Origin of the sequence: Rhizobium acaciae (assembly GCF_025941625.1) — a bacterium.
Taxonomy (GTDB): domain Bacteria; phylum Pseudomonadota; class Alphaproteobacteria; order Rhizobiales; family Rhizobiaceae; genus Rhizobium; species Rhizobium acaciae.
Genome location: NZ_JAPCZO010000001.1, coordinates 220102 through 445675 on the forward strand (window position 1 = coordinate 220102; position 225574 = coordinate 445675).

Genomic DNA, 225574 nt, shown 5'->3' on the forward strand with positions numbered 1-225574 from the left:
CGAGCGGCGCGGGCGAGGGGTGACGCTGACACCGGCCGGACAGCGGCTCGTTGTGCATGCCGACCGGATATTCGGCATTGTCGAGGAAGCCAAGACCGATATTGCCGAACTGCAGAATATCGTCGCGGGCGACCTCAGGATCGCCGCCCAACCCTCCGCAGCTTCCTCCTTCATTCCTGCCGCAATGCGCCAACTCGCCACCGACCATCCGCATCTCGACATCGTCATGACGACGACGGGACCTGCCGAAGGCGTGGCGGCACTCAGAGCCTGGCAGGCCGATATCGTCATTGCCGACGACATATCGTTCGATCCGCATACGCTGGAGGGCACGGCCGACACGCTGTTCCTCTGCCGCGACCAGCTCTTCGTGCTTCTGCCCGCTGGCCACAGGCTGGAGAGCGAGTCCGTCATCGAACTCGCACAGCTGAGGGATGAACATTGGGCGCTCGACGTCGCCTCCAGCGCCTATTCCATGGCTATCCGCCAGGCCTGCCGCGACATCGGTTTCGAGCCCGTCATCAACGGCTTCAGCGACAGTTTCGAAGTGGTTTTCGCACTTGTCGAAGCCGGTTGCTCGATTTCGGTGATGCCCGGACTGGCGCTTCGAGATTTTGGCGAAGGCCTGACCGTCAAGCCGCTGGCGCCATCCACCTACCGGAGCATCCATGCGATTACCCGGAGCGGCGAGGTGCGTAACCCGAAGGTCGCCGCGGTCCTCGATCAGTTGGTAAAGAGCGCGCCGCGGGATTTGAACAGATCCTGATTTTCGCGCGAATGCACTCTTGGCAGAAGCGATCATATCGGGCACTCTTGGTTCATGGTTATGGCAACTCAAACTCAAGCAGCAGACGTTCGCGCACGCGGCGCACGACTTACCACCACGGCCTCCTGATCGGAGCCGGGATAACACTGTCGTTTGCTTTCTCCTTATTTGCCTTGAGCCACCGTCCATGGACACCAGATCGTTTCCAAAGCCACATCGCGCTTTTTTCGTCCGTAGCGTCGCGCAGACATCCTGCGCGGCAACTCCGCGCGCGCTTCGACTTAGCCGCGGCTGCCGGACGTCACCGGAGCACCGGCAGCCGTAGCTGCTCCTGAACCAAAGAACGCCTCCATTTTTCAGGACACGCCGCCGCAGTGCCGGCCGGCGCCAGGAGTGATGCATGCCTTATGATCCCAAGATCGAACCGAAGTGGCAGGCCTATTGGGCCGACCACCATACCTTCCGAGCGGAAATCGATCCGGCCAGACCGAAATTCTACGCACTCGACATGTTCCCATATCCTTCCGGTGCGGGCCTGCATGTCGGCCATCCTCTCGGCTATACGGCCACAGATATAGCGTGCCGCTACAAACGCATGCGCGGCTTCAATGTCTTGCATCCGATGGGATGGGACAGTTTCGGCTTGCCGGCGGAGCGCCACGCGATGCGCACCGGCGTGCACCCCGCGATCACGACGAAGCGCAACATTAAGACGTTTCGCGGACAGGTGCAGAGGTTGGGGTTTTCCTATGACTGGAGCCGCGAGTTTGCCACCACCGATCCCGCCTATGTGCGCTGGACGCAGTGGATCTTCCTGAAGCTGTTCGAGAAGGGCCTCGCCTATCAGGCTGAGGTGGCGGTCAACTGGTGCCGGGCCCAGAACGCGGTGCTTGCCGACGAGGAGGTCAAGGACGGGCGTTATGTCGAGACCGGCGATCCCGTCATTCGCCGCAGGATGCGCCAGTGGATGCTGCGCATCACGGCCTATGCCGATCGGCTGCTGCAGGGACTGGACGGCCTCGACTGGCCCGAAAACCTGAAAATCATGCAGCGCAACTGGATCGGACGCTCCGAGGGCGCCGAAATCCGGTTTCCGCTCGAGCACGGCAAAGAGGTCATCACCGTCTTCACGACGCGCCCCGAGACCCTGTTCGGAGCAAGCTATGTCGTGCTCGCGCCGGAGCATCCTGCCGTTGCCGCCATCGTGGAGCCGGAAATGCGCGAGGCGGTGGCCGCCTATATTGCCGAGGCCGAAGGATTGGAAGAGACGGTGCGGGCCGATGCCGGGCGCGAGAAGACGGGCGTCTTCACCGGCGCTTATGCGATCAACCCTGCCAACGGAGCCCGGCTGCCGGTTTGGGTGGCCGATTACGTGCTGGCTGGCTACGGCACTGGCGCCCTGATGGCGGTGCCGGCTCATGACGCGCGCGACTACGCTTTTGCCCATGCACACGAGCTGCCGATCATTCGCGTCATCGACAGCGAGGACGACATCGAAAAGGCGGCTTATGAGGTCGAGGGGGCGATGGTCAACTCCGGCTTCCTGGATGGCTTGGGCTCATCAGAGGCGAGATCCGCCATCATCGCCTGGCTGCAGGCGAACGGCGCGGGCCGGCCGAAGGTCACGTATCGCCTGCGCGACTGGCTGTTTTCCCGCCAGCGCTACTGGGGTGAGCCGATCCCGGTACTGCATCTGGCGGATGGCTCGGTGATGCCGCTGCCTGAGGAATGCCTGCCGCTGCTGCCGCCTGAACTCGATGATTACGCCCCGACGCCCGATGGCGAACCGCCGCTTGCCCGCGCGCGAGACTGGGTCGAAACGACCGTGCCGGGCACCGACATACCGGCCTGGCGGGAGACCAACACCATGCCGCAATGGGCAGGCTCCTGCTGGTACTATCTCAGATTCCTCGATCCTGATAACGCCCGCGAACCCGTCGGGCGCGAGGCCGAGCGCTATTGGATGCCGGTCGATCTCTATGTCGGCGGCGCCGAGCACGCGGTCCTGCATCTGCTCTATGCCCGCTTCTGGCATAAGGTGCTCTACGACATCGGCGTCGTTTCGACGGAAGAGCCGTTCCAGCGGCTGTTCAACCAAGGCATGATCCTTGCTCATCCCTACCGCGATGCGGCGGGCCGGTATTACGCGCCGTCTTCCGTCGTCGAAGAGGAGGGCAGATGGTTCGCCGGGTCGGTCGAAGTGCAGCGCGCCGTCGAGAAGATGTCGAAGTCGCAGCTCAACGTCGTCAATCCCGACGATGTCGTCGAACAGTTCGGGGCCGACGCCTTGCGGCTGTACGAGATGTTCATGGGGCCGCTGGATGCGGCAAAGCCCTGGCAGACCGCCGGCGTGATCGGCGTGCGCCGGTTTCTGGAGCGCGCCTGGCGCATCGTCTGCGACGAGAGCGACGGATTGTCTCCAGCGGTGCTGGAGGCGGCCCCCAGCCCGCAGCTTCTGCGCTTGCGCCACCAGACGGTGAAGACCGTGACGGCGGATATCGAAGCAATTCGGTTCAATACCGCGGTTTCCCGGCTGATGGAACTGGCCAACGCACTGACGGCGGAAGCAGTGCGTCCGCGCGAAGTGGTGGAGACATTCGTGCTGTTGCTCGCACCCTTTGCGCCTCACATCGCGGAGGAGTTATGGAGCAAGCTTGGTCACGGGGAAACACTGACATGGGTTTCCTGGCCCACCTTCGATCCTGCAATGATCGAGATGGAGACCCGCGAATATGTCGTGCAGATCAACGGCAAGGTTCGCCACCGCTTCGAAGCCGCCGCTGATCTTGGCGAGGCGCTGCTCGCAGCCGTGCGATCCGACCCTGCCGTCATGGCCTTGCTCGACGGCAGAATGGTGGTCAAGGAAATCGTGGTCCCAGGGCGACTGGTGAATTTCGTCATCGAAGACCCGTGATGCCGCAAGCCGATCGTCGGGATTGATCCCCGACGGTCGGTTCTCGCCAGCCGCGGCGGCCGGACTTCGTAAACACCCCCATAAATCACAAACCCCTGGAATTTTCCAGGGGTTTGGCAGCCGTCCGGGCCGGGCATTTCGCCTGGCCTCGAGGTCACTTTCCGGCGGCCTGCGCGGCGTACATGTAGCTGTCGTAGCTGTATTCGGCGACGCGGAACCATTCGAAGGATTCGTCGCGGAATTTTTTCCAGGCGGGGTAGATCTTCGCCCAGGCGGGGTGCTTCTCTCCGTATTCCGCGTAGAGTTCGAAGGAGGCCTTGTAGGCGGCGTCCATGACGTCGCGCGGCAGCGGGCGGAGCTTGACGCCCTTGCCGACGAGCGAGCGGATCGCCGTGGTGTTCTTGACGTCGTAGAGCGACTGCATGTTGACGTTGGCCGATTTGCAGGCGGCGTCGAGTGCGGCCTTGTAGGCATCCGGCAGGGCTTCGTACTGGGCCTTGTTGATGAAGAAGTGGATAGTCAGGCCGCCTTCCCAGTACGCCGGATAGTAGTAGTTCGGAGCGATCTGATAGAAGCCGAGACGTTCGTCGTCATAGGGGCCGATCCACTCTGCCGCATCGATCGTCCCGCGCTCGAGGGCGGGGTAGATGTCGCCGCCCGGCAACTGCTGCGGGATGACGCCGAGCCTTGACATGACCTCGCCGGCAACGCCTGCTATGCGCATCTTGACGCCCTTGAGATCGGCGACGCTCTTGATTTCCTTGCGGAACCAGCCACCCATCTGGGCGCCGGTGGCGCCACCCGGAATGCCGACCACGCCATAGTCGGCGAGGAACTCGTTATAGGCCTCGTTGCCGCCGCCGTGATAGAGCCAGGCATTCTGCTGGCGGCCGTTGAGGCCGAAGGGGATGGTCGAGCCAATCGCGAATGTCGGATCCTTGCCGGTGAAGTAATAACCGCAGGTGTGCGCGATTTCGACCGTATTGGCCTTGACCGCGTCGATCGCCTGCGGACCGGGAACCAGTTCGCCGGCCTGGAAAACCTGGATCTGGAACTTGCCCTCAGTGATCTTCGACAGGGCATCGGCCATGACGACCGCGCCGCCATAGATGGTGTCGAGATTGTTCGGGAAGCCTGATGTCAGGCGCCATTTTATCGTCGGCAGTTCCTGCGCAACGGCAGGTGCTGCAAGTGCTGCGCCGGCCACCGTGGCTGCGCCGCCGATCGCGCCTTTCGTCAGAAAGTTACGTCGATTGATCGTGTTGGTCATGTCGTCCTCCTCGGGTTGATCAAAGGGCTCAGGCGATCACCTGGGCATTTATTTCGTAGGTTCTGCAGGCGGTGCGCCGAAGCTCGGCGTCGGCGATCCGAAATCAGGTGCGGGCGCGTCGAATGACGGTGTGGCCGGCTCGCCGGTGGATGGTTCGGGCGCGCCGAACGGCTGGGTAGGGGTGCCGAACGGGTTTTCTCCGCCTTGGCCTGGCATCGGCACGTTGAGCTGGATCGTCGAGGGGTCGACGGTCACCTGTCCCACCTTGTAGTGGGTGACGAGGCCGGGGAAGGCGATGACGATGGTGACCATGACCAGCTGGATCGCCAGGAAGGGCAGGGAACCCATGTAGATCTGGCCAGATGTGACCGGCTGTATCGTCGCGCCGGTGATCCTGTCCTTGTATGCGCGGTTCGGGGCGACCGATCTCAGATAGAAGAGCGAGAAGCCGAAGGGCGGATGCATGAACGAGGTCTGCATGTTGATCGCCAGCATCACGCCGAACCAGATCAGGTCGATCCCGAGCGCGTCGGCGACGGGCGCCAGCAGCGGGATGATGATGAAGGCGAGCTCGAAATAATCGAGGAAGAAGGCGAGAAAGAACACCAGCAGGTTGGCGACGATCAGGAAGCCGACCTCGCCGCCAGGGATCGACGTCATCAGGTGCTCGACCCAGACATGGCCGTTGACGCCGTAGAAGGTCAGCGAAAACACGCGGGCGCCGAGCAGGATGAAGATCACGAAGGACGACAACTTGGCCGTCGCGTAGAGCGCCGACTTGATCATCGTGAGATCGAGACGACGGTTGAATGCCGCAAGCAGCAGCGCTCCGACCGCGCCCATGGCGCCGCCTTCCGTCGGAGTCGCCAGGCCGATGAAGATCGTGCCGAGAACCAGGAAGATCAGGACGAGCGGCGGGACGAGGGAGGTGATGACCTTGCCGAGCAGCTTCCATCCGCGCAGGGATCGGGCTTCCGGCGGCAGTGCGGGAACGCTTGCCGGCCGAATGAACGACATGACGATGATGTAGCCGGCATAGGCGGCAACGAGCAGGAGGCCGGGAACAAGCGCGCCCTTGTACATGTCGCCGACGGACCTGCCGAGCTGGTCGGCGAGTATGATCAGCACCAGGCTCGGCGGGATGATCTGCGCCAATGTTCCGGAGGCCGCGATCGTGCCGGCGGCGACGCGCCGGTCATAACCGTAGCGCAGCATGATCGGCAGTGAGATCAGGCCCATCGAGATCACGGAGGCAGCAACCACACCGGTCGTCGCCGCCAATATCGCGCCGACGAAGATCACGGCAAAGGCGAGGCCGCCGCGGATCGGGCCGAAAAGCTGGCCGATCGTGTCGAGCAGGTCTTCGGCCATGCCGCTTCGCTCGAGGATCAGGCCCATGAAAGTGAAGAAGGGAATGGCGAGCAACGTCTCGTTCGACATCTGGCCGAAGATGCGATCCGGGATCGCGCCGAAGAGGTTGATCGGCAGCAGACCCATCTCGATGCCGATGAAGCCGAACACGAAGCCGACGAAGGCGAGCGCGAAGGCGACGGGATAGCCGAGCAGCAGCACGACGATCAGCGACAGGAACATGATCGGCGCGAGGTTTTCCGCGAAGAAGGCAAACATGGGATGATCCTGAATTTAGAGCGCTTGTGCTTCGGCGTCGGCCAAGGCGACGGCGTCAGGCATTGCCCCGGCGAGGATGGCGATGCGCTTGATGAGTTCGGACAGACCCTGCAGGGCAAGCAGTCCGAAGCCTGCCGGGATCAGGGCCCATACCGGCCAGAGGATCAGGCCGCCGGTGTTGTTCGACACCTCGCCGCTCTGGAACTTGGAAACCACGATCGGCCAGGACAGATAGATCGTCACCAGGCAGAAAGGCAGCAGGAAGAAGATCGTGCCGAAAACCTCGACCCACAGCTGCGCGCGGCGCGGCAAATGCCCATAGACCAGATCGACCTTGACGTGTTCGCTGCCGAGCAGCGTCCAGGCGGCGGCGATGAGGAAAGCTGCCGAGAACAGATACCATTGCGCCTCGAGCCAGGCGTTCGAGCTGAGATTGAAGAGCTTGCGGGTCGTCGCGTTGACGGCGCTGATCAGCACGGCGGCGAGCAGCAGCCAGGAGACAGCCTTGCCCAAAAAGGTGTTCAACGCGTCGATCGCACGCGATAGCGTCAGTAAGCCAGACATCGAATAATCCTCCCGACGGCAGCACGAGGCGCGCCGTCCGCCAAGTGCTATCGGCGTGCGGAGATCCGAACAAGGAGCCGTTGCGGGCAAAAGCCGAAAGCCTACCCAGTAGTGGGTATGTCTGCCTCCGGGGAGGTGAGGCCATTGTCGATCGCGAAACGAACGAGGCCGGCGGTTGTGGCGATGCCCAGTTTTTTCTTGATCTTCTTGCGGTGCGTCTCCGCTGTGGCTTCGGAAATGCCGAGCGATTGGGCGATGTCGCGGTTGCTCCGGCCGGCTGCGATCAGCAGCAGGACGTCATGTTCGCGGGTTGTCAGAGGCACCGGCGATGCATTCGACCGCTTTTCGAGCAAAACCTCGGAAACGCCTGACGAGAAATAGGTCTTCCCCGAAGCGACCGCCTCGATGGCGGAGACGATCTCATCGGTGGAGACGTCCTTGAGGATGTAGCCGGCGGCGCCATGAAGCACCGAGGTCGAGATATATTCCCGGCTGTCATGCATCGAAAGCATGAGGATACGCGTTCGCGGCAGGCTCTCCCTGAAGAGCTCGATGGCGTCTATGCCGCTCAGTTGCGGCATGTTTATGTCCATCAGGACGACATCGGGGCTGGTGCGCAATGCGAGCTCCAGTCCGGTACGCGCCATGCCGGCCGTGCCGACGACCTCGATGTGATCATAGGTCTTCAACAGCGCTTCCAGCCCCTCCAGGACGAGCGGGTGGTTGTCCACCAGCAGCACCCTGATGGTTCCCGGCGCGTTCATGCAGCCTCCTTAGCCCCGTCGGGCTTTGCCCCGGCGGATTTCGGAAGCATCGCGGTCAGCTTCGTTCCCTCCGATGTGGAGTTGATCAGCAGGACGCCGCCAAAATGCGCCATGCGCTCCTGCATGTTGCGCAGCCCGAGTCCGCCCGTTGGCGAAGCCTGGCTTACCGCGCCATGATCGAAGCCGAGGCCGTTATCGGCAATGATCATCCGAACGCGGCCGCGAACGGTCCAGACCCTGATCGAGCCGGCAGTGGCGCCCGAGTGCTTTTCGATATTATGAAGCGCTTCCTGGGCGACACGGTAAAGCGCTGTCGCCGCCTCCGGTTTGAGATTGCCGCGGAAGGGCGTGGCATCAAGGGACATGTCGATGCCGGTTCTTTCGGTGAAGGCCGCAAGCAGCGCCTGGAGTGCGGCGGCAAGACCGAGGTCGTCGAGCGCGCGCGGACGAAGATCGTGGGACAGCCGGCGGACCTCCTTGATCGCTCCATTCAGGGCCTCGGCGCCCCGATCGATCGCGCCGGAGGCGTCGTCGCTTTTGCTGCGAACCTTTCTGCTTGCCAGGTCGATCGCATATCTGACGCCGACGAGATTCTGGGAGATGCCGTCATGTAGCTCCCGGGCAAGGCGGGCGCGCTCCTGCTCCTGCGTATCGATGATCCGCTTCGTCAGTTCCTTGAGCTTGCCGTCCGCCATCCGGCGCTCCCTGAGCGTCACCAGCATGCAGGCCGCAAAGACCAGAAGCACCGAGGGAACCGCGATCAGCGCCACCACCATGAAGGTCTTGCGGATATTGGCGCGAAGATCCGCCTTGGCGGCGGCGGTCTGGGCGAAGACGTCGTCGAGATAGACGCCGGTTCCGAGCATCCACTGCCACTTGTCCAGCCCGACGGCGAAAGAGAGCTTGTCCGCCATCTCGCCGGAGGAGGGCTTCTGCCATTTGTACTGATGGAGGCCGCCGCCTTCCTTGGCTTTCTCGATCAGGTTGGCAATGACGGGATCGCCGTCCGGATCGACGAGGTCGAGCCAATTGCGGCCCGGGCGGAACGCCTGCCGGGGATGGACGATGTTCTTGCCGTCATAGTCGTAGACGAAAAAATAGCCGTCCTTGCCGTAATCGAGCGACGTCAGTATCTCCCGCACCTTCTCCTTGGCCGCCTCGTCATCAGGCCCGGCCGCATCATAGGTGCTCTGGATCGCCGACAATGCGAGGTTCGTCAGATTGAGCAGCTCGGTTTCCTTGGCTTTCAGCATGTTGCGCTCGAACGTGCCGATACTGCTGCCGACAAGGGTGGCCGACTGCCAGGTGATGAAAGCGGTGACGGTCAAAATCGCGATCACGAGCGGGATAACCGTCAGTGCGATGATCTGATGTCTGAGGTTCATGACGTTTCCTCCGCGCCCGTCCTGCCGCTATATGCAGCAGATTGACCAGGAACCTCAAGCGTTTTGGCATTCGGCGGCGGTGAGGGCCTTATCTGCCGCTGTCCGGCCAAGTCGGCTGGCTGATGCTCTGCAGCAACTCCGGCTCGACGCCGTCGATGCGGGCGATGACGGCCTTGGCCATTTCGCGGCCGGCGTGGCGGACGTCTTCCTGGGCGGTGATGATCTCGGGGCGGATCCAGTTCAGGATCGGCACCGATTGTTTGGAGACCATGTCGAGATCGCGGCCGAGCGCCTTGCCGGCGGCTTCGATGCCGGCATTGACGGCGATTGCAGCACTGCCGGCTGAACAGACGATGCCATCAGGTGCGTTGGCCGAGCGCATCATCACCTCGACGACGTCGCGGATGTCGGCGAGCGGGGCGTCGGTGTTGATGCGCAGCGGCACTTCCTCGGCGCCGTAATCATGCAGGCCGGTCTGGAAGCCGATGCGGATATGGGCGTAATAGGTGAGCTTGCTCGGCGGCTGCAGCAGGGCGATGCGCCGCCGGCCGCGCTTGACCAGCTTTTCCACCGCCTTATGGGCGAAGGCCTCGTTGTCGAAATCGTGGAAGGGATGCGTCAGTCCCGCATCGGTGCGCCCATGCGTGGCAAAGGGCATGCCGCGCTCGCTCAGCAGCCTTACGCGCGGGTCGTCCGGCTCGATGCGTGAGATGATGACGCCGTCGGCCGAACCGGTATCGAGGATATAGCGCACCGGCAGCATCGGGTCCTTGCTGTGCGAATGCGGCGTGATGACGATATGATAGGGCGTGCCGGACAGTACCTCGGAGATGCCGAAGACCATCTGGCTCGAGAAGCCCATGATCTCCTCGTCGATGCTGAGGACGAGGGCGATGACATTGGTCTTGCCGGTGCGCAGGCGCACACCCGCCCTGTTCGGCTGGTAGCCGAGCTGGCGGGCGACCATGCGCACGCGCTCCTTGGTTTCGGCCCCGATATCCGGCGCATCCTTCAGCGCGCGCGACACCGTCGTCACGCCAAGGCCCGTCATGAAGGCGATCGTCTTCAACGTCGGGCGCTCGCGCGCTGCCGGCGTCGATGCCGCGTTCCCGAAATTTCCCTTGTTTTCCATCCCTTTAGGCCGTCCTGCGCGAATTGGTGTCGCTTATAGAGGCTTTTTCCAGCGTCGTAAGCCCGCCGCATGCCAAAATCGCACCTCCCTGAGGAATGCAATCTGTAACGATACAGTAGAAATGTCGAGCGCTTTTTGTTGTGTGCATTGCAACACTGTACGTATAGGTTGAATCGGCAATCCGTACTCTGTTTTATTGCGATTGCGAAGAGACTGAATCGCGTGGCTAAATTTATCGTGTAAAATTATTATGCAAATTCAAATTGATAAATTGGCAACGCATGTGCGAGAACGCCCGACCTGGTATCGTGTCAAGGGGATGCAGTGCTCCTGATGTAAACAGGCAGAAGTAGCAATTCCCGTTATCACGGAAAAATTTGCCTGCGGGCAGTTGCGTGGAGAAATCGATTGATCTAAGTTTTTCCGGCAACGTTTCAGTGAGGGAGGAGAACTCATGAAAATCCGTATAATGGCGGCCGTGCTTGCCGCTTCGGTCGCGCTTCCGTTCGGCGCCGCCAATGCCACCGATCTCGAAGTCACCCATTGGTGGACGTCCGGCGGTGAAGCCGCAGCCGTCGCCGAACTGGCCAAGGCGTTCGACGCGACCGGCAATCACTGGGTCGACGGCGCGATTGCCGGCTCCGGCGGCACTGCTCGTCCGATCATGATCAGCCGCATCACCGGCGGCGACCCGATGGGCGCGACCCAGTTCAACCATGGACGCCAGGCCGAGGAACTCGTCCAGGCCGGCCTGATGCGCGATCTGACCGACGTGGCGACCGCCGAGAAGTGGAAGGATATCATTCGTCCGTCGAGCCTGCTCGATTCCTGCACCATCGACGGCAAGATCTACTGCGCTCCCGTCAACATCCACTCCTGGCAGTGGTTGTGGCTTTCGAACGCCGCCTTCAAGAAGGCCGGCGTCGAAGTTCCGAAGAATTGGGACGAGTTCGTCGCTGCGGCTCCGGCTCTCGAAAAGGCCGGCATCATTCCGCTCGCCGTCGGCGGTCAGCCGTGGCAGGCGACAGGCGCCTTCGACGTGCTGATGGTTGCGGTTGCCGGCAAGGATACCTTCAACAAGGTCTTCAAGGACAAGGATGCGGAAGTTGCCGCCGGTCCTGAAATCGCCAAGGTGTTCAAGGCCGCCGACGATGCGCGGCGTATGGCCAAAGGCAGCAACGTCCAGGATTGGAACCAGGCCACCAACCTTGTCATCACGGGCAAGGCCGGCGGCCAGATCATGGGCGACTGGGCGCAGGGCGAATTCGCGCTGGCCGGTCAGACGGCCGGCACCGACTACACCTGCCTGCCGGGCCTCGGCGTGAACGAGATCATCTCGACGGGTGGCGACGCCTTCTACTTCCCGCTGCTGAAGGACGAAGAAAAGTCCAAGGCGCAGGGGGTGCTTGCCAAGACCCTGCTCGATCCCAAGACCCAGGTTGCCTTCAACCTGAAGAAGGGTTCGCTGCCGGTTCGCGGTGACGTCGATCTCGCTGCCGCCAACGATTGCATGAAGAAGGGTCTCGAAATCCTTCAGAAGGGCAACGTGATCCAAGGCACCGACCAGCTGCTTTCGGCCGACAGCCAGAAGCAGAAGGAAGACCTCTTCTCCGAATTCTTCGCCAATCCGTCGATGACGCCGGAAGACGCTCAGAAGCGTTTCGCCGGGATCATCGCTTCTGCTGACTGATCAGCAGACTTGCTGCCCTTGCGGTCCGGCCCCCATGGTGCCGGACCGTTCTAGACGGTCGGTGACGGTCAGGCGGGCGGCGGCGTATCTCTGGTATCTTCAGCAGGTTTCGGAGGTAGAGACGACAGGAGGTGCCTTGCCGATCTGTCACTGGTCGCAGTTGCGATTTGAGGAGAAGTATTCATGACGGGTCAAGCGCGAGCAGGCCGGCCAAACAAGTTACTGCGCAATCTGAATGCCAAGATTGCGTCCATTCCGATGATCCTGACGGCGCTGGTGATCTTTGTCGGCGGGACGTTGTGGACGGTCTTTTATTCCTTCACCAATTCCAAGCTCCTTCCGCGGTTGAGCTTTGTCGGCTTCGATCAGTACGAGCGCCTGTGGGCTGCGCCGCGCTGGGTGACGGCGATCGAGAATCTGGCTGTCTACGGCATCCTCTCGCTGATTTTCAGCCTGGTCATCGGTTTCATGCTTGCCGCGCTGATGGACCAGAAAATCCGCTTCGAAAACACCTTCCGCACCATCTTTCTCTATCCCTTCGCGCTGTCCTTCATCGTGACGGGCCTCGTCTGGCAATGGGTTCTGAATCCCGATTTCGGCATTCAGGCGGTGGTGCGCTCGATCGGGTGGACGAGCTTCACCTTCAATCCGCTCTACACGCCTGAAATCGTCATCTACGGCATTCTGATCGCGGCGCTGTGGCAGGGAACGGGTCTCGTCATGTGTCTGATGCTTGCCGGCCTGCGTGGGATCGACGAGGACATCTGGAAAGCGGCGCGCGTGGACGGCATTCCGATGTGGAGGACCTATCTCTTCATCGTCATCCCGATGATGCGGCCGGTCTTCATCACGACGATCGTGATCATCGCCTCCGGCATCGTCAAGGTCTACGACCTCGTGGTCGCGCAGACATCGGGCGGTCCGGGCATCTCCTCGGAAGTGCCGGCGAAATATGTCTACGACTATATGTTCCAGGCGCAGAACCTGGGGCAGGGCTTTGCTGCCTCGACCATGATGCTCGTTACAGTCGCGATCATTATCGTTCCGTGGGCCTATTTGGAATTCGGCGGAGGGCGCAAGCGTGGCTGATGTAGGAACTCTCAACACCACGGCTGCCGGCATCGACGCCGTCGCGCCGAAACTCGGCGAAGGCCCCAGCGGCCCCCGGCCGCGCCCGGCGGTGTCGGCGCGCAACATCATGCTCTATGGCACACTGACGATCGCAGCGCTCTACTATCTGCTGCCGCTCTATGTGATGGTCGTGACGTCGCTGAAGGGCATGCCGGAAATCCGTCTCGGCAACATCTTTTCGCCGCCGATGGAGATCACCTTCGAACCCTGGGTGAAAGCCTGGGCGCAGGCCTGCACCGGGCTCAACTGCGATGGCCTGTCGCGCGGCTTCTGGAATTCGGTTCGCATCACGGTGCCGTCGGTCATCATCTCGATCGCGATTGCCTCTGTGAACGGCTACGCGCTGGCAAATTGGCGCTTCAGAGGATCCGAGCTTTTCTTCTCGATCCTCATCGTCGGCGCATTCATTCCCTATCAGGTGATGATCTATCCGATCGTCATCATCCTGCGCGAAATCGGCATCTACGGCACGCTGACCGGCCTCGTCGTCGTGCATTCGATCTTCGGGATGCCGATCCTGACGCTGCTCTTCCGCAATTATTTCGTGTCGCTGCCGGAGGAGTTGTTCAAGGCGGCGCGTGTCGACGGGGCGGGCTTCTGGCAGATCTTCCTGCGGATCATGCTGCCGATGTCGCTGCCGATCTTCGTGGTCGCGATGATCCTGCAGGTGACCGGCATCTGGAACGACTTCCTGTTCGGCGTGGTCTTCACCCGGCCGGATACCTATCCGATGACCGTGCAGCTCAACAACATCGTCAATTCCGTCCAGGGCGTGAAGGAATACAACGTCAACATGGCGGCAACGATCCTCACCGGTCTCGTGCCGCTCATCGTCTACTTCGTGTCGGGGCGGCTTTTCGTCCGCGGCATCGCCGCCGGCGCAGTGAAGGGTTGATCTCATGAATATGAATGCAAGCGTCTCCATCAAGGATCTGTCCCTGAACTTCGGTGCGGTGAGCGTACTGAAGGACCTCAACCTCGACATCAACGACGGCGAATTCCTCGTGCTGCTCGGCTCGTCCGGCTGCGGCAAGTCGACCTTGCTGAATTGCATCGCCGGCCTGCTCGATGCCTCGGAAGGGCAGATCTTCATCAAGGGCAAGAACGTTACGTGGGAGGAGCCGAAGGACCGCGGCATCGGCATGGTGTTCCAGTCCTATGCGCTCTATCCGCAGATGACCGTCGAGAAGAACCTGTCCTTTGGTCTTCGCGTCGCCAAGGTGCCGCAGGCAGAGATCGACAAGCGGGTGGCGCGTGCCTCCGAAATCCTGCAGATTCAGCCGCTGCTGAAGCGCAAACCGGCCGAGCTTTCCGGCGGCCAGCGCCAGCGCGTGGCGATCGGCCGGGCACTGGTGCGCGATGTCGACGTCTTCCTGTTCGACGAGCCGCTGTCCAACCTCGACGCCAAACTCCGCTCGGAGCTGCGCGTCGAGATCAAGCGCCTGCACCAGTCGCTGAAGAACACGATGATCTACGTCACCCATGACCAGATCGAGGCGCTGACGCTTGCCGACCGCATTGCCATCATGAAGAGCGGCATCATCCAGCAGCTCGACGATCCGACGACGATCTACAACAGGCCGCGCAATCTGTTCGTTGCCGGCTTCATCGGCTCGCCGTCGATGAATTTCCTGCACGGCGAGCTGGTCAAATCAGGCGATGGCATTGCCTTTTTGGCCAACGGCGTCATTTTCTCGCTCGCTGCCTACGACGCTAGCGAGACGCTGCAGCCCGGCCGCAAAGTGGTGCTCGGCGTTCGTCCAGAACACATCAAGGTCAACGAGAATACCGGCGGCGAAGAACATGACGCCACCGTCGATATCGAGGAGCCGATGGGCGCGGACAATCTGCTGTGGCTGAAACATGCCGGTCACACGATGTCGGTACGTGTCAACGGCGCACGCCGCTTCAACGTCGGAGCCAAGGTGAAGCTCAGCTTCGACATGACGGTCGCTTCGGTCTTCGATGCCGAAAGCGAGCTGCGTCTCTAGAGAACTCTGCGGGCGGGGCCGAAATGGCGCCGCCCTACCTCCAATCGGCCATCAGGCCAGCCAAATTCGGCCGCGGTCCGGCTTGTCCGGCGATCCCAGGAGCGGCCCGATCAGGATACGACTATGACATCCTTGCCGAAGAACGGTTTCAACATCGACCTTTCCGGTTCGTGGCAGCTTGCCTCCGTGGACGGCGAGATCCGCACCGCGATCATCTTGCCGGGCGACGTGCACACCGCGCTCCACCGCGCAAGCCTGATCCCAGATCCTTATTTCGGCCGCAACGAGGAAAAGGTGCAGTGGGTCGCCGAGCGCGAATGGGCGGTCGAGCGCAGCTTCACGCTTCAGGAGGTCGAGGGCGACTGGTATCTCGATATTGACTATCTCGACACGGTTGCCAGCGTCCACGTTAACGGCTTTCTGGCGCTCGAAGCCGACAACAGCTTCCGCCGCTACCGGCCCGATGTCTCCAGCATGCTGAAATCAGGCGACAACAGCATCCGCATCGTCTTTGCCTCCAGCATCGCCGTTGGCGCTGCGCGACAGAAGCAGCAGCCCTTTTACATTCCCTACAGCACGGGCAACTCGCCGATCCCCGACGGCAACATGCTGCGCAAGCCGCAATGCCATTTCGGCTGGGACTGGAACATTGCCATTGCGCCGCTCGGCCTCTACGGGACGATCGCGCTGAAAAAGCTCGAAACTGCGCGCATCGAACACGTCGTCACCCGCCAGACCCACAATAATGACGGCTCGGTCGATCTCAAAGTGACGGCGACGCTGTTTTCCAAGGGGCAAGACATTGCCCAGGTCTATTTCGACCTCGACGGCGAGCGCGTGCGCCTGGATGTCGGCATCAACGGCGAGACCCATGTCAACCACCTCTTCCATATCGACAATCCGCGCCTCTGGTGGCCTTCCGGCAATGGCGAGCAGGCGCTCTACAGGCTTTCCGTCGAATTGCCGACGGATGAGGTGACCAAGCAGATCGGTCTTCGCACCATCGAGCTGATCACCACGCCGGATGCGGCCGGCAGCCGCTTTGCCTTCAAGGTCAACGGCCGCGAGATCTTCTGCCGCGGCGCCAACTGGATCCCGGCCGACGCGCTGTTTTCGCTGTCTTCACCTGAGAAGACCGAAGACCTGCTGCAATCGGCCAAAGCCGCCAACATGAACATGATCCGTGTCTGGGGCGGCGGCTTCTATGAGCAGGATCATTTCTACGATCTCTGCGACCGGCTGGGCCTTATGGTCTGGCAGGACTTCATGTTTGCCTGCAACCTCTATCCGTCGACCGAGGACTTTCTCGACAATGTGACGATCGAGGTCGACTACCAGGTGCGCCGGCTCTCCTCGCATCCCTCGATCGTGCTCTGGTGCGGCGACAATGAACTGGTCGGAGCGCTCACCTGGTTCGAGGAATCGCGGAAGGATCGCGACCGCTATCTCGTCTCCTATGATCGCCTCAACCGCACGATCGAGCAGGCAGTGAAAAAGGCGCTGCCCGGCGCGGTCTGGTGGCCGTCGAGCCCGGCCTCCGGCTATCTCGATTTCGGCGATGCCTGGCATGCGGACGGGTCCGGCGACATGCATTACTGGTCGGTCTGGCACGAGAACAAGTCGTTCGACAATTACCGCTCGGTGCGTCCGCGCTTCTGCTCGGAATTCGGCTTCCAGTCCTATACGTCGCTGCCTGTGATCAAGACCTATGCCGAGGCGAAAGACATGAACGTCGCTTCCCCGGTCATGGAGCTGCACCAGAAGAATGCCGGCGGCAACGAGCGCATCGCTGGCACGATGTTCCGTTATTTCCGCTTCCCCAAGGATTTTCCGAACTTCGTCTATCTCTCCCAGATCCAGCAGGGGCTGGCGATCAAGACGGCGGTGGAATACTGGCGGTCGCTCAAACCCCATTGCATGGGCACGATCTACTGGCAGCTCAACGACACCTGGCCGGTGGCCTCCTGGTCGAGCCTCGACTACGGCGGTCGCTGGAAGGCGATGCACTATCTCGTTAAGCGCTTCTTCCAGCCGGTCGCGGTTGCTGCCATTCCTTCCGACGACGGAAAGACGGTCCGCTTCTCGCTCGTCAACGATACGCTTGCCGATGTCAGCGTCGACCTTTCGATCTCGCTGCTGACGACGAAGGGCGAACGCCGGCACCTGAGAGACGTACAGGCCATATGTTCGCCGGATGCGGCCGTCACTGCCACGAGCATCGACGTTTCCGATATTCCCGAGGGAACGTTGCTTGCCTGGCGTTTCACCGCGTCGAACGGCACGGGCGGCGAGGGGCATCATGTCAACGGTACCTACAAGGCGCTGGAGCTGGAACCTGCGGGGCTTGCTGTCACCCACGAATATGTCGAGGAGAACGGCTCCGTCGACATCAACGTCACCGCTAGGGGACTTGCGCTTTTCGTGATGATCGAAACCGAGACCGACGGCAAATATTCCGACAACGCCTTCGATCTTGCGGCCGGCGAGAGCCGCCGCATCACCTTTACCCCGGCACGGCCGCTTGATCGTGGCGCGCTTCCGGAGTTCCGGTTCTACGACCTGTATTCCTGCCAGTCGGCGGATTGATCCTGCAAGAATGGGCACGAGGCCCAAGGAGAACATGATGACGAAACTCAGCTACCAGCTCTATAGCGCCCGCAACTTCCAGCCCTATTCGGCGATCTTCGAAAAGCTCGGCAAGGCTGGCTATGCCGAAGTCGAGGGCTTCGGCGGCATCTATGCCGATCTCGATGATGCCGGGCTGAAGAGCCTTCGCGCTGAGCTCGACAAGAACGGCCTCGTCATGGCGAGCGGCCATTTCAGCCCCGATTTTCTGGAAAAGGAAGTTCAGAAGTCGCTGAACATTGCCAAGATCCTCGGCATGGATTCGATCTATGCGCCGCATCTCGCCGCCGAAGAACGCCCGTCCGATGCTGCCGGCTGGGTCGCCTTTGGCAAGCGGCTGCAGGAAATCAGCAAGCCCTACAAGGCTGCCGGCTACGAATTTGGCTGGCACAATCATGATTTCGAATTCTTCAAGCTGCAGGATGGCTCGCGGCCGATCGAGCACATCTTCGAAGGCGCGCCCGACATTTCCTGGGAGGCGGATATCGCCTGGGTCATCCGCGGCGGCGGCGATCCCTTCGCCTGGATCGAGAAGCTCGGACCGCGCATCACCGCCGTGCATGTCAAGGACATCGCACCGGCCGGCGAGGCGACGGATGAGAGCGGCTGGGCCGATGTCGGTCACGGCAAGGTCGAGTGGGCCAGGCTGATGACGGCGTTGCGCGCCACCAAGGCCAAACACTACGTCGTCGAACACGATAACCCGAATGACATCGACCGCAACATCAGCCGCTCGATCGCATCCTTCCAGACCTACTGAGGCTTCATCATGACCAGGGAACTTGGCGTCGGCATCATCGGATGCGGCAACATCTCCACCACTTACTTCTCACTGGCACCGCTCTTCAAGGGGCTGAAGGTGCTGGCCTGCGCCGATATCAACGCGCAGGCGGCCGAGGCGCGCGCCAAGGAATATGGCGTCAAAGCGCAGACGATCGACGAGCTTCTCGTCAATGACGAGATCGACGTTGTCGTCAACCTGACGATCCCGGATGCGCATTTCCGGGTATCGAAGGCGATCCTCGAGGCCGGAAAACACGTCTATTCCGAAAAGCCGCTGGTGCTTTCGCTCGAAGAGGGCGAGGAGCTTCGCCGCATCGCCAAGCAGAAGAACCTTGCCGTCGGCTGCGCGCCCGACACTTTCCTCGGCGGCGCCCATCAGCTCGCCCGCAAGTTCATCGACGACGGCGGCATCGGCCGGGTGACCTCGGGCGCCTGCTACGTGATGAGCCCCGGCATGGAGATGTGGCATCCAAACCCGGATTTCTTCTTCCTGCCGGGCGGCGGCCCGATCCTCGATCTCGGCCCCTATTACATCGCCAACCTGATCAACCTGATCGGCCCGGTCAAACGTGTCGGCGGCATGACCTCGATGGCGTCGCCGACCCGCACCATCACCAGCCAGCCGCGCAACGGTGAGATCATCCCGGTCAAGACGCCGACGACGATCCAGGCGCTGCTCGAATTCGTCAACGGCGCCACGGTGACGCTGACGGCTAGCTGGGATGTGTGGTCGCACCGCCATGCCAACATGGAGCTCTACGGCACCGACGGTTCGCTCTACGTGCCGGATCCGAACTTCTTCGGCGGCACCGTCGAGGCAAGCGGCCGCGACAAGGACATCAAGCCGCTCGATGCGTGGGAGCATCCATTCGGCAAGATCAACCAGGAAAGCCCGAACGGATCGCGCGCCAATTACCGCACCGCCGGGCTTGCCGACATGGCGATGTCGCTGATCGAGGGCCGCGATGCGCGCTGCTCGCTCGACCGCACGCTGCACGGTGTCGACGTCATGACCTCGATCCTGAAATCGGGCGAAGAGGGCCGTTTCATCGACCTGACCACGACCTGCACGCAACCGGCCGCGCTTGGCATCGAAGAAGCGCAAGCGCTTTTGAAGTAGAGAGAACGCGCGCCTTGTCCTGCGGCTGTCCGGTTCGCGCCGGTGGCTGCCCCTCACCCTAACCCTCTCCCCGTAAAAACGGGGAGAGGGGACGTGCCAAATGCAGCGTCGAGGTTGAGGTTGAGGAAGGCGGTGCGGCATGTCCCTTCGCCCCGTTTACGGGGAGAAGGTGGCGGCAGCCGGATGAGGGGCAGGTGTCGGCAATCTCTTGGGCCGATGATGTCGCATGACGACCATATAGCTATTTTATCAAGGAGACATTCAGATGAGCTGGCAACCGGCCGCAGACCGTTATTCGAAAATGAAATATAACCGCACGGGCCGTTCCGGCCTGAAGCTGCCAGCCGTCTCGCTCGGCCTTTGGCACAATTTCGGCGGCGACACGCCGCATGACCGCAAAATCGATATGTGCCGCACGGCCTTCGATCTCGGCATCACCCATTTCGACCTCGCCAACAATTACGGCCCGCCTCCCGGCAGCGCCGAGACCGCCTTTGGCGAAATCATGCGCACCGAATTCGTCGGGCTTCGCGACGAGCTGATCATCTCCTCCAAGGCCGGCTACGACATGTGGCCTGGCCCTTACGGCGAATGGGGCAGCCGCAAGTATCTGATCGCCTCCTGCGACCAGAGCCTGAAGCGCATGGGCCTCGATTATGTCGACATCTTCTATTCACACCGCTTCGACCCGGAAACACCGCTGGAAGAGACCTGCGGCGCGCTCGACCATATCGTCCGTTCCGGCCGGGCGCTCTATGTCGGTATTTCCTCTTATAATTCGGAGCGCTCGCGTGAAGCAGCCGCGATCCTCAAGGAGCTCGGCACACCGTGCCTGATCCACCAGCCGAGCTATTCGATGCTCAACCGCTGGGTCGAGGACGACAGGCTGCTCGATACGCTCGACGAGGTCGGCATGGGCTCGATCGTCTTTTCGCCGCTTGCCCAGGGCATGCTGACGACGAAATATCTCGGCGGCATTCCCGAAGACAGCCGCGCGGCGCAGAATCATTTCCTGAAGCGTGACTACATCCGCCCCTCGATCATCGATAATATCCGCAAGCTCAACGAGATCGCCGAAAGGCGCGGCCAGACGCTGGCGCAGATGGCGATCGCCTGGGTGCTGCGTGGCGGGCGCGTGACTTCGGCGCTGATCGGCGCCAGTCGCTCGTCACAGATCGTCGATTGTGTCAAGGCGCTCGACAATCTCGAATTCAGCATCGAGGAGCTTGCCGAGATCGACGTCTACGCCCGTGAAGCCGACATCAACCTTTGGGCCAAGTCCGCCGAACGCGCATAATCACATCAGGCACGGGGCAAGCCTCCGGGCCTTCTTCTGCCATAATCTGATGTACGTGCAGCAAACAGCATCGCCGCTCGGAGGAGACCGCTTCCATGATCCGCAACCCCATCCTACCCGGGTTCAACCCCGATCCGTCGATCTGCCGCGTCGGCGCGGATTATTACATCGCTACCTCGACCTTCGAATGGTATCCGGGTGTGCAGATCCACCATTCGCGCGACCTGGTGAACTGGACGCTGGTGCGCCGGCCGCTGGAGCGCAGATCGCAGCTCGACATGCGCGGCAACCCCGATAGCTGCGGCATCTGGGCGCCGTGCCTGTCCTATGCCGACGGGCAGTTCTGGCTGGTCTATACCGACGTCAAGCGCTACGACGGCAATTTCAAGGACGCGCCGAACTACATCGTCACGGCACCCACGATCGAGGCCGAATGGTCCGAGCCGGCCTATGTCAATTCCTCCGGCTTCGACCCTTCGCTCTTCCACGACGATGACGGCCGCAAGTGGTTCGTCAACATGCAGTGGAACCACCGGACCGAAAGCTACGGCGGCTCGCCGAAATCGCCGGCCTTCGACGGCATCCTGCTGCAGGAATGGGATCCGGTGACAAAGGCGCTGAAGGGGCCGATCAAGAACATTTTCGCCGGCAGCCCGCTCGGCCTCGTCGAGGGCCCGCATCTCTTCAAGCGCAACGGCTGGTATTACCTCACCACCGCCGAGGGCGGCACCGGCTACGACCATGCCGTCACCATGGCGCGGTCGCGTAATATCGACGGGCCCTATGAGATGCATCCGAACATGCATCTCATCACCTCCAAGGATCATCCGGGCGCGGTACTGCAGCGGGCAGGGCATGGCCAATATGTCGAAACGCCCGAGGGCGAGGCCTATCACACCCATCTCTGCGGCCGGCCGCTGCCGCCAAAGCGGCGCTGCACGCTGGGCCGCGAGACCGCCCTACAAAAGTGCGTCTGGCGCGACGACGACTGGCTCTATCTCGAAAACGGCACCACCGTGCCCGATGGCGATGTGCCCGGCCTCTCCGGCGCGGTGCCCGTGGAAAAGCCGATGCGCAGCGAATACAGCTTCGATGGCGGCACGCTGCCCGCCGATTTCCAATGGTTGCGCACGCCAGAGCCCGCGCGCATATTCAACCTGACGGATCGTCCCGGCCATCTGCGCCTGATTGCGCGCGAAAGCATCGGCTCCTGGTTCGAACAGTCGCTGGTTGCCCGCCGCCAGGAGCATCACAGTTTCCGTGCCGAGACCGTGGTCGAATTCTCGCCCGACAGCTACCAGCAGGTGGCGGGGCTGACGCATTACTACAACCGCCACAAATTCCACGCCGTCGCCGTAACGTTGCACGAGACACTCGGTCGCTGCGTGACGATCCTCTCCTGCAACGGCGACTACCCGAACGGACGCCTGAGCTTTCCCGCCGAAAGCGGCGTGGCGATTGCCGCCGAAGGTCGCGTCCAGCTCGCCATGGAAATCCGCGAGAACGACCTGCAATTCTTCTGGCAGACCGAGGGCAAGGGCGCCTGGCAGTCGATCGGCCCGGTCCTTGACGCCGGTGTGATCTCAGACGAGGGCGGACGCGGCGAACACGGCTCCTTCACCGGCGCTTTCGCCGGGGTGTTTGCATTCGATACGTCAGGCCGGGCGAAGTCCGCGGATTTCGACTGGTTCAATTACGACGAGCTGTGAGGGATACCCTTGATCCCTTTCATCCGCAGCGAGCCACGGAAAGAGCGAGGTGCGGAAGGAACGAAAAAAGAAAGCCGGCACAGGGCCGGCTAAGACGAACGCGGCTGAACAGGGGATACTGGCCGGTTCCAAGCACTTCGTGACTGAACAATAACTTTCACTACATGCCGAGGCAGCAAAAATGGGGCGCAACGAGAACACCCGGAGACGGCTCCGCAAAGGGGTGGGCGGCGGGGCGGATGCCGGTGCTGACCTCGGCTCTCTTATCGGGCACGAAGATCACCGGATGATGACATATGAAGTCGGTCGCTGCCTTTCTTTCGCCGGCCAACCGCTTCGGCGGGCCAACTGTGTTGGCAGCATGCGAATGCAGTGTTCATGCGCTTAAGGATGTTAAAGCGTTACAAAGGGACTATATAGCGGGCCGAAGTAACTTCCGAGAATCCGCAAGAGTCCCGCATGGCCCCCATCATTTCCGTTCAGAACCTCACCAAGACCTACGCTAATGGGTTCGAGGCCCTGAAGGGCATCAATCTCGACGTCGAAAAGGGTGAGATCCTGGCGCTGCTCGGGCCGAACGGCGCGGGCAAGACGACGCTGATCTCGATCATCTGCGGCATCGCCAATCCGAGCGGCGGCCGGGTGCTGGTCGCCGGCCACGACGTCGTGAAGGATTTCCGCGCCACCCGCGGGATGATCGGACTGGTGCCGCAGGAGCTGACCACCGATCAGTTCGAGACGGTGTTCAATACAGTCAGCTTTTCGCGCGGGCTGCACGGCAAGAAAGCCAATCCTGCCCATATCGAGAAGGTGCTGCGCGCGCTCTCGCTCTGGGACAAGAAGGACAATATGCTGCGCCAGCTCTCCGGCGGCATGAAGCGACGGGTGCTGATCGCCAAGGCACTCTCCCATGAGCCGGATATCCTTTTCCTCGACGAGCCGACCGCCGGCGTCGATGTGACGCTGCGCAAGGACATGTGGCATGTCGTCGAAGAGCTTCGAGCCTCCGGCGTTACCATCATCCTGACCACCCATTATATTGAGGAGGCCGAGGAAATCGCCGACCGCGTCGGCGTCATCAATGGCGGCGAGTTGCTGCTCGTCGAGGACAAGGCAGCGCTGATGGCCAAGCTCGGCCGCAAGCAGCTCATCCTCGATCTCACCGAACCCCTGAGCCGCCTGCCGGATTGTTTTGCCGGCAACGGGCTGACGCTGGAGGCAGACGGCAACCGCCTGACCTACGATTTCGACACTGACGATGAGCAGGAAAGCATTGCGGCTCTGCTGACCCGGCTCGGCGAGAACAATATCCATTTCAAGGATCTCTCGACGCGGCAAAGCTCGCTCGAGGACATCTTCGTGGCGCTGGTGGGAGCGAGCAAATGAACGTCGAGGCCGTCAAATCGATCTATTTCTTCGAGATGGCGCGCACGCGCCGCACGCTGCTGCAGAGCGTCATCTCGCCCGTCATCTCGACCTCGCTCTATTTCATCGTCTTCGGTGCCGCTGTGGGATCACGCATTCAGGAGGTGGAGGGCGTGTCCTACGGCGCCTTTATCACGCCCGGCTTGATCATGCTGACGTTGCTTGGCCAGTGCATCAGCAACGGTTCCTTCGGCATCTATTTCCCGAAATTCACCGGCACGATCTACGAGGTGCTTTCGGCGCCGGTGGCGATGACTGAGATCCTGCTCGGTTATGTCGGGGCTGCGGCGACCAAGGGCATGATCATCGGCTTCATCATCCTCCTGACTGCCAATCTCTTCGTCGACGTCAGGATCGAGCATCCCTTCATGATGGTCCTATTTTTCTTGTTGACGGCGATCACCTTCAGCCTGTTCGGCTTCATGATCGGCATCTGGGCCGGTAATTTCGAGCAGTTGAACCTCATTCCCATGCTGGTGGTGCCGCCGCTGACTTTTCTCGGCGGCAGCTTCTATTCCGTCAGCATGCTGCCGCCGTTCTGGCAGGCGGTCAGCCACCTCAACCCGGTGCTCTATCTCGTCAGCGGCTTCCGCTGGAGTTTTTACGGGATCGCCGACGTTAACCCGGCGATCAGCCTGGCGATGATCACGGTGTTCCTGGTGATCTGCCTGGGAACACTTGCCTGGATCTTCAAGACCGGCTATCGGCTCCGAAACTGACCATTCACCCGAACACGTGTCATCGGAAAACCCGATGACACCATCGGTTTCTTCCGTTTTTCTTCCGCTCCGGTCCGAGGCATCTGCTGCATCAGCCGAGAAGGAGATGGCAGATGACAGATATCAGGATCGAAGGCGCGAAGATCATTATTGTTGGCGGCAGTTCCGGAATGGGGCTGGCGCTGGCGAGGCGTTTGCTCGGGGAAGGGGCGGGGGTAACGATCGCAGGACGCAGCGAAGATAAGCTTACGGCGGCCCGCCGCAATCTCGGTGACCATCCTGGATTGGCGACGGTTGCCGTCGATATATCGCGCGAGGAAGAGGTCGCGGCGCTGTTTTGCAATAGCGGGCCAGTCGATCACATCGTCAGCACGGCGGCCGATATCGAAGGCGCCTATCAGCTGCTGCCTAAGATCGAGCTTACGGCGGCGCAAAGGGTGGTCGAAAGCAAAATCTACGGGCCGCTGCTGCTGGCAAAATATGGTGCCGCCCATTTGCCGCCGTCAGGATCGATCACCTATACGTCAGGTGTCGCGGCCTACCGACCGGCGGCGCGTGGATCGGTGGTCGCAGCCGTCAATGCGGCGCTCGAAGGCCTGGTCAGGGCGCTTGCTGTCGAACTGGCGCCGATACGGATCAACGCGGTGTCGCCCGGATGGGTGGACACGCCGATCTGGGGCCTCGTCGCCGGCGACGCCAAGCAGGCAACGCTTGATGCGATGGCACAGCGCCTGCCGGCCGGACGCGTTGGACGGCCCGATGATATTGCCGATGCGATCCGCTTCCTGATCGGCAACGGCTTCACGACAGGCACTATCCTGCATGTCGAAGGCGGGCATCGGCTGGTCTGAGCGGCGAGAGCTCTTCGCTTGCCGATTGCAGCAGAAGGGTAAGCGCTGGCGGCTGCACGCGCCTGCGCCGCCACATCATCACCAGCGAGGCTGCTGGTGGTTTGCCCGGCCATGGCAGTTCGACGACGTTGCCCCGCGTTGCGGCCGGGCTGACGGCAAGGCGGGGGACGAGGCCAAAGCCGGCGCCGGATGCAACGAGCCGGACGATCGTCGCGATGCTGTCTGCTTCCGTGACGATTGAAGGCGCTGTAATGCGCGCTTCGTCAAAGGCAGTATCGAACAGGTGACGGTAGACGCAGCCGGTTTCGGTGGCGACGAAGGGCGCGGTACTCAGTTCTGCGAGGCTTGCGGGTGGCCGGGCTTGAAAATCGCGCCCGGCAATCAGCACCAGCGGTTCGCTGCAGATGCGGCGCGTCAAGAAGCGCTCATCCTGCTGCCCGCGATCGAAGGTGAGGGCGATATCGATCGAGCCTTGCTGCAATTGTGCCGGCAACTCGCCGCTGCTGTGGATCCTGATCTTGAAGTTGACGTCTGGGTTCTTCTTGCGAAAGAGTGATAGCCAGGGCGCCAGCCGCTCGGCGGCGATGGTTTCGAGCGTCCCCAAGGTGATGGACTGTTCGGCGTTGCCGGCTGCAGCACTGACAGCGGCCTTCGCCTCCTCGTTCAGTACCAGTATCTGTTCGGCATAGGCCTTGAGGACCGCGCCTGCCGCTGTCGGGACGACGCCCTGCCGGGAGCGGAGGAAGAGTTCTGCGCCCAGTTCCTCTTCCAGCGCCTGTATCTGGTCGCTGAGGGTTGACTGAGCGAGATTGACCTCGGCAGCGGCGCGCGTGAGATTTTCGTGCCGGATCACCGCAAGGAATGTCTTCAATTGTCGTGGGTTCATGTCGGGCTCCGGTACGGCGCGCAGAGGCGCCTGGACGCAGGATATCAACAAAGCAGAAGGCGCTGCAACGCAGGAGCATGTGGCGGCGCACCAGTTCCCGTCAAGCGCTGCTGACGAGAAGGGCGCCCGCGATGATGAGGAGGGTGCCGGCGACGAGCTTCATTACGTCGAGCTCGGAGGCTTCGCCGAGAAAGACGGCGCCGATTGCCAGGGTCACCAGCACGTTGCAGCTCCAGATTGGGGCGAGTTTCGAGACCGGGACACCATAAGTGAAAAGCGCAAAGCTGATGAGGCCGGTGCCGACAGCAAAGCAGGCGCCTGATGTGGCGGCAAAGCCGAGACCTTCGGCAGTCCAGGGGGCGGGGCGCCAGATCAAGGCGGCGATCAGGCCGGCGAGCGCGCAGGCAGCGCCGAAGGCGATCAGGTAGACGGCGGAGCCGGTGGCAGCCGTGGCGCTCTGCTTCTGGAAGATGGCGGTGATGCCCCAGAACAGGGCGGGCAGAACGCCGCCGATGACGATCGGCCAGAGTGAATTCATCGCGAAACTCCTGTTGCACCCATGGATCAAGGCCTCGCCGCGGGCGAAGGCCGGCCGAACATGCGGTGCCACCAGACTAGGAGTTTCTTTTTGCTCTTTGTGGTCTTGTTGTTGCTCTTGAAGGTGACAGATCCGACCGCTGCCGTAAAGGCGCCCGCAGCGGCAGCGGATCAGGAGCGCTGCGAGGCTTAATCGCGCATGCGGAGTTCGTCGGTCTGCATCTGCAGCGAGCCCAGCGTTTCCAGGAAGCTCATGCCGAGCAGGCTCTGGTCGAGCCGGCCGTCCTCGGCGACGCTGGCTGCGACATTGTTGCGGATGATCGGGCCGATCGCTACCTGGTCGAGCGTGACGGGTGCTGCGCGGCCGCGGCCGTTGGCTGTCATGATAGTCATGGAATAGGTGAGGCGGGAGAGATCGATGCCGATCCGTTCGGCATCTTCGCGCGACAGCGCCACCATGCTGGCGCCGGTATCGACAAGCATCTCGACCGTCTGGCCATTGACCGCGACATCAGCTTCGAAATGGCCGTTCAGCAGCTTGTGCAGGATGATCTCCTGGCCGCCCTCACTTGTGGTGACGACGACGGCGCGGCCCGGAACGAGGCCGGCGAGTAGCCTGTTGCCGACGCCGAGCGCTTCCTGACGATAGAGATAGACGGTCACGAGCGCCAGAATGATGACGAGCCAGATCATCATCTGGCGCATCGTTTCGCCGACACTGCGCCGGCTCGCCCAGATGCCGGCCGACAGCATCAGCGCGATCGGCAGCAGATAAACGACGCGGCCGAATTCATCGCTCTGCAGACCAAGGACGCGGCCGCTGTCATTGTTGACGATCAGCACGGCAAGGCCGATGCCGATCACGACGAGGAAGACGGTCAAACGGATCATAAAGGCCGCTCCGGCCCACCGGCGAGGCTCGTTTTCATATGGTTCGACGGCGTGGCGGCGCCTGCGAGCCTTGCCGGCAGCAGCGCCATGATCCGTCTTCGCTCGGTGTCGGAATAGCTCGTCCAGCTGCCGATTTCCTGAAGTGTCCGGCCGCAGCCGACGCAAAATCCGGTGATGGGCTCCAGGGAGCAGAGGTGAATGCAGGGTGTTTGCATGAAGGATATATCGGAGTTTCAAAGAGCCGTGGCAAGGGCGCAAAGAGTGGCGATCTCGCAAATTTGCTGCGTCGCGCCCAGCGTATCGCCGGTGTGGCCGGCAAGCTTGCGGCGGATGAAAGCGGTGAAGGCAAACCCTGCGATGCCGGTGGCGAGCAGGCTTGCGACCAGCGGCCGCAGGCCGAAGGCAGGCCAGATCAAAAGCGCTGCGACGAGGCCGGCTGAGGCGAGCGCAAACTGCATCGCCGCCTCGTCCGGCTGGCCGGTCGAGGCGGCCACGCCATCGGCCTTTGCCGGTGCCAACCGCTGCCAGTGCCAGGCGATGGCGCCGCGGCTGAGAGCCGCGACGGCGGGAATGGCGAGGGCTGCCGTGAGCGGCGAGGAATGGCGGGCGATCACAGCAAGCGCGGCGGCGCGGATCGCGAAGGAGAGGATCAGCGCTATCGCGCCATAGGTGCCGATCCGGCTGTCTTTCATGATGAGGAGGCTCTGTTCGCGGCTTTTGCCGCCGCCGATGCCGTCGGCCGTATCGGCCAGACCGTCCTCGTGCAGTGCGCCGGTGACGAGGACCTGGATGGAAAGCGCGATCAAGGCTGCCATCAGCGGGTCCGCACGCAGCCCCAAAAGCAGGAGGAGGGCGAGTGCGGGGATGAAGCCGATGACGATGCCGGCAAAGGGAAAGGCGCGCACCAGCCGGCCGAGCCTGCCGTCATAGCCTTTGAACAGCGATTGCGGCATGGGAATGCGGCTGAGGAAGGCGACGGCGCGGGCGGTATCGACCGCATAGTCCTTGATCTTCATTCTGCTTCGTTCTGCCGGAGGTCTCGGCTTATGGTCGCGGCGGCGCTTTTGGAGTTGTTCGCCTCGTCCGCCCGCTTTAAGAGAGTTGCCACCCGCAAAGAAGCTGATTTGCGGGAAAAAAACAAGAATACCCGGATTCATAGGAAAACCGCACAGATGAGCGTTTCAGGCCTGCCGTTCGATGATTTCCGTACCCTGCTCCGTGACCTGCCGGGGCCGGATGCCCGCGCGCTGGTGGCGGCGCGCGAACGTGACGCGCAGCTGACCAAGCCGCCGGGCGCGCTCGGACGACTCGAGGAAATCGCCTTCTGGCTTGCTGCCTGGACCGGCCGCACGCCTGCCGTCAACCGGCCGCTGGTGGCGATCTTTGCCGGCAATCACGGCGTCACCAGGCAAGGCATCACGCCCTTTCCGCCAACGGTGACGCAACAGATGGTCGAGAATTTTGCAGCCGGCGGTGCTGCAATCAACCAGATCTGTGTCGCCTATGATCTCGGGCTGAAAGTCTTCGATCTGGCGCTCGATTATCCCACCGGCGACATCACCGAAGAGGCAGCGCTTTCCGAGCGCGATTGCGCCGCGACCATGGCCTTCGGCATGGAGGCGATCGCCGGCGGCACCGACCTGCTTTGCATCGGCGAGATGGGCATCGGCAATACGACGATTGCGGCGGCGATCAACTATGCGCTCTACGGCGGTTCGGCGCGCGACTGGGTGGGGCCGGGCACCGGTTCGGAAGGCGAGATGCTGGAGCGCAAGATCGCGGCGGTGGAAAAGGCGGTGGCACTGCATGGCGACCATCTCGACGATCCGCTCGAGATCATGCGCCGGCTTGGCGGCCGCGAAATCGCGGCGATGGCTGGCGCCATCCTTGCCGCCCGCATGGAACGCATCCCGGTGCTGATCGACGGTTATGTGGCGACCGCAGCGGCGGCGATCCTGAAAGCCGCCAATCCGTCAGCACTCGATCATTGCCTGATCGGCCATGTATCCGGCGAGCCTGGACATCTTCGCTCGATCGAGATGCTCGGCAAGACGCCGCTTTTGGCGCTCGGCATGCGGCTTGGCGAAGGCACCGGTGCGGCGCTTGCCGCCGGCATCGTCAAGGCGGCCGCCGCCTGTCATTCCGGCATGGCGACCTTCGCCCAGGCAGGTGTGTCGAATAAGCATTAAGGCCGCGGTCGGCGCCGCCGACCGCACGCCTTCGCTTGCGCGCCTCAAGTGAATTCGGTATTTGCGTATTCGCTCATTGATGGAGGAAACGGCAAAGCCTCTCCCGGTCTGTGATGCAACGGAAAGAGGAGAGGCATCTTGACGAAGTCTGCGGTGACGAAAGAGACCGGACTTCGGCATTTCATCGCCGCCGCCAGCTATTCCTGGGCGGGCTTCCTGCGGGTGCTGAAAGAGGCGGCCTTCCGCCAGGAACTCGGCTTCTTCGTCGTTTCGATCGCGGCGCTGGCGCTGGTGGGCGCTACTGCGGGCGAGATCGTCGTCGCAGTGCTTCTGTTTCTCGGGCTCTTTTCGATGGAGGCGATGAATACCGCCGTCGAAGAGGTGATCGACCGGATTTCGCCGGAGATTTCGATCGTCGGCAAACACGCCAAGGATCTCGGCTCCTTCGCGGTGACCTGCATGATCACCGCCTGCTGCCTCTATCTCGGCTTCATCTTCGGCAAGCATCTGTTTTTTAGTTGAATCAGGCAAAACTCTTGCGTTTGCGCGCGACGGCCTGAGCCTCCTCGACGGCCGGCAGGCTCTGGAGCACGCGCTTGGCAGGCAGGATGGCGATGACCTCGGTGCCCTCGCGCAGCTTCGATTTCAGCAGGAACTGTCCGTCATGCTTGGCAAGGATCGCCTGGACGATGGGCAGGCCGAGGCCGGTGCCCTGTTCGGCGCTCTTGATGGCGATTGAGCCTTGGCCGAAGGCCGACAGGACGACGGGAATCTCTTCTTCCGGAATGCCGGGGCCGTTGTCCTTGATCGAGATGTACTGGCCGCCGCCAGCTGTCCAGCCGACCTTGACGTGGATTTCGCCGCCCTGCGGCGTGAACTTGACGGCATTGGAGAGAAGATTGAGCACCACCTGGCGCATCGACTTTTCGTCGGCCCAGATGGCCGGCAGCTGCCGCTCGAACTGGTCCGAAATGGCAATGTTCTTGGCGCGGGCGCGCAGCTGGACCATGCCGATGCAATCTTCGGTGATATCGAGAAGCGAGATCGCCTCTTCGCTCAGCTCGTATTTGCCGGCCTCGATGCGCGACAGGTCGAGGATCTCGTTGATGAGATCGAGCAGATGCTGGCCGGAGCGGTGGATATCGCCGGCATATTCCTTGTAGGTCGGATTGGCGAGCGGCCCCATGACTTCGGCCGACATCACCTCGGAAAAGCCGAGGATGGCGTTGAGCGGGGTTCTGAGCTCGTGCGACATGGAGGCAAGGAAGCGCGACTTGGCGAGGTTTGCCTCTTCGGCGCGGCGGCGAGCCTCGTCCGACATCGATTTCGCCACTTCCAGCTCGGCGATCAGGTCGTCCTTCTCCGATTGGTAGGAAAGGATCCTGAGGTTCGACTTGAAGAGCCGGTCGCTGATATAATTGAAGAAGACGAGGGTGGTAGTGAAGAGCCCCGTCAGGCTGATTTCGAGGATGTCGCGCGACAGGCCGCTCTTGGCGGCAAGCGCCAGGACCGCCGGCGAGAAGGCGGCGAGCACGGCGGGCGTCAGCATGAAGTTCGACATCGCCGTGACGGAGAGCGCGATCAGCAGCGTGGCGCCCTTATAAAGAATGAAGCTCGACGGCTCGCAGGTGTCGCAGCCCTGCAATGCGAAGACGGCCCAGCAGCAGCCAATCAGGAACTGGCCGGAGAGCAGCAGGCGGCGCCATTTGCGGGCGCTCTCGGAGGTGATCTCCTGCCGGCGCGCGCGCCTTGCAAGCAGGATATTGCCGGCGTGACAGGTGAGTGTCAGCAGCGCCCAGAAGATCAATTGCGTATCTTCAGTGAAATAGACGCCAAGAGCGGTGATGATGACGACGAAGAGCGGCATGATCGTCGCTCCCTGCAGCACCGACGCCACATACATGTCGAGCACGTCACGATCGAAGGAGGAATTGGACGCATGACCGGACTGAAGACGTTCACGCGTCTGCCGCACGGCCTTGGAAACGGCCTTGTTGCGGTGGCTGCGCGACCTGTCGACGATGATCTTGTCGGTCGATGTGCTTACGCCGGTACTCATGTGCACGTTGAAACTTCATCCCAGGGTGGATAAGAGCTTAACCGGCAATTCTTAAGAAGATGTTTGCCATCTTTGCCAAGGATTTGTTTTTTAAGGAGGCAAAAGCGTGACACGAGGCCTGCGCCTGATTCGCGACGGCGTGATTGCTTTTGCCCTGCTGGCGCTCGTAGCGCTGATCGCCGCCAAACTCAACGATGCAGCAAAAATCGAGCATGCGGGCGCCTTCCATGCTGCCGACGGCGACAGCCTGGTGTTGGGAGACGAACGTTTGCGCCTCGAAGGCATCGATGCGCCGGAACTCAACCAGAGTTGCGAGCGGGCGGGGAAAGCCTGGGCCTGCGGGCGCGCGGCGCGCGGGGCGCTGCAGGACATGGTGCTGGTATCGGGAACGCTTTGTCAGGGCAGCCGGCGCGACCGCTACGACAGGCTGCTCGTCGTCTGCCGGAGCGGGGCAGGCGGCGACATCAATGCCGCCATGGTGCGCCGGGGCATGGCGATTTCCTATGGCGATTATGGCAAGGAGGAGGCCGAGGCGAAGGCTGAGAAGGCCGGTCTCTGGGCCGGGACTTTCGAGCGGCCGCGCGATGTGCGCGATCATGCGCGCCAGAGTTCCGGCTTCGATGGCGCTCTGCGCTTCATCGGGCAGATCGTCGGATGGGAGTAAAGCCATGAGCGACGAAGCCATGCTGGAGACGCTGCGGCGTGAGATCGCCTGCTGTCGGATCTGTCGTGACACGCCGGCGAAAGGCCTCGAACAGCGGCTGCCGCACGAGCCGCGGCCGGTGGCTGTGATCTCGTCGATTGCGCGCATCCTGATCGCAGGGCAGGCGCCCGGGCTTCGGGTGCATGAGAGCGGGCTGCCGTTCGACGATGCATCGGGCGACCGGCTGCGATCATGGCTCGGCGTTGACAGGGCAAGCTTCTACGACCGCGACCGATTCGCCATCGTGCCGATGGGCTTCTGCTTTCCTGGCTACGACGACAAGGGCGCGGATCTGCCGCCGCGGCGCGAATGCGCGCCATTCTGGCGGCAAAGAGTGATCTCGGCCATGCCGCAGATCGAACTGGTGCTGGTCATCGGCCAATATGCGCAGGCCTGGCATTTGGCCGGCGAAAGGCAGGACAATATGACCGAGACGGTGCGAGCGTGGCGCGACAGTCTTCTGTCCGACCGATCGCCGGCGGTGCTGCCGCTGCCGCATCCGAGCTGGCGCAATAGCGGCTGGCTGAAGCGCAATCCCTGGTTCGCGAAAGAATTGCTCCCGGTCTTGCAGGAATGGACGAAAATGCTGCTTTCCTGAAACAAAATTCTTTTCGTTGCGCGGAATCGAGTTATACAAAGAAAATAATTCGAAAGGACTGTTGTGCGCATGGATCGCCTCGACCGAAAAATACTGCGTCTTCTGCAAGAAGATTCGACGCTTGCCGTTGCCGATCTCGCCAAGAAAGTGGGTCTCTCGACGACGCCATGCTGGCGGCGCATCCAGAAGATGGAAGAAGACGGCGTCATCAAGCGCCGAGTCGCCATCCTCGATCCGGAGAAGGTCAACACCAAGGTCACTGTCTTCGTTTCGATTCGCACTGCCACCCATTCGATCGAATGGCTGCGCCGCTTTTCCGAGGTGGTCGCCGAATTCCCCGAAGTGGTCGAATTCTACCGGATGAGCGGCGATGTCGACTATCTCCTGCGAGTCGTCGTGCCCGATATCGCCGCCTATGACGCTTTTTATAAGCGGATGATCGCCAAGATCGAGATTCGCGACGTTTCCTCCGCCTTTGCGATGGAGCAGATCAAGTATTCGACGCAACTGCCGCTCGACTACATGATTCTCGACAATGCCAAGTCCAACGAGGATTGAGGCCAAGCGTGCGGCCATGACCGCACGCGATCATGCAAAATCCAACGAGGACTGGGACCAGACGTGAGTCTAACGGTGTGACACTCTGGCCGCACGCGGGAATGCCGGTTCGGCAAGATCGAGTTCTGGCATGTGCGGTCGGTGATTGCAAAAAAGCCTCAAAAATAGCGAAAAAACGCTCAAATCGCCCCTAATTCCTGGAAAAATGAATAGCCTGGTAAGGATTCCGGGGGTATGGTCGATGAAACCAGTGGGCGATATGTCATAATTTTGTCTCATTGGTATCGAATTCAGGACACCATGTTCTAAACCGCCACCTTGTTTGTGCTTGTTAGCCGGCGGTAGAGTTTATGCGCTTCACCAGTATGTTCGACGGGGGGTCGGACGGTGAAGAATTTGACAATGGGGTGTAGCGTTTGCGGCTTGCGATGGAGGATTTCCGTCGCGGAGCCGCTTTGCGTGTTTTCTTTATAAATATTTGAAATTGTTGTATAAAAATCACGTTGCCGGGGAAAGTAGCCGGTGAGAACCCATCTGGCGTGCATCGACAATTGCTTGATAGAGCCTTGTATGTGATGACGGTTTGGCGGTTCGATCGATCCGCACGCCGAGATGGCTGTTCAAACTGGGCCGGCTTCAAATCGACTACCCGATCTGAAGCCTGCCCCGATCGACAAAGGAATGGATTGGTAAATGAACATCAGAATGGTTTTGCTTGCATCAGCAGCAGCATTTGCTGCATCGACGCCGGTTCTTGCAGCTGACGCTATCGTTGCTGCCGAGCCGGAACCGGTTGAATATGTTCGCGTCTGCGACGCTTACGGCACCGGCTACTTCTACATCCCGGGCACCGAAACCTGCCTCAAGATCGAAGGCTACATCCGTTTCCAGGTCAACGTTGGCGACCAGCCAGGTGGTGACAACGATTCTGATTGGGATGCAGTAACTCGCGGTCAGGTTCAGTTCACGGCCAAGAGCGACACCGAGTATGGTCCGCTGACCGGCGTCATCGTCATGCAGTTCAATGCTGACAATGCCACCGATCAGGATGCCATCCTCGACTCCGCTTACCTCGACGTCGCGGGCTTCCGCGCCGGTCTGTTCTACAGCTGGTGGGACGATGGTCTCTCTGGCGAAACCGACGACATCGGTTCGGTCGTAACGCTGCACAACTCGATCCGCTATCAGTATGAAAGCGGCACCTTCTACGCCGGCCTCAGCGTCGACGAACTGGAAGATGGCGTTTACAAGGCTGGCGAAGAAGCTAACAACGTTGGCGTTGCCTTCGGCGTTGGCGGCACTGCCGGTGTGTTCAGCTACCAGATCACCGGTGGCTATGACGTCGACAACGAAGACGGCGCTATCCGTGCAATGGGTACCGTTGACATCGGTCCCGGTACGCTCGGCCTCGCCGGCGTATACTCCACTGGCCCGAACTCGTACTACTCCTCGGCTGAATGGGCTGTTGCTGCCGAATACGCTATCAAGGCAACCGACAAGCTCAAGATCACCCCGGCCGTTCAGTACTACGGCAACTACTTCGGCGGCGGCACTGTCGTTCCTGATGATTTCGACGGTCTCGGCGATGCTTGGAAGGTCGGTCTGACGGTTGATTACCAGATCGTCGACAACTTCTACGCCAAGGCTTCGGTTCAGTACCTCGATCCGGATGATGGTGACGACTCCACTTCGGGCTACTTCCGCCTGCAGCGTTCGTTCTAATCCACTTGGTGGATGCTCCCGGTCTTCGGACCGGGAGCACTACAATCAGTTTCTGATCCGAGTGACCTCCGATCAGCTACGGGGACGGGTCCGGTCTTCCCTGCCGGACCGTCCTTGCAGCGTTTCCGGCGTACCGTCTCAAGGCAGTCAATCACGATGCCTTCAGGTGAGCTGAACCGGTGCGGTGTGTATTACACTCAGCATCCCGCCAGCCTCGTTCTAGAGGCACCCTGTTTTTCCATTTTTCCAACGAGCTGGATCCACCGATAGAATTGTCGTGCGGACGGCTGTTTGTCCATTCTCCCCTTCGGCATCTGTTTGTTTTGTCGCAACAGGTCGCGAAAAGAAAATCCAATGCCGACAATGTGATCACAGCTTTTTGGGAGAGAGGATACAACCCTTGCTGGGGGCCGGCATTCATTCCTACTCGCGGATAGCTTGTTCTTATGGACGATCTCAACGACTACTATTATTTCGCCGCCGTCGTCTCCAGCGGCGGTTTCGCTTCGGCAAGTCGCGATCTCAAAATACCACGTTCGAAACTCAGCAGGCGGGTCAGCCGGCTTGAGGAAGGGCTTGGTGCGAGGCTCATAGAACGCTCGACCCGTCACTTCCGGGTGACTGAAATCGGCCAGGCTTTCTACGAAAGATGCCAGACCATCCTGCAGGAGGCCGATCGTGCCAAATCGATCGTCAGCGAGGCTCAATCCGACCCGCAAGGTGTGGTGCGGATGGGCTGCCCGCTCGGTCTCGTCGACATCTCGGTCGGGGGGATCCTGCCCGAATTCCTGGAACGTTATCCGAAGATCAAGCTGCAGATCATTGGCTCCGACCGGCGCGCCGATCTCATCAACGAACGGATCGACCTCGAGGTGAGGGCGACCAACGAGCCGGAGACGCAGACGAGCCTGACGATGCGCAAGCTCGACCGTATCCGGCGTATCCTGGTCGCAAGTCCGTCGCTTGTCGAGCGTACCGGCAGTTTGAATTGCGTGGACGAACTCGCCGAGCTGCCGACGCTGGCAATGACGTCATGGGTGTCGTTCCACACTTGGGAACTGGTCGGTCCGAATGACGCCAAGCAGGTGATTCGGCATCAGCCACGGCTCACCTGCCGCAGTATGACCGCCATCCTCGACGCAGCCCGTGCCGGCCTCGGCTTCGGGCTTCTGCTCGAAAGTGCCTGCGAGGCCGATCTCCAGGCCGGCAAGCTGGTGCGGGTGCTGCCGGACTGGCAGTCCGAGGAGAGCCAGTTCTACATCGTCTTCACGACGGCCAAGGGCATGCCGCCGGCGGTGCGGGTCCTGATCGATTTCCTGGTCGAAAAGTCCAGGCAGCATTGATTTAGTTATTCGAGCCGGCATCCCGCCTTATCTCAACCGTGCCAAGAGCTTTTCGCCGGCCAGTTCCCTAGCGGCATCCTTGCCGATCCAGCGGGCGGTTTTATCAGGGCTTTTCGCCAGGGACTGTGCGAGTGCCAGTGCCGGCGCATGGCAGGCGAGATTGCGCTTGCCGATGTTGCGCAGCGCCCAATTCACCGCCTTGCGCACGAAGTTTCGAGGGTCGCCGGAATGAGTCTCGATCAGCGGCAGCCAAGCGAGAATGGTCGCGTCGGGTTCCTTCTTCAAGTGAATCGCAGCACCGGCAATCATGGCGAAGGCTGTGCGCCTGATAAATTCACGCTCGTCGGCGGCGAAGTCTGAGATGAGTTCGTCCAGCCCGGCCTCGACGAAGAGATCGGCGGCGCAATCGACGATCTCCCAGGAGTTGAAATCATCGGCCCAATTTTGGGCCTCCTCCGTCGTCAACCGCTTCGGCTCGGCTGTGTAGAGGGCGAGCAGGCGGGCTTCGCGGATATCGCTTCGCCAGAGCTGCATTGCCCTGAGGTGATCCTTCTTCGCCACTCTGGCGACCGCCTTGATATCGGGATTGGAGATACCGAGGGCGCGATCGGTTACGATGCCGAAGCGCGCCATGCTGGCAACATTCTCCTCCGAGCGCAGCGTTTCGAGATGCGCGATCAATTCGGCCGCATCGGACGAGGGGCCGATCATTTCTCCAGGCGGGCGAGCAGCGAGGATGTGTCCCAGCGATTGCCGCCCATCGCCTGCACGTCGCCATAGAACTGGTCGACGACGGCGGTGACCGGCAGCTTGGCGCCGTTGCGGCGGGCTTCGGTGAGCACGATGCCGAGATCCTTGCGCATCCAGTCGACCGCGAAGCCGAAGTCGTATTTGCCCGCGTTCATGGTCTTGTGGCGGTTTTCCATCTGCCAGGAGCCGGCTGCACCCTTCGAGATCACCTCGACGACTTTTTCAATATCGAGGCCGGCGCGCTTGCCGAAATGCAGCGCTTCGGCAAGTCCCTGGACGAGGCCGGCGATGCAGATCTGGTTGACCATCTTGGTCAACTGGCCCGAGCCTGCCGGTCCCATCAAACCAACCATGCGGGCATAGGCGTCGATGACAGGTCTGGCGCGTTCGAAGACGGCTTCGTCGCCGCCGCACATGACGGTCAGGACGCCGTTTTCAGCGCCGGCCTGGCCGCCGGAGACGGGAGCGTCGATGAAATCGACACCTTTTTCCTTTGCCGCGGCGTAAAGTTCGCGGGCGACTTCAGCGCTAGCTGTGGTGTTGTCGATCAGCACCGAACCGGGCTTCATGCCGTGCAGGGCGCCGTTTTCGCCCAATGTCACCGAGCGGAGATCTTCGTCATTGCCGACGCAGACGAAGACGAAATCGGCCCCAGTGGCGGCCTCGGCCGGGGTGGGGGCGGCGTGGCCTGAAAATTTCTCGGCCCAGGCGGCGGCTTTTGCCGGCGTGCGGTTATAGACGGTGACATCGTGGCCGCCTTTCGTCTTCAAATGCCCCGCCATAGGGAAACCCATGACGCCGAGACCGATGAACGCGACTTTTGCCATATGTCCTATCCTTTTCCTCAAGTGCAGGCCCGAGGATTAACCGAAACAGCGGGAGCAGAAAAGCCCCGTGAAGACGGACTTCCTTTCCGATTGACGCATATGAGGCTGGCTACGGTTCGGCCGAGCCCTAGATTGGAGGGAGGGCATTATGTTCCCGGGGGTGACATGAGCGAAATTCCGACGATCAAGCCGCGGCGCAAAGGCCGCAGCGGAATGCAGGCGATGCTCATTCCATCGCAGCAGATGGTCGCAGAGCAGATTCGATCGGCGCCAGAAGGTGTCCTCACCGAGGTTGGGGTCCTCCGCCGCCGTCTCGCCGCCCAATATGGGGCGGATGCCTGTTGTCCGGTGACCGTGCAGCGGCATTTGCGGGTGATCGCCGAGCTGTCTTTTGGGGCGCTGGAGAAGGGCGAGCCGGTTTCGACGGTCACGCCTTATTGGCGCATAGTCGATCCCGCCAGTCTGCTTGCGAAACGTCTCGCCGGCGGCCCCACCTTCATCCGTGAGCGTCTGACTGCCGAAGGTCGGGCGTGAGGTGGGATAATCGACAGCATAAGGAACGCGCGAAAAAATTCCGTCTAAGGGCTATTTCCGGGCCGCAAAATTTCAGCAAAGGCCGAATGTCGCAAATAAAATTGTCGATCTAAATTATAGATTTCATCATCATGATGCTCGTAACTGACGGGTCGACCAGCCGAAAACGGGCCCGACGCCGTTCAACAAGGGGATAGTCATGATTTCACGTCGACAAACGCTCGGGCTTTTCGGAGCCGCTGCGGCCACGGCAATCCTGCCGGCCGTCAAGCCGGCACGCGCTGCCGCCAGCGAATTCCGTATCGGCTGGCAGAAGAACGGCGTGCTGGCGCTCGCCAAACGGCGCGGCGCGCTCGAGAAGCGGCTTGCCGATCGTGGCATTACCGTCAGCTGGTCGGAATTCACCTCCGGCCCACCGCTTCTCGAAGCGCTGGGTGCCGGCGCTCTCGATTTCGGTGCGACCGGCGATGTGCCGCCGCTCTTTGCCCAGGCGGCCGGCGGGCAGCTCTATTATGTCGGTCTCTACAAGGGCAGCCCGGCAGCCTCGGCCATCCTCGTGCGCAAGGATTCGCCCATCAAGACGCTTGAAGATCTCAAGGGCAAAAAGGCTGCCTTCAAGCGCGGCTCCAGCGCGCATAACGTAACCGTCAAGGTTCTGCGCCAGGCGGGCTTGAAGCCCGAAGATGTCGAGCAGCTCGACCTTTCGCCGCCGGATGCCGCCGCCGCGTTCAAGAACGGCAGCATCGACGCCTGGTCGATCTGGGATCCCTATCTGGCGATTGCCGAAGCCGATCCGGAAACACGTATCCTGACGACCGCCGAAGGCATCGTCGACTCCTACAGTTTCTTCCTCGCCAATCGCGATTTCACCGATGCCAACGGGCAGGTGGTCGTCGATGTGATCGACGAGCTTGCCAAGGTCGGCACGTCGGCCCAGAGCAATCTCGACGAGACGGTGAAGGAGCTTTCCGAGATCACCGGCGTGCCGGTTGACGTGACGCGCGTGACCTTGACGCGAAAGGGCGCCGATCTCGGCAGCGTCTCGACCATCACCGATGCCGCCGCCGCCTATCAGCAGGCGCTCGCCGACGAGTTCCACGGGCTCGGCATCCTGCCGAAGAAGCTTACGACCGGCGATATCGTCTGGCGTCCCAAGGCAAGCTGATTTTCCGGCCGGGCCAAGATTTCCGCGAAGCGGCATGGAGAGGGCTTCCATGCCGCTGAACCGGAAAAATATTCTCCAAAACGGATTAGAATAGCAAATTGATATAGTCGATCTAATTGGTGGTCTATGTCACTATCCTTACGATCGAGCGGACAACCAAAGGCATCTGCCTGCTGCCATCCGATCGACAAGGATATTTCAGATGCTCGCGCATAGACAGACAGCCGGCCTTCTTGCCGCCTCCGCCGCCACTACGATCCTCCCAAGCATCTGTGCGGCGGCGGCGCTATGCAAGGCAGACAGAGAGCCATCTCGACCACGCGAGTTGATTTTCGAATTCCGCAGCTAAAGGACCGTCTTCCAATGACCACCATCTCCAATACTGGTACATCCGAGCCCATCAACTTCCTCTGGTTCATCCCGACATCGGGCGACGGCACCTATCTCGGCTCCTCCGATCTCAACCGCGCGCCCGAGATCGGCTATCTCACGCAGATCGCCCAGGCCGTCGACCGGCTCGGCTATTCCGGCGTGTTGCTGCCAACCGGGGTTGCCTGCGAAGAATCCTTCGTGACGGCGGCGGCCCTTGCCGCCAAGACCGAGAAGCTGCAGTTTCTGGTGGCGATCCGTCCCGGCACGGCATCGCCTGCCTATTACGCGCGTCTTGCGACGACGCTCGACCGCATCTCCAACGGCCGCCTGCTGCTCAACATCGTCGTCGGTGGTAGTCCGGCGGAGCTTGCCGGCGATGGCATCCATCTCGAGCATGACGAGCGCTACGCCCATGCAGAAGAGTTCTTCACCGTGTTCGAGGAACTGCTGGAAGAGGGAACGGCAAGCTTCGACGGCAAATACATCAAGGCGACCAATGCGCGCCTCGGCTTTCCCTCGGTGCAGAACCCGCGCCCGCCGCTCTATTTCGGCGGCTCGTCGGATGCCGGCATCGATTTCTCCGTCGGACGCGTCGACAAGTACCTGACCTGGGGCGAGCCGCCGGCACAGGTTGCCGAGAAGATCACCAAGGTGCGCAAGGCTGCCGGCGAACGCGGTCGCGAGGTGAGCTTCGGCATTCGTCTGCACTTCATCGTGCGCGAAACCGATGATGAAGCATGGGAGGCGGCCGAGCGGCTGATCCGTCATCTCGATGACGATACGATCCGCGAGGCGCAGGAGCGCTTCGTCCAGGAGTCCGACTCGGTTGGCCAGAAGCGCATGGCCGCCCTTCACGGCGGCCGGCGCGACAAGCTCGAAGTCTCGCCGAACCTCTGGGCCGGCGTCGGCTTGGTGCGTGCCGGTGCGGGCACGGCGCTGGTTGGCTCGCCGAAGACGGTGGCCGCGCGCCTTCGCGAATATCAGGAGATCGGCATCGATACGGTGATCGGCTCCGGCTATCCGCATCTCGAAGAGGCCTATCGCGTCGCCGAACTGCTTTTCCCCGAACTCGGCATCACCCGCGAGCAGCAGCGCCTGGGCTTCAACAACGAGTTCGGCCGCAAGCAGGTCTTCGCAGGCGGCAGCCATGGCGGCAATCTGAAAGTCGTTTCCGGCTCCTGAGCTCGAACAGAGCGCGACACCGTCGCAAGCCGTTCAAGGCTTGCGGCATCCTGCTTTCGATAAGCGCGAGGATAATGCATGTCGACTTTCGATACTCCATTCGTACGATCGGTCGCTTCTGAAAAGGCCGGGAAGGCGGGTCTGCGCCTGCCGTTGCCCGGTCTGGAGAAGCTGACGCCTTACTTAGTGCCGGTGGCGATCGTGGCGTTCTGGCAGCTTGCCTCCTCTGTCGGCTGGATCTCGTCGCGCATCATGCCGTCGCCGGCCGATGTCGGCCTCGCCTTCTGGTCGACGATGGTTTCCGGCCAGTTGCCGAATGACGTGCTGGTGAGCGCCGGCCGCGCCTTTGCCGGCCTTCTCGTCGGCGGCTCGATCGGCTTCCTGCTCGGCATCGCCAATGGCGTATCGCGCATCTCCGAACAGCTGACCGATACGACGCTGCAGATGCTGCGCACCATTCCGCATCTGGCGATGATCCCGCTTGTCATCCTGTGGTTCGGGATCGGCGAGGAATCGAAGCTGTTTCTCACCTCGCTCGGCGTGCTCTTCCCGGTTTATCTCAACACCTATCACGGGGTGCGCAATGTCGATCGCGATCTGATCGAGATGGGCAAGGTCTATGGCATGGGCAACTGGACGCTTTTTCGCAAGGTGATCTTTCCAGGTGCGCTGCCGTCGATCTTCGTCGGCCTCAGATATGCGCTCGGCATCATGTGGCTGACGCTGATCGTATCGGAATCAATCGCGGCATCGTCTGGCATCGGCCACATGGCCAACAATGCCCGCGAATTCATGATGACTGACGTCGTCGTGCTCGCCCTCGTCATCTATGCGGTGCTCGGCAAGCTTGCCGATGTCATCGCCCGGGTGCTGGAGAGGCGGCTGCTCGCCTGGAACCCGGTCTATCAGAAATAGGAGAGACGCCATGACATCGATCGCACATGAGCGTTTTCACGCCATCGTCGAAGAGCCAGCTTATGCGCGCGAAAACGCGCCGGCAGTGGGCCGCAGTGCGCCCGCGGCGATCAGCCTGACGGGGCTTGAAAAGAGTTTTGGGGGCAACCGCGTGCTGCGCGGCATCAACCTGCATATTCCGGCCGGCCAGTTCGTTGCCGTGATCGGCAAGAGCGGCTGCGGCAAGAGCACGCTGCTGCGCATCCTGATGGGCCTCGACGAACCGAGCGCCGGCGAGCTGCATTTCGAGGATGCCGACGGCGCGCAGGCGAGCCCGAACGCGCGCATCGTCTTTCAGGAGCCGCGGCTGCTGCCCTGGCTCAGTGTCGCAGACAATGTCGTCGTCGGGCTCGGCGACGGCGTTGACAGCCGGGCGGCGGCGAAGGCGGCCGAGGCCGTGCTTGCCGAAGTCCAGCTTGGCGAAAAGACCGGGGAATGGCCGGCGCGGCTTTCCGGCGGGCAGCGGCAGCGCGTGGCGCTGGCGCGGGCGCTGGTCAGCCGGCCCGGCGTGCTGGCGCTCGACGAACCGCTCGGCGCACTCGATGCGCTGACGCGGATCAGCATGCAGGAACTCATCAACCGTGTCTGGCGCGAACTCGGCTTCACCGCCGTGCTCGTCACCCATGATGTCAGCGAGGCGGTGCATCTCGCCGATCGGGTCATCGTGCTCGATGAGGGGCGGATCGCACTCGATCTTCCCATTCCCTATCCGCGTCCGCGCCGGCACGGCCAACCTGGCCTCGCCGAGCTGGAAGGCCGGCTGCTTGCCGCGATTCTCGGCACCGACGGCGGCCATTGATCCCAAGGCTATTCGCGACGCTACATGACCTCGCATAGGCGAGGCGTGTCCGCGCGAGCATGCATGCCCAATGGCGAAAATGTATAGCCGCTTGGGTATGTAAAATTTACTCGCCTGTGGCAAGTGCGCGCTGCCACACGCACTAGATGCAGCAATAACTATTTCTCGAGTTGTTTTACGTCCAGCTTGACTCACTCATACCTCCGTGGCTATACGTCAATCCATAGCCAACGAGGTATGGATTGCAGATGTCGGACACTCAGGACGTGCTCTTCAGAACGCTCGCCGATCCCACCCGGAGGTCTCTTTTCGAACGGCTGTGCCGGGAAGGAGAGAAGACGGTCGGGGCTCTGACGGCTCGGGCCGGGGTCTCGCAACCGGTCGTCTCGAAACATCTCGGAATCCTGAAGCAGGCCGGATTGGTGCGCGACCGCCATGAAGGTCGCCAGACCCACTATAGCGCCCAGCTCGGTGCGCTGGCGCCGCTTGTCGACTGGACAAGCGACATGGCGGGCTTTTGGCAAAATCGGTTCGACCAGCTGGAAGATCTATTGAAAAGGATGGACCAATGACCGAAATTTCAAAAGAAACCCGTTCCGTCGTCGTCGAAAGAGAGATCCCTTTTCCGCCGGAAAAGATCTGGCGCGCGCTCACCCAGCCGCATCTGATCGCGGACTGGCTGATGAAGAACGACTTCGTGCCGGTCGTGGATCACCGCTTTAAGCTGAGCGCGGATTGGGGCTCCGTCGATTGCCAGGTCCTGGAAGTCGAGCCGAATAAAACCCTGTCTTACACCTGGGCTGCCTATGATCTCGTGAGCGTCGTCACCTGGACTCTCACGCCCACGGGCGCGGGCACGCAGCTGCGCATGGAGCAGTCGGGCTTCCGGCCGGATCAGCGGCAGGCTTACGGGGGCGCCAAAAGCGGTTGGCGGCAGTTCTTCGCCAAGCTGGAGCAGGTGCTGGCGCGCATCGAGTGAGACCGCTGTCAAAACGGATTACGCCATCCGCTTCGCTTGTTTTCGCAGGAGGTTTCCTTGAATTGGAATAACTGGCTTCGGCAAATCCACCGCTGGCTGTCCATTGCCTTTACGCTGGCCGTCATAATTAATATCATCGCGATGGTTCAGGAGAAATCGTCGGTCTGGGTGGGCCTCATGGCGCTGCTGCCGCTGACCTTGCTCCTGCTCACCGGTCTCTACTTGTTCGCGCTGCCATATGCCACCAGGTGGCGCGGCGCAGGACGCAGCGGAGGGTAGGAGTGAAGGCAATGTCCGGCAAGACATCCAAGACCGCAGCAAAGCTCACGAAGAAGACAGCCGCTAAGCCTGAACCCGCGGAGCCGGTCCTTCTCTCGGGTGGCAACCCCCAGATCGCCAAGGGTTACGGCGACGCTCCCGTGCAGGCCTACATCGCCGCCATGCCCGGCTGGAAGAGCGACGCCGGGCGCCGTCTCGACGCGCTCATCACGCGTACGGTGCCCGGGGTGTATAAGGCCGTGAAATGGAACTCGCCCCTCTACGGCATCGAAGGACAGGGCTGGTTCCTCGGTGTCCATTGCTTCGCGAAATATATCAAGGTCGCTTTCTTCCGCGGCACGTCGCTCAGCCCCCTCCCGCCCGGCGAGTCCAAACAAAAGGAAGTGCGTTACTTCCACATCCATGAAGAAGACCAACTCGACGAGGCTCAGCTCGCCGCCTGGGTGGAACAGGCCAGCCAATTGCCCGGCGAACGAATGTGAACGGACGCGAGGATTGAAAGAGTTAGAGCGTCCTTTGTGCGTCCAAAAGGACGCACGGCGCTCTAGGCCATCAGCACTTAAGGGATGGAGGGGAGATATCGATGAAGAAAGCCACGGCAACCATGAAAAAGAGCGGTTCCAGCCAAGAGAAGGACGGAGACTCTCCTTCTCGTTTGATCGATGCGAGAATCGAGGAGTTGAGCGACTGGCGCGGCAAGACGCTCGCTCGGGTCCGAACTCTCATCAGGCAGGCCGAGCCCGACGTGGTCGAGGAATGGAAGTGGAGAGGCGTTCCGGTGTGGGAGCGCGCCGGGATCATCTGCACTGGCGAGACCTACAAAAGCGTGGTGAAACTGACCTTCGCCAAAGGCGCCTCGCTGGAGGACCCTTCAGGCCTTTTCAACTCCAGCCTTGACGGCAATACCAGGCGCGCCATCGATTTCCATGAGGGCGATGAGATCGACGAGCAGGCGTTGACGGCGCTCATTCGCGGTGCTGTCGCACTCAACACTTCAAAGCGGGCCGCCGCTCGTCCTGCCGACTCGCGGAAGAAACCAAGCAGCGTTTGAGGCTTGGCCTATTTCGCCTGAAACGCGTCGCGTCAGACTTGGTTCATGCGAGGCGATTCAGTTTTGCGCCACATGCGATCAGTGGATCGCGCTTTCCTCGCGCTCGAGGAAGAGTTCCAGATTGTCGAGGCCGATCTCGGTGCCCTGGAGGCGGGCGCCGTTATCGGCGTAGCCGTCGAGGAAGACCACCTGTTCGGTGAAGACCATTTTGGTGCCGCCGGGTGCAGCTTCGAAGGTGACGGTGGTCAACGAGGCGGAGATGCGGCTTTCACCGAGCTTCATCTCATAGGCATAAATGATGCGGGTATCGGGCACGATATCGATGTAATGGGCGTCGTAGGCGTGCAGAAGGCCGTCAGTATCGGCGACGTGGTTCCTTTCCGTGCCGCCGGAGCGGAAATCGAGCCGGTAGTCCAGCGGCACCCAGTCACCGTGGCAGGCAAACCATTGGCGTTTGGCCTCCGGCACCGACCAGGCGCGGAAGACGCGGGCGACTGGCGCCTTCAGGTGACGCTCGATGACGAGAGTGGCGTGTTCGGCGGATCGTGTCGTCATTCGGGAAGGGTCTCCGTTTCATTGGCGAGAAAGTGGTCCAGCCGGTCGAAGGTGGTCGTCCATTGGATCCTCCGCTGTTCCACCCAGCGCTCGACGGCGGCAAGCGCGTCCTGCTGCAAGCGGTAGGTTCGCACCCGGCCGGATTTTTCGGAGAAAACGAGGCCGCTTTCCTCCAGTACCTGCAGATGTTTCATCACTGTCGGCAGGGCAACCGCGAGCGGCGCGGCCAGCTCGGTGACGGAGGCCGGGCCGCGGCCAAGGCGATCGATCATGCCGCGGCGGCTGCGATCGGAAAGCGCATGGAACATACGGTCGAGATTCGCCTGGCTTTCGATCATCCCGCCGCATCCCGGAAGCGGGCCGGCAGCCTCTCTTTGTAGGGGTAGAACTTGAAGTAGGGGCGGGCCTCTTCCAACGCCCTTGCAAAGGACGGGCGCGCCAGCAGCCGATTGTAATATGCGCGAAGGTTCGGCTGTTCCGGAGTGAAGGGGATCAGCGTCTCGGCATAGAAAAGCGCGGGGGCGGCGGCGCAATCGGCCATGGTGAAGCCGTCACCTGATATCCATTGCTTATCGGCGAGCTGCTTTTCGATCATCGCATAGGCAGTCGCGAGCGTCGCCTTCGCGGCGACCACCTCGACCTCGTCCGCCGTGCCCTCGGGGCGTCGGCGATTGCTGACGATGGTCTGCATCGGCGCCTGGACATAGTGGTCGAAAAAGCGGTCCCAGAGGCGAACCTGCAGCGCCCGGTCGATCTCCGGCGGCAGCAGGCGAACGGGGCCGGGATAATATTGCTCGAGATATTCGATGATGATCGATGTCTCGGGAATGGTGCTGTCACGCGCCTCGTCCCGCAGCAGCGGCATCTTGCCGATCGGCCAGAAGCGAAAGAGATCGGCGCGCGAGCTTTCGTCGGAAAGATCGACGATGCGATTCTCGAAGGGAGTGCCGTTTTCATAAAGCGCGATCAGCACTTTGTGGCAGAAGGAGGCGAGCGGATGCCCATAAAGCACGAGCGACATGCGGCGACCTTTCCTATCGTTGCGGTAAACTTTACCGATCGACTAACTATCAGGCCGTGACGCATCACGCAACAGATACTTCGCCAATCGCGCAAGTATTCCGTCAGGCGATCTATCAGGTGTCGGCGTCAGCCATTATACCGGGCAATCACCAGATGGCCTGGTGTCGGCTGGCCGTCTTCCATGCGCACGTTGATATCCGATATCTCGACGAGTTCGAAACCCGTGGCCGTCAGGCGTTCTCTCACATAGGCGTCGGCATGAGCGAAGCGTTGGTGCGGGCCGACCATGTAGGCGCGGCCGGCGAGTATTTCCTCGGGCAGGGTTTCCGAGGAGAAAATGAACAGGCCGCCCGGCGTCAGGTTCTCGGCGGCGCCGAAGAACAGCGGTTCGAGCGCGCCGAGATAGGGCAGCACGTCGGCGGCGGCGATGATGTCGAAGGCTTCCTCGTCGTTGTCGTCGAGGAAATCCTCGACCTCGGCGACGAAGAGCGTCTCGTAGAGATCCTTCTCATGGGCGATCTCGACCATCTTCTCCGATATGTCGATGCCGGTCATATCAGCGCAGAGGTCGCGCAGCGCGCCGCCGGTCAGGCCCGTGCCGCAGCCGAGGTCGAGCAGCCGCTTGAATGGTCCGAGCTTCAACGCCTGCAGGCGTTGGCGCACCAGCATCGGCACGTGATAGCCGAGCTGCTCGACGAGCACGTCCTCGAAAACCTCGGCATGCTGGTCGAACAAGGTCTGGACATAGGCGTCGGGCGCCTTGACCGGCGTTTCGCCGCGGCCCATCGCGGCAATGCGCACGGCCGCACCGCCGTGATCGTCGGGGTCGATCGCCAGGACTTCCTCATAGGCTGCAACGGCGGCATCGACATCGCCGGCTTTTTCCAGCGCCAGCGCGCGGTTATAGGCCTCGCCAAGAGCTTCTTCGTCGATCTTCTTTGCCATCGCAGTCCATCGTCCTTTTGTTTCAGGCATGCGTCTAAGGCGGCTTTCGATGTTTTGCAATGGCGCGATTGCGGGCGCAGAATGGCCGAAAAGAAGACCAAGGGAGGAACGGTCATGAAAACGGAGCCAGAGAGGACATCATCGGCGAGGGAAGGAGAGGCCGGCCGGGCATTCCTGCTACCTACGACACCAAACGAGGTCACCAACACGCTCAGCCATTATTACCGCGGTGAACTCGGGCGGATGACGAGCTGGCGCGACCGCATCGACCGGACGTCCAACTGGGCAATCACCGTGGTCGCCGCACTCCTCTCGGTGTCGCTGTCGACGCCGACCTCGCATCACGGGGTGCTGTTGTTCGGGATGATGCTGGTGACGCTGCTTTTGATGATCGAGGCGCGGCGCTACCGCTTCTTCGATATCTATCGCGCCCGCATTCGCCAGATCGAGCGCTGCTATTTCGCGCAAATCCTGGCGCCCGACGCCAATTCCGGCAACGAATGGGCGGTGGTGGTCGCCAGCAGCCTGCGCAAGCCGCGCTTCCTGCTCAGCTATCAAGAGGCGATGCACCGCCGGCTCAAACGCAATTACGGCTGGATGTATTTCATCCTGTTGCTCGCCTGGTGCCTGAAGATCTCGACGCCGAAGCTGCAGGCGGAGGGCATGCCGGCGCTGCAGGCGCAGTCATGGGCCTATGTCATCGACAATGCAGTGCTCGGGCCGGTTCCCGGCCTTGCGGTCATTGCCGTCGTCGTCGCCTTCTATTTCGGCATGCTCGGTTTCGCGCTTCGCCCGGATCGCGACGAAGGCGAATTCGGCCATGGCGAGGCGCATGTCTGACGCGGTCAGAACATATCGCCCGAGCCGTTCACACTTTTCGGCATCATGCTCCAGAGCCGATCAGTGCAGGATGAACTCGCCTTTCAGTGCCCGCCACTCGGTTGCCGAGATCAGCTTGCGGTGGATGTAGCGTACCGAATGCAGTGGCCCGTCCAGCTTCTCTTCCCAGAATTTCAGGAAGCCGCGCATTTCGGGAAAGTCGGGGGCGAGGTCGTAATCCTGCCAGACATAGGTCTGTAGGATCACCGGGTGGTCCGGCAGACGGTAGAGGATCTGGGCGGTCGTCAGACCATAGCCCTTCAATTGTTTTTCCATGTCCTTGTGCATCGTATTCCGCTTCTTCTTGTTCCCACTCGCGCGCTTATTAGCGCTATATGATATGGAAACATGCGAGTGGTTAACGGAAGCTTTGCAGATACTTCGTAAAAGGACAATTTATTTTTAATATCAATGGTTTGGCAGCATCGTCCCGAGAGTGCTGCCAAACTGGCCTTTGTTTGATGAATGCCGTTAATCCCAAAGCCGCGACACAGTTTTGGGCGTCACGCATCAGCGCTTGAGGTGCCGGGTCAGGCGGCGCTCGAACCAGGCCCAGAGATGGCGCAAGGCCTCAACGATGGTGAGGTAGAAGATCGCCGCCCAGAGATAGGTCTGGTAGTCGAATGTGCGGGAGAAGGCGTAGCGGGTTTCGCCCATCAGGTCGAGCACGGTGATGATGGCAACGACCGCCGAACCCTTGATCAGAAGGATGATCTCGTTGCCGTAAGGGCGAAGTGCGACGATGAAGGCCTGCGGCATGATGATCTTGCGGAAGGCGATGCTGTTATGGATGCCAAGTGCGGCGGCCGCCTCGCGCTGGCCGTGCGGCACGCTTTCGATCGCGCCGCGCAGGATTTCCGCCTGGTAGGCCGCGGTATTGATGGTCATGGCAAAAAGGCCGCAATACCAAGCTTCGCGGAAGAACCACCAGATGCCGACGGCCTCAAGCTGCGGCCGGAATACGCCGAGGCCGTAATAGACCAGGAACAGCTGGGCAAGCAGGGGCGTGCCGCGGAAGAAATAGATGTAGCCGTAGGCCAGCGCATTCAGCACGCGATTGTTTGACATGCGCGCCATGGCAAGCGGCAACGACAGGATGGCGCCGCAGATAACGGAAATGAAAACGAGGCTCAGCGTTATCCAGAGACCATGGAGGTAACGCGGCCCGTAGCGAATGAATTTTTCCGGATCCCAGCCATTGATGACGGAAATGACAAGAAGGGCCGCGAGCACAGCCCAGATGGCGACGAGAATATAGCCGGCCATGCGCGCCGGCGTCATCGGCTTTATCACCTCGCGGGGTGCTGGCTGCGGCGGGATCAGCGTTTCGGCGTAGCTCATCGACGGACCTCCGAACGCTTTGCCCAACGCTCGACATAGACGAGCAGAAAGGAGGAGAGGATGGCAAGCACCAGATAGAGACAGCAGGCCACACCATAAAAGAAGAAGGGTTCCTTGGTCACGCGAACGGCAACACTTGTCTGGCGCAGGATATCGGCAAGGCTGATGATCGAGACGTAGGAGGTGTCCTTCAGGAGCACCATCCAGAGGTTCGTCAGGCCCGGCAGCGCGATGCGCACGAGTTGCGGCAGGATGATCAGGCGCAGCGTGCGGCCGCGATGCAGCCCAAGCGCGTCGCCCGCCTCATATTGTCCTTTGGGAATGGCGTGGAACGCTGAGAGCAGCACTTCCGAACAGTAGGCGGAGAAGACGACCGAAAGCGCGATGACGCCGGCGAGGAAGGCGTTGATCTCGATCGGCGGCCCGTCATAACCGACGAAGGTCAGCAGAGACTGGATCAGCATCTGCATGCCGTAATAGATGATGAAGAGCGTCAAAAGCTCCGGCAGGCCGCGGAAGATCGTCGTGTAGATGCCGGCAGCCAGCCGCAGCGGCTTTTCCTCCGACTGCTGGCCAAGCGCCACCAGAAAGCCGATGGCGAGGCCGATCGGCAGGGTAACGATCGCCACCGAAACGGTGACCTGCAGGCCAAGCGCAATCTCGTCGCCCCAGCCGGTATCGCCACAGGCAAGGATCGTTGACTGACCTAACCAAGTGAAGATGCCAACGGGCCCGCACAGCGGATCGAAAATGTGCACAATCCAGCTCCAGAAGGAGCCCAGCGCGGAAAATAATCCGCCCATGCGAGAATTCCCCTCACGGCTTTTGCCGTTTTAATCTTGCTATCTTTGTCAAACAAAAATGGCGGAAGAGCAAGCCTTCCGCCATTACCTTCATCGGCGAGATAACGAATTTCTTATTCGCCGTAAACGTCGAAGTCGAAGTACTTGTCCTGGATCTTCTTGTATTCACCGCTGGCGCGGATCGCAGCGATCGCCGTGTTCAGCTTTTCCTTCAACGGGTCGCCCTTGCGGATGGCAATGCCTGCGCCGTTGCCATTGATTTCCTTGTCGACCGGCAGGGTCGTCAGGATCTTGCAGCAGGCGCCGGCGTCGGACTTGACCCATTCGGAGAGAACGACGACGTCGTCGATGACGGCGTCGACACGGCCGCTGGCAACGTCGAGCTTGTATTCGTCAGCGGTCGGATAGAGCTTCAGCTCGGTGTCGGCGAGATGCTTCTCGGCATAGTTGGCGTGCGTCGTGGAGGTCTGCGCGCCGATCACCTTGCCCTTGAGGCCGGCGACGTCTGATATCGTCGAATCCTTCGGCACGGCAATGGCTGGCGGGGTGTTGTAGTACTTGTTCGAGAAATCGACGAGCTTCAGACGCTCCGGCGTGATCGACATGGAGGAGACGATCATGTCGAACTTCTTGGCGTTGAGCGCCGGGATGATGCCGTCCCAGTCTGTGCTGACGAAGGAGCATTCGGCCTTCATTTCAGCGCAGAGCGCCTTGGTGATGTCGATATCGAAGCCCTGGATCGTGCCGCTGGCATCGACGAATTCGAAGGGCGGATAGGTCGAATCGGTGCCGATCACATATTTCTCGCCGTCGGCCATGGCCGAGCCGGCAAAGAGGGACATCGCCGCGATTGAGGCTGCCGCGAAAATACGGGTAGAGTTAAGCATGAGGATCCTCTCTGTTGGTAGCCGTCGCTCCTTTTTCTGTTGGGCTGACGGCCGCAGTTCAACGGTGCTGAGACCGCCTTGCGGCGATAATCAGACTTTTTTTCATGGAATTGCAACACAAATCCCATCGCAATTGTGCGGTGCAAATAGCAGGCGAGATGAACGCCGGCAGACTGCAACATTCACGCGAGGTTAATCCCCGACTTCCTAGAACCGGAACAAATCGGCGGCTCGGCAATTGCCATTCCGTCCTTTCGCCTCAATGCGAAGCTAGGGGCGGAACCAGGGCCTAGCGGCCTCAAGAAGCTCAAACAGGATCGAGGAAACCCGATGGGCATGAAATCAAGATTGTTCGCGAGCGCGGCTTTTCCGTTGCTTTCTTTCTCGCTGATTCTGCAGCCGGCAACGGCGATGGCTGCCGTGCGCGACGTCGCGACGCAGGCATCGGCCGTGCGGCAGGCCGAGCAAGGCAGCTTCGAGGTGGCGCAGGATGCGCCTTCCGAGGAGGAACTGCTGAAGAAGAAGCGCAAGCAGCAGGAGGAAGCCCCGGCCGAAAAGGCGCCGGCCGCCGAAAAGCCGGCGCAGCAGGAAGCGCCCGCGGAAAAGCCGAAGGCTGAGCGCAAGGAAGCTCCGGCGCCCGAACCCAAGGCAGAGCCCGTACCGCCCAAGGCCGAAGCGGCGCCGAAAGAGGAGCCTGCTCCGCAGCCGGAAAGCAAGCCGGCGCGGAAAGCCAAGTCGGAAGCCCAGCCCGAGGCAAAGCCGGAGGCCGAGCAGCCGGTAACCCAGGAAAAGCCGAAGAAGCCGAAGAAGACTGAAGCCCAGCAGGCCGAGCCCGAACAGCAGCCGGCAGCAAAGGAAGCTCAGCCGGAAGCCGAGCAGGCACAGCCCGAAGCCAAGCCGGAAGGCGGCAAACGGGATAAAGGACAAGACAAGGCCCAGAGCCGGGATAAAGGCAAGGGCAAGGCTGAGAAAGAAGCTCAGCCTGCCGGTCCCGACGCCGTGACGCCGACTGCGGAAACGGCCAAGCCCGAAGCCACGCCTGAGGCAAAACCCGCCGCCGAGGCGCCGGCCGAGAAAAAGCCGACAAAGGGCGAGACTGCAGCCCCCGCAGACAAGGCACCCACAGACAAGGCAACCGAAGGCAAGGCGACCGAGGACAAGGCGGCAGCACCCGAAGCCGCACCCGCCGAAAAGCCCAAGGATGGCACGGCGGCAAAGCCTGCCGGTGAACAGCCCGCCGGCGCACAGCCGACCGCGCCCGCGACTGACACTGCCCAGCCGTTGCCGGATGCCAGCGGCGGCCAGCAGGTGGAGCAGGCCATTCCGGCGCCGGAAAAGGTTTCACCCGAGGAGCTGGAGCGCCGCAAGAAGATCGCCGCAGATCCGGCCAAGAGCAACGAAACCGTTGTGCTGCCGGTGGAGAACGGTGCGGCCGTGCTCGACAGTGACAAGGATGCCGACCGCAGCAAGGGCCGGGAAGGCCGCCGTGATCGCGACAGGCAGCGCGCCGACAGCCAGGAGGTGAAGGTGCCGACCTCGGATGCCGACGCACAGGCTTTGAGCGGCGCCAAAGCGCCGGCGCCGGTCAAGCTCGAGGCGGTGACCCGCGAGAAGGGCAGGAAGCTAGACGAGCGGCCGCGGTTCGTCCGTCCTGACGGCGCGCGCTTCGACGACCGCGGCGACGACAGCCGTGTGATCATCCAGTACGATAACCGAACGATCGTGCGCGGCGATGACGACAGGCGCTTCCTGCGCGACGGCGAACGACCGAGCTACGAAGAGCTCTCCGGCGACCGGTACCGCGAGACGATCACGCGGCCGGAAGGCTATCGTATCGTGACGATCCGCAACCGCTACGGCGACATCATCCAGCGGTCGCGCGTCGATGCCCGCGGACGCGAGGACGTGCTCTATTATTCGCAGGACCTCTATGACGATCCGGACCGCGACTATTTCGAGGATCCGGGCGCCGACCTGCCGCCGATGCGGCTGCGCGTGCCGCTCAGCGACTACATCATCGACACCCGCAGCGACCCGAACCGGGACTATTACGAGTTCCTGAGCGAGCCGCCCGTTGAGCCTGTGGAACGTGTCTATTCGCTCGACGAGGTGAAGTATTCGGCCCGCATCCGCGACAAGGTGCGCCGCATCGACCTTGACACGATCACTTTCGCGACCGGCAGCGCCGAGATCCCGATGACCCAGGCGCGCACGTTGCGCAAGGTCGCCGACGCGATCAGCCAGGTGCTCGAGAAGGATCCGAGCGAAACCTTCCTGATCGAGGGGCATACGGATGCTGTCGGCTCAGACCAGAGCAACCTGATCCTCTCCGACCAGCGGGCGGAATCGGTCGCCAACGTGCTCTCCGACGTCTACGGCATCGCGCCGGAGAACTTGGCGACGCAGGGCTATGGCGAGAACTACCTGAAGGTCAACACGTCGGCTCCTGAGCAGGAAAACCGCCGCGTCACCATCCGCCGCGTCACGGCACTGGTCCGCCCGGTCGCTGCCAACAGGTAATGATGTTGCCCCTCCCCATTTCCGGGGAGGGGCATCTCGGTCTTGCTTCTTCTTTCCAACTGGCTTGAAGGGTGATTGAGACGGGTGGCTCGCTCCTTCGTCTCCCCAGCGGGATGGTGCCGGCAGCAGAGCGGATTGTCGTCGATCATCGGAGGCATTGCGACGCCCTTTAGCGGCTATGCGGGACTGCCGACGCCCCGTATCTTTGAATTCATACGGCGCAGATCGCGATGTCCGAATGTCCTTTTGGGGGATTTCCGTAGAAGTTCACAGTGCTTTCTAGCCCACCGTGTCTCCGGTACTTTTAAGGAAAAAATGCATTTTTTGAGTATCAATTGGAACGCTAATCCTATCATCCGGGCCAACGCGCGATGACGCGTGGATCTGGGCCGTAAAGGCCGCTGACCCGACCTTGCCGATCGCCAGTGTATATGGACCGAGGGGCTCGATATCGGCGACATGAAGGCTCACAGTTGAAACGTTGGAATCCCCAACCATAGTATGTTCCGGACGGATCCCGAGAACCACTGACTGTCCCACTGCCGCCGAAAGGCTCTCGGCTCTTTGTGTGGGAATCGGAATGTCGACCCCACCTTCGGTTTGGAAGGCAATTCCACCGGCGTTTTGCACAAGTTGCCCCTCGATGAAGTTCATGCTTGGCGAGCCGATGAAGGCAGCAACGAAGAGGTTCTTCGGAGATTCGTAAAGGGTGATCGGATCAGCGGCCTGTTCGATCCGCCCTTGATTCATAACCACGACCCGATCTGCCATCGTCATCGCCTCTACCTGATCATGTGTAACGTACACGATCGTGGTTTTGAGCCTGCGGTGTAGGAGCTTGATTTCTGTCCGCATTTCAATGCGCAATTTAGCGTCGAGGTTGGACAGTGGTTCGTCGAACAGGAACACATCCGGCTGGCGAACGATCGCTCGGCCAATCGCCACACGTTGGCGTTGGCCACCTGAGAGCGCGTTCGGCTTGCGTTTCAAATAGTCACCGAGATTGAGAATGCGCGCCGCATTTGCAACGGCGGCGTCGATGTCCTGCTTCGGCGTTCCGCGCACCTTCATGCCGTAGCCGATGTTTTCGGCGACTGTCATATGCGGATAGAGCGCGTAATTCTGAAACACCATCGAGCAATTGCGCAGACCCGGGCGCAGCGCAGTAACGTCCCGCTCGCCGATACGGATTTCCCCTGACGTCGTCTGTTCCAGCCCCGCGATCATCCGCAGGGTGGTTGTCTTCCCGCAGCCGGAAGGCCCGACAAGAACCACGAATTCCTTGTCGGCAATTGCCAAATCGAGCGGAGGAATGACCTCAACGCTACCAAAGGATTTGGTGACCTGATCCAAACGCACCTGGGACATGCTGTAACCTTTTCATGAGAATTCCATCGCCTGGCCCAGCGCATCGGCCCGAAAATCGGAATCGATTTTCGGAAAGCACGATGCGAGGATTGAAAGAGTTAGAGCGTCCTTCGTCCGAAAGGACGCACGGCGCTCTAAGCGGCGATGGTTTGCTTCTTCTTTCAACGATGTCTGATCTCATCCCGGCACCGCCGGGATGAGATGTTGAGGATGGGCTTACTTCGCAGGCAGGCCCATCGACGAACGATAGGCTGCCAGTTGCTTGTCGCGGCCGAACTCGTCCGTCAGCTTGTTCCATCCGGCAGCCACGGTATCCAGCGCCTGCTGCGGCGTCACCTCTCCAGCCAATGCCTTGGAAAGCTCGATTTCGAGAATTTCCGTATAGGAGAAATAGCCCGGCAGGCGCATGTCGAGCGCCGTGTTCTTGGCGGTCACCGCGTCCTTCTGGCTTCCAAGATATTCCTTGGCCTCACGCTCGGAAAAGATCTTCGACCACAACGCCGTATTTGTCGTGTGCGAAAGACGGTAAGGATTGACGCCTGTGCCGCCGGTGATGGCCGCTTGACCGGAAACCGCCGGGCTCGTCAGGAACTGGATATAGTTCCAAGCTGCCTCCTGGTTCTTGGAAGACGACGGAACAGCCGCCTGCCAACCGCCGAAGGCCATGAAGGAAGTCTGGACGACCTCTGGCTGCTTGTCCCACTTCTTGGTCTTGTAGTTCCAGATCTCGTCGGAGCCCGGCAGCGATGCCGAACCGACGCTGCCAGCAACCTTCGACTGTTTCGGGTCGGCGGCGATGACGCCGGTATCGCCCCAACCGATCGATTCCGCGACCTGGCCACCGGCAAAGGCCGCGTTCACTTCGCCGAACGAGAAGTTCAACGCATTTGGCGGCGCCAGTTTCGAAGCGCGAATATATTCCTCCAGGCCGCGTACCCAGCCCGGATTGTTGACCTGTGCATCCATCGTATCCGGATCGAAGAACATGCCGCCGGGATTGTCGGGATGGCTGGTGTATCCCGCCACGTGACTGAACAGGAACCAGAATTGCTGGCCACCACGGCGGAAGGCTTCCGCCGTGCCCCAGAGGCCCTTGTCCGGCTGCTGGAAGAATTCGGCGATGTCGAGATACTGCTTCCATGTCTTCGGCGGGGCCAGATCGTAGCCATACTTCGCCTTGAAGGCGCTCTGGTTTTCCGCGTTTTCAAACAGATCAATGCGGTAGGTATAGGTATGGGCGTCACCGTCCATGGTCTGCGACAGGACCTTGCCGTTCCAGACCATGAGTTGCTCGCGGTAAACCGGCGCGATGTCGTCCCAGTCGGCACCTGATTGCATCGCCTTGGGCATTTCCGAGAGAAAATCTGTGAAGTCCGGTGCCCAGGCCGGCGCAAAGGCGACCACGTCGAACGTGTCTTCGCCGGAGGTCAACGAGGTTACGATTTTCGGATAGAGTTCCGACCACGGAAATTCGACGACATTCACCTTGCCGCAGGTCTTTTCTTCCCAGCCCTTGGCCGCGAGTTGCAGCGCAGAGGCGATATAGGGGCCTGTCTGCGTCGTGGCGGTGAGCGTGACACCGGTGTAGTCCGGCTCGCACGCGAGCGCGGATGTGACGCCCGCCGCAGCAAGTAGTCCTGCGGCCGTTGAACTCAATAGCAATCTTCTCATGTTTTCCTCCCCGGAATTGAACAATGACTAGGCTTGTCGAACGGTCACTTTATTGCTCCTAAAAGCAGGCCAGACCGCATCAGCCTGCTCAAAATGCCCGCCATGACGACCATGGGTATGATCGCGACCAAGGCGGCTGCCGATATCGACCACCACTCGTCGCCGCGCTGGCTGTTTTGCCCTGCGACGAGAATGGGAAGTGTCTGCCATTTGGAACTGGTCAGGAATAGTGCGAACAGGAACTCGTTCCAGACGAAGGCGAGCGTGATCATGAATGTCGCGATCAGGCCCGGCTTGGACATGGGCAGGACGATACCGAAGAAAATTCTCCACGACGGCACATTGTCGACCATCGCCGCCTCTTCGACTTCAACCGGCAGTGCCGCAAAGAAATCGCGCATCAGCCAGATCACGATCGGCAGCGAGAAGGCGACATAGGCGAAGGTGAGGCCTGTATAGGTGTCCACCAGCTTGAACCCCAACTTGCCCATTTCCGTATACATCAGGAACAGGGCAAAGGCGGCGACGATCGGCGGAAACATGCGCTGGCTGACGAACCAGAAGACGATATCATCATTGCCGAGGAGTGGCCCCGGAAGCCTGATACGGCTGGAGCCGATGGCGAGCGCAAGCGCGGCGACAAAGGCGTAGATCAGCGAAATAGCCTGTCCGTAGCCCAGAACATGACGGCCAAGCAGATATCCGCCGAAGGCAACAACGACGAAAATCACCCCGGACAGCAGCTTCACCTCGAAGGTGAAGCGCACCAGCGCATAGGCTGCCATCGAACCGATGAAGGTGGCCAGCACCGATGCGGATAGCCCGATGATCGTCGAGGCGATGAAGGTGTTGTAGAACTGGCCGCGCGCGCCGGACAGAAGCTCGCTCCAGGCTGTCAGCGTCGGGTCGAAATCGACGAACGGAATATAGGTCGGTCCGCCGACGACGCCGAGCGGCGACTTGAACGAGGTGATCGCCACCCAGTAAAGCGGAAAGAAGGTGAAGGCGAGCCAGAGCAGGCAGCCTGCGAGCGCCCACCAGCGGCCGGATCCTTTGAGGTCGCGCACGCTCATTTGTGCTTCTCCAGATAGGGCTTCAGGATGGCGAGATAGACGAGCCCGATCACGGTAATGACGATCAGGAACAGGAAGGACAGGGCGGAGGTGTAGCCGAGGTTGAACTTCTTGAAGCCCTCCTGATACGCGAACAGGGTGAGCGTTTCAGTCGAAATGCCAGGCCCTCCGCCTGTCATGACGAACACCGTGTCGATGATCTTGTAGCTCTCGATGAGGCGGATGAAGACCACAGCCACCGAAATCGGCAGCATCATCGGGAAAGTGATCCCCCAGAACTGCTGCCAGGGGCTGGCATTTTCAAGCGCGGCAGCTTCGTAGACGTCCTCCGGCAGGGTTTGCAACCCGGCAAGAAGCATAAGGATGACGAAGGGTGTCCACTGCCACACTTCGACGGAAATAATGGCGCCGATAGCCCATCTGGTCTGCGTCAGAAACGGCAGGTTGGGAAAACCGAAGACGGTCATCAGCTCATTGAGCGGGCCCATCGTGGGATTGAGGATCTGGCGGGCAATGAGTGCAACGGCAACGGGCGCTACCAGCATTGGCACCAGGAAGCTGACCCGGAACAAACCTTCGCCGGGCACCCGACGGTTGAGCGCCAGCGCCACGGAAAAACCGATGACATACTGCAGCGTCACCGCGATAAAAGCGATGATCGTCGTCGTCCAGGCGACATTCCAGAAGCGCGGATTCTGAAGCAGTTCCGTATAGTTGCCGAAGCCGACGAAACGCGCGGGGATCGGCGGCACGAGCCGCAGGCTCATGAAGCTGGTGGTCAGCGAATAGATCAGCGGGAAGATCGAGATCACCAGCACGATCAGCAGCGCCGGCCAGATGAAGAAGTGTTTGATCGGATCGTTGCGGGTCATGCAGCGCCTCCTTTCTGGAGAAGCGCCTCGATTTCCTCGATCTTCGGCATTGCAGGTGCGGTACCCCGCCGCGTCACCGCAATACCGGCGGTCGCGCAGCCGAAACGCACGGCCTCGACCGGACTAGCGCCCCGCGAGAGCGCTGCCGAGAAGCCACCGACAAATGCGTCGCCGGCGCCGGTGGTATCGATGACTGCTCCCGACGAGACCGCCGGAACATGAACCGATTGCCCGGCCGTATGATACAACACACCGCGACCACCCAGGGTGATCAGCGCGGCTTTCACGCCCTTGGCAAGTAAGGCGTCGCCAGCCCGTCTGGCGTCGTCGAGTGTGTCGAGCGGAAAACCGAGGATGGCGGCTGCCTCGGTTTCGTTTGGCACGATATAGTCGCAGAGCGGGTAGATCGTGTCCGGAAACGGCTCGGCCGGCGCTGGATTGAAAACAGTGGTAACGCCGGCCGCATGGGCGATTTCGAGGGCGCGCTGCGCCGCTTCGGCCGGTTGTTCAAGCTGAGTCACGAAGACAGCCGATTGCTCGATGGTTTCGCGTGCCGCCTCAACATCGCTTACGTCGATGGTGCCTGCGGCACCTGGATAGACGATGATCGCATTGTCGCCGTTACCGTCATTGACGTAGATGAAGGCAGCGCCGGTCGGCATATCGTCCATCTGTACAACCTTCGGCGTCACGCCTGCTTCCGCATAGGTCTTCAGCGCCATATCGCCGAACGTGTCGCGGCCGATCTTCGAGATGAAGGAGACTGTTCCACCGGCGCGGGCAGCAGCGACAGCCTGGTTGGATCCCTTGCCGCCCGGGCCTACTGCAAAACCGGTCCCGGTGATGGTCTCGCCAACATTTGGCATGCGCTTGGCCAGATAGGCCGTGTCGGCGACGAAAATCCCGAGGATCGAAACACCCAGCTTCATTATCGTTTCCCCTCAAACGGTTTCCGGCGGAATGACGCCTTTGGTGAAGAGGAAGCAGCCGTAGAAGCGGTTTTCGCCCGTGGTGATGACGCAATAGGCCTTTTTTGCCTCCTCATAGAAGGCGAAACGCTCGATGCCGTACATCGGCGCCGGCTTGCCCTCGGCGCCGTCGATAACGGCCTGGACTTCCTGCTGCACTGGAGGGATCTCGTCCGGCGCGCCCATGATTTCCATTCGCCCGGCAGACGGCTGCAACGGCGTATCCAGCGGCATCACCGAAAGAATAGCTTTGATGGCGCGGGCAGTAGACACATTGTCTATGCGCAACAGCTTGCCGAGCACCGTTTGCCGGGCAATGGAATCCGAAGGAAAATTGGTGTCGGAAACGACGACTGTGTCGCCATGCCCCATGGACCGGAGCGCGTGCAGCACGTCCGCATTCAGAGCCGGATCGATATTTTTCAGCATGAAAATCCTCCCTTAATTGCACCATTTCGCAGCACCTCATGCCGCAAAACAGGGCCCAATAACCGCAGCTCCGTTACAGCTCTGCGATTCCCTCAAATTCCGTCGTTCTCGCCTGCCGGTACGGTTCTCCTCCCGCCCGGATGACCAGAGTTGGAGCCCTTATTCCCCGTAGGGGATCCAGATATTCTTCACATCCACAGCGCGGCGAAGGTATAGCGCGCCTTCGGCAGCGGCTCTGTCCATCCAGTCCGTCGCCTTGCCATTGTCCACGAAGGTTCGCTTGAGATTGCCCGAAGACAGCTTCTCCACCGTCGTCGAAAGTTCCGCCGAGCCGAAGGTCCACAACGCATCAACGTCATTGTGCGCGGCAAGGATCTTTGCCAGTTCGATCGCCGACCCGGTGACGATATTGACCACACCGGCAGGCAGATCCGACGTTTCCAGAACGGAATAGAAATCCGTGGCCGAAAGCGGGAAGGCCTCACTCGGCACGGCGACGACACGATTGCCGGTGGCAATCAACGGCGCAATCAGACTGATAAAGCCGAGCAGTGGCGCTTCCGGCGGGCAAATGACGCCAACGACGCCGATGGCTTCCAGCATGGCCAGTGCAACGCCGCGAAGCGGCGGCTGATGAATGCCGCCTTCATATTTGTCCGCCCAGGCTGCGTAGGTGAAGAGACGGGAAATCGCGGCGTCGACCTCGGCGTTTGCATTGGCTGCGGAGGCTCCGGTCATCGCTGTTATCCGCGAGGCGAACTCGTCGGCGCGGCCACTGAGGTTTTCGGCGATGTAATAGAGAATCTGGGCGCGGTTATGAGTGGTCGCATTCGACCAGGCGGACGCGGCCTGTGCGGCAACCACCGCATTGCGGATGTCCTTGCGGTTGCCTTCGCCGACCTCCCCGATCGCCTTGCCCTTGGGTGAGGCGATGACACGGGAATAATTGCCGTCCGGGCGTGCCTGCTTGCCGCCGATGAAGAGCTTTGCCGTCCGGTCGATGCTTGGCAGGGTAAAATCGCCGGCAACCGGCTTTACTTGCGAAAGTGCGGGCATTGCTGCGCGCGCCTTGCGACCGACCCAAGCCTTCGGCTTCAGATATTCGTAGCAACCTTCGCGTCCGCCTTCGCGGCCGAATCCGGATTCGCGCTTGCCGCCAAAACCGACGGCGGCATCGAAAAGATTGGTAGCATTCACCCAGACCACGCCGGCTGCAAGCTTTGCCGCAACGTTCAGCGCCAAGCCGATCGTCTCGCTCCAGACGCTGGCGGCGAGGCCGTAGCGGGTGTGATTGGCAAGCTGGATAGCCTCTTCCGGTGTCCGGAAAGTCATGGAGACCGCAACCGGCCCGAAGATTTCCTCGGTCGCGACGATCGATGTCGGCTGCACGCCGCTCAGAAGCGTCGGCGGGTAGAAGCTGCCGCCCTTCGGCAGGTCGATCTTGGCCTGATGCAGCGTCGCGCCTTCTGAAACTCCCTTTTTCACCAGCGCTTCGATACGCGTCAATTGCACGGGCGCGATGATCGCACCCATATCGATGCACTTGTCCAAAGGCTGACCGACCCGCAATGTCTCCATCCGGCGCTTCAGCCGCTCGTGGAAAAGATCGGCAATGCCTTCCTGGACCAGAAGCCGCGAACCGGCGCAGCAGACCTGTCCCTGGTTGAACCAGATCGCGTCGACCACGCCTTCCACGGCGCCGTCGATATCGGCGTCGTCAAAAACCACGAAAGGGGACTTGCCGCCGAGTTCCAGCGTCAACGATTTGCCGCTACCTGCGGTCCGCTCGCGAATAACGCGCCCGACTTCGGTCGATCCGGTAAAGGCAATTTTGTCGATATCCTCATGCGCGACGAGCAGTGCGCCTGTTTCGCCTTCTCCGGTCACGATATTGAGCACGCCCGGCGGAAGGCCCGCCGCCGATGCCAGTTCGGCAAAGAGAAGCGCCGTCAGCGACGTGAATTCCGCAGGCTTCAGGATGACGGTGTTGCCGAGCGCCAAAGCCGGCGCCACTTTCCAGGCGAGCATCAGGAATGGGAAATTCCACGGGATGATCTGGCCGACGACGCCGACCGGCACATGATCGGCAAATTCCGTGTCCTGGATTTGCGCCCATCCGGCGTGATGATAGAAATGACGGGCTGCCAGGGGCACGTCGAGATCGCGGGTTTCGCGGATCGGCTTGCCGTTGTCGATTGCCTCGACCACAGCAATCAGACGTGCATGGCGCTGGATCATCCGGGCAAGTGCATAGAGATGGCGCGCCCGCGCATGGCCCGGCAATCGCGCCCATGAGGCCTGTGCCTTGCGGGCCGCAGCAACCGCGTTGTCCACATCCGCCGCGCCGCCGTTCGCGAGCTTCGCCAGGACCTTGCCGGTGGCTGGCTCGAACGTGTCGAAGTTCTTGCCCGACGCGGAGGGCACGAATGCGCCATTGATGAAGTGACCGAAACCGGAAGCGTGGCGCGCCAGCCAATCGCGAGCTTCGATATCGGATTCAGGGGCGGGGCCGTATGACATTTCGTCGAAATACTTTGCAACAGTCATCTGGATCATCCAATCGGGTGTCTGTTGAGGGCCGAATAGGCACCGGTGACGTGATGCTCCAGCTGCCGCTCGATATCCGCAAGCAGGCTTGATGCACCGATGCGGAAGAGATCGGACTCCAGCCACTCGCGCCCCAGTTCGTCCTTCATCAGGAACTGGTAGTTCAACACGTCCTTCGCCGCGGAAATGCCTCCGGCCGGCTTGTAGCCGATTTTGATACCGGTGCGCTCCTGATAGGCGCGGATCGCCCGCAGCATGGTCAATGTCACGGCCAGCGTCGCATTGACGCCTTCCTTGCCGGTCGAGGTCTTGATGAAATCGGCTCCCGCCATCATGCAGACCAGCGAGGCCCTGGTGACATTGCGGAGCGTCTTCAGGTCGCCGGTCGCCAGAATGGCTTTGACATGCGCATCACCGCAGGCGGCGCGATATTCTTTCATTTCCTCGTAGAGTGCCGTCCAGTTGCCGGTCAGCACATGCTCGCGGGTGATGACGATGTCGATTTCCTTCGCGCCATCGGCAACTGACGCCTCGATTTCCTTGACCTTGAGGTGGTGCGGGCTGAGGCCGGCAGGGAAACCGGTCGAAACCGCGGCGACCGGAATGCCGGAATCCCCGAGTGCTTCGACGGCCGTTGCAACAAAACGATGATAGACGCAGATGGCGCCGGTGGTGATCGAACGGCCGCTCATGCCAAGCGAATCCAGAATGTCGGCACGTATCGGATTCATCGCCTTCGCGCATAACCGCTTGACGCGCTCGGGAGTATCGTCGCCGTTCAGCGTCGTCAGATCGATGCAGGTAACCGCCTTCAGGAGCCAAGCCGCCTGTGCGTCTTTTTTGACGGTTCGGCGCCCGGGAAGCGAGGCTACGCGGCGCTCGGTGGCAGACAGGTTGACCCGGGTGTCAAGCACCCACGACAGGTCGAGTTCCATACCGGTATTGCGCGGCCGGTTATGGGTGCCGCCCGGCAAGCGCGAAGGGCCTCCATGATGCGTCGCGTTTGCCGCATTGTGAACAGCAACGGTTTCCAACTAGAATCCTCCCGATCCGAGCGTGAAGATCCTGTTGCCATCAGTGCAGATGCACGCGGAGAAGCTTCACGACTGGCTCAAATGTGATTTTTTTTTCACTGTTTGTGAAGTTTGCATCACTGCGCCGCTGCGTCAAGTTTAGATTTCGACAGACGCAGAAAAAATGCGGGATTTCTCAGTCGAAATCGTTCATGCCGTTTTCGGTGATGACCACATCGAACGACTTCATGTCGCTGAAAAAGGCCGGCTTGAGCTTGCCGATTTTGCTGCTGTCGGCGAGAAGAATATTCTTTCGTGCCCGGGACATCGCCTTTTTCTTGATCTCCGCTTCGTGAAAATGCGCGCAGGTCGCGCCACGCCGGGCATCGATACCGGCTGCAGAAAGAAATGCCACGTTGATCACAAGCTGATCGAGCATTTCCAACCCCGAGGCACCGGAAAAGCTCGCCGATGCTGGGTGGTAAAGACCACCGAGCATAACAAGGCGAACGTTGGGTTTTCGCGTCAGACGATCGGCGACATTCATGGCGTAACAGATCGCCGTTATGTGAATCTGGTCAGGGAGGAGATCGACCAGATAGGGTAGCGTGGTGCCGCAATCGAAAAACACCGTGTCATCATGGTGAATGTAATCAATTGCTTGTATGCCAACTTGGCGTTTTGCAGCGGCATGACTGTCGGCTGCCTTGGAAATTTCATAGGGATCGCTTTCCGCTTCGACAGCCGGAACGATATGGCCGCCGAGAAACGCGAATTGGCTTGCATTGGCGCTGACATCACGCCGAACCGTCATCTCTGAGACGCCCAGGATCTCGGCAGCATTCTTGATGTGCAGAATGCGATGCTGTGAAAGGGCCTCGGATAAGACTGCGATGCGCCGGCCCCTGCGACTATCCATATCGCATGTCTCCCTTATCGTTTAGACTGGAATAGTGTTCTGATGAAAATTTAACAAGGGACTGCCATTCCCATCTCGTTTGTTCCTCGATCCACGATTCGGCATCTGCGCCGAGATACAGCTTCTGCGCCAGCCGGTTGCGAGAGCATGGGATATCGTCGCAATTTTATATAGAGAAACTCCGCAATTTGAAATGAGAATTGTGACTTGTATTCCATTTTTTGATGGAATAGTCACAAGAGGGCATAAATGGTGCCCGACTTCGGCTGCGGGAGGCGGGGACGACGAGATCGACATTTCGGCCGGCAGGGACGACTTCGTCACGCCTCTGGTCGGGTGGCCCTCCGACCAGAGGCTTCATGCTCGCGACTGCTTAGGACATTCCTGGCTGCGCGTGCTACTCGCCGGCTTTCCTTGCAGCCGTTTCGATCGCATCGGCGACCTTTTCCGGTTGGGATGCGAAGACGGCGTGGCTTGCCTTTATTTCAGTCACGTCGCTTCCGGCACGTTTTGCCATGTCACGTTCCAGCTCGGGGTTGATGGAGCGATCCTCAGTGGCGACGATCGACCAGCTTTTCTTCGTCCGCCATGCCGGCTGAGTGATCTTGGCGGAGAATGCCTGCTTTGCGGCGAAGACCTGTGACTTTGCCATGAAATCGGCTTCGGCTTGCGGAAGGTCGGCTGCGAAATCCGCGGCGAAGGCGCCTGGATCGAGATAGAGATATTTGCCGTCCTTCGTTTCTTTTATATCCATGCTGCCGGCGGGCTTCGAGCTGGCGAGGCTCAGCAGGCTTTCGCCCTTGTCTGGCTGGAATGCCGCGACATAGACCAGGCCCGCGACCACGGGATCGTTGCCGGCTTCGGTGATGACCATGCCGCCATAGCTGTGGCCGACGAGCAGGACCGGTCCGTCCTGAAGGTCGAGAACCCGCTTGGTCGCCGCCACATCGTCGTCGAGCGAGGTAATGGGCTGCTGGACGATGGTGACGTTGAAGCCGCGCTTCTCGAGAATGTCCGTCGCCTTGCGCCATCCCGAGCCATCGGCCAGCGCGCCGTGGACGATCACGATGTTCTTGACCGCGGCAGCCTCTGCTGCGAACGCGATGGCGGTGGTGGCAAATGCAAGCGCTGCAGTGAAAAGAAGACGTTTGTTCATGACTATCACTCCTTTGGTCATTGTTGATGATCGGGATATTGATGCGTTTCAGGTTCAGCCGAATGTGAAGGCGTAAGCCTGCACGCCGGGATCGAGGAAGCGGATCTCGAAATTGCGGGCGGCGACTGTGCCGGACTGGCGGATGAGTTGATAAAGCCTTGTCGCGGTCACCGTGCCATTGCCATCGGCATCGATGTCGGAGCCGTGGTCAGGCCCCGGCGCCTTGCCGTCGATCTTCACCTGGAAGCGGATTGGCTTGTCGCCGGCGCCAGGCCCAAGAACGAGATGCAGATCGCGGGCGCTGAAGCGATAGGTGATGCCGCCGCCCGGCTGATCAAGCGTCGCCTGATCCCGGCCGACGATCCAGGTTCCAGACAGGCCCCATCCATTGAGGCCGGGTTCGGCGATCGAATAGTTGCGCGCCGTGTCGGCCTGCAGCCCTTCGGGAGAGGCGAAGTTCGCCGCCTGTTCGTAGCCGAGATAGGTTTCGCCGGAGCGCATATTGCCGAGATCAGGACCTGCTTCCACGCCCTTGGCATTCGGCACGACCGGCGCACTTGCCGTCGTTTGGCTGCCGACTTCGCGCAGCAGGTCCTGAATGGCCTTTTCGGTCCTGTTGTAATTGCCTTCGCCGAAATGGTGGTAGCGGATCTGGCCCTTGGCATCGATCAGATAGGCGGCAGGCCAGTAGCTGTTTTCGAAGGCGCGCCAGACTTTGTAATCATTGTCGATCGCAACGGGATAACCGATCTGGAAGTCGCCGATCGCCTTCTTGACGTTGTCGATCTTCTTCTCGAAGGCAAATTCCGGAGCGTGGACGCCGATCACCACGAGACCCTGATCCGCATATTTTTCGGCCCAGGCCCTGACATAGGGGATGGTACGAATGCAGTTGATGCAGGAATAGGTCCAGAAATCGACGAGCACGACCTTGCCTCGCAGCTGTTCCGTGGTGAGAGGCTCAGAGTTCAGCCATTCGACCGCGCCGTCGAGCGAAGGGGCGTGGCCTTCGACGGGCAAGTCGCTACGGAAGGGTTTGTTCGCATCGGCTGCGGCGATCATCACCTCGTTGCTCGCCAGCTCGGAAGATGCGCCGCTGAGCGGCTTTGCATGCAGCCTGTCGAGCACGGCCTGTTCCAGCGATGCGGTGCTGGCATAGGAGAGCCGGGCGAGCAGGCTGGTGTCGAGGCCGAGCGCGATGACGGCGACGCCCGCCAGCACGGTAGCGCCGAGCCCCTGACGAATCCTGTCGCCAACGCCGAGCGAACGCTTCATGGCGGTGAATATCCGGCCGCCGACAAGCAGGGCGACGGCAAGCGAACTTGCAGCACCAGCGGCATAAGCGATCAGCAGGAAGGTCGTCTGCAGATTGGCGCCCTGCAATGCGGCTCCGGTCAGTACAAGGCCAAGGATCGGACCGGCGCAGGGCGCCCAGAGCAGTCCGGTGGCAACGCCGAGAAGAAGCGCGCTCTTCACTGTCGTGGTGCCGCGTCCGTGGCCGCCGGCGTTGATCAGATTGTTGCCAAGGTCGACGATCGGCCGGGCAAGCGTGCTTGCGAAACGCGGTGAAAGCAGGCTTGCGCCGAAGAGAGCAAGCAGGACGATGGCGGCAAGCCGACCATATTCATTGGCGCGAATGGCCCAGCTGCCGCCGACTGCGGCCAGTGTGGCGACCAGTGCGAAGGTGGCGGCCATGCCCGCCAGCATGGGCAGCGTGCTCCTGACGAAGGGCTGTCCGGCACGGGCGAAAACGAAGGGGAGGATGGGGAGAATGCACGGGCTGAGGATCGTCAGCGCGCCTCCGAGATAGGCAATGATCAGAAGTGTCATCATCGTTTCCTTTGAAACCGATTGATCGGACTCTGGGCGGCGATGGGGCCTGAACCAGCAACGGCGGGGATATGGCCGGTGTGAAGTATCCCCGATGTGTCCGGCTTTGCGGGAAAATGTACCGAAGTGTCGGGGTAGGGCGGCGGCGATACAAAGCGATACAAACTGCCGCAGTGGCGAGGAAACGGCTGCGGCCATTGCGACCACTTGCTGAGGCAGCGCGATTGTATCGGAATGTATCCAGGCGGCCGGAAGCTACATCCGCATTCAAAAAACGGTTGCTTACGACATATCGGGGATACAAGTAGAACGCCTTTTCGCGACCGTGATCCATTCGACAGGAGTGACCGATGTCAGAGCAAATCAACCATCACCGCCGCCGTTTCTTCGGCATGACTGCAATCGCCCTTGCGGCGGTCGAATTCGGCGTGGCCGGCATGGCCGCCGCCCAGTCGTCTGCGACTGCCGCATCGGTGCCAGCTATAAAGCCCGGAACCAACACGTCCTTCGAAGCGCTGAAGCAGGTCAAGGCAGGCGTGCTCGACATCGGTTATGCCGAGGCGGGAAAGGCGGATGCCCCTGTCGTATTGCTGCTGCATGGCTGGCCCTATGACATCTATAGTTTCGTCGATGTCGCGCCGCTGCTTGCCTCGGCGGGCTACAGGGTGATCGTGCCTTATCTGCGCGGTTACGGGACGACCCGCTTCCTGGACGACCAGACGCCGCGCAACGGCCAGCCGTCAGCGCTCGCCGCCGACATGATCGCGCTGCTCGATGCGCTGGATATCGAGAAGGCCGTCATTGCCGGCTACGACTGGGGCGGGCGGACCGCCAATATCATGGCGGCGCTCTGGCCCGAGCGCTGCAAGGCGATGGTATCTGTAAGCGGCTACCTGATCGGTAGCCAGGAGGCCAACAAGAAGCCGCTTCCGCCGAAAGCCGAACTTGCCTGGTGGTACCAGTTCTATTTCGCTACCGAACGCGGCCGTCTGGGATACGAGAGAAACACCCATGATTTCGCAAGGCTTATCTGGCAGACGGCATCGCCGAAGTGGAACTTCGACGATGCGACATTCGACAGGTCGGCCGCTGCCTTCGACAATCCCGACCACGTCGCGATCGTCATTCACAATTATCGCTGGCGCCTGGGGCTTGTCGAAGGCGAGGCCAAGTACGATGCCTACGAGACGACGCTCGCCGCAACGCCCGTCATTTCGGTGCCGACCATCACCATGGAGGGCGATGCAAACGGTGCGCCGCATCCGCAGCCTTCCGCTTATGCCGGAAAATTCTCCGGCAGATACGAGCATCGCACGATCGGCGGCGGCATCGGCCATAACCTGCCTCAGGAAGCGCCACAGGCTTTTGCCCAGGCGGTCATAGACGTCGATCGTTTCTAGGTCGACGATGCCGGTTGCAGCGCCTCGTTGCTCCGGCCAGCGGAATATGCGTAGGTCGCGTCTGTCGCTTCGGTCAGGAACGAAGCGACCGGCGCGGCCGCTTCTATCGATAAGGAACAGGGAAATATGGATCATGTCGATCACATCCTGATCGTCGATGACGATCGCGAAATCCGCGAGCTGGTATCGGGCTACCTGCAGAAGAACGGCCTGCGCACGAGCGTTGCCGCCGACGGACGGCAGATGCGCAGTTTTGTCGAAGCCAATGCCGTCGACCTGATCGTGCTCGATGTGATGATGCCCGGCGATGACGGGCTGGTGCTGTGCCGCGAACTGCGTGCCGGCCGGCACAAGGCGATCCCGATCCTGATGCTGACGGCCCGCACCGACGAGATGGACAGGATACTCGGGCTGGAGATGGGCGCCGACGACTATCTTCCCAAGCCCTTTGCTGCGCGCGAGCTGCTCGCCCGCATCAAGGCGGTGCTGCGGCGCACGCGGATGTTGCCGCCCAACCTTCAGATCAGCGAAGCCGGGCAATTGTTGACCTTCGGCGACTGGCGGCTCGATACGGTCGCCCGGCATCTTCTCGACAGGGAAGGGACCGCGATTGCGCTGAGCGGTGCCGAATACCGTCTGCTCCGCGTCTTCATCGATCACCCGCAGCGGGTGCTCAATCGCGACCAGCTTCTGAGCCTGACACAGGGGCGCGACGCCGATCTCTTCGATCGCTCGATCGATCTCCTGGTCAGTCGCCTGCGTCAACGGCTGGGCGACGATGCGCGCGAACCGACCTATATCAAGACGGTGCGCAGCGAAGGCTATGTGTTTTCGGTTCCGGTCGAAATATCGGAGCCGCGCCAATGAAGGCGGCAATCCCCTTGCGTTCGGGCTTGACGTGGCCGAGCACGTTGCGGTCGCGGATCTTCCTGATCCTGCTGATCGGATTGGCCTTCGCCTACGGTCTGTCCTTCAGTGTGCTCTATATGGAGCGGTACATGTCGGCCAAGGCGGTGATGCTCGGCACGCTGGAAAATGACGTGGCAACATCGATTGCGGTTCTCGATCGGCTTCCGCCAGGCGAACGCGGCGACCTGCTCGACCGGCTGAGCCGCGGCAATTACCGTTTCGTGCTCGGACCCGGCCTTCCCGGCGTGCCTGATACGTCAAGCAAAGGGGCAGAAATCTCAGGAAAGATCGAGGAGGCCATCGGGCATCGCTTTCCGATCCGTATCGAACGAATTCCTGGCGATGTGAACCGATTGCAGGCGCATTTGACGCTGAGCGACGGAAGCCCCTTGACGATCGACGTCACGCCGAAGGGCGTCATGCCGATCGCCGCATGGCTGCCCTACGTCTTCGTTATCCAGATGGCGCTGCTCATCCTCTGTACCTGGTTTGCGGTTCGCCAGGCAATCCGGCCGCTCGGCGAGCTTGCTGCCGCCGCCGATGCGCTTGACCCGAACAAGGACGGCCCGGCTTTGAGTGAGGCAGGCCCGAGCGAGGTCGCGCATGCGGCACGGGCTTTCAATGCGATGCGGGAGAGGATCGCCCATTACCTCGAAGAGCGCGTCCAGATCCTGGCGGCAATCTCGCATGACCTGCAGACGCCGATCACCCGCATGCGACTGCGCGCCGACATGGCGGAGGATTCGCCTGAGAAGAACAAGCTGGTGAACGATCTCGCCGAGATCCAGCGCCTCGTTCAGGACGGCATTGCCTATGCACGCAGTGCGCATGGCAATGGCGAGAAGAGTGCCCGCATCGATCTCGCCTCGTTCATCGACAGCATAGCCTACGACTACCAGGATACCGGAAAGGCCGTCACGGTCGTCGGCCTGGTTCAGGGCGCCGCCATTACCAAGCCGCATGCTCTTCGCCGCATCCTGTCGAATTTCATCGACAATGCGCTGAAGTTTGCCGGTGCTGCCGAGATCAGCGTCGAGCGTAGCGCCGAGAACGATATCGTCATCACGATTATGGACCGTGGGCCTGGAATCCCCGACGATATGCTGGAGGCGGCCATGCAGCCTTTCTTCCGGCTGGAGCAATCCCGCAACCGGGAGACCGGCGGCACCGGTCTCGGTCTTGCGATCGCCCAGCAGCTGACGGCCAAGATCGGTGGGTCGCTCCGGCTCTACAATCGCGCCGGCGGTGGGCTGGCGGCGGAAATCACTATCCGCTGACATCGGGGCGCGCCGCGAAATTTCGAGACGTTTTGTATGCGAAGTTGTCCTCGATATCGGATGCTACGCTTTGTGACATTTCGGGCGATTTTGGAAACATGGCGGATATATCCGTCAGTCAAACCACACTCCGTCAACCCGGCCGCGCACCGCGGCCAGTCGCCTTAGCGACGCAACAAAGGAGTGTTCCATGACAAAGATTGACAAGGTTCTCTATACCGGCAAGACCCACACGACGGGCGGGCGCGACGGCGCGTCGCATAGCGACGACGGGCAGCTTGATATCAAGCTTTCGCCTCCGGGCAGCAGCCGTGCCGGCACCAATCCCGAACAGCTTTTCGCCGCCGGCTGGTCTGCCTGCTTCATCGGCGCGATCGGCATCGCTGCCGGCAAGCTGAAGGTCAAGCTTCCTGCAGATGCCGCCGTCAACGCCGAGGTCGATCTCGGGGCGACCGACGGCGACTATTTCCTACAGGCTCGCCTCAAGGTCAGCCTGCCGGGCATCGAAGCGGATCTGGCAAGGGCGCTTGTGGATGAAGCGCACCGGACCTGCCCCTATTCGAAAGCAACCCGCGGCAATATCAATGTCGAATTGAGCATTGCCTGACAAATGGGATCGATCGCCAAAAGGAAACATGACGAGGCCAGTCGGGCCTCGTCGACGGAGGAACCAATGAGACTGATGATCATCTGCATTCTGGGGGCGACGATTTTCGCAGCGCCCTGCATCTACGATGTAAGCTCACAGGAGCCGTCGCCGCTTGTCGGCCTCGTGACGGCGGCATCAGCAGCTTCATCCTAAGGGGAGCGGCCGCCGCTCCAGCTGCTCTTTTAGATCACCAGGGAGAAGACAGTGAAACTCTATCAGAACGAAATTTCCTCGGCGACATCTCGAGTCCGCATCGCACTCGCCCTCAAAGGACTGACGGCCGAAGCGCTGCCGGTCACCATCCTCGGCGAAAATTCCGAGAGCCGGCAGGCCGGATATCGCAGTATCAATCCGCAAGGGCTCGTGCCCGCCTTGCTGACGGATAGTGGCGTCCTCATTACCCAGTCGCTGGCGATCGTCGAATATCTCGATGAGATAAAGCCTGAACCGCCGCTATTGCCTGACACCGCGGAAGGCCGGGCGCAGGCGCGGTCGATCGCGCTTGCGATCGCAGCCGAGATCCACGCGCTGCTGCCGCCGCGGATCGGTCTGCATCTCGGCAAGGTCTTCCAGGCGGATGCCGATGCCATTACTGCCTGGAATCGTCATTGGGTCGGTGAAGGAATGGCCGCGGTCGAGGCGATGATCGCCGGCCACAGGCAGGGGGCTTTCGCTGTTGCGGATCAGCCTGGTATTGCCGAGATCTTTCTCTTCCCGCAGGCGATCAGCGCTCGGCGCCTCGGCTTCGATCTCGCCCGCTGGCCTGGTATCGCGGAGATTGTCGCCAGACTGGAGGCGATACCGGCTTTCCAGGAGAACGCACCGGCCCCGAGACAATGATCCAATCCATGAAGAATCGGCCGCAAGTGACTGCGGCCGATTCTCTTCTGGTGTTCTAGCCTTGGCGATAAGACGTCACCTTCATGGCCCGTCGGTCGCTTTTAGCGGTTGACCCTTGCCTGCAGATGCGCGGGATAACGATCGCCTTCCACCTTGATCGTGGCGAGCGCGCTTTCGATGCTACGGAGATCCTCGGCCGTCAGTTCGATCTCGGCGGACTGGATGTTCTCCTCGAGGCGATGCAGCTTGGTGGTGCCGGGAATCGGCACGATCCAAGGCTTCTGTGCCAGCAGCCATGCGAGAGCCACTTGGGCGGAGGTGGCCTTCTTGCGGGAGGCGATTTCTCCGAGACGATCGACGAGCGCCTGGTTGGCCTTTCGCGCCTCCTGAGAAAAGCGGGGCACGACGTTGCGGAAATCCTTGCTGTCGAAGGTGGTCGTTTCGCTGATCGCGCCAGTCAGAAAGCCCTTACCGAGGGGGCTGAAGGGCACGAAACCGATGCCGAGTTCTTCAAGCGTCGGCAGGATTTCCTGCTCTGGTTCGCGCCACCACAGCGAATATTCGCTCTGCAACGCCGCCACCGGCTGGACGGCATGGGCGCGGCGGATCGTCTGGGCGCCCGCTTCCGAGAGGCCGAAATGCCTGACCTTGCCTTCCGCGATCAGCGCCTTGACCGTGCCGGCGACATCCTCGATCGGAACATCGGGGTCGACGCGATGCTGGTAGAAGAGATCGATGACATCGGTCTTCAAACGCTTCAGCGCCTGGTCGGCCACCGCGCGGATCTGCTCCGGCCGGCTGTTCATGCCGCTCTGGCCGCCATTGGCATCGAAGTTGAAACCGAATTTCGTGGCGATCACCACCTCTTCGCGGAAGGGGGCGAGGGCCTCTCCCAGAAGCTCTTCGTTCTTATAGGGGCCGTAGGCCTCAGCCGTGTCGAAGAAGGTCACGCCGCGTTCGAATGCCCGCCGGATCAATGCGGTCGCTTCCTGAATATCTGTCGCCGGGCCATACCCGTAACTCAGCCCCATGCAGCCGAGACCGATGGCTGAGACTTGAAGTCCGCTCTTTCCAAGTTCACGCTTCTGCATAGAAGTTTCCTTTTTTAACCTTGGTATTGCGTGTCGGTGACATGCTCCATCCAGTCGACGACCTTGCCGTCGAGCTGTTCCTGGATGGCGATATGGGTCACCGCCGTCGTCGGCGATGCGCCGTGCCAATGGCGTTCAGCCGGTGCGAACGAGACGACGTCGCCGGCGCGGATCTCCTCGATGGGACCGCCTTCGCGCTGCACGCGACCGAAGCCCGATGTGACAATCAGCGTCTGGCCGAGCGGATGGGTGTGCCAGGCGGTGCGGGCGCCGGGCTCGAAGGTGACGCTGGCGCCAGCCGCGCGTGCAGGGTTGGTCACGGCGAACAGCGGGTCGACACGCACGCTCCCGGTAAACCAATCGGCTGGTCCCTTGCCCGAAGGCTGCGAACCGCTTCGCTTGATCTCCATCTTATCTTCCTTTCGATGTCGGTTGGACGTGTCCACTCGAGTAACAACAAGGTATTTAGGGCGTGCGCCGGGTCGCGATTAGATGGTATAAACGGCAAGAACCCATGAGAAAGTTTCATCAATGCCGCGCCCCGCCGTCAACGACCTCATCGCCTTCCTTGCCGTTGCACGCGCGCAGAGCTTCACAAAGGCGGCGGGCAAGCTCGGTGTGTCGCAATCGGCGCTCAGCCACACCATCCGCGGGCTCGAGGAGCGGCTTGGACTGCGATTGCTGACACGCACGACCCGCAGCGTCGCGCCGACAGAGGCGGGTGAACGCCTGCTCGTTTCCATCGGACCGCGGCTCGACGAGATCGAAAGCGAGCTGGCTGCCTTGAGTGCGTTGCGGGAGAAGCCGGCAGGCACCATTCGCATCAATGCCGGCGAGCATGCGGCCGATGCCGTCCTTTGGCCCGCCTTGGAAAAGCTCCTGCCCGATTATCCCGATATCAATGTCGAGATCATCGTCGACTACGGTCTGACCGACATCGTCGCCGAGCGTTACGATGCGGGGGTGCGGCTTGGAGAACAGGTGGCGAAGGACATGATCGCAGTGCGCATCGGCCCCGACATGCGCATGGCCGTGGTCGGGGCTCCCGCCTATTTCGACACCAGGCCGAAGCCGCTGACGCCGCAGGACCTTACGGATCACAATTGCATCAATCTGCGCCTGCCGACCTACGGCAGCGTTTATGCATGGGAGTTCGAGAAGGACGGGCGCGAACTCAGGGTTCGCGTCGAAGGGCAATTGGTTTTCAACAATATAGCGCTGCGGCTGAACGCAGTACTGGCAGGTCTGGGGCTGGCATACATGCCGGAGAACTTGGTCGAGGCACATCTCGCCGATGGACGGCTGGTTCGCGTCCTCGAGGATTGGTGCCTGCCGTTTTCCGGCTACCATCTCTACTATCCGAGCCGCCGGCATACGTCGCCGGCATTTGCTCTGCTCGTCGACGCACTTCGCTATCGAGCATAAACGCCCACCGTTTCGAGCCGCCCGGACAGGCATATATCCGAACCACTGGTGACCGGCTCTTGCCGGACGCGAAATCATGCCTGCCAGTGATTTGACATTCCATCACTCGCCGCTAATTCACCCTTGAAATTGAAGGAAACAGTGAATGAATACTGCGGCACCTGCCACGAAAGCTCGGACCGGCGTGTCCGGTTTGGATACAGTTCTGGCGGGGGGGCTTTCGCCGGGCCACGTGTTTCTCCTGGAGGGAAATCCGGGAGCGGGCAAAACGACGATTGCGCTGCAGTTCCTGATCGAAGGTGCACGACTTGGCGAGCAGGGGCTCTACATCACCCTTTCGGAAACCGAGAGCGAACTTCGAGCCGGTGCCGCATCGCACGGCATGGTGATCGATGGCAATATCGAGATCTTCGAGGTCGTGCCTCCGGAAAGCCTTCTGGATGCCGACCAACAGCAGAGCCTGCTTTATTCCTCGGATCTTGAACTCGGAGAGACGACAAAGGAAATCTTTGCCGCTTTCGAACGGATCAAGCCACGTCGCGTGGTTCTCGACAGTCTGTCGGAGATAAGGCTGCTCGCGCAAAGCTCGTTGCGCTACCGCCGGCAGATCCTCGCGCTCAAACATTATTTTGCCCGACAAGGGGCGACAGTCCTTCTGCTCGATGATCTGACCTCAGACGTGCTCGACAAGACTGTGCACAGCGTCGTGCACGGCGTCATCCATCTCGAAGAGATGGCGCCGAGCTACGGCTCCGAACGTCGGCGTCTCAGGGTCATAAAATATCGCGGACAGGCCTTTCGCGGCGGTTATCACGATTTCATCATCCAGACCGGCGGCGTTATCGTCTTTCCGCGGCTTGTCGCCGCCGAACACAGGTCGAGCTACGCCCGCGATCAGATTTCCTGCAATATTGCGGAACTCGATCTGCTTCTCGGAGGTGGCCTCGAGCGAGGTTCCAGCACACTCATCCTTGGTCCTGCCGGCACCGGCAAAAGCACCTTCTCGTTTCAATTCCTGATGGCCGCGGTCGCGCGCGGCGAGAAAGTGGCGGCCTTCATTTTTGACGAGGAGTTGGGCCTGCTCTTCACGCGGCTGAAGGCGCTCGGAATGGATCTCGAAGCCATGCGGAACGCGGGTCTTATTCACATCGAACAGCTTGATGCCGCCGAATTGTCGCCGGGCGAATTCGCCCACCGCGTGCGCAACTGCGTCGACAAGTCGGATGCGAAAACCGTGATCATTGATAGTATCAACGGTTATCAGGCTTCGATGCCGGATGAGAATTCGCTGATCCTTCATATGCATGAGCTGCTGCAATATTTGAACAGGCAAGGCGCCAACACCTTCCTTACCGTTGCCCAGCACGGGCTGGTTGGTGACATGAAGGCACCTGTCGACGTCACCTATCTCGCCGACACCGTCATTTTGCTGCGTTACTTCGAGGCGGCGGGAAAGGTGCGGCGGGCAGTCTCGGTGATCAAGAAGAGAACCGGCTTTCACGAGGATACCATCCGGGAGTATCGCATAGACGCTTCCGGCCTGAGGTTCGGCGATCCTCTCGTCGGGTTCCAGGGCGTCCTTCGCGGCGTTCCAGAATTTGTCACGACCTCAACGCCGCTCCTCGCGACCGATGGCGGGGATAGCGGCAATTCCTAATTCCGGCAAACCGAAAGCATTGATCTACACCCCCGTCGGTCGCGATGCCTGGGTGGCGAGATCGTTGGTCGATGAGGCCGGATTGGTATCGATTGCCGCCACCGACCTGCCTGTGTTCGCGTCATCGCTCAGCGATGACGTCGCGCTTGGCGTCCTGACGGAGGAGGCCGTTCGCTCTAGCGATCTCAAGCCGATCGCCGCCTGGGTTTCGGCCCAGCCGAGTTGGTCAGACCTACCGTTCATCGTGCTCACCACACGCGGCGGCGGGCCTGAACGAAATCCGGCCGCTGCCAGGCTTTCCGAGGTTCTTGGCAACGTCACCTTCCTGGAAAGGCCGTTCCATGCGACCTCTTTCATCAGCGTGGCCCGGACCGCATTAAAGGGACGCCTGCGCCAATATGAAGCGCGAGCCCGGCTTGAGGCTCTGGGCGAGGGAGAGCGCCGGTTGCAGACGGCGCTCGCCGCCGGTCGTCTCGGGGCGTGGGAGCTGGAGCTGTCCTCGATGGCCCTGTCTGCTTCGGCGACCTGCAAAGCGATCTTCGGCCGAAAGCCAGACGATGATGTGACGCGCGACGATCTGATCGCAAGCATCCACCCCGACGACCGGGACCTTGTGCTGGCACGCCTGCGCCAGACGATCGATACCGGACGCGACTATTCGATCGAGCACAGGACGATCTGGCCGGATGGATCGCTGCATTGGACCGAGGTCCACGCGCAGCTTTATTCCGACAGATATGGTTCCGCCAGAAAACTCGTCGGCGTCTGCTCCGATACCACCGTCCGAAAGACCATCGAGGAAAATCTGAGACGGCTCAATGAAACTCTCGAAGAACGTGTGAGGGAACGAACCAAAGAGGTCAACGCCGCTCACCAGACCCTGCTCGAGGAAGTCGCCCAGCGCGAAAGAGCCGAGGAGCAGCTTCGCCAATCGCAGAAGATGGAGGCGATCGGCCAACTGACTGGCGGCGTCGCACACGATTTCAACAATCTGCTGATGGTCGTTCTCGGGAATCTGGAGTTGCTTGGCAAGCACGTTGGCGGAGATGCCAAAGCGACGCGTCTGGTCGACGGGGCGATTCAGGGCGCGCGGCGCGGGGCGGCGCTGACGCAGCGGCTGCTGGCTTTTGCCAGACAGCAGGATCTGCAGGTCAAGCCCGTCGATCTGGCCGAGCTGGTCTCGGGCATGAACGACCTGCTGCGGCGCTCGGTCGGATCCTCGATCAGCATCGAAACCATCCTGCCGGCAACCCTGCCGCCGGCGCTGGTCGACGCGAACCAGCTCGAATTGGCGCTGCTCAACCTTGCGGTCAATGCCCGCGATGCGATGCCGGATGGCGGGACGCTGTCCATATCGCTGCGCGAGGAGCAGGTTGCTGGCAATGAGGCTCTCGGCAAGGGAGCCTATCTTGTGTTGGCGGTGGCCGACAGCGGCACCGGCATGGACGCGGAGACGCTGAAGAAGGCGGTGGATCCGTTTTTCTCGACCAAGGAACTCGGAAAGGGCACGGGTCTGGGCTTATCGATGATCCACGGACTTGCCGTTCAGCTCAACGGCGCACTTCTTCTGACCAGCGAGCTTGGAGTGGGAACGATTGCCGAATTGTGGCTTCCGGCGACCGAACGGCGCCCCGAGCAGCCAGCCGAGGCGGAGCTGCCCGTCCCGCAAGCTGCATCCAGACTGAAGATCCTGCTCGTCGATGATGATGCCTTGATCGCCATGAGTTCGGTCGACATGCTTGAGGATCTCGGCCACGAGGTCGTCCAAGCAAACTCCGGCGCGCAGGCGTTGGAACTGATCAGCAGCGGTCAGCATTTCGACCTTGTCATAACCGACTATTCGATGCCCGGTATGACCGGCGCACAGCTTGCCCAGGCCACGCGGGACATTCATCCGGCGTTGCCGATCGTGCTGGCGACAGGTTACGCCGATCTTCCTGCAGGCACCGATATCGATCTTCCGAGATTGGCAAAGCCCTACGATCAGGCTCAGCTCGCCAAGGAAATCGCCAAGGCGATGGCACGCGAAACGGCTCCGCTTCTTAGATCCGGCGGCGGCGCAGGTGGTTCACAGCCTCGCCTGTCCAAGGCCAACGATGTCAGCGATGAAATCGGCGATGGCGCTTGTGTCGTCTAGATCGAAGACCGGCAGGGCCGCATCGGTGACAGCATGATCGGCGGCGATGGCGCGGATATGGGGATCGCTCGGCGCCAACGGTTCACGATTGGCGGCCTCCAGGCGGCGGGCCTCGATCTTCGGGATCGGTTCGCGCTTGTAACCTTCGATCAGCACGAGGTCGCAGGGGGCGAGGCGGGCGAGGATCTCCTCGAACTCGGGTTCCGGCGCACCGCGCAGCTCGTGCATGATGGCGTAGCGGGTGCCGGAGACGATGGTGACCTCGTGGGCGCCGGCCTGGCGGTGGCGGTAGCTGTCGGCTCCGACCTTGTCGATGTCGAAATCATGATGGGCGTGCTTGATCGTCGAGATCCTGTAGCCGCGGCAGGTGAACTCCGTCACCAGCCGGACGGCGAGCCCCGTCTTGCCCGAGTTTTTCCAGCCGGCGATGCCGAAGATTTTCGGTGCGGTCATGCGCGAAGGGCCTCCAGCCAGCGTTCCGCCTCGACGAGATCATCAGGCGTGTTGATGTTGAAGAAGGGATCGAGCAGGCTGGCCCGGGTCGGATGTAGCGGAAACGCTACTTCCGTAACGTCATGCCGCAACAGGAAGTCGCGTACGCGGCGCTTCTGGTCGGTGGCGATCCAGGCTTCGAGATCGGCTGCCAGCGTCACCGGCCAGAGCCCGAAGACGGGATGGCTGCGGCCCTCGGAGGCGGCAATGGCGATCTGCGACGGGTGCTCGATCGCTGCCGCCAGCCGGGCGACGAGATCGGCCGGGAAGAACGGGCAATCGACCGAGACGGTGACGACATGGGTGATCGAGGGCAGGCCGGTGGCATAGACCATGGCAGCATGGATGCCGGCCATCGGTCCGGCCTTGCCGCGAAAACGGTCGGGAACGACAGGCACGCCCTCGGCGGCGGCGTCGGCATTGACGGCAACGTGCAAGGTTTGCTGCGAGAGGCGGGTCAGCACATGGCGGAGCAGGCTCTCGGCGCCAAGCATCACGCCCGCCTTGTCGCGGCCCATGCGCTGCGAACGGCCGCCGGCCAACACGACGCCTGCTATATGAGATTTATCCAACGAGAATTCAGCCATGATCCTTCCTCAAACCGGCGCGCGCGGCGCGGATTCCTGCGCAATCGGCGACACACGGCGCTTGGCCTCACGATAGAACGTATAGAGGCCGGATGCGATGACGATCGCAGCCCCGACGAGCGTCCAGCTGTCAGGCACTTCGGCGAAGAAGAGGAAGCCGAGCAGAGAGGAAAAGATCAGGCTGGTATAGCGGAACGGCGCGACGAAGGAGATTTCGCCGGTGCGCATGGCGAGGATGACCGACTGGTAGCCGACGAGCACCAGCACCGATGCGAGCACGAGATGCCCAAGCGCGTTAGCGCTGACCGGCTGCCAGCCGCCGAGCACCGGAATGAGCAGCGCGCCGAAGAAGGAGGCTGATATGGCGGTGATGACGGTTATCATCAGCGAGGGAATCTCCGGACTGATGCTCCGGGTGGCGAGATCGCGGCCGGCCGTCGTCAGCACCGCGGCGACGCAGAGCAGGGCGGCGGCGGTGAATCCCTCAGGGCCGGGGCGGATGATGATCATCACGCCGACGAGGCCGACGAGGATCGCCGACCAGCGCCGCCAGCCGACCGGCTCGCTGAAGAAGAGGGCAGCGCCGAAGGTGACGACCAACGGCAGCGATTGCAGGATCGCCGAGGCATTGGCGATCGGCATCATGCCGAGCGCGGTGATATAGGTGACGGCGGAGAGCGTCTCACAGATGATCCTGAAGATGATCATCGGCTGCAGCATGACGCGCCAGGAGCGCAGCGCGCCCATTTTCCAGGCGATCAGATAGACGAGCAGGCTGGTGAAGAGGCCGCGCAAGAACATGATTTCGCCGGCGTTCATATAGGCGATCACCGATTTGGACAGAGCGTCGCTCGCGGAAAAGCCGGCCATCGCCAAGCTCATATAGATGGCGCCCTCAGTATTGCGTGACCGCGGCATGAAGAGATTCCCGTTACCTGTGCGCTCCTTTTAGTCGCGAAGATGCATGAAGGGAATCGGATGAATGTCACACCAGTCATAAATCGATGATGCGGTGCACAATGGCGCTGATGTCAACGCAGGGCTGTGGGCGGAAGTCCCGACAAATCCCCGCTTTTTAAAGTGAATTCCTACAGTTCCGACGCCACAATCAAGGCGTCGATGAGGACGCGCCGTCGCACTGCCGGTTCGGCCATAGGCATTCTTCTCTTCCTGCGCGGGAAACGGGTGGCTGCATCGCCTGATGTTTGAGCATCTCAGATCTCGCAACAACGAAGGAGAGACCGATATGACACTTCTCAACGACAAGATCGCCATCATCACCGGCGCAAGCTCCGGCATCGGCCGTGCGGCGGCGAAACTCTTTGCACGGCAAGGCGCCAAGCTCGTGGTCACCGGCCGGCGACAGGAGGCGCTCGATGCCGTCATCGCTGAAATCGAGGCGGAGGGTGGTCAGGCCGTCGCCATATCAGGCGATGTCAAGGATGAGGCGCTGCAGGCAAGGCTCGTCGAGACGGCGGTCTCGCGCTTCGGTGGGCTCGACATCGCCTTCAACAATGCCGGCATCCTCGGTGAGATGGGGCCGGTTGCCGGGCTGTCGCTGGAGAGCTGGCGCGAGACGATCGAGACCAATCTCACCGCCGCCTTCCTCGGCGCCAAGTACCAGTCGGCGGCGATGGGAAAAGGTGGCGGATCGCTGATCTTCACCTCGACTTTCGTCGGTCACACCGTCGGCATGCCGGGCATGGCCGCCTATGCGGCGAGCAAGGCGGGTTTGATCGGCTTCGTGCAGGTGCTCGCCGCTGAACTCGGAGCGCAGAAGATCCGCGTCAACGCACTGCTTCCCGGCGGCACCGACACACCCGCCAGCATTACCAACGCGCCTGATGCCACGCCGGAAGTGCTCACCTTCGTGGAAGGGCTACATGCGCTGAAACGCATGGCGCAACCCGAAGAGATCGCCAATGCGGCGCTCTTCCTCGCCTCCGACATGTCGAGCTTCGTGACCGGCACGGCGATGCTGGCGGATGGCGGCGTTTCGATCAGCCGGACATAGGGGCAGGAAATAGGGTGTGCTGTGGCAACCAGCCGTGCGCGTCTGGGACCTAGCCACCCGCCCTCGTCCTTCGAGGCTCCGGCCTGCGGCCTGCGCGCCTCAGGATGAGGGCTGGTCGGTGTGCCTTGCTGCTGCGCTTCCCGTTGAACCAGGCCGCAACCTCTCTCCAGCCTCATCCTGAGGCGCCCCGCAGGGGCCTCGAAGGACGGGGCTGGCCGCTTTGCGCCGATCAGGCGACTTCCCGTATGTCTCTTTCCGCCTGGCGGTCGAGATAGGCGACCAGGTCCTCGATGGTGACGAGGGGGAGGTTGTGGCGTTCGGCGAAGAGCGTGAGTTCGGGCAGGCGGGACATGGTTCCGTCGTCGTTGGCGACTTCGCAGATGACACCGGCGGGGATCCTTCCGGCGAGGCGGGCGAGATCGACTGCGGCTTCGGTGTGGCCAGGGCGGCCGAGCACGCCGCGGGGGTTGGCACGCAGCGGAAAGATGTGGCCGGGGCGGGCGAATTCGTCAGGCTTTGCGCGATCGTCGACCAGGGCGCTGACGGTGGCGGCACGATCGGCCGCAGAAATGCCCGTCGTCGTGCCCTTGAGATAGTCGACCGAGACCGTGAAGGCGGTTTTTTGCGATTCCGTATTGTTGGGCACCATCAGCGGGATATCGAGCGCATCGAGGCGCTCGCCTTCCATGGCGATGCAGATGAGGCCACGGGCGTGGGTCATCATGAAAGCGATTGTTTCCGGGGTGACGGCATCGGCCGCGACCACGATATCGCCTTCGTTTTCCCGGTTCTGGTCGTCGACGACGACGACCATCTTGCCACTGGCAATGGCTGATATGGCATCTTCAATTGTTGCGATAGTCATGCTGTCTGGCCTTTCAAGGGTTATGTCAGCGGGCTGACATGGTCTGCTCGGCTCAATCCGTGAGCGAGCCTTCTGCCCTTGGGCGAACAAACGTCAGCCGACTCCGGGATGGAGTGCGACTGCCCGTGTTGTCCTCTTCCATCCGGACTATACCGTCGGCTCCGGCATCTCACCGGATCTGCTGACCTTCCGACAATTCAAAGTGCTACTGCGTCCTTTGCGCGTCTGAAAGACGCGCGGCGCTGTAGTGCCGGAAGCGCTCGCGGGCTCCAGGATTGCTCCTAATACCGCCGGTGGGGAATTTCACCCCGCCCTGAGAACATTTCAAAGATAGGATCAAAAACAGGCAGATGGCAAGGTCACCCGACCGGGCAAAAATGCAAAGCTGCCCTGCCGCCGATGGACACACTGTTCACACGGAGGCGACGACCGTGTCGCCTTCCGCGCTTCGTTGGTGGTTTGATCCTTCCATGCATGTCGTTGTCCCAAAACCACTGCGCACTTTTGGGCGACCTGCATCAGGACATGATCAGGCCGCCGTCGACATTGATCGTCTGGCCGGTAATATAGGCGGCGTCATCGCTGGCGAGGAAGGTGACCAGGCCGGCGACGTCTTCGCCGGAGCCGGCCCGTTTCATCGGGATGCCCTCGACCCATTCCTTCATCAACTCGCCGGGGGCGTAGTTGCCGAGCAGCTTGCCCCAGGCCTGGTCGTTATAGGCCCACATGTCGGTTTCGATGATGCCGGGGCAGAAGGCATTGACGGTGATCTTCTCGGTCGCGACTTCCTTGGCCAGGCTCTGGGTGATGCCGACGACGCCCATTTTCGAGGCGGCATAATGCGGCGTGTAGATAAAGCCGTCGCGGGCCTGGCCGGAGGCGGTGTTGATGATGCGGCCGCCGCGCTTGTGCCTGCGCATTCTCGATATCGCCTCCTGGGCGCAGAGGAAGACGCCCTTGGTGTTGACGGCCATCACCTTGTCCCATTCGCTTTCGGTCAGGTCCTCGACGCGGGCAATGGTGATGACGCCCGCATTCTGGATCGAGACGTCTACCGAGCCGAATTCCTTCTCGGCGGCATCGTAGAGGGCGGTGACGCTCGCCTTGTCGGTGACGTCGCCGATGAAGGAGATCGCCTTGCCGCCTTCGGCCCGGATCTGTTCGGCAACGCCGTGAACCAGCTCCTCGTTGGCCGAGACGACGAGATTGGCGCCTTCTTTCGCAAAGCGTCTGGCGATCGCCGCTCCGATGCCGCGGCTGCCCCCGGTAATGACGACGGTCTTCTGCTCAAAGCGTTTCATGCTCTTTCCTTGTCCATCGATAAACAATAAATCTGGGTGCGACCTACCATGCGATCATTATTGGAGATCAACCGGTTGTCGCGAATTCAGGCAGTGTTGAGCGCCGGTGACGACGTCCGCGCCTTCCATCCGTTCGACAGCCCGTTCGATCGGCGTGAAGGGCGGGCAGACGACGATATCGCACGCCGTCATGCCCGTTAGTCCCTTCAGCGCCTCGATCTCAGCCAGGGAGGAAGCGAGACCGGTCACTTTCCAGCAACGGCAATGAGCTTTCTCATCACCAGCAGCAGAAACCGCCGTCGACGAGAAGATCGACGCCGGTCACGAAACTCGCTGCATTCGACAGCAGGAACACCGCCGGACCTACCATCTCGTCCACCGCTGCCATGCGCTGCATCGGCGTCTGCTCTTCGAAGAGCTTGGTCTGGTGGACCATCTCCGGACGGGTGTTCATGGGCGTTGCCGTGTATCCGGGGGAGATGGTGTTGACGCGAATGCCGCGGTCGACCCATTCCATGGCCATAGACTTCGACATATGGATCACACCCGCCTTGGAGGCGTTATAGTGCGCTTGGCTCAGCCCCCGGTTCACGATCACGCCGGACATGGAGGCGATATTGACGATGGAGCCGCGCCCATTCTTCAGCATGGCGCGAGCCTCTGCCTGGCAGGAAAGAAAGACGCCTTTGAGGTTGATATCCATCAACGTCTGATATTGGTCCTCCTCCATTTCTTCCGCTGCGTTCGCGTTAGCGATGCCCGCCGCGTTGACTGCAAGTGTCAATGGGCCGAGGTCTGCCTCAGTACGTGCTATTGCCTCTCCAAGGGAAGACTTGCTCGTGACATCCGCCGCGATCTGGATCGAGCGGCGGCCGGCGGCGCGAATATGTTCAGCCGTCTTGGCCAGTCCGTCGTCGGTTCGGCGGTCGAGCAGCGCCACGTCGGCGCCGCATTGCGCAAGGCCGATGGCAATGCGCTGACCAATACCGCTGCCGGCTCCGGTAACGATGGCAACCTGGCCGCTGAGATCGAAAAGCTTCGGGGCGTTCAGAGTGATGTCGGACACCGCTCTTCCTTTCTCTGTCTGTTTAGATGGTGGCCAGCTCCATGACCGAAACGTCATTTGCCTGGTCACGATTGAGAATCCCCGCCTGCTTGCCTTGCGCAAGCACGAGAATGCGATTGGAGACTCCGAGAACTTCTTCGAGGTCCGAGCTTACGACGATGACCGCCACGCCCTGTTTGGCAAGATTGACGATGATGTCGTAGATGCCCGCTCGGGCACCGACGTCGATGCCTCTCGTCGGTTCGTCGAGCACGACGACCTTGGGATCGCGCATCAGCCACTTCGCGATCACGACCTTCTGCTGGTTGCCGCCGGACAGGTCCGAGGCGTGCTGTTCAGCACGGCCCTTTACGCCGAACTTGGCAACTGCCTTTTCCGCAAACGAGCGCTTGATGCGCGGCGTGATCCAACCACCGCCCAGCTTGTCGAGATTGGCGTAGATAATGTTCTCGCTGATCCGGTGCCCGACGATCAGGCCCTGCTCCTTGCGGTCTTCCGGAACCATCACGATACCCTTGGCGATCGCGTCCGCCGGATCGCGCAGCCTCAGTTCCTCGCCTTCCAGCTTGATCGAACCAGCACTGATTGGATCTGCTCCCGAAATCGCGCGCACCAGTTCGGTGCGGCCGGCGCCGACCAATCCGGCGATGCCCAGAATTTCCCCGGCCCGGACCTCGAAGGTAACGTCACGGAAGGAATTGTCCGGCGAGCTCAGCCCGGACACCTGGAGTACCGGACGATCTGTCGGAACCGGCAGGGTAGGGAACAAGCGGTCAAGCGGGCGTCCGACCATGCTCTCGACAATCGTTCGCACCGGAGTCGCGCTGTCTGAGAATTCCTGCACGCGCTCGCCATCGCGAAGAACGACGATCCGGTCGGTTATTCGCTTGATCTCTTCCATACGGTGGGAAATGTAGACGATGCCGACGCCTTCTGACCGAAGCTTCCGAACCTGTTCGAAAAGAGCTTCCGTCTCCGCGCCGCCAAGGGCGGCTGTCGGCTCATCGAGGATCAGGAGCTTTGCGTTGAGAGCCAGCGCCTTGGCGATCTCGATGAGTTGCTGATTTGCCGTGGAAAGGCCGGTGACCGTCCGCGTTGCGGGGATGTGAAGGTTCAAGCGAGCGAGCTGGTCCTGGGCCCGGCGAACCATCTGGGCGCGGTCGACGACGCCGTTCTTCATCGGCCAGCGTCCGATGAAGACGTTTTCCGCGATCGACAGCTGCGGCAGAAGCTGCAGCTCCTGATGGATCAGCACAACACCCTTGTCGATCGCTTCCCTCGGGGTGGCCGGGGCATAAGGCTGCCCCAGCCATGTCATTGATCCTTCGGACGGTGTGCGTGACCCGGCGATGATGCCGGATAGCGTTGACTTGCCCGCCCCGTTTTCACCGAGAAGTGCAACCACTTCCCCCGGATAGACGTCCAAGCTGACATTCTTCAGAACCTGGAGCGGCCCATACCATTTGGATATGCCCCTCAGGGAAAGAACTGGATCAGTCACGGCACACCTCCTCAAGACCTCGACTTCATTATGGATGGTTGGCGATGAAGCCTGCGACGTTTTCCTTGGTTGTCAGCGTGGCATCCAGGAGTTGGACCGGCGGCACCTTTTCCCCGGCAACAAGTTTGGCGGCGTTTTCAACCGCGTCGCGGCCCATCTTCTGCGTCTGCTGGGTCGCCGTTACGTTGAAGACGCCCTTGCTGAGTGCTTCGAGAGCCGCGGTGTCACCATCGAAGCCGCCAACCACGATCTTCTGCGACGGATTGGCGACCTTGATCGCCTGCGCGGCGCCAAGGGCAAGGCCGTCGGCCTGGGCGAACACGATCGAAACGTCAGGATTTGCCTGCAGCATATTCTGCATGATCTGGAAACCTTCGTCCTGGCTCCAGATGTTCGAGAACTGTTCGGCGACAACCTTGACGTCCGGATATGCCTTGAGAGATTCAGCGCAGCCCTTCGAACGGTCGACTTCCGGCGTCGTGCCCTTCTGGCCGTGGATGATGACCATCTTCCCCTTGCCGCCGGCTTCCTTCAGGATGTAGTCGCACACGGCCTTGGCAGACGCGACGGAATCCGTTGCAAGGAAGGTATCGCCGGGTGCTCCCTCGGCGTTGCGGTCGACGTTCACGACCGGAATACCAGCGCTCTTCGCGAGCTTGACCGGAACGGTCGCAGCAGCCGCGCCGGCCGGAATGTAGATCAGCGCGTCGATTTTCTGGGTCAGAAGGTCCTGGATCTGGTTGACCTGCGTCGGCCCGTCGCCCTTTGCGTCGACGGTGATGACTTCGATGCCGCGCTTCTTGGCTTCGGCCTCGACCGATTGCTTGATCTGGTTGAAGAAGTTTGCCTGAAGGTTGGCAACGGCCAGGCCGAGCTTCTTCAGTTCCGCAGCATGTACAGGCCCGAGCATGAGGCCCAGCAGTGCAGCAGATGCGAGCATGGTGCGCGCTATTTTCATTGTATTTCCTCCGTTGTTTGATGGAACCCTCGGGTATGTCCTCCCCCTCGGGGTATTGATCCGACCCAAATTTTTGGGACGGAATTCCGGGTTCGCCAACGCGGCGGACCCCGCTCGTCAGGCGCGACGCCGACGAATGGTCTCCGCGCCGACCGCGAGCACGATGACGATGCCGATGATCACCTGCTGCAGGAAGGGCGAGACATTGAGAAGGTTGAGACCGTTGCGAAGCACACCGATGATAAGAACGCCGATCAGCGTTCCACCGATGCCGCCCGCGCCGCCGGAGAGCGAAGTTCCGCCGATGACGACCGCAGCGATGGTGTCCAGTTCATAGCCCAGACCACTGGACGGCTGGACGGAATCCAGCCGCGCGGCGAGCACGATGCCGGCGAGCCCCGCAAGGACGGCACTCACGACATAAACGGCTATCGTCACGAGCGGGACGTTGATACCGGCCAGGCGTGCGACTTCGGGATTTCCTCCCACCGCGTAGAGCATGCGACCTTCGGACCGGAAGTGCAGGAAAAGCCACGCGGCAAGAACAACCGCAAGCATGAGAAACACAGTGGCTGTCAACACGCCGAAATGGCGATCGATTGCCAGCATCATGAACCAGTCGGGGAATCCAACGATCTGCTGGCCGTCCGTGATCATATTCGCGACGCCGCGAGCCGCGGACATCATCGCAAGAGTGGCAATAAACGCTGGAACCCTGAACTGCGTAACCAGAAGTCCGACGATCAGCCCTGAAAGGCCCGCCGCGACCAGAGCAAAAGCGATCCCGACCGGCAGCGGCAGGCCGGCGACATTCGCAGTCCAGCCCATGACCATCATCGCAAGAGCGAGTGCCGAGCCGACGGAGAGATCGATGCCGCCGATCAGAATGACAAAGGTCATTCCGACGGCCATGATGCCGAGGACAGTGATCTGATCGAGGATGTTGAGACCGTTCCGAACCGAAAGAAACGTGTCGGTGCTGAGGCTCAGGAAGACGCAAAGCGCGAGCAGCCCCACGAGCGGGCCGGTGGCGCCCTTGAGTTTGCTCAACCAGGCCCCGGACGAAAGCCCGTGTTCATTGATATCGAGCGCCACCATTGTTCCTCCCTATGCCTAGGCTAGTAGCTAATTCACTCTACGAATAAATATTCACTGATGCTGGAAAATTCATTAACAAGTTGCTTTCCGGCTGTCAACAGGATTTCTAGACTTACAACTGTCGGTGTTCCACTTAAAGGGCTTGACTAATCGGTGTCTTGTGCAAAAATATTGACAAGTGAATATTTATGCATGAGAGGAATCCATGAATACGACAGAACTCGAGCGGGTCGCTCGCGAGATCCGATTGCGCGATCTCCAGGCGGTCTTTGAAGCGGGCGCCGGCCATATTGGCGGGGAAATGTCGGTCATCGACATTTTGACTGCCCTCTATTTTCGTGTGCTGAATGTTTGGCCCGATCAGCCGAAGCACCCCGACCGCGACAGGTTCGTTCTTTCGAAGGGACATACTGCATGCGCGCTGTATGTGACGCTCGCAAAACGCGGCTTCATCCCGGAGGAAGAGATTTCCACCTTTTTGCAGCCGCATTCGAGGCTGAACGGGCATCCAAATTGCAACAAGGTTCCTGGCGTCGAAACGAATACCGGGCCGCTCGGCCACGGTCTTCCTGTCGCAATAGGAATGGCAAAAGCCGCCAAGCTCTCAGGCGCGAAATATCACACCTATGTCGTCACCGGCGACGGTGAGATGCAGGAGGGCTCCAACTGGGAAGCGATCATGGCGGCCGCTCAGTTCAAGCTCGATAACCTGACGCTGGTCATCGACCACAACAGGTTCCAGCAGGGCGCCGCCCTGGCGGAAACCAACGATCTCGCCCCGCTTCGTCCGAAGCTTGAAGCTTTCGATTGGGAAGTCACCGAGATCAACGGGAACGCTATGAGCGAAGTCGTTTCAGCCCTCGAATTCCGGGGATCGAGACCGCATTGCATCGTGGCCCACACCAACAAGGGGCATGGAATCTCGTTCATGCAAGACCGAGTCGACTGGCACCACAAGGTACCGAGCAAGGAACAATACGAAATCGCATTGGCAGAATTGTCGGAGGCACTGTAATGAACGCGCCAATAAACGCACCCAAGCTCTACGATTGCCGCGACGCATTTGCCACTACGCTTGAGCGGCTGGCAGCCGAAAACGAAACGATCGTTGCCGTCTGCAACGACTCCGTGGGTTCCTCCAAGCTCGGCGGCTTCAAGGCGAAGTTTGCAGAGCGCCTCGTCAATGTCGGTATCGCTGAGCAGAACATGGTGGGGGTTGCAGCAGGCCTCGCCAATGGCGGACGCCTTCCGTTCGTGTGCGCCGCCGCTCCGTTTCTCACGGGACGGTCGCTGGAGCAGATCAAGGCCGATATTTCCTACTCGAATGCCAACGTCAAGCTGGTCGGCATTTCTTCCGGAATGGCGTATGGCGAACTCGGCCCGACCCATCACTCGATCGAGGATTTTGCCTGGACGCGTGTTCTGCCTAATCTTCCGGTCATTGCGCCTTGTGACCGCATCGAAACAGCTGCTGCGGTCGAGTGGGCCGCGGCCTACAACGGCCCCTGTTTCCTGCGTCTGTCTCGCGTAGGTGTGCCTGATCTGCTTCCGGAGGGTCACAAGTTCGAACTTGGCAAGGCAAACCTCCTTCGCCAGGGTTCCGACGTCACCCTTATCGCAAACGGCACTTTGACTCATCGAATCTTAAAGGCTGCCGAGATCCTCGCAGACCGCGGCATCAACGCCAGAGTGCTCAACCTTGCAACGGTTCGTCCGATCGACGAGGACGCCATCATCGCCGCGGCGAAGGAAACCGGAGCGATCGTCACAGCCGAAGAGCATTCGATCTTTGGCGGGCTCGGTTCCGCGGTAGCCGAAGTGGTGGTCGACAATGCTCCAGTCCCGATGAAACGTCTCGGAGTTCCCGGCGTCTACGCTCCGACCGGTTCGGCAGAGTTCCTGCTCGACGAATTCGGGATGGCGCCGTCCGCAATCGCCGACGCGGCGCAGTCGCTGATCAGGCGCAAGTAACTGGGATGACGTGATCAGCCCGGACGCTTTTTGTCGTCCCGGCTGCCGTCTGATCTGGGGAGGATAGAATGCGGGCAATTCTGGCAATTGACCAGGGCACGACCAATTCAAAGGCAGTTCTGGTTTCGGAAAAGGGAGAAATTGTCGGCAGAGGTTCGGCTCCAGTCGGCATTTCCTATCCGAAGCCGGGTTGGGTCGAACAAGACCCAAATAGGCTCTACGCATCGGTCTGCGAAGCGATCGACGCCTGCCTGAACGCCGCCCCCGATGTGGCTGTCGAGGCGGTGGCGATTTCCAATCAACGCGAGTCTGTCACTGCCTGGGACGCCGAAACGGGAGACGCGCTTGGACCGGTGGTAAGCTGGCAGTGCCGTCGAACGGCACAGGATTGCGAACGCCTCATTGCCGAAGGCCGTCTTGACCGTGTGCAGGCGCTCACGGGCCTGCCGCTGGATCCGATGTTTCCGGGTTCGAAATTCCGATGGCTGCTCGACCGTATTCCGGCCGGGCGATCGGTGCGGCTGGGAACGGTCGACAGTTGGCTCGTCCACTGCCTGACAGGTGGGCGCCGGCATGTTTGCGACGCTTCGAATGCCGCCAGGAGCCAGTTGTTCGATCTCCGGGAGCAGAGATGGAGCGAGGAACTTGGCGAGATTTTCGGCGTGGATATCGCGCTGCTGCCCGAGGTACTCGACAGCTCTGCCGACTTCGGCAGGACGCAAGGGTTGCCAGGCGTGCCGGATGGAACTCCGATAATGGCCGTGATCGGAGACAGTCATGCTGCGCTGTTCGGTCATGGAGCATTCAAGCCGGGTGATGGCAAGGTAACCTTCGGAACCGGCTCGTCGGTGATGACGACGCTTCCGCGATTTATTCCCCCACGCAACGGCGTCACTACGACCGTCGCATGGCGTCTCCATGGAAAGCCGACCTTCGCTTTCGAAGGCAATATTCTCGTCTGCGCCGCCAGTCTCCCCTGGATGGCAGACATTCTCGGCCTTTCGGACGTGGCGGCCCTTGTCGAACTTGCGGCGAGCGCCGAACCGGGCGGACCGGGCTTCGTGCCAGCATTCGTGGGACTGGGCGCACCCTATTGGAACTCCGACGCCCGTGCCCTGTTCTCCCAAATCAACTTCAATACGACACGTGCGCAAATGGCGCGGTCGGTCACCGACTCGATCGCCTTCCAGGTGCACGACGTGATCGCCGCCATGCGAGCACAAAGCGGCGGCGAGCTCGGGGCCCTCTATGTGGACGGCGGACCGAGCCAGAACCGTTTCCTGATGCAGTGTGTCTCGAATCTCATCGAACATCGCGTGATCCAATGCGAAGCACCCGAGGCGTCGGCTTTGGGAGCCGCATATCTCGCGGGTCTCTCACTCGGCCTGTGGAGCGATCTCCAGGCTATCGCGGAGCTGCCCCGGAGCTCACATATCATTGACCCGGAACCCGTGGATCGAGCGGTGCTTCTGAATACCTGGAATGATGCACTTGCCCGCTCGACGGCGCGCGAAACAGCGGCTAATGATGAATAAAAATTCACCCTAGGATTAGCGATGACTCGCCTCAATGAACTCCGCCTCATCTCAAGGGTCGCCCAGATGTACCACTTGGAGGGGCGGCGACAGGCGGAGATCGCACAACACCTTCGCCTGTCGCAGGCGACAGTGTCGCGCATGCTCAAGCGTGCCGAGGCCGAAGATATTGTGCGAACCAGCGTGACCCCTCCGGTTGGCACCTACAGCGAGCTTGAGAGCGCGCTTCGCGAGAAATATGATTTGCCGGAGGCGATCGTCGTTGAGTGCACGGAAGATCGGGACGGCGCCATCATGGCCCGTATCGGAGAGGCAGCGGCTCATCTCTTGGAGGTGACGCTTGCGCCGGGGGAGATCATCGGCGTTTCGAGTTGGAGCCAGACCATCTCCAAGATGGTCGAGAACATTCATCCCCTGAAGAGCGCTCAGGCCAAATACGTCGTCCAAACCCTTGGAGGCATGGGCGATCCTTCAGTGCAGACGCATGCGACGCAGCTCACCACGCGGCTTGCTCGGCTGACCGGCGCAGAGCCAAAACTGCTCGCTGTGCAGGGCGTTACGACGTCCAGAGAGGCAAAGTTTCTTATGCAGGCCGATCCATACGTTCGGGAGACGATGGACTTGTTCGGCAGCATAACGCTTGCGATTGTCGGAATCGGAGCGGTCGAACCGTCCGAACTTCTCGCACGGTCCGGCAACATCTTTTCGTCTCGCGAACTGTCTGATCTCGCGGAAGCGGGAGCCGTCGGCGATATCTCGCTTCGCTTCTTCGATAAAAACGGCAAGCCGGTCAAGACACCCCTGGACGACCGGGTCATAGGGCTTCCACTCGAGGATCTCGAACGGGTGGACCGGGTCATTGCTCTTGCCGGCGGGTCCAAAAAGACCGACGCTATCGCAGGGGCACTCCGGGTGGGGGTCATCCACATGCTTGTTACGGACAAGTTTACCGCGCAGCGACTGATCAACTGATGAGTTAGACTGATTGCCACCTCAATGCGCCGTCCCATCCACAATCACGTGGTCATGGTCCAGCGAGCATTTCTCCACCCGGGCCTCGACCCTGTAGATCTCCCGCAACATCTCGGCGGTGACGACGTCGCGGGGGGTGCCGCAGGCGTGCATGCGGCCGTTGGCGATGACGAGGACTTTGTCGGCGAAGCGGAGCGCCTGATTGAGGTCGTGGATGGCGATCAGCACGATCATGCCCTTGGTGCGGGCCTGGCGGCGCATGAAATCGAGGACCTCGACCTGGCGGTGAAGATCGAGCGCGCTGGTCGGCTCGTCCATCAGCATGATCTCGGGCTCGCGCACCAGAGCCTGGGCGATCGAGACGAGCTGGCGCTGGCCGCCGGAAAGGGCGCCGAGATCGCGGAAGGCGATGGCTGACATATCGAGCGCTTTCATGATCTCGTCGATGAAGCGCAGGTCGCTGTCGCTGACGGCCCAGGACTGGCCCTGCTTGCGGGCAAGCAGGATGGATTCGTAGACCGTCAGCACCGCGTTGACCGAGGTATCCTGAGGCATGTAGCCGATGGCGTTTTTCGCCTTCGAGCCTTCGACGACAACCTGGCCCGGCCCTTTGAGGAGGCCGGTGATGCGCTTGAAAAGCGTCGACTTGCCCGCGGCGTTCGGGCCGATTACCGCCACGACCTCGCCCGATGTCATCACCGGCGTCGTCACGTCCTCGACGAAGAGCTTGCGGCCGTGATAGGCGCCGACCGATTGCAACTGAAGCGCTACCACGACCGGCTCCTGTTCGAAAGGATGAGCGAGAAGAAGAAGGGCACGCCGACCAGCGCCGTGATGATGCCGATCGGGAAGACGACGCCGGGAATGATCGACTTCGAGACGATCGAGGTCAGCGACAAGAGCAGCGCGCCCGACAGGATCGAGCCCGGCAGGAAGAAGCGCTGATCCTCGCCGAGGATCATGCGCGCGATATGCGGCCCGACGAGGCCGACGAAGCCGATCGTGCCGACGAAACTCACGGGCACTGCGGCAAGCAGCGAGACGATCAGCATGGTTTCCAGCCGGATGCGGCGGACATTGACGCCGAAGCTTGCGGCCTTGTCCTCGCCGAGGCGGATCGCGGTCAGCGCCCAGGCGTTGCGGGCAAAGAGCGGCAGCGCGATCAGCAGAACGGCAAGCGTTACCCAGATCTTCGGCCAGGTGGCCTTGGTGAGGCTGCCCATCGTCCAGAAGACGACGGCAGACAGCGCCTGTTCTGAGGCGAGGTATTGCAGGAATGCGAGCAACGCATTGAAGGTGAAGACCAGCGCGATGCCGAGCAGCACCACCGTCTGCACCGAGACGCCGCGGGCCTGCGAAACGAAATGGATGAAGAGCGTGGCGATCAGCGCCATGATGAAGGCGTTGGCCGGTACGAGCAGGCCGGCTGCAACAGGCAGAAGCGGAACGCTGGTGACGATCGCCAGGGCGGCACCGAAGCTTGCCGCCGCCGAAATGCCGAGGGTGAAGGGGCTGGCGAGCGGATTGGCGAGGATCGTCTGCATCTGCGCGCCGGCGACGGAGAGCGAGGCGCCCACGACGATCGCCATCACCGCAACCGGCATGCGGATGTCCCAAACGACGGCCCGCACCTGATCCGAAACGGAGGAGGGGTCGATAAGAGCGGCGACGACCTCGGTAAGACTATAGCGGGCCGGCCCCCAGGCGAGATCGACGGCAAAGGACAGGCAGAGCGCTGCCGTCATGGCGGCAAGGATCAGCAGCTTGCGCCGGGCGAGGGCGCGGTAGCGCTCCCTCCCGGCTTCGGCTTCGATCGATATGGCGGCGATCTCGGCCATTTCGGATTACTGACCCGCCTTGGCATCGACCCAGTACCCCGGCTGATAGGCGACCGGCAGGAATTTATCGTGGAATTCCTTGAAGGTGGCGTCGGGGTCGAGATCAGCAAAGAGGTTCGGATGGAACCACTTGGCCAGCTGCTGGACGGCGACGAACTGGTAGGGGCTGGTATAGAACTGGTGCCAGATCGCATGGACATTGCCGCCGGCAACCGCCCTGGAGCCGGTGAAGGCAGGGTTTTCCACCAGCGTGTTCAGCGCCTTGCGGCTGTCGTCGAAGGTGGCGGCGGCATTGGGACCGACATTCACATAATCCTTGGCATTCTTGGTCTGGCTCCAGTTGGAGCCGGTGACGACGATGACATCGGGATTGGAGGCGACGACCTGCTCGGCATTGATCGAGCCGGTATAGCCCGGCAGGAAATCGGAGCCGAGATTGTGGCCGCCGGCCCAATCGACCATCAGGCCAAAATTATCGGGGCCGAAGGTGCCGCAGCATTCGACCAGGCCTGCGGCGCGGTACATGAAGACATTCGGCTTCGGCGGATTGGCGGCCTTCAGCCTGTCGGTGACGCGGGCCATCTGCTCTTTCCAGAAGCTGGCGACGGCTTCGGCGCGGTCTTCATGGCCGAAGATCTGGCCGAGGATCTTCAAGCTCGGCTCGGTATTGGCGACGATATGTTCGCGGAAATCGATGTAGACGATCTTCACGCCGATGCCGTTCAGCATGTCTTCGAGTTTCACCTCGTCGGCGGCGGCCTTGTTGCCGATCGGCAGCAGCAGCACGTCGGGATGAAGCTTGACGACCGTCTCGGTCTGCAGCGTGCCGTCGGTCAGGTTGCCGAGGAAGGGCAGGTCCTTGCCCTTTGGAAACTTCTCGACATAGGCGTTGAAGCCGTCCTTGTCGGTGGTCCAGAGATCGTTGCGCCAGCCGACGATCTTGGCGAAGGGGTCTTCTTTCTCGATCGGGGCGACGGCGTAGAGCATGCGGCCTTCCCCAAGGATCACACGCTCGACCGGTTTGTCGAAGGTCACTTCGCGCCCCGCGATATCCTTGACGGTGAAGGACTGCGCCCAGGCCGAAAGCGGCATGAAACCGGCAATCGCAGCTGCGGAGACTGCGAGCATTTTTACGAAATTCATCTGGAAATTCCCTCAATGCCTGAATAATGTCCGCAGGCATATGAAATATGACTTTGTGAATCAAGTTTTATGTTTTAGAGCTTTTCCAAAGTGATCTGCTGCCGGGGTGCCTGCGATGAATTCGATGAATACAAATTACTCCATCCGCGACGAAATTCGCGACTTCTGGTCGGAAAGGGCGGCGACCTTCGACCAGAGCGTCGGCCATGAAATCTTTTCGGACGCGGAGCGGAAGGGCTGGCAGCGGCTGATCAGAAAGCATCTGGGCGAGGGGCAGGGGCGCGCGGCGCTCGATCTTGCCTGCGGCACCGCCGTCATCTCGCATCTGATGCACGATGTCGGCTTTGCGGTCACCGGCCTCGACTGGTCGGATGCGATGCTGGCGCAGGCACGCGCCAAGGCGAAGAAGCGCGGCACCGATATCCGTTTCGTTTCCGGCGACGCCGAGAACACGATGGAGCCCAAGGATAGCTACGACGTCATCACCAACCGCCATCTCGTCTGGACGCTGGTTGACCCGGCTTCGGCCTTTAAGGAATGGTTCTCGGTGTTGAAGCCGGGCGGCAAGGTGCTGATACTCGACGGCAATATGGGCAAGGAAACCTGGGTCAAGGGCCTGCAGAAGGTCTGGACTAAGGTGACAGGCAAACCGCCGGCGAGCCACATGTCGCCGGAGATGATGGCGCGGCACCAGAAGATCCGCTCACGCGTGCATTTCTCCAGCCAGATGCCGGCCGAAGCAGTCGTCGATCTTCTGCGCCAAGCCGGTTTTACGGACATCGTCGTCGACCGCAAACTCAGCGATATTCATTGGGCGCAGGCGCGCAAGATGCCGTTTTTGCGCGGGCTTGAGCGTATGGTGCAGGAGCGGTTTGCGATTTGTGCGCGTAAGCCTGAGTGATGGGCTCCCTCTTCTCCCCAGCGGGGAGAAGGTGGCCCGAAGGGTCGGATGACGGGGCCATTCGGCACAACGTTGATTGCCCTTCGCTTGCGCTCAGCGCATTCGCTCCTGTCGTCGCTCACCCAACTGCCCTGAAGGGCATCTTCTCCCCGCTGGGGAGAAGAGGGAGTCTGCCGCACCGTATCCCGGCCCTTCGCGTGGCTCAGGGCGTTCGGCGCTGCAATCGATTCACTGGATCGATTGCTCCCGCTTTGCGGGACCGCTTCTCACCCACCCGTAACACTCATATGCCGCGCCACAGCCGGACGATTATGCGTCCGGTCGATGATGAAGTCGTGGCCTTTGGGTTTGCGGGTGATGGCTTCGTCGATGGCGGCTTGGAGGAGGGCGTCGTCTTCGGTGGCGCGGAGTGCGGCGCGCAGATCGGCGGCGTCGTTCTGGCCGAGGCACATGTAGAGCGTACCGGTGCAGGTGAGGCGGACGCGGTTGCAGCTCTCGCAGAAATTATGGGTCATCGGTGTGATGAAGCCGAGGCGGCCGCCGGTTTCTTCGACCCTGACGTAACGCGCCGGGCCGCCAGTCTGGTAATCGATATCAGCAAGCGTGAACTGCTCTTCGAGATCGGCGCGCAGTTTCGAAAGCGGCAGGTACCGGTCGGTTCGGTCTTCTTCGATCTCGCCCATCGGCATGGTTTCGATGACGGTCAAATCCATGCCGCGGCCATGGGCGAAGCGCAGCAGCTCCGGCATCTCGGCATCGTTGAAATCCTTCAGCGCCACGGCGTTGAGCTTGATCTTCAACCCTGCCTTTTGAGCTGCGTCGATGCCTTCCATGACCTTGGCGAAATCGCCCCAGCGGGTGATCTTGCGGAACTTGTCGGGGTCGAGCGTATCCAGCGAGACGTTGATCCGGCGCACGCCGCAATCATAGAGCTCCTCGGCATGGCGGGAAAGCTGTGAGCCGTTGGTGGTCAGCGTCAATTCGTCGAGGCCGGAGCCGATCTTCTGGCCGAGCTGGCGAACCAGATACATGATGTTCTTGCGCACCAGGGGCTCGCCGCCGGTCAGCCTGATCTTGCTGACACCCTTGGCGATGAAGGCGGAACAGAGCCGGTCGAGCTCTTCCAGCGTCAAGAGGTCCTTCTTTGGCAGGAAGGTCATATTCTCCGCCATGCAATAGGTGCAGCGGAAATCGCAGCGGTCGGTGACGGAGACGCGGAGATAGGTGACCGCCCGCCCGAAGGGGTCGATCATCGGGTCCGCACCTGCCACCAGCGGTGATGCATTGCCTATCGTTCCGACTCTGGTGTTCACCTGTATCTCCGTACTCTCTTCAATGTGGGCATATGCTATTGTCGCGTCAAGGGAAACAGCCCGCGCGAGCATGCCAATTTCAGCTTGCGCTGAAAAAGATCAGCGCCTACTCCTCGCATGAGAAGAGGACAAAATGATGAGCGATATCTGGCCGAGCGAACTTCGCGTCTCGAAAGACAGGCAGCGGCTGGTGGTGACCTTCAACGACGGCCAGAGCTTCGACCTGTCGGCCGAGCTCTTGCGCGTGCTGTCGCCCTCGGCCGAGGTGCAGGGCCATGGGCCGGGGCAGAAGGTGACGGTGCCGGGCAAACGCAATGTCGCGATCATCTCGATGATGCCGACCGGCAATTACGCGGTCCGGATCGGCTTCGACGACATGCACGATACCGGCATCTACACCTGGACCTATCTGCGCGAACTCGGCGAACGGGGCGCTGAGCTGTTTTCCGCCTATGAGCACGAGCTCCGCGAAAAGGGCATGAACCGCGATACGGCGGAGAAGCCGCGCTGACGCTCACGAGAGCGCCGCTATCACTTTCAATAGACCCATAATTCCAGCCATCGGGGGGCCATATGGCGAAAACGAACGGAAAGAACTGGCTGCGCGCCAAGGGCAGCGCCAGCGGCAGCAAGGTGACCTTCCTCGAACTGTTCTTCGACCTGGTCTTCGTCTTTTCGATCTCGCAGCTCTCGCATGCGCTCGCCGCCCACTACACGCCGCTCGGTGCCGCCGAAGCGGCACTGATGACCTTCGCCGTCTGGTGGGTGTGGATCTTCACCACCTGGGTGACGAACTGGCTCGATCCGGACAGGATGCCGGTGCGCGGGATGCTGGTGACGCTGATGATGCTCGGGCTGCTGCTGTCTGCCTCCATCCCCGAGGCTTTCGGCGACAAGGGGCTGCTGTTTGCCGGCGCCTATGTGGCGATGCAGGTCGGGCGCTCGCTGTTTACGACCTATGCGATGACGCGCGTCGACCGCGCCAATACGCTGAATTTCGTCCGCATCACCGCCTGGCTCGTGGCAGCAGGCGTCTTCTGGATCGCCGGCGGGCTGCTCGAGCATGAAGCCCGGCTGATCGCCTGGGTGATTGCGCTGGCGATCGAATATGCTGGGCCGGCCGCGGGCTTTGCCGTGCCGGGACTCGGCCGCTCGACGGCGCGGGACTGGGACGTTTCCGGCGCGCACATGGCGGAGCGCTGTGCACTCTTCGTGATCATCTGCCTCGGCGAAGCGATCCTCGTGTCCGGCCGCACCTTTTCGGAGCTGCCGTTCTCAGGACTGACCAGCATCGTCTTCGTCACCGCCTTCATCGGCACGGTCGCCATGTGGTGGCTCTATTTCCGCTTCGGACACGGGCGCGCCGCCCACCGCATCGAGCATGAAGAGACGCCGGGAAGCTTGGCGCGGCAGGCCTTCACCTATGGGCACATCCCAATTCTTGCCGGCATCATCGTCCATGCGGTCGCGGTCGAGTTCATGTTCTCGCATCCGCATGAGACCGGCAATCTTGGTATCGCCGCGGCCGTGCTCGGCGGCTCCAGCCTGTTCCTGATCGGCAATCTGTGGTTCAAGGGCGCGACCAGCGGGCGGATGCCGCTCTCGCATCTGGCCGGCCTGGTGTTTTTGATCCTGCTTGCCTTTGTCGCGCCCTTCATCGAGGTCTATCTAATGGGCATTCTGGCGACGCTGGTGCTGATCGTCGTCGCCGCCTGGGAATACCGCTCGCTGACGGGTACGGAGGCCGCGCCGACGCTGCATTGAACATCAGTCCTCGTCGCGCAGATCTTTCAGCAGCACAGTGATGATCCGCTCCATCGAATCGGCGGTCGCCATGCATTGCTCTATCGGCTCGTCCGACAGCACGTGGTCGATGAGACCGGTCTGTATGGCCATGGCTTCCTCACTCAGCTTTCGACCCTCTGGCGTCAAATAGAGGCGCAGCACGCGCTTGTCGCGCTCGTCATCGCGGCGAAGGATCAGACCGCGCTTCTCCATCTGCGGCAGCAGCATGCTCATATTGGAGCGGCCGACCAGCAGTTTGCGCGCCAGTTCCTGCTGCGAGATGCCTTCGAAACGATAGAGATTGACCAGGATATCGAGGTGCGGCGGCTTGATGTCGAGATCGGCAAGCGAGCGGGCCAGGGATTGTTGCATGAGCTGGCAGGCGCGAGCCACCGCGATCCAGCTGCGAAAACGCGGATGATCCCAGGGAAGGGATTGATTTTTGTTCATCGTTGTACTTTATTGTTCAGTGTTGAACAGTCTTTTGGAATCCCACTATGGCAAACTTTGCGCTTGACGTCACCCGCCTCGGGTTTTCGCTGCTGCAGGCGGTTTCTCCTGATCTGGCGGCCAAAGCGGCGTTCCAGCTGTTCTGCCGGACGCCATCAGCAAGACCCAAGGGCACAAAGTCGAAGCTGGCGCATGCGGCGGGTGCGGCCCGGCTTGCCGGCGCCGAACGCTTCACCCTCCGGCTCGCCGGCGGGCGCCAAGCGCATGCCTATCGGCTGAACGGCGGGGCGAGGGGCAAGCGCAAGCGCTATCTGGTGACACATGGCTGGGGATCGAGCGCGGCATATATGGCCGAACTCGTCTCGATGCTTGCGGCAACGGGTGCGGAGGTCGTGGCGCTCGATTTTCCCGGCCACGGCCGTTCCGGAGGGCGCTTCCTGCATATGGGGCTTGCGGTCGAGACGATCGCGGCGGCCGAGGCGCGCTTCGGCCCATTCGATGCGGCGATCGGCCATTCCTTTGGCGGCGCGGCGCTGATGGTCTCGGCGGCGGGCCTGCTGCCCGGCGTGGCGCCTGTTGGCGGCGACCGCCTAGTGCTGATCGGCGCGCCGAGCGAGATGGGCTGGCTGTTTACCGATTTCGGCCGGATGGTCGGTCTTCGCCCTGCGGCGCAAGCCGCACTGGAGAATGAGGTCCATCGCGTCACCGGCCGGAGACTTGAGGATTTCGACGTCGGCGGGGCTGCGGGCGGCATCGGCCGGCCGGTGCTCGTCATCCATGCTGAGGACGACAAGGAAGTGTCGCCTCTCCATGCCAGGCGCTATGGCGCGGCGGGGAAGGGCGTTCGGCTCCTCTGGGCGAACGGTTTCGGCCACCGGCGGATCATCGCCGCCGAACCGGTTCTTGCCGCGATCGCGGCGTTTCTCGACGGCGATCGGGGCGTGGGTGAAGTGCCCGATGAAAGCATCAAAACAGATGCGGAGATCATTCCGTTTTTTGAGCTTCCGGCAAGGCGCGCGGCATTGTAGCGTCCGTCGCGAAGATCAAGCCGCGGCGGGACGCCTCATGAAAATCATCAGCAGCATCGAAGAGCTCAATACAATTTATGGCGCCGGCCTGTCGCCGGCCTCCGTCACCAAGGTGACGAAGCAATTGACCCCCCTCTATCGGGAGATGATCGAGATTTCGCCGTTTGCGGCGCTTGCGACCGTCGGCCCGGAGGGTCTCGACTGTTCGCCGCGCGGCGATCTTGGCGGCGTGGTGCGCGTCGCCGACGACGAGACGCTGCATCTGCCGGATTGGCGCGGCAACAACCGCGTCGATTCGCTCTCCAACATCGTGCGTGATCCGCGGCTGGCGCTGATGTTCCTGATCCCCGGCTCGAACACGACGATGCGCATCAACGGCCGCGGCGTCGTCTCCAACGATGAGACGCTGCTTTCGAGCTTCGAGATGGACGGCAAACATCCGCGCACCGTCGTCGTCATTTCGATCGACGAGGTCTATTTCCAATGCGCGCGCGCCGTGATGCGAGCCGAACTCTGGAATGGAGAACACTTCGCCGATCCGGCGAAGCTGCCGACGCCCGGGCAGATGCTGAAGGCCGCAACCGGCGATTTCGACCAGGAAACCTACGATCGGGAGTGGCCGGGGCGGGCGGCGAAGACGATGTGGTAGGGTATCCAGCCTGATATAAGCTGCACCGACTGCAGATGTTTGGGACAAACCCACTGCTGCCCGGTTCGCGCTGGTGGCAGCCCCTCACCCTAACCCTCTCCCCGTAAACGGGGCGAGGGGACGTGCCATGCTCGAGGTCGGCGGGGGAACGGAGAGGTTGCGGCATACCCCTTCGCCCCGTTTACGGGGAGAAGGTGCCGGCAGGCGGATGAGGGGCTGGTCTCGGCATGCCGAGACCGATTGCCCTCACGTCTTATAAATCAGCCAGCTCTTGGTGAAATCCTTCTGCATGCCGTCCTGATAGAGGATGGTGCAGTTGCGGCCGGCATTCTTGGCGCCGTAAAGTGCGATGTCGGTCTTGCTGTAGAGTTCGCCGGCATCCTCGGCATTGGAGGCCATGCAGATGCCGATCGAGACGGTAACCGGACCGTAATTCACCCGGGTGCGGGAGTTCTTGAAGGGCGTCGTCTCCAGGGTGCGGCGGATGCGCTCGGCGATGCCGGTGACTTCCTCGGGCGTGTTGCCGTCGATGATGAGGGCGAACTCCTCGCCGCCGGTGCGGGCGACGAAGATGTCGCGACGGACATTGCTGCGGATAACGGAGGCGACGGTGGCCAGCACTTTGTCACCGACCGGATGGCCGTAGGTGTCGTTTATCTTCTTGAAATTGTCGATGTCGCAGAGCAGCAGCGCCGTCACTGGCCGCATGCTCGAATTGTCGAAGATGGCGGCGAGGCGGTCATCGAAGGCGCGGCGGTTGGAAAGGCGCGTCAGCGAGTCGGTGTTGGCGATCCGCTTGTATTCGTCGAGTTCCTTGCGGACCTGATCCATTTCCTGCGAGCGCTGGACGACGTTCTCGACGGTGCGTTCACCATGCGCCATGGTGTCTCCGGTCGCTTGGCTCAGCAGCTCGATGGCGTTTTCGATCAGTTCGACGCTGGCATTGCTCTTGGAGGTGATGCGCTTATGGGTCTCGCCAAGAAGCCTGGTATAACTTTCGAGCGAGTTTTGCTCCTGCCTGAGAATGCGCAACAGGCCATCAAGTTCGCCTGATATACGCGTATGGGCGTCGTCGAAGACACGGGCAGGGCTGTGGGTGAAGTGCTGCGCGCCGAGCGCATCAAGCTCGGCCTGGGTCACCTGGCCGCCGAGGGCCGCGAGTTCGCGGGTCAGGGCCGGATTGGAGCCGATATAGGCCTCGTAGAAGAGTTGGTAATTGCGCGGTATCGGCGCGACGCCCATGGAGCGCATGGCATAGGTGATCTGACCCGCAACGTCGGGAACCGGCACCTTGGGCGCGACAGCCGTATTCATCCGGCGAACTCCTCATATATTCAAAGGCAATATTCTATTTGTTAGCTTAAATTTCTTGGGAAAAGATTAAAGCGATATATACCAAAGATTACATACGACAAATGCCCCATGGGGCAATACTTCGATCAGACCTATGATTCTCCACGGAAAAACGTATCTTTAGTGGGACAGTGCATACTCGCTGGGCGGGTACAGTGTCTAAAAAACTTACAGTTCTTCTCTGCCGGAGACCGTATTCATCTTGTCGACATCTGGTTTTGGCGGTTTCGTATTGCAGTGCCGGTATTTCGGGGTGATATTTCTTGGTGGCAAACCCGATCGCAGCCTGCAAGCCAGGGCGTGAGATCGTGGAAACCTCCCGCCATATTTCTTTTGCCATCCTCGCCTTCACCGTCTTCGCCGCCGGCACCTTGTTGCTGGAGCACACCGGCTTCTTCGCCGGCGCGTTCCGCACGGAGATCCTGGCAAGGGTCGATGCCGGGGATGTGGTGAGCGTGGGCGAGGCGGTGAAGGCGCGGAATGTCAGTGCGTCGGACAAGGCTTCGGCACGGTAGAGCAGGCGGCAACGCAGCCTGCCCATCACCCCAAATTCAGCTCCTGGAAGAAATCATTGCCCTTGTCGTCGATGACGATGAAGGCGGGGAAGTCTTCGACTTCGATCTTCCAGACTGCTTCCATACCGAGTTCGGGATATTCGAAGACCTCGACCTTGCGGATACAGTCCTGGGCAAGGCGGGCGGCGGGGCCGCCGATCGAGCCGAGATAGAAGCCGCCGTGTTTCTTGCAGGCCTCGCGCACTGCGCGCGAACGGTTGCCCTTGGCAAGCATCACCATCGAGCCACCGAAGGACTGAAATTGGTCGACGTAACTATCCATGCGGCCGGCCGTCGTTGGGCCGAAAGAACCGGAGGCGTAGCCGACCGGCGTCTTGGCGGGACCGGCATAATAGACCGGGTGGTTTTTCAGGTAATCGGGCATGCCTTCGCCCTTTTCCAGCCGTTCGCGGATCTTGGCATGGGCGAGGTCGCGGGCGACGATGATGGTGCCGGTCAAGGACAGGCGTGTCTTGACGGGATGCCTGGAGAGTTCGGCGAGCACCTCGGCCATTGGCCGGTTGAGATCAATGCGTACCGTCGATTCCGACAGTTTCGCCTCGTCGATCTCGGGCAGGTATTTCGACGGATCGGTTTCGAGCTGCTCGACGAAGATGCCGTCGCGGGTGATGCGGCCCTTGGCCTGACGGTCGGCGGAACAGGAGACGCCGAGGCCGATCGGCAACGAGGCGCCGTGGCGGGGCAGGCGGATGACACGCACGTCATGACAGAAATACTTGCCGCCGAACTGGGCGCCGACGCCCATCTGCTGGGTCAGCTTGTGGATTTCCTTCTCCATCTCGACGTCGCGAAAAGCGTGGCCGCTCTCGGAACCTTCGGTCGGCAGTTCATCGAGATAGCGGGTGGAGGCGAGCTTGACGGTTTTGAGGTTCATCTCGGCCGAGGTGCCGCCGATGACGATCGCCAGATGGTAGGGAGGACAGGCTGCCGTCCCTAACGTCAGGATCTTCTCCTTAAGAAAGTCGATCATCCGGTCATGGGTCAGGAGGGAGGGGGTGCCCTGGTAAAGGAAGGTCTTGTTGGCCGAGCCGCCGCCCTTGGCGACGAAGAGGAATTCGTAGGCGTCGGTGCCTTCCTCGTAGATATCGATCTGGGCCGGCAGGTTGTTTTTGGTATTCTTCTCCTCGAACATTTTGACCGGCGCGAGCTGCGAGTAACGCAGGTTCTTTTTCTCGTAGGCGTCCATGACGCCGCGGGCCAGCGCCGCCGTATCCTCGCCCTCGGTCCAGACCCGGCGGCCTTTCTTGCCCATGATGATCGCCGTGCCGGTGTCCTGGCACATGGGCAGCACGCCACCGGCGGCGATATTGGCGTTCTTCAAGAGGTCGTAGGCGACGAAACGGTCATTGTCGGTCGCTTCGGGATCGTCGAGGATCGAGGCGAGCTGTTTCAGGTGACCGGGACGCAGCAGGTGGTTGATGTCGGCAAAGGCGGTTTCGGCCAGCAGGCGGATCCCCTCCGGCTCGACGGTCAGGATCTCCTGGCCCTTGAACGTGTCGACCGAGACATGGTCGCCGCTGAGCTTGCGATAGGGGGTGGCATCCTTGCCGAGGGGAAAGAGATCGTCAGCCATCGAAGTGACCTTTCTGGTAGGGCGTCGCTAGATTGGAACCGGTCTAAATCCGCCGCGGGGCAAAAGCAATCAGGATGCGCCGGAGTCCGGCCGGTTAAGCCATGGTCGCACGTGCTGCACCACGTGCACGGGTGAGGCGGCCGGGGTAATTGCTCGATAAAGACGACCTCAAGTTGCCTACGGTTCGAAGCCAGTCCATATTCCCGGCCGCGTTAACTTGCTGGAGCTTCCGATGACGAATGCAAAGCCAACTGCTAACGACGACCTCTTCATTTTCTTCGAGCATGATTGGATCCGAGGGGATCTGCTCCCCAACGACAGCGATCCCGAGGAGGCGACCCTTTATCTTCGCTTTTTCGACGGCGTGCGCGTCGACGCGAAACACGGGCTCGCACAGGAAACGATCATGCGAGGGACCTATGGAACCTTCACCGTGCGGCCCGATGGCCACTTCGAGTATGAGCTGGATTTTACGCTCGACGTGGTGAAGAACTTGCGGGCGCACGAGCAACTGATCGAAGAGATCCGCTACAAGATCTCCGATGGCGCGGGCGGCACGGACGTTGGGGTTCTGACGCTGGCGATTGATGGCGTCAATGAAGAGGACAAGTATCACGAAGTCCTGGATTTCGACGATCTGGGCGTCACATCCAGAGCAGATGACTTCGCTCTCCCCAACTACCGGGGCTTCGCCCTATCCGTGAACGACAGTCACGAGCTCACGCTTCTGAACGGTATCGATTATGATACTGTTCCAGGCGTCGACGCCATCACCGAAGATGGATTCAGCGATACCGTCCTGTCGCCGGGATCCGCGCCCGTAAGCTTGAAATTGATCGATGGTGGGGAGTTCACCTTTCAGAGTGTTTCAATCGCCGAATTGTCGGCATCGCCGTTTCACCTGACATTGACTGCCCTGAACGACGGGCAGATCATCTATCAGCAGGAGCTTGAGGTCACCGACCCCAATCTCGAGTTTGAAATCGCGGACATCGATGAAATCCGCTTCGATTTCATGGGCAATTCCGTGGTGATGGACAATTTTTCGCTGTTGGTTTGAGGCTTGCTGGGTGCGATGGAGTGCCGACAGGCGAACGGCTTTATCCGCGTCGGTTGGAGTTTCGCGAGACGGCCACCACAATCTCCCTCATTCCTTTGCTCGTCACAGGAATCCAGTGCGCCCAAGTCCTTGGGCGCGAAAGACCCTTTCCCTTCAGGCATTGATTCATTCACGGCGCGGACGCGCCGTGGCTGGATTCCTGTGACAGGCACAGGAATGAGGGAGCAAGTGGCCAGCTCGTCCGCTCCCTCGCTCCGTGGAGGAGAGGGGAGAAGTGGGAGCAGACCACTCAATCTTCCTACTTCGGCCCGATCATCGTTTCCGGGCGGACGATTGCGTCATACTCCTCGGATGTCACCAAGCCGCTGGCGAGGGCCTCTTCCTTCAGCGTCGTGCCGTTCTTGTGCGCTGTTTTGGCGATCTTGGCGGCTGCATCGTAGCCGATCTTCGGGGCAAGCGCCGTGACCAGCATCAGCGAGCGTTCGAGGCCGGCCTTGATATTGTCCTCGCGCGCCTCGATGCCGACGACGCAATTGTCGGTGAAGGAGACGGCGGCGTCGGCGAGCAGTTGCACCGACTGCAGGAAATTATAGGCCATCATCGGATTGTAGACGTTGAGTTCGAAATGGCCCTGGCTGTCGGCGAAGGTGAGAGCGGCATTGTTGCCGAAGATATGGATGCAGACCTGCGTCAGCGCCTCGCACTGGGTCGGATTGACCTTGCCGGGCATGATCGAGGAGCCGGGCTCATTTTCCGGCAGCGCCAGCTCGCCGAGGCCGGCGCGAGGGCCGGAACCGAGCAGGCGGATGTCGTTGGCGATCTTGAAGAGGGCGGCGGCTGCCGCATTGATGGCGCCGTGGGAAAAGACCATGCTGTCATGCGAGGCGAGCGCCTCGAACTTGTTCGGCGCGGTGACGAAAGGCATACCTGTGATGGCGGCGATCTCTTCGGCGACTTTTTCGGCAAAGCCCACCGGCGCGTTGAGGCCGGTGCCGACGGCAGTGCCGCCCTGGGCGAGCTCGCAAAGGCCGGGCAGGGTCATTTCGATGCGCCTGATGGCGGAGCCGACCTGGGCGGCATAACCCGAAAATTCCTGGCCGAGCGTCAGAGGCGTCGCATCCTGTGTGTGGGTGCGGCCGATCTTGATGATGTGGCTGAATTCGGTGACCTTCATGTCGAGGGCGGCATGCAGGTGCTTCAGGGCCGGCAGCAGGTGATGGGCGATCTGCTCGGCGCAGGCGATGTGCATGGCCGTCGGATAGGTGTCGTTCGACGACTGGCTCATATTGACGTGATCGTTCGGATGCACCGGCTTCTTGGAACCCATGACGCCGCCGAGCATTTCTATCGCACGATTGGAGATCACCTCGTTGGCATTCATATTGGACTGTGTGCCTGAACCGGTCTGCCAGACGACCAGCGGAAAGTGGTCGTTCAGCTTGCCGTCGATCACCTCCTGGGCGGCGTCGACGATCGCTTTGCCGAGGGCGGGATCGAGCTGGTCGAGCGACATGTTGACGCGGGCGGCCGCCTGCTTGACGATGCCGAGCGCGCGCACGATCGACAGCGGCTGCTTTTCCCAGCCGATCTTGAAATTGCCGAGCGAACGCTCGGCCTGGGCGCCCCAATATCGGTCGGCGGCGACGTCGATCGGGCCAAAAGTATCGGATTCTGTGCGGGTTTCGGTCATCAGCCTTGCCTTCCCTTTACATGCTGTTTTCAGGCATTTTCGAAAGATGAGGTCTTATAGGTTGGAAAGCCCGACAAGAAAACTGGATGCCGCGCGAAATATTGAAATCGGAAGTCATGTTTGCGCGGGCTTTTTGGCGTGCCTTTTAAGCCACTTTGGAAATTTTATGCGTCCGGGCGTTTTGGCCGGACTGGCCTGGCGGCGAAAATTCGGTAAAAAATTAACTAATAATTTCATAATTTTGTGTGAACTGCTGGGCGGCGCCGTGCAGGATCTCCGTCACACAAAATTGAGTCCGCCGGCGCTGGCGGCGCAGGCCGGTTTCTGATCAATGGGGCCCCTACGCCGCTTGAGTTTCGCGGGATTTGAGCTTGAGCCTTGCGCTCGTGACAAGAACAGCATGACCGGACTGGAAGATATATGACGTTCGTTTTGAAAAGCGCGGCATCCGCATTGGCAATTTCCTGCGGCGTGGCAATGATGAGTGCCGCACCCGCGCATGCTTATACATTGATGGATATGCTGCGCGGCGACAGGCAGCGGACGCAAAGCACCATATTCATGGACCAGATGCCGCCCGGCCGTGTAGGCCAGCGCGGCGGCTCGCTCGGCGGGCTCGATCCGGAAGCGCCGCTGCCGAAGGTGAGCGGTCCGCGTTACTATACCTATAAAACCGAGACGCTGCAGTTCGTCGATACCGGCAGGTTCGCCGATCCGGTCGTCACCGGCGCGGTCGCGGATGTCTCGGGCAGCGGCGATGCCGCCGCCGAACCAGCCGTGCAGCGTCGTTTCCTGGCACAGGCCAAGGTGCGCGCCAATGCCGACGTCGCAAAGGCGCTCGAAGCCTATTACGGCGACAGCCGGAATCCGCTCGTCTGGGTCGAGGGCAACCAGATCAACGACCGTGCCAAGTCGGCGATGCTGGTACTTGCCGATGCGGCCCTCGTTGGCCTCGACCCGGCGGATTACGCCGTCCAGACGCCTGATATCGACCCGGCCAATCCCGATCCGGCCTTCCGCGACCGGGCGCTGACACAGTTCGAGCTCGATCTCTCCGCCAAGGTGCTCGCCTTCGTGCAGGACACGGTGCGCGGCCGCATCGATCCGAACAAGATCTCTGGCTATCACGACTTCCAGCGCAAGGTGGTCAATCTGGCCCCGGTGCTGAAGCTTGCCCGCCTGAGCCCCGATGTTGGCGCCTACATCGCCAGCCGCTCGCCCGATAGTCCGCAATTCCAGGCGCTGAAGGCGGAGCTTGCGAAGCTTCGCGCCGCCGATGGCGGCAACGAGGAGCGAATCGTCGTTTCGCTCGACAGGCTGTTGAGGCCTGGCGACAGCTCGCCGGAGATCGCCAATATCGTCAAGGCGATCGGCAAGCACGGTTCCGAAACGCTGAAGACCGATCATGCGGCAACGCTTGCAGCTTACGCCGGCAGCATCGACTATTCGCCCGACATCGTTTCGCTGGTCGAGGATTTCCAGAAAGAGCGTGGGCTGAAGCCCGATGGCGTCATCGGCCAGGCGACGGTGCGCGCCATGACCGGCGGCGACACCAATGCCTCGAAGATCGACAAGCTCGTCGTCGCCATGGAGCAGGCGCGCTGGCTGCCGGAGGATCTCGGTTCCCGCTACGTCATGATCAACCAGCCGGCCTACATGGTCTACTACCACAATGACGGCAAGGAACAGCTGTCGATGCGCGTGGTGGTCGGCGGCAAGAACAACCAGACCTATTTCTTCGACGACGAAATCGAGACGGTCGAGTTCAACCCTTTCTGGGGCGTGCCGCAGTCGATCATCATCAACGAGATGCTGCCGAAGCTGCGCTCGGATCCGAACTATCTGGACCAGCTCGGTTATGAGGTCGAAGTGAACGGCCACGCCGTCGCCTCTTCGAGCGTCGACTGGTACGGCTCGACCAATAATGTTTCGGTACGCCAGCCGCCAAGCAGCGACAATGCGCTCGGCGAACTGAAGATCCTGTTCCCGAACAGTCACGCGATCTACATGCACGACACGCCGTCGAAAAGCTTCTTCAAGCGCGACATGCGGGCGCTGAGCCACGGTTGCGTGCGTCTTGCCGATCCGCGAGCGATGGCGGCCGCCGTGCTCGGCACGACGGTCGACGACGTCGCCAAGCAGATCGCCAGCGGGCAGAACCATGCGGTCCGCGTGCCGCAGAAGATCCCGGTCTACGTCTCCTACTTCACCGCCTGGCCGAACAAGGACGGCGTGGTGGAATATTTCGACGACGTCTACGGCCGCGACGCTTATGTCGACAAGGCTTTCGACGCGACGACTAAGGCGCGTGGGGCGCAGATCTGACAATCAGCTCTGATGAGTGATGCTGGCGGGCGGTCTTTGGGCCGCCCGTTTTTGTTTTTTGGGGTGTTGCGTGCAAGAAGCAGGAGGAGAGGGCGTGCTGTGTGTGGCCCCTCATCTGCCTGCCGGCATCTTCTCCCCGCTGGGTAGAAGGGACGTTGCCGCGACGCCTCGCTCCTGATCAAGGTAGTGTGCGGTTGCAGCCGTGCCGCTGGTTCCCCTCTTCTCCCCGGTGGGGAGAAGGTGGCCCGAAGGGTCGGAAGGGGGCCGCGATCGCAAAGACATACGGCTGATCGCCAAGCCTCAGACGGCGACCTTCTCCGCATATTCCCGCAACAGCGTTTCCACCAGCTCCGGCGTCAACTCATCGAAATGGGTGATGATAACATCCGGATCGAGGCTCGAAACCGGCACGTCGGAATAACCGAAAGGCACGGCGATCGACGGTATGCCGGCGTTTCTCGCCACCGCGATATCGTTGATGCTGTCGCCGATCATCACGGTGCGGGTGATGTCGCCGCCGGCGCGTTCGATGGTGCCGGTGAGGTGGCGGGCGTCGGGCTTGCGGTATTCGAAGCTGTCGCCGCCGGTGATGGCGTCGAAATATCGAGTAAGCTCGAGCTTGTCGAGCAGGCCGAGCGCCAGGCTCTCCATCTTGTTGGTGCAGACGGCGAGGCGATAACCCTGAGATTTCAGCCGGTCCATCGCGGCGACCAGGCCGGGATAGGGTTCGGTCCGGCCGGGCATGTTGCCGGCATAATGGGCGACGAAACGCTCGACCAGCGGCGGCAAGGCGTCGCTTTCGAGCGGATGGCCGCGCAGCCTGCAGGCGCGCTCGATCATGACGCGCGCGCCCTGGCCGACGAGATGGGTGAGGTCGTCGTAGCTGACCGGTTCGAGGCCAAGGGCCGCGATCGTATGGTTCAGGCTCTCGACCAGATCCACATGGGTATCAAGAAGGGTGCCGTCGAGATCGAAGACGACGAGCGCCGGGCGAGCGGGAACAGGGGTCAAGGGCATGTCTCTTTGAGCGATGGTCGTCTTGAGGAGCGATGGATCGTCCTAGGGAACGATGGGTCGTCCCTGAGGTAGGCGATCGTGCGGCGGAAAGCAACGTCCGGCGATGGCCGGGAAGGCTGCAGGCCTATGTTTCGGCTTTTCATTTTCCGTGATGATTTTGACTTTCGTTTGCCAGGCGAGCCGTGTAAACAGCACATCCAACGCAATATCAGGAGCTGGCGGCGCATGGATGCCCGCGAAATGAAGATCAAGGCCGCCGAGGCCGCACTCGCCCATGTCGAAAGCGGGATGCGTCTCGGGATCGGCACCGGCAGCACGGCGGAAGAATTCGTTCGCCTGCTGGCGGAGAAGGTCGCGGGCGGCTTCAGGGTCGAAGGCGTTCCGACGTCTGAACGAACCGCGCGGCTCTGCGTCGAACTCGGCGTGCCGCTGAAGTCGCTCGACGAGCTGCCGGCACTCGACCTGACGATCGATGGCGCCGACGAGGTCGATCAGGCGCTCAGGCTGATCAAGGGCGGCGGCGGCGCGTTGTTGCGAGAAAAGATCGTCGCGGCCGCCTCCGAGCGAATGATCGTCATTGCCGACGAGAGCAAGCTGGTGGAAACGCTCGGCGCCTTCGCGCTGCCGATCGAGGTCAATCCGTTCGGGCTCGTCTCGACGCGGATCGCAATCGAAAAGGTCGCAGCCCGGCTCGGTCTTTCCGGTGAACTCGATCTGCGCCAATCGGGTGACGGAGAGTTTACCACGGATGGCGGCCATCACATCATCGATGCATCTTTTGGCCGCATTCCTGATGCAGAGGCGCTTTCGAGCGAGCTGAATTCCATACCCGGCGTCGTTGAACACGGGCTCTTTATCAATATGGCGGCACTTGCGATCATTGCCGGTCCTGCGGGTGCGCGCACGCTGCAGGCAAACAGATAACAGGAGCATATACTCATGATGAACATTGCAGGTCTTGGCCGTCTCGCCGCTGCGACCGTCGTTCTTTCCGGGCTTGCCTTCGGCTCCGCCGTCAAGGCGCAGGAAGTCTCCGAGGAGCAGCTGAAGGCGTCTCGTGCGGCGATCGACGCCATCGGCGCCACTGCCCAGTTCGATAACATCCTGCCCGGTCTCGCCGAGCGTCTGAAGGCCGGCCTGATCCAGGATTCGCCGAACTACCAGGACATCATTTCGTCGACGGTCGACGCGCAGGCGCTGGCGCTGGCGCCGCGCCGTGGCGATCTGGAGAAGGAGGCGGCACTCACCTATGCCAAGACCTTCACCGTCGATGAACTGAAGGCGATCGCCGACTTCTATAATTCCGACGTCGGCAAGAAGCTGCTGCGCGACGGCCCGGTCGCCTCGCGCGAAACGGCGAAGGCTGCCGACATCTGGGCGCAGGGCATTTCCCGCGACCTGGAAAAGCAGAGCAACGCCGAGCTTTCCAAGGTCATCAAGGCACCGCCGCCGGCAACCGACAGCCCGACCGCTCCGGCACCGGCTGCCCAGCAGTAAAGGCCTGCCCCTTCAAATTTGCGAAAGCCCGGCATCGTCCGGGCTTTTTTGCTATGATGCGGCAAATGCCGCTGGCGAGGCTTCAGGTGACTGCAGACATGTCCGATCATGACAAGGCCGTCCGAGTGCGGATATCCGGCAAAGTCCAGGGTGTCGGTTTTCGCTATTGGACGCGCGATGAGGCCGTACGGCTCGGTTTGACGGGTTGGGTTCGCAATGAAGAGGACGGGGCTGTCATCGCTGTGATCGCAGGATCCGACAGCGCCATCTCGGCGATGATCGAGCGTTTTGGGCGCGGGCCTTCGGGGGCGTCGGTTTCGGGCGTCGAGACGGAAACTGCCCAGCTTGAGAAAAGCCTGACGGATTTCCGCATTACCCGCTGACAGCAGCACTCGCTAAGCGTATGCAATTGGCGTCGCATATGTGCCGGAGCTCAGTCCCTATGGGTTTGGGTTCTTTGCAAGTTGCCACACACCCTCCTCATCCGGCTCCACGCGCTTGTTGCCTCGGTAGAAGATCGGCAGTCTCGTCTTCTTGTCGATCGAGAAACGGCTCGGCGTGTATTTTTCGTCCTCATGGCCCTGAATGGCGAGGCCGAGCGCTTCCTTGAATTTGCCAGCCTTGCACAGGTTGCTGAAGAGAGTTTGATCCATCTTTTGCTCCGCCATTCTTTTCCATCCCACGGATTGCCTGCCAGCCTCGGCCGACCGGGTCAACCGTAAACGGTGACCGGGTCAACCGTAAACGGTGACTGGTCAACCGGAATGAAGATTCGACGATGGGAACCGGATGACGCACGAGCGGGCTTTTGTTTTCATGATGATCGCCCCTATATCAGGAACATCCTTCCTGCGATTCCCTTCCGGAGCTCCTCATGTCTTCCTACGACTACGACCTCTTCGTCATCGGCGGCGGTTCTGGAGGCGTGCGCGGCGCCCGTGTCGCCGCCTCGCTCGGCAAGAAAGTGGCGATCGCCGAGGAGTATCGCTACGGCGGCACCTGCGTCATCCGCGGCTGCGTGCCGAAGAAGCTCTTCGTTTATGCTTCGCAGTTCCACGAGCATTTCGAGGATGCGGCGGGTTTCGGCTGGACAGTCGGCGAAAGCAGCTTCGACTGGAAGAAGCTGGTGGCGGCCAAGGATGTTGAAATTGCCCGACTTGAAGGTCTCTACAAGAAGGGGCTTGCCGGCGCCAATGCCGAGATCCTGGAAACGCGCGCGGAACTCGTCGATGCCCATACGGTCCGGCTGCTGAAGACCGGACAGACGGTGACCGCAAAGACGATCGTCATCGCCACCGGCGGACGGCCGAACCCGCATGCAGCCCTTCCCGGTCACGAACTCTGCATCTCCTCCAACGAGGCCTTTCATCTCGAAGAGCTGCCGAAATCGATCGTGATATCAGGCGGCGGCTATATCGCCGTCGAGTTCGCCAATATCTTCCATGGCCTCGGCGTCGAGACGACGCTGATCTATCGCGGCGCCGAGATCCTGTCGCGCTTCGACGAGGACCTGAGGCGCGGGCTGCACGAGGCGATGGTCGCCAAGGGCATCCGCATCCTTTGCCACGACACGCTGCAGAAGGTTTCGAAGGGTGAGGACGGGCTCGTTCTGGAGACGCTGAACAACGGCACGCTGCAAGCCGGCGTGGTCATGCTGGCGCTCGGGCGCGATCCGAACACCGAAGGCCTCGGCCTCGAGGCGGCCGGCGTCGCGGTCGACGAGCGCGGCGCCGTTATCGTCGACGAATATTCCCGCACCAATGTCGAAAACATCTACGCGCTCGGTGATGTCACCAACCGGGTACAGCTGACACCGGTGGCGATCCACGAGGCGATGTGTTTCATCGAGACCGAGTACAAGAACAATCCGACCCGACCGGACTACGAGCTGATCCCGACCGCTGTCTTCTCGCAGCCTGAGATCGGCACCGTCGGTCTCTCGGAAGAGGAGGCGGGCAGGCGTTATCCCGCACTCGAGGTTTATCGCGCCCAGTTCCGGCCGTTGAAGGCCACGCTTTCCGGGCGGGCCGAGCGGATGATCATGAAGCTGATCGTCGATGCGGCGAGCCGCAAGGTGGTCGGCGCCCATATCCTCGGCCACGATGCCGGCGAGATGGCGCAGTTGCTCGGCATCACGCTGAAGGCCGGCTGCACCAAGGACGATTTCGACCGGACGATGGCGCTGCACCCGACGGCGGCCGAGGAGCTCGTCACCATGTATGCGCCGAGCTATCGGATCCGCGATGGCAAGCGGATTTGATTTCCGCCTCTGAGCCCACTTAGCTGGTGATACGGGGTGCGCGGATGACCTTGAGGAAGAGTTCCTTCATCGCTTCGGTGATGCCTTGGGTCATCGACACCTCGAAATAGAGGCCGGGCGAGGCGCATTCCTGCATCTTCGTGGGGATCTCGTTCTGGAAGGGCCTGATCCAGTCTTTGTACCAGTTGTTCTTCGGCAGCGGCAGATAGGTGGTGTAGAGCACCGCAACTCTGATTCCCTTATCCTTCAGCGGCTGGCAGAAAGACGTGTCGATCGGCTCCTGGCAGCGTTTGCCGGTGAGTTTCTTCGTGCAGCCCTTCGGCTTTTCGCTGTCGCCGACGCCGTCCGAGACGAAGAACAAGACCTTCTGCGGCGTTGTCGACGTGCTGCCGTCGCCGGGTACGGGGATGATGGTTTTCATCTGGTCCAGCGCGCTGTCGAAGCTCGTCTGCTGGTCGTTGTTGAAGCCCTGTCTCGGAATTGTCATCAGATCGACGGCGTCGGTATAGGTGCGCACCTGATCAAGTTTATCCGTCGGCTCGGATATGGTGGTCAACTTGGCATCCTCGGCCTTGGTGCCGAACGTATAGACGCCCATGCGGAATTGGTTGTCGGAAACACGCGTCGTCTTGGCGGTTTGCGTCAGCTCCTTGGTCGCCTGGCGAACGACGTCGATTCGCATGCTGACGCCGAGCTTCTTGGCGAGTTGGTAATAATTGTTTTTGTTCTCGGTTTCGTGGCAGGCAAAGGCGCAGGTGTCGCTGGTGTTCTTTTCCATGGTCGCGACGTCATCGGCGGTTGCGCCGACGCCCATCGACGGCGTGTTGTCGAGCAGGATATAGAAATCCATGAAGGTGGCGGTCTGGTATTCGGCCGTGGCCGTGCCGGAGATCGTGACGGTGTCCCGGCCGAGGATGCGCATGAAGGTCGTGGGCATGGTGGCGCTGAAGGAGACCAGCGAATTCACCTTGTTGGCGGTCTTGGTGACGTCGATGCCAAGATCCACATGAACGTCGGTCAGCTCGCCGGACATCTGCGACGTAAAAATGCTGCGGGCGTCGTCCTTGCCGAGCGAGATCGTGCCGTCGCCACTCATTTTCATCGCGGCGGCGACGGCGCCGGATTTTTCAGAGATCGCACCGACGGCGGCGGCATCGGCGGCGGCGAAAAGCGCCGTTCTCAGGCTCAACGCGTGGGCGAGATCCACCGCCATGCCGGCCGCGCCGGCAAGCGGCACCATCAGCAGCGCCGTGATAATGCCGAAATTGCCCGAGCGGTCCGATATGAAACCAGGCGGAAGGATCGCCATGCCATGTCCCCGAAGTTGAAACTCTTTCCGTTCTACATTGAAAGTCTAAAATATCGGAAAATCGACATGGTATATGCTGGTTTAACTAGAGAGCGGCGGGTGGCGGCGGCGAGAAGCGAATGGTCTTTGCAAGCCGGGTCTAAAGGTCTATAAGCCGCCGCATATTGAGGGCATCCTGAGGTATGGATGTGAGAACAGGTGAGTGAGATGGCAGACAATTGGACCCCGAGCAGCTGGCGGCAAAAACCGATCCTGCAGGTTCCCGAATATCCCGACGCAGCCGCTTTGGCGGCAACGGAAGCCACGCTCGCCAGCTATCCGCCGCTTGTCTTTGCAGGTGAAGCGCGCCGCCTGAAGAAGCATCTCGCCAATGTCGCCGAAGGCAACGGTTTCCTGCTGCAGGGCGGCGACTGCGCCGAGAGCTTCGCCGAGCACGGCGCCGACAATATCCGCGACTTCTTCCGCGCCTTCCTGCAGATGGCCGTGGTGCTGACCTTCGGCGCGCAGCTGCCGGTCGTCAAGGTCGGCCGCATCGCCGGCCAGTTCGCCAAGCCGCGGTCGTCGAATGTCGAGAAGCAGGGCGACGTGACGCTGCCTGCCTATCGCGGCGACATCATCAACGGTATCGAGTTCACCGAGGAGTCGCGCATTCCGAACCCGGAACGCCAAGCCATGGCCTATCGCCAGTCGGCTGCGACGCTGAACCTATTGCGTGCCTTTGCGATGGGCGGTTATGCCAATCTCGAAAACGTGCATCAGTGGATGCTCGGCTTCGTCAAGGACAGCCCGCAGGGCGAGCGCTACCGCAAGCTTGCCGACCGCATCAGCGAAACCATGGATTTCATGAAGGCGATCGGTATCACCTCGGAAAATCAGCCGGCGCTGCGCGAGACCGATTTCTTCACCAGTCACGAGGCGCTGCTGCTCGGCTACGAGGAAGCGCTGACCCGCGTCGATTCCACCTCGGGCGACTGGTATGCAACGTCGGGCCACATGATCTGGATCGGCGATCGTACGCGCCAGGCCGACCATGCGCATGTCGAATATTGCCGTGGCATCAAGAACCCGATCGGCCTGAAATGCGGCCCGTCGCTGCAGGCCGATGATCTGCTGCAACTGATCGACATCCTAAATCCTGCCAACGAGGCCGGGCGCCTGACGCTGATCTGCCGCTTCGGCCATGAGAAGGTCGCCGACAGCCTGCCGAAGCTCATTCGCGCGGTCGAGCGCGAGGGCCGCAAGGTCGTCTGGTCCTGCGATCCGATGCACGGCAACACGATCACGCTCAACAACTACAAGACCCGTCCCTTCGAGCGGATCCTGTCGGAAGTCGAAAGCTTCTTCCAGATCCACCGCGCCGAAGGCTCGCATCCGGGCGGCATCCATATCGAGATGACCGGCAAGGACGTGACCGAGTGCACCGGCGGCGCCCGCGCGGTCTCCGCAGAAGACCTGCAGGACCGCTACCACACCCATTGCGATCCGCGCCTGAACGCCGACCAGGCGCTCGAGCTCGCCTTCCTGCTTGCCGAGCGCATGAAGGGCGGCCGCGACGAAAAGCGCATGGTCGCCAACGGCTGATCGCAGCCCCAAATGGATGAAGAAAAGCCCGGCGATGCCGGGCTTTTTTATGCTGCGAAGGTGGAACAGGCAGTCAGATGCTGGCCTGGACGCTGTGCAGATTGGCGTAGACGCCGTCTTGCGCCATGAGCTCGTCATGGGTGCCCTGTTCGACGATGCCATCAGCCGTCAGGACCAGGATGCGGTCGGCATGGCGGACGGTCGACAAACGGTGGGCGATGACCAGGGTGGTTCGGCCGTTTGCCAGGCTGAGCAGCGCCTGCTGCACGGCCCGTTCGCTCTCGTTGTCGAGCGCGCTGGTCGCTTCGTCGAAGATCAGGATCTCCGGATTCTTGAGGAAGGCGCGGGCGATGGTGATGCGCTGGCGCTGGCCGCCTGAGAGCTTGACGCCGCGTTGGCCAATATCGGTGTCATAGCCATGGGGCAGGGCGATGATGAAGTCGTGCGCATTGGCGGCGCGCGCGGCCGCTTCCAGCTCCGCATCGCTGGCGTCGGGCCGGCCGTAGCGCAGGTTTTCCGCCACTGTACCGGCAAACAGGTAGACATCCTGCTGCACCACTCCGACATGGCGCCGGAGCGAGGCCAGCGTCACATCGCGGATGTCGATGCCATCGATCCGGATCGCCCCGGCCTCGACATCGTAGAAGCGCGGTATCAGCGCGCAAAGCGTGCTCTTACCGACCCCCGAGGGGCCGACCAGGGCGACGAACTCACCGGGAGCGATGGTGAGCGAGAGCTGCTCGAGCACCCGCGGGCCATCGCCCTCGTAACCGAAGACGACGTTGGAAAAGCTGATCTCGCCCCTTGGTGCCGGCATCGCACGGGCGGCCGGCCGATCGGTGATATCGGGGGCGATCTCCAGGATCTCCATGGCCCTGACGAAGCCGGTGTAACCCTCCTGCCAGAGGCGCACGAAATTCGCCAGCCGCTGCACGGGATCGACCAGCACCGCGACGCAGAGCAGGAAGGTCAGCATATCAGGCACGGTCAGCTCCGCCGCGAGGATGCGCAGGCCGCCGACGATGATCACCAATATGGTGACGAGCTGGGCGAAGGTTTCGGTGCCGACCGAAAACCAGGCTTCGCTGCGGTAGCCCTCGGCGCGGCTTTGCAGGAAGCGTCGGTTCTGCTCGGCGAAGCGTTCCTTCTCCAGCGCCTCGTTGGCAAAGGACTGGACGACGCGGATGCCCGCAAGTGCATCCTCCACCCGCTCGTTGACGGCGGCGATCTGCCGTTTGCTGGCTTCGAGCGCGCGGTTCATGCGCCGGTTGAAATAGAGCGCATAGGCGACCGCCGCCGGAGTGAGCAGCAGGATGAGAGTCGCCAATGGCGGATCGATGAAGAACAGCACCAGCATAGCGCCGCCGTATTTGAGTACGGCGATGGAAAGATCCTCGGGCCCATGATGAAAGAGCTCGCCCAGCCACAGGCTGTCATTGGTGATGCGGCTCATCAGCTGGCCGGTGCGCTGGCGGTCGTAGAAGCTGAACGAGAGCTTCTGGCAATGCTCGAAGAGTTCCTGCCGCACCGTCGCTTCGATGCGCGCGCCCATCACGTGGCCGCGATAATCGACGAAGAAGATGGCGACGATCTGGACCGCCAGAACGACCAACATGACGCCGCCCATCGCAAGGATGTTTGCGAAGGCCTGTGGCGCGTCGGGCAGAGCGAGAAGGCGGCTGGTGACGATGTTGGCGCAGAGCGGCAGGGCGACTGCTGTGCCGGCGACCAGGATGGCGCAAAGCAGATCCGCCAGCAGCAAAGGCAGGTGCGGACGGTAGTAGGAGAGGAATTTGCGCATGCGCGACCAGCGCCGCTCGCGGTCGGCGGCATTCGCATTGTCGCGGAAGAATCTGGGGAAGAGGTTATGGCGTCGCGAGTTTTTCCTCGCGCGGGAGAACCGAATGTTCATGAAGCTGAATGTCCTTGTGGGGGATTTTTCCTTTCTGTTCGGACAGGGTCGCTCTCATGTTAGTCTCCCGGGGGTCGAATGAATTGGACCTTAAGTATTGCCGACAACAGCCGGCGATTCAATGCCGGGATGAGATGAGGTTGGCGGCTGTTGTCGTCGAGCAACAGGTGCTCGAGCCGACCAAGGATGCATAAGGCCGGCAATTTTCAAAATTTCTGATGCTTCCGTTGAGCGGAATGGATTTGACGCCGGGGGCGATCAGCGGCAACGTCCCGTCATAAACGGGAGGGCGATGATGACCGAACGGCATACAGGCGGCTGCCTCTGCGGCGCTGTGCGATTTTCAACGACGGCGAAGCCAGGACCTGTCGTCGGCTGCCATTGCTCGCAGTGCCGCCGGCAGACGGGGTTTTACTACGCCGCGGTCAACGTGGCCCGCGCGGCTCTTTCGATTGATGGCACTGAGGCGGTGCGCTGGTACCGGTCGAGCGAAGAGGCGCAGCGCGGCTTCTGCTCGAATTGCGGCTCCGCGCTGTTCTGGCAGGCGGACGGATCGGCGGAGATTTCGGTCATGGCCGGCGCCTTCGACACGCCCAGCGGTCTTGCCTTCGGCCATCATATCTACTGTGCCGACAAGGGCGATTTCTACGAGATAACGGACGGCTTGCCGCAATATGCGGTGAATCCGACTTAAAGGGCGTCGCGCGACGCCCTTTAAGTCTTTATCTGATGCATGTCGTTGTCCCAAAACCGCTGCACACTTTTGGGCGACATGCATTAGCCCTTGGCGGCGAGCGCAGCTGTGAGGCGGGCCACATCCTCGCGCAGCGCCGTCAACTCGGTCAGCACGCTCATATCGATCTTCTGGTGCAGGGAGAGCACTTCGAGTTCGGCCTTGAGATTGACCTCGTAATCCTTGGCGGCCTCGAAGCGGTCGCGCTCGGCCTGCCGGTTCTGGGACATCATGATGATCGGCGCCTGGATGGCGGCGATCATCGACAGGATCAGGTTCAGAAAAATGAAGGGGTATGGGTCGAAGGGATTCGCCACCAGACCGATGGTGTTCATCAGTGTCCAGACGGCGAGAAAGGCGAGGAAGGCGAGTATGAAGGACCAGGAGCCGCCGACGCGGGCGATGCCATCGGCGATACGCTCGCCGAAGGATGACTCGGCGGACAAGGCGGCGTTGACGTCGGTCGAGATGACCTTGCGCTCGCGCGCTTTCGCCAGCACGCGCTTTTCGACGTCGCCGAGCTCGTTGGCCGCTTTGTCGAAATGATGGTGCACGAAGTCCGAAAAATTAGACATGGCCTGTTTCCGATACCCGTTTATCGATGCGGTCGCTTTCGGCGCCAGTATTCTGGTCCAGAGGTAAATTGCAATGCGTATCGGCGCCGCGGGACACTATGCGCGATTCGTTCATAAAAATTTCGTCACTGCCAGACGCCGCTTTCGGTGCGAACGTGTTGCGGTCGCGAAAGGTGCAGGCTAAATAAATGACATGACACAGGAAAACGCCCTTTCTGATATCTTCCGCATCGCCATCGGCCAGCTCAACCCGACGGTCGGCGATGTTGCCGGCAATCTTGCCAAGGCGCGCGAGGCGCGTGCCGATGCTGCCCGGGAGGGCGCGCATCTGCTCGTTCTGACCGAGCTTTTCATCTCCGGCTATCCGCCGGAGGACCTAGTGCTGAAGCCCGCCTTCATCCGCGCCTGCTGGAAAGCGGTGGAGAGCCTGGCCGCCGAGACCGCCGATGGCGGGCCGGGGGTCATCATCGGCTTTCCCCGGCAGGACGACACCGGGCGCTATAATTCGGTCGCCGTGCTCGATGGCGGCAAGGTGATCGCAGTGCGCGACAAGATCGACCTGCCGAATTACGGCGAATTCGACGAGAAGCGCGTCTTCGATCAGGGCGCCATGCCTGGGCCGGTGAATTTTCGTGGCGTGCGCATCGGCATTCCGATCTGCGAGGATATCTGGGGCGATCTCGGCGTCTGCGAGACGCTCGCCGAAAGCGGGGCCGAGATCCTGCTGTCGCCGAATGGTTCGCCCTATTATCGCGGCAAGGTCGATATCCGCCACCAGGTGGTGCTGAAGCAGGTGATCGAGACCGGCCTGCCGCTTATCTATGCTGCCCAGCTCGGCGGCCAGGACGAACTCGTGTTTGACGGCGCGAGCTTCGCCTTCAACGCCGACAAGTCGCTCGCCTTCCAGATGAGCCAGTTCGAGACGGCGCTTGCGGTGACGACGTGGAAGCGCTGCGACACCGGCTGGCACTGCGCCGAAGGGCCGATGGCGTATATCCCTGAAAGCGAGGAGGCCGATTACCGCGCCTGCCTGCTGGGCTTCCGAGATTACGTCAACAAGAACGGCTTCAAGACTGTCGTGCTCGGCCTTTCCGGCGGCATCGACTCGGCGATCTGCGCGGCAATCGCCGTCGACGCACTTGGCGAGGAGCGGGTGCGCACGGTCATGCTGCCTTACCGCTATACCTCCGAGGATTCGCTGAAGGATGCGGCCGATTGCGCCAAGGCGCTCGGCTGCCGCTACGATATCGTGCCGATCGAACAGCCGGTGACGGGTTTCAGCAGCGCGCTCGCCAGCCTTTTCGAGGGCACGGACAGCGGCATCACCGAGGAGAACCTGCAGAGCCGGGCGCGCGGCGTCATCCTGATGGCGATCTCCAACAAGTTCGGCTCGATGGTGGTGACGACTGGCAACAAGTCGGAAATGTCGGTCGGTTACGCCACGCTCTACGGCGACATGAACGGCGGCTTCAATCCGATCAAGGACCTCTACAAGATGCAGGTCTATGCGCTTTCCCGCTGGCGCAACGAAAACGTGCCGCCGGGTGCGCTGGGACCGTCGGGCGAGGTGATCCCGCGGAATATCATCGACAAGGCGCCTTCGGCCGAGCTGCGTCCCGACCAGAAGGACCAGGATTCGCTGCCGCCCTATCCCGTGCTCGACGATATCCTCGAATGCCTTGTCGAGAAGGAGATGGCAGTCGAGGAGATCGTCGCGCGCGGCCATGATGTCGCGACCGTCCACCGGGTCGAGCATCTGCTCTATCTCGCGGAATACAAGCGCCGGCAATCGGCGCCGGGCGTGAAGATCACCAAGAAGAATTTCGGCCGCGACCGGCGCTATCCCATCACCAACCGGTTCAGGGACCGCTGACGCAATCGAGATCGCTGACGCAATCGAGATCGCTGACGCAATCGAGATCGCTGACGGCATCAAGCTTTTCGGGAGGAAACATGCGCAGCTCGGTTGAGATCTACAATGTCAGGACGGGCAGGGCCCGCGAGGTCTGGCAGACGGACAAGCTGGTGGAGGCGCCGAATTTCTCGCCGGATGGTTCCTACCTGCTCTTGAACGGCGACGGGCTGCTCTATCGCCTGCCGCTCGATGGCGGCGAGGTGGTCAAGGTCGATACCGGCTTTGCCGTGAACTGTAACAATGATCACGGCATTTCGCCTGATGGGACGAAGATCGTCATTTCCGACAAGACTGAATTCGGCAAGTCGGCGATCTATACCTTACCGATCGAAGGCGGTACGCCGCGGCTCGTCACCCAGAACCTGCCATCCTACTGGCATGGCTGGTCGCCGGACGGGCGCCAGCTCGCCTATTGCGGCATCCGCGACGACCTCTTCGATATCTACACCATCTCCGTCGTCGGCGGCGCCGAGACGCGGCTGACGCATGGCGAGGGCCGCAATGACGGACCGGACTATTCCGCCGACGGCCAATGGATCTATTTCAATTCCAGCCGTACCGGGCTGATGCAGATCTGGCGCATCCATCCCGATGGCACCGGGCTCGAACAAGTGACCTCGGACAATCAGGGCAACTGGTTCGCCCATCCGTCGCCCAACAACGACATGGTGCTGCTCCTATCCTACGACCCATCGGTGTTCGACCATCCGCGCGACCTCGACGTGCGGCTGCGGCTGATGGGTATGGACGGCGGCAATCTGAAGACGCTGTTCGAGCTCTTCGGGGGGCAGGGCACGATCAACGTGCCCTGCTGGTCTCCTGACGGCGAAGAGTTCGCCTATGTCCGCTATTTCCCGGCGGCTTAAGCGCGGGTCTGGCGGCGCTCGCGGGCGGATTTTGCCAGGTCTTCCAACACCGCGACCGACATATCCCAGTCGATGCAGCCGTCGGTGATGGACTGGCCGTAAACCAGCGGCTTGCCGGGAACGAGGTCCTGGCGGCCGGCGACGAGGTTGCTTTCGATCATCATGCCCTTGATGTCGCTGTTTCCGGCGGCAATCTGTGCGGCGACGGATTTGACGACGAGCGGCTGGTTCATCGGGTCCTTGCCGCTGTTGGCGTGGCTGGCATCGATGAGGATGCGCGGGGCGACGCCAAGCTTGACGGCTTCGCCGGTCACCGCTTCGACGTCGGCCGCTTCATAGTTCGGCCGCTTGCCGCCGCGTAAGATTATGTGGCAGTCCGCATTGCCCGTCGTCGAGGCGATGGCCGCCTGTCCGTCCTTGGTCACGGCCGGGAAGTGATGCGGCTGCGAGGCGGCGAGGATGGCGTCGAGTGCGACGCGCACGCCGCCGTCAGTACCGTTCTTGAAGCCGATCGGGCAGGAAAGGCCGGAGGCAAGCTGGCGGTGGACCTGGCTTTCGGTCGTGCGCGCACCGATCGCGCCCCAGCTGACGAGGTCGGCGATGTATTGCGGCGTGATCGTGTCGAGGAATTCGCAGCCGGCCGGAAGACCCATCGCATTGATATCGAGCAGCAGGCGTCTCGCAATCCTCAACCCTTCCTCGATGCGGTAGCTGCCGTCGAGATGCGGGTCGTTCATCAGTCCCTTCCAGCCGACGGTCGTGCGGGGCTTTTCGAAATAGACGCGCATGATGATCTCGAGATCGCCGGCGAAACGGCGGCGCTGCTCCTCCAGCCGTGCGGCATATTCTCGGGCGGCGACAGGATCGTGGATGGAGCAGGGGCCGATGACGACGATCAGCCGGTCGTCTTGGCCCCGGAGAATTTTGTGGACCGCATCGCGGTTGCCGGTCACGGTCTTACTGACATCAGCATTGCGGGGAATTTCCGCGATGATATCGGCGGGTTTGGTCAGCGGGGTGATTTCGACGATACGCAGATCATCAATGGTATCAGACACGGTATGGCTCCTGTTTGGTCATACCCGCGCGGAACAAGAAAGCCGCCAGGTAGACTAGCGGCTGTTCGGGTTGTCGTCGCGTCGAATTCAGTTACGCATGGACCCGCATCCGCTGGGAGCAGCGGTACCAATAAAATCCCGAGGCGTAGGTTGACGTGATCGACATGAGGCGTGTGTAGCGCCAAGACCGGGCATTGTCACGTAGAATTTGCCGCCTGAAAAACTGGCGCTCTTGCGGGCGCGCATACCCCCGAAGAAGGCACGCCGCACTCGATCTCGCTCATGCGACGTCTTGCAAGTTTTTGTTGATGCATATCGCCCGAACCGTGCATGCTCCGGGCGATAGGCGTTTTCATTGCTTTCGAATGTCGTTCCTGAGATCAGAGAGCGTCGACGTTCACACCGACGGTAATGGCGCCGATCGGTGTTCCCTTGTCGTCTGATATCGTGACGCTTGCCTGCGACTGCAGCGTCTGGGTCGATTCATCCTTTTCGATCTCATCGACAAAGACGGCGTCCTTGCCGGCGCCGAAGGACTTCTGGAACTTGCCCTCGTCGCCCTGCCAGTAGTCGGAGGTGATGTCGCTTTGGCCGACATTCAGGCCCTTTGCATCCATGACGAAGATCTCGGTGATTTTGCCGCCGGAAGCTTCCTTCTTTGACTGAAGGAATTTCGACAGGGCGTTGTTGAGCACGCCGTCGATCATCGAGTGGTCGGAGCCATCGACTTCCGCGCGCCACTTCTTGTCGAGGGCGTCGATATCGGCCGCGCTCAGATTGGCGTTCGTAGCGTCCTGCGCCTTGATAGCCTCGATGATGGCGGGGTCGTTGAGCCATGGCGTTACGTCGCTCTTCACGTAGTCGAAGATCGGGGCAAGCTTGGCATCCTGTGCCATGGATGCGCCCATGGGCACGGCAAATGCGGTGCAGGCCAAAAGAAATGCGGGCACGATTTTCTTCATAGTGTTTCCTTCCTGATTATGGGTTGCTGCGGCATAAGGCTTATCGAACGAGGATGACGTTAGAACTCCTCCCAGGCACCGGGAGCAGCGGCGACGGCGGCATTTCCTGCATGCCGCTGCACGAAGGCTCTGGGCTCGGGACGAGATTGGCGGGCGGGTTGCATGGATCTGGGCTGGCTGGCTGAAGACGCGCCGACGACGAACCTGCCGGCCGAGTCCTGCAGAAGGCGTCCCTGCTGCAGCAGTTCCTGGCAGGCCGCGTTCGTTTCCTCGACCATTGCCGCATTCTGCTGCGTCGCCTGATCCATCTGGTTGATCGCGCCGTTGATTTCTTGCAGACCCGTCGCCTGTTCGCGGTAGGACTGGACGATGGAAGCGATACTGTCGCTGATGCGGTTGATCTGCTCCTCGATCTTCAGCAGGGCATCGCCGGTTTCGTTCACCAGCCCGACGCCTGCGGCAACTTCCTGGCCGGATACGTTGATCAGGTTCTTGATTTCCTTTGCCGCATTTGCAGACCGCTGGGCGAGTTCACGCACTTCCTGCGCGACAACCGCAAAACCCTTGCCGGCCTCGCCGGCGCGAGCGGCTTCGACGCCGGCATTCAGCGCCAGTAGGTTTGTCTGGAACGCGATTTCGTCGATGACGCCGATGATGCGGCCGATCTGACTCGACGAGGTCTGAATCCGGTCCATCGCTCCGATTGCATCACGCACCACCGTTGCCGAGACATGAGCGCTCCGCTTGGTTTCCTCGACCAGCTTGCCGGCATTTTCGGCTCGCTGCGACGATGTTCTGACCGTGGTAGTCACCTCATCCAGTGCCGCGGCGGTCTGTTCCAATGCTGCCGCCTGCTGCTCGGTCCGCCTGGCGAGTTGATCGGCGGAGGATGCCAGCTCGCTCGACCCGCCTTCGACCGCGACCGAGGCGGTCTTGATCTCTGTCAGCGCAGCCGCGACCGCTTCGACCATGTTGTTGAAATCCTGCCGCAATTTATCGAATTCAGGACCGAGATCGGCCAGGTGTATCGAGAAGTCGCCTGCGGCAAGCTTTTCCAGTGAGTTTGCAAGAGCGGTCATGACCAGCCGCTGGGTGTTGCTGGCCTCTTCCGTGAACAATGCGTTGCGCGCGCGTTCGGCGTCGAGCGAAGCGCTCTGCTCGGCAGCGGCCTGCTCTCTTTCGACCTTCGCGATCGCTTCATGACGGAAAACTTCCAACGCGCGCGCCAGAAAGCCGATCTCGTCGCCATTTTCCTTGTAGGTAACGGGAGAGGCCAAATCGCCTTTCTGCAACGCGCTGATTCGTTCGCTGATCACCCTGATGGGCCGGCCGACCAGGCTGCGCATGGCGAGAAGGAAGGCAACGACGGCCATGGCGGTGATCGCGGACTGCGTGAGCAGCGAAATGAGAACTTTCTGCCTGACTTCGGCAGCGATTTTTTCGACGGACCAGTTGGTGACGATGTAACCGGTGGCCTTGCCCGACTTATCCAGCGGGAGCGGCGCGATGATCGTCACCACGCCGGCAGATGTTCTACCGTCATCGATGGTTGTCTTTTCCGGTTTCGCGCTGAGGCTCTTCGCCAGATCGGCTGGTGCGGGCAAACCACTGACGCCATCGCGCGCCCAGGTATCGACGGCGGTCGGTTCGGCGTTGAATGCGGCAAACTGCACAAGATCGAGCGAGGGGTCGTCGCGGTAGAGCGAATAAGCCTCTCGAACGGCGTTCGCCTTCCCCCATTTCACGCCGCCCGCGGCCAGAGAGGCAAACTGCTCCGCATCCTTGGACCAATTCGCCTTGGCGCCGTCGATCAATGCCCGGGTTTCGTACATCCACGTATAGGTGGCGAAAGCGGAAATGCCGCAGAGGTTGACGGCAACGATAATCGCCGCCAGCTTGGCGGTCAGAGGCATCGTTTTCAGAAATTGGAACATTCCGCGGCGGCCTAGAATTGCGGCTCAGTCGGATATGTTCCCGACCGGCGTCTCAATACGGGCATCTGCGCCGACGGTCACATCACGAGCCCTCATGCCCATGTCCGGATTGCAACCCAAAACGCGCAAACGCAGTGTGTATTTGATGTGTGAATAAATCATAAAGTAGGGAATGCCGAAGCACACGCTTGTCATATTGCCATTGCGCCCGCCGGGAGATCTGTCTTGATCAGCTATTTTCCGCCACGGCCTCTTCGGGCTCGGCGCGCCGGCGCTTGCGGCCGCGCGCCGTCAGTTCCGCGCCGGCATCATGCGGCAGGCGCAGGAAGGTGATGCAGGCCAGTGCCGAAATCGCCGAGACGCTGAAGAAGGCGATATGAAAATCAGAGACCAGCAGCCTGCCGTCGTGAAAGCTGCTCGAAATTTCGAGGATGCCGCCGGCGATCGCCACACCCATCGCCATGGAGATACGCTGGGCAACGGCATTGATCGCGGTCGCCTGGCTGCTGTCGGCGTCGTCGACATCGCCGAAGGCCATGGCGTTGACGCCCGAGAAAGCCATGGAGCGGAACAGGCCGCCGATCAGCAGGCAGGCCATGATCAGGAGCAGCGGCGTTTCGGCGGTGAAAAGGCCGTTGATGCCGAGGAAGATCGCCGCCAGCAAAGTGGTGATTGATATGACGATGCGGAAGCCGAAGGCATTGAAGGTGCGCGAGGCGGCGAATTTCGAGCCCATGGAGCCGAGCGCGCTGACGAAGGTGACCGAGCCCGATTGCAGCGGCGTCAGGCCGAAGCCGAGCTGCAGCATCAATGGCATCAGGAAGGGCAGGGCGCCGAGCCCCATGCGGAAATTCGAGGCGCCGAGGATCGCCGCCCGAAACATCGGGTAGCGGAACATCTTCGGGTCGAGAAGCGGATAGGGCGCGCGGCGAGCATGCAGGAGGTAGAGGAGGCCGGCAAGGATGCCAATCGCAACCGTGACATAACCGTAGATGACGGGCACGGCTGGCAGGCTGATCACCGACACGCCGAAGACGAAGCCGGAGAAGCCGATGCCGCAAAGGAAGAAGCCGGGGAAGTCCATCGGCCGCGGACTGCGTGGCTCGACGGCCGGCAGGAAACGTGTGACGAGAATGATGCCGAGCACGCCGATCGGGACGTTGATCCAGAAGATCCAGTGCCAGGTGAGATAGGTGGTGAGGAAACCGCCGATCGGCGGACCCATGATCGGGCCGATCAAAGCGGGAATGGTGAGCCAGGCCATGGCATCGACAAGTTCGTGGCGCGGCGTTCCCCGGACCAGCAGCAAGCGGCTGACCGGCGTCATCATCGAGCCGCCGGCGCCCTGGATCAGGCGCGAGACGACGAAGGCCGTGATCGAGTTGGAAAAGGCGCAGGCGATCGAGCCGATCATGAAAACGAAGATCGCCATGCGGAAGATGTTGCGCGCGCCGAAGCGATCGGACATCCAGCCGCTGATCGGGATGAAGATCGCCAGCGCCACGAGATAGCTGGTGACGGCGAGCTTCAGCGCGATCGGCGAGGTGCCGATATCGGCGGCGATTGCCGGCAGGCTGGTGGCGATCACGGTCGAATCCATCTGTTCCATGAACAGGGCGACCGCAAGGATCATGGGTGTGAGGCGGGGCACGGGCAACCGAAATGCAAAGAGAAAAAGTCCGGCGTCATGGGCGTCGGTCAGGATCGGTTTGTTTCTAAGGCAGCGACGCGCCTCTGTCCATGAAATCGATGTCGCATGCAGCGTGTCGGTGGCATCGGAGCCGGCTTGCCGCCGCGCCGCTTTCCTGAAATAGATGCGCCGTCAGGTGCCCGCCGATAAGGCGGGAGAATCGGGAATCCGGTGCAAGACCGGAACGTGCCCAACGCTGTAAGGCCGACGCTTGCCGCTTCATCATGCCACTGGCCTCTTGCCGGGAAGGCTGCGGCAAACGGATGACGCCAAGTCAGAAGACCGGCCTGGCAAGATAGACCGATCCGCGCGGACAGCGGGGCGGTCGCGTTGTTGGGGATTTGACGATGCGACCCTTTGATGAGGATGCCCTTTCGGCGGCGTCCGGTTTTTCCTTGGCCGAACGCGAGGCCGTCTATCACGCGATCATGACGCGGCGTGACGTTCGCAGCCAGTTTCGACCCGATCCTTTGCCTGACGATGTTGTGCAGAGGCTCCTGACGGCCGCTCACCACGCACCCTCCGTCGGCTTCATGCAGCCTTGGAATTTCATCCTGGTGAGGAATGCCGAGGTGAGGGCGCAAGTCCGGGACGCCTTTGCCAGGGCCAATGAGGAAGCGGCGCTGATGTTTGAGGGCGAGCGGCAGCAGGCATACCGCTCCCTCAGGCTCGAAGGTATCGTCGAGGCGCCACTCGGGATATGTGTGACCTGCGATCCGACACGCAGCGGCAGTGTGGTGCTGGGGCGCACGCACAATCCGAAGATGGATTCATACTCGACCGTCTGCGCCATCCAGAATCTCTGGCTTGCGGCACGGGCGGAAGGGGTGGGCATCGGTTGGGTCAGCATTTTTCGCGAAGGCGATCTGAAGAGCATTCTCGGCATACCCGAGCACATCGAGGTGGTCGCCTGGCTCTGTGCCGGTTTCGTCGACCGGCTCTATGAGGAGCCGGAACTCTCGGTCAAAGGCTGGCGGCAGCGGCTACCGCTCGAGGAGCTGGTCTTCCACGATGGATGGGGACTGAACACCTAGATAGTCAAGGTGAGCAAACCGATGTCGGTATCGCCGACGCCGGGAGAGGCCGAGGCATCTTTATTCCTGGCCTTCATATCGATACGCTGAAGGTGAAATCCCGGAGTTTCCAAGAGATACTCGGTTATCGGCGGCTCAATCGGAGGATAACGGCCCTATGAACATGATCGACTTGAAGGAACGCATCATCGTAATTACTGGCGGTGCGAGGGGCATCGGCTACGCGATCGCAGAGCGCGTCGTCCAGTCTGGTGGCAAGGTGGCCATCTGGGACTTGAACGAAGACATGGCGAGGGACAGCGCTTCCGCTCTCGGATCCGGCACAGTCGCTTTCGGCGTCAATGTCGCAGATCCCCTATCCGTGAAAAACGCGGCGGCGACGACCGAGGAGATTTTTGGCCGTATCGACGGCCTCGTCAATTCCGCCGGGATTACCGGTCCGGTAAAACCCACGATCGAATACGATGTCGGCGAGTGGAAAGACGTCGTCGATGTCTGCCTCACGGGAACCTTTAACTGCTGCCGGCACGTCGTTCCGGTCATGTCAAAGCGCGACTACGGGCGGATCGTGAACATCTCTTCGGTTGCGGGCAAGGAAGGAAATCCGAACATCGCCGCCTACAGCGCAGCGAAAGCTGGTGTGCTGGGCTTCACCAAGTCTCTTGGCAAGGAACTCGCAAAGACGGGAATCGCCGTGAACGCGGTAACGCCGACCACAGCAAAGACACCTATATTGGACGGGCTGACAGCCGAATTTATCGAATATATGCGCGTCCGCATTCCTCGCGACCGTTTTGTCGAACTTCGTGAGATCGCTTCGATGGTCGTCTGGCTGCTCTCCGAAGAGAACTCCTACACGACCGCATCGACCTTCGACCTGAGCGGCGGTCGTACGACCTACTGACCCATTCAATCACTGCTGCTGTTGCGGCTGCGGGCCCGGTGCTGCCGGATTGGCGAGGTCGATCGAGCCCTGATCGCCGGCCAGAAACTGCGGGCCGACCTGACGGACGCGGTTCTGCGTCGGATCGTAGGGGCGCTCGGGAAAGGATGATTGCGGCGCGGCGGCTGCGGTATCCTTCGCCGGTGGATTGGTGCGAATGGTACTGATCGAGCCCTGCTGCGGCGGTTCGCTCACCGCCTGCTTGCCGCGCATCTCCTCGTAATAGGCGGTGAGATTGCAGGCGCAGGCGGACTTTTCCCCGGGCGTGCGGTTCTTGTAGGCAAAGGCGTTCTTCATGGCGCTGTAGGGCGTGCCCGTTGCGACCGAGATCATGTTCGAGGCTTCGGTGCTTGTCACGTCACGATAGAACAGTTCGGTCTCGATGCCCGGGCACATCTTGGCGCAGGTCTGGGCGTCGCGGCCGAAATCGACCGACGTGGCGTTCGAGCTGATCGGGAAGAAGCCGCCGTCGCAGCTGCGCACGCACATGGTGCTGACCGGCGAGAGCATCTCGGCCCGCGGCAGGCCGTAGCGCGGATCGACCTCTTCACCGCCGCCGAGCGGGATGAAGGTATCGGTGCGCATCGCCTGTTCCTCGACGCTCGGAGCCGGTTCATTGGCGCTGCGATCGCTCGGAGCATAGAAGTTTTCGCTGTTGCAGCCATTGCGGTCGAGAGCCGCGACCAGTTCGCGGCGCGTGCCGTCATCAGCGCCGTTTTGGCCGGCGAGTTCGTTGCGGCGGTCCTGGAGATAGCGGATATTGTCGATCATGCGGGCTTCGGACTGCGCGAGTTCGGCGCAATAATCGGCATTCTCGCCGCCGATCACGACCATGCTGCCCGAGGTGCAGTCATTGCTGCGCAGCTCGTTGCGAACCTTGCGCAGCTCAAGGTTCTGTTCGGCCATGGCGCTGGAATATTGGCGCGCCTCCGGGCCGTTGCCATTGCCGATCGATCGCGGCAGGTCGGCAAGGCGGCCGCGCAGGTCCTCACAGACGGCGCTGCTTTGCGCGGCGGCCGGCGCCGCAAGGGCAAGGAGAAGGGCAAGAGACAGGTTTCGGCGTTTCACGGCGTCGTCCCGGAATGAGCAAAGAATCGATCGGTCGATTGCGGCGCTGATCGCCGCGGGTTTCTCTTAGGGTATTTCTCTTAATAAGCTGGAATAAATACTTAGCGTATTTTCGCGATTTTATCCAGCGGACAGCCAGAGACCCGGTATTCGACTATGAAGATGCTGCCGATGGTAATCAACGAGGCTAAGTGCTCCACTCCAATCTCCTCAGTCGCTTGGGGAACGTACTCATATCCGGACGTCGAAAATGACAGGTATTGCCAACGAACTCAGCTCCCCCGCAACGACAGTCGGGCTGCCGGAAACCCAACACGGCTTTCACGTCTTCGTGGACGGTTGTTATGAACCCGGTTTCGGGCAAGGAGGCTGGGCTTTCGTCGTCTATCGCGATGCCGTGGAAATCGCCTCCGGCTTCGGTGGGGCTGAAGATTCCGCCAATAATTCGATGGAATTGACCGCCGTCCTCAGGGCGGCAATCTGGATCAACAGCGAGGCAAGCGGCGAGCCCGCGACCATCTGGTCCGATTCCGTCTATGCCGTCAAAGGCTGCAACAGCTGGCGACATATCTGGAAGAACAACGGCTGGAAGAAAAGCAGCCCGAATGGGAATGCCCGAAGGCGAACGATCGCCAATGCGGAACTCTGGAAAGCAGTCGATCTTCAACTATCCCAGAATGCACTCATGACCATTGTCTGGTGCAAGGGCCATTCCGGCATTGCAGGTAACGAACGCGCCGATGTGCTCGCGGATAAAGGGCGCCTGTCGATACGGAGTGCCTGAGACGGCATCAGGACATGTGTCGGGACGACTTCAGCGTCTTTACGCTGTGTTGCGGGCAACCGGCTCAAGCCGGTTGCGATGCCTCGACGACGGCGAGTGCCGCCATATTAACGACGCCGCGGGAGGTGACCGAGGGGGCGAGGATATGGGCGGGCAGGGCGGTGCCGAGCAGGATCGGGCCGACATGCAGGCCGTCGGTCATCGACTTCACCACACCGAGGGTGATGTTGGCGGCATCGAGGTTTGGGAAGACCAGGAGGTTCGCCTCATCGTGCAACGTCGTGTCCGGCATGACGCGCTTGCGCAGCGCTTCGGTGATGGCGCTTTCGCCGTGCATCTCGCCGTCGACCTCGAGGTCGGGCGCGGCTTCGCGCACGAGCTGCAGGGCGTTGCGCATCTTCGTGGCGCTTTCGGACTCACGCGAGCCGAAATTGGAATGCGAGACCAGGGCGGCGCGCGGCGTGAGGCCGAAACGGCGGATTTCCTCGGCCGCTAGCACAGTCGCCTCTGCGACCTCCTCGGCGGTCGGATTGAAGGTGACGTAGGTGTCGGTGAAGAAGGTGGCGCCGCGCTGCGAAATCATCAGGCTGAGGGCTGAAAAATCGCGGACATCTTTGCGCTTGCCGATGATCAGGCGGACGTCGCGCAGATGCTTCTCGTAACGCCCTTCCAGGCCGCAGATCAGCGCATCGGCCTCGCCGCGCCTCAGCGCCAGCGCGCCGATGACGGTGGTGTTGGTGCGCACGATCGTGCGGGCCGCCTCCGGGATGACGCCGCGGCGGCCGACGAGGGAGAAATAGAGATCGACATATTCGCGGAAGCGCGGATCGTCTTCCGGATTGATGACTTCGAAATCCTGCAGCGGCCGGATGCGCAAGCCGTATCGCTTCAGGCGCGTCTCGATGACTTGCGGGCGGCCGATCAGGATCGGTTCGGCAAGGCCTTCCTCGAGCAGCACCTGGGCGGCGCGCAGCACGCGCTCGTCCTCGCCTTCGGAAAAGATGACGCGCTTGCGTTCGGCGGCCTTGGCCGCGGTAAAGATCGGCTTCATGACGAAGCCGGAGCGGAAGACGAAGCGGTTCAGCTGGTCGAGATAGGCGTCGAAATCCTGGATCGGGCGGCGTGCCACGCCGCTCTGTTCGGCGGCTTTGGCGACTGCAGGTGCGATGCGCAGGATCAGGCGCGGATCGAAGGGCGAGGGGATGAGATAGTCAGGGCCGAAGACCGGAGTTTCACCGGAATAGGCGCGGGCGGCGACATCCGACGGTTCTTCGCGGGCAAGGGCTGCGATAGCGCGCACGGCCGCCATCTTCATTTCCTCATTGATCGTCTCGGCGCCGCAATCGAGCGCGCCGCGGAAGATATAGGGGAAGCAGAGGACGTTATTGACCTGGTTGGCGAAATCCGAGCGGCCGGTGCAGATCATCGCGTCGGGGCGGGCGGCACGGGCGAGATCGGGCATGATCTCCGGCGTCGGATTGGCAAGCGCCATGATCAACGGCTTGTCGGCCATCTGCGCCAGCAGCTCCGGCTTCAACACGCCGGCGGCCGAAAGGCCGAGGAAGACGTCGGCGCCGCCGATATTTTCGGCGAGCGTGCGCGTATCGCTCTTCTGGGCATAGATGGATTTCCATTCGTCCATCAGCTCGATACGGCCCTCATAGACGAGGCCTTCGAGATCGTGGACCCAGATGTTTTCGCGTCTTGCTCCGAGAATGACCAGCAGGTTGAGGCAGGCAAGGGCGGCAGCACCGGCGCCGGAGGCGACGATCTTGATGTCGGCGATGTTTTTGCCGGCGAGTTCCAACCCGTTCAGGATCGCGGCGGCGACGATGATCGCCGTGCCGTGCTGGTCGTCGTGGAAGACGGGGATCTTCATCTTCTCGCGCAGGCGCCGCTCGACCTCGAAACATTCCGGGGCCTTGATGTCTTCGAGGTTGATGCCGCCGAAAGTCGGCTCCAGCGAGGCGATGGTCGAGACCATCTGGTCGACGCCCGGGGCATCGATCTCGATATCGAAGACGTCGATGCCGGCGAATTTCTTGAAGAGCACGGCCTTGCCCTCCATGACCGGCTTGGAGGCGAGCGGGCCGATATTGCCGAGGCCGAGCACGGCGGTGCCGTTGGAGATGACGGCGACGAGATTGGCGCGCGAGGTGTATTCGGCCGCCATCTCGGGATTGTCGCGGATGGCAAGGCAGGGGGCGGCAACGCCGGGCGAATAGGCGAGCGCCAGGTCGCGCTGGTTGCCGAGCGGCTTGGTCGCCTGGATCTCAAGCTTACCGGGGCGGGGATAGCGGTGGAAGAAAAGCGCCTGTTCGTCGAGATCGCCGCTCGTCAGGTTCTTTTCTGTCTTCGATTTTTCCGGGTGATCCATCGCCGCCTCCGTGCACGTCTTTTGAGCTCCCTCCATACATCAATCGGATACGGGCGACAGTATGGAAATGGCGGAGTTGGCGAGTTTTTGTCCGGGCAACAAAAACATCCCGTCCGTGAGGACGGGATGTCGGTCCTGCCGATCGATGAGATGACCTCAGGCGGCGATGTTTATCCAGGCAGGGGCGATGACGGTTCCGCGGCCGAGGCCGTAGCCGAGGCGGATATTGAGCATGCCGAGCGGCTCCAGGAGCTTGGCAGCATCGAGGCCTCCGGTCTTTTCGACGGCAAATCCTGCGTCCACGACCAATCTGGAAACCTTTTCCACCGCGTCTTCGTCATTTCCGGCGACAAATACCGGCACCTTGGCCGTGGCATCGCGGGACGCGTTGAAGAGCTCGGCGAAGATGGTGTTGAAAGCTTTGACCACTTTGGCGCCGGTCGCGGCATTCTGGATTTTGTCGGCGGCGGAGATCTCGTGGCCGAAGAGCAGACCGGAGAAATCGGGCTTCAGGGGATTGCTGATGTCGACGACGATCTTGCCCGAGAGCGACGGCGAGGCGGCGATCTCAAGAGCACTGGCATAGGGAACGGCGAGGATGACGATCCCCGCGGCGGCGATCGCGTCTGCAATGGTGGCGCTTTCAACGCCGAGGCTTTCGGCAAGGCTGCGCGCGGCCTGATCGTTACGTCCCGCGACGATCAGGTCAGTCTTCCCGGCAAGGCGTGAGGCCAGGCCCTTGCCCATGTTTCCGATGCCGATAATTGCAGTCTTCATCGTTCGGTCTCCTGTTTCCGATGTGATGGTCACAGGGGTACATCCGAAATATTCCGTCGTTAATTGCATTGATATCGATAACAGAGATGCATAAAAGTATCGAATGCCCGATCTTCTGAACTTGCAGACGCTTATTGCCGCCGCGACATCGGGGAGTTTCGCCGCCGCCGCGAAACGTCTCGGTATTTCGCCTGCCATGGTCGGCAGGCGCATCCAGGCGCTGGAGCATGAGTATGGGGTCAAGCTGATCGAACGCACGACGCGTACGCAGCGGCTGACCGAGGTCGGGTCCCGTTTCCTGGTCAAGGCAAACAGAATCATCGATGAGTTGGAGGAACTCAACGACATCTCCCGGCCTGACGCCGAGGCCATGTCGGGACGCCTGCGTTTAAGCGCTCCGACGACACTGGGGATCAAGCGGCTTGCGCCCGTTATGGCCGAACTCGCGGAGCGGCATCCGGCACTTTCGGTCGAGCTCAATCTCAGCGATCGCAATGTCGACTTGGTGGCCGAGGGGTATGATCTGGCGATCCGGATCGGCAAATTGAAGCCCTCGTCGCTCATTGCGCGGCGCGTCGGCAGCTATCATTTTGTCTGCTGCGCCTCTCCGGCATATCTCGATAGGTTTTCCATGCCGGAGAGGCCCGAGGATCTTCGCCTTGGCCGCTGCATCCTCAACCTCAATCTCGTGCCTCGAGACGAATGGCCGTTCGCGACAAAGGACGGTGAGAGTTTCACGGTTGGGGTTCGCGGCAACATCGAGATCGACAACGGAGAGGCGCTGCGGATGGCGGCGCTCGGCGGGGCAGGCATCATCTACGTTCCGGTGGATCTCGTGGCGGAAGACATAGTGGATGGCCGACTGGTGGAAGTTCTCGCCGGCTGGCGGAAACTGGTGCTGCCGATCCACGCCATTCATCCGTCACGCCGGTTCGTACCCGGAAGGATCGGCGCGGTCATTGAGGCCATTGCGCGGGGGCTGCGGGATTAGGGATTGTTCCGCCGCATGCGTCGATTGCTTCCCAGGCATCGATTTCCCATGAAAATTCAATGAGAAGCCGCTTCCTTTCGTTTTGGGGGCAGAGGGCTAATCCTTTTCGAAACTTGTTTGACGACCGCAGCAAGCGCAAAATGCCGGCCGCGACGGTGCGGGGCGCCGGTCGTATGGAGGAAATCATGGACAATTTGAACCTGACGACCCTGCAAAGGGGGCAGACGATGGTCAATGACGTGGCCATCGATGCCTTTGCCGCCGGATTTCGCGGCAGTCTCCTGACCAGTAAAGACATGGATTACAACGAGGCGCGGGCGATCTGGAATGCGATGATCGACCGCAGCCCCGGGCTCATCGCGCGATGCGCGGGTGCTGCCGATGTCGTGCGGGCGGTGCGGTTTGCACGCGACAACAATCTGCTCCTTTCGGTGCGCGGCGGTGGGCACGGCATCGCCGGCAATGCCGTCTGCGAGGGCGGCGTCGTCATCGACCTGTCGGCGATGAAATCGGTGCGGGTCGACCCGCAGACGCGGCGCGCCAGGATCGAGCCGGGCGCCACGCTTGCCGATGTCGACAAGGAAACGCTGGCCTTCGGGCTGGTGCTGCCGACCGGCATCAATTCGACGACCGGCATTGCCGGACTGACGCTCGGCGGCGGCTTCGGCTGGCTGACCCGCAAATTTGGGCTGACGCTCGACAATCTGCTTTCGGTGGACGTGGTGACGGCCGACGGCGAGTTGGTCAAGGCGAGCGAGACGGAAAAACCGGATCTCTTCTGGGCGCTGCGCGGCGGCGGCGGCAATTTCGGCGTCGTCACATCCTTTGAATTCAAACTCAACCCGCTCAATCCGGAGGTGCTCGCCGGGCTGGTCGTGCACCCCTTCGCCGATGCGGAGAAGGTGCTGAGGGAATACCGGCAGGCGCTGGAAGCGGCACCTGACGAACTGACCTGCTGGGTGGTGATGCGCCAGGCGCCGCCGCTGCCGTTCCTTCCCACTGAATGGCACGGCAAGGAGATCGTCGTGCTCGCCATGTGCTATTGCGGAGACATCGCGGCGGGCGAAAAGGCGACAGCCAGACTGCGCGCGATCGGAAATCCGATTGCCGACGTCGTCGGTCCGGTGCCGTTCACCGGCTGGCAGCAGGCCTTCGACCCGTTGCTTACGCCCGGTGCGCGCAATTACTGGAAGAGCCAGGATTTTGCCTCTCTCTCTGATGTCGCGATCGAGGTGCTGCTCAACGCCGTGCGCAAGCTGCCCGGGCCGGAATGCGAGATCTTCATCGGCCATGTCGGCGGCGCGGCCGGCCGCGTGGCCACCGAGGCGACCGCATTTCCGCAACGAAGCTCGCATTTCGTCATGAATGTGCATGCGCGCTGGCGGGAAACCGGGATGGATGGAAGCTGCACAGGCTGGGCGCGGGATCTGTTCGAGGCAACCAAGCCGCATTCGGTCGGCACCGCCTACATCAACTTCATGCCCGAAGACGAAGGCGATCGCGTCGAGACCGCCTACGGCGCCAACTACGCTCGCCTTGCCGAGATCAAGCGGCGGTACGATCCGAACAATCTGTTCCGGATGAACCAGAACGTTAAACCGATGGCGGCAGTGCGAGCTGCCTAGCCCGACGATCCCGCGCTCGGGTGATATAGCCGGGCGCGGGATGAGGCGCCAATCGCTTGTCACCCGTCGGTGAGTTTGATCAATTCGCGCAGCAGAACCGCGTCGTCGGACGCGGCATGGTCGTCAGGCCGCAAAACATGGGCAAGCCATGCGCCGTCCGCCGCCAGGCGAACGATCTCGAGCCGCATTCCCATGTCGGTTTCGGCGTGCCTGACCAGCCGGTCATTCATCCATCTGTGCCAGAGGCTCTTGGAGTAGGGGTCGGCGAGCACCGTCATCGTCTGCGCCGACCACGGGCTGTTGGCAAGGGCTCGGTCGGCAAACAGGGTGCGGACATAGGCGCGGGTGAATGTGCCATGGCCGCCCTTATCCTTTTCAAGCTCCTCGTCGATCTCGCGATCGAGGCTTTCCATCATGCCGTCGAACACGGCCTCTATAAGAGCCTGCTTATTGGGGAAGTGATGAAACAGACCTCCCTTGGTCACGCCGGCTGCGCTCGCGACCGCCTGCAGGCTGACGGCGGCCAGACCATGCTCGAGCGCCAGCTTCCTGGCGCAATCGAGAAGAGCCTGCCGCACGACATCCGGCTGTTTCTTTCTGTTGCGGGGGCTATCTACCAATGCATGACCTGTGTTCGAGATAAGCTTCGCGCCGAGGCGGCCCGCGAAGATCAGTATCACTCCCGGGATCGCCGGGCCATGGGAGTTCCCATCATGATAGTGCTATCATACCAACCGGTAGGTATCTTGCAAAGCAAAAAAAGATCGACTATCTGTCGGCTGAGGAGGCCCGCCGAACGTCATTTCGGCGGGCTGCGCTTTTTTGGACCCCAGCGGGACCAGCAGGAAGGCTGATGAACATGCTTTTTCGAACGAAATCATTGCGTTATACGCTTGTCCTCGGGCTGATATTCGGTGCCGGCCTGCCGGCTTACGCTCAGCAAGGCGGCGCGATGCCGCCAACAGCCGTCAGCGTCCTGACGCTCAACCCGCGTCCGGTTCCCGTTATCAGCGAATTGCCCGGCCGCATTGCCGCGACGCGCGTTTCGGAGGTGCGGGCCAGGGTTTCCGGCATCCTGCAGGAACGGATATTCGAGCAGGGCAGCCTCGTTCGGCAAGGCGACGTGCTCTACCGGATCGATCCGGCGCTGTTCCGGGTCCGGGTGGCAAGTGCGGAGGCAAGCCTCGATCGCGCCAGGGCGACGCAGCTGAATGCCCGCCAGCAGTTGGACCGGCAGAAGTCGCTGCGCGACCGCGATGTCGCAAGCGGTATCGAATACGATGCGGCTGCCGTTGCCCTCGCCCAGGCCGATGCCGATGTCGCGCTGGCGCAGGCAGCGCTCGACGAAGCGAAGATCAATCTCGGCTATACCGAAGTCCGCGCACCGATATCAGGCATCATCGGCGGCGCGCTGGTGACGGAAGGTGCGCTGGTGACGGCCGATGGCGGCGATGCGCTGGCGATGATCCAGCAGATCGACCCCGTCTATGCCGACTTCACGCAATCCTCCGGAGACCTGCTGGCGCTGAAGCGGGCGGTCGAGAACGGCAGCCTCACGTCGACCGAACCAGGCAAGGCCGACGTCAAGCTCGTCTTCGACGACGGCACGGTCTATGGCGAAGCCGGTAAGCTGCTCTTCAGCAGCGCCAGCGTCGATGCGACGACGGGCCAGGTCACACTTCGCGGTGAATTCCCCAATCCGAAGGGCGACCTGCTGCCGGGGCTTTACGTCCGCGTCCGCATCGAACAGGCCGTCCGGGAGAAGGCGATCCTCATCCCGCAGCGCGCCGTCATCCGCACGGCCGACGGCAAGGCGCAGGTCTACGTCGTCCAGGAGGGAGACGTAGCACAGCCGCGTGACGTCGAGCTCGGTCAATCCTTCGGCAATGAATGGGTGGTCGAAAGCGGCCTGTCATCAGGTGAGCGTCTCGTTGTCGACGGCAGCCAGAAGCTGCAGCCGGGCGCAAAGGTCGCGCCGGAAGAGTGGCGGGATGGTCAGCTCGCGTCCGGTGACGCCAAGAAGCCGGAGTAGGATCGATGGCACGTTTCTTTATCGATCGCCCGATCCTAGCCTGGGTCTTTGCGATCTTCATCTCCCTCGCCGGTCTGATCGCGCTGCCGTTCCTGCCGGTCGCGCAATACCCCAAGGTCGCGCCGCCGCAGCTCAGCATCACCACCAGTTATCCCGGCGCATCGCCGCAGGATATCTATCAGGGCGTCACTCGCCAGATCGAAGAAGAGCTGAACGGGGTCGAGCACCTTTCCTATTTCGAGTCGACCTCCGATACATCGGGTGCGATGACGATCACCGCCACCTTTGCGGCGGGCACCGATATCGACCAGGCCTCGGTCGACGTTCAGAATGCCATCCGCCGCGTCGAACCGCGGCTGCCGCAATCCGTCAAGGATCAGGGCATCACGGTCGAGGAGGCGTCGTCGGGCTTCCTGATGTTCATCTCGCTGACTTCGACCGATGGGAAGACCGACGAGGTGGCGCTCGGCGACTATCTCAACCGAAACGTCATCGGCGAGCTGCGCCGTCTCGAGGGCGTCGGCCGTGCCCAGCTGTTTGCGTCGCAGCGCGCGATGCGCATCTGGATCGATCCCGACAAGATGGTCGGCCTGAACCTGACAGCATCCGACATCAGCGCGGCAATCTCGGCGCAGAACGCCCAGGTCGCAGCTGGCCAGATCGGTGCAGCACCCAATCCGATCTCGCAGGACCTGACGGCGACGGTGCTGGTGAAGGGGCAGCTGACCGACATCAAGGAGTTCGGAGACATCGTGCTGCGCGCCAATGCAGACGGATCGAACGTCAGGCTGCGTGATGTCGCGCGCATCGAAGAGGGCAGCGAGAGCTACAGCTTTTCCACCCGCTTGAACGGGCAGCCGAGTGCCGCCATCGCCATCCAGCTGTCGTCGACGGGCAATGCCGTCAATACGTCCAACCTGGTCAAGGCGAAGATGGAGGAGCTGTCACGCTTCTTCCCTGATGGCGTCGAATATTCCGTTCCCTATGATACGAGCCCGTTCGTCTCGACATCGATCGAGAAGGTGGCGCATACGCTTGCAGAAGCCGTCGCGCTCGTCTTCGTCGTCATGCTCATTTTCCTGCAGAGCTTCCGCTACACGATCATTCCGACGCTCGTCGTGCCCGTCGCGCTGCTCGGGACGCTGGCTGTCATGTATGCCGCCGGCTTCTCGATCAACGTGCTGACGATGTTTGCAATGGTGCTTGCCATCGGCATTCTGGTCGACGACGCCATCGTCGTGGTGGAAAACGTCGAACGGCTGATGGCTGTGGAAGGGCTTTCACCGAAGGAAGCGACCAAGAAGGCGATGCGGCAGATCACCGGCGCGATCCTTGGGATAACGTTGGTTCTCTCCTGCGTCTTCGTGCCAATGGCGTTCTTCCCGGGTTCAACCGGCATCATCTACCGTCAGTTCAGCCTGACCATGGTCGTGTCCATCCTGTTTTCGGCCTTCCTGGCGCTGTCGCTGACCCCGGCGCTTTGCGCCACCTTCCTGAAGCCGATCAAGGGTCATCACGAGAAGAAAGGCATCGCCGGCTGGTTCAACCGCAACTTCGACCGGCTGACCGGCCGTTATGCCCGTACCGTCGAGGGACTGGCCAAGCGCTCCTGGCGGGTGATGGCCGTCTACTTCGCGCTGCTCATCGGCCTTGGCTATCTCTTCGTCAACCTGCCGAGCAGCTTCGTGCCGGATGAGGACCAGGGCTTCCTGATCGTCGATGTGCAGGGACCGCCGGAGGCGAGCCGCAACCGCACGGTGGCCTCGCTTGAAAGCATCGAAGCGATCTTCAAGAAGGAGCCGGCTGTTGCCAACGTCGTCGCGATCCAGGGCTTCAGCTTCTCGGGGCAGGGACCGAACGCCGCCCTGGTGTTCGTCACGCTCAAGGACTGGGCCGAACGCGGCGCCGGCAATTCGGTGCAGGAGATTTCCAACCGCGCCAATATGCAGCTGTTTGGGCTGAAGGACGCCACATCCTTCGCGCTGTCGCCGCCGCCGATCGAAGGGTTCGGCACGACCAACGGCTTCACCTTCCGCCTTCAGGATCGCGGGGCGAAAGGCCAGGCGGCACTGACCGAGGCGGCGGGAATGCTGATCGGCAAGGCATCGCAGAACCCCATCATCGCAGGTATCCGCCCGGAAGGCATGCCTGACTCGGCCCAGCTCGTGCTCGTCATCGATCGCGAGAAGGCAAATACCTTCGGCGTCGCTTTCGCCGACATCAACAGCACGATCACCGCCAATCTTGGTTCGAGCTATGTCAACGACTTCCCGAATTCGGGCCGCATGCAGCGCGTCATCGTGCAGGCGCAGGACAAGAGCAGACTTCAAGCCGAAGACCTGATGAAGCTCAATGTCCGCAATGCGAGCGGCGGCATGGTGCCGCTATCGTCCTTCGCTGTGGCCGAATGGCAGAAGGGACCGGCGCAGATCGTCGGCTATAACGGCTACCCTTCCGTACGTATCTCTGGCGCTCCGGCGCCTGGATATTCGTCGGGGGCGGCGATTGCCGAAATGGAGCGGCTGGCCTCCGAACTTCCGGATGGCTTCGGCTTCGAATGGACCGGCCAGTCGCTGGAGGAGCTGAGATCGGGATCGCAGGCGCCGTTCCTGTTCGGCCTCAGCATCCTTTTCGTCTTCCTGCTGCTGTCGGGGCTTTACGAGAGCTGGTCCATCCCGTTGTCGGTGATGCTGGTCGTGCCGCTTGGCGTCATCGGCTGCGTGCTCGCGGTGATGAGCCGCGACATGTCCAACGACATCTACTTCAAGGTCGGCCTGATCGCGATCATCGGACTGTCGGCGAAGAACGCCATCCTGATCGTCGAATTCGCCAAGGACGGTTTTGCCGAGGGGAAATCGCTGATGGATGCCGCGATCGAAGGCGCTCGTCTGCGCTTCCGGCCGATCATCATGACCTCGCTCGCCTTTACTTTGGGCGTGGTGCCTCTGGCGATCGCCACCGGGCCAAGTGCTGCGAGCCAGAATGCCATCGGTACGGGCGTGCTTGGCGGCATGATCTCGGCGACGGTGCTGGCGATCTTCTTCGTTCCCGTCTTCTTCGTCTTCGTGCTGCGTCTCTTGAGGACGAAGCGGCTGGAGACTGTGAACGAGGAGGCGTCGGCCGAGCAGGAGCCTGCGCCGGTGACGTCACCGACCTGAGGTGAAGAATTGGCGGGTTGCCTTGCGCAACCCGCCGCACCTTTGCGCCGGTCCGATTTCAGGAATTATGCGGTCGGCTTCGGCGTGATCGTCACGTCGGCGCCATAGGCATCGCGCAGTTCGCCTTCCTGTCCTGGCTGCCGGTCGGCGGCCTGATGCAGCAGGATCGACTCGTATCCTTGCGAGCGCGTCCCCTCGATCAGGGTGATATCGGCGTTTCCGGGATTGTCGGAGCGCTCGAACCACTCGACAGGGCGGTGCAGGAAGTTCATTTCGATCGCGCGGTTGGTGACGCCATGGCCGACGATCACGAGGTTGTGGTCGCTATTTTCGGCATCGTGCATGACGGTCTGGAGGAACAGGCGCACCCGCTGGGCCACATCCGCCCGGCTTTCGCCATCCGGCGGCCGGGCGTAGAACTTGCCGCTGTTGCTGCGCAGCCTCGCCCATTTTTCGAACTCCTCGGGAAACTTCTGCTTCTGTTCGGCGTGGTCGTAGATTTCGGTGAAGAGACCGAAATCCTGCTCGCGCAGCAGATAATCCTCCCTGATATCGCCGACGAAGCTTTCCGGCAGGGCTTCGAGCAGCGCATCCTTGCTCTGCCGGGTTCTGAGAAAGGGCGAATACCAGATCTGCAGCTTGCCGAAACCCGCGCTCGGCAATGCTTGCAGGTAGGAGGCGATCACGCCGCCTGCCTCGAGAGCCTGCCGATGGCCCCATCGCGTCAGCGGCACGTTGTGATCGCCGAATTGGCGGTAGGCCTGTTCGTTGATGTTGCCGAGGGATTCGCCGTGGCGAACGAGAAAGAAACGCATCAGCCATCCCGCCTTGTCGGATATGAATCGCCGTCATCATGAACGCCCTGAATGCGTAGGGCAACCTTGTCGGCGGGGCTGGCGGCGACGGCATCCGGCCCGCGTGGCGACGGGCATACTGCCTGCGCGGCGAACGGCCATGCGGCCGCGCGGGATGAACAGGTTTGCAGGGCTTTTCCCCAGCTTGTCATCTTCCTGAAACACGAGTCTGGTTTTGGAAGGTTAGATGAAAGATGGGACATGAGCGGCAGCTCGTGAAAGACATGATGGAACCCAGACATTTCCGCACGCTCTTCATTTCCGATGTCCATCTCGGCTCGAAGGCCGCGAAGGCCGACTTCCTGCTGGATTTCCTGCGCCACCACGAGGCCGATACGATTGTGCTCGTCGGCGATATCGTCGACGGCTGGCGCCTGAAGCGCAGCTGGTATTGGCCGCAGGTCTGCAACGACGTCGTCCAGAAACTGTTGCGCAAGGCGCGCAAGGGCACGCGCGTCGTCTATATTCCCGGCAATCACGACGAATTCCTGCGGGCCTTCCCGGGCATGCATTTCGGCGGCATCGAGGTCGTCGAGCGCATGATGCATGACGGCGCCGACGGCAAGAAATATCTTATCCTGCACGGCGACGAGTTCGACGTCGTCGTCCGCAACGCCCGGCTGCTCGCCTATCTCGGCGACTGGGCCTATGACACGGCGATCCGCATCAACATCATCCTGGCGGCGGTGCGCCGCCGGCTGGGCATGCCTTACTGGTCGTTTTCGGCCTGGGCGAAGCTGCAGGTCAAGCATGCCGTCAATTTCATCGGCGAATTCGAGCGCGTCGTGGCCGAGGAAGCCCGCAAAAACGGCGCCGACGGGGTGATCTGCGGACATATCCATCATGCCATCATCCAGGATATGGACGGCATCCGCTACATCAACACCGGCGATTGGGTGGAAAGCTGCACGGCGGTCGCCGAACACGAGGACGGCACCTTCGAACTGATCACCTGGCGGTCGCTCGCCAGCAGTGTGCCGGCGCTTGCCGCCATCGGAATGCATGACGAGGGTGAGCTGGCCCCGCAGGCCGCCTGATCTTGGTGCCCGGGCTTTACAGCACCGCATGTCTTTTCAGACGCGCAAAGGACGCCGTAGCACTTTGAAATTTTGCAGTAGGAATTTAGCCGTTACCGTCAGGCGACAGGCCCTATTTATTTTCTAAAACGTTTCAGAACGGCTATTTCTCGCAATAGTCGCTTCCAGGGTGGTGTGTTAGGACAACGACGAGTTTCCTTCAGGTCCACCCATGATTCCCGCTCAAAATTCCCCGACGGGTGAGGGAGCGCCGCCGCGCTTCCGGCTGCTCAGTGCGCTTTCCTATTGCGCGCCGCTGCTCGTCAACGGCATCGTCCTGCCGTTCTTCCCCGTCTGGCTTGCGGGCCACAGCTTCAGCGACCACGAAATCGGTGTGATCCTGGCCGTTCCGATGGTGGTGCGCGTGCTGGTGGCGCCTGTTGTCGCCATGATCGCCGACCGGATGAAGGAGCGCGCCGACGTGCTGCTCTGGTCAGGCGGCCTGTCGCTGCTGACGGCGGTAGCACTCTACTGGACGACGACTTTCTGGCCTGTCTTCATCGTCTTTACGCTGCAGGGCGCCACCTTCGCGCCCTATGTGCCGGTCGTCGAATCGATCGTCATCTCGGGCGTGCGCCGCTGGGGGCTCGATTACGGATCGATGCGGGTCTGGGGCTCGATCGCCTTCATCGTCTCGACGCTGGTCGGTGGCCAGTTGATCAACCGGTGGGGCGGCGGGATGGTGCTTGATGTCATGGCGTTCGGCTTTATCATGACCGTGGTCATGGCGATCTTCTGTCCGCGCATCGGGCCGACGCGACGGCGAGGCCAGCCGATCGATCTTCCTGCCGCCACCGGCAGCGGCCTGCGTGAGCCGCACCTGCTGCTGCTCTTGATCGGCGTCGCCATCCAGCAATCGAGCCATGCGGTGCTCAACGCCTTCTCCTCGATCTACTGGCATCACCTCGGCTTTTCCGGCACCGAGGTCGGCCTGCTCTGGAGTGCCGGCGTCGCTTCGGAAGTGACGGTGTTCTTCCTGTCGAAGCGCCTTAGCCGTCGCTTCGACGCCTGGACGCTGATCCGCTTCGGCTGCGCCATCAGCGTCTGCCGCTGGATACTGTTTCCGATGAATACGGGCTTTGCCGGTTTCTTCCTGTTGCAATGTTTCCACGGCTTCACCTACGCCTTCGTGCATACCGGCGTGCAGCGGCGGATCGTGGCGACGGTGCAGGAGACGCAGGAATCCTCGGCGCAGGGCGCCTATTTCTTCTATGTCGGCATGGCGATGGCGCTGATGACCCTGGCGTCGGGTTATCTCTACGCCTGGCTCGGCGTCGTCAGCTATTACGTCATGGCCGTAGTGGCGTTCTCCGGCCTCGGCCTCGTCATCTTCGCCTATTATCTTCAGCCCCAGAGGGTGCTTTCGGGCGGAAAGACCAGGGAAGCGGCGTAACGCAGGCCGGGTTCGCGGTCGCGGGCAAGTAATAGCGGACCATCGAGATCGACGAAATCGGCGTTCTGGGCGAGCAGAACGGCAGGCGCCATGGCAAGCGAGGTGCCGACCATGCAGCCGATCATGATGCTGAATCCAAGCCGTTCGGCCTCGGCCTTCATGGACAGCGCCTCCGTCAGGCCGCCCGTCTTGTCGAGCTTGATGTTGATCGCGTCGTAGCGGTCGACAAGGCTTGCGAGATCGCCGGTGTGGTGGACGCTCTCATCGGCGCAGACGAGGAGCGGGCGGCGGATTTCGGCGAGCAGCCCATCGCGGCCGGCCGGCAGCGGCTGCTCGACGAGGGCAATGCCTGCTTCGGCGGCGATATGGAGATGACGCTCCAACACTGCTTCGGGCCAGCCTTCATTGGCGTCGAGGATGATTTCGGCATCGGGCGCGGCGGCGCGGACGGCGCGGATGCGGCTTTCATCGTCGCCGGTGCCGACCTTGACCTTCAGCAGGGCGCGGCCGGCATGCTCGTGCGCCTGAGCGGCCATCACCTCCGGCTCACCGAGCGAGATGGTGTAAGCGGTGGTGAGTGGCTGTGGAGCGGAAAGGCCGAGGCGGGCGGCGACGCTGTCTCCCGTCCGCTTCGCCTCGAGATCCCAGAGGGCGCAATCGACGGCGTTGCGGGCCGCGCCCGGCGGCATGGCCGACAGCAGGTCATGGCGCGAAATGCCGGCCTCGATCAGCGGTCGCGCGGCCTCGATCTGGGCGAAAACACCCTCCATGGTCTCGCCGTAGCGGCGGTAGGGCACGCATTCGCCAAGCCCCAGCGCACCCTCTTCGATAAGCGTGCAGGTGATGACCCCGGCTTCGGTCTTTGCCCCGCGCGAGATGGTGAAGGTCCCGGCAATCGGAAAGGAATTCATCTGGATATCGAGGGTGCGCGGCATTATTGCTCTCCTGCAAGCATGGAAATTGCACAGTGCTTCTGTATATTGACGCGCCGGACGGACGATCTGCTTCGCGATTCGGCAATGTCGCTGTAAGCCTTGAAAGACACAAGTATCTTGAACGCCGAGAATCGCAACGCCGCCTCACTGCAAGTGGACGACCAGGCTGATGGCTCGGGACAGCGTGTGCGTCTTCAGGGCAATTGGCGCAGCGCCTACATCCATCTGGTGCTGCGCGATTTCGAAAAGCTCCTGCAGAAGAAGACTGGCGACCTGACGGTAGACCTCTCGGAGATTTCGGAGATCGACACCGCCGGCATCTGGCTGCTGTGCCGGCTGAAGAAACAAGAAGAGGCGGGCGGACGGGCGGTTCGCTTCGAAGGCACCAACCCGCATATCGACGAAATGCTGGAGATGTTTTCCGAGGAGCCGGCCAAGGTCGAGCCGGAGCAGACGGAGAAAGTCTCGCTTACCGCGCGCATCTTCGCGCCGATCGGCAAAATGACCTATGAGGTCTGGGACAATTTCGCCGCCGCCATGTATATCCTCGGTTCGGCGGTGCGCGGCGCGCAAATGAAGTTCGGCCGCGGCAGCGGCGTTTCGCCGGCCTCGATCGTCAACCAGATCGACCATATGGGCGTTCGCGCCGTTCCGATCATCCTGCTGATGTCATTTCTGATTGGGGCGATCATCGCCCAGCAGGGCGCCTTTCAGTTGCGCTACTTCGGCGCTGAGGTTTTCGTCGTCGATCTCGTCGGCATCCTGCAATTGCGCGAAATCGGCGTGCTCTTGACCTCGATCATGATCGCCGGCCGTTCTGGCAGCGCCATCACCGCCGAAATCGGTTCGATGAAGATGCGCGAGGAGATCGACGCGCTGAAGGTGATGGGGCTGAATCCCATCGGCGTGCTGATCTTCCCACGACTGGTGGCTCTGACCATTGCGCTGCCGCTTTTGACGGTGCTCGCAAATTTTGCTTCGCTCGGCGGTGCTGCCGCCGTCGCCTGGGGCTATTCCGGCATCACCTTCGCCAATTTCGTGTCGCGCCTGCACGAGGCGGTGACATTGTCGACAGTACTATCGGGCATGATCAAGGCGCCGTTCATGGCGCTGGTCATCGGCATCGTCGCCGCCGTCGAGGGGCTGAAGGTCGGCGGCAGCGCGGAATCGCTCGGCCAGCATGTGACGGCCGCGGTGGTGAAGGCGATTTTCGTCGTCATCCTGATGGACGGGCTTTTTGCGATGTTCTATGCAGCGATCGATTTCTAGGATGGCGGACCGCGTGGACGAGAAACCGATCGATACGGAAGACAAGGACGAAAGGGACATCGTGCTGTCGGCGCGCGACGTCACCGTCGGCTTCGGCTCCAAGGTCGTGCTCGACAATCTGAACCTCAATATCTACCGCGGCGAGATCCTCGGCTTCGTCGGCGCGTCGGGCACCGGCAAATCGGTGCTGATGCGCACGGTGCTTAGGTTGCTGCCGCGCCGCTCCGGCACGATCAAGATCCTCGGCCAGGATTTCGACGAACTCGACGAACCGCAGCGCAACGCGCTCGACATGCGGCTCGGCGTTCTGTTCCAGCAGGGGGCACTGTTCTCGTCGCTGACGGTCAAGGAAAACATCCAGGTGCCGATGCGCGAATATCTCGACCTGCCGACCTCGCTGATGGACGAGCTGGCGCATCTGAAGATCCGTATGGTCGGGCTTGCAGCCGATGCTGCCGACAAATACCCGTCCGAGCTTTCCGGCGGCATGATCAAGCGTGCCGCCCTTGCACGCGCGCTGGCGCTCGATCCGGAGCTCGTCTTCCTGGACGAGCCGACCTCCGGCCTCGACCCGATCGGCGCGGCCGAATTCGACGAACTGATCGCCAACCTGCGCGATAGTCTGGGATTGACCGTGTATATGGTCACGCACGACCTCGACAGCCTGTTTTCGGTCTGCGACCGTATTGCCGTGCTCGGAAAGAAGCGAGTAATGGTGGAAGGCACGATCGACGACATGCTGGCCTATGACGATCCGTGGGTGCAGGCCTATTTCAAGGGCAAACGCGCGCGGTCGATTGTGCCGCAGAACGATGCTGCCGCGCGGCACGACAGCAGCGGAAAGTGATCGGATAAGATGGAAACCAAAGCCAATTACACGATTGTCGGTTTTTTCACGGTGCTGGTGATCGCGGCGGCCTTCGGCTTCGTCTACTGGATGGCCGAATATGGCCGGGGCGGCCCGATGACGGAACTGATCGTGCGTATTCCGGGCTCGGCCAACGGCCTCAGCGTCGGTTCGCCGGTGCGCTTTAACGGCATCCAGATCGGCTCGGTGCAGACGCTGTCGATCGATGCCGACGATCCGCAATATTCGCTGGCCTTCACCCAGGTGCGTACCGATGCGCCGATCTACCCTTCCACCAAGGCCGCCCTTGAAATCCAGGGTTTGACCGGGGCTGCCTATATCGAACTGTCGGGCGGCCGCAAGGGCGAGGAAAGCATTCTCCAGCATGCGATCGACAACGGCAAACGCGCCGTCATCGTCGCCGATCAGTCGAGCGTCACCAATCTTCTGGCGACGGCCGACAAGATCCTCGATCGGGCCAACGACGCGGTCGGCGAACTTCAGGGTTTCATCGAAGATTCGCGCGGGCCGCTGACCGAGACTTTCAAGAATGCCGAGACGTTTTCGGATGCGCTTGCCAAGAATTCCGGCAATATCGATGCCTTCCTGCAGAGCGTGGGTGAGCTCTCCAATACGGTGAAGGCGGTCTCCGGTCGTGTCGATTCGACGCTTCAAGCCGTCGAATCGCTGGTCAAGGCGGTCGATGCGCAGAAGATCGACAACATCGTCTCCAATGCCGAGAAGATCACCGCCAATGTCGCCGATGCCTCGGGCGACCTCAAGGGCGCGATCCAGAAGTTCGACCAGACGGCCACCACCTTCAACGATTTCGGCAAGCAGGCGCAGGCGACGCTCGATCGCGTCGATACGCTCGTTGCCCAGATCGATCCCGCGAAGGTGAAGGGCTCGGTCGACGACATCGCGCAGGCGACCAAGGATGCGCGCGCCGCCGTCGCTTCGATCCGCGATGTCGCCAACACGGTTTCGGCGCGTCAGAAAGATATCGACCAGACGATCCAGGATGTGTCGCAGCTTTCCAACAAGCTGAATTCGGCGTCGACCCGCATCGACGGCATCCTCATCAAGGTCGATGCGCTGCTCGGCACCGACAATACGCAATCGCTGTTCACCGAGGCGCGCAATACGCTGGAATCCTTCAAGAAGGTGGCCGACAACCTGAATTCGCGCATTGGGCCGATTGCCGACAATCTGCAGAAATTCTCGAGCGGCGGCTTGCGCGACGTGCAGACTCTCGTCAACGACATGCGCGGAACCGTGAGCAATCTGAACGATACGATCACCAACTTCGACCGTAATCCGCAACGCCTGATCTTCGGCGGGGACACGGTGAAGCAATATGACGGCCGGACGCGGCGTTAACTGGGAAGTCAGGGGTAGCCTAATATGGTCGCATCGCATTTGTTGTCGCGCCGTTCACGGATCAGGGGAACGGTGATCGCGCTGCCGCTGACGGCGCTGATCCTTTCGGGGTGCGGCACTGCGGCCAAGAACGACACCTATGACCTGCCCGCTGCCGTCGACGGCAGTGGACCCGCGGCCAAATCCCGCCAGATCCTGATCGCCAGCCCGACGGCGCTAAGGTCGCTCGACAGCGAGCAGATCGTCATCCGTGTTTCGCCTTCGGAAATCCAGTATCTCTCAAAGGCGCAGTGGGGCGACAAGCTGCCGCGCATAGTGCAGTCGAAGCTGGTGGAAGCCTTCGAGAACTCGGGCAAGCTCGGTGGCGTCGGCATGCCGGGGCAGGGGCTGGCGATCGACTACCAGATCGTCACCGATATCCGCTCCTTCGAAATCGATGCTTCGAAGGGCAACCAGGCGGTGGTCGAGATTTCCGCCAAGGTCCTCAACGATCGCAACGGCTCGGTGCGTGCTCAGAAGGTGTTCCGCGCCATGGCGCCGGCCGGCGGCGACAATGACGGCTTCGTCAAAGGCCTCGACCGCGCCTTCTCCACGGTCGCCTCCGAGATCGTCAGCTGGACGCTGCGCTCAATTTGAACTGGAATTTCGAGACCGCCCCGTGAATATCGGGGGTTGTCGATTGTGAAAAATATTTGATCCCATGGCATAGGGGTCGTCATCGTATTCAATTTCTTCACGAATTTATGGAACGCATCATACAGTCCCTTTCAGGAGGAATGCTGCATGGTGGTTGCACGGGTCTTCGGGAAATCGTCATCGGAGGCGATCCAGCGCGAAAATGATCGCCTAGCTGTGTTGCAGCAGCTCGATATCCTCGACACTCCGAGGGACGAGGGCTTCGAGCGGATCGTACGCCTGATAAAGGAGATCTATTCCATCGACATCGGCATCGTGTCGCTGATCGATGCGCATCGGCAATGGTATAAGGCTTGCTCGGGCCTCGCGGGCGACGAGGTGTCGCGCGAAGACACGTTCTGCCGCTATGTCGTGGACTGTGAAAAGCCTGTTGTCGTGCAAGACGCCACCAAGGACCCGCGGTTTTCACAACATCCTGCGGTGACGGGCGAGAACCATATCCGTTTTTATGCCGGCGTGCCGTTGAAAACAAAAGCCGGGCACATGATCGGAACGGTTTGCGCGATCGACCGCAGGCCACGATCGTTCGGTAACAGAGATCTCGGCATTCTCGAGGAGCTGGCGGGGGCCGCGATGGACCGCATCGAGCTCATGCAGTCGGCCGCGATCGACAGCCTCACCGAGGCGATGACGCGGCGTGCCTTCAAGCAGGAGGCCGATCAGCTCATTTCGCTCGCTCTGCGGCACAAGCACGACCTCTCATGCATCGTCTTCGATATCGATCATTTCAAGAAGGTGAATGATACGCACGGACATGCCGCAGGAGACGAGGTCCTCAAGGCGGTCGCATCGACCTGCAAGGCGACCCTGCGCGCCGGCGATCTTTTCGGCCGCCTTGGCGGCGAGGAATTTGCCGTCATCCTGCCGCATGTCGATCGGGAAGGTGCTGCCGCGGTCGCCGAGAAACTCAGAGCCGCTATCGCCTCCGAGATCATACGTGGCGATCATGGCGCCCTGACCGTCACAGCCAGTTTTGGAACTTCGGCACTCTCGATCGTCAGCAAGGAGATCGAGACCTTGCTGGCTCAGGCGGATGCGGCAATGTATCAGGCCAAGCATGGTGGACGGAATCGTTGCGTGTCGTGGAGTTCCATCCACGCCGATCACGCCATTGGGGCTCGACGGCGGGTGCTGAAGGCGGGTTCGATCCTGTTCAACGATCGGCGTTCGACCATCGACTGCACCGTCAAAACCATAGGCTCGGAGAGCGCCGGCATTTCAGTCTCCAATACATCAGGCATTCCTGCGGAATTCATCCTGGCCATCAAAGGCGAAGGATTCGAAACGAATTGCAGGGTGATCGCGCAAGACCGCCAGCATCTGGAGGTGGCTTTCAGATAACCGGCAGGTCTCCGCTCATCGATCTTACTTCGTCGGTTGCGAATCCGTCATCGTCGCGCCCGGCTGGCTGCCTGGAGTCGTCGAAGCTGTGGTGGTCGATGACGGCGACAGGGTGCTGTCCAGCAGGCTTGCCATCTTGTCGTCGCGTATGCTCGCGGTCTTTTCGCCCATGACGACGCCGACCACGCGACGGCCATCCTTCAACGCCGACGTTACGACATTGTAGCCCGATGCATCGGTGTAACCAGTCTTGATGCCATCGACGCCGTCATAGCGATACATGAGGTTGTTGTGGCCGCGCAGCTTCATGCCGCGGAACTGGAAGCCGCGCATAGAGAAGAGCTTGAACTCCTCGGGGAAGTCCCGCATCAACGAAACGCCGAGCGTCGCCATGTCCCGCGCCGTGGTGACCTGCTCCGGATCGGGAAGGCCCGACGGATTCTTGAAGACCGTATCCTTCATACCGAGTTGGTGTGCCTTGTCGGTCATCGCCTTGGCGAAAACCTGTTCGGAGCCGCCAAGCTGTTCAGCGATTGCCACAGCCGCATCATTGGCAGAGAGCACGACAATTCCTTCGACCGCTTCGCGCAGCGTCACCTTGCGGCCGGCGCCGACAGCGAGCTTGAAGGGCTCCTTGCTCTCGGCATTTTCCGACATGGTGAGCTTCTGGTCCCAGTTGAGGCGTCCGTCATGCAGGGCCTCAAAGGCGAGATAGAGCGTCATCATCTTGGTCAGCGACGCCGGATAGTTCAGATCGTCCTGATTGGAACCTTCGAGGACCTGGCCGGACTGGGCATCCACGACGAAGCTTGCCTGGCCTGCCTGAACCTGAGTGAAAGCGCCCATCAGGAAAAGGGAAGAGAGCGCCGTGGCAAGGAGCCTGGATGTCGTCTTGGTCATCAATGTTGCTGTCTCTGTCGTTTGAGTGAGCCATTCGCTTTAATGTGAGCGGATCAGAAAAGTTTGTGACGGAATGAAGGACAGGGGGCAATAAAAAAGGGTCATCCACAGCTGATTCCTTTTGTCTCACCCTCTTCGGTTTTGACAATGATGCGCACGCCACGTAAAAACGCGCCATGAGCATGAAGCGCGCGTCTTTCTCCCGTCATATCAGCACCTGCCTGCAGGTCGCGATCGTGCGTGCTCTTGGCGGACGAGGTCTTCGCGTCCTGCTGTGACGTCAGGGCGCCAGGCGTCCGGCGCGCTGCTGGACGTAAAGCCCCTCACCACGTCAATCAAGGTTGCCAGGGAGACAGGCACCGTGCTCAATATTTATCATGTCAATTCGCTCGTCCATTGGGAGGAGCGCGAGATCCATTTGCTCGATCATATGATCAGCTTCTTCTCGCAAGAAGTCCGCAGTTTCCTCAGATCCGTCAATCCGGCCTGGGATATCAGGAGGGTCGAGGCGCCGGCGCTGATGCCGCGGTCGCCGGTTTCAAGCGCCTATTCGAACGCCGATATCTGGGTCCAGGAACAGCTCTCCACCAGCGAGACCGCGCTGGTGCTGAGACCGGAGACCACGCCGTCGACCTACGTCTACCTGCAGCATATTCTCGGCAATCACTCGAAGACACGGCTGCCGCTCTGCATCTGGCAGGCCGGCAGATCCTATCGTCGCGAGCAGGAACAGCCGACCAAACACATGCGGCTGAAGGAATTCTGGCAACTCGAATTCCAATGCGCCTTCACGGCCGACAGCGGCAACGACTATCACGCCGCCTGCCTCGAGCCGGTCCGCCGGATGATCGCATCGCTGATCCATCTGCCGACGCGGATCGTACCCTCCGACCGGCTGCCGACCTATTCGGAGGTGACTGTCGATATCGAGGTCGACAATGGCGACAAGTGGATGGAGGTCTGCTCGATCTCACGACGCACGGATTTTCCGCAGCGCTACCAGTCGCAGCCGAAGAAGGGAGCGGCGGTCGACCATGACGTTCTGGTACTTGAGATCGCCATCGGCCTCGACCGCTGTATCTACAACTGGAACATAGCGGCCGATCGGTAGGATGGGGAAGTCGGGGCCGCGAAGCGGTCCCGGTCCTCCTGCCGCCCGAAAATTTATGAAAAGGCGATCTCGGCGGCGGGGCGGATTTCTACCGTCGCCTTGCCCGCATCGAAACCATCGAATGTTTCGTTGTGATGGGCAATGATCTCGGAGAAGGTCAAGGTCGCCGTGTCGCCGGTCGTGTGACCATCGGCAATCAACGTCACATCATATCCGAGCGACACGGCTCGCCTGACTGTCGTGTCGACACAGAATTGCGACATGCATCCACCGACGACGAGGTGAGTGACCGATCGTTCGTCCAGGCGTTCTGCAAGATCGGTCTCGAAGAAGGAGTCGGCGCTTTTCTTGCGCACAACGACCTCGGCCTGCCTCGGCGCGATCTCGTCGCGCAGCGCCCAACCCGGCGTGCCGACAGCCAATCGATGGCCGCTGTCGCCATCATGCTGAACGAGTACGATCGGCGCGCCCGCCTGCCGAGCTTTTTCCTTTAGCGCGGCCAACCGTGCGACGGTCTCGTCGAGTGCGGCATCGACTTGAGGCTGCCGCTCTGGCGAGGCTTTACCGGAGAGGATCGCATTCTGTACGTCGATGATCAGAAGGGCCTTAGTCATTCGAGAGAGGCTTCCATGGCTGGATAGCGAATGGATAACACTCGCTTCACAGAGCGAAAGCCGCCCGACACGTGCTCAAGCGGCTTTCCAATCGGCGGGTACCAGTCAGGTTCAGCCGAGCCTGCCTGCGGCATGAGCGAGCATCGTGTAGACCTTGCCCGTATCCGAGGTGAGGTAGGACTGCGTTACCGTCCGGTTCGGGTCGGTGCGGGCGACGTCGGCGAGCAGCTTTTCGAAATCACCAATGTAGCGGTCGACGGCGGTGCGGAACTCCGGTTCGCGGTCATATTTGCGCTTGATCTCGTCGAAGGTCTGCTGGCCCTTCAGCGTGTAGAGGCGGCGGGTGAAGACGTCGCGCTCGCCGCGCTGGTAACGGCGCCAGAGATCGACCGAAGCGTCGTGGTCGATGGCGCGGGCGATATCGACCGAGAGCGAGTTCAGCGATTCGACGACGTGGCGCGGATTGCGGCTGTCATTGCTTCGCGCGGCCGGCGCGGCAGTTTCCGCCGGGCGGGCCGGAACACGGGCGGCCGCGGCCTCGTCGGCGGCCTCCTCACGCGATGCGCCACGCAGGAGATCGCTGATCCAGCCGCCGCTTTCCGGACGAGCCGGCTCCTGGCGACCTGTTTCCGGGCGGCCTGTTTCCTGGCGAGCGGGGGCAGGCTGCGGCGCGGCGCGCTGGGGGGCGGCAGCCGGCGCGGATGGTGCGATCGTTCCGCGCAGACCTGTCGCTTCGATCGGCGGGGGTGCTGCCGGCTGCTGCGGCTGGGCTGCGACCGGCTGGGAGGGACGTGGGGCCGGCTGCACCTGGGCGAGCGTGCGGGCAACGGGCTCGGAGATCTCGAGCTGCTGGCTGGAGCGGCCGACGAGCTGGGAGATATCCTGCAGCGCCTTGATCTGCTCGGCGACGGCCCGGCGCATGGCCGAGGCGCTTTCCTTGGCCTCTTCGGGAAGATCGAAGGCGCCGCGCTTCAGTTCGGCGCGGGTGGCGTCGAGCTCGCTGCGGATGTCGGCGGCGGAGCGGCGGATATCCTCGGTGGCGCCGGAGAAGCGGCCGACGGCATCATCGATCGCCTCGCGCAGCGCTTCCCGCATGTGCTGGGCGGCGCCGTCGGAGGCGCGGCCGGCTTCGCCGAGCATGCGCTCGACTTCCGACAGCGAGGCGGTGAGGCCGCCGCGAATGCGATTGGAGAGATCGCCGGAACGGCGCTCGACATTGGCAAAGGTGCCGTCGATCGTCGTATTGGCCTCGTCGCCGGCGCGAGTGATCGCCTCGCGCATCGTCTCTGCCGCTTCCTGGGCGCGCTTCTCGGTTTCGGTGAGAATGCGGCCAATATCGGCGAAGGAGGACTGCACGCCCTGGCGCAAATTGCCGGTAACCTGGCTGGAGCGTTGCTCTGCCCGCTCGAACACGGTCTCGATCATGCTGCCGAGGCCTTGCATGGTCTTTTCGATCTCGGCCGAGCGCGAGACGAGGCCGACCGAGAGCGTCTGCAGCGCGCTCTCGCGCTCTTCGAGCGTCGAGGCGAGGTTGGACTGGGCGGCGCCGAGAAGCTGCGAAGCCTGGGTCAGAACCTTGGAGTGTTCGTCGAAGCGGCCGATGATGCCGCCGACCTGTGCCAGCGTCTGGCCCGAGATGTCGGAGAGGCGGTCGACCTTGCCTTCGAGAAGCCTGGTCGAGGCGGAGACCATTTCAGCGGCCTTGGTGGCGGAGTCGGCAAAGCGCGTGGTGGTATCGCCGAGACGGCCGTCGACGCTAGCCAGTTGCTCGGCGGCGCGGTTCATCATCATCGCCATCGCCGCGCTGCTTTCCGACATGCGCTCGACGAGGCCGTTGACGTTGCCGACCAAGCTGTTCTCGATGGCGCTGACGGCATTGGCGACATTCTCGGTGCGGGCGGCAACGGCGCTGGCGAGCGCTTCGTTTTCGGCGCGCAGGCGGTCGGCGCTGAGGTTGGCCGCGGCGGTGATGCGGGCGGCGGCCTGCTCGCCAGCATCGGTGTAGCGGTCGATGATCGGGCGGGCCGTCTCGTCGAGGATGCGCGTCAATTCGACCGAACGGCCTGATAGCATCGAGTTGAGGTCGCGGGTGCGCTCTTCGAGCGTCGAGCGGATCGAGTTGCCGCGCGCTTCGAGCGCCCGGTCGATCTCGGAGAACGTCGTATCGATCTCGCGGGCACGCTCTTCGAGGTTGGTGCGAATGGCGCTGCTGCGGGCTTCGAGCGCCCGGTCGACATCCGCCATGGTGGCGGAAATCTCACTGCCGGCGCCCGACAGTGTCGAGCGGATGGCGTTGCCACGTGTCTCCAGAGACTGGCCGGCATCCGACAGCACCTTGGAGATGGCATTGACTTGCGTGCCGACGATGGTCTCGGCCTCGGCGACCTTGTTGACGATGGCGTTGCCGGCTTCCGAGAAGGTTTGGGCGACGGCAGCGGCCTGGCTTGCCAGCCGGTTCTGAGCTTCGGCGACGCGGGTGACGATCTGCGACGAGCGCTCATCCATAGTGCGGGTGAATTCGTCGCTTTTCGTATTGAGATCCTCGGCGAATTGCTGGCCGGTCTTGCCAAGCAGTTCGGTGGTTCTCGTCGCTTCGCCTTCCATTCCCTGGGCTGCGTCGGCAACCGCGCTGCGCAGCGTCGAGGCGAGGCCGGCGGCCTTGCCTTCGATGGTGCGGTTGACGGCCTCGAGGCCGACGGTCAATGCACGGTCCATGGTAGAGAGGCGTTCCTCGATGCGTTCATTGCCACGGTCGAGAGTTTCCCCAAGGCTCGTGGTGCGGCCGTCGATGGCGCCGGTCAGGCTGGTGGCGCGGCTGTCCAGCGTCTCGGCCAGATTGGCGGTGCGGCTGTCGATCGCCTGAGTGAGGTTTGCAGCACTGCCTTCGAGCGTCGCCGAGATGCGCTGCGTGGCGTCGTCGCTGAGCGCGCCGATACGGGAAACGCCGTCGGCAAGCACGCCGGAAAGCTGACCGCTGGCGGCTTCGACCCTTTCTGCAACGCCGCCGACGCCGTCGCGGATGCGGGTCTCGATCGCCGCAAGACCGGCTTCCACACGCGATCCGGTTTCTTCAAAACGGACCGTCAGGCTTTCGACCGACCGATCGAGATGGGCGGACAAGTCCTGAGTGGAACTCGAAATCGCGCTTGCAGCCTCCTGGAAGCGGCCGGCGATCTGGCCGGCGCCGGCATGCATGCGATCTTCCAATGTCTGGGCGCCGGCATCGATCGCCTGGCGGATCGCGGCCTCACGGTGCTCCAGCGATAATTCGAGCATGCCGACGCTCGTCGCCACCGAGGTACCGATGCTGGTCGCCTGTTCGGCCAGCGTATCGCTGATCAGCGCATGGGCCTGGTTCAGCGACAGGTCGATGGCGTTGGCGCGGTCTTCGAGCGTCGTGCGGATGCGCTCATGGGCAGAGGCGAGCCCGCCCTCGATGCGCGCTGCAGCCTCGTCGGCGAGGCCTCCGAGCCGTGTATGTGCATCGGTCAGACGGCCTTCGATGCGGCCGGTCAGGCCGCCGACGAGATCCTCGAAGCGGGCGCCGCCGGCATCGAGAACGCCCGAGAGGGCGGCACTATGTTCGGAAAGCGCATTTTCGAGCCGCTGCTGATTGTCGGTATAAGCGGTGCGGATTGCATCAGTCTTGTCGGAGAAGGCGCCGGCCACTCGTGCCTCGGCACCGGAGACGGCCTCCATGATGGCGTTGCTGCGGGCTTCGAGCACACTGTCGAAGCGGCTCTGGTTATCGTCGAGCGAAATGGCAAGCGCCATGGTCTTTTCGTCGAGCGTATCGGTGAGCCGGTCGTGGGTTGCCGTTACGGCGCCGATGATCGCGGCGGTGCGGTGGCCCAAGGCTTCCTCGAGGCGGGCCTGGCCTTCGCTCAGCGAGGTGGCAAGCGCGGCCGCCTTCTGGTCGAGTACACCGTTCAGGCCGACATGCGTGCCGGAGACCGCATTGGTGATCGCATCGGCGCCTGTTGTCAGCGTCTCCTCGAGACGGCTCTGGCTCTCGTTCAGCGAGATGGCAAGCGCCATCGCCCGATCGTCGAGTGACTCGGACAGGCGGTCGTGGGTGGCGGAGACCGCAGTCAGGAAGGATTCCGAGCGGCTCTCCAGCGTATCCTGCAGGCGGCTCTGACCCTCGTTCAGGGAGGCGGCGATCGCCGTCGCCTTTTCGTCGAGCGTTTCCGAGAGACGGTCGTGCGTGCCGGACACGGCCTTGAGGAAGGCTTCGGAGCGTGCTTCCAGCGTGTCTTCGATCCGCGATTGGCTCTCATTGAGCGAGATAGCGAGCGTCATCGCCTTCTCGTCCAGCGTCTCGGACAGACGGTCATGCGTGCCGGAGACCGCATTCAGCAGGGCCGCCGAGCGGGTTTCCAGCGTGTCTTCGATCCGTGTCTGGGTTTCGTTGAGCGAAATGGCGAGGGCCATCGCCTTTTCGTCCAGCGTCTCGGAGAGACGATCATGGGTGCCGGAGACGGCGTTCAGCAGGGCTGCGGAGCGGGTTTCGAGCGTATTCTCGATACGGGCATGGCCTTCGCTCAGCGAGGTGGCAAAAGCTGCCGCCTTGCCGTCCAGAGTCTCCGAGAGACGATCATGGGTTCCGGAGACGGCGTTCAGCAGCGCTGCGGAACGGGTTTCCAGCGTCTCCTCGATACGGGCCTGGCTCTCGTTCAAGGACATGGCGAGCGCCATCGCCTTTTCGTCGAGCGTCTCGGCAAGACGGTCGCGCGTGCCGGATACAGTGTTCAGCAGTGCCTCGGCGCGCGTTCCAAGCGCATCCTCGATGCGGGCATGGCGCTCGTCGAGCGAGGTCGTAAGGGCCGCCGCCTTGCTGTCCAGCGTTTCCGACAGGCGATCATGCGTGCCAGACACGGCGTTGAGGAAGGCTTCGGAGCGGGTCTCGAGCGTATCCTCGATGCGGGCCTGGTTTTCGCTGAGCGAAATGGCGAGCGCCATCGCCTTCTCGTCAAGCGTCTCGGAGAGGCGATCATGGGTGCCGGAGACGGCGTTCAACAGAGCCTCGGAGCGGGTCTCGAGCGTGTCCTCGATGCGCGCCTGGCTCTCGTTCAGAGAGATGGCAAGCGCCATCGCCTTTTCGTCGAGCGTCTCGGCAAGACGGTCATGGGTGCCGGAGACGGCATTGATAATGGCGTCGGAGCGGGTCGTCAGCGCTTCTTCGAAGCGACCGTGATGGGTGGTCAGTGCCTCCAAAAGTGCGCCGCCGCGCTCTGCCATGACGCTGTCGATACGGCCGTGGGCCGTGCCGAGCGCCTCGCTGATTTCGGCCGCACGGGCGGTAAGCACACCGCTCAGCTCTTCGGCGCGACCGCCGAAGGCAGCGGTCACCTGCTCGGTGCCAGCGGCAACGGCAGTCGTCAGATCGGTGGTGGTGGTGCGCAGCGTGTCGCGGAATTCGGCCGAGCGTGTCTGAAGGTTGTTCTGCAGCTCGGAGGTGCCGGTCGCAAGCGTCAGCGCGATTTCCGAGGTGGCGCTCTGCAGCGCCGAGTTCAGTTCGCCGGTGCGGCTGGTAAGCGCCGTAGTGATTTCGTCCGCCCGGCTGCCGAGCGTGCTTTCCAGCACTTCGTGGCCGGTGGCGAGCGCGGTGGCGAGCGCCAGCGACTGGTCGGTCATAGACGAACCGAGCCGGTCGATGCCGGAGCTCAGAATGCCGTCGATTGAATCCGAGCCGCCGGTCAGCGTCTCGTTGATACGGGCGAGGCTCTCCATCAGCTTGGTGTCGAGCGAGCCGGTGCGTTTGTCGAAGGCGCTGGTGAATTCGGAGACGCGTTCGTCGAAGGCGGTCGAAAGCTGGGCAACGGTCGTCTGCAGCCGCTCCTCGAAGAAGCCGGAGCGCACGTCGAGATCCATGACGGCGTCGTCGGCGGTGGTCTGCAGGCTCTGGCGGAAGCTTGCGCCCTTTTCGTCGAGCGCGCTGTTCAGCTTGAAGAGTACGTCGTCGAGCGTGCCGCCGATGGTGCGTTCGCCTGACGTCAGGCTCTCGTTGATCTCGCGGGTGCGGGCGATCAGGATCTCGTTGAGTTGGTGGGTACGCTCATTCAGCGCCGCATTCAGCTTTTCGGTGCTGCTGTCCATGGTCGAGGCGCGCGTCTCGAACTGGCTGAGCAGCCTTTCGCCATGATCGTTGAGATTGACGGAGAGGGCTTCGAGGCGGTTGTCGAATTCGGTGGCCAGCGCAAAACCCGACGCGTTCAGTGTCTGCAACAGGGTATCGGTCTTGGCTGCGAGCAGGCTGCCCATCGACTGCAGGGCGCTATCCGACTTTTCCAGGATCGTCGCGGCGCGCGTATCGATCAGAGAGGCGAAGGCTTCGCCCGATGTGGCAAGCCGCACCGCGATCTCTTCGGTCGCAAGCGACAGCTCTTCCTTCAACTGGTCGTGCACGCTGCCGATCGAGGTGCGGATACGGTCGGCATGGTTGACGATCGCCTCGCGCTCGGAGCCGAGTTCGTGGACGAGACCGCGAACGCGCAACTCGTTGTCGGCGTAAGAACGTTCAAGCGCATTGACTTCGGAATGGACGAGCGTTTCCAGCTCGGAGGCACGCGCGATGGTGCGCTCGATGCCTTCATTCATGGCCGAGACCTCACGGCGCACGGCCTGGCCGACGGTCATGATGCGCTCGGAGGCGATGGTTTCCGGCTCTGCTAGGCGCAATGCCACCTCTGCCATGGAGCGGGCGGCGTTGCGCATGTCCTGGGCGCGGGAGATCATGATGGCGAAGGCATAGAACATCATCACAGGAATGATGATGCCGACGAGGCCGGCAATGACGCCGGGCAGGGCGACGAGATCGGCGAGCGAACGGATCTGCCAGATCTGCGGAGCATAAAGCAGCGACATCAGGCCAAGGCCGGCCATGACCCAAAGCACGGAAAACAGGGTGGCGGTGCGCACCGCCGAGCGGCTGGAGGCGCCGTCAAAGGATTTCAGGATCGAGGCGGGCGTATTACGGCTGGCATCGTTGGCGGGCGCGAAGGCCGGACCCCTGGAAGCCTGCTCGCCGGCGGCACCGCGGCGGCTGCGGCGCTGCGCTTCTTCCTGGGCCTGCTGGTTACGCGCATTTACTGGATCAGACACATTAGCCTCCGGGGCCTGGGGCGCGTCGCCGCGGCGAGACGGTACGTTATCCTTGCTAAAGTCGATCTGGAGCGCCTCGTCCAATGCCTTGAACGCCTTGTCCTCAATCGACTCGTTATATTTGTTGTTCGCCATTCGGTTATGCCTCGTTACTGTCAGCCAGTCCGACAGCGCATCCTGGGCTTCCGCCTCACCCGGGAACAACTTTGCCGTTCCAGCCTTCCATCCCAACGAAGGACGGATAAGCATGTCATTTCAGAGTAGATAGCCGCTTTTTCAAACGGAAGGTATCAAAACACTACCATTATCCACTCGCTCGGCAAAGGCGCGTACCATAAACCCGCTCCACCAGTATCGTAGTGACACATCTGGGCTCTTCACACAATTAATGAAGGCTTGAGATTCATGGCGCGTTAACCCGTTGTTAACACCTTTGAATCCCAGGCGCGGCTTAAAAGCCAATAGTTTAGGGATATTTAACGGATGTTAACCATATGGTGAGATTTTCGCCCCGAGTGTGCCGGAATTTAACGTGATGGCCACCCTCCTGTCGCAGAACTGTTGCAACTGCGGACGACAGAGACGGGAGAATTGGCAATGGCAGCCCAGATGGCAGCATTGAACATCGTATTCGAGGCGCCGGATAATGCAAAGGGACCATGTCCCTCAAAGGTCCGGCCGATCGATCTGGTCCATCTCGCAAAGCAGACGATGGGCGATAAGACGCTGGAACTCGAAGTCCTTCAGATGTTTGCGCGCCAGGCCCGGGCGTGCCTTCAGGATATTGCCAGCGGCGAAACCATCCGTATCGGCGCAGCCGCGCATCGGCTGAAGGGCGCGGCAAGCTCGGTCGGCGCGTTCCGGGTGTCGCAGACGGCGGAAGCCGTCGAGGAAAACGGCGGCGATGCCGGCGCGACGGCAGCGCTCGGTGCCGCCGTCATCGACGCCGAGAATTTCATCCTGAAGCTCTGCCGCGGCTGATCTCTAAGTTTTATTCGATGCATCTCGTTGTCCCAAAACCGCTGCGCACTTTTGGGCAAAGTGCATAAGATACCGTTCGAACGAGGCCCGTTGTTCCATTGCGGAACCGCGGGTCTTTTTGCGACGTCCCTTATGACGCTTTGAAGACGGCGGGCGAATGTCCGATCTGCGAGGCTGTGGCGAATTTCCCCAATATTGACTGATGCGTCGAATTGTCGGAAGAAAATCCGCCCACCCACCTGAAGACCGGAAATAGACCTGATGCCCAAACTTACCATCGTCGCCTTCGACGGCACGCGCTTCGACCTCGACGTCGACCAAGGCTCCACCGTGATGGAGAATGCCGTGCGCAATTCGGTGCCCGGCATCGAGGCGGAATGCGGCGGCGCCTGCGCCTGCGCGACCTGTCATGTCTATGTCGACGAGGAGTGGACGGAGAAGGTCGGCCAGCCGGAAGCGATGGAAGAGGACATGCTCGACTTCGCCTTCGATGTGCGCCCGACCTCGCGGCTGTCCTGTCAGATCCGGATGAAGGCTGTCTATGACGGGCTCGTGGTGCACGTGCCGGAACGCCAGGCCTGAAGCACGCTGCGCTTCAAACATCGTCGAAAAATTCGATACCAAAAAAAGACGCCTCGCGCGCTAGAGCGAGCGAGGCGAGGCGGGCGCATTACCTACGGATGAGGGAGGAACATCCGCGGCTTCGGAACGCGCCAGGAGAACCCAGCGATGAAAGTGCAGATGCCATACCTGCACTTTCGAATGTGTTCATATTAACGCGTTCCGGTTGAGTCTGCCAGGATGAAAAATGACCAGTGAATCGCTGGGGAGGGTGCAAGTTTCGCACAAGTTTCGTTATGCAGCTAAGGGTTTCCGCTCGCAATCAGACTGAAAAAGCCTTATTTTGCGCCTGCTCGACCATTGATTCGATTGTTCAGCAACCTCAGCATCCGCTTTTGGAAATTGACCGCCTCGACCCGGTCGAATCGCGCCTGCTGCCGGTCGTGCTCCTCTATACCGCGAGCTGATTCGTCGGAGACGAGTTCCTGCATGGCTTCGCAGCTGCGCTGCTGCGGCAGCGCCCGAATGGCGCGCTCCATGGCGCGGGCCTGGTCGCGGGCGATCTCGGCATGGCGCTCCTCGTGGCGCTTGATATCGCTCGACAGCGCGTCCCAGATCATCGACAGCTCCTTGCTGGCGCCCTTGCGGCGGCTCCAGCGCGGCAGGATGATCTGGGTATGGACCGTGACCTTGACGTTGCCGACGCGGCAGCGCCCATTATTCTGAATATAGGTTGCCTCGCCGCCGAAGCGGATCTTCGTAGCGCCGGGATGGCGTGCCGAGGAACCGCTCGCCGTCGGGCCGCGCCGGCTGAGTTCGCGGTCGAGCTCATCCGCGGTTTTGCCGCGAATGTCGAAATAGGAATAGCTTTTCGATGCGATCACTTCGGCTGCCGACGGGCTGCAGAGGGAAAGAGCAATGGAAAAGGCGATAGGAACGACCATATAACGCACTGCAAGCGGCATTCTGAACGCAACCCGTGTTGAAATCGGCAGGAGCTTGGGGCATAGCCACCCCAAGCGCAATATCAGATGGCGCTTTTTTCGTCATCAATGGGATAAGTCTGGTGACAGGGCTCGAAGGCAGCATATGGCGTGTCGGCCATGGCCGGGAGATCGAACTCGGCCGTCGTTCGGTGATCATGGCGATCATCAACGTGACGCCGGACTCCTTTTCCGACGGCGGACGCTTTGAAACCGTCGATGCGGCGGTCGAACAGGCGCTGCGGGCGGTCAGCGAGGGTGCCGGCATTGTCGATATCGGTGGCGAATCGACCCGGCCGAACGCAGCAACCGTCAGCCCTTCCGAGGAGCAGGCGCGCGTGCTGCCCGTCATCGAGGCACTGCGCGCGCGCACCCAGGCGCTGATCTCGATCGACACCTATCGCGCCGAAACGGCGCGGCTTGCAATCAGTGCTGGCGCCCATATCGTCAACGACGTCTTCGGGCTGCAGAGGGAGCCCGATATCGCTGATATTGCTGCGGTGACCGGAGCCGGGCTCTGCATCATGCATACCGGCCGCGACAGGGTAAAGCTTGCCGATGTGATTGCCGATCAGGTGCATTTCCTCGAACGATCGCTTGATATCGCCGCTGCATCAGGCGTCAACCGCGACCGCATCGTGCTCGATCCGGGTTTCGGCTTCGCCAAGGAGACGGCGGAGGAGAACCTGGAGCTGATGGCGCGGTTTTCCGAACTTTCCCGCTTCGGCCTGCCGCTGCTCGCCGGCATGTCGCGCAAGCGCTTCCTCGGTACAGTGACAGGGCGTGAGGCGCAGGGGCGGGATGCGGCGACGGCTGCGACCAGCGCGCTGCTCAGGCTTCAAGGAGCTGCGGTTTTCCGCGTGCACAATGTCGCAATCAACAGGGATGCGCTGGATATCACCGATGCTATGCTCAATGCGCGCCAGGAATTCGAGAGGAAGCGGCCGACATGACCACCTACACGATCACGCTGCAGAACTGCGCCTTCTTTGCGCGCCACGGCGTGCATGACGAGGAGGAATTCCTCGGCCAGCGTTTCTTCGTTGATGCCGAGCTCGATGTCGTCGCCGGCGAGGCGCTGGAAAGCGATTCGATCAACGATACCGTCAATTACGGCATCGCCTTCACCGTGATCGAGCAGATCGTCACCGGCAAGCGGCGCTACCTGATCGAGTCCCTGGCGCTCGATATCGCCAAGGGGCTCTGCGAGACATTCCCCCAGATCCGGCGAGCGAAGATCACGGTGCGCAAGCCGAACGCGCCGGTGCCCGGCGTGCTCGATTTCGTGCAGGTGAGCGTTGAACACTTTGCCTGAGGCCGCATTGCAATCCGCCACACTCGGCCTCGGCGGCAATATCGGCGACCCCGTGAAGGCGATGGCTGCGGCACTGCAGAGGCTCAACGGACGGGATGACTGCCGGGTTAGCGCGGTCTCGCGGCTCTATCGCACGCCGCCCTGGGGCAAGACCGACCAATCGTTCTTCTTCAATGCCTGCGCTGCCGTCGAGACCAGGCTGGAGCCCGAGGCTTTGCTTGATGTCTGCCTGTCGATCGAACGGGAGATGAAACGCGAGCGCATCGAGCGCTGGGGTCCGCGCACGCTCGATATCGACGTGCTGACTTATGGCGACGTGATCCAGGACGCACCGCGGCTGGAACTGCCGCATCCGCGGATGACCGATCGTGGTTTCGTGCTGATGCCGCTTGCCGATATCGCGCCGGGTCTTCCGGTCAGGGGTAGGGCGGTCAGTGACTGGCTTGATGATGCCGAGGTGACCGGCATCGAGATCGCCGACGACAGCCGCGACTGGTGGCTAAGCGCCTGAAGCAGGGAAACGGAAAACGGAAAACGGCGAGAAACCCGCCGCTTCAGGAAAATCCGCTGTGCGGTTTGTCTACTGGATGGAACCGACGGCCATCTCGTCGACCTGGCGGGTCAGCGTCAGGCCGATGACCGGGATCATCTGGCTTTCGACCTTGACCGAAACGGTGACGTTCATGGTCTTGTCGTCGCGCACGCGGGCAATCATCGCACCGTTCAGCTTGGCGCGGTTGATGCCAACGACGACGGTATCCTCGCTGACGGCGCCGGAGACGACGTCAAGGCCCTTGCCGGCGGCGCCGTCGAGGAATTTGCCCTTGTAGCTCGAGCCCGACTGAGAGATGACGGCGGTCATCGGCTGCTTGAAGACGCCGACGCGGCAGGTGCCGTCGAGCTTGATGCCGGCGCTGCTGTCGCCAGTGGGCTCGCCGATCAGGTTGCAGGTGAACTTCGTGCCCTTGTACTTTCCGGCGACGATTTCACCGGGGCCCTTCCAAGAGCCGGCGACGGAATCGAAGAAGGCCTTGTCACGGGTCGCAGCGGTGGCTGCCGGTGCGGCATCTGCGACGGGAGACAATGCCGCGGCGGCCAAGCCGCATACGATGAGAAACTTGCGCGAATACATGGATTTTCCTTGGCAAACACCACTCACGAACTGGCTGCAAGTTTTGCCGAAGAATGGTTAATCCTTCCTTTCGATTGTGCCGAAATGCAAGGTGGCACAGGGTTTTCGCGCGGCATCGATTTTAAAACATCCTCACCAAAGCATTGAAACTACTAGAATTTCTTCGGCATTACGCTGGGGGAGGCGAATACGGCGGATTCGCCGCTTCGTTCAAGGATTGTTGCCGCGTGGCGACATGGAGGGGGTGAGATCGCCGATGAAATCACCGATTCCCGGCCGCTTCAGGGCGCGGAAGGCAAGCGGGCGGCAAAGATCCATCGCCGCGATTCCGATGCGGGCGGTCATCAGGCCGTTGATGACGCCTTCGCCGAGCCGGGCCGAGAGCTTCGAGGCAAGCCCATGGCCGAGCACCTGCTGGACCAGACTGTCGCCAACGGCGATCGAGCCGGTGACGGCGAGATGTGCCAGCACGTCACGCAGCAGGCGGAACATGCCGAGTGTGCCGGGCCGGCCGCCATAAAGCTCGGCCATGGCGCGGATGAGGCGCACCGCCTCATAGAGCACGTAGAGCAGGTCGACCACGGCGCGTGGGCTGACGGCGGTGACGATCGAGACACGCTTGGAGGCGTTGACGATGAGCGCGCGGGCCTTGCGATCGAGCGGAGTGAGCAGTTCCCGTTCGGCGAGCGCGATCAGATGCGGGGGATCGATGACCTCGCCCTCGGTCGCCTTCAGCGTCGCGCGACCCTTCGATGTCTCAGGATTTGCCGACAGCAGCGTGGTCAGCTGGGCGACGACGGCGCGCGCCTTGCCCGGCCGAGTCTCGAGTATCGCCGCCTCGGCTTCGGCCTTGATCTTCTGGACGGCGGCAAGGCGCATCAAGCCGATGGTTTCGCGGATGACGAGGGTAAACACCGCAAGGATACCGACCGCCAGCACGGCAAGGGCGGCATAACCTAGCCAGTCGGCGCGGGTGAAAAGTTCGCGGATCAGGCTATCGGTCCAGAGGCCAATGGCCAGAGACAGCAGGATGCCGAAGGCGACGGCGGCGATTTTGCCGAGGGAGGTCCGCCGCTTACGCGGCGCTGCAACGGGGACGGCGCTCAGATCCTTGTCGGGATTGAGGAAGGGATCGTCCTCATCAGGCGTCACGACGATATGCTCGGAGAAGCTTTCCGGCTTGCGCCGCTCACCTCCTTGCCGGCCGTTGTCACGCCGCTCGGTGGCTTCGTCCTCATAGATGAAGGCGGCGGGCGCGCGGCGCGGCGGATCGGACGGGGGCTTGCTCATGCGAGACGGTCTCCGAACAGGAACTGCATGGCGCGGTCGAGGCGGATATGCGGCACCGACAGCTTGATGCCGCCACCGGTTTCCTCGAGATGCGGCGGGCGGAACCTGACGACGTTGACGTCGGGTAGCTGCAGGCCGGTCTCGCCCGAGGCGATGCGGTCGAACAGGCTTTCCGGATCTTCCGGCAGGTCGCCGGGGAAGATCGCGGTCTTTCTCTCCCCGTCGAAACGCTCGCCGGCGATGGTTTCGCCCTCCATCGGCGTGCCGACGATGACCGGCAGTTCATGGCCGTCACGTTTGACCATCGCCTCGCGGGTGGCGCGCACGGACGCAAGCGCCATGACGTCGATGCCGGCGCCGGCCATGCCGATGCGGTCGATGGCGCGATCCACCAGGCGGCGGGTCAGAGCATCGAGCCGGTCGTGGCTTTCATGGTGAAGGTGATCGGCCTTGGTGGCGGCGACCAGCACGCGGTCGATGCGGCGCCCGAGCAGCGAGGAGAGCAGCGAATTCGTACCGGGGCGGAAGCAGGCGAGCACGTCGGTCAGCGCGCGTTCCAGATCCTGCACGGCTTCAGGGCCGCGGTTCATCGCCTGCAGCGCATCGACCAGGACGATCTGGCGGTCGAGTCGGGCGAAATGTTCGCGGAAGAAAGGTTTGACGACGACGGATTTATAGGCCTCGTAGCGCCGCTCCATCATCGTCCAGAGCGAGCCGCGGCCGGGACGGCCGTCCGGCGGCAGAGCCAGCGGCGCGAAGGTCAACGCCGGCGAGCCGTCGAGATCGCCGGGCAAGAGCAGACGGCCAGGCGGCAGGGTGGAAAGCGAGCGTTCGTCGGCTTTGCAGGCTTTGAGATAATCGGCAAAAGCGGTGGCGAGGTCGCGGGCGACCATCTCGTCGGCGCCGGCGTGGATATCGGCGGCGCGCGTCAGCGCCAGCCATTGCCGTGACAACTCGGTGCGGACGCCGCTTTCGGCAAGCGCGATCGTCTCCTCGCTGAACGTGCGATAATCCTTGCCGAGCAGCGGCAGGTCGAGCAGCCATTCGCCGGGATAATCGACGATATCGATCGACAGGCGGCCGGGCGAAAACAACCGGTTCCAGCCGCTGGCGCTCTGATAATCCAGGGTGATGCGCAGTTCGGATATGGCGCGGGTCGAATCCGGCCAGATACGGTCCTTCACCAGCGCGCGGATATGGTCCTCGTACTGGAAGCGCGGCACGGCATCATCCGGCTGCGGCTCCAGCCGCACCGCCGAGACGCGGCCGGATTGGACCGGCTCGAACAGCGGCAGGCGGCCGCCATGCAGCAGATTGTGAACCAGCGAGGAGATGAAGACCGTCTTGCCGGAGCGGGAGAGGCCAGTAACGCCGAGCCGCACGGTCGGATTGACGAGGCCGCTCGCCCGGTCGGCGAAATTGTCGAAGGCGATGCGGGCGTCATCGGCAAAGGATGTCAGTCGTGGCGGCAAGGCGCGATTCCGGTTGGTGACTGCCCCGCAATATAGGGAGGGCGCGCCGCCGGCGAAAGAAGCGGCGCTAGAGCATTTCCGTTTTTCTTCGAATCACGGAAATGCTCTACTTCCTTGTTTTTTTCGCAATTCCCGGCAAAAGCGCTTCGCGCTTTGCCTGGCAAATCGCGGCACACTTTTGCTGGAATTGCTCTAGTCTTCAGACGACGACGAAATCGGTGAGGCGCCAGGCGGTGGCGGAAGCATCGTAATCGACGACGGCAAGGCCTGCCGTCGGGAAGCCGCCGGGAAGGGCGCTTACCATCGCCTCGTGACCGATCAGCGCCTCCAGCGCCTGCTCCATGGTCGGATTGTGGCCGACCAGCATGACGGCCGCCTCATCCTGCGCATCGATGATCTCGAGATAGGTATCGACCGTGGCGTTATAGAGCGCGTCGACATAACGAACCTCGAGCGTAAGGCCCGTCGCCCGGTACACCGCATCAGCGGTATCGCGGCAGCGCAGCGCCGTAGAACTGATCAGAAGATCGGGACGGTAGCCCTTGTCGGCGGCCTTATCGGCGATGATCTCGGCATCGCCAACGCCCTTTTCGTTGAGCGGCCGGTCAAAATCGCGCTGTCCGGGTTCGGCCCAGGCGGCCTCGGCGTGACGCAGGAGATAGATGCGGTTGGGCGGAGGCAGGGGTACGGTCATGGGCAAATCCAAGATCCAGCGGGCCTTTTCAGTAGCGGTTGCAATCGGCCGGCGTCAACCGTCAGCGCTGCTCCAGCTGCCCAAAACGCGGCTGACAACACGGCGTTTTGAAGGCGAAGCAAAAAACGCAAGCCGGAATAATGATGAGAAAATAGTCTGTTAGCCGAAAACTGTGACAGATTTAAAAATCTGTTTACCTGTCGTATTTGGCTTGAATCGCGACTAGCGCTTGGGATATACACCCCGCCAGATGAGATGTTCTTCAGGAGAATCGCGTTGAGTGAGAAGATCGATCTTAGCAATTACGTTCCCTCGGAAGAGGAAGAGTTCATGAACGTAAACCAGCGTGCCTATTTCAGGTCCAAGCTGGTTGCATGGAGAAATGATATCCTTAGAGAAGCGCGCGAGACACTCGACCATCTGGCCGAGGAAAGCGCAAACCATCCTGATCTCGCTGACCGAGCGTCGTCGGAAACAGACCGGGCGATCGAACTTCGCGCCCGTGATCGGCAGAGAAAGCTGATTTCCAAGATCGATGCGGCACTGCAGCGCATCGAAGACGGCACCTACGGCTATTGCGAGGAAACCGGCGAACCGATCGGCCTCAAGCGTCTTGACGCCCGCCCGATCGCGACATTGTCGATCGAGGCGCAGGAGCGTCACGAACGCCGCGAAAAGGTCTATCGCGACGAATGAGAGTTTTCATGCAGGCATGAGAGCGAAATAGGCGCCGCGATCCGATCGCGGCGCCTTTTACAATTACGGTGAACTTCCGGTCGCTACAGACCTCCACCATTGCTCCCGGCCGGTCTCGGCGGCGAGGTCGACTGCAACCCTGGTGCCGTTCTTGATCCGCCGCCGCAAAACGTCGGCTCGATTCGAATCCGTCCGCAGCATGCCACCATCATGAAGAGCCTGTAGCCGGGTGCGTGAAACTTGCAACTCAGACGCCAGCAGGCGGTCGAGGCGCGTGCTGGATGGAAACGGGACCATCAGTTCGATTTCCAGTCTCGTCCAATTGGCAATGTCCTGCTGCATCTCTTTTGCGATTTCAAATTCGGCAAACTCGTCGACACGCTGCGACTTGCGCCTGAGAGCCTCGAGGTTGAACGCTTCTGCCCGGATCCAATCCGGATCGTTGGACTGCAACGCCTCGAGGACTGCGGGATCGATGTCGCGAACATTCCGACGCTCGAAGATCGGACGGTTCCACGTCTTTTCGCAGGTCGAGCATTTGTAGATAAGCCAGGCATCGAGCTTGCGGCCATTGGCGTTGAGCCGGATCTTGTCGCTGCATCGGAACGCTCTGAAGCCTCCGCAGCCGCTGCATACAATCCAGGGCTGGGGCGCTGTTTTCGGCAGAATGGTCCATCGGACCCGTAGGGTATTGCACATATCGTGTTGGTCTTCCGTTCGGAAGTCCACCAGGATGATGCGTGAGAAAGCCCTTGCGGGCGCGGTGTGGCGATGTTCTGGGCGGCGGAAGAGCTGAGACAGCGGAGCTGCACATGGCACATGTCGACAATGCCAAACCGGTCTCTTGCCACCACCCGATGAACATGTTCATACGCCGTCAGCGTGTCGCTGTCCGGCAGTACGGGTGAAACTGGAGTGAGACCGGTATTTACTTAGGCAAAATATGACCTCGATGCGCCAACGCTCTTCAACCGGAGCGATAACAAATTATCGGCACAAGATGGAGTCCCCTGGCGCATCGGGAACTGAAAGTCGCCGCATTGCGGCTTTTATGCAACTTGGTGATGAAGGAAGGTCGGACGTGCGTTTCCGCTCACTTGTCGTGCCCCGGTCACTTGTCGCGCCCGATCACTTGTCGCGCCCGATCACTTGTCGCGGTTGACGCTCATCTCGCCGAAGATGCGGGCGACTTCCTTTTGCAGGTCGGTATCGGCGCCGGTGATCGGGGCCATTTCCGGATCGCGGCGCGGCAGGTTTCCGGGTTGCGGCGCTCCGGGCCGAGGCGCCTGGTTTGCCGGCGCCGGCACGATGCGTTCGGCCGTCAGATTGTTCGACATTTCCTGTTCCAGCACCCGCTGGAAATCAAGACGGCTCGCTGCCGCCGACTGCGCAGCCGAATCGTCTTCGGCGCTAGCCGCTGCGACGCGTGCGGCTGCCGGCATGTCCTTGACAGGCGGGGCGGAGACCTCGGGTTCGATGCGCTGCTGTGGCAGCACGCGCTGGCGGGCGGCATCGAGGATCTCGGCGGCACTTGAGGTATCGTGGAACGGTGCGGGCTGCGCGGCAGGGGGAACGACGGGACGCTCCAGCGGGCGCGGCTGGGGCGGTTGGGGCGGGACGGCGCGCAGAGGATTGTCCCGTTCGGCCGACAGCGGAGCAGTCACCGGCTCTGCTGGAAGAGGGCTCGTGACCACCGGGGGTGCCACGGCAGGCTGAACTGGCGGTTGGGCCGGCGGTTCTGGGCGCGGGCGCGGCTCCGGCGAAACCGGCGCGGAGAAAGAGGGCTCGGCGGCCGGCTCAACACGGGCTGCGACCGGCGGGCGCGGTGGCGAGACCGGCGGAGTTTCAGGCCGCGCGACGGATATCGGACGCTGCTCGACGGGCTGCGGGTGGACGGCGCTGTCCGGCTGTTCGGCCGCCGCGGGCAGGATGCGGCTTTCGATGACGATATCGCTCGGGCCGCCGATCATGATCAGGTGCTCGACGTCGTCGCGGCGCACCAGCACCAGCCGGCGACGGGCATCGACGGCTGCGGCATCCAGCACCTGCAGGCGGGGCTGGCGGTTGCGGCCGCCGCGCACGAAGGGCGAGGGCGCCCGGCTGCGGATCACCCAGAGCACGATGATGAGCAGGAGAAGCGCCAGACCGACGCCACCGGCCGCAAGCAGGAAACGGCTGCCATAAGCTCCGACAACATCATCCAACATAGTCACCTACTCCATTTCGCATTCGGCACATATTGACGACTTTTCCGTTCCTTAGGCAAGGGCCGCCGGTGCTGTCCAGTCACGGGAGAACGCGATTTCGTGTTCCGCTGCTTGGCACCCGGCGACCTTGCGCACGGGTGGCAGCGTTGGGCTTCTGGGGCAGATGGCGCTGTTGCCTGTGAATTCAAGCAGTCTTGCCGGCCAGCGGTGTTTTTGCCGACGCGGCAAATTGCTAAGAAGGAAAGAGTGCCTGATTCCTGCTTCGTGTTCGTGCTACGAAGCAGGAGGGCTTATGTGAGGAATACATGACGAAACCGCGTCAGGCCGACGACTATAACGCACCGCTTGTGGATCGTGGGGGGCGTTCTGGCACGGTCTTGCGTATTCTTCTGCTGGCGCTCGTGCTGATCGCAGCTGCCGGCGCCTTCGTCTTCTTCAAAAAGTCGCTCGACAACGAGGTGGTGCTTGGCGGTCTCGGCGTGCTCGCCATGGTCGGCATCTTCTTCCTGGTGTCTTCGGTCATCGGCTTTATCGAGGTGATGCCGCAGCACCAGTCCGACAGCCTGGCGCGCGCCTTCCTCAACAGCCATCCCGACGGTACGCTGATCACCGACGAAAAAGGCCGGATCATCTATGCCAATGCCGCCTATGGCGCGCTGACCGGCGCACGTAAGGCGACCGAGGTGCAGACGCTGGAAACGCTGCTGTCGCGCCATCGCGAGTCCAACGAGGCGCTCTACAGGCTGGTCAACGGCCTGCGCGAGGGCAAGGAAGGCCGGGAGGAATTTCGCCTGCTGCGCGCCGTCGGGCCTGGCAGCAACAGCTCCGGCGCGCATTGGTACCGGCTGAAGGCGCGGCTGCTGCAGCCGGAGGAAAACGGCGGCAAGCCGCTGCAGATCTGGCAGATCACCGACATCACCACGGAGCGCGACGACCAGGAGCGCTTCTTCAAGGAATTGCAGAACGCGATCGATTATCTCGACCATGCGCCGGCCGGCTTCTTTTCCGCCGGCAGGAAGGGCGAGATCTTCTACCTGAATGCGACGCTTGCCGAATGGCTGGGCCTCGACCTCACCAAGTTCGTGCCGGGCTCGATGACCATCGGCGATGTCGTGGCGGGCGAGGGACTGGCGCTGATCCAGTCGGTGCAGGCCGAACCGGGCCTGAAGAAGACCGTGACGCTCGATCTCGACCTGCGCAAGAGCAACGGCCAGAGCCTGCCGGTGCAGATCGTCCACAGCGTCACCTCGATGCGCGACGGCGCACCCGGTGAAAGCCGGACGATCGTGCTGGCGCGTGAAAAGAGCGATGCCGGCGGCCAGTCCGCTTCGGCCGCCGCCATGCGCTTCACGCGCTTCTTCAACAATACGCCGATGGCGATCGCCTCGGTCGACGGCAACGGGCGCATCCTGCGAACCAACGCGCCGTTCCTGAAGATGTTCTCCGGCGTCGTCTCGCGCGACGATCTCGAAAAGGCGCCGCATCTTGAAACCATCGTGCAGGAGAGCGACCGGCCACAGCTGGCCGCGGCGCTGGCGGCGGCCAAGGACCGGCAGGGCGACATCGCGCCGCTCGACACCCGGACGCCGACCGACGAGGCGCGCTATTTCCGCTTCTATGTCAATGCCGTCATCGACCAGAGCGACGAGGCGCCAGAGGAGGCGGCGATCGTCTATGCCGTCGAGGTGACCGAGCAGAAGGCGCTGGAAGCGCAGATGGCGCAGACGCAGAAGATGAATGCTGTGGGAACGCTCGCCGGCGGCATCGCGCATGATTTCAACAACGTGCTGACGGCGATCCTGCTTTCCTCCGACCACCTGCTGCTGCAGGCGCGGCCGGCCGATGCCAGCTTCGCCGACCTGATAGAGATCAAGCGCAACGCCAACCGCGCCGCCGTGCTGGTGCGCCAGCTGCTCGCCTTCTCGCGCAAGCAGACGATGCGGCCCTCGGTGCTGAACCTTACCGATGTCGTCGGCGACCTGCGCATGCTGGTCGACCGGCTGCTTTCCGGCACCAATGTCAAGCTCGACGTGCAATATGGCCGCGACCTCTGGCCTGTCAAAACGGACCTTTCGCAGTTCGAGCAGGTGCTGATCAATCTCTGCGTCAATGCGCGCGACGCGATGCCCGAGGGTGGCACGCTGACGCTGCGCACCCGCAATCTGACCGCCGCTGAGGTCTCGGCCTTCAATTACTCCTACATGCCGGCTGAGGACATGGTGCTTGTCGAAGTCGCCGATAACGGCACCGGCATCGCGCCCGAGATCATGGACAAGATCTTCGAGCCGTTCTTCACCACCAAGGATGTCGGCAAGGGCACGGGGCTTGGCCTTGCCATGGTCTACGGCATCGTCAAACAGTCGGGCGGCTATATCCAGCCGGAATCCGAAGTCGGCAAGGGCACGACCTTCCGCGTCTTCCTGCCGCGCCATATTCCGGAGCCGGCGGTGGCCGCCGAAGCAGGCTCGATCGATGGCGCCATCGCCGGGGCCGAAGTGGTGCCGCTGCCGGTATCGCCGCAGCAGCCGGAGGACCTGACGGGATCGGCCGTCATTCTTCTCGTCGAGGACGAGGAGGCAGTGCGTCGCGGCGGCAAGCGCATGCTGGAAACGCGCGGCTACACCGTCCACGAGGCGGGCTCGGGCGTCGAGGCGCTGGCCATCTTGGAAGAACTCGACGGCAAGGTCGATATCGTCGTTTCCGACGTCGTGATGCCCGAAATGGACGGCCCGACGCTGCTGCGCGAGCTGCGCAAGACCTATCCCGACATGAAGTTCATCTTCGTCTCGGGCTACGCCGAAGATGCCTTTGCCCGCAACCTGCCGCCGGAGGCGAAATTCGGCTTCCTGCCGAAGCCGTTCTCGCTGAAGCAGCTTGCTGTTGTAGTGAAGGAGACGTTGGACGGGTGAGGGTATGGGTCAGAGAGGTCGTGCCGATCCAGCCCCCCTCTGCACTGCCGGGCATCTCCCCCACAAGGAGGGACATCGGCTGGGCGCGCCGGCTTCCCCAAACAATGAGCGTCCAGCACGGCGAAACGGTCGATGGGCAGGAAGTTCAAGCCACTTGTGATCTCCCCACCTGTTGGGGGAGATGCCCGGCGTGCAGAGGGGGGGCTGGATCGGCACCACCTATCTAACAAGGCGATGTCGGCCTAACCATCAACCTTCACTCACCCAGCGCCACCGCGATCTCAGCCGCAAGCCGCGCGTTGTTTTCGACCAGCGCAATATTCGTCTTCAGGCTCTGGCCATCCGTCAGGTCGAAGATGGTCGACAGCAGATAGGGTGTAACCGCCTTGCCGGTGACTTCGTCGCGTTCGGCGCTGTCGAGCGCCCGCTCGATGTAGATTTCCATCTCCTCGCGCGCGATCTCGTCGGCCTCGGGCACGGGGTTGGCGACGAGCATGCCGCCGTCGACGCCGAGTTGTTCGCGCACCGTCTGGAAATTGGCGATGGCGGCCGGGCTGTTCAGCGATAGCGGGCTGCGGATGCCCGAGGAGCGCGACCAGAAGGCGGGGAATTCCTCGCTCTCATAGGTGACGACAGGCACGCCGCGGGTTTCCAGCACTTCCAGCGTCTTCGGAATGTCGAGGATCGCCTTGGCGCCGGCGCAGACGACGATGACGCCGGTACGCGCGAGTTCCTCGAGATCGGCTGATATATCGAAGCTTTCCTCGGCGCCGCGGTGCACGCCGCCGATGCCGCCTGTGGCAAAGACGCGGATGCCGGCGCGCGCCGCCGCGATCATCGTGGCCGCGACCGTGGTGGCGCCGGTGCGGCGTTCGGCGATGGCGAAGGCGAGATCGGCGCGCGACACCTTCATGACTTCGGTCGCCTTGGCGAGTTGCTCCAGTTCGGCAGCTTCAAGGCCGATATGCAGCGTGCCGTGAATGACGGCGATCGTTGCCGGCACCGCACCCTGTTCGCGGATGATCGCCTCGACGCTGCGGGCCATCTCGATATTGCCGGGATAGGGCATGCCGTGGGTGATGATCGTCGATTCCAGCGCCACCAGCGGCGCGCCGCGCTGCTTGGCGCTCGCGACTTCCTTCGAATAGGCGATCGGCAGAAGAGGGGAGATGGGCTTGGTCATGGTCTTGTCCTGTGATCGACAGAGCTTGATGCCGAAGTGCGAGCGGCTTTCGGACGACATCATGCTCAAACTATTTAATCAGCCGCTTCAATGCAGAATTCTGACCTTGGGAACAAGGGCAAGTGCCTCATTCAGCAGATCGGGCGTCAGATTTTCGTTGACGGCGTGCCGCGACTGCACAGTCAGTATGGCGGCTGCGGTGCCGTAGCGAACGGCTTCTTCGAGCGGCAGGCCTGATATCAATGCGGCGAGCGTGCCGGCCGCAAGAGAATCGCCGGCACCCGTGACATCGGCGACGGTGTCGGCGATCGGCGGCTGCAGTGTCACGGCGCGGCGACCCTCGCACAGCGCGACGAGCTCGCGCCGGCCGCGAGTGATGACGGCGTTCCTGATACCGATCTCGTTCAGCAAAGGCGGCCAGCCGGCGGCGTCTTCCGGCCGCTCACCGGCAAGGGCGGCGGCTTCAGCCTCATTCAGGAACAGATAGTCGATATCGCCGATGCAGGGTTTCAGCCTGACGACCTTGGCCGGCGAGATGGCGATTGCCGCAACGGGCTTGCCTAGCGAATGCGCCTTTGCGACGATCGCCGCGATCGTCTCTTCCGGCAGGTTGGCGTCGAAGAGGATGAAATCATGCGCGGCGAAAGCCTCTCGCACCCAGCGGATGGAGAGACGCCGCGGCACGAAGAAGCGGTAAAGATCCATGTCGGCGAGGGCGATCACCAGGTTGCCGTCCTTCTCGATGATCGCCGTGTAGCTCGGCGTCTTGCGGTCGAGGAAGACGAAGGGCCGGTCGTCGATGCCGGCGAAATCGGCAGCTTCTCCGACCGTCTCGCCCATCGGATCGCCGCCGCGCGGCGAGATCATCGTCACCTGAAAACCGAGCCTTGCCAGGTTGCGCGCCGCATTGAAGCCACCACCGCCCGGCTCCTCGAACCAGGTGCCGGGATTGCTGGCGCCAGGCGCCGTCTCGCCCGAGATGCGGCCGCGCCGGTCGATATGGGCGCCGCCGAGAACAAGAATCTTTTTCTTCATCCGATCCGCTCTCCCGATGCCCGAAGGACGAATCGATACGGTGCGCCCTGCCGCTGCCGAGTCGGCACTTTTGGCCTAAGCCGTTGCTTTTCATTGATAAAACAAATGCAGAACACGTGTCGTTTTACCTTTTTCTTTCAACTGTTTGATCGCCTATTGCGAAAATGGAACAAATAGGGTACAAACTCGACATTGCTTGAGCGGCTTCAATAACCTAAAGGTGGATCGGATGTCTCAGAATTCATTGCGGCTGGTAGAGGACAAATCGGTGGACAAAAGCAAGGCGCTTGAAGCGGCACTCTCACAGATAGAGCGGTCGTTCGGCAAGGGCTCGATCATGAAACTCGGCTCCAACGAGAATGTTGTCGAGATCGAGACGATCTCGACCGGCTCGCTTGGTCTCGATATTGCACTCGGCGTTGGTGGCCTGCCGAGGGGCCGCATCATCGAAATCTACGGGCCGGAAAGCTCCGGTAAGACGACGCTTGCACTGCAGACGATTGCCGAAGCGCAGAAGAAGGGCGGCATCTGCGCCTTCGTCGATGCCGAACATGCGCTCGATCCCGTCTATGCCCGCAAGCTTGGCGTCGACCTGCAGAACCTTCTGATCTCGCAGCCCGATACCGGCGAGCAGGCGCTTGAAATCACCGATACGCTGGTGCGCTCCGGCGCCGTCGACGTTCTCGTCGTCGACTCGGTCGCGGCACTGACGCCGCGCGCCGAAATCGAAGGCGAGATGGGCGACAGCCTTCCCGGCCTGCAGGCGCGACTGATGAGCCAGGCGCTTCGCAAGCTCACCGCTTCGATCTCGAAGTCGAACACCATGGTGATCTTCATCAACCAGATCCGCATGAAGATCGGCGTCATGTTCGGCTCGCCGGAAACGACGACGGGCGGCAATGCGCTGAAATTCTACGCCTCCGTGCGCCTCGACATCCGCCGCATCGGCGCGGTCAAGGAGCGCGAAGAGGTGATCGGCAACCAGACCCGCGTCAAGGTCGTCAAGAACAAGATGGCGCCGCCCTTCAAGCAGGTCGAGTTCGACATCATGTATGGCGAGGGTGTTTCCAAGACCGGCGAACTGGTCGATCTCGGCGTCAAGGCCGGCATCGTCGAGAAGTCGGGTGCCTGGTTCTCCTATAACAGCCAGCGTCTCGGCCAGGGCCGCGAAAACGCCAAGACCTTCCTGCGCGACAATCCGGATCTCGCCCGCGAGATCGAACTGTCGCTGCGCCAGAATGCCGGCCTGATCGCCGACCGCTTCCTGCAGAATGGCGGACCGGACCCCGATGACGGCGATGGCGATGCCACTGCGGAAATGTAATTTTCGCGCCTAAACTCATCGGACAGTTCGAACCGGCCGCATTCCTGATGAGAATGCGGCCGGTTTTGTTTGTCTGCTGGACAGCGGCGGGGGTGAACGTTAAAAGCCGATGAATTTAAATTACCTGCCTCCGGCAGCATTGAAGGGCATAGCATGAGCGGTGTGAACGATATCCGGTCGACCTTCCTCGACTATTTCAAGAAGAACGGCCATGAGATCGTTCCGTCGAGCCCGCTCGTGCCGCGCAACGACCCGACGCTGATGTTCACCAATGCCGGCATGGTGCAGTTCAAGAACGTCTTCACCGGCCTCGAAAAGCGTCCCTATTCGACGGCGACGTCTTCGCAGAAATGCGTGCGAGCCGGCGGCAAGCACAACGACCTCGACAATGTTGGTTATACTGCACGCCACCTGACCTTTTTCGAGATGCTCGGCAACTTCTCCTTCGGCGACTATTTCAAGGAGAATGCGATCGAGCTTGCCTGGAAGCTCGTCACCGAAGGCTTCGACCTTCCGAAGAACCGCCTGCTGGTGACCGTCTATTCCGAGGACGAAGAAGCTGCGACGCTATGGAAGAAGATCGCCGGCTTTTCCGACGACAAGATCATCCGCATCCCGACCTCCGACAATTTTTGGCAGATGGGCGATACCGGCCCCTGCGGCCCATGCTCGGAAATCTTCATCGACCAGGGTGAGAATGTCTGGGGCGGCCCTCCGGGCTCACCGGAGGAAGATGGCGACCGGTTCCTGGAATTCTGGAACCTCGTCTTTATGCAGTTCGAGCAGACCGAGCCTGGCGTTCGCAACCCGCTGCCCCGCCCGTCGATCGATACCGGCATGGGGCTGGAGCGCATGGCCTGCATTCTGCAGGGCGTTCAGAGCGTGTTCGACACCGATCTCTTCCGCACACTGATCGGCACCATCGAGGACACGATGGGCGTCAAGGCGGAAGGCAGCGCCAGCCACCGCGTCATCGCCGACCATCTGCGCTCCTCGGCCTTCCTGATCGCCGACGGCGTGCTTCCGTCGAATGAGGGCCGCGGTTATGTGCTGCGCCGCATCATGCGCCGCGCCATGCGCCATGCACAGCTGCTCGGCGCCAAGGAACCGCTGGTCTACAAGCTGCTGCCGACGCTGGTGCAGCAGATGGGCCGCGCCTATCCGGAACTGGTGCGCGCCGAGGCGCTGATCTCGGAAACGTTGAAGCTGGAGGAAAACCGTTTCCGCAAGACGCTGGAACGCGGCCTGTCGCTTCTCTCGGACGCGACGACGGATCTTTCCAAGGGCGATATGCTGGATGGTGAGACTGCCTTCAAGCTCTACGACACCTACGGCTTCCCGCTCGATCTGACGCAGGATGCACTGCGTGCCCGTGAGATCGGCGTCGACATCTCCGGCTTCACCGATGCGATGCAGCGCCAGAAGGCCGAAGCGCGCTCGCACTGGGCCGGTTCCGGCGAGAAGGCGACGGAAACCGTCTGGTTCGAGCTTAGGGAAAAACACGGCGCCACCGAATTCCTCGGCTACGATACCGAGACGGCCGAGGGTGTCGTGCAGGCAATCGTCAAGGACGGCGCTGTCGCTGCCGAGGCGTCGGCCGGTGACAAGGTGCAGATCGTCGTCAGCCAGACGCCGTTCTACGGCGAATCCGGCGGCCAGATGGGCGATACCGGCGTGATCTCGTCCGACCACGGCAAGATCGAGATTTCAGATACGCAGAAGAGGGGCGAAGGCCTGTTCGTGCATCAGGGTACTGTCGTCGACGGCGTGTTCAAGGACGGCGATGCGGTCGTGCTGACGGTCGATCATGCCCGCCGTTCGCGGCTGCGCGCCAACCATTCTGCGACCCACCTGCTACATGAGGCGCTGCGCGAAGTGCTCGGCACCCATGTTGCCCAGAAGGGCTCGCTGGTCGCGCCCGAGCGCCTGCGCTTCGACGTTTCGCATCCGAAGCCGATGTCGGCCGAGGAGCTGAAGATCGTCGAGGATATGGCAAACGAGATCGTGCTGCAGAATTCGCCGGTTACAACGCGGCTGATGAGCGTCGACGATGCGATCGCTGAAGGCGCGATGGCGCTGTTCGGTGAAAAGTACGGCGATGAAGTCCGCGTCGTGGCGATGGGAGAGGGCGTGCGCGGCGCCAAGGCCGGCAAGCCCTATTCGATCGAACTCTGCGGCGGCACGCATGTCGGGGCCACCGGCCAGATCGGCCTGATCCGCGTTCTCGGCGAAAGTGCCGTCGGCGCCGGCGTTCGCCGTATCGAGGCCGTCACCGGCGAATCGGCGCGGGAATATCTGGCCGAACAGGACGAACGCGTGAAGACGCTTGCCGCCTCGCTGAAGGTGCAGCCGGGCGAAGTGCTGTCGCGTGTCGAAGCGCTGATGGACGAGCGCCGCAAGCTCGAAAAGGAATTGGCTGACGCCAAGCGCAAACTTGCCATGGGCGGCGGGCAGGGCGGCTCGGTCGATGCCGTGCGCGAAGTTGCCGGCGTCAAGTTCCTCGGCAAGGCGATTTCGGGCGTCGATCCCAAGGATTTGAAGGGACTTGCCGATGACGGCAAGACCAGCATCGGGTCGGGCGTCGTTGCCCTCGTCGGCGTGTCCGACGACGGCAAGGCAAGTGCTGTCGTGGCGGTGACACCGGACCTCGTGCAGCGCTACAGCGCGGTCGATCTCGTCCGCATCGCATCTGCCGCCCTCGGCGGCAAGGGCGGCGGCGGCCGCCCCGATATGGCGCAGGCCGGCGGCCCCGACGGATCGAAGGCCGACGAGGCGATCGAGGCTGTTGCCGTAGCGCTCGCCGGCTGAACTGCCGGCTGACAACAGTTTGAAATTCAAACCGGCTGCGAGATCATGGATTTCGCAGCCGGTTTTGTTTTCAGCGGCCGTGGTCACTCGATGTTCAGTTTCGCGGCTGCACCGCCAGGCGGCAGGCGAGCCCGGTGAAGACTGTTGCCAGGATGTATTGCGGCAACTTCGGGAAACGGCTCGCCGATTGGAGTCTCGAACGGATCGTGCTTCCGAGGAAAATCACGGCGCCATTCACGACGAGGCCGATGCCGTTCAGGATGCTTGCAAGTATCAGCATCTGCATCGTCAGCGACCCGGCTGACGCATTCACGAATTGCGGAAAGAGCGCCATGACGAAGAGCGCCATCTTCGGATTGAGCAGATTGGTGGCAAGGCCCGCAAAGAAGATACGCCGGCCCGACAGTCGCTTCAGCGTCGATGCCGGCTGAAAGGCGGCGCCTTCCGAGCGGACCGTCTTGTAGGCGAGATAGAGAAGATAGCAACAGCCGGCCCAGCGCACCGTCTCATAGGCGGCCGGCACGGTCATGAAGAGCTGCGACAGCCCAAAGGCTGCGGCAAGGGCGTGGCAATAGGTGCCGAGCGCGATGCCGGCGTAGGTCAGGAAGCCGGCAGCGCGTCCCTGGCTGATGCTGCGGGAGGCGATCAACAGCATGTCGGGACCGGGCGTGGCTGTCAGCACCAGCGCCGCGGCGGCAAAGAGTATTAATGTTGAAAAATCCGGCATCTATCATTCCTCTTGGGTTCGAGCCGGAATTCCGGTTTACGCAGGATTCGCCGGAGGGGCAAGTCAGCAGGATTTGTCAAATCGGACTATGGTTCTCTGCGGTCGATCGATTTGCACGAGGTTCCGACATGAATGGCGAAACGGCATGGGCACTTTATGAAAACCGTCTGAGACGGGTTTCGGCCTATATTCACGACCACCTCGACGAGGAGCTGGATATGGGGCGCCTTGCCGAGATCGCCTGCATGTCGAGCTATCACTGGCACAGGATCTACCGGGCGATTTACGGCGAGACGCTGGCGGCCACCGTCAAGCGGCTCAGGCTGCATCGTGCGGCGGGCGAGATCGTCCGCACGGAGCTTGCCGTCAGCGAAATTGCGAAGCGATCAGGCTATCCCAATCTCCAATCCTTCAATCGTATCTTCAAGTCGGTCTACGGCATGCCGCCGGCCCGCTATCGCAGAGAGGGAAGCCACACAGCCTTCGAACCCTCACCTAACGGAAAGACCAAAGTCATGTTAGACGTTACCATACGTGAGATCGGGCCTATCGAGTTGATCGGCGTTGCCCATACCGGCTCCTACATGCAGATCGACAAGGCCTTCGAGACGCTGTTCGGCACGCTTTATGCCCGCGGCCTCGCCAAGCCCGACATGCGGATGATCGGCGTCTATCTCGACGATCCCGATCTTGTGCCGGAGGAAAAGCTGCGCTCGATAGCCTGCGTCACCGGCGCTGCCGAAGTGCCGGCCGCGACACCCTTCGAGCGGCGCACGATCGACGGCGGCGATTATGCGGTGCTGCGCCACAAGGGTCCCTATGCCGACATGTCCAAGTCCTATCAATGGCTCTTTGCCGAATGGCTGCCGAAATCCGGCCGGCAGTTGAAGGACAGGGTCATGTTCGAGGAATATCTCAACAATCCGCGCGAGGTGTCGCCGACCGAGCTTCTGACGGATATTCACATGCCGCTTGTCTAAAGTCGTCGATCGGGGGCGCGGCGGATCTGCCGCGTCCTGGAATTTTCAAGCGGCCTGCATGGTCTTGATGGCTTCGTCATCAAGGGCGTTCGCCCGTTTGTAGGCCTCACGCTGGCTGATGCGGACGACATAATCGAGGAAGGCCTGGCGTCTTTCGATGCCGCCGAATCCGATGCCCCAGCCGATATGGGAGCCGACATAGACGTCGGCGGCGGTGAAACGCTCGCCGGTGATGTAGGTCGAAGCGGAGACGGCTTTCTCGAGTGTGTCCATGACGTCGCCGAAACTGCCGCAGCCGGCCATGCGCAGGCGTTCCTTCGGAATTTCGAAGCCGAGAGCCTTCATCGTCACCGCCGATTCGAGCGGGCCGGCGGCAAAGAACATCCAGCGGTAATAGCGGGCGCGCTCCTCCGGCCTCGGCGCCAGCGCCTTTTCGGGGAAGGTCTCGGCCAGATAGGCGCAGATCGCCGCGCATTCGGTGACGATGGTGTCGCCGTGGCGGATTGCCGGCACCTTGCCCATCGGATTGACCGTGAGATATTCCGGTGCCTTCATGGTTTCGCCGAAGGTCAGGAGCTCGGTGCGGTAAGGCTGGCCGATCTCCTCCAGCATCCAGCGCGCGATGCGGCCGCGCGACATCGGGTTCGTATAGAATACCAATTCTTCGGTCATGACGTCCTCCTCGTGTTGCCGTTATTTGGTCCCACGGAATCAATAGCGCAGCGATGGCCGCCTGCAAGTCCCGGCCGTTAGAGCGCCTTGCGATATTGGATGAAGCCGGAGCGCTCGGCGATCCTGTCATAGAGCCGGCGGGCCGTTGCGTTGGTCTCGTGGGTCATCCAGTAGAGCCTGCCTGCGCCGTTGGCGCGGGCGAGGTCGGCGACGGCCTCGATCAAAGCTGCACCGGTACCCAGCCCGCGCTGGCTGTTGTCGACATAGAGATCCTGCAGGTAGCAGGTCCATTGCGGCAGCCAGCAGGAACGGTGAAAGATGGCATGGACGATGCCGACAAGATGGCCGTCTTCGTCGAATGCGCCGAGCGCATGCATCGGTTCGTCAGGATCGTGGAAGCGAGCCCAGGTGAGATCTGTGGTTTCTGGCGGGATGACCACTTCGTAGAAGCGCTGATAGGCCTCCCACAAGGGTTCCCAAGCGGCGCGGTCCGAGGATTCGAGCGGTCGCAGGATGGCCGTCATCGGTTCATTCTCCCAAAATGAAAACGGCGGGGAAATCCCCGCCGCTTCGATGTTATCTTGGAAAGATAGGCTTACGCCATGGCCTTCTGCAGGTTCTGGTCGATCTTGTCGAGGAAGGCAGTGGTCGAGAGCCACGGCTGGTCGGGGCCGATCAGCAGCGCCAGGTCCTTGGTCATGAAACCGGATTCGACGGTGTCGACGCAGACCTTTTCGAGCGTTGCGGCGAAGCGGGCGAGCTCGGCATTGTCGTCGAGCTTGGCGCGGTGCGCCAGGCCGCGGGTCCAGGCGAAGATCGAGGCGATCGAGTTGGTCGAGGTTTCCTGGCCCTTCTGGTGCTGGCGGTAGTGGCGGGTGACCGTGCCGTGAGCGGCTTCGGCTTCGACCGTCTTGCCGTCGGGCGTGAGCAGAACCGAGGTCATCAGGCCGAGAGAGCCGAAGCCCTGGGCAACAGTGTCGGACTGGACGTCGCCGTCATAGTTCTTGCAGGCCCAGATATAACCGCCCGACCACTTGAGCGCCGAGGCGACCATGTCGTCGATCAGGCGGTGTTCGTAGGTGATGCCGGCTTCCTTGAACTGATCCTTGAATTCGGTCTCGTAGACTTCTTCGAAGATGTCCTTGAAGCGGCCGTCATAAGCCTTGAGGATCGTGTTCTTGGTCGACAGATAGACCGGCCACTTGCGCATCAGACCGTACATCATCGAGGCGCGGGCGAATTCGCGGATCGACTCGTCGAGATTGTACATGGCCATGGCAACGCCGGCACCCGGTGCGTTGAAGACTTCCCTCTCGATGACTGTGCCGTCCTCGCCGACGAACTTGATCGTCAGCTTGCCCTTGCCGGGGAACTTGAAATCGGTGGCGCGGTACTGGTCGCCGAAGGCGTGGCGGCCGACGACGATCGGCTTGGTCCAGCCGGGAACGAGGCGCGGCACGTTCTTGCAGATGATCGGTTCGCGGAAGATGACGCCGCCGAGGATGTTGCGAATCGTGCCGTTCGGGCTCTTCCACATTTCCTTGAGGTTGAATTCCTTGACGCGGGCCTCATCCGGCGTGATCGTCGCGCACTTGATGCCGACGCCGTACTTCTTGATGGCGTTGGCGGCATCGACGGTGACCTGGTCGTTGGTGGCGTCGCGGTTTTCGACCGAGAGGTCGAAATAGTCGATGTCGAGGTCGAGATACGGATGGATCAGCTTATCCTTGATGAGCTGCCAGATGATGCGCGTCATTTCATCGCCGTCGAGATCGGCGACGGGATTGGCGACCTTGATCTTGTTCATGTATCTGCCTCGTTCGAGCTTCAATGGGGACCGGCGTCCCGGGTGGGTGATGTGATGAGGAGCGCTATAGCATTGTGATCAGGGAACGCAAAGCTGCAAGGGGCTCGACAATGCGTTTTTGCCGCCATTGCCAAGCGCCGGAAATTGGCTAGTGTCCGCCTCGATCTGCCGCCCCTGGACATTCGACCATGAAGACATTCGCCGTTGTTATCGTAAGCCTTATCGCCTTTTCCGGCATCGGCCATGCCGCCGACATTACCGCTCCCGTGAGGGAGATCATGGAGGCGACCAGGAGCAACTGGGCCGACAACAACAGCGACTGGACCGACATCTTCGATGCGAGCCGGCTCGATCATCTCTACAGCCGCGATTTCGTCGCGAGATACCAGGCGGCGGCACAGTTTCCGGCCGTCGACGACGACGGCATTTCGCCCTTCGACTACGACGTCATCGTCAACGGCCAGGATGCCTGCCCGCTGGAGGATCTGACGATGGCGGCAGCGCCTGTGGTCGACGGCGTGGCTGAGGTGACAGTGCGCTTCCGAAAGTCCGCCTGCTCGGATGCGCCCGATGCCAAGGACTATACGACCGTTCATTTCCTGGTGGTCGATGAAGGCGGCAAGCCCGTCATCGACGATATCGTCACCGAGAATATCGAAACGCAGGCGCGCGATTCCCTGAAGGCGACGATGGCGCTGATTGCCAAGGGCCAATAGGCGCGCGACATTCGAGAGCATCGGGATTCGATCGTGATCTTGTTCTCTGGCGGTTTGATTTCCGCTCGTGCGGCGGTATCTGTCGATCTGGGCAGCATGAGGGGCTCTTGCACTTGTTTTCCGGTTTTCAGTTCCGCGACTGGCTGCTTGCCAACGATCCGGCGCTTTCGCGCCTGCGGATGGCTTCGCGGGTGACGCTGACGATCGTCCTCTCCTTCACCATCCTGTTCGCCATCCAGATGTTCATCGTGCCGTTGCCGACGGCGGCCTTCGGCCTCGGCATCGTGCTGTCGATCGAGGGCGGGGTGGCAGTGCGCGACAAGGGCAATTCGCGCCAGTTGGTGACGCGGCTTTTCGGCTGTGTCGCGAGCATTGCCGTCGTCGGCATCGCCGCGGGGCTGGAGGACCGCCGTTTTCTCTCCGATATCGTCTTCCTGACGGTGATCGCGCTGGCATCCGCCGGGCGGGTGTTCGGGCCGCGCGGTTTTGCAATCGGCATGTTCGCCTTCACTTCCTATTTCATGGGCGCTTATTTCCAGCCTTCGCTTGCCGAGCTGCCTTATGTGGCGGCCGGCCCCGTCGTCGCAGTGCTGGTCGGCCATGTGGTGAGGGCGGTGCTTCTGCCGGATGATTGGCGGCGCGACCTGCTGCGCTCGCTCGAAAGCGTGCGCGGCCGGATCAACCAGATCCTCTTCAAGCTCGCCACCCTTGCCGGCGGCGCCGAGATCAGCGAAGCCGACCGGCAGGAACTGCGCCAGCTGGAAGACCGGCTGAAGGAAGTGGTGCTGATGGCCGAAACCTTCATTCCACGCCCGGCCGGCGGGGTTTTCGATGCTGCCGCCGATCCCGCCGCAGAGCTGGCGATCCGGCTCTTCGATGCGCATCTTGCCGCCGAGAGTGCGATCGTGCTGAGCTTCCAGAGCCCGCCGCCCTTCGCGCTCGTCCATGCGGTGATCGAGGCGGATGCAACCCAACTTGCACCCTATAGTGCCATGGCTGAAGCCATCAAGGACGAGCCTCAGGGCGAAACCGTGCGGGCGCTTCTCTGGCTCGGCGAGGCGCGGCAGCAGCTGACGCAGGCGATCGGCGAGGGGCGGGCCTCCGGCTTTGCCGGCATCGATGCCGTCAAGGACACTGCGCAGCCTGAAAGGATCGACTTTTCTTTTGCCAATCCGCTGCTGCGCTCGGCACTGCAGATCACGCTCGCCTCGGCGCTCGCCATGGGCTTCGGCCTGCTTCTGTCGCGCGACCGCTGGTTCTGGGCGGTGCTTGCCGCCTTCCTGGTCTTCACCAACACCAATTCGCGCGGCGACACGGCGATGAAGGCGCTGTCGCGCTCGCTCGGCACCGTATTCGGGATTGCCATCGGCCTCCTGCTGGCGACGCTGATTTCGGGGCAGCTGGCAATCGCCATTCCGGTTGCGGCTATCTGCATCTTCCTCGCTTTCTATTTCCTGCAGGTCTCCTACGCGACGATGACCTTTTTCATCTCGATCGTGCTCTGCCTGGTCTACGGCATGACCGGGGTGCTGACGCTCGATCTCCTGCAGCTGCGCATCGGGGAGACCTTGATCGGCGCGGTGGTCGGAACGGCGGTCGCCTTCCTGGTCTTTCCGGCACGCACGCGCGGCGCGCTGGATGCGGCACTCGCGCGCTGGTTTCAGGCGCTGGACGAGTTGTTGAGCGCGATCGGCGAAGGCAAGAGCGGTTTTGCGCTGATTACGCTGTCGCAGAAGATCGATGCCTGCTACCGCGACGTGACGGTGGCCGCCAAGCCGCTCGGCTCCTCCTGGTCGGTGGTGACGCGGCCGGGCCAGATCCGCCAGACGCTGGCGATCTTCCTCTCCTGCACCTACTGGGCGCGCATCCTGGCGAAGAGCTACGCAGCGCCGGCCGAGGCCGACGACCTGAAAAAGGTGATCGTGGCGGATCTGGCGCTGTCGAAGGATGCGGCTGCGCAGGGCTCGACCTGCTTCTTCATCGAGCGCAAGACATCGCGGACGACAGGGCGGCACCTGCCGCTGTCGCGCGAGGGCGCCAGACTCGGGCTCGAAATGATCGGTTCGGCACTAGAAAGGCTCTATCCGCAGGCTGATGTCTTGCCGTTTGCGCCGGGCGAGGTTATTGCGCGCTCGAAACAGGGATAGAACGATGGCAGGCACGAACAGCGAGCGTCAACTTCTGGCCGAAGGGCCGGCCATCATTCTGGTCGAGCCGCAGATGGGCGAGAATATCGGCATGGTGGCGCGGGCCATGGCGAATTTCGGCCTTGCTGAACTGCGCCTCGTCAATCCGCGCGACGGCTGGCCGAACGAGAAAGCCCTGGCGACCGCCTCCAAGGCCGATCACGTCATCGAGGCGACCAAGGTCTACGACACGCTGGAACAGGCGGTCGCCGATCTTAATTTCGTTTATGCGACGACGGCGCGCGAGCGCGACGGCTACAAACCGGTGCGTTCGCCGGTCATTGCCGCCGAGACGCTCCGGGCGAGGTTTCGTGCCGGCGAGGGAACCGGAATCCTCTTCGGGCGCGAGCGCTGGGGGCTGACCAACGAGGAGGTGGCGCTTGCAGACGAGATCGTCACTTTCCCTGTCAATCCGGCCTTTGCTTCGCTGAACATCGCCCAGGCGGTGCTGCTGATGTCCTATGAGTGGATGAAATCAGGCATGGAGGATCTCGGCGCGGTGCCCTTCCAGGCAATGGGGCAGACGCCCTCGACCAAGGACCAGCTGTTCGGCCTGTTCGACCAGCTGGAGGAGGCGCTCGATGCGCGTGGTTATTTCCACCCTGCCGGGAAAAAGCCAAAAATGGTCGACAATCTCCGTGCCGTACTCTCCCGCCGGGCCTTCACGGAGCAGGAAATCAGCGTGCTGCGCGGCGTCATCTCCTCCCTCGACCGCTTCTCGCGCAAGAGCCCGCGCGGCGGCCGGTTCCCGACAGCGGCCAAGGAAACACCGCCCGATGACAGCGCCGACGCATGAGCTGAAACCCGTCCTCGTCTTCGATTCCGGCATCGGCGGGCTGACCGTGCTGCGCGAGGTGCGCGTGCTGATGCCGGAACGCGGCTTCATCTATGTGGCCGACGATGCCGGCTTTCCCTATGGCGGCTGGGAGGAACAGGCGCTGAAGGAGCGGGTGATCGGGCTTTTCGGCCGGCTGCTCGAGGAGCACGATCCCGAAGTCTGCATCATCGCCTGCAACACCGCCTTCACGCTTGTTGGTGCCGATCTCCGCGCCGCCTTTCCTCAGATGACCTTCGTCGGCACCGTGCCGGCGATCAAACCGGCGGCGGAGCGCACGCGCTCCGGCCTGGTCTCGGTGCTCGCGACGCCGGCCACGGTCAAGCGCGCCTATACGCGCGATCTCATCCAGTCCTTTGCGCAGCAATGTCATGTGCGGCTCGTCGGCTCGGAAAACTTGGCGCGCATGGCGGAGGCCTATATCCGGGGCGACGCGGTTTCCGATGAGGCGGTGCTGACCGAGATCGACCAATGTTTCGTCGAGAAGGAAGGCCGCAAGACCGATATCGTCGTGCTCGCCTGCACGCATTATCCCTTCATGGCCAATCTATTCCGCAGACTGGCGCCTTGGCCGGTGGACTGGCTGGATCCGGCAGAAGCCATTGCCCGGCGGGCGCGCACACTCGTTCCGCAGATCGCCGATGCCGTTCACCCCGATAATTTCGACTTTGCGGTTTTTACATCCGGCAATCCCGACTTTGCGACGCGCCGGCTGATGCAGGGTTTCGGTCTCAGCATGCGATAAGGCACTGCGCGCTTTATTTCACCGATGTCATCGCGCAACATCTCTGTGGGGAATCGCGGGCGGGTGTTTGCCGCTCGATACATAAAGGGATGCGCCGTGCCGCTGCAAAGACTTGTCATGCTGATCTTCTTTCTGCAGCCGATAGCCTTTGGCGCCTGGTTGCCGCGCATTCCTGATATCCAGGCGAAGCTTGAACTCGGCACCGCCGATCTCGCCGTCGCACTTCTGGGATTGCCGATCGGCACGCTGATCACTCTGCCGTTTGCCGGCCGCCTCGTCTCGCGCATCGGCGGGCGCATGGCGATCATCTATGGTTTCATCTTCTTTCTTGCCGTGGTTTCGCTTCCAGCCTTCGCCCCCAGCGTCATGCTTCTATTCTTCGCCTTGATTGTCGTTGGGGTTGCGCTTTCGACGGTGGAACTCGGCATGAATGTCGAGGCCGATGTGACGGAGAAGGCGACGGGGCTGATCATCATGAGCCGCTGCCACGGCTTCTGGAGTTTCGGTATCATGGCCGGCAGCCTGATCGGCGTTGGTGCCATAGCCCTCGGGCTTTCGCCGCACTGGTCGATCCTGATCACGGCGATCGTTATCCTGCCGGCTGCGCTGATTGCCAGCCTGCGCCTGCCGAAATTGCCGGAAAGTCACCATGCGGAGAATTCGCAGGCAATGACCGGCTTCAAGCTGCCCAGTCTTGCTCTGCTCGGGATTTGCGCCTTCGTCTTCGGCGTGACGATGACCGAAGGTGCGATCGCCGATTGGTCGGCGGTCTACCTCCGCGATGTCATGAATGCAGAAGGCGCACAAACCGGCCTCGGTTATTCGGTTTTCGCTTTCATGGTTGCGGCGGGGCGCTTCAGCGGTGATTACATGAAAGGCCGTTTCGGCGCGGTTGCCATTGCCCGTGGCTGCGGCATCGCCTCGCTTGCCGGTATGCTCGTCGTTCTCCTTGCACCGGCGACGCCGCTTGCGCTACTCGGCTTTGCCGCAGTCGGTGTCGGCGTCTCGGTCGGGTTTCCGCTTGCGGTGACGGCCGTCGCTTCGCTGACTGATCGCCCGCCCGCTTCAAGCGTTGCGACGCTTTCCTTCGCAGCCCTGACCGGTTTTCTCATCGGGCCGCCGATCATCGGCTTTCTCGGTGAACTCCTGGGCTTGCGCGCGGGGCTTGCGGTCTTGCTGGCGCCGCTTTTCGTCAGCCTGCTCTGCACACGTTTGCTGATTCCGACGCAGAAGGACATGGCGGGCGACCTCGTCGAGCGCGAGGCGGTGTGAAGCCTTATTTCCCTGGAGCGCCGTGCGTCCATTTGGACGCACGGCGCTCCATCTTCTTGAATCGACGCATCAGGCTTTCCGAAAATCGATTCCGATTTTCGGGCCGATGCTGTAGGGCTGGCTTTCCTGTGGGTTCTTAAAGGTTTGACGACAACGGTGCCTGCGAATCTGCTAGAGCATGATGCCGAAAAGTGTGCGCGGTTTCGGACGACATCATGCTCTATTTCTTTGATGTAGATCAGGAAACAGATTTTAGGCCGATCGGGCCTAAAATCATCCTGATCTAGAGACGGGCCGGGAATTTGTAAGGGGAATTGGACGTGCAGGTTGGCATCGATATGGGATTGGCGTCCGGCAGCCCGGCGACGCTCGATATCGAGGAGCTGCTGGCGACCCGTCTGCTCGTGCAGGGCAATTCCGGATCGGGCAAGTCGCATCTGCTGCGCCGCCTGCTCGAACAGTCGGCGCAATGGGTGCAGCAGGTCATCATCGATCCCGAGGGTGATTTCGTCACGCTTAGCGACAGGTTCGGCCATGTCGTGGTCGACGGTGAGCGGACCGAGGCGGAGCTTGCCGGCATCGCCAACCGCATTCGTCAGCATCGCGTTTCCTGCGTGCTGACGCTCGAAGGCCTCGATCTCGAAGACCAGATGCGCGCCGCCGCCGCCTTCCTCAACGGCATGTTCGATGCCGATCGCGAATACTGGTATCCGGTTCTCGTCGTGGTCGACGAGGCGCAGATGTTTGCGCCGTCGGTCGGCGGCGATGTCTCGGAAGATGCGCGCAAGATGTCGCTCGGCGCGATGACCAATCTGATGTGCCGCGGCCGTAAACGCGGTCTTGCCGGCGTGATCGCGACGCAGCGGCTTGCCAAGCTCGCAAAGAACGTCGCCGCCGAGGCCTCGAACTTCCTGATGGGCCGCACCTTTCTCGATATCGACATGGCGCGCGCTGCCGACCTGCTCGGCATGGACCGGCGCCAGGCCGAGATGTTCCGCGACCTGAAGCGCGGCAATTTCGTCGCTCTCGGACCGGCGCTTTCGCGCCGGCCGCTGCCGATACAGATCGGCGCGGTGGAGACCTCGGCGCGCTCTTCCAGCCCGAAGCTGATGCCGCTGCCGGATGCGCCTCAGGATGTCGAGGATCTGATCTTCACGCCCGATCCGGAGGAATTCCAGCGCCCGCTGGTGCGTCGCGCCCCGCCGGCGCCGCGGCCGACGACCGATATTCTGGCCGAACTCTCGCGCTCGACGCCGGCGGCATCGGCGGTACCTGCCGAGTCGAGAGCGAGCCAGGTGGAAGTCTCCGCCGAGGAGCGGGAGGAGCGCCTTGTCGGCGTGCTTGCCGAAATCCTCGACGATCCCACCTCCGCCTTCCGTACCGATTCGGTGCTCTACCAGGATTTTCTGGTAAGGCTGCGCATGCGCCGGGTGCCGGGACCGCCGATCGCGCTGCCGGATTTCCGCCGGCGCGTGGCGATCTCGCGTTCCGGCGTCGATGCGGCAACAGCCGCGACCGATGCCTGGGCGACGGCGCTGTCGCTGTCATCAGGTGTCACCGACGACCTGCAGGGCGTCTTCCTGATGCTCGCCAAGGCCGCCGTCTGCGGTGAGCCGTGCCCGTCGGACGCCCGCATCGCCCGCGCCTATGGCACCCATTCCGCCCGCCGCGCGCGGCGCCTGCTTGGCTATTTCGAGGAGCAGGGCATCATCGTCGTGCACGCCGATTTTTCCGGCAAACGTATCGTCGCTTTCCCTGATATGGACTGCCAGACGGCGCCGGGCGACGCCAACGCGCCCGATACCGGCGATCAACCGCTGGCGGCGGAATAGTGGCGCTTTCCAGGTTTGCCGCTGTTGACATTTTCATGACGGGCCTCTAAAGACCGCCGCAAGCACCGGGCAGCAATGCCCGGTGTTTCATTTGACATGTCCCGTGGATCGTTCCTGTTCGCTAACCGGAACATCCTGTCAGGTCTTGGAAGAGACCAGAGGAGGGCGTGTTTCCTTCGTGCGGTTTGGCAACAAACCGTCATAAACCTTTGAAAGGAAATACGATGAGCAAGCGCGAATCGTCCAAGTACAAAATTGACCGCCGTATGGGCGAAAACATCTGGGGTCGTCCGAAGTCCCCGGTGAACCGCCGCGAATACGGCCCGGGCCAGCACGGCCAGCGCCGCAAGGGCAAGCTTTCGGACTTCGGCGTGCAGCTGCGCGCCAAGCAGAAGCTCAAGGGCTACTACGGTGACCTGCGCGAAAAGCAGTTCCGCGCGATCTTCGCCGAAGCCGACCGCCGCAAGGGCGACACCTCCGAAAACCTGATCGGCCTGCTGGAGTCGCGCCTCGACGCAATCGTCTATCGCGCCAAGTTCGTTCCGACGGTCTTTGCTGCCCGTCAGTTCGTCAACCATGGCCACGTCTCGGTCAACGGCGTGCGCGTCAACATCGGTTCCTACCGTTGCAAGGCCGGCGACGTCATCGAAGTTCGCGAAAAGTCGAAGCAGCTGGTGATCGTTCTGGAAGCCGTCAGCCTCGCCGAGCGCGACGTTCCCGACTATATCGAAGTCGATCACAACAAGATGGTCGCAACCTTCGGCCGCGTTCCGACGCTCAGCGACGTTCCGTTCCCGGTCGTCATGGAACCGCATCTGGTCGTCGAATTCTATTCGCGTTAATGCATTCGTCTCGCAGTCGAAACCGATTGCGAGACAACAGCATGCGTCGATATACGGAAAGCCGCTCTTTCGAGCGGCTTTTTTGCGATCTGGAGAGAAGTGATGGCAGATTTGCAGGCGACCCTCGATAGCATCTATGCCGATATCCAGCCGCGGATCGGCGAGGGCAAGGTCGCGGACTATATTCCCGAGCTCGCCAAGGTCGACCCGAAGCAGTTCGGCATGGCGATCGTCACCGTCGACGGCAAAGTCTATCGCGTCGGCGATGCAGACATCGCCTTCTCGATACAGAGCATATCGAAGGTCTTCATGCTGACGCTGGCGCTCGGCAAGGTCGGCGAGGGGTTGTGGAAGCGCGTCGGGCGCGAACCTTCCGGATCGGCTTTCAACTCGATCGTCCAGCTCGAGCACGAGAGCGGCATTCCCCGCAACCCCTTCATCAATGCCGGCGCGATCGCCGTCAGCGACGTCGTCATGGCCGGCCATGCGCCGCGCGAGGCAATCGGCGAGCTGCTGCGCTTCGTGCGTTATCTCGCCGATGACGAGTCGATCACCATCGACGACAAGGTGGCGCGCTCGGAAACGCAGACCGGATACCGCAATTTCGCGCTTGCCAACTTCATGCGCGCCTACCGCAATCTCGACCATCCGGTCGACCACGTGCTCGGCGTCTATTTCCATCAATGCGCGCTGTCGATGAGCTGCGAGCAGCTCGCCCGCGCCGGGCTGTTCCTGGCGGCGCGCGGCAGCAATCCGACGACCGGCCATTCGGTGGTCTCGCCGAAGCGGGCGCGTCGCATCAATGCGCTGATGCTGACCTGCGGCCATTACGACGGCTCGGGTGACTTCGCCTATCATGTCGGCCTGCCCGGCAAGAGCGGCGTCGGCGGCGGCATCTTCGCGGTGGCGCCGGGCATCGCCTCGATCGCGGTGTGGTCGCCGGGGCTGAACAAGGTCGGCAATTCACAGCTCGGCGCTGCGGCATTGGAGATGCTTGCGGCGCGCACCGGCTGGTCGGTTTTCGGCGATTGACGCTGTGTTACCAGGCGGGTTTCTGCTAGAGCAAATGTGGAATTTCTGTAGGACGAAGCAATGAATATCGCAGCCAACATCGCCGATGGTTTGGAAACCGGCGAAGCCGACACCAGCGGCCATGCGCTGTTTGCCGATGCACCGCGCTCGGTCTCCTTCAACAAGCTGCGCAAGCGGCTGCTGCGGCAGGTGCGCCAGGCCTTCGACGATTTCGACATGCTGAAGGGCCAGAAGCGCTGGCTGGTCGGCCTTTCCGGCGGCAAGGATTCCTACGGGCTGTTGGCGCTGCTGCTCGATCTCAAATGGCGCGGCTTGCTGCCGGTCGAACTCATCGTCTGCAATCTCGACCAGGGCCAGCCGAACTTTCCGAAACACGTTCTGCCGGATTATCTTACCAAGATCGGCGTCCGCCACCGGATCGAGTATCGCGACACCTATTCGATCGTGAAGGAGAAGGTGCCTGAAGGCGCCACCTATTGTTCGCTCTGTTCGCGGCTGCGGCGCGGCAATCTCTACCGTGTCGCGCGAGAAGAGGGTTGCGATGCGCTGGTGCTCGGCCATCACCGCGAGGACATTCTCGAAACCTTCTTCATGAATTTCTTCCATGGCGGCCGGCTCGCCTCGATGCCGGCCAAGCTTCTGAACGACGAGGGCGACCTGATGGTGCTGCGGCCGCTCGCCTATGCCGCCGAAGACGACCTCGCGAAATTCGCCGCCGCCATGCAATTTCCGATCATCCCCTGCGATCTCTGCGGCTCGCAGGACGGGCTGCAGCGCAATGCGATGAAGGATATGCTTGCCGATATCGAGCGGCGGATGCCGGGACGCAAGGATACGATGCTGCGGGCGCTTTCGCATGTGAACCCGTCGCATCTGCTCGACCCGAAACTCTTCGACTTTTCCACCCTTGGTGTCACCGATCCTTCATGAATGGCCGACTAAGCAGGCTGGCTATTGCATCAAGGACAGGATTTCGCATGACTATTTCAGATCAGGATATTCTCTTTCTCGGCGATTGCGTCCGGGAGGCGGCCCGCGCCGAGATCATGCCGCGTTTCCGCAATCTCGGCGCTGCCGATGTTTCGGAAAAGACTTCGGCAATCGATCTGGTGACGCAGGCTGACCTGCTTGCCGAACACCGGATCACCGCGGCGCTGAGAGAGCGCTTTCCCGCAGCACTCGTCGTCGGCGAGGAGGCTTATGACGCCGACCGGTCCGTCGTGCCGGCACTTGCCGATGCCGATCTCGCCTTCGTCATCGATCCTGTCGACGGGACGTTCAATTTCGCCGCCGGGCTTCCTGTGTTCGGGACCATGTTGGCGGTGACCGTCAAGGGCGAGACGGTCGCCGGCATCATTCACGATCCCGTTCTCGGCGACACGGTGACCGCGATCAAAGGGACGGGCACCTTCCTGACGCGCCAGGACGGGCAATCGACAAAGCTGCAGGTGGCGGAGCCTGCCAGCCTGAACCAGATGGTTGGCGGCATGTCGTGGGGTCATATGGACGAGCCGGACCGTTCGCGTATCTGCGCCAACATGGCGAAGATCCGGATGACTTTCGCATTCAACTGCTCGGCCTACGAATACTGGATGGTCGCCTCCGGCAAGCTGCATTTCATCGGCCATACGAAACTGATGCCTTGGGATCACCTGGCCGGCGTGCTTGCGCATCAGGAGGCCGGCGGCCATACGGCGAAATTCGACGGCACGCCCTATCGCCCCGGCGAGACGACGGGTGGCATCATCTCCGCGCCCGACAAGGAGAGCTGGCAGCTCATCCGGCGCGAGATCGTCGGCGTCTGATTCAAGCTTCTCCTGAGAGACCTAAGCGTGAGGATTTGACATGACTTCGACTGTTGACGTGACCGTTCTGGCCGATCTGCTGCGCCGCGCGGCGAAGGCGGAGATCCTGCCGCGATTTCGCCGGCTCGGCCAGCACGACGTGCGCGCCAAGAGCGAGGCGACCGATCTCGTCACCGAGGCCGATGAGCAGGCCGAGCGGATGATCAAGGCGGAAGTCGCGCAACTCTGGCCGGGCGCGCTGTTCCTCGGCGAAGAATCGGTCGCGGCCGATCCTGATCTGCTCGGCAGCCTCGAACATGCCGATCTCGCGATCGTCGTCGATCCGGTCGACGGCACGTTCAATTTTGCCTCCGGCATTCCGGCCTTCGGGGTCATGGCGTCCGTCATCTCCGGCGGCGAGACGGTTGCCGGTATCATCTACGATCCTATGGGCGACGACTGGGTGATGGCGGAAAAGGGCGGCGGCGCCTGGCTGCGGCGGCCGGATGGCGGCGCCGAGCGGCTCTCGGTCGCAGCGCCCGTCGGGCTGGAGCATATGGTCGGCATGGCCTCGACCGGCTACCTGCCGAAGGAGAAGCGCGCCGAAGTGCTCGGCAATCTCGCAAAGGTTCGCTTCCTCACCAATTACCGCTGTGCCGCCCACGAATACCGCACCTTTGCCGGCGGCCATGTGCATTACCTCATGTACAACAAGCTGATGCCCTGGGATCACCTTGCCGGTACGCTGATCTCGCAGGAGGCCGGCGCCTATGCGGCGCGCTTCGACGGCTCGGCCTACCTGCCGCATCATCTCGATGGCGGGCTGCTGATTGCGCCCGACAAGACCTCGTGGGACGTGCTGCGGCGTGAGGTTTTTACGGTCTGAACAACCGCTCGACCTGCCGCATATTACTGGTAGAGCTTTTCCATGAGAAAGTTTTCCAGGCCTTGCCCACGCTTCTCAACGATTTGCTTCGTTATGACGCGGAAGCCTTTGCGCTCAAAAAACGGTCGGGCCGTTCGGCTGGCTTCGGTATAGATTCGGCTAAACCCCAGTTTCAGGGCTTCGTCTTCGACACTGCCCAATAGCCGGCTTGCTATTCCAAGCCCTTGATACTCGGGGTGCACAAACATCATGTCCAGGCACCCGCCGCCGGTCAGATCAGAAAACCCGACAGGCTGCCCGTCAAATTCTACGATCCAGGCAGGTCTGCTTATCCTTCGCTCTGCCCATAGAGCGCGATCTTCCACCTTTGCTCAAGCCTGGATCTCAGCGGGTGAGTAGTCTTTCGACGCGACCTCTCGAATGGCGCGTAGAAAAATTTCAATCGTCGCGTCCACGTCGCCTGACGCGTAAGGCCTGATCAGAATTCGGTCGTCCATCGAGGGTGCCTTTCCCGCACTGCCGCACCAATTCGATGGATTGAACCATCGCTCAAATCACTGCAGTGCTCACGCTATAGAATCTCAAGAATATGTTCCCATGCGAGTCGTCCCAATTTGGCGTCGGCCTCGTCACTTCCACCATGAGCGCGCAGTGATGATCGGGGAGTCGTTTCGCCCGGCAGCAGAATGCGATGGCCCGCATCGTCTCCCAACACAAGCTGGGTGGACAAACCAAAACCTGCGCGTCTCCGAACAAGTGATGCGGCAAATTCGTCTGATGGCCAGAGCGCGTCATCGCATCCTGCTACGAGCAGAATTTCGGCATTCGTTCTCTCCAAAGGGATAGCCGCTGCGTTGATCTCAGACTCGTGCACCTGAAGGCATCGTTCGAACAGGCCCCGATAGGCGACCAGCTCGTCTCTGTATTCTCGCACCCATTCTGGGTCCGACGAAACAAAGGGAAGCGGTGTGCCTCGCAATGTCCACGACGAGCGTTCCGGCCAGCTGATGCCATCAAGCCCTGGACCAATATTTCCCCAGACGACCGACGAAGGGCTCATCGCGACGACCGCGCTGACGCGCGGATCGTATACCGCTGTGAGTAGGGCAGCTTCGGCGCCTTTCGATGTTCCCACCAGGACGATGCGTTTACAGCCGAGCCCCACCAGGTAGTCCGTGGCAGAGAAAAACGTTTCCAGCGGCACTTCGCAAATGCCTGGCACCTGGCCTTCGCCGCCGAACCAGCGAAGCGCTATGACCGTTGCCCCCTGGCTCGCAAACAACCTGGCGCGGGCCACATCGACCCGGCCGCTGGAGCCGCCGAATACCACAACGCCAGTGCCGGTATCTGGTTTGACTTGAAATATCTCACCCTGCAATGGCGGGGGGAGACGTTGATATTCTGCATCCAAAACCAGGCTCCTTCTTCCAGGGGGCATCAAGATTTAGGAACGTGCCGAGTTTGCAATCTAATGCAATGCCGCCGGGGACCAACCGCTCCGGCAGACTTCCCATTTCAGAAGTGGGCCGCACCCGGATCGAGTTGCGGGCTGTCGCCGGGATGGGTGAACAGCTTGCCGTTTTCCGCCCAGAGGGTGGCTGCGATCGTCACCGCGCCGAAAAGCGCGAATCCGCCGAAGAGCGGCTGCACCGTGCCGTTGAACATCTGGCCGACCAGGCCGCCAAGGATAGCGCCGGCCGTCGTCGAGACGAAGCCGGTGATGGCGGTCGCCGTGCCGGCGAGATTACCCATTGGCTCGAGGCTGATCGCGGTGAAATTGGTGGCGATCAGGGCAAACATCATCAGCACGATGGTGAAGATGCCGTAGGCGATGGCGAAGTCCGGCTTGCCGGCCAGCGAGTAGAAAAAGCCGACGGCCGACAGGGCCGTGAAGATCAACAAGGCGGCGTGCGAGATACGGCGCATGCCGAATTTGCGGACGAAGAAGCCGTTGGCGAAATTGGCGACGGCGATGCCGCCGGCGGTGGCCGCAAAGGCGATCGGCAGCCAGTCGCCAAGGCCGTAGACCTCGCCGAAGACCTGTTGCACCGAGATCACATAGGCGCTGATGACGCCGGTGAACATGGTGAGGCCGATCATGTAGCCGCAGGTGATGCGGTTGGTGAGCACGGTCTTGAAGCCATCCACGACAGAGGCGACCGACAGTGGCAGCCGCTCTTCCGGCGGCAGCGATTCCTTCAGCCGCAGGAGAGCCCAGACGAACAGAATGGTGGCGATGATGCCGAGCAGGATGAAGATCCAGTGCCAGTTGGCATAGAGGATGATGAGTTGGCCGACGGATGGGGCAACGATCGGCACGATCATGAAGACGATCATCACATAGGACATGACACGGGCCATTTCGCGGCCACCGAAGCAGTCGCGCACCATGGCCATGGTGGTGATACGCACCGCCGCACCGCCAATACCCTGGACAAAACGCATGACGAGCAGCATTTCAAAGCTGCCGGTCGCTGCGGCGGCAAACATTCCGACAATATAGCAGGCCAAGCCGCCGAGCAGGATGTTGCGGCGGCCGAACGTATCCGAAAGGCTGCCGAAGAAGATCTGCGAGACGCCGAACCCTAAGAAGAACACGCCGATGATCAGCTGCGCGTCGTTGGTATTGGTGACGCCGAGGGAATGGCCGATATTGGGCAATGCCGGCAGCATGCTGTCGATCGCCATAGCAACGCTGGCGGTCATAATGGCGATGGTAACGACGAATTCGCCAAAGCCCATGCCGATGCGGCGGGAGCCCTGGTTTTCCTGGTGCGGTTTATGCGGCGGCGTCATGTGGTGAAATCCCGGATGCGAATGAGGCCCGCCGTTTAGACGGCTGGGTTCTGCGATTGGAAGAGTCGGCCCTTCTCGGCGATGAGCACGAAGACGAGCCCGATGATCGACACGACGAAATAACCGGCGACCATCGGCAGCGCAGTGCCGTCGAAGGCCTGGCCGATGCCGGCGCCGATGATGGCGCCGCCGACCGTGCTCATGAATCCGAGGACGGAGGAAGCGGTGCCGGCGACGTGGCCGAGCGGCTCCATCGCGAGCGAATTGAAGTTCGAGCCGATCCAGCCGAATTGGAACATGGAAAGGCCGAAGAAGGAGATGAACAGAGCGAAGGGCATCGGCTCGGTGCTGGCCATCTGGACGATCAGCCAGATGGTGTTGATGGCGATGAAGCCGATGAGCGAACCATGCGACAGGCGGCGCATGCCGAGCTTGCCGACGAAGCGCGAATTGAAGAAGGACGACAGCGACATGAAGATTGCCACGCCGGCAAAGGCAAAGGGGAAATAGACGCCGAGATCGTAAATGCCGACATAGACCTGCTGGGCCGAATTGATGAAGCCGAACAGCGCGCCGAAGATGAAGGTGCTGGCAATGGTGTAGCAGAGCGCAACGCGATTGGTCAGCACCAGCTTGAAGGCGCCGAAGATCGAGCGGGCGGTGAAGGGCCTGACATTGGCGGGATGCAGGGTTTCCGGCAGGCGCAGATAGGCCCAGACGGCGATTGCAGTCGCCATGGTGGCGATGAAGAGGAAGATCAGGTGCCAGTTGCCGAAGAACATGACAATCTGGCCGGTGCCGGGCGCAATCACCGGCACGATCATGAAGACCATCATGATCAGCGACATGACTTCGGCCATCTGCCGTCCGCCATAGATATCGCGGACGATGGAGATGGTGATGACGCGGGTGGCCGCCGAGCCGATGCCCTGGACGAAGCGCAGCACCAGCAGGCCGGCGAAGGAGGGGACGAAGAGGATGCCGATGGCCGAAACGATATAGACGACAAGGCCGAACAACAGCGGCGTGCGGCGGCCGAAGCGATCGGAAAGTGGTCCGTAGAAAAGCTGGGCGCAGCCGAAGCCGAGCAGATAGGAGGAGACGACGAATTGCCGGTGGTTCTCGCTCTCGACGCCGAGGCTCGCGCCGATCTGCTGCAAGGCCGGGAGCATGATATCGATCGCCAGCGAGTTGATGGCCATCAGGAAGGCTGCGAGCGCGATGAATTCTCGCTTGCCCATGGGCAGGCGGCCCGCGGACACGGCTTGTGAAGAATCTGTCACAATGAAATTCCCATAAACAGGTCAAGGCGCTGCTGGCCGCAGCGCCTCGAACTCAAGAAACAGATTTGGAAACCGGGCGGACGTCCGGTGACCGGTCAGGAGGCGGCGCGCACCGCGATGCCATTTTCCTGGAGATGCTGCTGCAGTTCACCAGCCTGGAACATTTCCCGGACGATGTCGCAACCGCCGACGAACTCGCCCTTTACGTAGAGCTGCGGGATCGTCGGCCAGTTGGAATATTCCTTGATGCCCTGGCGGATTTCCGAATCGGCGAGCACGTTGACGCCCTTGTAGTCGACACCGATGTAATCGAGAATCTGCACGACCTGCCCGGAGAAACCGCACTGCGGAAACTGCGGCGTGCCCTTCATGAAAAGGACGACGTCGTTGCTCTTGATTTCGTTGTCGATGAATTCGTGAATGCCGCTCATGGGACCTAATCCTTTCAACAGGCGGGTTAAAGGCCCACCGTTTCAATCGTTGCCTTTAGATAGCATGCGACAGCAGGAATTCCAGCCGCCCGAACCAAAAAAATACCAATTGGGGCAGGCCGTTGAAGAGGCTGTTGCCGTCGCGCTACTGCACATCAAAGTGCGACAGCGTCCTTTGCACGTCTTAAAAGACGCACGGCGCTGCAGCGGAGCAGAATTCATCGGAAACCCGCTCATATTTTCATCGTGTATTAGCTGCGTCGCTGACGGCTGCGGCCGGCGGCGGTGCGGCGCTTGCTGACCTGTTTGCGGGCGGGCTTGGGCTTGGCCGAGGTCGCCTTGCGCGCAGCCGCCGTTGTTGCGGCGGGGCGTGTCTTACGCCTCCTGCGCTTCGTCGTGACGCGGCCGGTGGTTTTCTTCAGGATCTCCTTCAGCACACTGTCGACGACACCTGATATCAATTCTTTGACTAGGTCGGCCACAAAACCCCTCCGTTCGTGATGGAAACGACATGGCTGCTATTGAATTCCGGAAGAGTTCGGTTAGCAAGACGGCTTCGTGACCCTAGCTGCTTTTTGCCCATATCAGTGGCGCAGCCGGATCGCATCAACATGCCGGCTATTCGCCCGGCCGGAAGAGTGGAATGAAACTGATCGAGAAGCGGGTCGTCCTGCATTTCCCGGGCTTCGAGCCGCTTGACGGCATTGCCCACAGGGCGCGCTACGAACGTTCGGCCAGGCAAAGTGCCGCCGTCTGGGGCTATTCGATTGAGACGGGGCCAGTGGATGCGAAGAGCGATCCGGTCAGTTTCGAGGTCAGGACAGCTGAGAGAGTAGCGGCGCCCGAGGCAGGGACCGTTTCCCCCGGCTGGCAGACGAAAAGTCGGATCCATATGGTCGATCACGATACACTGGTGCGCAAGCTGCGTGCCGGCAACACGCTGAGCCAGATCATTGCGGGCTTCCGAAGCTGCGCCGAGGTCATGCTGGAAGGCGGGATTCGGGGATATTTCCGCCACGCCTGGCGCTTCGGCCTGTTCTTCGTCTTCCCGTTCCTGCTGACGGCGCTGGCGATCGCGCTGACCGCGCAGATCGTCATCCTGCCCTATGCTGTCGGCTTTTCGCCGTGGCACATGCTCTGGAGCGGGGCGCTGGCGCTCTGTTTCTTCATCTTCGCCTTCCTGCCGTTTTCCGAACGCTTCCATACGCTGCATCTCTTTGCCGATTGGGAAATGGCCGTGGCGCTCGGTCGTATGGACCGGGCTGACTTCAACGGCTGGCTGGAAGACCAGGCCATGGCCGTGCGCAAGGCGCTTGAGGAAGAGGCGGACGAATATGTGATCTCCTCGCACAGCATGGGATCGAGCGTCGCCGCCCATGTCATCGGCATATTGCTGGAAAAGGAGCCGGAGATCTTCAAGGGTAAGCGCGTGGTATTTGCCACCCTCGGCAGCGCCATCCTGCAATGTGCGCTCATGTCATCGGCAACACTGCTTCGCACCCGCGTCGGGCTGATCGCCCGCTGTCCCGAAATTTCCTGGCTCGATGTGCAGTGCCTGACGGATTCGATCAATTTCTACAAGGTGCCGGTCGTTGCCGTTTCCGGCCATGCGGATGCGCCTCAAGCGAAGATGATCCTGATCCGCGTCAAGCAGATGCTGACGCGCGAGCACTATCGCAAGATCCGCAAGGACCAGCTGCGCGTCCACCGGCAATATGTGCTTGGGCCGGACCTCAGGGCGTCGTTTGATTTCACGCTGATGACCGCGGGACCGATGCCGGCCTCGGTCTTTGCCGATCCCGACGAAAAGAGAATGCCCGGCTGAGGGCCGGGCATCGTCATCCGGATTGCGTCTGGCTCTATTCCGGCGCGGAGGTCTGCAGGGCCAGAGCGTGCAGCACGCCGCCCATATTGCCCTTCAGCGCCTCGTAGACCATCTGGTGCTGTTGTACGCGGCTCTTGCCGCGAAAGGCTTCGGCGACGACTTCGGCGGCGTAGTGATCGCCGTCGCCCGCCAGATCGCGGATTGTCACTTTGGCACCGGGAATCCCAGCCTTGATCATGTCTTCGATATCGCCGGGTTTCATGGCCATGATCGTTACTCCTTGCGCATCATTCCGCAGCGGCAAGTTCGCCGCGGCCTTCCATGAAATCAGGGAACCATGATTCATGGGCATCGCGCAATTGCTGAATCGGCAGCGAGATGAGATCGCCGACGACGAGCGCCGTTCCTCCGACCGTGCCGAGACGGCGGAAGGGAACGCCGCCGCCTTCCGCATTGACGCAGACAAAATCGGCGACATCGGCAGGCAAGGTCAGGACGTAGCGCGCCTGATCCTCGCCGAAGAGCAGCGCATGCGGTTCACCCTTGCCTTCGCTCAGATCGATCGTCAGGCCTTTGCCCGAGGCCATCGCCATTTCGGCGAGCGCCACGGCAAGGCCACCGGAGGAAATGTCGTGGCAGGCGGTCGCCTGGCCGTTGCGGATGACGGAGCGGACGAAATCGCCATTGCGTCTTTCAGCGAACAGATCCACTTCAGGAGCCGGACCTTCGCTGCTGGAAAGCACGTCGCGGAGATAGACGGACTGGCCGAGATGGCTGCCGTCGACGCCGATCATGATCACCTTATCGCCATCGTTGGCGCTGCCGATGCGGGCCATCTTGCTCCAATCCGGCAGCAAGCCGACGCCTGCGATCGTCGGGGTCGGCAGGATGGCGACGCCGTTGGTCTCGTTGTAAAGCGAAACGTTGCCGGAGACGATCGGGAAATCCAACGCGCGGCAGGCCTCGCCGATGCCCTTCACCGCCTGAACGAACTGGCCCATGATCTCGGGCTTTTCGGGATTGCCGAAGTTCAGATTGTCGGTGGCGGCGAGCGGCTCGGCGCCTGTCGCGGTGATGTTGCGCCAGCATTCGGCGACCGCTTGCTTGCCGCCTTCGAAGGGATCCGCCTCGACATAACGCGGAGTGACGTCGGAGGAAAAGGCAAGCGCCTTCAAGGGATGGCCGTCGACACGGACCACGCCGGCATCGCCGCCCGGAAGCTGCAGCGAATTGCCCTGGATCAGCGTATCATATTGCTCATAGACCCAGCGGCGGCTCGATTGGTTGGCGGAGCCGACGAGTTGCAGCAGCGCTTGGCCGTAATCCTCGGGTGCTGCGACGAGATTGGCGGGCAGGGGGGCGTGCTTGCCGGATTCGCGCCAGGGGCGATCATATTCCGGCGCCTGGTCGCCGAGATCCTTGATCGGCAGGTTGGCGACTTCTTCACCCTGGTGCATGACGCGGAAGCGCAGATCGTCGGTCGTCCAGCCGACGATGGCAAAGTCGAGGCCCCACTTGACGAAGATCGCCTTGGCTTCCTCTTCCTTCTCCGGCTGCAGCACCATGAGCATGCGCTCCTGGCTTTCCGATAGCATCATTTCGTAGGCGGTCATTCTCTCTTCGCGCACCGGCACCTTGTCGAGCTCGAGCAGGATGCCGAGATCGCCCTTGGCGCCCATTTCGACGGCAGAGCAGGTGAGGCCGGCGGCACCCATATCCTGGATGGCGATAACTGCGCCGGTCTGCATCAGCTCGAGGCAGGCTTCCAGCAGGCACTTTTCAGTGAAGGGGTCGCCGACCTGCACGGTCGGGCGCTTCTCCTCGATCGATTCGTCGAATTCGGCCGAGGCCATCGTCGCGCCGCCGACGCCGTCGCGACCGGTCTTGGCGCCGAGATAGACCACGGGCAAGCCGACGCCCTTGGCTTCGGAGAGGAAGATGGCGTTGGATTTCGCAATGCCGGCGGCAAAGGCGTTGACCAGGATGTTGCCGTTGTAGCGGGCGTCGAACTCGACCTCACCGCCGACCGTCGGCACGCCGAAGGAATTGCCGTAGCCGCCGACGCCGGAAACGACGCCGGAGACGAGGTGGCGGGTCTTCGGGTGATCCGGTTCGCCGAAGCGCAGCGCGTTCATCGCAGCGATCGGGCGCGCACCCATGGTGAAGACGTCACGTAGGATGCCGCCGACGCCGGTCGCAGCACCCTGATAAGGCTCGATATAGGAGGGGTGGTTGTGGCTCTCCATCTTGAAGACGACGCAATCGCCATCATCGATGTCGACCACGCCGGCATTTTCGCCCGGGCCCTGGATGACGCGCGGCCCCTTGGTCGGCAGCGTGCGCAGCCACTTCTTCGAGGATTTGTAGGAGCAGTGCTCGTTCCACATGGCCGAGAAGATGCCGAGCTCGGTGAAAGTCGGTTCGCGGCCGATCAGATCCAGAATGCGCTGGTACTCGTCCGGCTTCAGGCCATGGCTCGCGATGAGTTCCGGCGTGATCGGGATGGTGTTTGGAATGGTCATGAGCTCTCGGAAGTCCCTGCCTTAGAGCAATCCAGCAAAAGTGCGCAGCGGTTTTGCGTCCGGAATTGCGTGAAAAGAAAGAGATAGAACATCTCCGTGATTCGAAGAAAAACGGAGATGCTCTAGCGCGTTTTCCGCTCTTTAACCTATGTAGGGACGGCGCGCGACAGGAAAATGCCCGCCGTCAACAGCGGGCCGGCGACTTGTTCCAAAAGCGGTCGCTGCCTAGAATTTGCAGCCGATCTGCAGACCGGCGCGTGTTATGCCGTCGTTCGGCCCATCGCACAGATTGGCATGCGAGGAATGGGCGATCTGGGCGATGACGTTCCAGTGCGCGTTGAAACGATAGCCCGGGCCCAGATCTTCGTGGAAGAGGACGCGACAGCCGAGTTCCGGGCCCGTGATCATCGCCCTCGAGATCGCCGGTATGAATGACGCCGCCGAAGCCGGCTTCGGCAAAAAGATTCTCGTTGAAATCGACCGTCCAGGTGAAGCCGGTGAAGAACTGGGTGGCCTCGCCTGACGTGCCGATCGAGAGGCAACATGGAGGCTGAGTCGGTAAAGCGCTCCGAATAGGCGTCAGCGTTTTTCCGGTTTAGGGCGTGTATCTGCAACACGTCATATTTCGCCATCATAGGCGGAGCCGCCATTTTCCAGCAGACGGCGCAGGATCATCAGGCCCGAGATCAGTTCCTGCCCCGTCTTCGGCGATGAAAAACCGATGCGAACGCGATGATAGGGTCTCTCCCCGCGCGCCGCCTTGAATTCGTCCTCGTCGTCGACGAGCACACCGTCGCGGAAGGCGGCATTCTTGAAGGTGCCCGACATCCAGGGTTCCGGCAGTTTCAGCCAGAGGAAGGGCGCGTGTATGTGCGATTCGAAATCGAAGCCCTGCAACTGTTCGCGGGCGAGCCGGACGCGCCGGGAGAGTTCCTCGACACTTGCCTTGCGAATCTCGTGCGCCATGCCGCTTTCGACGAGGCGCGCACAGGTCTCCGCCAGGATGAACGGCAGGCCGCCGGTGATCATCCTGTGCGTCACCTTGATGCGCTGGGCAAAATGCGGCGGGCAGGCGACCCAGCCGCCGCGCACGCCGGCGGCGACCGATTTCGACAGGCCGTTGACGAGGAAGGTGCGATCGGGCGCAATGGAGGCCAGCAGCGGCGTATCGTCGTCTGCCATGCCGCCGTAGAGGTCGTCTTCGATCAGCCAGACACTGTGTTTCCTGGCGATTGCGGCGATGGCCGCGCGCCGCTCATAGGGCATGATTGCCAGCGTCGGGTTGTGAACGGTCGGCATCAGGAAGGCGATCTTCGGATGTTGCTGCTGACAGAGCCGCTCGAAATCCTCGGGGATCACGCCGAGCTCATCGGAATCGACCGTCAGCGTGCGGCGGCCGAGCAGGCGGGCGCTGCGGCTGACCTGGGTATAGGTGAGATCCTCGAAGACGATCTTGTCGCCCGGCGCCGAGACGGCGGCGATGACTGATATTGCTGCCGCATGGGCGCCGAGCGTCGGCACGATGTTTTCGACCTCCGGCGTCCAGCCGCTGCGGGCAAGCCACAGGCGGCCGGCCTCGAACCAGTTGCGCGGGAAGCTCCGGGAATAGGAGGAGATTTCCGAGAGGTGCTGCTCGCCGATCTCAGCGAGGATGCCAGCGATGATCTTGCCCTGGCCGAGATCGGGAGCGGCTGTCGTGTCGAAGCGGATCTTGTTGGCAGGCGCATCCTGGATGCGGGTGCCGCCGAGCGAGACGGTCAGCGGATCGATCTGCTCGCCGGGCGGCGTCTCGGAGCGGTTCAGCACATAGGTGCCGCGCCCGACTTCGCCGGCGACCAGGCCGCGCTCATGCACCAGCGCATAGGCGCGGCCGATCGTGCCGATCGTCACGCCGATGTCGTAGGCAAGGTTGCGCTGTGGCGGCAACTTGCTGCCGGCGGGCAGGGCGCCGCTTGATATGGCGGATTCGATGCTGTCGGCGAGCCGGAGATAGACCGGCCCGGAACCGCGGGAAATATCGGGAAGCCAATTTGTCATGGTGACAATTGTATATATTGGCACATTGTACCCGTCAAGCGTATGAGTCAATTCCAATGGCAAACCGAGAGGATTCCTGGAATGTCTGCCTTGCCTGAAATCAAAATGCCGATTGTACCGATTGTCTCTTGCGATGACAGGAGACAAATCATCCTCCCCGACGCGCCCGCAGAGGTGACGACGCATTTGGAGCGAATCTGGGCCGCCATTCTTCTCTGGCATCAAAAGCGGGAAGGCCGGCGCGCGCTGAGAGGCCTGACTGCGACCGAACTCAAGGATATCGGTGTGTCGCAGTCCGATGCCGCGCGCGAAGTCGGCAAGTCGTTTTTCTGGGACTGATCATGCTTTCGGGCTGCCGCATCATTCCTTAAATCGGAAGCGATTTCAGGAGCATATCCAGCATTCAAAGAGTTACAGCGCCCTTCGCGCGTCTGAAAAGACGCGTGGCGCTGTCATCGCCGCGATCAGCTGCAGGCCTTGTTGCCGCCGGACCAGCGATTGACGTCTGTGGTGATGCGGCCGGCGACCGGTTCCTGCATCATCGGACCGAAGGCCTGCAGGCGGGACGGGCTTCCCTCGGCTTGAACGACGAGCAGCGGCCGGCTTTCCGGGCTGCCCTTATGGACGAGCAGGATGCGCGGACGGCCGGAGAAGGAATTGAGCTCCGGCGCGAGCTTATAGGCTGCAAAGGCCGGATCGCCCGATTTGAACCAGCAGGCACTGGCGCCGAGGGCCACGCGTTCCATCGTCGGCAGTGCGGCGCGGTTCGGGCCTGTCGGCGCCGGCGTCTGGCAGGCTGCCACCATGGCTGCCAGAGCGGTCAAGAGGGCGGCGTTTGCGACGGAGAGGCGAGGGCGCATCGATTGCTCCAGATCCGAACAGAAGGATTTTCGTGTGCCGAGGTTCAGGCGGCGATGACGTCGAGCGCCGAGGCGAAGAGGCCGCGGCCGTCCGAACCGCCATGGGCGGCCTCGATCAGGTTCTCGGGATGCGGCATCATGCCGAGCACGTTGCCCTTTTCGTTCATGACGGCGGCAATATCATTGATCGAGCCGTTCGGGTTGGTGCCTTCGGCATAACGGAACACCACCTGACCATTGCCTTCGATCGCAGCCAGCGTCGCATCGTCGGCGAAATAATTGCCGTCATGATGGGCGACAGGGCAGCGAATGACCTGGCCCTGCGCATAGGCGCGGGTGAAATCCGTCTCGGCATTGACGACTTCGAGCTTAATCTCGCGGCAGACGAATTTCAGCGAGGAATTGCGCATCAGCGCGCCGGGCAACAGGCCGGCCTCGACGAGGATCTGGAAGCCGTTGCAGACGCCGAGGACTTTCACGCCCTTTGAAGCCTTGTCGATGATCGCCTGCATGACCGGCATGCGGGCTGCGATCGCGCCGCAACGCAGATAATCGCCATAAGAAAAGCCGCCGGGGATGACGATCAGATCGACATCGGGGATCTCGGTTTCCGTCTGCCAGATCGTCACCGGTGGCTGGCCGGAGATCTTGGTCAAGGCGGCGATCATGTCGCGGTCGCGGTTGAGGCCCGGAAGTTGAACGACGGCTGATTTCATGGGGTCCCTGCGTTTCGCGAAAGATATTGAACTGGAACGCTTTCGGCGAGCCATACTCCATTGTCGGAGACAAAGAAAGAATGCCCCTCGGAAAACATGCGGGCCGCGTCCACACGCAGGATGATATGTTCACCCTTGCGGCGCGCTGCGACAATTTTCGCCGTTTCGACATCCACCGACAGATGAACGTGGTGCCGCTGCATCTTCTTCAAGCCTTCGCGCTCGATCGACTGCCAGTTCGTCAGAGACGTGCCGTGAAAAAGAGCGGCGGGCGGTTCGACCTGGTTCAATGCGAGATCGATGTCGACGCTATGACCTTGGTTTGCGCGAATTCTGTTATCGGTAAGCGTGAAGCGCTTCTTTGGATTGTTTTCGACAATCTCGATGATCTCTGCGCGGGAAACGTCGTATTTCGACGCCAACGCTTTTTCGAGCTCATCGAACGACACCCAACCCTCGCTATCAAGCGTCAACCCCGCAGCATCAGGCGCATGACGCAAAACATAGCTCATATATTTCGAGACTTCCGTCTCCAGCCTTGCTTTCATCATGACGCCAAATCCTCAAAGTCCGCCAGACGACGGGTCTGTGATCATCAGTCGATCGCGATTGCGTAGTTCTCGATCACCGTATTGGCGAGCAGTTTTTCGCACATGGCCTTGAGGTCGGCCTCAGCCTTGCTCTTGTCGGCGCCTTCCAGCTCCAGGTCGAAGACCTTGCCCTGTCTTACATGGCCGACGCCCGAGAAGCCGAGGGCACCAAGCGCACCCTCGATTGCCTTGCCCTGCGGATCGAGAACGCCGTTTTTCAGCGTGACGGTGACACGAGCCTTGATCACTTTGTCTTTCCTGCCTTACTTGACGAGAACCGGGCCGGTGCCGCGCACAGGCTCGTTTTCATTGATGATGCCGAGACGGCGCGCAACTTCGGAATAGGCTTCGAGCAACCCGCCAAGGTCACGGCGGAAGCGGTCCTTGTCCATCTTCTCATGGGTTTCGATATCCCAGAGCCGGCAGCTGTCCGGCGAGATCTCGTCGGCGAGGATGATGCGCATCATATCGCCTTCGAAGAGACGGCCGCATTCGATCTTGAAATCGACGAGCTGGATGCCGACACCGAGGAAGAGGCCGGTCATGAAGTCGTTGACGCGGATGGCAAGCGCCATGATGTCATCGAGTTCGGCGGGGTTTGCCCAGCCGAAGGCAGTGATGTGCTCTTCCGAGACCATCGGATCGTCGAGCGCGTCGGACTTGTAATAGAATTCGATGATCGAGCGCGGCAGCACGACGCCTTCGTCGATGCCGAGGCGCTTGGCGAGAGAACCGGCCGCGACATTGCGCACGACGATCTCCAGCGGGATCATCTCCACTTCCTTGATCAACTGCTCGCGCATGTTGAGCCGGCGGATGAAATGAGTGGGAATGCCGATCTTGTTCAGATGGCTGAAGATATATTCGCAGATGCGGTTGTTAAGGACGCCCTTGCCATCGATGACTTCGTGTTTCTTCTTGTTGAAGGCAGTGGCATCGTCCTTGAAGAACTGGATCAAAGTGCCCGGTTCCGGGCCCTCATACAGAATCTTTGCCTTGCCCTCGTAGATACGGCGGCGACGGTTCATCGTGGTCATTCTCTGTTGTTGGCGCTCTTGGGATAGCGCGAGTGGATCGATCTCGTGGCGTCCCCTTAAAGGAAAAGAGATGGTTTCACAATCCGCCTGTCGCTCCTTCCCCGGTTTCAAGATTCTGTGGCCCCGGTTTCCGGATTTCGCGGCCTTGGTTTCCAATTTTACGGAATACCACCAAGAGAATCGAATGAATTCGCAAGACGAGTTTAGCGCCTTTTCCTCTACGGTGGAATGAAGGCGAAATGGCGGGCCGCTTATGCAGGTTTTTATTTGGCGGCTCTGCTTGGCAGCGCACGGCGAAGCTGCGCCTGCAAGGCGCGAGCGGCGATTTGCCCGTGGCGCCAACTTCCGGCGCGGATGAAGGAGGGGATCTGCATGGCCGGCATCGGCCGGGCGAGCGCGTAGCCCTGCAGCGTGTCACAGTCGAGTTCTTCGAGAATGCGGATATGCTCCGCCGTCTCGACGCCCTCGGCGATGACGAGGATGTTCAGCGAGCGGCCGATATCGATAATCGAGCCGACGAGTTTGCGCTGCTCGGCCGATTGCGGCAGCATGCGGATCAGCTCGCGGTCGATCTTCAGCGTCTTCGGGCTCAGGCGCAGCAGGCTGACGATCGAGGCATGGCCGGTGCCGAAATCGTCGATCTGGATGTCGATGCCGAGCTTGCGCAGCTTTTTCAGGTTGGCGGCCACCGCCTCGTCGCAATCGTCGAGCGAGATCGATTCCAGCAGCTCGAAGGAGAACGTGCCGGGCTCGATCTTCAAGGCGCGGAGCTTCTTGCCGAGATCGGGATCGCCGAGCCGTCTGGCGGAGACGTTGACCGATATCTTCGGGATCGGTAGCCCGTCCTTCAGCCACACCTTCCGGTCGGCAATGGCGCGCTCCAGGATCAGGGCGTCGATGGTCGAGACGACGTCGAGATCCTCGGCGATGTCGAGGAAGCGGTCGGGCGTCAGCAGCCCGTGCACCGGGTGCTGCCAGCGGGCAAGTGTTTCGACGCCTACGACATCGAGCGTGCGGGCATCGAACTGCAACTGATAGAAGGGCACGAATTCATTGCGTTCGAGGCCGATCAGGATCTCGTCGGCAAGGTGCTTGGCGGAGATGATGTCGCGGCGGGCAGAAGCCGAGAAGAATTCGAAGCGGTTGCGGCCCAGGCCCTTGGCACGGTAGAGGGCGATATCGGCGTCGAGCAGCATCTGCTTGGCGTCGAGCTTCGGTCCGCTGTCGATGGCGATGCCGATGCTGGCGCCGAAACGGCAATCGTGCCCCTCATATCTGACGGGTTTGCGCAATTCGCGGATGACACGTTCGGCAAGGCTGGCGATCTTCTTCGATGCGGGATCGACAATGCAGAGGATGACGAATTCGTCGCCGCCGATGCGGGCCACGAAATCGACGGCGCGGACGGACGTTCTCAGCACGCTTGCGGCATGCTGCAGCATGGCGTCGCCGGCCCGGTGGCCGAGCGTGTCGTTGATCTGCTTGAAGCGGTCGAGATCGATATGCAGGATCGCCAGAGCCAGGCCCTTGGCCCGGCATTCAGCCGCACGCTCGTCCAGCATCTTGTCGAGATAGCGGCGGTTCGGCAGGCCGGTGAGGTAATCGTGCAGCGCCAGGTGCTCGATGCTCTCCTTGGCGGCTTCGAGCTCGCGGTTGCGCGCCTCGGCCAGATCCTTGGCGCGGCGCAGCTCGTTGCGCAGCGCGACTTCCTCGGTGACGTCCCAGTTGGCGCCGATCAGCTTGCGGTGGCCGTTGCCGTCGATGAAGAAGGCCGAGCGGGCGCGGATGACGCGCTCGGCGCCGTCGCCGCGGATGATGCGGTATTCCTGCTGGAAATCACTGCCACTCTCAACGCTACGGTCGGACAAGCCAAGCACGCGCTCGCGGTCGTCGGGATGCAGGCTTTTCGCCCAGACGTCGCCGCCGATCTGACGCGAGGCACCCTGCAACCCGTAAATGGCGATGAGGCGGTCGTCCCATTCGACGGTATCATGCTCGATATCGGCCTCGAAGACGCCGATGCGGGAAACCTCCAGTGCCAGATCGAGCCGGCGCGACAAACGCGACAGCGTCTCCTCGGCTTCCTTGCGGGCGGTGATATCCGTATCCGTGCCGATGATGCGCGTCGGCACGCCGTTCTCGTCCCATTCGACGCAGGCGCCGCGACACTCGATCCACACCCAGTGGCCGTCCTTGTGGCGCTCGCGATATTCGAAGACCTGGTAATTTGGATCGCCGGCGTTCTGCCGGTCGATTGCATGAACGACGAAATCGCGATCGTCGGGATGAACGAGCTGCAGCCAGGCCTCGTAATCGCCGTCGGCTTCCTCGTCGGGGGCCATGCCGCGGATGGTTTTCCACGTCGGCGAGTAATATTTCCGGTCGAGACGGTAGTTGTGATCCCATACGCCGAGACCAGAGCCGACGAGCGCATAATTCCAGCGGCTCTCCCGCTCGGCCAGATCGGAATCGTCGGTTGCCCCATTGCCGATGCCTGCCTCAACCGCTGCGGCATCGCCATGCGGATCACCGGCCTCTGTATGGGCTTTCTTCACGGGCATTCTCGCTTATGTCACCTCGGCGCAGTCTGCTGTCATTCCATTAAGAAAGACTTAGAAAGCACCTGCTCAACAAGCGAGGCGGCGTCTTTTCCGCAATCAGGCGGAGAGCCGGCCGAGGAACTGGGCAAAGACCATGGTGCCTTCGGGCCAGGGGCCGTGACCGGAATCGGCATTGATATGACCGGCCTCGCCGGCATCGACGAGGAAGGAGCCCCAGCTGCCGGCGATATCATCGGCATGTTCGTAGCTGCCGAACGGATCATTGCGGCTGGCCACCGTGATCGACGGGAAGGGCAGCGGATCGCGCGGATAGGGGCCGAAGGTCATCAGGTGCTTCGGGCGGATGTCGGGATTGGCGACATCGGGCGGGGCGACGAGGAAAGCGCCGGCCACCCGGTTGCGGAAATGCGGGATGGCGTGGATCACCGAGGGCACGCCCAGCGAATGGGCGACGAGAACGACCGGGCGGGTCGAGGCGTTCACCTCCTCGGCGATGCAGGCGATCCAGTCCTCGCGGACCGGCTTCGTCCATTCGGCCTGTTCGACGCGCCGCGCCGTGCTGAGCTTTGCCTCCCAGCGGCTCTGCCAGTGGCTCGGGCCGGAATTGGTGTAACCGGGGATGATGAGGATATCTGCGTCTGAGGCTTTCATGATGCCGCCGATGTGAGAAAGCTGGTCCAAGATGTCAAGAGGGGGAGGTCAAGGGAGGGAGCGACAGGGGCCTTGAAAGTTGCTATATTCCTCCAGTGCCGGTTGCGGAATTCGTATCGGCTTGCCCGCCGATGCTGTCCGCCGCCGATCAGGTCTCGGCTGAGGAGGAGAAAGCCATGGCGGCATTTCACGTCATGACGGGTGCAAGCGAAAGCTTAGCGCGGCCCGTTGTCAATCGCATCGGTATCGCCGACGTCTTCGACGCGCTGAAGCGCGGATACGACGATTTCATGGAGAAACCGTCCCACTATGTGTTCCTGTGCCTGATGTACCCGATCGCCGGCGTTTTTCTGACGCTGTGGACCTCGGGCGCCAACCTTTTGCCGATGGTCTTCCCGCTGATGGCGGGTTTCGTGCTGATCGGCCCGATCGCAGCGATTGGCCTCTATGAGATCAGCCGCCGGCGCGAGGCCGGCCTCGACGCGTCCTGGACGCATGCGCTCGATGTGCGCCATTCGCCGGCACTGCCGTCGATTGTGGCGGTCGGCTTGATGCTCTGCGGCCTCTTCGTCGTCTGGCTGGTGACGGCGCAGACGCTCTATAGCAACCTCCTGGGCGAGGTCTTTCCGCGCAGCATGGGGGATTTCTTCCGCCAAGTCTTCGGCACGTCAGAGGGCATGCAGTTGATCATCTGGGGCAATCTCATCGGCTTCGTCTTTGCGCTCGTCGTCCTGGCGATAACCGTCATCACCTTTCCGCTGCTGCTCGACCGCGATGTCGGCGCGGTAGCCGCCGTCACGGCGTCAATCCGCGCGACGATTCTCAATCCGGTGCCGGTGCTGCTCTGGGGCCTGATCGTTGCCGCGCTGCTCGTCATCGGCACGATCCCGGTCTTTGCCGGGCTTGCGCTCGTCATCCCGATCCTCGGCCATGCGACCTGGCATCTCTATCGCAAGCTGATTGCGCGGGAAGTCACAGCATAACCACGGTCTCGCCTGCGGGGGAATCCCGGAGATCCCTTGGGGGAAATCTAGGATCCCCGGGGGAATCTGAGATCCCTGGGGGAATCTGGGATACCCCCGGGAACCTCGATCCTGCCTCGGAGTTTGTTTAGCCGAGAGCATGATGTCATCGACATCATGCTCCGGAGACGTTGAGGGAGGATTAGTGAGGTGACGATGAAGCATCTGTTCGCCCGCTTCGCAACAAGGGTATCGGAATGGGCGGGCAAACCCGTCATCTTCATCCTGGCGCTGATCGCCGTCGTCATCTGGGCGGCACTCGGCCCCTTCTTCGATTATTCGGAAACCTGGCAGCTGGTGATCAATACCGGTACGACGATCGTCACTTTCCTGATGGTTTTCGTGCTGCAGAACGCCCAGACGCGCGACACGCGGGCGATCCAGGCTAAGCTCAACGAAATCATCCTGACCAGCCATGCCGAAAACCGTTTCATCGGTATCGAGAATCTCGACGAGGAAGAGCTGAAACGTCTCGACGAGCTGGTCGCCAAGGCCGCAAAGGGCAGGGGCGAGACGGAGGCTTGCAGGACATCGGAGTCAACCGAAGCAGCAAATGCGGCACCGTCGAAAAAGGCGGAGGCACGCAAGCGTCCTGTGGCTGCCAAAGCGCCGAAGCAAAAACAACGGCCGATTCAGAAAAGTCAGATATGAAAACGGCGCCTGCAAGGGCGCCGCCATATCGTTGATCCCGAACCGCTCACGCGTTGCCAAACACACGCCGGAAGATCGTGTCGACGTGTTTGGTGTGGTAGCCGAGGTCGAATTTTTCGCGGATGTCTTCCTCCGAAAGCGCCGCACGGACTTCAGCGTCGGCGAGCAGTTCTTCCAGGAAGTCCTTGCCCTGTTCCCAGACCTTCATGGCGTTGCGCTGGACGAGGCGGTAAGCATCCTCGCGGGAGGTGCCGGCTTGGGTCAGTGCCAGCAGGACGCGCTGCGAATGGACGAGGCCGCGGAACTTGTTGAGGTTCTTTTCCATGTTCTCGGGGTAGACCAGCAGCTTTTCGATGACGCCGGCCAGCCGCGACAGGGCGAAATCCAGCGTCACGGTGGCATCGGGGCCGATCATGCGCTCGACCGAGGAGTGGGAGATATCGCGCTCGTGCCAGAGGGCGACGTTTTCCATCGCCGGCATGGCATAGGAGCGGACCATGCGGGCAAGGCCCGTCAGGTTTTCGGTCAGAACCGGGTTGCGCTTGTGCGGCATGGCCGAAGAGCCCTTCTGGCCAGGCGAGAAATATTCCTCGGCTTCCAGCACCTCGGTGCGCTGCAGGTGGCGGATCTCGGTTGCCAGCCGCTCGATCGACGAGGCGACGACGCCAAGCGTGGCGAAATACATGGCGTGGCGGTCGCGCGGGATGACCTGCGTCGAGACCGGCTCGGCCTTCAGGCCGAGGGCTTCTGCGACATGTTCCTCGACGCGCGGATCGATATTGGCGAAGGTGCCGACGGCCCCCGATATGGCGCAGGTCGCGACTTCCTCGCGGGCGGCGACGAGGCGCTGGCGGCAACGCTCGAATTCGGCATAGGCAAGCGCCAGCTTGACGCCGAAGGTGGTGGGCTCGGCGTGGATGCCGTGCGAACGGCCGATGGTGACGGTGTCCTTGTGTTCGAAGGCGCGACTTTTCAGCGCTTCGAGCAAGCGGTCGATATCGGCAAGCAGGATGTCGGTGGCTCGGACCAGCTGGACGTTGAAGCAGGTGTCGAGCACGTCGGACGAGGTCATGCCCTGGTGGACGAAGCGCGCATCCGGGCCGACGATCTCGGCGAGATGGGTGAGGAAGGCGATGACGTCATGCTTGGTGACGGCCTCGATCTCATCGATGCGGTCGACGTCGAAGGTGGCGGCGCCGCCTTTCTCCCAGATCGTCTTTGCCGCCGATTTCGGGATGACGCCGAGTTCGGCCAGCGCGTCGCAGGCATGCGCCTCGATCTCGAACCAGATGCGGAACTTGGTTTCGGGAGACCAGATGGCGACCATTTCGGGCCGGGAATAACGCGGGATCATGGGCGGCTGCCTTTCAAGAGGTTTGTTAGCGCCCCTGTAGCAAAGACGGGCGGCAATCTCAACGCATGCGTTTGGCAAGATGATAGCTGCTTGCGACAAGACAGACGAGGCCAAGCGGCAGGAAGAGGCGCAGGCCGATCACCAGGAATTGGTAGACGGCGCTGATACTGGTGAAGACGAACTGGAAAGCCCAGACGATACTGCCGAAGGGCGCATGCCAGCGCGCATAGAACATCCGGTATTCCATGGCGAAGAGGAAGGCGGTCATCAGGATCGTGGCCGCTGTCAGCGTCACGAAAAACGCGGCAAAACGCGTTTCCAGCGGCCTGTCAAAGGCGAGGAAGCGGGCGACCGGCAGGGCGAATGGCCAGGCAAACAGGCCGCCGGCGAAATAGAGTGCGGCGATCTCGGCAAGGCGGCTCGTCTGCAGGCCATTGCGCAGGTAAAGGCCGAGCATGGCAGCGGCAAGCATCTGCATGCCCCAAAGCAACGCGCCGCCGATCAGATCGGGGGTGGGCGGCCGTGCAGCTCTTAGACGATCCATCCGGGGGCGATCCGTCCTCGGGCGATCCATGCTCAGGGATGAACCGGAACGGCAATCCAGCGTCCGTTCCTGTCGGCATCGAAGGCCAGGACGAGGGCGATGTGAACCTGGTTTCCGGCTTCCGGCTGATAGACCACGGCGCCGCCGATCCGGTATTCGACGGAACATACGCGCTCGGCCGGAACTGCGGTGGCCTGGCGCGCCGCCTGCCGGTTCGGAGCGCCTTCCTTCTCGATCATCTGCAGGCTAAAGCCGATGACCCGCTTGTCGACTGCAGCGCAATCCTTCGGCGTTGGTACCGGCATCTCGCCGAGCGAGAGCGTATAGGGCGATTTCGGCGGGCCGTCGGTCGCAAGTGTCGTGTAGCGGATCGTCTTCGAAGGGGAGCCGAGTTCGGTCGGCGGATTGAAGGCGGCGATCAGGCCGGGATTGGTCAGGAGATCGTATTTATCCATCTGGCTGCGCGCCGCCGTCAGATTCTGCCGCCGCGCCTTGGAAAGATTGGCGTCCTTGTCGGTCAGCTCGGTATGGAAGGGCGTGCCCTCGAGATAGTGGCCATCTTCGGTATCGATGAAATAGGTGTTGGAGTAGGGAAGGTTGCCGCTCTCCTCGATGCCGAACTCCTGAAATCCGAAGACCTTGCCGTCGGCGGAAAAGCCGATCGGCTGGATATTGGCGATGTCGCCGGCAAGCGACAGGCCGGGCAGGCCGGCAAATGCGGCAGCAAGCATGCCACCAATGATCAGACGTTTGTTCATGCTCGTGCCCCTTCGGCTGCCTGACGCAGATCGGCGACAGTCCGGCGATAATCCTCGACCGTATCGCCCTTGAAAATTGCCGAGCCGGCGACGAGGACGTTGCCGCCCGCCCGCGCGATATCAGGCGCCGTTTCCACCGTGACGCCGCCATCGACCTCGAGCTCGATCGGCCGATCACCGATCAGTGACTTCGCCGCCGCGATCTTCTTCGCCATCGCCGGAATGAATTTCTGCCCACCGAAGCCGGGATTGACCGACATGATCAGGATGAGATCGACATCGTCGAGCACGTTCTCGATGGCGCTGAGCGGTGTCGCCGGATTGATCGTCACGCCGACCTTCTTGCCGAGATTGCGGATGGTCTGCAGCGAGCGGTGCAGATGCGGTCCGGCTTCGGCATGGACAGTGATACGGTCGCAGCCGGCCTTGGCGAAGGCTTCGAGATAGTCGTCGACCGGGGAGATCATCAGGTGGCAGTCGAAGGTGGCTGATGTATAGGAGCGCAGCGACTTGATGACATCGGGGCCGAAGGAGATGTTCGGCACGAAATGGCCGTCCATTACGTCGAGATGAATCCAGTCGGCGCCGGCGGCCGTCACGTCGCGGACCTCCTCGCCGAGCCTGGCGAAATCCGCTGCGAGGATCGAGGGGGCAATGCGAATGGGCAGCGTCATCAAATCTTACTCCGTATGGGCCGCCATTTGAGCGCGGGGCCCGAATTCAAGGCGGCGCGCCGCTCATTGCGTCGGCGCGGCAGGTGGAAAAAAGCCGTTGCCGCGCCATTCGAGCAGGCGGTAGGGATTTTGCGAAAGTTCATGGGCACCGGTGAAAGCAATAGTGCCGACCGGTGTCTGGAATGTCGTGCCGAGAAGCATCTCCTGGAGGGGCTTGCCAGCGGCAGAGGCGGCTTGCCCGGCCTGTCCGGCAATGAGGGCTGCTGCCAGCGACGGCAGGACATAACCTTCCGGCTCGATGCCTTTGGCGCGCAGCGCGTCTGCCGCGGCCGTGCCTTCCGGCAGGATGGCATATTCTGGCAGGGCGA

At 61.6% G+C, this 225574-nt stretch carries 210 protein-coding genes, 2 pseudogenes and 2 riboswitches (2 of these 214 running past the window's edge); of the genes and pseudogenes, 106 read left to right on the plus strand and 106 right to left on the minus strand.

Going from position 1 to position 225574, the window contains the following annotated elements; genetic code table 11:
* Together OLZ32_RS01175 and leuS are read left to right on the plus strand one after the other, a co-directional pair.
* On the plus strand, nt 1-766 hold the 3' portion of the coding sequence (locus OLZ32_RS01175) for a LysR family transcriptional regulator (protein ID WP_130744175.1). 143 nt of this gene lie to the left of the window's left edge; 766 of the gene's 909 nt are visible here — the last part of the coding sequence; its start codon lies off the left edge, out of view; the stop codon is at nt 764-766.
* A 400-nt stretch (nt 767-1166) separates the two neighbouring features.
* The gene (leuS, locus tag OLZ32_RS01180) at nt 1167-3680 is read left to right on the plus strand and encodes a leucine--tRNA ligase (RefSeq protein WP_264419511.1); all 2514 of its coding nucleotides are present in this window, start codon (nt 1167-1169) and stop codon (nt 3678-3680) included.
* Nucleotides 3681-3834: 154 nt separating this feature from the next.
* Here leuS and OLZ32_RS01185 read toward each other — a convergent pair whose 3' ends face one another.
* From OLZ32_RS01185 to OLZ32_RS01210, 6 genes are all read right to left on the minus strand, one after another.
* A complete protein-coding gene (locus OLZ32_RS01185; RefSeq protein ID WP_264395335.1) occupies nt 3835-4950 on the minus strand; it encodes a TRAP transporter substrate-binding protein in 1116 nt (371 codons plus the stop codon).
* A 48-nt stretch (nt 4951-4998) separates the two neighbouring features.
* Nucleotides 4999-6579 (minus strand): TRAP transporter large permease, encoded by a 1581-nt coding sequence (locus OLZ32_RS01190; RefSeq protein ID WP_264395336.1) that lies wholly within the window; start codon nt 6577-6579, stop codon nt 4999-5001.
* 15 nt (nt 6580-6594) lie between these two features.
* Nucleotides 6595-7143, minus strand: a complete 549-nt coding sequence (locus OLZ32_RS01195) for a TRAP transporter small permease subunit (RefSeq protein ID WP_264395337.1) — start codon at nt 7141-7143, stop codon at nt 6595-6597.
* Between the two features lie 101 nt (nt 7144-7244).
* Complete coding sequence (locus tag OLZ32_RS01200; RefSeq protein WP_003540440.1) at nt 7245-7907, minus strand: two-component system response regulator MctR; 663 nt, start codon at nt 7905-7907, stop codon at nt 7245-7247.
* Complete coding sequence (locus OLZ32_RS01205; RefSeq protein WP_264395338.1) at nt 7904-9292, minus strand: two-component system sensor histidine kinase MctS; 1389 nt, start codon at nt 9290-9292, stop codon at nt 7904-7906. Before OLZ32_RS01205 ends, OLZ32_RS01200 begins: the two co-directional genes overlap by 4 nt.
* 88 nt (nt 9293-9380) lie before the next feature.
* Nucleotides 9381-10424 (minus strand): LacI family transcriptional regulator, encoded by a 1044-nt coding sequence (locus OLZ32_RS01210; RefSeq protein ID WP_003540436.1) that lies wholly within the window; start codon nt 10422-10424, stop codon nt 9381-9383.
* Nucleotides 10425-10878: 454 nt separating this feature from the next.
* On the opposite strand from OLZ32_RS01210, the gene OLZ32_RS01215 reads away from it, so the two are divergent.
* The 12 genes from OLZ32_RS01215 to OLZ32_RS01270 all read left to right on the plus strand — a co-directional run bounded on the left by OLZ32_RS01215 (nt 10879) and on the right by OLZ32_RS01270 (nt 25765).
* Nucleotides 10879-12114, plus strand: coding sequence for an ABC transporter substrate-binding protein (locus OLZ32_RS01215; protein WP_003540434.1), 1236 nt, complete (start codon nt 10879-10881; stop codon nt 12112-12114).
* Between the two features lie 183 nt (nt 12115-12297).
* Nucleotides 12298-13203, plus strand: coding sequence for a carbohydrate ABC transporter permease (locus OLZ32_RS01220; RefSeq protein ID WP_003540432.1), 906 nt, complete (start codon nt 12298-12300; stop codon nt 13201-13203).
* Nucleotides 13196-14140, plus strand: a complete 945-nt coding sequence (locus tag OLZ32_RS01225; protein WP_003540430.1) for a carbohydrate ABC transporter permease — start codon at nt 13196-13198, stop codon at nt 14138-14140. The genes OLZ32_RS01220 and OLZ32_RS01225 overlap by 8 nt, the downstream gene beginning before the upstream one ends.
* A 4-nt stretch (nt 14141-14144) precedes the next feature.
* Nucleotides 14145-15236, plus strand: a complete 1092-nt coding sequence (locus OLZ32_RS01230) for an ABC transporter ATP-binding protein (protein WP_003540428.1) — start codon at nt 14145-14147, stop codon at nt 15234-15236.
* A 123-nt stretch (nt 15237-15359) separates the two neighbouring features.
* Nucleotides 15360-17822 (plus strand): beta-mannosidase, encoded by a 2463-nt coding sequence (locus OLZ32_RS01235; RefSeq protein WP_264395339.1) that lies wholly within the window; start codon nt 15360-15362, stop codon nt 17820-17822.
* A gap of 37 nt (nt 17823-17859) precedes the next feature.
* On the plus strand, nt 17860-18621 hold the full coding sequence (locus OLZ32_RS01240; protein ID WP_264395340.1) for a sugar phosphate isomerase/epimerase family protein: 762 nt from the start codon (nt 17860-17862) through the stop codon (nt 18619-18621).
* 9 nt (nt 18622-18630) lie between these two features.
* A complete protein-coding gene (locus OLZ32_RS01245) occupies nt 18631-19764 on the plus strand; it encodes a Gfo/Idh/MocA family protein (RefSeq protein WP_264395341.1) in 1134 nt (377 codons plus the stop codon).
* A 265-nt stretch (nt 19765-20029) separates the two neighbouring features.
* Nucleotides 20030-21061 carry an L-glyceraldehyde 3-phosphate reductase gene (gene mgrA / locus OLZ32_RS01250; protein WP_264395342.1) on the plus strand — a complete coding sequence of 344 codons (1032 nt, stop codon included), beginning with the start codon at nt 20030-20032 and terminating at the stop codon, nt 21059-21061.
* A 95-nt stretch (nt 21062-21156) separates the two neighbouring features.
* The gene (locus OLZ32_RS01255) at nt 21157-22770 is read left to right on the plus strand and encodes a glycoside hydrolase family 43 protein (protein WP_264395343.1); all 1614 of its coding nucleotides are present in this window, start codon (nt 21157-21159) and stop codon (nt 22768-22770) included.
* Nucleotides 22771-23229: 459 nt separating this feature from the next.
* Entirely contained in the window at nt 23230-24156 is a 927-nt protein-coding gene (locus OLZ32_RS01260) for an ABC transporter ATP-binding protein (protein WP_264395344.1), read from the plus strand.
* Nucleotides 24153-24914 carry an ABC transporter permease gene (locus OLZ32_RS01265; protein WP_264395345.1) on the plus strand — a complete coding sequence of 254 codons (762 nt, stop codon included), beginning with the start codon at nt 24153-24155 and terminating at the stop codon, nt 24912-24914. The genes OLZ32_RS01260 and OLZ32_RS01265 overlap by 4 nt, the downstream gene beginning before the upstream one ends.
* Nucleotides 24915-25027: 113 nt before the next feature.
* Complete coding sequence (locus OLZ32_RS01270) at nt 25028-25765, plus strand: SDR family oxidoreductase (protein WP_264395346.1); 738 nt, start codon at nt 25028-25030, stop codon at nt 25763-25765.
* On the opposite strand, the gene OLZ32_RS01275 is transcribed toward OLZ32_RS01270, so the two are convergent.
* The 5 genes from OLZ32_RS01275 to OLZ32_RS01295 form a co-directional block, all read right to left on the minus strand.
* Entirely contained in the window at nt 25728-26651 is a 924-nt protein-coding gene (locus OLZ32_RS01275; protein WP_264419513.1) for a LysR family transcriptional regulator, read from the minus strand. The genes OLZ32_RS01270 and OLZ32_RS01275 overlap by 38 nt on opposite strands.
* Before the next feature lie 100 nt (nt 26652-26751).
* Nucleotides 26752-27189 (minus strand): EamA family transporter, encoded by a 438-nt coding sequence (locus OLZ32_RS01280; protein WP_017988577.1) that lies wholly within the window; start codon nt 27187-27189, stop codon nt 26752-26754.
* Nucleotides 27190-27377: 188 nt separating this feature from the next.
* Complete coding sequence (locus OLZ32_RS01285) at nt 27378-28079, minus strand: TIGR02281 family clan AA aspartic protease (RefSeq protein ID WP_264395347.1); 702 nt, start codon at nt 28077-28079, stop codon at nt 27378-27380.
* The gene (locus OLZ32_RS01290) at nt 28076-28294 is read right to left on the minus strand and encodes a DUF1289 domain-containing protein (RefSeq protein ID WP_264395348.1); all 219 of its coding nucleotides are present in this window, start codon (nt 28292-28294) and stop codon (nt 28076-28078) included. The genes OLZ32_RS01285 and OLZ32_RS01290 overlap by 4 nt, the downstream gene beginning before the upstream one ends.
* A gap of 18 nt (nt 28295-28312) precedes the next feature.
* Nucleotides 28313-29095, minus strand: a complete 783-nt coding sequence (locus OLZ32_RS01295) for an adenosylcobinamide-GDP ribazoletransferase (RefSeq protein WP_017988573.1) — start codon at nt 29093-29095, stop codon at nt 28313-28315.
* A 156-nt stretch (nt 29096-29251) separates the two neighbouring features.
* Between OLZ32_RS01295 and cobT the strand changes: the two genes are divergently transcribed.
* Complete coding sequence (cobT, locus tag OLZ32_RS01300; protein ID WP_020050292.1) at nt 29252-30268, plus strand: nicotinate-nucleotide--dimethylbenzimidazole phosphoribosyltransferase; 1017 nt, start codon at nt 29252-29254, stop codon at nt 30266-30268.
* A 138-nt stretch (nt 30269-30406) separates the two neighbouring features.
* Nucleotides 30407-30790: a diacylglycerol kinase gene (locus OLZ32_RS01305; RefSeq protein WP_264395349.1), complete on the plus strand. Its 384-nt coding sequence runs from the start codon at nt 30407-30409 to the stop codon at nt 30788-30790.
* 1 nt (nt 30791) lies between these two features.
* On the opposite strand, the gene OLZ32_RS01310 is transcribed toward OLZ32_RS01305, so the two are convergent.
* Nucleotides 30792-32327 (minus strand): sensor histidine kinase, encoded by a 1536-nt coding sequence (locus OLZ32_RS01310; protein ID WP_264395760.1) that lies wholly within the window; start codon nt 32325-32327, stop codon nt 30792-30794.
* A gap of 106 nt (nt 32328-32433) precedes the next feature.
* Between OLZ32_RS01310 and OLZ32_RS01315 the strand changes: the two genes are divergently transcribed.
* The 5 genes from OLZ32_RS01315 to OLZ32_RS01335 all read left to right on the plus strand — a co-directional run bounded on the left by OLZ32_RS01315 (nt 32434) and on the right by OLZ32_RS01335 (nt 37251).
* A complete protein-coding gene (locus OLZ32_RS01315) occupies nt 32434-32991 on the plus strand; it encodes a thermonuclease family protein (protein WP_264395350.1) in 558 nt (185 codons plus the stop codon).
* Nucleotides 32992-32995: 4 nt separating this feature from the next.
* On the plus strand, nt 32996-33628 hold the full coding sequence (locus OLZ32_RS01320) for a uracil-DNA glycosylase family protein (protein ID WP_264395351.1): 633 nt from the start codon (nt 32996-32998) through the stop codon (nt 33626-33628).
* 69 nt (nt 33629-33697) lie between these two features.
* A complete protein-coding gene (locus OLZ32_RS01325; RefSeq protein ID WP_003540387.1) occupies nt 33698-34186 on the plus strand; it encodes an Lrp/AsnC family transcriptional regulator in 489 nt (162 codons plus the stop codon).
* A gap of 693 nt (nt 34187-34879) precedes the next feature.
* Entirely contained in the window at nt 34880-35908 is a 1029-nt protein-coding gene (locus tag OLZ32_RS01330; RefSeq protein ID WP_003540385.1) for a porin, read from the plus strand.
* Nucleotides 35909-36354: 446 nt separating this feature from the next.
* Nucleotides 36355-37251, plus strand: coding sequence for a LysR substrate-binding domain-containing protein (locus OLZ32_RS01335; RefSeq protein ID WP_264395352.1), 897 nt, complete (start codon nt 36355-36357; stop codon nt 37249-37251).
* A gap of 27 nt (nt 37252-37278) precedes the next feature.
* Here the strand turns inward: OLZ32_RS01335 and OLZ32_RS01340 are convergent, their stop codons facing one another.
* Together OLZ32_RS01340 and OLZ32_RS01345 are read right to left on the minus strand one after the other, a co-directional pair.
* A complete protein-coding gene (locus tag OLZ32_RS01340; protein WP_264395353.1) occupies nt 37279-37962 on the minus strand; it encodes a DNA alkylation repair protein in 684 nt (227 codons plus the stop codon).
* On the minus strand, nt 37959-38828 hold the full coding sequence (locus OLZ32_RS01345; protein ID WP_264395354.1) for an NAD(P)-dependent oxidoreductase: 870 nt from the start codon (nt 38826-38828) through the stop codon (nt 37959-37961). Before OLZ32_RS01345 ends, OLZ32_RS01340 begins: the two co-directional genes overlap by 4 nt.
* 165 nt (nt 38829-38993) lie before the next feature.
* On the opposite strand from OLZ32_RS01345, the gene OLZ32_RS01350 reads away from it, so the two are divergent.
* The 10 genes from OLZ32_RS01350 to OLZ32_RS01395 all read left to right on the plus strand — a co-directional run bounded on the left by OLZ32_RS01350 (nt 38994) and on the right by OLZ32_RS01395 (nt 46143).
* Nucleotides 38994-39362, plus strand: a complete 369-nt coding sequence (locus tag OLZ32_RS01350) for a hypothetical protein (RefSeq protein ID WP_017988563.1) — start codon at nt 38994-38996, stop codon at nt 39360-39362.
* A 199-nt stretch (nt 39363-39561) separates the two neighbouring features.
* The gene (locus OLZ32_RS01355) at nt 39562-40527 is read left to right on the plus strand and encodes an aliphatic sulfonate ABC transporter substrate-binding protein (RefSeq protein WP_264395355.1); all 966 of its coding nucleotides are present in this window, start codon (nt 39562-39564) and stop codon (nt 40525-40527) included.
* 363 nt (nt 40528-40890) lie between these two features.
* The gene (ssuD, locus tag OLZ32_RS01360; RefSeq protein WP_017988561.1) at nt 40891-42081 is read left to right on the plus strand and encodes an FMNH2-dependent alkanesulfonate monooxygenase; all 1191 of its coding nucleotides are present in this window, start codon (nt 40891-40893) and stop codon (nt 42079-42081) included.
* A gap of 78 nt (nt 42082-42159) precedes the next feature.
* Complete coding sequence (gene ssuC / locus OLZ32_RS01365; protein WP_017988560.1) at nt 42160-42996, plus strand: aliphatic sulfonate ABC transporter permease SsuC; 837 nt, start codon at nt 42160-42162, stop codon at nt 42994-42996.
* Nucleotides 42997-43006: 10 nt separating this feature from the next.
* Nucleotides 43007-43834 (plus strand): ATP-binding cassette domain-containing protein, encoded by an 828-nt coding sequence (locus OLZ32_RS01370; protein WP_264395356.1) that lies wholly within the window; start codon nt 43007-43009, stop codon nt 43832-43834.
* Between the two features lie 248 nt (nt 43835-44082).
* Nucleotides 44083-44406, plus strand: coding sequence for an ArsR/SmtB family transcription factor (locus tag OLZ32_RS01375; RefSeq protein WP_264419516.1), 324 nt, complete (start codon nt 44083-44085; stop codon nt 44404-44406).
* Nucleotides 44403-44813, plus strand: a complete 411-nt coding sequence (locus OLZ32_RS01380; RefSeq protein ID WP_264395357.1) for an SRPBCC family protein — start codon at nt 44403-44405, stop codon at nt 44811-44813. Before OLZ32_RS01375 ends, OLZ32_RS01380 begins: the two co-directional genes overlap by 4 nt.
* 57 nt (nt 44814-44870) lie before the next feature.
* Complete coding sequence (locus OLZ32_RS01385; protein ID WP_003560044.1) at nt 44871-45092, plus strand: hypothetical protein; 222 nt, start codon at nt 44871-44873, stop codon at nt 45090-45092.
* Nucleotides 45093-45103: 11 nt separating this feature from the next.
* Nucleotides 45104-45574, plus strand: coding sequence for a DUF1801 domain-containing protein (locus OLZ32_RS01390; protein WP_264395358.1), 471 nt, complete (start codon nt 45104-45106; stop codon nt 45572-45574).
* A gap of 101 nt (nt 45575-45675) precedes the next feature.
* The gene (locus OLZ32_RS01395; protein ID WP_017988555.1) at nt 45676-46143 is read left to right on the plus strand and encodes a DUF1801 domain-containing protein; all 468 of its coding nucleotides are present in this window, start codon (nt 45676-45678) and stop codon (nt 46141-46143) included.
* A gap of 78 nt (nt 46144-46221) precedes the next feature.
* On the opposite strand, the gene OLZ32_RS01400 is transcribed toward OLZ32_RS01395, so the two are convergent.
* From OLZ32_RS01400 to OLZ32_RS01415, 4 genes are all read right to left on the minus strand, one after another.
* A complete protein-coding gene (locus OLZ32_RS01400; protein WP_264395359.1) occupies nt 46222-46698 on the minus strand; it encodes an SRPBCC family protein in 477 nt (158 codons plus the stop codon).
* Complete coding sequence (locus OLZ32_RS01405; RefSeq protein ID WP_017988553.1) at nt 46695-47036, minus strand: ArsR/SmtB family transcription factor; 342 nt, start codon at nt 47034-47036, stop codon at nt 46695-46697. The genes OLZ32_RS01400 and OLZ32_RS01405 overlap by 4 nt, the downstream gene beginning before the upstream one ends.
* Nucleotides 47033-47719 (minus strand): glutathione S-transferase family protein, encoded by a 687-nt coding sequence (locus OLZ32_RS01410; RefSeq protein ID WP_003540351.1) that lies wholly within the window; start codon nt 47717-47719, stop codon nt 47033-47035. The genes OLZ32_RS01405 and OLZ32_RS01410 overlap by 4 nt, the downstream gene beginning before the upstream one ends.
* Before the next feature lie 128 nt (nt 47720-47847).
* On the minus strand, nt 47848-48666 hold the full coding sequence (locus tag OLZ32_RS01415) for a class I SAM-dependent DNA methyltransferase (RefSeq protein WP_264395360.1): 819 nt from the start codon (nt 48664-48666) through the stop codon (nt 47848-47850).
* Nucleotides 48667-48780: 114 nt separating this feature from the next.
* Between OLZ32_RS01415 and OLZ32_RS01420 the strand changes: the two genes are divergently transcribed.
* Nucleotides 48781-49506, plus strand: coding sequence for a DUF2270 domain-containing protein (locus tag OLZ32_RS01420; RefSeq protein ID WP_264395361.1), 726 nt, complete (start codon nt 48781-48783; stop codon nt 49504-49506).
* 60 nt (nt 49507-49566) lie between these two features.
* Here the strand turns inward: OLZ32_RS01420 and OLZ32_RS01425 are convergent, their stop codons facing one another.
* The 4 genes from OLZ32_RS01425 to OLZ32_RS01440 all read right to left on the minus strand — a co-directional run bounded on the left by OLZ32_RS01425 (nt 49567) and on the right by OLZ32_RS01440 (nt 52576).
* Complete coding sequence (locus OLZ32_RS01425; RefSeq protein WP_003540344.1) at nt 49567-49833, minus strand: usg protein; 267 nt, start codon at nt 49831-49833, stop codon at nt 49567-49569.
* A 222-nt stretch (nt 49834-50055) separates the two neighbouring features.
* Nucleotides 50056-50886, minus strand: a complete 831-nt coding sequence (locus tag OLZ32_RS01430) for an ABC transporter permease (RefSeq protein ID WP_003540342.1) — start codon at nt 50884-50886, stop codon at nt 50056-50058.
* Complete coding sequence (locus OLZ32_RS01435) at nt 50883-51689, minus strand: ABC transporter permease (protein WP_003540341.1); 807 nt, start codon at nt 51687-51689, stop codon at nt 50883-50885. The genes OLZ32_RS01430 and OLZ32_RS01435 overlap by 4 nt, the downstream gene beginning before the upstream one ends.
* Nucleotides 51690-51802: 113 nt before the next feature.
* Nucleotides 51803-52576, minus strand: coding sequence for a transporter substrate-binding domain-containing protein (locus OLZ32_RS01440; protein WP_011652285.1), 774 nt, complete (start codon nt 52574-52576; stop codon nt 51803-51805).
* A gap of 330 nt (nt 52577-52906) precedes the next feature.
* On the opposite strand from OLZ32_RS01440, the gene OLZ32_RS01445 reads away from it, so the two are divergent.
* A complete protein-coding gene (locus tag OLZ32_RS01445; RefSeq protein WP_264395362.1) occupies nt 52907-55096 on the plus strand; it encodes an OmpA family protein in 2190 nt (729 codons plus the stop codon).
* A 279-nt stretch (nt 55097-55375) separates the two neighbouring features.
* Here OLZ32_RS01445 and OLZ32_RS01450 read toward each other — a convergent pair whose 3' ends face one another.
* The 11 genes from OLZ32_RS01450 to OLZ32_RS01500 form a co-directional block, all read right to left on the minus strand.
* Nucleotides 55376-56464: an ABC transporter ATP-binding protein gene (locus tag OLZ32_RS01450; protein WP_264395363.1), complete on the minus strand. Its 1089-nt coding sequence runs from the start codon at nt 56462-56464 to the stop codon at nt 55376-55378.
* A 216-nt stretch (nt 56465-56680) separates the two neighbouring features.
* Nucleotides 56681-58135, minus strand: a complete 1455-nt coding sequence (locus OLZ32_RS01455) for an extracellular solute-binding protein (RefSeq protein WP_003540328.1) — start codon at nt 58133-58135, stop codon at nt 56681-56683.
* A gap of 44 nt (nt 58136-58179) precedes the next feature.
* Nucleotides 58180-59208, minus strand: a complete 1029-nt coding sequence (locus tag OLZ32_RS01460) for a carbohydrate ABC transporter permease (RefSeq protein ID WP_003540326.1) — start codon at nt 59206-59208, stop codon at nt 58180-58182.
* Nucleotides 59205-60080, minus strand: a complete 876-nt coding sequence (locus OLZ32_RS01465) for a carbohydrate ABC transporter permease (protein ID WP_017988548.1) — start codon at nt 60078-60080, stop codon at nt 59205-59207. Before OLZ32_RS01465 ends, OLZ32_RS01460 begins: the two co-directional genes overlap by 4 nt.
* On the minus strand, nt 60077-61009 hold the full coding sequence (gene rbsK, locus OLZ32_RS01470; RefSeq protein ID WP_017988547.1) for a ribokinase: 933 nt from the start codon (nt 61007-61009) through the stop codon (nt 60077-60079). Before rbsK ends, OLZ32_RS01465 begins: the two co-directional genes overlap by 4 nt.
* 12 nt (nt 61010-61021) lie before the next feature.
* Nucleotides 61022-61477: an RbsD/FucU family protein gene (locus tag OLZ32_RS01475; protein ID WP_017988546.1), complete on the minus strand. Its 456-nt coding sequence runs from the start codon at nt 61475-61477 to the stop codon at nt 61022-61024.
* 159 nt (nt 61478-61636) lie between these two features.
* The gene (locus OLZ32_RS01480) at nt 61637-64024 is read right to left on the minus strand and encodes an aldehyde dehydrogenase family protein (protein WP_264395364.1); all 2388 of its coding nucleotides are present in this window, start codon (nt 64022-64024) and stop codon (nt 61637-61639) included.
* A 5-nt stretch (nt 64025-64029) separates the two neighbouring features.
* Nucleotides 64030-65058: a deoxyribose-phosphate aldolase gene (gene deoC, locus OLZ32_RS01485; protein WP_017988544.1), complete on the minus strand. Its 1029-nt coding sequence runs from the start codon at nt 65056-65058 to the stop codon at nt 64030-64032.
* Between the two features lie 175 nt (nt 65059-65233).
* A complete protein-coding gene (locus OLZ32_RS01490; RefSeq protein WP_264419518.1) occupies nt 65234-65956 on the minus strand; it encodes a DeoR family transcriptional regulator in 723 nt (240 codons plus the stop codon).
* Between the two features lie 397 nt (nt 65957-66353).
* Nucleotides 66354-67112, minus strand: coding sequence for an alpha/beta fold hydrolase (locus OLZ32_RS01495; RefSeq protein WP_029870772.1), 759 nt, complete (start codon nt 67110-67112; stop codon nt 66354-66356).
* A 54-nt stretch (nt 67113-67166) separates the two neighbouring features.
* Entirely contained in the window at nt 67167-68942 is a 1776-nt protein-coding gene (locus OLZ32_RS01500) for a cytochrome c biogenesis protein DipZ (protein WP_264419520.1), read from the minus strand.
* Nucleotides 68943-69292: 350 nt separating this feature from the next.
* Here OLZ32_RS01500 and OLZ32_RS01505 point away from each other — a divergent pair, with 350 nt between their 5' ends.
* From OLZ32_RS01505 to maiA, 6 genes are all read left to right on the plus strand, one after another.
* Nucleotides 69293-70342, plus strand: coding sequence for an alpha/beta fold hydrolase (locus OLZ32_RS01505; protein WP_264395367.1), 1050 nt, complete (start codon nt 69293-69295; stop codon nt 70340-70342).
* Nucleotides 70343-70468: 126 nt separating this feature from the next.
* A complete protein-coding gene (locus tag OLZ32_RS01510) occupies nt 70469-71209 on the plus strand; it encodes a response regulator (protein WP_017960754.1) in 741 nt (246 codons plus the stop codon).
* Nucleotides 71206-72528 (plus strand): sensor histidine kinase, encoded by a 1323-nt coding sequence (locus OLZ32_RS01515; protein ID WP_017988540.1) that lies wholly within the window; start codon nt 71206-71208, stop codon nt 72526-72528. Before OLZ32_RS01510 ends, OLZ32_RS01515 begins: the two co-directional genes overlap by 4 nt.
* Before the next feature lie 190 nt (nt 72529-72718).
* A complete protein-coding gene (locus tag OLZ32_RS01520) occupies nt 72719-73135 on the plus strand; it encodes an organic hydroperoxide resistance protein (protein ID WP_003540302.1) in 417 nt (138 codons plus the stop codon).
* 66 nt (nt 73136-73201) lie between these two features.
* The gene (locus OLZ32_RS01525) at nt 73202-73330 is read left to right on the plus strand and encodes a hypothetical protein (RefSeq protein WP_003540300.1); all 129 of its coding nucleotides are present in this window, start codon (nt 73202-73204) and stop codon (nt 73328-73330) included.
* 51 nt (nt 73331-73381) lie between these two features.
* The gene (gene maiA, locus OLZ32_RS01530; RefSeq protein ID WP_264395368.1) at nt 73382-74017 is read left to right on the plus strand and encodes a maleylacetoacetate isomerase; all 636 of its coding nucleotides are present in this window, start codon (nt 73382-73384) and stop codon (nt 74015-74017) included.
* 101 nt (nt 74018-74118) lie between these two features.
* Here maiA and OLZ32_RS01535 read toward each other — a convergent pair whose 3' ends face one another.
* Both OLZ32_RS01535 and OLZ32_RS01540 read right to left on the minus strand, forming a co-directional pair.
* A complete protein-coding gene (locus tag OLZ32_RS01535) occupies nt 74119-75108 on the minus strand; it encodes an aldo/keto reductase (protein WP_264395369.1) in 990 nt (329 codons plus the stop codon).
* A 14-nt stretch (nt 75109-75122) separates the two neighbouring features.
* Nucleotides 75123-75518, minus strand: a complete 396-nt coding sequence (locus tag OLZ32_RS01540) for a (R)-mandelonitrile lyase (protein ID WP_017988536.1) — start codon at nt 75516-75518, stop codon at nt 75123-75125.
* Nucleotides 75519-75639: 121 nt separating this feature from the next.
* Here OLZ32_RS01540 and OLZ32_RS01545 point away from each other — a divergent pair, with 121 nt between their 5' ends.
* The 3 genes from OLZ32_RS01545 (at nt 75640) to OLZ32_RS01555 (ending at nt 80327) form a co-directional block, all read left to right on the plus strand.
* Nucleotides 75640-76533 carry a LysR family transcriptional regulator gene (locus OLZ32_RS01545; RefSeq protein WP_003540284.1) on the plus strand — a complete coding sequence of 298 codons (894 nt, stop codon included), beginning with the start codon at nt 75640-75642 and terminating at the stop codon, nt 76531-76533.
* Nucleotides 76534-76678: 145 nt separating this feature from the next.
* A complete protein-coding gene (locus tag OLZ32_RS01550; protein WP_003540283.1) occupies nt 76679-78190 on the plus strand; it encodes an ATPase domain-containing protein in 1512 nt (503 codons plus the stop codon).
* Nucleotides 78165-80327, plus strand: a complete 2163-nt coding sequence (locus OLZ32_RS01555) for a response regulator (protein WP_264395370.1) — start codon at nt 78165-78167, stop codon at nt 80325-80327. Before OLZ32_RS01550 ends, OLZ32_RS01555 begins: the two co-directional genes overlap by 26 nt.
* On the opposite strand, the gene mobB is transcribed toward OLZ32_RS01555, so the two are convergent.
* The 3 genes from mobB to OLZ32_RS01570 are packed head-to-tail and all read right to left on the minus strand — an operon-like array spanning nt 80259 to nt 82324.
* Entirely contained in the window at nt 80259-80780 is a 522-nt protein-coding gene (gene mobB / locus OLZ32_RS01560; protein WP_003540281.1) for a molybdopterin-guanine dinucleotide biosynthesis protein B, read from the minus strand. The genes OLZ32_RS01555 and mobB overlap by 69 nt on opposite strands.
* Nucleotides 80777-81406, minus strand: coding sequence for a molybdenum cofactor guanylyltransferase MobA (gene mobA / locus OLZ32_RS01565; protein WP_003540280.1), 630 nt, complete (start codon nt 81404-81406; stop codon nt 80777-80779). The genes mobB and mobA overlap by 4 nt, the downstream gene beginning before the upstream one ends.
* 9 nt (nt 81407-81415) lie before the next feature.
* Nucleotides 81416-82324, minus strand: a complete 909-nt coding sequence (locus OLZ32_RS01570) for a DMT family transporter (protein ID WP_003540279.1) — start codon at nt 82322-82324, stop codon at nt 81416-81418.
* 328 nt (nt 82325-82652) lie between these two features.
* Between OLZ32_RS01570 and OLZ32_RS01575 the strand changes: the two genes are divergently transcribed.
* The gene (locus tag OLZ32_RS01575) at nt 82653-83420 is read left to right on the plus strand and encodes an SDR family oxidoreductase (protein ID WP_264395371.1); all 768 of its coding nucleotides are present in this window, start codon (nt 82653-82655) and stop codon (nt 83418-83420) included.
* Nucleotides 83421-83649: 229 nt separating this feature from the next.
* Here OLZ32_RS01575 and ribB read toward each other — a convergent pair whose 3' ends face one another.
* The 7 genes from ribB to OLZ32_RS01610 form a co-directional block, all read right to left on the minus strand.
* Nucleotides 83650-84285, minus strand: a complete 636-nt coding sequence (gene ribB / locus OLZ32_RS01580; RefSeq protein WP_264395372.1) for a 3,4-dihydroxy-2-butanone-4-phosphate synthase — start codon at nt 84283-84285, stop codon at nt 83650-83652.
* A 126-nt stretch (nt 84286-84411) separates the two neighbouring features.
* Nucleotides 84412-84610, minus strand: a riboswitch (FMN riboswitch).
* Nucleotides 84611-84803: 193 nt separating this feature from the next.
* The gene (locus OLZ32_RS01585) at nt 84804-85586 is read right to left on the minus strand and encodes a glucose 1-dehydrogenase (protein WP_003540278.1); all 783 of its coding nucleotides are present in this window, start codon (nt 85584-85586) and stop codon (nt 84804-84806) included.
* Nucleotides 85587-85643: 57 nt separating this feature from the next.
* Nucleotides 85644-85835 (minus strand): triose-phosphate isomerase, encoded by a 192-nt coding sequence (locus tag OLZ32_RS01590; protein ID WP_017988531.1) that lies wholly within the window; start codon nt 85833-85835, stop codon nt 85644-85646.
* Nucleotides 85836-85863: 28 nt separating this feature from the next.
* Nucleotides 85864-86652, minus strand: coding sequence for an SDR family oxidoreductase (locus OLZ32_RS01595; protein WP_003540277.1), 789 nt, complete (start codon nt 86650-86652; stop codon nt 85864-85866).
* Nucleotides 86653-86674: 22 nt separating this feature from the next.
* Nucleotides 86675-88153: a sugar ABC transporter ATP-binding protein gene (locus tag OLZ32_RS01600; RefSeq protein WP_003540276.1), complete on the minus strand. Its 1479-nt coding sequence runs from the start codon at nt 88151-88153 to the stop codon at nt 86675-86677.
* A 28-nt stretch (nt 88154-88181) separates the two neighbouring features.
* Nucleotides 88182-89111, minus strand: coding sequence for a sugar ABC transporter substrate-binding protein (locus tag OLZ32_RS01605; RefSeq protein ID WP_003540275.1), 930 nt, complete (start codon nt 89109-89111; stop codon nt 88182-88184).
* Nucleotides 89112-89228: 117 nt separating this feature from the next.
* On the minus strand, nt 89229-90209 hold the full coding sequence (locus OLZ32_RS01610) for an ABC transporter permease (RefSeq protein ID WP_003540274.1): 981 nt from the start codon (nt 90207-90209) through the stop codon (nt 89229-89231).
* Between the two features lie 205 nt (nt 90210-90414).
* Between OLZ32_RS01610 and OLZ32_RS01615 the strand changes: the two genes are divergently transcribed.
* The 4 genes from OLZ32_RS01615 (at nt 90415) to OLZ32_RS01630 (ending at nt 94687) form a co-directional block, all read left to right on the plus strand.
* Nucleotides 90415-91224, plus strand: a complete 810-nt coding sequence (locus OLZ32_RS01615) for a transketolase (protein WP_003540273.1) — start codon at nt 90415-90417, stop codon at nt 91222-91224.
* Nucleotides 91224-92180 carry a transketolase family protein gene (locus OLZ32_RS01620; RefSeq protein ID WP_003540271.1) on the plus strand — a complete coding sequence of 319 codons (957 nt, stop codon included), beginning with the start codon at nt 91224-91226 and terminating at the stop codon, nt 92178-92180. The genes OLZ32_RS01615 and OLZ32_RS01620 overlap by 1 nt, the downstream gene beginning before the upstream one ends.
* A 68-nt stretch (nt 92181-92248) precedes the next feature.
* Complete coding sequence (locus OLZ32_RS01625) at nt 92249-93715, plus strand: FGGY family carbohydrate kinase (RefSeq protein ID WP_264395374.1); 1467 nt, start codon at nt 92249-92251, stop codon at nt 93713-93715.
* 21 nt (nt 93716-93736) lie between these two features.
* Nucleotides 93737-94687, plus strand: a complete 951-nt coding sequence (locus tag OLZ32_RS01630) for a sugar-binding transcriptional regulator (RefSeq protein WP_003540269.1) — start codon at nt 93737-93739, stop codon at nt 94685-94687.
* 21 nt (nt 94688-94708) lie between these two features.
* On the opposite strand, the gene OLZ32_RS01635 is transcribed toward OLZ32_RS01630, so the two are convergent.
* The 3 genes from OLZ32_RS01635 to OLZ32_RS01645 are packed head-to-tail and all read right to left on the minus strand — an operon-like array spanning nt 94709 to nt 97668.
* Nucleotides 94709-95461 carry an ABC transporter ATP-binding protein gene (locus OLZ32_RS01635; protein WP_264395375.1) on the minus strand — a complete coding sequence of 251 codons (753 nt, stop codon included), beginning with the start codon at nt 95459-95461 and terminating at the stop codon, nt 94709-94711.
* Nucleotides 95455-96525 (minus strand): FecCD family ABC transporter permease, encoded by a 1071-nt coding sequence (locus OLZ32_RS01640; RefSeq protein ID WP_264395376.1) that lies wholly within the window; start codon nt 96523-96525, stop codon nt 95455-95457. The genes OLZ32_RS01635 and OLZ32_RS01640 overlap by 7 nt, the downstream gene beginning before the upstream one ends.
* A gap of 6 nt (nt 96526-96531) precedes the next feature.
* A complete protein-coding gene (locus OLZ32_RS01645) occupies nt 96532-97668 on the minus strand; it encodes an ABC transporter substrate-binding protein (protein WP_264395377.1) in 1137 nt (378 codons plus the stop codon).
* A gap of 115 nt (nt 97669-97783) precedes the next feature.
* Here OLZ32_RS01645 and OLZ32_RS01650 point away from each other — a divergent pair, with 115 nt between their 5' ends.
* A complete protein-coding gene (locus OLZ32_RS01650; RefSeq protein WP_003540265.1) occupies nt 97784-98569 on the plus strand; it encodes a class I SAM-dependent methyltransferase in 786 nt (261 codons plus the stop codon).
* A gap of 266 nt (nt 98570-98835) precedes the next feature.
* Here the strand turns inward: OLZ32_RS01650 and moaA are convergent, their stop codons facing one another.
* The gene (gene moaA / locus OLZ32_RS01655) at nt 98836-99882 is read right to left on the minus strand and encodes a GTP 3',8-cyclase MoaA (protein WP_003540264.1); all 1047 of its coding nucleotides are present in this window, start codon (nt 99880-99882) and stop codon (nt 98836-98838) included.
* Nucleotides 99883-100018: 136 nt separating this feature from the next.
* On the opposite strand from moaA, the gene OLZ32_RS01660 reads away from it, so the two are divergent.
* Together OLZ32_RS01660 and OLZ32_RS01665 are read left to right on the plus strand one after the other, a co-directional pair.
* Nucleotides 100019-100393: a gamma-butyrobetaine hydroxylase-like domain-containing protein gene (locus tag OLZ32_RS01660; RefSeq protein ID WP_166477700.1), complete on the plus strand. Its 375-nt coding sequence runs from the start codon at nt 100019-100021 to the stop codon at nt 100391-100393.
* 62 nt (nt 100394-100455) lie between these two features.
* Nucleotides 100456-101646: a low temperature requirement protein A gene (locus OLZ32_RS01665; RefSeq protein ID WP_264395378.1), complete on the plus strand. Its 1191-nt coding sequence runs from the start codon at nt 100456-100458 to the stop codon at nt 101644-101646.
* A gap of 3 nt (nt 101647-101649) precedes the next feature.
* Here the strand turns inward: OLZ32_RS01665 and OLZ32_RS01670 are convergent, their stop codons facing one another.
* Nucleotides 101650-102117 (minus strand): MarR family winged helix-turn-helix transcriptional regulator, encoded by a 468-nt coding sequence (locus OLZ32_RS01670; protein WP_264395379.1) that lies wholly within the window; start codon nt 102115-102117, stop codon nt 101650-101652.
* A gap of 47 nt (nt 102118-102164) precedes the next feature.
* On the opposite strand from OLZ32_RS01670, the gene OLZ32_RS01675 reads away from it, so the two are divergent.
* A complete protein-coding gene (locus OLZ32_RS01675; RefSeq protein ID WP_264395380.1) occupies nt 102165-103145 on the plus strand; it encodes an alpha/beta hydrolase in 981 nt (326 codons plus the stop codon).
* Between the two features lie 37 nt (nt 103146-103182).
* Nucleotides 103183-103794, plus strand: coding sequence for a pyridoxamine 5'-phosphate oxidase family protein (locus OLZ32_RS01680; RefSeq protein ID WP_029870799.1), 612 nt, complete (start codon nt 103183-103185; stop codon nt 103792-103794).
* A gap of 246 nt (nt 103795-104040) precedes the next feature.
* Here OLZ32_RS01680 and OLZ32_RS01685 read toward each other — a convergent pair whose 3' ends face one another.
* Nucleotides 104041-105108, minus strand: coding sequence for a GGDEF domain-containing protein (locus OLZ32_RS01685; protein ID WP_264419523.1), 1068 nt, complete (start codon nt 105106-105108; stop codon nt 104041-104043).
* Nucleotides 105109-105455: 347 nt separating this feature from the next.
* Here OLZ32_RS01685 and OLZ32_RS01690 point away from each other — a divergent pair, with 347 nt between their 5' ends.
* Nucleotides 105456-105662, plus strand: coding sequence for a hypothetical protein (locus OLZ32_RS01690; RefSeq protein WP_003540257.1), 207 nt, complete (start codon nt 105456-105458; stop codon nt 105660-105662).
* 25 nt (nt 105663-105687) lie between these two features.
* Here the strand turns inward: OLZ32_RS01690 and OLZ32_RS01695 are convergent, their stop codons facing one another.
* Nucleotides 105688-107295 carry a fumarate hydratase gene (locus OLZ32_RS01695; protein WP_017988524.1) on the minus strand — a complete coding sequence of 536 codons (1608 nt, stop codon included), beginning with the start codon at nt 107293-107295 and terminating at the stop codon, nt 105688-105690.
* Between the two features lie 232 nt (nt 107296-107527).
* Here OLZ32_RS01695 and OLZ32_RS01700 point away from each other — a divergent pair, with 232 nt between their 5' ends.
* The gene (locus tag OLZ32_RS01700; RefSeq protein ID WP_264395382.1) at nt 107528-108355 is read left to right on the plus strand and encodes an Ig-like domain-containing protein; all 828 of its coding nucleotides are present in this window, start codon (nt 107528-107530) and stop codon (nt 108353-108355) included.
* Between the two features lie 298 nt (nt 108356-108653).
* Here the strand turns inward: OLZ32_RS01700 and fumC are convergent, their stop codons facing one another.
* On the minus strand, nt 108654-110045 hold the full coding sequence (fumC, locus tag OLZ32_RS01705; RefSeq protein ID WP_003540254.1) for a class II fumarate hydratase: 1392 nt from the start codon (nt 110043-110045) through the stop codon (nt 108654-108656).
* 61 nt (nt 110046-110106) lie between these two features.
* On the opposite strand from fumC, the gene OLZ32_RS01710 reads away from it, so the two are divergent.
* Nucleotides 110107-110373 carry a hypothetical protein gene (locus OLZ32_RS01710; RefSeq protein ID WP_157223158.1) on the plus strand — a complete coding sequence of 89 codons (267 nt, stop codon included), beginning with the start codon at nt 110107-110109 and terminating at the stop codon, nt 110371-110373.
* 92 nt (nt 110374-110465) lie between these two features.
* Complete coding sequence (locus tag OLZ32_RS01715) at nt 110466-112370, plus strand: L,D-transpeptidase family protein (protein WP_017988522.1); 1905 nt, start codon at nt 110466-110468, stop codon at nt 112368-112370.
* Nucleotides 112371-112670: 300 nt separating this feature from the next.
* Here the strand turns inward: OLZ32_RS01715 and OLZ32_RS01720 are convergent, their stop codons facing one another.
* Complete coding sequence (locus tag OLZ32_RS01720; RefSeq protein WP_003540250.1) at nt 112671-113387, minus strand: HAD family hydrolase; 717 nt, start codon at nt 113385-113387, stop codon at nt 112671-112673.
* A 225-nt stretch (nt 113388-113612) separates the two neighbouring features.
* Between OLZ32_RS01720 and rpiA the strand changes: the two genes are divergently transcribed.
* From rpiA to OLZ32_RS01735, 3 genes are all read left to right on the plus strand, one after another.
* Entirely contained in the window at nt 113613-114311 is a 699-nt protein-coding gene (rpiA, locus tag OLZ32_RS01725; protein ID WP_003540249.1) for a ribose-5-phosphate isomerase RpiA, read from the plus strand.
* A gap of 15 nt (nt 114312-114326) precedes the next feature.
* The gene (locus tag OLZ32_RS01730) at nt 114327-114884 is read left to right on the plus strand and encodes a DUF2059 domain-containing protein (protein WP_003540248.1); all 558 of its coding nucleotides are present in this window, start codon (nt 114327-114329) and stop codon (nt 114882-114884) included.
* Nucleotides 114885-114982: 98 nt separating this feature from the next.
* Nucleotides 114983-115267: an acylphosphatase gene (locus OLZ32_RS01735; RefSeq protein ID WP_026159908.1), complete on the plus strand. Its 285-nt coding sequence runs from the start codon at nt 114983-114985 to the stop codon at nt 115265-115267.
* A 57-nt stretch (nt 115268-115324) separates the two neighbouring features.
* Here the strand turns inward: OLZ32_RS01735 and OLZ32_RS01740 are convergent, their stop codons facing one another.
* On the minus strand, nt 115325-115537 hold the full coding sequence (locus tag OLZ32_RS01740) for a hypothetical protein (RefSeq protein WP_003540246.1): 213 nt from the start codon (nt 115535-115537) through the stop codon (nt 115325-115327).
* A gap of 221 nt (nt 115538-115758) precedes the next feature.
* Between OLZ32_RS01740 and gor the strand changes: the two genes are divergently transcribed.
* Entirely contained in the window at nt 115759-117144 is a 1386-nt protein-coding gene (gor, locus tag OLZ32_RS01745; RefSeq protein WP_003540245.1) for a glutathione-disulfide reductase, read from the plus strand.
* A 19-nt stretch (nt 117145-117163) separates the two neighbouring features.
* On the opposite strand, the gene OLZ32_RS01750 is transcribed toward gor, so the two are convergent.
* Nucleotides 117164-118453, minus strand: a complete 1290-nt coding sequence (locus tag OLZ32_RS01750; RefSeq protein WP_003540244.1) for a TadE/TadG family type IV pilus assembly protein — start codon at nt 118451-118453, stop codon at nt 117164-117166.
* Between the two features lie 207 nt (nt 118454-118660).
* On the opposite strand from OLZ32_RS01750, the gene OLZ32_RS01755 reads away from it, so the two are divergent.
* The gene (locus OLZ32_RS01755) at nt 118661-120034 is read left to right on the plus strand and encodes a class II 3-deoxy-7-phosphoheptulonate synthase (RefSeq protein ID WP_003540243.1); all 1374 of its coding nucleotides are present in this window, start codon (nt 118661-118663) and stop codon (nt 120032-120034) included.
* Between the two features lie 73 nt (nt 120035-120107).
* Here OLZ32_RS01755 and OLZ32_RS01760 read toward each other — a convergent pair whose 3' ends face one another.
* Complete coding sequence (locus tag OLZ32_RS01760; protein WP_264395383.1) at nt 120108-121946, minus strand: ABC transporter ATP-binding protein; 1839 nt, start codon at nt 121944-121946, stop codon at nt 120108-120110.
* A gap of 295 nt (nt 121947-122241) precedes the next feature.
* Here OLZ32_RS01760 and OLZ32_RS01765 point away from each other — a divergent pair, with 295 nt between their 5' ends.
* Nucleotides 122242-122640 carry a GFA family protein gene (locus OLZ32_RS01765; protein WP_264395384.1) on the plus strand — a complete coding sequence of 133 codons (399 nt, stop codon included), beginning with the start codon at nt 122242-122244 and terminating at the stop codon, nt 122638-122640.
* Nucleotides 122641-122723: 83 nt separating this feature from the next.
* Here the strand turns inward: OLZ32_RS01765 and OLZ32_RS01770 are convergent, their stop codons facing one another.
* The gene (locus OLZ32_RS01770; RefSeq protein WP_264395385.1) at nt 122724-123254 is read right to left on the minus strand and encodes a DUF1003 domain-containing protein; all 531 of its coding nucleotides are present in this window, start codon (nt 123252-123254) and stop codon (nt 122724-122726) included.
* A 193-nt stretch (nt 123255-123447) separates the two neighbouring features.
* On the opposite strand from OLZ32_RS01770, the gene OLZ32_RS01775 reads away from it, so the two are divergent.
* Together OLZ32_RS01775 and OLZ32_RS01780 are read left to right on the plus strand one after the other, a co-directional pair.
* Nucleotides 123448-125127 (plus strand): NAD+ synthase, encoded by a 1680-nt coding sequence (locus OLZ32_RS01775; RefSeq protein WP_264395386.1) that lies wholly within the window; start codon nt 123448-123450, stop codon nt 125125-125127.
* A gap of 80 nt (nt 125128-125207) precedes the next feature.
* Nucleotides 125208-126035, plus strand: coding sequence for a TolB family protein (locus OLZ32_RS01780; protein ID WP_264395387.1), 828 nt, complete (start codon nt 125208-125210; stop codon nt 126033-126035).
* On the opposite strand, the gene OLZ32_RS01785 is transcribed toward OLZ32_RS01780, so the two are convergent.
* The 4 genes from OLZ32_RS01785 to OLZ32_RS01800 all read right to left on the minus strand — a co-directional run bounded on the left by OLZ32_RS01785 (nt 126032) and on the right by OLZ32_RS01800 (nt 131622).
* A complete protein-coding gene (locus OLZ32_RS01785; protein ID WP_264395388.1) occupies nt 126032-127093 on the minus strand; it encodes a 3-deoxy-7-phosphoheptulonate synthase in 1062 nt (353 codons plus the stop codon). The genes OLZ32_RS01780 and OLZ32_RS01785 overlap by 4 nt on opposite strands.
* Before the next feature lie 380 nt (nt 127094-127473).
* Nucleotides 127474-128055 (minus strand): hypothetical protein, encoded by a 582-nt coding sequence (locus OLZ32_RS01790; RefSeq protein WP_017988510.1) that lies wholly within the window; start codon nt 128053-128055, stop codon nt 127474-127476.
* Between the two features lie 59 nt (nt 128056-128114).
* The gene (locus tag OLZ32_RS01795; RefSeq protein WP_264395389.1) at nt 128115-129989 is read right to left on the minus strand and encodes a methyl-accepting chemotaxis protein; all 1875 of its coding nucleotides are present in this window, start codon (nt 129987-129989) and stop codon (nt 128115-128117) included.
* Nucleotides 129990-130218: 229 nt separating this feature from the next.
* Nucleotides 130219-131622 (minus strand): MFS transporter, encoded by a 1404-nt coding sequence (locus tag OLZ32_RS01800; protein ID WP_264395390.1) that lies wholly within the window; start codon nt 131620-131622, stop codon nt 130219-130221.
* Nucleotides 131623-131796: 174 nt separating this feature from the next.
* A riboswitch (cobalamin riboswitch) is annotated at nt 131797-131984 on the plus strand.
* A gap of 42 nt (nt 131985-132026) precedes the next feature.
* On the opposite strand from OLZ32_RS01800, the gene bluB reads away from it, so the two are divergent.
* Together bluB and OLZ32_RS01810 are read left to right on the plus strand one after the other, a co-directional pair.
* The gene (gene bluB / locus OLZ32_RS01805) at nt 132027-132713 is read left to right on the plus strand and encodes a 5,6-dimethylbenzimidazole synthase (protein WP_264395391.1); all 687 of its coding nucleotides are present in this window, start codon (nt 132027-132029) and stop codon (nt 132711-132713) included.
* Between the two features lie 157 nt (nt 132714-132870).
* The gene (locus OLZ32_RS01810; protein WP_264395392.1) at nt 132871-133617 is read left to right on the plus strand and encodes an SDR family NAD(P)-dependent oxidoreductase; all 747 of its coding nucleotides are present in this window, start codon (nt 132871-132873) and stop codon (nt 133615-133617) included.
* A gap of 9 nt (nt 133618-133626) precedes the next feature.
* On the opposite strand, the gene OLZ32_RS01815 is transcribed toward OLZ32_RS01810, so the two are convergent.
* Nucleotides 133627-134724: a DUF2865 domain-containing protein gene (locus OLZ32_RS01815; RefSeq protein ID WP_264395393.1), complete on the minus strand. Its 1098-nt coding sequence runs from the start codon at nt 134722-134724 to the stop codon at nt 133627-133629.
* Nucleotides 134725-134974: 250 nt separating this feature from the next.
* On the opposite strand from OLZ32_RS01815, the gene OLZ32_RS01820 reads away from it, so the two are divergent.
* Nucleotides 134975-135508 (plus strand): ribonuclease H family protein, encoded by a 534-nt coding sequence (locus tag OLZ32_RS01820; protein WP_264395394.1) that lies wholly within the window; start codon nt 134975-134977, stop codon nt 135506-135508.
* Nucleotides 135509-135572: 64 nt separating this feature from the next.
* On the opposite strand, the gene OLZ32_RS01825 is transcribed toward OLZ32_RS01820, so the two are convergent.
* Together OLZ32_RS01825 and OLZ32_RS01830 are read right to left on the minus strand one after the other, a co-directional pair.
* Nucleotides 135573-137885 (minus strand): NADP-dependent malic enzyme, encoded by a 2313-nt coding sequence (locus OLZ32_RS01825; RefSeq protein WP_264395395.1) that lies wholly within the window; start codon nt 137883-137885, stop codon nt 135573-135575.
* 156 nt (nt 137886-138041) lie between these two features.
* Entirely contained in the window at nt 138042-138662 is a 621-nt protein-coding gene (locus tag OLZ32_RS01830) for an NADPH-dependent F420 reductase (protein WP_264395396.1), read from the minus strand.
* Between the two features lie 103 nt (nt 138663-138765).
* Between OLZ32_RS01830 and OLZ32_RS01835 the strand changes: the two genes are divergently transcribed.
* Both OLZ32_RS01835 and OLZ32_RS01840 read left to right on the plus strand, forming a co-directional pair.
* Nucleotides 138766-139653: a LysR family transcriptional regulator gene (locus tag OLZ32_RS01835; RefSeq protein WP_264395397.1), complete on the plus strand. Its 888-nt coding sequence runs from the start codon at nt 138766-138768 to the stop codon at nt 139651-139653.
* 185 nt (nt 139654-139838) lie between these two features.
* Complete coding sequence (locus OLZ32_RS01840; RefSeq protein ID WP_264419525.1) at nt 139839-141278, plus strand: FAD-binding oxidoreductase; 1440 nt, start codon at nt 139839-139841, stop codon at nt 141276-141278.
* 59 nt (nt 141279-141337) lie between these two features.
* Here the strand turns inward: OLZ32_RS01840 and OLZ32_RS01845 are convergent, their stop codons facing one another.
* Complete coding sequence (locus tag OLZ32_RS01845) at nt 141338-141898, minus strand: TetR/AcrR family transcriptional regulator (RefSeq protein WP_025394783.1); 561 nt, start codon at nt 141896-141898, stop codon at nt 141338-141340.
* Between the two features lie 233 nt (nt 141899-142131).
* Between OLZ32_RS01845 and OLZ32_RS01850 the strand changes: the two genes are divergently transcribed.
* Both OLZ32_RS01850 and OLZ32_RS01855 read left to right on the plus strand, forming a co-directional pair.
* Nucleotides 142132-143310: an efflux RND transporter periplasmic adaptor subunit gene (locus tag OLZ32_RS01850; RefSeq protein WP_264419527.1), complete on the plus strand. Its 1179-nt coding sequence runs from the start codon at nt 142132-142134 to the stop codon at nt 143308-143310.
* Nucleotides 143311-143315: 5 nt separating this feature from the next.
* A complete protein-coding gene (locus tag OLZ32_RS01855; protein WP_264395400.1) occupies nt 143316-146468 on the plus strand; it encodes an efflux RND transporter permease subunit in 3153 nt (1050 codons plus the stop codon).
* 65 nt (nt 146469-146533) lie between these two features.
* On the opposite strand, the gene OLZ32_RS01860 is transcribed toward OLZ32_RS01855, so the two are convergent.
* A complete protein-coding gene (locus OLZ32_RS01860) occupies nt 146534-147283 on the minus strand; it encodes a histidine phosphatase family protein (protein WP_003540171.1) in 750 nt (249 codons plus the stop codon).
* A 233-nt stretch (nt 147284-147516) separates the two neighbouring features.
* On the opposite strand from OLZ32_RS01860, the gene OLZ32_RS01865 reads away from it, so the two are divergent.
* A complete protein-coding gene (locus tag OLZ32_RS01865) occupies nt 147517-148359 on the plus strand; it encodes a UDP-2,3-diacylglucosamine diphosphatase (protein ID WP_264395401.1) in 843 nt (280 codons plus the stop codon).
* A gap of 211 nt (nt 148360-148570) precedes the next feature.
* Nucleotides 148571-149791 (plus strand): MFS transporter, encoded by a 1221-nt coding sequence (locus OLZ32_RS01870; protein WP_264395402.1) that lies wholly within the window; start codon nt 148571-148573, stop codon nt 149789-149791.
* On the opposite strand, the gene dgcA is transcribed toward OLZ32_RS01870, so the two are convergent.
* Entirely contained in the window at nt 149743-150726 is a 984-nt protein-coding gene (gene dgcA, locus OLZ32_RS01875) for an N-acetyl-D-Glu racemase DgcA (RefSeq protein ID WP_264395403.1), read from the minus strand. The genes OLZ32_RS01870 and dgcA overlap by 49 nt on opposite strands.
* Nucleotides 150727-150825: 99 nt before the next feature.
* Between dgcA and OLZ32_RS01880 the strand changes: the two genes are divergently transcribed.
* The 5 genes from OLZ32_RS01880 to OLZ32_RS01900 all read left to right on the plus strand — a co-directional run bounded on the left by OLZ32_RS01880 (nt 150826) and on the right by OLZ32_RS01900 (nt 156259).
* On the plus strand, nt 150826-151995 hold the full coding sequence (locus tag OLZ32_RS01880) for an ABC transporter permease (protein WP_264419529.1): 1170 nt from the start codon (nt 150826-150828) through the stop codon (nt 151993-151995).
* 1 nt (nt 151996) lies between these two features.
* Entirely contained in the window at nt 151997-152842 is an 846-nt protein-coding gene (locus OLZ32_RS01885) for an ABC transporter ATP-binding protein (protein ID WP_003540160.1), read from the plus strand.
* A gap of 9 nt (nt 152843-152851) precedes the next feature.
* Nucleotides 152852-154222, plus strand: coding sequence for an MlaD family protein (locus OLZ32_RS01890; RefSeq protein ID WP_003540159.1), 1371 nt, complete (start codon nt 152852-152854; stop codon nt 154220-154222).
* Nucleotides 154223-154246: 24 nt separating this feature from the next.
* Nucleotides 154247-154858: an ABC-type transport auxiliary lipoprotein family protein gene (locus tag OLZ32_RS01895; RefSeq protein ID WP_003540158.1), complete on the plus strand. Its 612-nt coding sequence runs from the start codon at nt 154247-154249 to the stop codon at nt 154856-154858.
* A gap of 147 nt (nt 154859-155005) precedes the next feature.
* Nucleotides 155006-156259, plus strand: coding sequence for a sensor domain-containing diguanylate cyclase (locus OLZ32_RS01900; RefSeq protein WP_017988498.1), 1254 nt, complete (start codon nt 155006-155008; stop codon nt 156257-156259).
* 24 nt (nt 156260-156283) lie between these two features.
* Here the strand turns inward: OLZ32_RS01900 and OLZ32_RS01905 are convergent, their stop codons facing one another.
* The gene (locus OLZ32_RS01905) at nt 156284-157159 is read right to left on the minus strand and encodes a D-alanyl-D-alanine carboxypeptidase family protein (RefSeq protein ID WP_003540156.1); all 876 of its coding nucleotides are present in this window, start codon (nt 157157-157159) and stop codon (nt 156284-156286) included.
* A 361-nt stretch (nt 157160-157520) separates the two neighbouring features.
* Between OLZ32_RS01905 and OLZ32_RS01910 the strand changes: the two genes are divergently transcribed.
* Nucleotides 157521-158270 (plus strand): aminoacyl--tRNA ligase-related protein, encoded by a 750-nt coding sequence (locus tag OLZ32_RS01910; RefSeq protein WP_264395405.1) that lies wholly within the window; start codon nt 157521-157523, stop codon nt 158268-158270.
* Between the two features lie 53 nt (nt 158271-158323).
* Here OLZ32_RS01910 and OLZ32_RS01915 read toward each other — a convergent pair whose 3' ends face one another.
* Together OLZ32_RS01915 and OLZ32_RS01920 are read right to left on the minus strand one after the other, a co-directional pair.
* Nucleotides 158324-158884 carry a cysteine hydrolase family protein gene (locus OLZ32_RS01915; RefSeq protein ID WP_017988496.1) on the minus strand — a complete coding sequence of 187 codons (561 nt, stop codon included), beginning with the start codon at nt 158882-158884 and terminating at the stop codon, nt 158324-158326.
* A gap of 111 nt (nt 158885-158995) precedes the next feature.
* Nucleotides 158996-166123, minus strand: a complete 7128-nt coding sequence (locus tag OLZ32_RS01920; protein WP_264395406.1) for an apolipoprotein A-IV repeat region-like domain-containing protein — start codon at nt 166121-166123, stop codon at nt 158996-158998.
* Nucleotides 166124-166585: 462 nt separating this feature from the next.
* Between OLZ32_RS01920 and OLZ32_RS01925 the strand changes: the two genes are divergently transcribed.
* Nucleotides 166586-166969: an Hpt domain-containing protein gene (locus tag OLZ32_RS01925; RefSeq protein WP_003540152.1), complete on the plus strand. Its 384-nt coding sequence runs from the start codon at nt 166586-166588 to the stop codon at nt 166967-166969.
* Nucleotides 166970-167230: 261 nt separating this feature from the next.
* On the plus strand, nt 167231-167551 hold the full coding sequence (locus tag OLZ32_RS01930; protein WP_003540151.1) for a 2Fe-2S iron-sulfur cluster-binding protein: 321 nt from the start codon (nt 167231-167233) through the stop codon (nt 167549-167551).
* Nucleotides 167552-167868: 317 nt separating this feature from the next.
* On the opposite strand, the gene OLZ32_RS01935 is transcribed toward OLZ32_RS01930, so the two are convergent.
* A complete protein-coding gene (locus OLZ32_RS01935; protein ID WP_003540150.1) occupies nt 167869-168495 on the minus strand; it encodes a DUF922 domain-containing Zn-dependent protease in 627 nt (208 codons plus the stop codon).
* A 101-nt stretch (nt 168496-168596) separates the two neighbouring features.
* Here OLZ32_RS01935 and folP point away from each other — a divergent pair, with 101 nt between their 5' ends.
* From folP to folK, 3 genes are read left to right on the plus strand one after another with little or no spacing between them, the layout of a single operon-like run.
* A complete protein-coding gene (folP, locus tag OLZ32_RS01940) occupies nt 168597-169466 on the plus strand; it encodes a dihydropteroate synthase (protein WP_264395407.1) in 870 nt (289 codons plus the stop codon).
* Nucleotides 169463-169828, plus strand: coding sequence for a dihydroneopterin aldolase (gene folB / locus OLZ32_RS01945; protein ID WP_003540148.1), 366 nt, complete (start codon nt 169463-169465; stop codon nt 169826-169828). Before folP ends, folB begins: the two co-directional genes overlap by 4 nt.
* Entirely contained in the window at nt 169821-170339 is a 519-nt protein-coding gene (gene folK / locus OLZ32_RS01950; protein WP_264395761.1) for a 2-amino-4-hydroxy-6-hydroxymethyldihydropteridine diphosphokinase, read from the plus strand. The genes folB and folK overlap by 8 nt, the downstream gene beginning before the upstream one ends.
* A 69-nt stretch (nt 170340-170408) precedes the next feature.
* Here folK and OLZ32_RS01955 read toward each other — a convergent pair whose 3' ends face one another.
* Nucleotides 170409-170960, minus strand: coding sequence for a hypothetical protein (locus tag OLZ32_RS01955; protein WP_264395408.1), 552 nt, complete (start codon nt 170958-170960; stop codon nt 170409-170411).
* A 9-nt stretch (nt 170961-170969) separates the two neighbouring features.
* Between OLZ32_RS01955 and OLZ32_RS01960 the strand changes: the two genes are divergently transcribed.
* A complete protein-coding gene (locus OLZ32_RS01960) occupies nt 170970-171107 on the plus strand; it encodes a hypothetical protein (protein ID WP_264395409.1) in 138 nt (45 codons plus the stop codon).
* Between the two features lie 63 nt (nt 171108-171170).
* Here the strand turns inward: OLZ32_RS01960 and OLZ32_RS01965 are convergent, their stop codons facing one another.
* From OLZ32_RS01965 to OLZ32_RS01975, 3 genes are all read right to left on the minus strand, one after another.
* Nucleotides 171171-172250 (minus strand): YcjF family protein, encoded by a 1080-nt coding sequence (locus OLZ32_RS01965; RefSeq protein ID WP_264395410.1) that lies wholly within the window; start codon nt 172248-172250, stop codon nt 171171-171173.
* A complete protein-coding gene (locus OLZ32_RS01970) occupies nt 172247-173722 on the minus strand; it encodes a YcjX family GTP-binding protein (protein ID WP_264395411.1) in 1476 nt (491 codons plus the stop codon). The genes OLZ32_RS01965 and OLZ32_RS01970 overlap by 4 nt, the downstream gene beginning before the upstream one ends.
* A 199-nt stretch (nt 173723-173921) precedes the next feature.
* Nucleotides 173922-174416 carry a SixA phosphatase family protein gene (locus OLZ32_RS01975; protein ID WP_264395412.1) on the minus strand — a complete coding sequence of 165 codons (495 nt, stop codon included), beginning with the start codon at nt 174414-174416 and terminating at the stop codon, nt 173922-173924.
* Here OLZ32_RS01975 and OLZ32_RS01980 point away from each other — a divergent pair.
* The gene (locus OLZ32_RS01980) at nt 174415-174579 is read left to right on the plus strand and encodes a hypothetical protein (protein ID WP_157223157.1); all 165 of its coding nucleotides are present in this window, start codon (nt 174415-174417) and stop codon (nt 174577-174579) included. The genes OLZ32_RS01975 and OLZ32_RS01980 overlap by 2 nt on opposite strands.
* Nucleotides 174580-174692: 113 nt before the next feature.
* Nucleotides 174693-175112 carry an RNA polymerase-binding protein DksA gene (dksA, locus tag OLZ32_RS01985; RefSeq protein WP_003540142.1) on the plus strand — a complete coding sequence of 140 codons (420 nt, stop codon included), beginning with the start codon at nt 174693-174695 and terminating at the stop codon, nt 175110-175112.
* 63 nt (nt 175113-175175) lie between these two features.
* Here the strand turns inward: dksA and OLZ32_RS01990 are convergent, their stop codons facing one another.
* Nucleotides 175176-175811 carry a DUF1062 domain-containing protein gene (locus tag OLZ32_RS01990; protein ID WP_264395762.1) on the minus strand — a complete coding sequence of 212 codons (636 nt, stop codon included), beginning with the start codon at nt 175809-175811 and terminating at the stop codon, nt 175176-175178.
* Nucleotides 175812-176257: 446 nt separating this feature from the next.
* Entirely contained in the window at nt 176258-177325 is a 1068-nt protein-coding gene (locus OLZ32_RS01995) for a flagellar biosynthetic protein FliO (RefSeq protein ID WP_264395413.1), read from the minus strand.
* 299 nt (nt 177326-177624) lie between these two features.
* On the opposite strand from OLZ32_RS01995, the gene cckA reads away from it, so the two are divergent.
* Nucleotides 177625-180228 carry a cell cycle histidine kinase CckA gene (gene cckA, locus OLZ32_RS02000; protein WP_003540136.1) on the plus strand — a complete coding sequence of 868 codons (2604 nt, stop codon included), beginning with the start codon at nt 177625-177627 and terminating at the stop codon, nt 180226-180228.
* Nucleotides 180229-180484: 256 nt separating this feature from the next.
* Here the strand turns inward: cckA and OLZ32_RS02005 are convergent, their stop codons facing one another.
* Complete coding sequence (locus OLZ32_RS02005) at nt 180485-181411, minus strand: pseudouridine-5'-phosphate glycosidase (RefSeq protein ID WP_012757660.1); 927 nt, start codon at nt 181409-181411, stop codon at nt 180485-180487.
* An 87-nt stretch (nt 181412-181498) separates the two neighbouring features.
* Nucleotides 181499-182446, minus strand: coding sequence for a carbohydrate kinase family protein (locus OLZ32_RS02010; RefSeq protein WP_017988486.1), 948 nt, complete (start codon nt 182444-182446; stop codon nt 181499-181501).
* Nucleotides 182447-182675: 229 nt separating this feature from the next.
* On the opposite strand from OLZ32_RS02010, the gene recA reads away from it, so the two are divergent.
* Both recA and alaS read left to right on the plus strand, forming a co-directional pair.
* Nucleotides 182676-183770 carry a recombinase RecA gene (gene recA / locus OLZ32_RS02015; protein ID WP_003540131.1) on the plus strand — a complete coding sequence of 365 codons (1095 nt, stop codon included), beginning with the start codon at nt 182676-182678 and terminating at the stop codon, nt 183768-183770.
* 153 nt (nt 183771-183923) lie between these two features.
* Nucleotides 183924-186578, plus strand: coding sequence for an alanine--tRNA ligase (gene alaS / locus OLZ32_RS02020; protein ID WP_164045818.1), 2655 nt, complete (start codon nt 183924-183926; stop codon nt 186576-186578).
* A 94-nt stretch (nt 186579-186672) separates the two neighbouring features.
* On the opposite strand, the gene OLZ32_RS02025 is transcribed toward alaS, so the two are convergent.
* The gene (locus tag OLZ32_RS02025; RefSeq protein ID WP_264395414.1) at nt 186673-187305 is read right to left on the minus strand and encodes a LysE family translocator; all 633 of its coding nucleotides are present in this window, start codon (nt 187303-187305) and stop codon (nt 186673-186675) included.
* A 128-nt stretch (nt 187306-187433) separates the two neighbouring features.
* Between OLZ32_RS02025 and OLZ32_RS02030 the strand changes: the two genes are divergently transcribed.
* Nucleotides 187434-188285 (plus strand): AraC family transcriptional regulator, encoded by an 852-nt coding sequence (locus tag OLZ32_RS02030; RefSeq protein WP_264395415.1) that lies wholly within the window; start codon nt 187434-187436, stop codon nt 188283-188285.
* A gap of 45 nt (nt 188286-188330) precedes the next feature.
* On the opposite strand, the gene OLZ32_RS02035 is transcribed toward OLZ32_RS02030, so the two are convergent.
* The 3 genes from OLZ32_RS02035 to OLZ32_RS02045 all read right to left on the minus strand — a co-directional run bounded on the left by OLZ32_RS02035 (nt 188331) and on the right by OLZ32_RS02045 (nt 190764).
* Nucleotides 188331-188957 carry a glutathione S-transferase family protein gene (locus OLZ32_RS02035; protein ID WP_264395416.1) on the minus strand — a complete coding sequence of 209 codons (627 nt, stop codon included), beginning with the start codon at nt 188955-188957 and terminating at the stop codon, nt 188331-188333.
* 77 nt (nt 188958-189034) lie between these two features.
* Nucleotides 189035-189481 (minus strand): GNAT family N-acetyltransferase, encoded by a 447-nt coding sequence (locus OLZ32_RS02040; RefSeq protein WP_003540123.1) that lies wholly within the window; start codon nt 189479-189481, stop codon nt 189035-189037.
* Between the two features lie 71 nt (nt 189482-189552).
* Nucleotides 189553-190764 carry an NADP-dependent isocitrate dehydrogenase gene (locus tag OLZ32_RS02045; protein WP_264395417.1) on the minus strand — a complete coding sequence of 404 codons (1212 nt, stop codon included), beginning with the start codon at nt 190762-190764 and terminating at the stop codon, nt 189553-189555.
* Nucleotides 190765-190952: 188 nt separating this feature from the next.
* On the opposite strand from OLZ32_RS02045, the gene OLZ32_RS02050 reads away from it, so the two are divergent.
* The 11 genes from OLZ32_RS02050 to OLZ32_RS02100 all read left to right on the plus strand — a co-directional run bounded on the left by OLZ32_RS02050 (nt 190953) and on the right by OLZ32_RS02100 (nt 202894).
* Entirely contained in the window at nt 190953-191480 is a 528-nt protein-coding gene (locus OLZ32_RS02050) for a hypothetical protein (RefSeq protein ID WP_264395418.1), read from the plus strand.
* 107 nt (nt 191481-191587) lie between these two features.
* Nucleotides 191588-193627 (plus strand): FUSC family protein, encoded by a 2040-nt coding sequence (locus tag OLZ32_RS02055; protein WP_264395419.1) that lies wholly within the window; start codon nt 191588-191590, stop codon nt 193625-193627.
* A gap of 4 nt (nt 193628-193631) precedes the next feature.
* Nucleotides 193632-194462, plus strand: coding sequence for an RNA methyltransferase (locus OLZ32_RS02060; protein WP_012757650.1), 831 nt, complete (start codon nt 193632-193634; stop codon nt 194460-194462).
* Nucleotides 194443-195246, plus strand: a complete 804-nt coding sequence (gene murI / locus OLZ32_RS02065) for a glutamate racemase (protein WP_264395420.1) — start codon at nt 194443-194445, stop codon at nt 195244-195246. The genes OLZ32_RS02060 and murI overlap by 20 nt, the downstream gene beginning before the upstream one ends.
* Nucleotides 195247-195270: 24 nt before the next feature.
* Nucleotides 195271-196518: an MFS transporter gene (locus tag OLZ32_RS02070; protein ID WP_171815686.1), complete on the plus strand. Its 1248-nt coding sequence runs from the start codon at nt 195271-195273 to the stop codon at nt 196516-196518.
* Nucleotides 196519-196838: 320 nt separating this feature from the next.
* Entirely contained in the window at nt 196839-198350 is a 1512-nt protein-coding gene (locus tag OLZ32_RS02075; RefSeq protein ID WP_264419532.1) for an ATP-binding protein, read from the plus strand.
* Nucleotides 198351-198574: 224 nt separating this feature from the next.
* The gene (gene rpsD, locus OLZ32_RS02080) at nt 198575-199192 is read left to right on the plus strand and encodes a 30S ribosomal protein S4 (RefSeq protein WP_003540107.1); all 618 of its coding nucleotides are present in this window, start codon (nt 198575-198577) and stop codon (nt 199190-199192) included.
* Between the two features lie 102 nt (nt 199193-199294).
* Nucleotides 199295-200224, plus strand: a complete 930-nt coding sequence (locus OLZ32_RS02085) for a glutaminase (protein ID WP_003540105.1) — start codon at nt 199295-199297, stop codon at nt 200222-200224.
* A gap of 60 nt (nt 200225-200284) precedes the next feature.
* Complete coding sequence (gene ttcA / locus OLZ32_RS02090) at nt 200285-201154, plus strand: tRNA 2-thiocytidine(32) synthetase TtcA (protein ID WP_264395422.1); 870 nt, start codon at nt 200285-200287, stop codon at nt 201152-201154.
* Nucleotides 201155-201201: 47 nt separating this feature from the next.
* The gene (locus tag OLZ32_RS02095) at nt 201202-202029 is read left to right on the plus strand and encodes an inositol monophosphatase family protein (RefSeq protein WP_264395423.1); all 828 of its coding nucleotides are present in this window, start codon (nt 201202-201204) and stop codon (nt 202027-202029) included.
* Between the two features lie 40 nt (nt 202030-202069).
* Nucleotides 202070-202894, plus strand: a complete 825-nt coding sequence (locus tag OLZ32_RS02100; protein WP_264395424.1) for an inositol monophosphatase family protein — start codon at nt 202070-202072, stop codon at nt 202892-202894.
* 23 nt (nt 202895-202917) lie between these two features.
* Here OLZ32_RS02100 and OLZ32_RS02105 read toward each other — a convergent pair.
* From OLZ32_RS02105 to OLZ32_RS02130, 6 genes and pseudogenes are all read right to left on the minus strand, one after another.
* Nucleotides 202918-203391, minus strand: a pseudogene (locus OLZ32_RS02105) (GNAT family N-acetyltransferase).
* Between the two features lie 74 nt (nt 203392-203465).
* Nucleotides 203466-204332 carry an alpha/beta hydrolase gene (locus OLZ32_RS02110; protein ID WP_264395425.1) on the minus strand — a complete coding sequence of 289 codons (867 nt, stop codon included), beginning with the start codon at nt 204330-204332 and terminating at the stop codon, nt 203466-203468.
* A gap of 77 nt (nt 204333-204409) precedes the next feature.
* Entirely contained in the window at nt 204410-205690 is a 1281-nt protein-coding gene (locus tag OLZ32_RS02115; RefSeq protein WP_011652161.1) for a multidrug effflux MFS transporter, read from the minus strand.
* A 35-nt stretch (nt 205691-205725) separates the two neighbouring features.
* Complete coding sequence (locus OLZ32_RS02120) at nt 205726-206931, minus strand: multidrug effflux MFS transporter (RefSeq protein WP_264395426.1); 1206 nt, start codon at nt 206929-206931, stop codon at nt 205726-205728.
* 137 nt (nt 206932-207068) lie between these two features.
* Nucleotides 207069-207404 (minus strand): Grx4 family monothiol glutaredoxin, encoded by a 336-nt coding sequence (gene grxD / locus OLZ32_RS02125; protein WP_018072268.1) that lies wholly within the window; start codon nt 207402-207404, stop codon nt 207069-207071.
* A gap of 251 nt (nt 207405-207655) precedes the next feature.
* Nucleotides 207656-207886: a hypothetical protein gene (locus OLZ32_RS02130; RefSeq protein ID WP_264395427.1), complete on the minus strand. Its 231-nt coding sequence runs from the start codon at nt 207884-207886 to the stop codon at nt 207656-207658.
* A 161-nt stretch (nt 207887-208047) separates the two neighbouring features.
* On the opposite strand from OLZ32_RS02130, the gene OLZ32_RS02135 reads away from it, so the two are divergent.
* Nucleotides 208048-209229 (plus strand): hypothetical protein, encoded by a 1182-nt coding sequence (locus tag OLZ32_RS02135; protein ID WP_003540081.1) that lies wholly within the window; start codon nt 208048-208050, stop codon nt 209227-209229.
* A 34-nt stretch (nt 209230-209263) separates the two neighbouring features.
* On the opposite strand, the gene OLZ32_RS02140 is transcribed toward OLZ32_RS02135, so the two are convergent.
* The 4 genes and pseudogenes from OLZ32_RS02140 to OLZ32_RS02155 form a co-directional block, all read right to left on the minus strand.
* Nucleotides 209264-209497, minus strand: a complete 234-nt coding sequence (locus OLZ32_RS02140; protein ID WP_003540079.1) for a BolA/IbaG family iron-sulfur metabolism protein — start codon at nt 209495-209497, stop codon at nt 209264-209266.
* A 19-nt stretch (nt 209498-209516) separates the two neighbouring features.
* Entirely contained in the window at nt 209517-211751 is a 2235-nt protein-coding gene (purL, locus tag OLZ32_RS02145; protein WP_003540074.1) for a phosphoribosylformylglycinamidine synthase subunit PurL, read from the minus strand.
* A gap of 225 nt (nt 211752-211976) precedes the next feature.
* Nucleotides 211977-212286, minus strand: a pseudogene (locus OLZ32_RS02150) (acyloxyacyl hydrolase); the annotation flags it as partial.
* Between the two features lie 83 nt (nt 212287-212369).
* Entirely contained in the window at nt 212370-213788 is a 1419-nt protein-coding gene (locus OLZ32_RS02155; protein WP_026159901.1) for an aminotransferase-like domain-containing protein, read from the minus strand.
* Nucleotides 213789-213869: 81 nt separating this feature from the next.
* Here OLZ32_RS02155 and OLZ32_RS02160 point away from each other — a divergent pair, with 81 nt between their 5' ends.
* Nucleotides 213870-214127: a DUF1127 domain-containing protein gene (locus OLZ32_RS02160; RefSeq protein ID WP_017988467.1), complete on the plus strand. Its 258-nt coding sequence runs from the start codon at nt 213870-213872 to the stop codon at nt 214125-214127.
* A 125-nt stretch (nt 214128-214252) separates the two neighbouring features.
* Here OLZ32_RS02160 and OLZ32_RS02165 read toward each other — a convergent pair whose 3' ends face one another.
* The 7 genes from OLZ32_RS02165 to OLZ32_RS02195 form a co-directional block, all read right to left on the minus strand.
* Nucleotides 214253-214648 carry a hypothetical protein gene (locus OLZ32_RS02165; protein WP_003540068.1) on the minus strand — a complete coding sequence of 132 codons (396 nt, stop codon included), beginning with the start codon at nt 214646-214648 and terminating at the stop codon, nt 214253-214255.
* Nucleotides 214649-214692: 44 nt separating this feature from the next.
* Nucleotides 214693-215364: a phosphoribosylformylglycinamidine synthase subunit PurQ gene (gene purQ / locus OLZ32_RS02170; protein ID WP_003540067.1), complete on the minus strand. Its 672-nt coding sequence runs from the start codon at nt 215362-215364 to the stop codon at nt 214693-214695.
* Complete coding sequence (locus OLZ32_RS02175) at nt 215361-215915, minus strand: RNA 2'-phosphotransferase (RefSeq protein WP_017988466.1); 555 nt, start codon at nt 215913-215915, stop codon at nt 215361-215363. The genes purQ and OLZ32_RS02175 overlap by 4 nt, the downstream gene beginning before the upstream one ends.
* A 44-nt stretch (nt 215916-215959) precedes the next feature.
* Nucleotides 215960-216202: a phosphoribosylformylglycinamidine synthase subunit PurS gene (gene purS / locus OLZ32_RS02180; RefSeq protein WP_003540064.1), complete on the minus strand. Its 243-nt coding sequence runs from the start codon at nt 216200-216202 to the stop codon at nt 215960-215962.
* 15 nt (nt 216203-216217) lie between these two features.
* Nucleotides 216218-216982 carry a phosphoribosylaminoimidazolesuccinocarboxamide synthase gene (gene purC / locus OLZ32_RS02185; RefSeq protein WP_003540062.1) on the minus strand — a complete coding sequence of 255 codons (765 nt, stop codon included), beginning with the start codon at nt 216980-216982 and terminating at the stop codon, nt 216218-216220.
* A gap of 272 nt (nt 216983-217254) precedes the next feature.
* Nucleotides 217255-219552, minus strand: coding sequence for a bifunctional diguanylate cyclase/phosphodiesterase (locus OLZ32_RS02190; RefSeq protein WP_264395428.1), 2298 nt, complete (start codon nt 219550-219552; stop codon nt 217255-217257).
* A 96-nt stretch (nt 219553-219648) separates the two neighbouring features.
* A complete protein-coding gene (locus OLZ32_RS02195; protein ID WP_264395429.1) occupies nt 219649-220203 on the minus strand; it encodes an RBBP9/YdeN family alpha/beta hydrolase in 555 nt (184 codons plus the stop codon).
* Between the two features lie 176 nt (nt 220204-220379).
* On the opposite strand from OLZ32_RS02195, the gene OLZ32_RS02200 reads away from it, so the two are divergent.
* On the plus strand, nt 220380-221186 hold the full coding sequence (locus tag OLZ32_RS02200) for a DUF2189 domain-containing protein (RefSeq protein WP_003540054.1): 807 nt from the start codon (nt 220380-220382) through the stop codon (nt 221184-221186).
* Between the two features lie 195 nt (nt 221187-221381).
* Nucleotides 221382-221876 (plus strand): low affinity iron permease family protein, encoded by a 495-nt coding sequence (locus tag OLZ32_RS02205; protein WP_264395763.1) that lies wholly within the window; start codon nt 221382-221384, stop codon nt 221874-221876.
* Between the two features lie 46 nt (nt 221877-221922).
* Here the strand turns inward: OLZ32_RS02205 and purB are convergent, their stop codons facing one another.
* From purB to OLZ32_RS02230, 5 genes are all read right to left on the minus strand, one after another.
* Nucleotides 221923-223230 (minus strand): adenylosuccinate lyase, encoded by a 1308-nt coding sequence (purB, locus tag OLZ32_RS02210; protein WP_018072252.1) that lies wholly within the window; start codon nt 223228-223230, stop codon nt 221923-221925.
* A gap of 58 nt (nt 223231-223288) precedes the next feature.
* Nucleotides 223289-223774: a hypothetical protein gene (locus tag OLZ32_RS02215; RefSeq protein WP_264395430.1), complete on the minus strand. Its 486-nt coding sequence runs from the start codon at nt 223772-223774 to the stop codon at nt 223289-223291.
* A 32-nt stretch (nt 223775-223806) separates the two neighbouring features.
* Nucleotides 223807-224532 carry a DUF2259 domain-containing protein gene (locus OLZ32_RS02220; protein WP_222392496.1) on the minus strand — a complete coding sequence of 242 codons (726 nt, stop codon included), beginning with the start codon at nt 224530-224532 and terminating at the stop codon, nt 223807-223809.
* Nucleotides 224529-225206, minus strand: a complete 678-nt coding sequence (rpe, locus tag OLZ32_RS02225) for a ribulose-phosphate 3-epimerase (RefSeq protein WP_003559730.1) — start codon at nt 225204-225206, stop codon at nt 224529-224531. Before rpe ends, OLZ32_RS02220 begins: the two co-directional genes overlap by 4 nt.
* Nucleotides 225207-225269: 63 nt before the next feature.
* Nucleotides 225270-225574 carry the final stretch of an ABC transporter substrate-binding protein gene (locus tag OLZ32_RS02230; RefSeq protein ID WP_130677658.1) on the minus strand. The gene runs 778 nt beyond the window's last position, so 305 of the gene's 1083 nt are visible here — the last part of the coding sequence; its start codon lies off the right edge, out of view; it ends in the stop codon at nt 225270-225272.

What these genes read in the sequence shown, in the direction of transcription:
- OLZ32_RS01395 (WP_017988555.1), top strand. Translation starts at nt 45,676, where the DNA reads ATGAAGAAAGCCACGGCAACCATGAAAAAGAGCGGTTCCAGCCAAGAG.
- OLZ32_RS01780 (WP_264395387.1), top strand. Translation starts at nt 125,208, where the DNA reads ATGCGCAGCTCGGTTGAGATCTACAATGTCAGGACGGGCAGGGCCCGC.
- OLZ32_RS01840 (WP_264419525.1), top strand. Translation starts at nt 139,839, where the DNA reads ATGGACAATTTGAACCTGACGACCCTGCAAAGGGGGCAGACGATGGTC.
- OLZ32_RS01535 (WP_264395369.1), bottom strand. Translation starts at nt 75,108, where the DNA reads ATGCAGAAGCGTGAACTTGGAAAGAGCGGACTTCAAGTCTCAGCCATC.
- OLZ32_RS01290 (WP_264395348.1), bottom strand. Translation starts at nt 28,294, where the DNA reads ATGCAAACACCCTGCATTCACCTCTGCTCCCTGGAGCCCATCACCGGA.
- OLZ32_RS01915 (WP_017988496.1), bottom strand. Translation starts at nt 158,884, where the DNA reads ATGACTAAGGCCCTTCTGATCATCGACGTACAGAATGCGATCCTCTCC.
- recA (WP_003540131.1), top strand. Translation starts at nt 182,676, where the DNA reads ATGTCTCAGAATTCATTGCGGCTGGTAGAGGACAAATCGGTGGACAAA.
- OLZ32_RS01760 (WP_264395383.1), bottom strand. Translation starts at nt 121,946, where the DNA reads ATGAACATTCGGTTCTCCCGCGCGAGGAAAAACTCGCGACGCCATAAC.
- OLZ32_RS01185 (WP_264395335.1), bottom strand. Translation starts at nt 4,950, where the DNA reads ATGACCAACACGATCAATCGACGTAACTTTCTGACGAAAGGCGCGATC.
- folB (WP_003540148.1), top strand. Translation starts at nt 169,463, where the DNA reads ATGACCACCTACACGATCACGCTGCAGAACTGCGCCTTCTTTGCGCGC.
- leuS (WP_264419511.1), top strand. Translation starts at nt 1,167, where the DNA reads ATGCCTTATGATCCCAAGATCGAACCGAAGTGGCAGGCCTATTGGGCC.
- OLZ32_RS01390 (WP_264395358.1), top strand. Translation starts at nt 45,104, where the DNA reads ATGTCCGGCAAGACATCCAAGACCGCAGCAAAGCTCACGAAGAAGACA.
- OLZ32_RS01920 (WP_264395406.1), bottom strand. Translation starts at nt 166,123, where the DNA reads ATGGCGAACAACAAATATAACGAGTCGATTGAGGACAAGGCGTTCAAG.
- OLZ32_RS01465 (WP_017988548.1), bottom strand. Translation starts at nt 60,080, where the DNA reads ATGACCCGCAACGATCCGATCAAACACTTCTTCATCTGGCCGGCGCTG.
- OLZ32_RS01700 (WP_264395382.1), top strand. Translation starts at nt 107,528, where the DNA reads ATGACGAATGCAAAGCCAACTGCTAACGACGACCTCTTCATTTTCTTC.
- OLZ32_RS01320 (WP_264395351.1), top strand. Translation starts at nt 32,996, where the DNA reads ATGAGCGACGAAGCCATGCTGGAGACGCTGCGGCGTGAGATCGCCTGC.
- OLZ32_RS01900 (WP_017988498.1), top strand. Translation starts at nt 155,006, where the DNA reads ATGGTGGTTGCACGGGTCTTCGGGAAATCGTCATCGGAGGCGATCCAG.
- OLZ32_RS01210 (WP_003540436.1), bottom strand. Translation starts at nt 10,424, where the DNA reads ATGGAAAACAAGGGAAATTTCGGGAACGCGGCATCGACGCCGGCAGCG.
- OLZ32_RS01720 (WP_003540250.1), bottom strand. Translation starts at nt 113,387, where the DNA reads ATGCCCTTGACCCCTGTTCCCGCTCGCCCGGCGCTCGTCGTCTTCGAT.
- OLZ32_RS02115 (WP_011652161.1), bottom strand. Translation starts at nt 205,690, where the DNA reads ATGACGCCGCCGCATAAACCGCACCAGGAAAACCAGGGCTCCCGCCGC.
- OLZ32_RS01680 (WP_029870799.1), top strand. Translation starts at nt 103,183, where the DNA reads ATGAAAATCATCAGCAGCATCGAAGAGCTCAATACAATTTATGGCGCC.
- OLZ32_RS01255 (WP_264395343.1), top strand. Translation starts at nt 21,157, where the DNA reads ATGATCCGCAACCCCATCCTACCCGGGTTCAACCCCGATCCGTCGATC.
- OLZ32_RS01490 (WP_264419518.1), bottom strand. Translation starts at nt 65,956, where the DNA reads ATGGATAGTCGCAGGGGCCGGCGCATCGCAGTCTTATCCGAGGCCCTT.
- OLZ32_RS01650 (WP_003540265.1), top strand. Translation starts at nt 97,784, where the DNA reads ATGAATTCGATGAATACAAATTACTCCATCCGCGACGAAATTCGCGAC.
- OLZ32_RS01855 (WP_264395400.1), top strand. Translation starts at nt 143,316, where the DNA reads ATGGCACGTTTCTTTATCGATCGCCCGATCCTAGCCTGGGTCTTTGCG.
- OLZ32_RS01340 (WP_264395353.1), bottom strand. Translation starts at nt 37,962, where the DNA reads ATGATCGGCCCCTCGTCCGATGCGGCCGAATTGATCGCGCATCTCGAA.
- OLZ32_RS01980 (WP_157223157.1), top strand. Translation starts at nt 174,415, where the DNA reads ATGGGCAAATCCAAGATCCAGCGGGCCTTTTCAGTAGCGGTTGCAATC.
- OLZ32_RS02025 (WP_264395414.1), bottom strand. Translation starts at nt 187,305, where the DNA reads ATGCCGGATTTTTCAACATTAATACTCTTTGCCGCCGCGGCGCTGGTG.
- OLZ32_RS01310 (WP_264395760.1), bottom strand. Translation starts at nt 32,327, where the DNA reads ATGAGTACCGGCGTAAGCACATCGACCGACAAGATCATCGTCGACAGG.
- OLZ32_RS01935 (WP_003540150.1), bottom strand. Translation starts at nt 168,495, where the DNA reads ATGCCGCTTGCAGTGCGTTATATGGTCGTTCCTATCGCCTTTTCCATT.
- OLZ32_RS01975 (WP_264395412.1), bottom strand. Translation starts at nt 174,416, where the DNA reads ATGACCGTACCCCTGCCTCCGCCCAACCGCATCTATCTCCTGCGTCAC.
- OLZ32_RS02010 (WP_017988486.1), bottom strand. Translation starts at nt 182,446, where the DNA reads ATGAAGAAAAAGATTCTTGTTCTCGGCGGCGCCCATATCGACCGGCGC.
- purC (WP_003540062.1), bottom strand. Translation starts at nt 216,982, where the DNA reads ATGAACCGTCGCCGCCGTATCTACGAGGGCAAGGCAAAGATTCTGTAT.
- fumC (WP_003540254.1), bottom strand. Translation starts at nt 110,045, where the DNA reads ATGACCGAAACCCGCACAGAATCCGATACTTTTGGCCCGATCGACGTC.
- OLZ32_RS01850 (WP_264419527.1), top strand. Translation starts at nt 142,132, where the DNA reads ATGAACATGCTTTTTCGAACGAAATCATTGCGTTATACGCTTGTCCTC.
- OLZ32_RS01630 (WP_003540269.1), top strand. Translation starts at nt 93,737, where the DNA reads ATGACTCGCCTCAATGAACTCCGCCTCATCTCAAGGGTCGCCCAGATG.
- cobT (WP_020050292.1), top strand. Translation starts at nt 29,252, where the DNA reads ATGAGCGTTTCAGGCCTGCCGTTCGATGATTTCCGTACCCTGCTCCGT.
- OLZ32_RS02005 (WP_012757660.1), bottom strand. Translation starts at nt 181,411, where the DNA reads ATGACCAAGCCCATCTCCCCTCTTCTGCCGATCGCCTATTCGAAGGAA.
- ssuD (WP_017988561.1), top strand. Translation starts at nt 40,891, where the DNA reads ATGACCACCATCTCCAATACTGGTACATCCGAGCCCATCAACTTCCTC.
- OLZ32_RS01475 (WP_017988546.1), bottom strand. Translation starts at nt 61,477, where the DNA reads ATGCTGAAAAATATCGATCCGGCTCTGAATGCGGACGTGCTGCACGCG.
- OLZ32_RS01625 (WP_264395374.1), top strand. Translation starts at nt 92,249, where the DNA reads ATGCGGGCAATTCTGGCAATTGACCAGGGCACGACCAATTCAAAGGCA.
- OLZ32_RS01215 (WP_003540434.1), top strand. Translation starts at nt 10,879, where the DNA reads ATGAAAATCCGTATAATGGCGGCCGTGCTTGCCGCTTCGGTCGCGCTT.
- OLZ32_RS01380 (WP_264395357.1), top strand. Translation starts at nt 44,403, where the DNA reads ATGACCGAAATTTCAAAAGAAACCCGTTCCGTCGTCGTCGAAAGAGAG.
- OLZ32_RS01865 (WP_264395401.1), top strand. Translation starts at nt 147,517, where the DNA reads ATGGGACATGAGCGGCAGCTCGTGAAAGACATGATGGAACCCAGACAT.
- murI (WP_264395420.1), top strand. Translation starts at nt 194,443, where the DNA reads ATGACAGCGCCGACGCATGAGCTGAAACCCGTCCTCGTCTTCGATTCC.
- purL (WP_003540074.1), bottom strand. Translation starts at nt 211,751, where the DNA reads ATGACCATTCCAAACACCATCCCGATCACGCCGGAACTCATCGCGAGC.
- OLZ32_RS02190 (WP_264395428.1), bottom strand. Translation starts at nt 219,552, where the DNA reads ATGCCCGTGAAGAAAGCCCATACAGAGGCCGGTGATCCGCATGGCGAT.
- rpe (WP_003559730.1), bottom strand. Translation starts at nt 225,206, where the DNA reads ATGACGCTGCCCATTCGCATTGCCCCCTCGATCCTCGCAGCGGATTTC.
- OLZ32_RS01670 (WP_264395379.1), bottom strand. Translation starts at nt 102,117, where the DNA reads ATGAACAAAAATCAATCCCTTCCCTGGGATCATCCGCGTTTTCGCAGC.
- OLZ32_RS01740 (WP_003540246.1), bottom strand. Translation starts at nt 115,537, where the DNA reads ATGGATCAAACTCTCTTCAGCAACCTGTGCAAGGCTGGCAAATTCAAG.
- OLZ32_RS02195 (WP_264395429.1), bottom strand. Translation starts at nt 220,203, where the DNA reads ATGAAAGCCTCAGACGCAGATATCCTCATCATCCCCGGTTACACCAAT.
- OLZ32_RS01285 (WP_264395347.1), bottom strand. Translation starts at nt 28,079, where the DNA reads ATGATCCGTTTGACCGTCTTCCTCGTCGTGATCGGCATCGGCCTTGCC.
- OLZ32_RS01480 (WP_264395364.1), bottom strand. Translation starts at nt 64,024, where the DNA reads ATGACTGTTGCAAAGTATTTCGACGAAATGTCATACGGCCCCGCCCCT.
- OLZ32_RS01765 (WP_264395384.1), top strand. Translation starts at nt 122,242, where the DNA reads ATGACCGAACGGCATACAGGCGGCTGCCTCTGCGGCGCTGTGCGATTT.
- OLZ32_RS01415 (WP_264395360.1), bottom strand. Translation starts at nt 48,666, where the DNA reads ATGGCAAAGAAGATCGACGAAGAAGCTCTTGGCGAGGCCTATAACCGC.
- alaS (WP_164045818.1), top strand. Translation starts at nt 183,924, where the DNA reads ATGAGCGGTGTGAACGATATCCGGTCGACCTTCCTCGACTATTTCAAG.
- OLZ32_RS01240 (WP_264395340.1), top strand. Translation starts at nt 17,860, where the DNA reads ATGACGAAACTCAGCTACCAGCTCTATAGCGCCCGCAACTTCCAGCCC.
- OLZ32_RS01930 (WP_003540151.1), top strand. Translation starts at nt 167,231, where the DNA reads ATGCCCAAACTTACCATCGTCGCCTTCGACGGCACGCGCTTCGACCTC.
- OLZ32_RS01450 (WP_264395363.1), bottom strand. Translation starts at nt 56,464, where the DNA reads ATGTCCCAGGTGCGTTTGGATCAGGTCACCAAATCCTTTGGTAGCGTT.
- OLZ32_RS01430 (WP_003540342.1), bottom strand. Translation starts at nt 50,886, where the DNA reads ATGAGCTACGCCGAAACGCTGATCCCGCCGCAGCCAGCACCCCGCGAG.
- OLZ32_RS01545 (WP_003540284.1), top strand. Translation starts at nt 75,640, where the DNA reads ATGCCGCGCCCCGCCGTCAACGACCTCATCGCCTTCCTTGCCGTTGCA.
- OLZ32_RS01660 (WP_166477700.1), top strand. Translation starts at nt 100,019, where the DNA reads ATGAGCGATATCTGGCCGAGCGAACTTCGCGTCTCGAAAGACAGGCAG.
- OLZ32_RS01330 (WP_003540385.1), top strand. Translation starts at nt 34,880, where the DNA reads ATGAACATCAGAATGGTTTTGCTTGCATCAGCAGCAGCATTTGCTGCA.
- OLZ32_RS01775 (WP_264395386.1), top strand. Translation starts at nt 123,448, where the DNA reads ATGACACAGGAAAACGCCCTTTCTGATATCTTCCGCATCGCCATCGGC.
- OLZ32_RS01870 (WP_264395402.1), top strand. Translation starts at nt 148,571, where the DNA reads ATGATTCCCGCTCAAAATTCCCCGACGGGTGAGGGAGCGCCGCCGCGC.
- OLZ32_RS01440 (WP_011652285.1), bottom strand. Translation starts at nt 52,576, where the DNA reads ATGCTTAACTCTACCCGTATTTTCGCGGCAGCCTCAATCGCGGCGATG.
- OLZ32_RS01665 (WP_264395378.1), top strand. Translation starts at nt 100,456, where the DNA reads ATGGCGAAAACGAACGGAAAGAACTGGCTGCGCGCCAAGGGCAGCGCC.
- OLZ32_RS01405 (WP_017988553.1), bottom strand. Translation starts at nt 47,036, where the DNA reads ATGATCGAAAGCCAGGCGAATCTCGACCGTATGTTCCATGCGCTTTCC.
- OLZ32_RS01425 (WP_003540344.1), bottom strand. Translation starts at nt 49,833, where the DNA reads ATGCACAAGGACATGGAAAAACAATTGAAGGGCTATGGTCTGACGACC.
- OLZ32_RS02165 (WP_003540068.1), bottom strand. Translation starts at nt 214,648, where the DNA reads ATGCGCCCTCGCCTCTCCGTCGCAAACGCCGCCCTCTTGACCGCTCTG.
- OLZ32_RS01370 (WP_264395356.1), top strand. Translation starts at nt 43,007, where the DNA reads ATGACATCGATCGCACATGAGCGTTTTCACGCCATCGTCGAAGAGCCA.
- OLZ32_RS01295 (WP_017988573.1), bottom strand. Translation starts at nt 29,095, where the DNA reads ATGAAGATCAAGGACTATGCGGTCGATACCGCCCGCGCCGTCGCCTTC.
- dgcA (WP_264395403.1), bottom strand. Translation starts at nt 150,726, where the DNA reads ATGCCGCGCACCCTCGATATCCAGATGAATTCCTTTCCGATTGCCGGG.
- OLZ32_RS01350 (WP_017988563.1), top strand. Translation starts at nt 38,994, where the DNA reads ATGAGCGAAATTCCGACGATCAAGCCGCGGCGCAAAGGCCGCAGCGGA.
- OLZ32_RS02160 (WP_017988467.1), top strand. Translation starts at nt 213,870, where the DNA reads ATGTCTGCCTTGCCTGAAATCAAAATGCCGATTGTACCGATTGTCTCT.
- OLZ32_RS01205 (WP_264395338.1), bottom strand. Translation starts at nt 9,292, where the DNA reads ATGAACCTCAGACATCAGATCATCGCACTGACGGTTATCCCGCTCGTG.
- OLZ32_RS01615 (WP_003540273.1), top strand. Translation starts at nt 90,415, where the DNA reads ATGAATACGACAGAACTCGAGCGGGTCGCTCGCGAGATCCGATTGCGC.
- OLZ32_RS01195 (WP_264395337.1), bottom strand. Translation starts at nt 7,143, where the DNA reads ATGTCTGGCTTACTGACGCTATCGCGTGCGATCGACGCGTTGAACACC.
- OLZ32_RS02040 (WP_003540123.1), bottom strand. Translation starts at nt 189,481, where the DNA reads ATGACGGCCATCCTGCGACCGCTCGAATCCTCGGACCGCGCCGCTTGG.
- OLZ32_RS01990 (WP_264395762.1), bottom strand. Translation starts at nt 175,811, where the DNA reads ATGTGCAATACCCTACGGGTCCGATGGACCATTCTGCCGAAAACAGCG.
- OLZ32_RS01830 (WP_264395396.1), bottom strand. Translation starts at nt 138,662, where the DNA reads ATGAAGACTGCAATTATCGGCATCGGAAACATGGGCAAGGGCCTGGCC.
- OLZ32_RS01515 (WP_017988540.1), top strand. Translation starts at nt 71,206, where the DNA reads ATGAAGGCGGCAATCCCCTTGCGTTCGGGCTTGACGTGGCCGAGCACG.
- OLZ32_RS01675 (WP_264395380.1), top strand. Translation starts at nt 102,165, where the DNA reads ATGGCAAACTTTGCGCTTGACGTCACCCGCCTCGGGTTTTCGCTGCTG.
- OLZ32_RS01540 (WP_017988536.1), bottom strand. Translation starts at nt 75,518, where the DNA reads ATGGAGATCAAGCGAAGCGGTTCGCAGCCTTCGGGCAAGGGACCAGCC.
- OLZ32_RS01695 (WP_017988524.1), bottom strand. Translation starts at nt 107,295, where the DNA reads ATGGCTGACGATCTCTTTCCCCTCGGCAAGGATGCCACCCCCTATCGC.
- OLZ32_RS01825 (WP_264395395.1), bottom strand. Translation starts at nt 137,885, where the DNA reads ATGGATCACCCGGAAAAATCGAAGACAGAAAAGAACCTGACGAGCGGC.
- OLZ32_RS01835 (WP_264395397.1), top strand. Translation starts at nt 138,766, where the DNA reads ATGCCCGATCTTCTGAACTTGCAGACGCTTATTGCCGCCGCGACATCG.
- OLZ32_RS02200 (WP_003540054.1), top strand. Translation starts at nt 220,380, where the DNA reads ATGGCGGCATTTCACGTCATGACGGGTGCAAGCGAAAGCTTAGCGCGG.
- OLZ32_RS01375 (WP_264419516.1), top strand. Translation starts at nt 44,083, where the DNA reads ATGTCGGACACTCAGGACGTGCTCTTCAGAACGCTCGCCGATCCCACC.
- OLZ32_RS01770 (WP_264395385.1), bottom strand. Translation starts at nt 123,254, where the DNA reads ATGTCTAATTTTTCGGACTTCGTGCACCATCATTTCGACAAAGCGGCC.
- OLZ32_RS01420 (WP_264395361.1), top strand. Translation starts at nt 48,781, where the DNA reads ATGAAAACGGAGCCAGAGAGGACATCATCGGCGAGGGAAGGAGAGGCC.
- OLZ32_RS01820 (WP_264395394.1), top strand. Translation starts at nt 134,975, where the DNA reads ATGACAGGTATTGCCAACGAACTCAGCTCCCCCGCAACGACAGTCGGG.
- OLZ32_RS02100 (WP_264395424.1), top strand. Translation starts at nt 202,070, where the DNA reads ATGACTTCGACTGTTGACGTGACCGTTCTGGCCGATCTGCTGCGCCGC.
- OLZ32_RS01905 (WP_003540156.1), bottom strand. Translation starts at nt 157,159, where the DNA reads ATGACCAAGACGACATCCAGGCTCCTTGCCACGGCGCTCTCTTCCCTT.
- OLZ32_RS01730 (WP_003540248.1), top strand. Translation starts at nt 114,327, where the DNA reads ATGATGAACATTGCAGGTCTTGGCCGTCTCGCCGCTGCGACCGTCGTT.
- OLZ32_RS01645 (WP_264395377.1), bottom strand. Translation starts at nt 97,668, where the DNA reads ATGAATTTCGTAAAAATGCTCGCAGTCTCCGCAGCTGCGATTGCCGGT.
- ssuC (WP_017988560.1), top strand. Translation starts at nt 42,160, where the DNA reads ATGTCGACTTTCGATACTCCATTCGTACGATCGGTCGCTTCTGAAAAG.
- OLZ32_RS02095 (WP_264395423.1), top strand. Translation starts at nt 201,202, where the DNA reads ATGACTATTTCAGATCAGGATATTCTCTTTCTCGGCGATTGCGTCCGG.
- mgrA (WP_264395342.1), top strand. Translation starts at nt 20,030, where the DNA reads ATGAGCTGGCAACCGGCCGCAGACCGTTATTCGAAAATGAAATATAAC.
- ttcA (WP_264395422.1), top strand. Translation starts at nt 200,285, where the DNA reads ATGAATATCGCAGCCAACATCGCCGATGGTTTGGAAACCGGCGAAGCC.
- OLZ32_RS01735 (WP_026159908.1), top strand. Translation starts at nt 114,983, where the DNA reads ATGTCCGATCATGACAAGGCCGTCCGAGTGCGGATATCCGGCAAAGTC.
- rbsK (WP_017988547.1), bottom strand. Translation starts at nt 61,009, where the DNA reads ATGAAGCTGGGTGTTTCGATCCTCGGGATTTTCGTCGCCGACACGGCC.
- OLZ32_RS01790 (WP_017988510.1), bottom strand. Translation starts at nt 128,055, where the DNA reads ATGAAGAAAATCGTGCCCGCATTTCTTTTGGCCTGCACCGCATTTGCC.
- ribB (WP_264395372.1), bottom strand. Translation starts at nt 84,285, where the DNA reads ATGACTATCGCAACAATTGAAGATGCCATATCAGCCATTGCCAGTGGC.
- OLZ32_RS01265 (WP_264395345.1), top strand. Translation starts at nt 24,153, where the DNA reads ATGAACGTCGAGGCCGTCAAATCGATCTATTTCTTCGAGATGGCGCGC.
- OLZ32_RS01445 (WP_264395362.1), top strand. Translation starts at nt 52,907, where the DNA reads ATGGGCATGAAATCAAGATTGTTCGCGAGCGCGGCTTTTCCGTTGCTT.
- purQ (WP_003540067.1), bottom strand. Translation starts at nt 215,364, where the DNA reads ATGAAATCAGCCGTCGTTCAACTTCCGGGCCTCAACCGCGACCGCGAC.
- OLZ32_RS02175 (WP_017988466.1), bottom strand. Translation starts at nt 215,915, where the DNA reads ATGATGAAAGCAAGGCTGGAGACGGAAGTCTCGAAATATATGAGCTAT.
- OLZ32_RS01755 (WP_003540243.1), top strand. Translation starts at nt 118,661, where the DNA reads ATGGCAGACAATTGGACCCCGAGCAGCTGGCGGCAAAAACCGATCCTG.
- OLZ32_RS01260 (WP_264395344.1), top strand. Translation starts at nt 23,230, where the DNA reads ATGGCCCCCATCATTTCCGTTCAGAACCTCACCAAGACCTACGCTAAT.
- grxD (WP_018072268.1), bottom strand. Translation starts at nt 207,404, where the DNA reads ATGAGCGGCATTCACGAATTCATCGACAACGAAATCAAGAGCAACGAC.
- rpsD (WP_003540107.1), top strand. Translation starts at nt 198,575, where the DNA reads ATGAGCAAGCGCGAATCGTCCAAGTACAAAATTGACCGCCGTATGGGC.
- OLZ32_RS01575 (WP_264395371.1), top strand. Translation starts at nt 82,653, where the DNA reads ATGACACTTCTCAACGACAAGATCGCCATCATCACCGGCGCAAGCTCC.
- OLZ32_RS01230 (WP_003540428.1), top strand. Translation starts at nt 14,145, where the DNA reads ATGAATATGAATGCAAGCGTCTCCATCAAGGATCTGTCCCTGAACTTC.
- OLZ32_RS01275 (WP_264419513.1), bottom strand. Translation starts at nt 26,651, where the DNA reads ATGAACCCACGACAATTGAAGACATTCCTTGCGGTGATCCGGCACGAA.
- OLZ32_RS01500 (WP_264419520.1), bottom strand. Translation starts at nt 68,942, where the DNA reads ATGACACTTCTGATCATTGCCTATCTCGGAGGCGCGCTGACGATCCTC.
- OLZ32_RS01280 (WP_017988577.1), bottom strand. Translation starts at nt 27,189, where the DNA reads ATGAATTCACTCTGGCCGATCGTCATCGGCGGCGTTCTGCCCGCCCTG.
- OLZ32_RS01610 (WP_003540274.1), bottom strand. Translation starts at nt 90,209, where the DNA reads ATGGTGGCGCTCGATATCAATGAACACGGGCTTTCGTCCGGGGCCTGG.
- cckA (WP_003540136.1), top strand. Translation starts at nt 177,625, where the DNA reads ATGACGAAACCGCGTCAGGCCGACGACTATAACGCACCGCTTGTGGAT.
- OLZ32_RS01715 (WP_017988522.1), top strand. Translation starts at nt 110,466, where the DNA reads ATGACGTTCGTTTTGAAAAGCGCGGCATCCGCATTGGCAATTTCCTGC.
- OLZ32_RS01885 (WP_003540160.1), top strand. Translation starts at nt 151,997, where the DNA reads ATGGCGGACCGCGTGGACGAGAAACCGATCGATACGGAAGACAAGGAC.
- OLZ32_RS02050 (WP_264395418.1), top strand. Translation starts at nt 190,953, where the DNA reads ATGAAGACATTCGCCGTTGTTATCGTAAGCCTTATCGCCTTTTCCGGC.
- OLZ32_RS01325 (WP_003540387.1), top strand. Translation starts at nt 33,698, where the DNA reads ATGGATCGCCTCGACCGAAAAATACTGCGTCTTCTGCAAGAAGATTCG.
- OLZ32_RS01235 (WP_264395339.1), top strand. Translation starts at nt 15,360, where the DNA reads ATGACATCCTTGCCGAAGAACGGTTTCAACATCGACCTTTCCGGTTCG.
- OLZ32_RS01925 (WP_003540152.1), top strand. Translation starts at nt 166,586, where the DNA reads ATGGCAGCCCAGATGGCAGCATTGAACATCGTATTCGAGGCGCCGGAT.
- OLZ32_RS01750 (WP_003540244.1), bottom strand. Translation starts at nt 118,453, where the DNA reads ATGGCGATCCTTCCGCCTGGTTTCATATCGGACCGCTCGGGCAATTTC.
- OLZ32_RS01510 (WP_017960754.1), top strand. Translation starts at nt 70,469, where the DNA reads ATGGATCATGTCGATCACATCCTGATCGTCGATGACGATCGCGAAATC.
- OLZ32_RS02220 (WP_222392496.1), bottom strand. Translation starts at nt 224,532, where the DNA reads ATGAACAAACGTCTGATCATTGGTGGCATGCTTGCTGCCGCATTTGCC.
- OLZ32_RS01965 (WP_264395410.1), bottom strand. Translation starts at nt 172,250, where the DNA reads ATGAGCAAGCCCCCGTCCGATCCGCCGCGCCGCGCGCCCGCCGCCTTC.
- OLZ32_RS02030 (WP_264395415.1), top strand. Translation starts at nt 187,434, where the DNA reads ATGAATGGCGAAACGGCATGGGCACTTTATGAAAACCGTCTGAGACGG.
- OLZ32_RS01895 (WP_003540158.1), top strand. Translation starts at nt 154,247, where the DNA reads ATGGTCGCATCGCATTTGTTGTCGCGCCGTTCACGGATCAGGGGAACG.
- OLZ32_RS01570 (WP_003540279.1), bottom strand. Translation starts at nt 82,324, where the DNA reads ATGCCGCGGTCACGCAATACTGAGGGCGCCATCTATATGAGCTTGGCG.
- OLZ32_RS01800 (WP_264395390.1), bottom strand. Translation starts at nt 131,622, where the DNA reads ATGATCCTTGCGGTCGCCCTGTTCATGGAACAGATGGATTCGACCGTG.
- OLZ32_RS01435 (WP_003540341.1), bottom strand. Translation starts at nt 51,689, where the DNA reads ATGGGCGGATTATTTTCCGCGCTGGGCTCCTTCTGGAGCTGGATTGTG.
- OLZ32_RS02035 (WP_264395416.1), bottom strand. Translation starts at nt 188,957, where the DNA reads ATGACCGAAGAATTGGTATTCTATACGAACCCGATGTCGCGCGGCCGC.
- OLZ32_RS01525 (WP_003540300.1), top strand. Translation starts at nt 73,202, where the DNA reads ATGAGACTGATGATCATCTGCATTCTGGGGGCGACGATTTTCGCAGCG.
- OLZ32_RS01200 (WP_003540440.1), bottom strand. Translation starts at nt 7,907, where the DNA reads ATGAACGCGCCGGGAACCATCAGGGTGCTGCTGGTGGACAACCACCCG.
- OLZ32_RS01955 (WP_264395408.1), bottom strand. Translation starts at nt 170,960, where the DNA reads ATGTATTCGCGCAAGTTTCTCATCGTATGCGGCTTGGCCGCCGCGGCA.
- OLZ32_RS02060 (WP_012757650.1), top strand. Translation starts at nt 193,632, where the DNA reads ATGGCAGGCACGAACAGCGAGCGTCAACTTCTGGCCGAAGGGCCGGCC.
- rpiA (WP_003540249.1), top strand. Translation starts at nt 113,613, where the DNA reads ATGGATGCCCGCGAAATGAAGATCAAGGCCGCCGAGGCCGCACTCGCC.
- OLZ32_RS01460 (WP_003540326.1), bottom strand. Translation starts at nt 59,208, where the DNA reads ATGAGCGTGCGCGACCTCAAAGGATCCGGCCGCTGGTGGGCGCTCGCA.
- OLZ32_RS01495 (WP_029870772.1), bottom strand. Translation starts at nt 67,112, where the DNA reads ATGAACAAACGTCTTCTTTTCACTGCAGCGCTTGCATTTGCCACCACC.
- OLZ32_RS01550 (WP_003540283.1), top strand. Translation starts at nt 76,679, where the DNA reads ATGAATACTGCGGCACCTGCCACGAAAGCTCGGACCGGCGTGTCCGGT.
- OLZ32_RS02215 (WP_264395430.1), bottom strand. Translation starts at nt 223,774, where the DNA reads ATGGATCGTCTAAGAGCTGCACGGCCGCCCACCCCCGATCTGATCGGC.
- OLZ32_RS01345 (WP_264395354.1), bottom strand. Translation starts at nt 38,828, where the DNA reads ATGGCAAAAGTCGCGTTCATCGGTCTCGGCGTCATGGGTTTCCCTATG.
- purB (WP_018072252.1), bottom strand. Translation starts at nt 223,230, where the DNA reads ATGATCCCGCGTTATTCCCGGCCCGAAATGGTCGCCATCTGGTCTCCC.
- gor (WP_003540245.1), top strand. Translation starts at nt 115,759, where the DNA reads ATGTCTTCCTACGACTACGACCTCTTCGTCATCGGCGGCGGTTCTGGA.
- OLZ32_RS01555 (WP_264395370.1), top strand. Translation starts at nt 78,165, where the DNA reads ATGGCGGGGATAGCGGCAATTCCTAATTCCGGCAAACCGAAAGCATTG.
- OLZ32_RS01355 (WP_264395355.1), top strand. Translation starts at nt 39,562, where the DNA reads ATGATTTCACGTCGACAAACGCTCGGGCTTTTCGGAGCCGCTGCGGCC.
- OLZ32_RS01605 (WP_003540275.1), bottom strand. Translation starts at nt 89,111, where the DNA reads ATGAAAATAGCGCGCACCATGCTCGCATCTGCTGCACTGCTGGGCCTC.
- OLZ32_RS01335 (WP_264395352.1), top strand. Translation starts at nt 36,355, where the DNA reads ATGGACGATCTCAACGACTACTATTATTTCGCCGCCGTCGTCTCCAGC.
- OLZ32_RS01795 (WP_264395389.1), bottom strand. Translation starts at nt 129,989, where the DNA reads ATGTTCCAATTTCTGAAAACGATGCCTCTGACCGCCAAGCTGGCGGCG.
- OLZ32_RS01640 (WP_264395376.1), bottom strand. Translation starts at nt 96,525, where the DNA reads ATGGCCGAGATCGCCGCCATATCGATCGAAGCCGAAGCCGGGAGGGAG.
- OLZ32_RS01410 (WP_003540351.1), bottom strand. Translation starts at nt 47,719, where the DNA reads ATGTCGCTCGTGCTTTATGGGCATCCGCTCGCCTCCTTCTGCCACAAA.
- OLZ32_RS02085 (WP_003540105.1), top strand. Translation starts at nt 199,295, where the DNA reads ATGGCAGATTTGCAGGCGACCCTCGATAGCATCTATGCCGATATCCAG.
- OLZ32_RS01455 (WP_003540328.1), bottom strand. Translation starts at nt 58,135, where the DNA reads ATGAGAAGATTGCTATTGAGTTCAACGGCCGCAGGACTACTTGCTGCG.
- OLZ32_RS01685 (WP_264419523.1), bottom strand. Translation starts at nt 105,108, where the DNA reads ATGAATACGGCTGTCGCGCCCAAGGTGCCGGTTCCCGACGTTGCGGGT.
- OLZ32_RS01190 (WP_264395336.1), bottom strand. Translation starts at nt 6,579, where the DNA reads ATGTTTGCCTTCTTCGCGGAAAACCTCGCGCCGATCATGTTCCTGTCG.
- OLZ32_RS02155 (WP_026159901.1), bottom strand. Translation starts at nt 213,788, where the DNA reads ATGACAAATTGGCTTCCCGATATTTCCCGCGGTTCCGGGCCGGTCTAT.
- OLZ32_RS02135 (WP_003540081.1), top strand. Translation starts at nt 208,048, where the DNA reads ATGAAACTGATCGAGAAGCGGGTCGTCCTGCATTTCCCGGGCTTCGAG.
- mobB (WP_003540281.1), bottom strand. Translation starts at nt 80,780, where the DNA reads ATGACCGCACCGAAAATCTTCGGCATCGCCGGCTGGAAAAACTCGGGC.
- OLZ32_RS02110 (WP_264395425.1), bottom strand. Translation starts at nt 204,332, where the DNA reads ATGCCCCCTGGAAGAAGGAGCCTGGTTTTGGATGCAGAATATCAACGT.
- OLZ32_RS02120 (WP_264395426.1), bottom strand. Translation starts at nt 206,931, where the DNA reads ATGGGCAAGCGAGAATTCATCGCGCTCGCAGCCTTCCTGATGGCCATC.
- OLZ32_RS01810 (WP_264395392.1), top strand. Translation starts at nt 132,871, where the DNA reads ATGAACATGATCGACTTGAAGGAACGCATCATCGTAATTACTGGCGGT.
- OLZ32_RS01520 (WP_003540302.1), top strand. Translation starts at nt 72,719, where the DNA reads ATGACAAAGATTGACAAGGTTCTCTATACCGGCAAGACCCACACGACG.
- mobA (WP_003540280.1), bottom strand. Translation starts at nt 81,406, where the DNA reads ATGGCTGAATTCTCGTTGGATAAATCTCATATAGCAGGCGTCGTGTTG.
- OLZ32_RS02045 (WP_264395417.1), bottom strand. Translation starts at nt 190,764, where the DNA reads ATGAACAAGATCAAGGTCGCCAATCCCGTCGCCGATCTCGACGGCGAT.
- OLZ32_RS01270 (WP_264395346.1), top strand. Translation starts at nt 25,028, where the DNA reads ATGACAGATATCAGGATCGAAGGCGCGAAGATCATTATTGTTGGCGGC.
- OLZ32_RS01890 (WP_003540159.1), top strand. Translation starts at nt 152,852, where the DNA reads ATGGAAACCAAAGCCAATTACACGATTGTCGGTTTTTTCACGGTGCTG.
- OLZ32_RS01220 (WP_003540432.1), top strand. Translation starts at nt 12,298, where the DNA reads ATGACGGGTCAAGCGCGAGCAGGCCGGCCAAACAAGTTACTGCGCAAT.
- OLZ32_RS02205 (WP_264395763.1), top strand. Translation starts at nt 221,382, where the DNA reads ATGAAGCATCTGTTCGCCCGCTTCGCAACAAGGGTATCGGAATGGGCG.
- OLZ32_RS02070 (WP_171815686.1), top strand. Translation starts at nt 195,271, where the DNA reads ATGTCATCGCGCAACATCTCTGTGGGGAATCGCGGGCGGGTGTTTGCC.
- OLZ32_RS01860 (WP_003540171.1), bottom strand. Translation starts at nt 147,283, where the DNA reads ATGCGTTTCTTTCTCGTTCGCCACGGCGAATCCCTCGGCAACATCAAC.
- bluB (WP_264395391.1), top strand. Translation starts at nt 132,027, where the DNA reads ATGCGACCCTTTGATGAGGATGCCCTTTCGGCGGCGTCCGGTTTTTCC.
- OLZ32_RS01245 (WP_264395341.1), top strand. Translation starts at nt 18,631, where the DNA reads ATGACCAGGGAACTTGGCGTCGGCATCATCGGATGCGGCAACATCTCC.
- OLZ32_RS01505 (WP_264395367.1), top strand. Translation starts at nt 69,293, where the DNA reads ATGTCAGAGCAAATCAACCATCACCGCCGCCGTTTCTTCGGCATGACT.
- OLZ32_RS01400 (WP_264395359.1), bottom strand. Translation starts at nt 46,698, where the DNA reads ATGACGACACGATCCGCCGAACACGCCACTCTCGTCATCGAGCGTCAC.
- OLZ32_RS01585 (WP_003540278.1), bottom strand. Translation starts at nt 85,586, where the DNA reads ATGAAACGCTTTGAGCAGAAGACCGTCGTCATTACCGGGGGCAGCCGC.
- OLZ32_RS01620 (WP_003540271.1), top strand. Translation starts at nt 91,224, where the DNA reads ATGAACGCGCCAATAAACGCACCCAAGCTCTACGATTGCCGCGACGCA.
- OLZ32_RS02140 (WP_003540079.1), bottom strand. Translation starts at nt 209,497, where the DNA reads ATGGCCATGAAACCCGGCGATATCGAAGACATGATCAAGGCTGGGATT.